The 227,040-nt window shown below is 66.9% G+C and carries 212 protein-coding genes and 2 pseudogenes (2 of these 214 only partly in view); 100 read left to right on the top strand and 114 right to left on the bottom strand.

Annotated elements, in window-relative coordinates:
• The 7 genes from NP825_RS17685 to NP825_RS17655 form a co-directional block, all read left to right on the top strand.
• On the top strand, window positions 1-756 hold the 3' portion of the coding sequence (locus NP825_RS17685) for a division plane positioning ATPase MipZ (RefSeq protein WP_257545986.1). 54 nt of this gene lie to the left of the window's left edge; the window shows 756 of its 810 coding nt (coding positions 55-810); the start codon falls outside the window, past its left edge; the stop codon is at window positions 754-756.
• A 27-nt stretch (window positions 757-783) separates the two neighbouring features.
• Window positions 784-2,166, top strand: coding sequence for a phosphoglucomutase/phosphomannomutase PgmG (gene pgmG, locus NP825_RS17680; RefSeq protein WP_257545984.1), 1,383 nt, complete (start codon window positions 784-786; stop codon window positions 2,164-2,166).
• Window positions 2,167-2,423: 257 nt separating this feature from the next.
• Window positions 2,424-3,233: an LPS export ABC transporter ATP-binding protein gene (gene lptB / locus NP825_RS17675; RefSeq protein WP_257545982.1), complete on the top strand. Its 810-nt coding sequence runs from the start codon at window positions 2,424-2,426 to the stop codon at window positions 3,231-3,233.
• A gap of 14 nt (window positions 3,234-3,247) precedes the next feature.
• Window positions 3,248-4,723, top strand: coding sequence for an RNA polymerase factor sigma-54 (gene rpoN, locus NP825_RS17670; protein WP_257545980.1), 1,476 nt, complete (start codon window positions 3,248-3,250; stop codon window positions 4,721-4,723).
• 195 nt (window positions 4,724-4,918) lie between these two features.
• Window positions 4,919-5,044, top strand: a complete 126-nt coding sequence (ykgO, locus tag NP825_RS17665) for a type B 50S ribosomal protein L36 (RefSeq protein WP_003046794.1) — start codon at window positions 4,919-4,921, stop codon at window positions 5,042-5,044.
• A 97-nt stretch (window positions 5,045-5,141) separates the two neighbouring features.
• Window positions 5,142-5,759 (top strand): HAD family phosphatase, encoded by a 618-nt coding sequence (locus tag NP825_RS17660; RefSeq protein WP_257545978.1) that lies wholly within the window; start codon window positions 5,142-5,144, stop codon window positions 5,757-5,759.
• Window positions 5,760-5,794: 35 nt separating this feature from the next.
• Window positions 5,795-6,283, top strand: a complete 489-nt coding sequence (locus tag NP825_RS17655) for a GNAT family N-acetyltransferase (RefSeq protein ID WP_257551525.1) — start codon at window positions 5,795-5,797, stop codon at window positions 6,281-6,283.
• Window positions 6,284-6,289: 6 nt separating this feature from the next.
• On the opposite strand, the gene NP825_RS17650 is transcribed toward NP825_RS17655, so the two are convergent.
• Window positions 6,290-8,368, bottom strand: a complete 2,079-nt coding sequence (locus tag NP825_RS17650; RefSeq protein ID WP_374046505.1) for a S9 family peptidase — start codon at window positions 8,366-8,368, stop codon at window positions 6,290-6,292.
• A gap of 170 nt (window positions 8,369-8,538) precedes the next feature.
• Here NP825_RS17650 and NP825_RS17645 point away from each other — a divergent pair, with 170 nt between their 5' ends.
• The 5 genes from NP825_RS17645 to NP825_RS17625 all read left to right on the top strand — a co-directional run bounded on the left by NP825_RS17645 (window position 8,539) and on the right by NP825_RS17625 (window position 13,422).
• A complete protein-coding gene (locus tag NP825_RS17645) occupies window positions 8,539-10,377 on the top strand; it encodes an aminopeptidase P family protein (protein ID WP_257545976.1) in 1,839 nt (612 codons plus the stop codon).
• A complete protein-coding gene (locus NP825_RS17640) occupies window positions 10,325-10,834 on the top strand; it encodes a thioesterase family protein (protein WP_257545974.1) in 510 nt (169 codons plus the stop codon). The genes NP825_RS17645 and NP825_RS17640 overlap by 53 nt, the downstream gene beginning before the upstream one ends.
• Window positions 10,835-11,311: 477 nt before the next feature.
• Window positions 11,312-11,791 (top strand): hypothetical protein, encoded by a 480-nt coding sequence (locus NP825_RS17635; RefSeq protein WP_257545972.1) that lies wholly within the window; start codon window positions 11,312-11,314, stop codon window positions 11,789-11,791.
• A gap of 32 nt (window positions 11,792-11,823) precedes the next feature.
• Window positions 11,824-12,786, top strand: a complete 963-nt coding sequence (gene ribD, locus NP825_RS17630; protein WP_257551521.1) for a bifunctional diaminohydroxyphosphoribosylaminopyrimidine deaminase/5-amino-6-(5-phosphoribosylamino)uracil reductase RibD — start codon at window positions 11,824-11,826, stop codon at window positions 12,784-12,786.
• A gap of 9 nt (window positions 12,787-12,795) precedes the next feature.
• On the top strand, window positions 12,796-13,422 hold the full coding sequence (locus NP825_RS17625) for a riboflavin synthase (protein WP_257545969.1): 627 nt from the start codon (window positions 12,796-12,798) through the stop codon (window positions 13,420-13,422).
• Window positions 13,423-13,676: 254 nt separating this feature from the next.
• Here NP825_RS17625 and NP825_RS17620 read toward each other — a convergent pair whose 3' ends face one another.
• From NP825_RS17620 to NP825_RS17595, 6 genes are read right to left on the bottom strand one after another with little or no spacing between them, the layout of a single operon-like run.
• Window positions 13,677-14,141, bottom strand: coding sequence for an MmcB family DNA repair protein (locus NP825_RS17620; RefSeq protein WP_257545967.1), 465 nt, complete (start codon window positions 14,139-14,141; stop codon window positions 13,677-13,679).
• An 11-nt stretch (window positions 14,142-14,152) separates the two neighbouring features.
• Window positions 14,153-14,710 (bottom strand): single-stranded DNA-binding protein, encoded by a 558-nt coding sequence (gene ssb, locus NP825_RS17615; RefSeq protein WP_257545965.1) that lies wholly within the window; start codon window positions 14,708-14,710, stop codon window positions 14,153-14,155.
• Window positions 14,711-14,742: 32 nt separating this feature from the next.
• A complete protein-coding gene (locus NP825_RS17610) occupies window positions 14,743-16,608 on the bottom strand; it encodes a ferrous iron transporter B (RefSeq protein WP_257545962.1) in 1,866 nt (621 codons plus the stop codon).
• A gap of 10 nt (window positions 16,609-16,618) precedes the next feature.
• Window positions 16,619-16,867, bottom strand: coding sequence for a FeoA family protein (locus NP825_RS17605; RefSeq protein WP_257545960.1), 249 nt, complete (start codon window positions 16,865-16,867; stop codon window positions 16,619-16,621).
• 55 nt (window positions 16,868-16,922) lie between these two features.
• Window positions 16,923-17,588 carry a COQ9 family protein gene (locus NP825_RS17600; protein WP_374046504.1) on the bottom strand — a complete coding sequence of 222 codons (666 nt, stop codon included), beginning with the start codon at window positions 17,586-17,588 and terminating at the stop codon, window positions 16,923-16,925.
• A 5-nt stretch (window positions 17,589-17,593) separates the two neighbouring features.
• Window positions 17,594-18,502, bottom strand: a complete 909-nt coding sequence (locus NP825_RS17595) for a DMT family transporter (RefSeq protein WP_257545956.1) — start codon at window positions 18,500-18,502, stop codon at window positions 17,594-17,596.
• A 113-nt stretch (window positions 18,503-18,615) separates the two neighbouring features.
• On the opposite strand from NP825_RS17595, the gene NP825_RS17590 reads away from it, so the two are divergent.
• A complete protein-coding gene (locus NP825_RS17590) occupies window positions 18,616-19,701 on the top strand; it encodes an alkene reductase (RefSeq protein WP_257545954.1) in 1,086 nt (361 codons plus the stop codon).
• 130 nt (window positions 19,702-19,831) lie between these two features.
• On the opposite strand, the gene NP825_RS17585 is transcribed toward NP825_RS17590, so the two are convergent.
• The 6 genes from NP825_RS17585 to NP825_RS17560 form a co-directional block, all read right to left on the bottom strand.
• A complete protein-coding gene (locus NP825_RS17585) occupies window positions 19,832-20,476 on the bottom strand; it encodes a hypothetical protein (RefSeq protein ID WP_257545952.1) in 645 nt (214 codons plus the stop codon).
• On the bottom strand, window positions 20,469-20,894 hold the full coding sequence (gene ribH, locus NP825_RS17580; RefSeq protein WP_257545950.1) for a 6,7-dimethyl-8-ribityllumazine synthase: 426 nt from the start codon (window positions 20,892-20,894) through the stop codon (window positions 20,469-20,471). The genes NP825_RS17585 and ribH overlap by 8 nt, the downstream gene beginning before the upstream one ends.
• 10 nt (window positions 20,895-20,904) lie before the next feature.
• A complete protein-coding gene (locus tag NP825_RS17575) occupies window positions 20,905-21,756 on the bottom strand; it encodes a DMT family transporter (protein ID WP_257545948.1) in 852 nt (283 codons plus the stop codon).
• Window positions 21,753-22,265, bottom strand: coding sequence for a hypothetical protein (locus NP825_RS17570; RefSeq protein ID WP_257545946.1), 513 nt, complete (start codon window positions 22,263-22,265; stop codon window positions 21,753-21,755). Before NP825_RS17570 ends, NP825_RS17575 begins: the two co-directional genes overlap by 4 nt.
• 10 nt (window positions 22,266-22,275) lie before the next feature.
• Window positions 22,276-23,553, bottom strand: a complete 1,278-nt coding sequence (gene ribB, locus NP825_RS17565; RefSeq protein ID WP_257545944.1) for a 3,4-dihydroxy-2-butanone-4-phosphate synthase — start codon at window positions 23,551-23,553, stop codon at window positions 22,276-22,278.
• A 262-nt stretch (window positions 23,554-23,815) separates the two neighbouring features.
• Window positions 23,816-24,439 carry an ankyrin repeat domain-containing protein gene (locus tag NP825_RS17560; protein ID WP_257545942.1) on the bottom strand — a complete coding sequence of 208 codons (624 nt, stop codon included), beginning with the start codon at window positions 24,437-24,439 and terminating at the stop codon, window positions 23,816-23,818.
• Between the two features lie 102 nt (window positions 24,440-24,541).
• Between NP825_RS17560 and NP825_RS17555 the strand changes: the two genes are divergently transcribed.
• The 3 genes from NP825_RS17555 to NP825_RS17545 are packed head-to-tail and all read left to right on the top strand — an operon-like array spanning window position 24,542 to window position 26,332.
• Window positions 24,542-25,186: an SCO family protein gene (locus NP825_RS17555; protein WP_257545940.1), complete on the top strand. Its 645-nt coding sequence runs from the start codon at window positions 24,542-24,544 to the stop codon at window positions 25,184-25,186.
• Window positions 25,183-25,623: a YcgN family cysteine cluster protein gene (locus NP825_RS17550; protein WP_257545938.1), complete on the top strand. Its 441-nt coding sequence runs from the start codon at window positions 25,183-25,185 to the stop codon at window positions 25,621-25,623. The genes NP825_RS17555 and NP825_RS17550 overlap by 4 nt, the downstream gene beginning before the upstream one ends.
• A complete protein-coding gene (locus NP825_RS17545) occupies window positions 25,577-26,332 on the top strand; it encodes a M48 family metallopeptidase (protein WP_374046503.1) in 756 nt (251 codons plus the stop codon). Before NP825_RS17550 ends, NP825_RS17545 begins: the two co-directional genes overlap by 47 nt.
• Before the next feature lie 140 nt (window positions 26,333-26,472).
• Here the strand turns inward: NP825_RS17545 and NP825_RS17540 are convergent, their stop codons facing one another.
• From NP825_RS17540 to NP825_RS17520, 5 genes are all read right to left on the bottom strand, one after another.
• Window positions 26,473-28,692, bottom strand: a complete 2,220-nt coding sequence (locus NP825_RS17540) for a transglycosylase domain-containing protein (protein ID WP_374046502.1) — start codon at window positions 28,690-28,692, stop codon at window positions 26,473-26,475.
• 57 nt (window positions 28,693-28,749) lie between these two features.
• Window positions 28,750-29,157 (bottom strand): peptide-methionine (R)-S-oxide reductase MsrB, encoded by a 408-nt coding sequence (gene msrB, locus NP825_RS17535; protein WP_257545936.1) that lies wholly within the window; start codon window positions 29,155-29,157, stop codon window positions 28,750-28,752.
• Window positions 29,158-29,418: 261 nt separating this feature from the next.
• Entirely contained in the window at window positions 29,419-30,507 is a 1,089-nt protein-coding gene (locus NP825_RS17530) for an NAD(P)/FAD-dependent oxidoreductase (protein ID WP_257545933.1), read from the bottom strand.
• Complete coding sequence (locus NP825_RS17525; RefSeq protein ID WP_257545931.1) at window positions 30,504-31,247, bottom strand: methyltransferase domain-containing protein; 744 nt, start codon at window positions 31,245-31,247, stop codon at window positions 30,504-30,506. Before NP825_RS17525 ends, NP825_RS17530 begins: the two co-directional genes overlap by 4 nt.
• Entirely contained in the window at window positions 31,244-32,311 is a 1,068-nt protein-coding gene (locus NP825_RS17520; RefSeq protein WP_257545929.1) for a type III polyketide synthase, read from the bottom strand. The genes NP825_RS17525 and NP825_RS17520 overlap by 4 nt, the downstream gene beginning before the upstream one ends.
• Before the next feature lie 131 nt (window positions 32,312-32,442).
• Here NP825_RS17520 and NP825_RS17515 point away from each other — a divergent pair, with 131 nt between their 5' ends.
• Window positions 32,443-32,922, top strand: a complete 480-nt coding sequence (locus tag NP825_RS17515; RefSeq protein ID WP_257545927.1) for a DUF4402 domain-containing protein — start codon at window positions 32,443-32,445, stop codon at window positions 32,920-32,922.
• Window positions 32,923-33,141: 219 nt separating this feature from the next.
• Here NP825_RS17515 and NP825_RS17510 read toward each other — a convergent pair whose 3' ends face one another.
• Entirely contained in the window at window positions 33,142-33,852 is a 711-nt protein-coding gene (locus NP825_RS17510; protein WP_257545925.1) for a YggS family pyridoxal phosphate-dependent enzyme, read from the bottom strand.
• A 59-nt stretch (window positions 33,853-33,911) separates the two neighbouring features.
• Between NP825_RS17510 and NP825_RS17505 the strand changes: the two genes are divergently transcribed.
• The gene (locus tag NP825_RS17505; RefSeq protein ID WP_257545923.1) at window positions 33,912-34,544 is read left to right on the top strand and encodes a thiamine phosphate synthase; all 633 of its coding nucleotides are present in this window, start codon (window positions 33,912-33,914) and stop codon (window positions 34,542-34,544) included.
• Here NP825_RS17505 and NP825_RS17500 read toward each other — a convergent pair.
• Window positions 34,517-35,239: a hypothetical protein gene (locus NP825_RS17500; RefSeq protein ID WP_257545921.1), complete on the bottom strand. Its 723-nt coding sequence runs from the start codon at window positions 35,237-35,239 to the stop codon at window positions 34,517-34,519. The genes NP825_RS17505 and NP825_RS17500 overlap by 28 nt on opposite strands.
• Window positions 35,240-35,503: 264 nt before the next feature.
• Here NP825_RS17500 and NP825_RS17495 point away from each other — a divergent pair, with 264 nt between their 5' ends.
• The 4 genes from NP825_RS17495 (at window position 35,504) to holA (ending at window position 40,335) form a co-directional block, all read left to right on the top strand.
• Window positions 35,504-35,956 (top strand): DUF3576 domain-containing protein, encoded by a 453-nt coding sequence (locus NP825_RS17495; RefSeq protein ID WP_257545919.1) that lies wholly within the window; start codon window positions 35,504-35,506, stop codon window positions 35,954-35,956.
• Between the two features lie 126 nt (window positions 35,957-36,082).
• Window positions 36,083-38,632 (top strand): leucine--tRNA ligase, encoded by a 2,550-nt coding sequence (gene leuS / locus NP825_RS17490; protein WP_257545917.1) that lies wholly within the window; start codon window positions 36,083-36,085, stop codon window positions 38,630-38,632.
• Between the two features lie 126 nt (window positions 38,633-38,758).
• Window positions 38,759-39,307, top strand: coding sequence for an LPS assembly lipoprotein LptE (gene lptE / locus NP825_RS17485; RefSeq protein ID WP_257545915.1), 549 nt, complete (start codon window positions 38,759-38,761; stop codon window positions 39,305-39,307).
• Window positions 39,304-40,335, top strand: coding sequence for a DNA polymerase III subunit delta (gene holA / locus NP825_RS17480; protein ID WP_257545913.1), 1,032 nt, complete (start codon window positions 39,304-39,306; stop codon window positions 40,333-40,335). Before lptE ends, holA begins: the two co-directional genes overlap by 4 nt.
• Here the strand turns inward: holA and NP825_RS17475 are convergent, their stop codons facing one another.
• From NP825_RS17475 to NP825_RS17440, 8 genes are all read right to left on the bottom strand, one after another.
• Window positions 40,336-42,135 (bottom strand): sodium:proton antiporter, encoded by a 1,800-nt coding sequence (locus NP825_RS17475; protein ID WP_257545910.1) that lies wholly within the window; start codon window positions 42,133-42,135, stop codon window positions 40,336-40,338.
• A gap of 96 nt (window positions 42,136-42,231) precedes the next feature.
• Window positions 42,232-45,081 (bottom strand): TonB-dependent receptor, encoded by a 2,850-nt coding sequence (locus NP825_RS17470; protein ID WP_257545908.1) that lies wholly within the window; start codon window positions 45,079-45,081, stop codon window positions 42,232-42,234.
• Between the two features lie 151 nt (window positions 45,082-45,232).
• Window positions 45,233-45,955: a ligase-associated DNA damage response endonuclease PdeM gene (gene pdeM, locus NP825_RS17465; RefSeq protein ID WP_257545906.1), complete on the bottom strand. Its 723-nt coding sequence runs from the start codon at window positions 45,953-45,955 to the stop codon at window positions 45,233-45,235.
• Window positions 45,956-45,991: 36 nt separating this feature from the next.
• The gene (locus NP825_RS17460; protein WP_257545903.1) at window positions 45,992-47,077 is read right to left on the bottom strand and encodes an aspartyl protease family protein; all 1,086 of its coding nucleotides are present in this window, start codon (window positions 47,075-47,077) and stop codon (window positions 45,992-45,994) included.
• A 137-nt stretch (window positions 47,078-47,214) separates the two neighbouring features.
• The gene (locus NP825_RS17455; protein WP_257545901.1) at window positions 47,215-49,623 is read right to left on the bottom strand and encodes a ligase-associated DNA damage response DEXH box helicase; all 2,409 of its coding nucleotides are present in this window, start codon (window positions 49,621-49,623) and stop codon (window positions 47,215-47,217) included.
• A 319-nt stretch (window positions 49,624-49,942) separates the two neighbouring features.
• Entirely contained in the window at window positions 49,943-50,413 is a 471-nt protein-coding gene (locus NP825_RS17450) for an SRPBCC domain-containing protein (RefSeq protein WP_257545899.1), read from the bottom strand.
• Window positions 50,410-50,739: a helix-turn-helix transcriptional regulator gene (locus NP825_RS17445; RefSeq protein WP_257545897.1), complete on the bottom strand. Its 330-nt coding sequence runs from the start codon at window positions 50,737-50,739 to the stop codon at window positions 50,410-50,412. The genes NP825_RS17450 and NP825_RS17445 overlap by 4 nt, the downstream gene beginning before the upstream one ends.
• A complete protein-coding gene (locus tag NP825_RS17440) occupies window positions 50,736-51,209 on the bottom strand; it encodes a VOC family protein (protein ID WP_257545895.1) in 474 nt (157 codons plus the stop codon). The genes NP825_RS17445 and NP825_RS17440 overlap by 4 nt, the downstream gene beginning before the upstream one ends.
• 96 nt (window positions 51,210-51,305) lie before the next feature.
• Here NP825_RS17440 and NP825_RS17435 point away from each other — a divergent pair, with 96 nt between their 5' ends.
• Complete coding sequence (locus NP825_RS17435) at window positions 51,306-52,235, top strand: glutaminase (RefSeq protein ID WP_257545893.1); 930 nt, start codon at window positions 51,306-51,308, stop codon at window positions 52,233-52,235.
• Window positions 52,236-52,268: 33 nt separating this feature from the next.
• On the opposite strand, the gene NP825_RS17430 is transcribed toward NP825_RS17435, so the two are convergent.
• Window positions 52,269-52,655: a septal ring lytic transglycosylase RlpA family protein gene (locus NP825_RS17430; protein WP_306997446.1), complete on the bottom strand. Its 387-nt coding sequence runs from the start codon at window positions 52,653-52,655 to the stop codon at window positions 52,269-52,271.
• Between the two features lie 219 nt (window positions 52,656-52,874).
• Window positions 52,875-55,418, bottom strand: a complete 2,544-nt coding sequence (gyrB, locus tag NP825_RS17425; protein WP_257545889.1) for a DNA topoisomerase (ATP-hydrolyzing) subunit B — start codon at window positions 55,416-55,418, stop codon at window positions 52,875-52,877.
• Window positions 55,419-55,524: 106 nt separating this feature from the next.
• Between gyrB and NP825_RS17420 the strand changes: the two genes are divergently transcribed.
• Window positions 55,525-55,959 carry a hypothetical protein gene (locus NP825_RS17420; RefSeq protein ID WP_257545887.1) on the top strand — a complete coding sequence of 145 codons (435 nt, stop codon included), beginning with the start codon at window positions 55,525-55,527 and terminating at the stop codon, window positions 55,957-55,959.
• Window positions 55,960-56,408: 449 nt separating this feature from the next.
• On the opposite strand, the gene NP825_RS17415 is transcribed toward NP825_RS17420, so the two are convergent.
• From NP825_RS17415 to NP825_RS17380, 8 genes are all read right to left on the bottom strand, one after another.
• Window positions 56,409-56,921, bottom strand: coding sequence for a hypothetical protein (locus tag NP825_RS17415; RefSeq protein WP_257545885.1), 513 nt, complete (start codon window positions 56,919-56,921; stop codon window positions 56,409-56,411).
• Between the two features lie 2 nt (window positions 56,922-56,923).
• Window positions 56,924-57,619 carry a nitroreductase gene (locus NP825_RS17410; protein ID WP_257545883.1) on the bottom strand — a complete coding sequence of 232 codons (696 nt, stop codon included), beginning with the start codon at window positions 57,617-57,619 and terminating at the stop codon, window positions 56,924-56,926.
• The gene (locus tag NP825_RS17405; RefSeq protein WP_257545881.1) at window positions 57,606-58,472 is read right to left on the bottom strand and encodes an RDD family protein; all 867 of its coding nucleotides are present in this window, start codon (window positions 58,470-58,472) and stop codon (window positions 57,606-57,608) included. The genes NP825_RS17410 and NP825_RS17405 overlap by 14 nt, the downstream gene beginning before the upstream one ends.
• Window positions 58,469-59,497 (bottom strand): stage II sporulation protein M, encoded by a 1,029-nt coding sequence (locus tag NP825_RS17400; RefSeq protein ID WP_257545878.1) that lies wholly within the window; start codon window positions 59,495-59,497, stop codon window positions 58,469-58,471. Before NP825_RS17400 ends, NP825_RS17405 begins: the two co-directional genes overlap by 4 nt.
• On the bottom strand, window positions 59,497-60,819 hold the full coding sequence (locus tag NP825_RS17395; RefSeq protein ID WP_257545876.1) for a DUF58 domain-containing protein: 1,323 nt from the start codon (window positions 60,817-60,819) through the stop codon (window positions 59,497-59,499). Before NP825_RS17395 ends, NP825_RS17400 begins: the two co-directional genes overlap by 1 nt.
• A gap of 122 nt (window positions 60,820-60,941) precedes the next feature.
• Window positions 60,942-61,904, bottom strand: coding sequence for a MoxR family ATPase (locus NP825_RS17390; RefSeq protein ID WP_257545874.1), 963 nt, complete (start codon window positions 61,902-61,904; stop codon window positions 60,942-60,944).
• Complete coding sequence (locus NP825_RS17385) at window positions 61,894-63,129, bottom strand: DUF4350 domain-containing protein (RefSeq protein WP_257545872.1); 1,236 nt, start codon at window positions 63,127-63,129, stop codon at window positions 61,894-61,896. Before NP825_RS17385 ends, NP825_RS17390 begins: the two co-directional genes overlap by 11 nt.
• Window positions 63,126-63,818 carry a DUF4129 domain-containing protein gene (locus NP825_RS17380; protein ID WP_306997434.1) on the bottom strand — a complete coding sequence of 231 codons (693 nt, stop codon included), beginning with the start codon at window positions 63,816-63,818 and terminating at the stop codon, window positions 63,126-63,128. Before NP825_RS17380 ends, NP825_RS17385 begins: the two co-directional genes overlap by 4 nt.
• Window positions 63,819-63,983: 165 nt before the next feature.
• On the opposite strand from NP825_RS17380, the gene NP825_RS17375 reads away from it, so the two are divergent.
• Both NP825_RS17375 and NP825_RS17370 read left to right on the top strand, forming a co-directional pair.
• On the top strand, window positions 63,984-66,194 hold the full coding sequence (locus NP825_RS17375; protein WP_257545868.1) for an alpha-ketoacid dehydrogenase subunit alpha/beta: 2,211 nt from the start codon (window positions 63,984-63,986) through the stop codon (window positions 66,192-66,194).
• 142 nt (window positions 66,195-66,336) lie between these two features.
• Window positions 66,337-67,383, top strand: a complete 1,047-nt coding sequence (locus NP825_RS17370; RefSeq protein ID WP_257545866.1) for an ACP S-malonyltransferase — start codon at window positions 66,337-66,339, stop codon at window positions 67,381-67,383.
• Window positions 67,384-67,532: 149 nt separating this feature from the next.
• Here the strand turns inward: NP825_RS17370 and NP825_RS17365 are convergent, their stop codons facing one another.
• From NP825_RS17365 to NP825_RS17335, 7 genes are read right to left on the bottom strand one after another with little or no spacing between them, the layout of a single operon-like run.
• Window positions 67,533-68,219: a response regulator transcription factor gene (locus tag NP825_RS17365; RefSeq protein ID WP_257545864.1), complete on the bottom strand. Its 687-nt coding sequence runs from the start codon at window positions 68,217-68,219 to the stop codon at window positions 67,533-67,535.
• A gap of 58 nt (window positions 68,220-68,277) precedes the next feature.
• Window positions 68,278-69,651: a HAMP domain-containing sensor histidine kinase gene (locus NP825_RS17360; RefSeq protein WP_257545862.1), complete on the bottom strand. Its 1,374-nt coding sequence runs from the start codon at window positions 69,649-69,651 to the stop codon at window positions 68,278-68,280.
• Window positions 69,652-69,655: 4 nt separating this feature from the next.
• Window positions 69,656-70,342 (bottom strand): response regulator transcription factor, encoded by a 687-nt coding sequence (locus NP825_RS17355; protein ID WP_257545860.1) that lies wholly within the window; start codon window positions 70,340-70,342, stop codon window positions 69,656-69,658.
• The gene (locus NP825_RS17350; RefSeq protein ID WP_257545858.1) at window positions 70,311-70,721 is read right to left on the bottom strand and encodes a PDZ domain-containing protein; all 411 of its coding nucleotides are present in this window, start codon (window positions 70,719-70,721) and stop codon (window positions 70,311-70,313) included. Before NP825_RS17350 ends, NP825_RS17355 begins: the two co-directional genes overlap by 32 nt.
• A gap of 42 nt (window positions 70,722-70,763) precedes the next feature.
• Window positions 70,764-73,382 carry a bifunctional lysylphosphatidylglycerol flippase/synthetase MprF gene (gene mprF, locus NP825_RS17345; RefSeq protein ID WP_257545856.1) on the bottom strand — a complete coding sequence of 873 codons (2,619 nt, stop codon included), beginning with the start codon at window positions 73,380-73,382 and terminating at the stop codon, window positions 70,764-70,766.
• Window positions 73,379-73,777, bottom strand: coding sequence for a DUF2147 domain-containing protein (locus NP825_RS17340; protein WP_257545854.1), 399 nt, complete (start codon window positions 73,775-73,777; stop codon window positions 73,379-73,381). The genes mprF and NP825_RS17340 overlap by 4 nt, the downstream gene beginning before the upstream one ends.
• 13 nt (window positions 73,778-73,790) lie before the next feature.
• Window positions 73,791-74,531, bottom strand: a complete 741-nt coding sequence (locus NP825_RS17335; protein WP_257545852.1) for a virulence factor — start codon at window positions 74,529-74,531, stop codon at window positions 73,791-73,793.
• Window positions 74,532-74,837: 306 nt separating this feature from the next.
• On the opposite strand from NP825_RS17335, the gene NP825_RS17330 reads away from it, so the two are divergent.
• Together NP825_RS17330 and NP825_RS17325 are read left to right on the top strand one after the other, a co-directional pair.
• Window positions 74,838-77,117, top strand: coding sequence for an FdhF/YdeP family oxidoreductase (locus NP825_RS17330; protein ID WP_257545850.1), 2,280 nt, complete (start codon window positions 74,838-74,840; stop codon window positions 77,115-77,117).
• A 5-nt stretch (window positions 77,118-77,122) separates the two neighbouring features.
• Complete coding sequence (locus NP825_RS17325; RefSeq protein WP_257545847.1) at window positions 77,123-77,770, top strand: DUF1345 domain-containing protein; 648 nt, start codon at window positions 77,123-77,125, stop codon at window positions 77,768-77,770.
• Here NP825_RS17325 and fdhD read toward each other — a convergent pair.
• Window positions 77,767-78,591: a formate dehydrogenase accessory sulfurtransferase FdhD gene (fdhD, locus tag NP825_RS17320; RefSeq protein WP_257545845.1), complete on the bottom strand. Its 825-nt coding sequence runs from the start codon at window positions 78,589-78,591 to the stop codon at window positions 77,767-77,769. The two genes, NP825_RS17325 and fdhD, sit on opposite strands and share 4 nt — an antisense overlap.
• 156 nt (window positions 78,592-78,747) lie before the next feature.
• Between fdhD and NP825_RS17315 the strand changes: the two genes are divergently transcribed.
• Genes NP825_RS17315 through NP825_RS17300 form a run of 4 tightly spaced genes read left to right on the top strand, consistent with a single transcriptional unit; the run spans window position 78,748 to window position 80,587 of the window.
• Window positions 78,748-79,227 (top strand): response regulator transcription factor, encoded by a 480-nt coding sequence (locus tag NP825_RS17315; protein WP_257545843.1) that lies wholly within the window; start codon window positions 78,748-78,750, stop codon window positions 79,225-79,227.
• Window positions 79,228-79,276: 49 nt separating this feature from the next.
• Complete coding sequence (locus NP825_RS17310; protein WP_257545840.1) at window positions 79,277-79,636, top strand: hypothetical protein; 360 nt, start codon at window positions 79,277-79,279, stop codon at window positions 79,634-79,636.
• A gap of 20 nt (window positions 79,637-79,656) precedes the next feature.
• Window positions 79,657-80,070, top strand: coding sequence for a hypothetical protein (locus tag NP825_RS17305; RefSeq protein ID WP_257551514.1), 414 nt, complete (start codon window positions 79,657-79,659; stop codon window positions 80,068-80,070).
• A gap of 25 nt (window positions 80,071-80,095) precedes the next feature.
• On the top strand, window positions 80,096-80,587 hold the full coding sequence (locus NP825_RS17300) for a MarR family winged helix-turn-helix transcriptional regulator (protein WP_257545838.1): 492 nt from the start codon (window positions 80,096-80,098) through the stop codon (window positions 80,585-80,587).
• A gap of 16 nt (window positions 80,588-80,603) precedes the next feature.
• Here NP825_RS17300 and NP825_RS17295 read toward each other — a convergent pair whose 3' ends face one another.
• From NP825_RS17295 to NP825_RS17270, 6 genes are all read right to left on the bottom strand, one after another.
• Entirely contained in the window at window positions 80,604-81,350 is a 747-nt protein-coding gene (locus NP825_RS17295; protein ID WP_257545836.1) for a sigma-70 family RNA polymerase sigma factor, read from the bottom strand.
• A complete protein-coding gene (flhA, locus tag NP825_RS17290) occupies window positions 81,340-83,460 on the bottom strand; it encodes a flagellar biosynthesis protein FlhA (protein ID WP_257545834.1) in 2,121 nt (706 codons plus the stop codon). Before flhA ends, NP825_RS17295 begins: the two co-directional genes overlap by 11 nt.
• Window positions 83,457-84,287: a transglycosylase SLT domain-containing protein gene (locus NP825_RS17285; RefSeq protein ID WP_257545832.1), complete on the bottom strand. Its 831-nt coding sequence runs from the start codon at window positions 84,285-84,287 to the stop codon at window positions 83,457-83,459. Before NP825_RS17285 ends, flhA begins: the two co-directional genes overlap by 4 nt.
• 78 nt (window positions 84,288-84,365) lie before the next feature.
• The gene (locus NP825_RS17280) at window positions 84,366-84,659 is read right to left on the bottom strand and encodes a hypothetical protein (RefSeq protein ID WP_257545830.1); all 294 of its coding nucleotides are present in this window, start codon (window positions 84,657-84,659) and stop codon (window positions 84,366-84,368) included.
• Between the two features lie 11 nt (window positions 84,660-84,670).
• The gene (locus tag NP825_RS17275; protein ID WP_257545828.1) at window positions 84,671-84,976 is read right to left on the bottom strand and encodes a flagellar biosynthesis anti-sigma factor FlgM; all 306 of its coding nucleotides are present in this window, start codon (window positions 84,974-84,976) and stop codon (window positions 84,671-84,673) included.
• A gap of 261 nt (window positions 84,977-85,237) precedes the next feature.
• A complete protein-coding gene (locus NP825_RS17270; protein WP_257545826.1) occupies window positions 85,238-85,753 on the bottom strand; it encodes a flagella basal body P-ring formation protein FlgA in 516 nt (171 codons plus the stop codon).
• A 304-nt stretch (window positions 85,754-86,057) separates the two neighbouring features.
• Here NP825_RS17270 and flgB point away from each other — a divergent pair, with 304 nt between their 5' ends.
• The 14 genes from flgB to NP825_RS17200 all read left to right on the top strand — a co-directional run bounded on the left by flgB (window position 86,058) and on the right by NP825_RS17200 (window position 96,829).
• A complete protein-coding gene (gene flgB / locus NP825_RS17265) occupies window positions 86,058-86,408 on the top strand; it encodes a flagellar basal body rod protein FlgB (RefSeq protein ID WP_257545824.1) in 351 nt (116 codons plus the stop codon).
• Window positions 86,405-86,815, top strand: a complete 411-nt coding sequence (gene flgC, locus NP825_RS17260; protein ID WP_257545822.1) for a flagellar basal body rod protein FlgC — start codon at window positions 86,405-86,407, stop codon at window positions 86,813-86,815. Before flgB ends, flgC begins: the two co-directional genes overlap by 4 nt.
• A gap of 2 nt (window positions 86,816-86,817) precedes the next feature.
• On the top strand, window positions 86,818-87,126 hold the full coding sequence (locus tag NP825_RS17255; RefSeq protein ID WP_257545819.1) for a flagellar hook assembly protein FlgD: 309 nt from the start codon (window positions 86,818-86,820) through the stop codon (window positions 87,124-87,126).
• Between the two features lie 4 nt (window positions 87,127-87,130).
• On the top strand, window positions 87,131-87,961 hold the full coding sequence (locus tag NP825_RS17250; RefSeq protein WP_257545817.1) for a flagellar hook-basal body complex protein: 831 nt from the start codon (window positions 87,131-87,133) through the stop codon (window positions 87,959-87,961).
• 34 nt (window positions 87,962-87,995) lie between these two features.
• Window positions 87,996-88,739 (top strand): flagellar basal body rod protein FlgF, encoded by a 744-nt coding sequence (locus NP825_RS17245; protein ID WP_257545815.1) that lies wholly within the window; start codon window positions 87,996-87,998, stop codon window positions 88,737-88,739.
• 12 nt (window positions 88,740-88,751) lie between these two features.
• On the top strand, window positions 88,752-89,537 hold the full coding sequence (gene flgG / locus NP825_RS17240) for a flagellar basal-body rod protein FlgG (protein WP_257545813.1): 786 nt from the start codon (window positions 88,752-88,754) through the stop codon (window positions 89,535-89,537).
• Window positions 89,518-90,177, top strand: a complete 660-nt coding sequence (locus NP825_RS17235) for a flagellar basal body L-ring protein FlgH (RefSeq protein WP_257545810.1) — start codon at window positions 89,518-89,520, stop codon at window positions 90,175-90,177. The genes flgG and NP825_RS17235 overlap by 20 nt, the downstream gene beginning before the upstream one ends.
• Before the next feature lie 13 nt (window positions 90,178-90,190).
• On the top strand, window positions 90,191-91,300 hold the full coding sequence (locus NP825_RS17230; protein WP_374046501.1) for a flagellar basal body P-ring protein FlgI: 1,110 nt from the start codon (window positions 90,191-90,193) through the stop codon (window positions 91,298-91,300).
• Window positions 91,297-91,608: a rod-binding protein gene (locus tag NP825_RS17225; protein WP_257545808.1), complete on the top strand. Its 312-nt coding sequence runs from the start codon at window positions 91,297-91,299 to the stop codon at window positions 91,606-91,608. The genes NP825_RS17230 and NP825_RS17225 overlap by 4 nt, the downstream gene beginning before the upstream one ends.
• Window positions 91,605-92,930: a flagellar hook-associated protein FlgK gene (gene flgK, locus NP825_RS17220; protein WP_257545806.1), complete on the top strand. Its 1,326-nt coding sequence runs from the start codon at window positions 91,605-91,607 to the stop codon at window positions 92,928-92,930. Before NP825_RS17225 ends, flgK begins: the two co-directional genes overlap by 4 nt.
• Window positions 92,931-92,942: 12 nt before the next feature.
• Window positions 92,943-93,773: a flagellin gene (locus tag NP825_RS17215; protein ID WP_257545804.1), complete on the top strand. Its 831-nt coding sequence runs from the start codon at window positions 92,943-92,945 to the stop codon at window positions 93,771-93,773.
• 90 nt (window positions 93,774-93,863) lie between these two features.
• Entirely contained in the window at window positions 93,864-94,727 is an 864-nt protein-coding gene (motA, locus tag NP825_RS17210; protein ID WP_257545802.1) for a flagellar motor stator protein MotA, read from the top strand.
• Entirely contained in the window at window positions 94,728-95,585 is an 858-nt protein-coding gene (locus NP825_RS17205) for a flagellar motor protein MotB (protein ID WP_257545800.1), read from the top strand.
• Window positions 95,586-95,764: 179 nt separating this feature from the next.
• Window positions 95,765-96,829: a sigma-54-dependent Fis family transcriptional regulator gene (locus tag NP825_RS17200; RefSeq protein ID WP_257545798.1), complete on the top strand. Its 1,065-nt coding sequence runs from the start codon at window positions 95,765-95,767 to the stop codon at window positions 96,827-96,829.
• Between the two features lie 286 nt (window positions 96,830-97,115).
• On the opposite strand, the gene fliS is transcribed toward NP825_RS17200, so the two are convergent.
• The 17 genes from fliS to fliE are packed head-to-tail and all read right to left on the bottom strand — an operon-like array spanning window position 97,116 to window position 111,029.
• Window positions 97,116-97,514: a flagellar export chaperone FliS gene (gene fliS, locus NP825_RS17195; RefSeq protein ID WP_257545796.1), complete on the bottom strand. Its 399-nt coding sequence runs from the start codon at window positions 97,512-97,514 to the stop codon at window positions 97,116-97,118.
• Complete coding sequence (fliD, locus tag NP825_RS17190; RefSeq protein WP_257545794.1) at window positions 97,514-98,890, bottom strand: flagellar filament capping protein FliD; 1,377 nt, start codon at window positions 98,888-98,890, stop codon at window positions 97,514-97,516. Before fliD ends, fliS begins: the two co-directional genes overlap by 1 nt.
• A 59-nt stretch (window positions 98,891-98,949) precedes the next feature.
• Window positions 98,950-100,089, bottom strand: a complete 1,140-nt coding sequence (gene flhB / locus NP825_RS17185; protein ID WP_257545792.1) for a flagellar type III secretion system protein FlhB — start codon at window positions 100,087-100,089, stop codon at window positions 98,950-98,952.
• A gap of 3 nt (window positions 100,090-100,092) precedes the next feature.
• The gene (fliR, locus tag NP825_RS17180) at window positions 100,093-100,875 is read right to left on the bottom strand and encodes a flagellar biosynthetic protein FliR (protein ID WP_257545790.1); all 783 of its coding nucleotides are present in this window, start codon (window positions 100,873-100,875) and stop codon (window positions 100,093-100,095) included.
• A 7-nt stretch (window positions 100,876-100,882) separates the two neighbouring features.
• The gene (locus NP825_RS17175; RefSeq protein WP_257545787.1) at window positions 100,883-101,152 is read right to left on the bottom strand and encodes a flagellar biosynthetic protein FliQ; all 270 of its coding nucleotides are present in this window, start codon (window positions 101,150-101,152) and stop codon (window positions 100,883-100,885) included.
• A gap of 3 nt (window positions 101,153-101,155) precedes the next feature.
• A complete protein-coding gene (gene fliP, locus NP825_RS17170; RefSeq protein ID WP_374046570.1) occupies window positions 101,156-101,890 on the bottom strand; it encodes a flagellar type III secretion system pore protein FliP in 735 nt (244 codons plus the stop codon).
• A gap of 37 nt (window positions 101,891-101,927) precedes the next feature.
• Window positions 101,928-102,206, bottom strand: coding sequence for a flagellar biosynthetic protein FliO (locus NP825_RS17165; RefSeq protein WP_257545783.1), 279 nt, complete (start codon window positions 102,204-102,206; stop codon window positions 101,928-101,930).
• Entirely contained in the window at window positions 102,206-102,535 is a 330-nt protein-coding gene (fliN, locus tag NP825_RS17160; RefSeq protein ID WP_257545781.1) for a flagellar motor switch protein FliN, read from the bottom strand. The genes NP825_RS17165 and fliN overlap by 1 nt, the downstream gene beginning before the upstream one ends.
• The gene (locus tag NP825_RS17155) at window positions 102,528-103,442 is read right to left on the bottom strand and encodes a FliM/FliN family flagellar motor switch protein (RefSeq protein WP_257545779.1); all 915 of its coding nucleotides are present in this window, start codon (window positions 103,440-103,442) and stop codon (window positions 102,528-102,530) included. Before NP825_RS17155 ends, fliN begins: the two co-directional genes overlap by 8 nt.
• The gene (fliL, locus tag NP825_RS17150; protein ID WP_257545777.1) at window positions 103,439-104,059 is read right to left on the bottom strand and encodes a flagellar basal body-associated protein FliL; all 621 of its coding nucleotides are present in this window, start codon (window positions 104,057-104,059) and stop codon (window positions 103,439-103,441) included. Before fliL ends, NP825_RS17155 begins: the two co-directional genes overlap by 4 nt.
• 17 nt (window positions 104,060-104,076) lie before the next feature.
• Window positions 104,077-105,612, bottom strand: coding sequence for a flagellar hook-length control protein FliK (locus NP825_RS17145; RefSeq protein WP_257545775.1), 1,536 nt, complete (start codon window positions 105,610-105,612; stop codon window positions 104,077-104,079).
• Complete coding sequence (locus tag NP825_RS17140; RefSeq protein ID WP_257545773.1) at window positions 105,612-106,055, bottom strand: hypothetical protein; 444 nt, start codon at window positions 106,053-106,055, stop codon at window positions 105,612-105,614. The genes NP825_RS17145 and NP825_RS17140 overlap by 1 nt, the downstream gene beginning before the upstream one ends.
• Window positions 106,052-107,383 (bottom strand): FliI/YscN family ATPase, encoded by a 1,332-nt coding sequence (locus NP825_RS17135; RefSeq protein WP_257545771.1) that lies wholly within the window; start codon window positions 107,381-107,383, stop codon window positions 106,052-106,054. The genes NP825_RS17140 and NP825_RS17135 overlap by 4 nt, the downstream gene beginning before the upstream one ends.
• The gene (locus NP825_RS17130) at window positions 107,380-107,982 is read right to left on the bottom strand and encodes a FliH/SctL family protein (protein ID WP_257545769.1); all 603 of its coding nucleotides are present in this window, start codon (window positions 107,980-107,982) and stop codon (window positions 107,380-107,382) included. Before NP825_RS17130 ends, NP825_RS17135 begins: the two co-directional genes overlap by 4 nt.
• Window positions 107,975-109,024 (bottom strand): flagellar motor switch protein FliG, encoded by a 1,050-nt coding sequence (fliG, locus tag NP825_RS17125; RefSeq protein ID WP_257545767.1) that lies wholly within the window; start codon window positions 109,022-109,024, stop codon window positions 107,975-107,977. The genes NP825_RS17130 and fliG overlap by 8 nt, the downstream gene beginning before the upstream one ends.
• Window positions 109,017-110,672 carry a flagellar basal-body MS-ring/collar protein FliF gene (gene fliF, locus NP825_RS17120; protein ID WP_257545765.1) on the bottom strand — a complete coding sequence of 552 codons (1,656 nt, stop codon included), beginning with the start codon at window positions 110,670-110,672 and terminating at the stop codon, window positions 109,017-109,019. Before fliF ends, fliG begins: the two co-directional genes overlap by 8 nt.
• 3 nt (window positions 110,673-110,675) lie before the next feature.
• Window positions 110,676-111,029, bottom strand: a complete 354-nt coding sequence (fliE, locus tag NP825_RS17115; RefSeq protein WP_257545763.1) for a flagellar hook-basal body complex protein FliE — start codon at window positions 111,027-111,029, stop codon at window positions 110,676-110,678.
• Window positions 111,030-111,275: 246 nt separating this feature from the next.
• On the opposite strand from fliE, the gene NP825_RS17110 reads away from it, so the two are divergent.
• Window positions 111,276-112,097, top strand: a complete 822-nt coding sequence (locus tag NP825_RS17110) for a flagellin (RefSeq protein ID WP_257545761.1) — start codon at window positions 111,276-111,278, stop codon at window positions 112,095-112,097.
• Between the two features lie 283 nt (window positions 112,098-112,380).
• Here NP825_RS17110 and NP825_RS17105 read toward each other — a convergent pair whose 3' ends face one another.
• The 9 genes from NP825_RS17105 to NP825_RS17065 form a co-directional block, all read right to left on the bottom strand.
• A complete protein-coding gene (locus tag NP825_RS17105; RefSeq protein WP_257545758.1) occupies window positions 112,381-115,605 on the bottom strand; it encodes an error-prone DNA polymerase in 3,225 nt (1,074 codons plus the stop codon).
• Window positions 115,602-117,146 carry a DNA polymerase Y family protein gene (locus NP825_RS17100; protein WP_257545756.1) on the bottom strand — a complete coding sequence of 515 codons (1,545 nt, stop codon included), beginning with the start codon at window positions 117,144-117,146 and terminating at the stop codon, window positions 115,602-115,604. The genes NP825_RS17105 and NP825_RS17100 overlap by 4 nt, the downstream gene beginning before the upstream one ends.
• Window positions 117,049-117,837 carry an ImuA family protein gene (locus tag NP825_RS17095; RefSeq protein WP_257545754.1) on the bottom strand — a complete coding sequence of 263 codons (789 nt, stop codon included), beginning with the start codon at window positions 117,835-117,837 and terminating at the stop codon, window positions 117,049-117,051. The genes NP825_RS17100 and NP825_RS17095 overlap by 98 nt, the downstream gene beginning before the upstream one ends.
• Window positions 117,838-118,172: 335 nt before the next feature.
• Window positions 118,173-119,573 carry an efflux transporter outer membrane subunit gene (locus NP825_RS17090; protein WP_257545752.1) on the bottom strand — a complete coding sequence of 467 codons (1,401 nt, stop codon included), beginning with the start codon at window positions 119,571-119,573 and terminating at the stop codon, window positions 118,173-118,175.
• Window positions 119,570-122,767 carry an efflux RND transporter permease subunit gene (locus NP825_RS17085; protein ID WP_257545750.1) on the bottom strand — a complete coding sequence of 1,066 codons (3,198 nt, stop codon included), beginning with the start codon at window positions 122,765-122,767 and terminating at the stop codon, window positions 119,570-119,572. The genes NP825_RS17090 and NP825_RS17085 overlap by 4 nt, the downstream gene beginning before the upstream one ends.
• Window positions 122,768-122,773: 6 nt before the next feature.
• On the bottom strand, window positions 122,774-123,952 hold the full coding sequence (locus NP825_RS17080; RefSeq protein WP_257545748.1) for an efflux RND transporter periplasmic adaptor subunit: 1,179 nt from the start codon (window positions 123,950-123,952) through the stop codon (window positions 122,774-122,776).
• A gap of 137 nt (window positions 123,953-124,089) precedes the next feature.
• The gene (locus NP825_RS17075; RefSeq protein ID WP_257545745.1) at window positions 124,090-124,500 is read right to left on the bottom strand and encodes a hypothetical protein; all 411 of its coding nucleotides are present in this window, start codon (window positions 124,498-124,500) and stop codon (window positions 124,090-124,092) included.
• A complete protein-coding gene (gene dxs / locus NP825_RS17070; RefSeq protein ID WP_257545743.1) occupies window positions 124,497-126,425 on the bottom strand; it encodes a 1-deoxy-D-xylulose-5-phosphate synthase in 1,929 nt (642 codons plus the stop codon). Before dxs ends, NP825_RS17075 begins: the two co-directional genes overlap by 4 nt.
• 188 nt (window positions 126,426-126,613) lie before the next feature.
• Window positions 126,614-126,841: a hypothetical protein gene (locus NP825_RS17065; protein WP_257545741.1), complete on the bottom strand. Its 228-nt coding sequence runs from the start codon at window positions 126,839-126,841 to the stop codon at window positions 126,614-126,616.
• 162 nt (window positions 126,842-127,003) lie between these two features.
• Between NP825_RS17065 and NP825_RS17060 the strand changes: the two genes are divergently transcribed.
• Window positions 127,004-128,014 carry a MipA/OmpV family protein gene (locus NP825_RS17060; protein ID WP_257545739.1) on the top strand — a complete coding sequence of 337 codons (1,011 nt, stop codon included), beginning with the start codon at window positions 127,004-127,006 and terminating at the stop codon, window positions 128,012-128,014.
• Here NP825_RS17060 and NP825_RS17055 read toward each other — a convergent pair.
• Window positions 128,005-128,913 carry a LysR family transcriptional regulator gene (locus tag NP825_RS17055; protein WP_257545737.1) on the bottom strand — a complete coding sequence of 303 codons (909 nt, stop codon included), beginning with the start codon at window positions 128,911-128,913 and terminating at the stop codon, window positions 128,005-128,007. The two genes, NP825_RS17060 and NP825_RS17055, sit on opposite strands and share 10 nt — an antisense overlap.
• 97 nt (window positions 128,914-129,010) lie before the next feature.
• Here NP825_RS17055 and NP825_RS17050 point away from each other — a divergent pair, with 97 nt between their 5' ends.
• From NP825_RS17050 to mmsB, 9 genes are all read left to right on the top strand, one after another.
• On the top strand, window positions 129,011-130,516 hold the full coding sequence (locus tag NP825_RS17050) for a CoA-acylating methylmalonate-semialdehyde dehydrogenase (RefSeq protein WP_257545734.1): 1,506 nt from the start codon (window positions 129,011-129,013) through the stop codon (window positions 130,514-130,516).
• 49 nt (window positions 130,517-130,565) lie between these two features.
• The gene (locus NP825_RS17045; RefSeq protein WP_257545732.1) at window positions 130,566-131,102 is read left to right on the top strand and encodes a hypothetical protein; all 537 of its coding nucleotides are present in this window, start codon (window positions 130,566-130,568) and stop codon (window positions 131,100-131,102) included.
• A gap of 22 nt (window positions 131,103-131,124) precedes the next feature.
• Window positions 131,125-131,430, top strand: a complete 306-nt coding sequence (locus NP825_RS17040; protein ID WP_374046500.1) for an I78 family peptidase inhibitor — start codon at window positions 131,125-131,127, stop codon at window positions 131,428-131,430.
• Window positions 131,423-131,827 carry a RidA family protein gene (locus tag NP825_RS17035; protein ID WP_257545728.1) on the top strand — a complete coding sequence of 135 codons (405 nt, stop codon included), beginning with the start codon at window positions 131,423-131,425 and terminating at the stop codon, window positions 131,825-131,827. The genes NP825_RS17040 and NP825_RS17035 overlap by 8 nt, the downstream gene beginning before the upstream one ends.
• A gap of 42 nt (window positions 131,828-131,869) precedes the next feature.
• Window positions 131,870-132,178, top strand: a complete 309-nt coding sequence (locus NP825_RS17030; protein WP_257545726.1) for a GIY-YIG nuclease family protein — start codon at window positions 131,870-131,872, stop codon at window positions 132,176-132,178.
• A gap of 47 nt (window positions 132,179-132,225) precedes the next feature.
• A complete protein-coding gene (locus NP825_RS17025) occupies window positions 132,226-133,371 on the top strand; it encodes an acyl-CoA dehydrogenase family protein (protein WP_257545724.1) in 1,146 nt (381 codons plus the stop codon).
• Window positions 133,368-134,414, top strand: coding sequence for an enoyl-CoA hydratase/isomerase family protein (locus tag NP825_RS17020; protein ID WP_257545721.1), 1,047 nt, complete (start codon window positions 133,368-133,370; stop codon window positions 134,412-134,414). The genes NP825_RS17025 and NP825_RS17020 overlap by 4 nt, the downstream gene beginning before the upstream one ends.
• A gap of 76 nt (window positions 134,415-134,490) precedes the next feature.
• Window positions 134,491-135,273 carry an enoyl-CoA hydratase-related protein gene (locus NP825_RS17015; RefSeq protein WP_257545719.1) on the top strand — a complete coding sequence of 261 codons (783 nt, stop codon included), beginning with the start codon at window positions 134,491-134,493 and terminating at the stop codon, window positions 135,271-135,273.
• 117 nt (window positions 135,274-135,390) lie between these two features.
• A complete protein-coding gene (mmsB, locus tag NP825_RS17010) occupies window positions 135,391-136,266 on the top strand; it encodes a 3-hydroxyisobutyrate dehydrogenase (RefSeq protein ID WP_257545716.1) in 876 nt (291 codons plus the stop codon).
• 33 nt (window positions 136,267-136,299) lie between these two features.
• On the opposite strand, the gene NP825_RS17005 is transcribed toward mmsB, so the two are convergent.
• From NP825_RS17005 to NP825_RS16950, 12 genes are all read right to left on the bottom strand, one after another.
• On the bottom strand, window positions 136,300-136,527 hold the full coding sequence (locus NP825_RS17005; protein ID WP_257545714.1) for a hypothetical protein: 228 nt from the start codon (window positions 136,525-136,527) through the stop codon (window positions 136,300-136,302).
• 153 nt (window positions 136,528-136,680) lie between these two features.
• Complete coding sequence (locus NP825_RS17000; protein ID WP_257545712.1) at window positions 136,681-138,714, bottom strand: 3-hydroxyacyl-CoA dehydrogenase NAD-binding domain-containing protein; 2,034 nt, start codon at window positions 138,712-138,714, stop codon at window positions 136,681-136,683.
• A gap of 61 nt (window positions 138,715-138,775) precedes the next feature.
• Entirely contained in the window at window positions 138,776-139,978 is a 1,203-nt protein-coding gene (locus NP825_RS16995; RefSeq protein WP_257545710.1) for a serine hydrolase, read from the bottom strand.
• The gene (locus NP825_RS16990; protein WP_257545708.1) at window positions 139,975-140,922 is read right to left on the bottom strand and encodes an aldo/keto reductase family protein; all 948 of its coding nucleotides are present in this window, start codon (window positions 140,920-140,922) and stop codon (window positions 139,975-139,977) included. The genes NP825_RS16995 and NP825_RS16990 overlap by 4 nt, the downstream gene beginning before the upstream one ends.
• A gap of 29 nt (window positions 140,923-140,951) precedes the next feature.
• Window positions 140,952-141,755, bottom strand: coding sequence for an SDR family NAD(P)-dependent oxidoreductase (locus NP825_RS16985; protein ID WP_257545705.1), 804 nt, complete (start codon window positions 141,753-141,755; stop codon window positions 140,952-140,954).
• A gap of 2 nt (window positions 141,756-141,757) precedes the next feature.
• Entirely contained in the window at window positions 141,758-142,531 is a 774-nt protein-coding gene (locus tag NP825_RS16980; RefSeq protein ID WP_257545703.1) for an SDR family NAD(P)-dependent oxidoreductase, read from the bottom strand.
• A complete protein-coding gene (locus tag NP825_RS16975; RefSeq protein ID WP_257545701.1) occupies window positions 142,528-143,601 on the bottom strand; it encodes a phosphotransferase family protein in 1,074 nt (357 codons plus the stop codon). Before NP825_RS16975 ends, NP825_RS16980 begins: the two co-directional genes overlap by 4 nt.
• Window positions 143,598-144,689 carry a Zn-dependent alcohol dehydrogenase gene (locus NP825_RS16970; RefSeq protein WP_257545698.1) on the bottom strand — a complete coding sequence of 364 codons (1,092 nt, stop codon included), beginning with the start codon at window positions 144,687-144,689 and terminating at the stop codon, window positions 143,598-143,600. The genes NP825_RS16975 and NP825_RS16970 overlap by 4 nt, the downstream gene beginning before the upstream one ends.
• 111 nt (window positions 144,690-144,800) lie before the next feature.
• Window positions 144,801-146,090: an acyl-CoA dehydrogenase family protein gene (locus tag NP825_RS16965; RefSeq protein ID WP_257545696.1), complete on the bottom strand. Its 1,290-nt coding sequence runs from the start codon at window positions 146,088-146,090 to the stop codon at window positions 144,801-144,803.
• A gap of 123 nt (window positions 146,091-146,213) precedes the next feature.
• Window positions 146,214-147,650 (bottom strand): MFS transporter, encoded by a 1,437-nt coding sequence (locus NP825_RS16960; protein ID WP_257545693.1) that lies wholly within the window; start codon window positions 147,648-147,650, stop codon window positions 146,214-146,216.
• Window positions 147,647-149,086 carry an MFS transporter gene (locus tag NP825_RS16955; protein WP_257545691.1) on the bottom strand — a complete coding sequence of 480 codons (1,440 nt, stop codon included), beginning with the start codon at window positions 149,084-149,086 and terminating at the stop codon, window positions 147,647-147,649. The genes NP825_RS16960 and NP825_RS16955 overlap by 4 nt, the downstream gene beginning before the upstream one ends.
• On the bottom strand, window positions 149,083-149,940 hold the full coding sequence (locus NP825_RS16950; RefSeq protein ID WP_257545689.1) for an SDR family NAD(P)-dependent oxidoreductase: 858 nt from the start codon (window positions 149,938-149,940) through the stop codon (window positions 149,083-149,085). The genes NP825_RS16955 and NP825_RS16950 overlap by 4 nt, the downstream gene beginning before the upstream one ends.
• Window positions 149,941-150,110: 170 nt before the next feature.
• Between NP825_RS16950 and NP825_RS16945 the strand changes: the two genes are divergently transcribed.
• The 4 genes from NP825_RS16945 (at window position 150,111) to NP825_RS16930 (ending at window position 154,047) form a co-directional block, all read left to right on the top strand.
• Entirely contained in the window at window positions 150,111-151,292 is a 1,182-nt protein-coding gene (locus tag NP825_RS16945; protein WP_257545687.1) for an acyl-CoA dehydrogenase family protein, read from the top strand.
• 3 nt (window positions 151,293-151,295) lie between these two features.
• A complete protein-coding gene (locus NP825_RS16940; protein ID WP_257545684.1) occupies window positions 151,296-152,414 on the top strand; it encodes an acyl-CoA dehydrogenase family protein in 1,119 nt (372 codons plus the stop codon).
• A gap of 144 nt (window positions 152,415-152,558) precedes the next feature.
• Window positions 152,559-153,362, top strand: coding sequence for an SDR family oxidoreductase (locus tag NP825_RS16935; protein WP_257545682.1), 804 nt, complete (start codon window positions 152,559-152,561; stop codon window positions 153,360-153,362).
• 172 nt (window positions 153,363-153,534) lie between these two features.
• Window positions 153,535-154,047 carry a hypothetical protein gene (locus tag NP825_RS16930; protein ID WP_257545680.1) on the top strand — a complete coding sequence of 171 codons (513 nt, stop codon included), beginning with the start codon at window positions 153,535-153,537 and terminating at the stop codon, window positions 154,045-154,047.
• 118 nt (window positions 154,048-154,165) lie between these two features.
• On the opposite strand, the gene ppc is transcribed toward NP825_RS16930, so the two are convergent.
• The 4 genes from ppc to NP825_RS16910 form a co-directional block, all read right to left on the bottom strand.
• Window positions 154,166-156,835 (bottom strand): phosphoenolpyruvate carboxylase, encoded by a 2,670-nt coding sequence (gene ppc, locus NP825_RS16925; RefSeq protein WP_257545678.1) that lies wholly within the window; start codon window positions 156,833-156,835, stop codon window positions 154,166-154,168.
• Between the two features lie 70 nt (window positions 156,836-156,905).
• Complete coding sequence (locus tag NP825_RS16920) at window positions 156,906-157,352, bottom strand: hypothetical protein (protein ID WP_257545675.1); 447 nt, start codon at window positions 157,350-157,352, stop codon at window positions 156,906-156,908.
• 134 nt (window positions 157,353-157,486) lie between these two features.
• The gene (locus NP825_RS16915) at window positions 157,487-157,897 is read right to left on the bottom strand and encodes a YbaY family lipoprotein (RefSeq protein ID WP_257545673.1); all 411 of its coding nucleotides are present in this window, start codon (window positions 157,895-157,897) and stop codon (window positions 157,487-157,489) included.
• A 325-nt stretch (window positions 157,898-158,222) separates the two neighbouring features.
• Window positions 158,223-158,789, bottom strand: a complete 567-nt coding sequence (locus tag NP825_RS16910) for an HNH endonuclease (RefSeq protein ID WP_257545671.1) — start codon at window positions 158,787-158,789, stop codon at window positions 158,223-158,225.
• 170 nt (window positions 158,790-158,959) lie between these two features.
• Between NP825_RS16910 and gluQRS the strand changes: the two genes are divergently transcribed.
• From gluQRS to NP825_RS16870, 8 genes are all read left to right on the top strand, one after another.
• Complete coding sequence (gluQRS, locus tag NP825_RS16905) at window positions 158,960-159,823, top strand: tRNA glutamyl-Q(34) synthetase GluQRS (protein ID WP_257545669.1); 864 nt, start codon at window positions 158,960-158,962, stop codon at window positions 159,821-159,823.
• A 9-nt stretch (window positions 159,824-159,832) separates the two neighbouring features.
• Window positions 159,833-160,057, top strand: a complete 225-nt coding sequence (locus NP825_RS16900) for an HIG1 domain-containing protein (protein WP_257545667.1) — start codon at window positions 159,833-159,835, stop codon at window positions 160,055-160,057.
• Window positions 160,058-160,192: 135 nt separating this feature from the next.
• Window positions 160,193-160,774, top strand: a complete 582-nt coding sequence (locus NP825_RS16895) for a cob(I)yrinic acid a,c-diamide adenosyltransferase (RefSeq protein WP_257551510.1) — start codon at window positions 160,193-160,195, stop codon at window positions 160,772-160,774.
• Window positions 160,775-161,365: 591 nt separating this feature from the next.
• Window positions 161,366-162,670: an ergothioneine biosynthesis protein EgtB gene (gene egtB, locus NP825_RS16890; RefSeq protein WP_257545665.1), complete on the top strand. Its 1,305-nt coding sequence runs from the start codon at window positions 161,366-161,368 to the stop codon at window positions 162,668-162,670.
• Window positions 162,671-162,672: 2 nt separating this feature from the next.
• Complete coding sequence (gene egtD, locus NP825_RS16885) at window positions 162,673-163,659, top strand: L-histidine N(alpha)-methyltransferase (protein ID WP_257545663.1); 987 nt, start codon at window positions 162,673-162,675, stop codon at window positions 163,657-163,659.
• Between the two features lie 69 nt (window positions 163,660-163,728).
• On the top strand, window positions 163,729-164,595 hold the full coding sequence (locus NP825_RS16880) for a 3-hydroxyacyl-CoA dehydrogenase NAD-binding domain-containing protein (protein WP_257545661.1): 867 nt from the start codon (window positions 163,729-163,731) through the stop codon (window positions 164,593-164,595).
• A gap of 57 nt (window positions 164,596-164,652) precedes the next feature.
• Window positions 164,653-165,141, top strand: coding sequence for a hypothetical protein (locus tag NP825_RS16875; protein WP_257545658.1), 489 nt, complete (start codon window positions 164,653-164,655; stop codon window positions 165,139-165,141).
• A 14-nt stretch (window positions 165,142-165,155) separates the two neighbouring features.
• Complete coding sequence (locus tag NP825_RS16870) at window positions 165,156-166,298, top strand: epoxide hydrolase family protein (protein WP_257545656.1); 1,143 nt, start codon at window positions 165,156-165,158, stop codon at window positions 166,296-166,298.
• On the opposite strand, the gene NP825_RS16865 is transcribed toward NP825_RS16870, so the two are convergent.
• Window positions 166,293-167,612 (bottom strand): NupC/NupG family nucleoside CNT transporter, encoded by a 1,320-nt coding sequence (locus NP825_RS16865; RefSeq protein WP_257545654.1) that lies wholly within the window; start codon window positions 167,610-167,612, stop codon window positions 166,293-166,295. The two genes, NP825_RS16870 and NP825_RS16865, sit on opposite strands and share 6 nt — an antisense overlap.
• Window positions 167,613-168,277: 665 nt before the next feature.
• Here NP825_RS16865 and NP825_RS16860 point away from each other — a divergent pair.
• From NP825_RS16860 to NP825_RS16835, 6 genes are read left to right on the top strand one after another with little or no spacing between them, the layout of a single operon-like run.
• On the top strand, window positions 168,278-168,925 hold the full coding sequence (locus NP825_RS16860; protein ID WP_257545652.1) for a queuosine precursor transporter: 648 nt from the start codon (window positions 168,278-168,280) through the stop codon (window positions 168,923-168,925).
• Complete coding sequence (argB, locus tag NP825_RS16855) at window positions 168,922-169,830, top strand: acetylglutamate kinase (protein ID WP_257545650.1); 909 nt, start codon at window positions 168,922-168,924, stop codon at window positions 169,828-169,830. Before NP825_RS16860 ends, argB begins: the two co-directional genes overlap by 4 nt.
• Window positions 169,831-169,869: 39 nt before the next feature.
• Window positions 169,870-170,178 carry a YggT family protein gene (locus NP825_RS16850; protein WP_257545648.1) on the top strand — a complete coding sequence of 103 codons (309 nt, stop codon included), beginning with the start codon at window positions 169,870-169,872 and terminating at the stop codon, window positions 170,176-170,178.
• Window position 170,179: 1 nt separating this feature from the next.
• On the top strand, window positions 170,180-171,073 hold the full coding sequence (gene folD, locus NP825_RS16845) for a bifunctional methylenetetrahydrofolate dehydrogenase/methenyltetrahydrofolate cyclohydrolase FolD (protein ID WP_257545646.1): 894 nt from the start codon (window positions 170,180-170,182) through the stop codon (window positions 171,071-171,073).
• Window positions 171,073-171,744 carry a hypothetical protein gene (locus NP825_RS16840; RefSeq protein WP_257545644.1) on the top strand — a complete coding sequence of 224 codons (672 nt, stop codon included), beginning with the start codon at window positions 171,073-171,075 and terminating at the stop codon, window positions 171,742-171,744. Before folD ends, NP825_RS16840 begins: the two co-directional genes overlap by 1 nt.
• Entirely contained in the window at window positions 171,741-172,370 is a 630-nt protein-coding gene (locus NP825_RS16835; protein WP_257545642.1) for a MarC family protein, read from the top strand. Before NP825_RS16840 ends, NP825_RS16835 begins: the two co-directional genes overlap by 4 nt.
• 135 nt (window positions 172,371-172,505) lie before the next feature.
• On the opposite strand, the gene NP825_RS16830 is transcribed toward NP825_RS16835, so the two are convergent.
• Window positions 172,506-173,195, bottom strand: a complete 690-nt coding sequence (locus tag NP825_RS16830) for an OmpA family protein (RefSeq protein ID WP_257545640.1) — start codon at window positions 173,193-173,195, stop codon at window positions 172,506-172,508.
• Between the two features lie 247 nt (window positions 173,196-173,442).
• Between NP825_RS16830 and NP825_RS16825 the strand changes: the two genes are divergently transcribed.
• Window positions 173,443-174,765, top strand: a complete 1,323-nt coding sequence (locus NP825_RS16825; RefSeq protein ID WP_257545638.1) for a hemolysin family protein — start codon at window positions 173,443-173,445, stop codon at window positions 174,763-174,765.
• A 50-nt stretch (window positions 174,766-174,815) separates the two neighbouring features.
• Here the strand turns inward: NP825_RS16825 and NP825_RS16820 are convergent, their stop codons facing one another.
• The 3 genes from NP825_RS16820 to purD form a co-directional block, all read right to left on the bottom strand.
• A complete protein-coding gene (locus NP825_RS16820; protein ID WP_257545636.1) occupies window positions 174,816-175,259 on the bottom strand; it encodes a hypothetical protein in 444 nt (147 codons plus the stop codon).
• A 260-nt stretch (window positions 175,260-175,519) separates the two neighbouring features.
• Entirely contained in the window at window positions 175,520-176,152 is a 633-nt protein-coding gene (locus tag NP825_RS16815; RefSeq protein ID WP_257545634.1) for a hypothetical protein, read from the bottom strand.
• 94 nt (window positions 176,153-176,246) lie between these two features.
• Entirely contained in the window at window positions 176,247-177,524 is a 1,278-nt protein-coding gene (purD, locus tag NP825_RS16810) for a phosphoribosylamine--glycine ligase (protein WP_257545632.1), read from the bottom strand.
• On the opposite strand from purD, the gene xseA reads away from it, so the two are divergent.
• The 7 genes and pseudogenes from xseA to NP825_RS23660 all read left to right on the top strand — a co-directional run.
• On the top strand, window positions 177,523-178,941 hold the full coding sequence (xseA, locus tag NP825_RS16805; protein WP_257545629.1) for an exodeoxyribonuclease VII large subunit: 1,419 nt from the start codon (window positions 177,523-177,525) through the stop codon (window positions 178,939-178,941). The two genes, purD and xseA, sit on opposite strands and share 2 nt — an antisense overlap.
• 87 nt (window positions 178,942-179,028) lie before the next feature.
• A complete protein-coding gene (locus tag NP825_RS16800; protein ID WP_105998869.1) occupies window positions 179,029-179,235 on the top strand; it encodes a DUF2093 domain-containing protein in 207 nt (68 codons plus the stop codon).
• A gap of 8 nt (window positions 179,236-179,243) precedes the next feature.
• Complete coding sequence (locus tag NP825_RS16795) at window positions 179,244-180,155, top strand: M23 family metallopeptidase (protein ID WP_257545625.1); 912 nt, start codon at window positions 179,244-179,246, stop codon at window positions 180,153-180,155.
• 274 nt (window positions 180,156-180,429) lie between these two features.
• A complete protein-coding gene (locus NP825_RS16790) occupies window positions 180,430-183,552 on the top strand; it encodes a TonB-dependent receptor domain-containing protein (RefSeq protein WP_257545623.1) in 3,123 nt (1,040 codons plus the stop codon).
• 168 nt (window positions 183,553-183,720) lie between these two features.
• Window positions 183,721-185,535: a tetratricopeptide repeat-containing sulfotransferase family protein gene (locus tag NP825_RS16785; protein WP_257545621.1), complete on the top strand. Its 1,815-nt coding sequence runs from the start codon at window positions 183,721-183,723 to the stop codon at window positions 185,533-185,535.
• A gap of 264 nt (window positions 185,536-185,799) precedes the next feature.
• The gene (locus tag NP825_RS16780; RefSeq protein ID WP_257545619.1) at window positions 185,800-188,955 is read left to right on the top strand and encodes a TonB-dependent receptor domain-containing protein; all 3,156 of its coding nucleotides are present in this window, start codon (window positions 185,800-185,802) and stop codon (window positions 188,953-188,955) included.
• Window positions 188,956-189,046: 91 nt separating this feature from the next.
• A pseudogene (locus NP825_RS23660) lies at window positions 189,047-189,766 on the top strand (tetratricopeptide repeat protein); the annotation flags it as partial.
• On the opposite strand, the pseudogene NP825_RS23655 reads toward NP825_RS23660, so the two are convergent.
• Window positions 189,745-189,825, bottom strand: a pseudogene (locus NP825_RS23655) (hypothetical protein); the annotation flags it as partial. The pseudogenes NP825_RS23660 and NP825_RS23655 overlap by 22 nt on opposite strands.
• Here NP825_RS23655 and NP825_RS23650 point away from each other — a divergent pair.
• The 4 genes from NP825_RS23650 to NP825_RS16760 all read left to right on the top strand — a co-directional run bounded on the left by NP825_RS23650 (window position 189,815) and on the right by NP825_RS16760 (window position 194,053).
• A complete protein-coding gene (locus tag NP825_RS23650; protein WP_374046569.1) occupies window positions 189,815-191,050 on the top strand; it encodes a sulfotransferase in 1,236 nt (411 codons plus the stop codon). The pseudogene NP825_RS23655 and the gene NP825_RS23650 sit on opposite strands and share 11 nt — an antisense overlap.
• A complete protein-coding gene (locus NP825_RS16770) occupies window positions 191,047-192,204 on the top strand; it encodes an aspartyl/asparaginyl beta-hydroxylase domain-containing protein (protein ID WP_257545615.1) in 1,158 nt (385 codons plus the stop codon). Before NP825_RS23650 ends, NP825_RS16770 begins: the two co-directional genes overlap by 4 nt.
• Window positions 192,201-193,709 (top strand): putative 2OG-Fe(II) oxygenase, encoded by a 1,509-nt coding sequence (locus NP825_RS16765; RefSeq protein ID WP_257545612.1) that lies wholly within the window; start codon window positions 192,201-192,203, stop codon window positions 193,707-193,709. Before NP825_RS16770 ends, NP825_RS16765 begins: the two co-directional genes overlap by 4 nt.
• A 92-nt stretch (window positions 193,710-193,801) precedes the next feature.
• Window positions 193,802-194,053, top strand: a complete 252-nt coding sequence (locus tag NP825_RS16760; protein ID WP_257545610.1) for a hypothetical protein — start codon at window positions 193,802-193,804, stop codon at window positions 194,051-194,053.
• Between the two features lie 59 nt (window positions 194,054-194,112).
• Here NP825_RS16760 and clpB read toward each other — a convergent pair whose 3' ends face one another.
• Window positions 194,113-196,692 (bottom strand): ATP-dependent chaperone ClpB, encoded by a 2,580-nt coding sequence (gene clpB / locus NP825_RS16755; RefSeq protein WP_257545608.1) that lies wholly within the window; start codon window positions 196,690-196,692, stop codon window positions 194,113-194,115.
• A 131-nt stretch (window positions 196,693-196,823) separates the two neighbouring features.
• On the opposite strand from clpB, the gene NP825_RS16750 reads away from it, so the two are divergent.
• The 4 genes from NP825_RS16750 (at window position 196,824) to NP825_RS16735 (ending at window position 204,016) form a co-directional block, all read left to right on the top strand.
• The gene (locus NP825_RS16750; RefSeq protein WP_257545606.1) at window positions 196,824-198,977 is read left to right on the top strand and encodes an acylase; all 2,154 of its coding nucleotides are present in this window, start codon (window positions 196,824-196,826) and stop codon (window positions 198,975-198,977) included.
• 100 nt (window positions 198,978-199,077) lie between these two features.
• On the top strand, window positions 199,078-201,972 hold the full coding sequence (locus tag NP825_RS16745; RefSeq protein WP_257545604.1) for a pitrilysin family protein: 2,895 nt from the start codon (window positions 199,078-199,080) through the stop codon (window positions 201,970-201,972).
• A gap of 24 nt (window positions 201,973-201,996) precedes the next feature.
• Complete coding sequence (locus NP825_RS16740; RefSeq protein ID WP_257545602.1) at window positions 201,997-202,299, top strand: hypothetical protein; 303 nt, start codon at window positions 201,997-201,999, stop codon at window positions 202,297-202,299.
• 505 nt (window positions 202,300-202,804) lie between these two features.
• Window positions 202,805-204,016, top strand: a complete 1,212-nt coding sequence (locus NP825_RS16735) for a multidrug effflux MFS transporter (RefSeq protein WP_257545600.1) — start codon at window positions 202,805-202,807, stop codon at window positions 204,014-204,016.
• A gap of 371 nt (window positions 204,017-204,387) precedes the next feature.
• Here the strand turns inward: NP825_RS16735 and NP825_RS16730 are convergent, their stop codons facing one another.
• The 5 genes from NP825_RS16730 to NP825_RS16710 form a co-directional block, all read right to left on the bottom strand.
• Complete coding sequence (locus NP825_RS16730; protein ID WP_257545598.1) at window positions 204,388-206,019, bottom strand: amino acid permease; 1,632 nt, start codon at window positions 206,017-206,019, stop codon at window positions 204,388-204,390.
• 102 nt (window positions 206,020-206,121) lie between these two features.
• On the bottom strand, window positions 206,122-208,251 hold the full coding sequence (gene pbpC / locus NP825_RS16725) for a penicillin-binding protein 1C (protein WP_257545596.1): 2,130 nt from the start codon (window positions 208,249-208,251) through the stop codon (window positions 206,122-206,124).
• Between the two features lie 127 nt (window positions 208,252-208,378).
• Window positions 208,379-214,216, bottom strand: a complete 5,838-nt coding sequence (locus NP825_RS16720; protein WP_257545593.1) for an alpha-2-macroglobulin — start codon at window positions 214,214-214,216, stop codon at window positions 208,379-208,381.
• Between the two features lie 261 nt (window positions 214,217-214,477).
• Window positions 214,478-214,855 carry a histidine triad nucleotide-binding protein gene (locus tag NP825_RS16715; RefSeq protein WP_257545591.1) on the bottom strand — a complete coding sequence of 126 codons (378 nt, stop codon included), beginning with the start codon at window positions 214,853-214,855 and terminating at the stop codon, window positions 214,478-214,480.
• Between the two features lie 9 nt (window positions 214,856-214,864).
• Window positions 214,865-215,191 (bottom strand): phosphoribosyl-ATP diphosphatase, encoded by a 327-nt coding sequence (locus tag NP825_RS16710; protein WP_257545589.1) that lies wholly within the window; start codon window positions 215,189-215,191, stop codon window positions 214,865-214,867.
• A gap of 111 nt (window positions 215,192-215,302) precedes the next feature.
• Between NP825_RS16710 and ung the strand changes: the two genes are divergently transcribed.
• The 4 genes from ung (at window position 215,303) to NP825_RS16690 (ending at window position 218,176) form a co-directional block, all read left to right on the top strand.
• Window positions 215,303-216,016: a uracil-DNA glycosylase gene (gene ung, locus NP825_RS16705; RefSeq protein WP_257545587.1), complete on the top strand. Its 714-nt coding sequence runs from the start codon at window positions 215,303-215,305 to the stop codon at window positions 216,014-216,016.
• The gene (locus tag NP825_RS16700) at window positions 216,013-216,771 is read left to right on the top strand and encodes a sulfite exporter TauE/SafE family protein (protein WP_257545585.1); all 759 of its coding nucleotides are present in this window, start codon (window positions 216,013-216,015) and stop codon (window positions 216,769-216,771) included. Before ung ends, NP825_RS16700 begins: the two co-directional genes overlap by 4 nt.
• The gene (locus NP825_RS16695; protein WP_257545583.1) at window positions 216,768-217,226 is read left to right on the top strand and encodes a YaiI/YqxD family protein; all 459 of its coding nucleotides are present in this window, start codon (window positions 216,768-216,770) and stop codon (window positions 217,224-217,226) included. The genes NP825_RS16700 and NP825_RS16695 overlap by 4 nt, the downstream gene beginning before the upstream one ends.
• A gap of 521 nt (window positions 217,227-217,747) precedes the next feature.
• Window positions 217,748-218,176: an OsmC family protein gene (locus NP825_RS16690; RefSeq protein WP_257545581.1), complete on the top strand. Its 429-nt coding sequence runs from the start codon at window positions 217,748-217,750 to the stop codon at window positions 218,174-218,176.
• On the opposite strand, the gene NP825_RS16685 is transcribed toward NP825_RS16690, so the two are convergent.
• The 3 genes from NP825_RS16685 to NP825_RS16675 form a co-directional block, all read right to left on the bottom strand.
• Entirely contained in the window at window positions 218,173-218,757 is a 585-nt protein-coding gene (locus tag NP825_RS16685) for a 2'-5' RNA ligase family protein (protein WP_257545579.1), read from the bottom strand. The genes NP825_RS16690 and NP825_RS16685 overlap by 4 nt on opposite strands.
• Before the next feature lie 161 nt (window positions 218,758-218,918).
• Complete coding sequence (locus NP825_RS16680) at window positions 218,919-219,491, bottom strand: hypothetical protein (RefSeq protein WP_257545577.1); 573 nt, start codon at window positions 219,489-219,491, stop codon at window positions 218,919-218,921.
• A gap of 31 nt (window positions 219,492-219,522) precedes the next feature.
• On the bottom strand, window positions 219,523-220,218 hold the full coding sequence (locus NP825_RS16675; protein ID WP_257545575.1) for a DUF6445 family protein: 696 nt from the start codon (window positions 220,216-220,218) through the stop codon (window positions 219,523-219,525).
• A 21-nt stretch (window positions 220,219-220,239) separates the two neighbouring features.
• Between NP825_RS16675 and NP825_RS16670 the strand changes: the two genes are divergently transcribed.
• The 5 genes from NP825_RS16670 (at window position 220,240) to NP825_RS16650 (ending at window position 223,316) form a co-directional block, all read left to right on the top strand.
• On the top strand, window positions 220,240-220,665 hold the full coding sequence (locus NP825_RS16670) for a DUF1801 domain-containing protein (protein WP_257545573.1): 426 nt from the start codon (window positions 220,240-220,242) through the stop codon (window positions 220,663-220,665).
• Between the two features lie 12 nt (window positions 220,666-220,677).
• Window positions 220,678-221,085 (top strand): DUF1801 domain-containing protein, encoded by a 408-nt coding sequence (locus NP825_RS16665; RefSeq protein WP_257545571.1) that lies wholly within the window; start codon window positions 220,678-220,680, stop codon window positions 221,083-221,085.
• Window positions 221,086-221,150: 65 nt separating this feature from the next.
• Window positions 221,151-221,420, top strand: coding sequence for a hypothetical protein (locus NP825_RS16660; protein ID WP_257545569.1), 270 nt, complete (start codon window positions 221,151-221,153; stop codon window positions 221,418-221,420).
• A gap of 61 nt (window positions 221,421-221,481) precedes the next feature.
• A complete protein-coding gene (locus NP825_RS16655) occupies window positions 221,482-222,339 on the top strand; it encodes a TauD/TfdA family dioxygenase (RefSeq protein ID WP_257545566.1) in 858 nt (285 codons plus the stop codon).
• A 98-nt stretch (window positions 222,340-222,437) separates the two neighbouring features.
• Window positions 222,438-223,316: an arylamine N-acetyltransferase gene (locus NP825_RS16650; protein ID WP_257545564.1), complete on the top strand. Its 879-nt coding sequence runs from the start codon at window positions 222,438-222,440 to the stop codon at window positions 223,314-223,316.
• Here NP825_RS16650 and NP825_RS16645 read toward each other — a convergent pair.
• From NP825_RS16645 to thiC, 4 genes are all read right to left on the bottom strand, one after another.
• A complete protein-coding gene (locus NP825_RS16645; protein ID WP_257545562.1) occupies window positions 223,313-223,762 on the bottom strand; it encodes a glycine zipper 2TM domain-containing protein in 450 nt (149 codons plus the stop codon). The two genes, NP825_RS16650 and NP825_RS16645, sit on opposite strands and share 4 nt — an antisense overlap.
• 193 nt (window positions 223,763-223,955) lie before the next feature.
• A complete protein-coding gene (locus NP825_RS16640) occupies window positions 223,956-224,912 on the bottom strand; it encodes a hypothetical protein (RefSeq protein ID WP_257545560.1) in 957 nt (318 codons plus the stop codon).
• 149 nt (window positions 224,913-225,061) lie between these two features.
• A complete protein-coding gene (locus NP825_RS16635) occupies window positions 225,062-226,804 on the bottom strand; it encodes an AIPR family protein (RefSeq protein ID WP_257545558.1) in 1,743 nt (580 codons plus the stop codon).
• Window positions 226,805-226,868: 64 nt separating this feature from the next.
• A protein-coding gene (gene thiC / locus NP825_RS16630; protein ID WP_257545556.1) for a phosphomethylpyrimidine synthase ThiC crosses the window boundary here: on the bottom strand, window positions 226,869-227,040 show its 3' end. 1,718 nt of this gene lie beyond the right edge of the window; 172 of the gene's 1,890 nt are visible here — the last part of the coding sequence; its start codon lies beyond the right edge, outside the window; it ends in the stop codon at window positions 226,869-226,871.

The raw sequence follows: 227,040 nt of genomic DNA, 5'->3' as shown, positions 1-227,040 counted from the left end.
GGCAAATCGACGTGCGCGGTGCATTTCGCGGTCGCGCTGACCAGCCTGGGCTGGCGCGTCGCGGGGATCGACCTCGACCCGCGTCAGCGCACCTTCCACCGCTATCTCGAGAATCGCGAGAATACCGCGAAGCGCCGCGATATCGAGCTGCCCACCCCGCGTTTCGAGGTGTTCGAGGGCTCGACGATCGAAGAACTCGACGCGCAGGTCGCGCGGCTGGCCGAGGGCGTCGACTATCTCATCGCCGACACGCCGGGGCGCGACGACGTCTTCGCGCGCCATCTCGCGACCACCGCCGACACGCTCGTCACCCCGATCAACGACAGCTTCATCGACTTCGACCTGATCGGTCAGGTCGATCCCGAGACATTTCAGGTCACGCGCCCCAGCTTCTACTCCGAACTCATCTGGGACACGCGCAAGGCGCGTGCGAAGAGCGACGGGCGGACGATCGACTGGATCATCCTCAGGAACCGCCTCCAGCATGTCGACGCGCATAATATGCGCCGCGTCGGCGAGGCGCTGAACCAGCTCTCGCGCCGCGTCGGCTTTCGCGTCATCCCGGGGCTCGGCGAGCGCGTCATCTATCGCGAGCTCTTCCCGGCCGGTCTCACCCTGCTCGACAAGGCGCATCTCGGCGGCATGGGGATCGGCCATGTCGTCGCGCGGCAGGAACTGCGCGAAGCGATGGGCGGACTGAACCTTCCGGCGCGCGAGCGGTTTCATCCCGACGGGGATCTGTTCGCCGCCGCCTGACCGCCTTCTCCCCCAAGAGGATCAGCCATGACCCATATTTTCCACCCGACGATGCTGCGTGAATACGACATCCGCGGCGTCGTCGGCGACACGCTGGCGGCCGCCGACGCCACCGCGATCGGGCGCAGCTTCGCGACGCTGATCCGGCGCGCGGGGGGCAGGCGGGTCGCGGTCGGCTATGACGGGCGGCTGTCGTCGCCGATGCTCGCCGAGGCGCTGATCGAAGGGATCAACGCCGCCGGAGTTGATGCGCTGAATGTCGGGCTCGGGCCGACGCCGATGCTCTATTATGCCGCGTCAACCGAGGATGTGGACGGCGGCATACAGATAACCGGCAGCCACAATCCCCCCGACTATAACGGCTTCAAGATGGTGTTTCAGGGCCGTCCCTTCTTCGGCGCCGACATCCAGCGGATCGGCGAAATCGCCGCCGCGGGCGACTGGGAAAGCGGCGAGGGATCGTCGCAGAGCATCGACATCGTCGACGCCTATGTCGACCGGCTGACCCAGGATTTCGCCGGCGGCGCCTTCCGCATCGGCTGGGACGCCGGCAACGGTGCCGCTGGCGCTGTCATCGAAAAGCTCACCGCGCGGCTGCCCGGCGAGCACCATCTTCTCTATACCGATATCGACGGCCATTTTCCGAACCACCATCCCGATCCCACGGTCGAGGCGAATCTGGCCGATCTGAGGAAGCTGGTCGCGGAGAAGAGTCTCGATTTCGGCGTCGCTTTCGATGGAGATGGCGACCGCATCGGCGCGATCGACGGCGAAGGGCGGGTGATCTGGGGCGATCAACTGCTGCAAATCTATGCCGCGGCGGTGCTGAAGGAGCATCCCGGCGCGACGATCATCGCCGACGTCAAGGCGAGCCAGGCGCTGTTCGACCGCGTCGCCGAACTCGGCGGGAAACCGCTGATGTGGAAGACCGGGCACAGCCTGATCAAGGCGAAGATGAAGGAAACCGGCTCGCCTTTGGCAGGCGAGATGAGCGGGCATATCTTCTTCGCCGACCATTATTACGGCTATGACGATGCGCCCTATGCGGCGGTGCGGCTGATCGAAGCGGCGACCAGGCTCGGCAAGAGCGTCACCGAACTGCGCGGCGAGATGCCGGCAATGGTCAACACTCCCGAACTTCGCTTTCAGGTCGACGAGATCCGCAAATTCGCCATTGTGGACGAGGTTCTGGTCCGGCTGACCGCCGACGGCGCGACGGTCGACCGCACCGACGGCGCGCGGGTGCTGACCGGCGACGGCTGGTGGCTGCTTCGCGCCTCGAACACCCAGGACGTGCTCGTTGCGCGCGCCGAGGCGAAGGACGAGGCGGCGCTGGCGCGGCTGATGGCGGCGATCGACGAACAGCTTGCGCTGTCGGGGGTGGAGCGGGGCGAAAGCGTCGGACATTGAAGCCTACGAGCGTGATCATCTTTGCGTGAACAAGCCGTGTTCCCCCGCGAAGGCGGGGACCCATCTCCGGTCGGTTCATGATGGCACCAGCCGGAGATGGCCCCCCGCCTTCGCGGGGACACGCGATCTTATTCAAGACCCCAACCTCTCCCCTGGAGGGGAGGGGCTTTTTGTCCCTGCAAAATCCCTGCCAGATTGACCTTTGCCGCATCGCTGCGGTAACGCGCGCTTGGGGCTAGAACGGAACCGACCTCTTTATGACCGACGAAACCACGACCGCGACGGCCGAAGGTGACCATGGCGTCTCCGAGCACCGCGCGCATGTCCAGGAGGATGCCGCGGCGGGCAATGGTCTTGCGATCATTTCGATCGCCAAAAGCTACGACAAGCGCGTGGTGCTCTCCGACGTGTCGCTGTCGGTCGGCAAGGGCGAGGTCGTCGGCCTGCTCGGCCCCAACGGCGCGGGCAAGACGACCTGCTTCTATTCGATCATGGGGCTGGTCCGGCCCGACGCCGGGCGCATCATGCTCGACGGCGCCGACATCACCTCGCTGCCCATGTATCGGCGGTCGATCCTCGGCCTCGGCTATTTGCCTCAGGAAACCTCGATCTTTCGCGGCATGACCGTAGCCCAGAATATCGAGGCGGTGCTCGAACTCGCCGAACCCGACAAGATCGCGCGCGAGCGGCGGCTCGAGGAATTGCTCGAGGAGTTCGGCCTCGCGCGGCTGCGCGATTCGGCGGCGATGGCGCTGTCGGGCGGCGAGCGCCGCCGCGCCGAAATCGCGCGCGCGCTGGCGGCGAACCCGTCGATCATCCTGCTCGACGAGCCATTCGCGGGGATCGATCCCCTGTCGATCAGCGACATCCGCGACCTCGTCGCCGACCTGAAGACCCGCGGCATCGGCGTGCTGATCACCGATCACAACGTCCGCGAGACGCTCGACCTCGTCGACCGCGCCTGCATCATCTACGACGGCAAGGTGCTGCTTGCCGGATCGCCCGCCGAACTGGTGGCCGACCCCGAGGTCCGCCGCCTGTATCTTGGCGAGGGCTTTTCGCTTTGATGCGGTAGCTGCCGATGGCGTTGGGTCCGCGCCTCGATTTACGCCAGTCGCAATCGCTGGTGATGACGCCGCAGTTGCAGCAGGCGATCAAGCTGCTTGCGCTGTCGAACCTCGAACTCGAGGCCTATCTGGCCGAAGCGCTCGAAGGCAATCCGTTGCTCGATACCGCGCCCGCCGACCGCGACGGCGATTCGGACGGGGGCGGAGCGGACGAGCCGGGCGACGAAGCGCCGGTCGCGGCGGCATCCGGCGAGACCGATACCGATCAGGCGCTATCCTCCGACGCCGGAACCGCCGACGATCTCGACGTCGATTTCGCCGAGGAGCGCTTCCACCACGACAGCGCGAGCGATTCGGTCGGCCTGTCGGGCGAGGCGAGCGAAGGCATCGATTTCGACAGCTTCGCCGAGCATGACGGCACGCTCCACGACCATCTGCTCGCGCAGGTCGGCGAGCGTTTCGACGGGGTCGAGGCAGTGGTCGCGGCGCAACTCGTCGCGCTGATCGACGAGGTGGGCTATCTGCGCGCCGACCTTTCGGAGCTTGCGGCTCAGCTCGGCGTGCCGCTGGCGCTGGTCGAGACGGTGCTCGCGGGCGTCCAATGCTTCGACCCGTCGGGTGTCGGCGCGCGCGACCTTGCCGAATGCATCGCGATTCAGGCGCGCGAGGCCGACCGCTACGACCCCGCGATGGCGACGATGATCGCGCACCTCGATCTGGTGGCGAAAGGCGCTTTCCCGCAATTGAAGCGCATCTGCGGCGTCGATGACGAGGATCTCGCCGACATGATCCGCGAGCTGCGCGGCTACGACCCCAGGCCGGGGCTGAAATTCGGCGGCGATGCGGTGCAGGCGGTCGTCCCCGACCTCTATGTCCGACAGACCGCGAAGGGATGGGCAGTCGAGGTCAACAGCGGCACCTTGCCCCGCCTCCTCGTCAACCGCCGCTATTATGCCGAACTTGCACAGGGCGCGGCGGCGAAGAGCAAGGCGTGGCTGTCCGAGCAGCTTGCGGGCGCCAACTGGCTCGTCCGCGCGCTCGACCAGCGCCAGCGGACGATCGTCAAGGTCGCGAGCGCGATCGTCAAGCAGCAGGAGGGCTTCTTCCTCCACGGCGTCGCGCACATGCGCCCGCTGACCCTGCGTCAGGTCGCCGAGGACATCGGTATGCACGAATCGACCGTCAGCCGCGTCACCAGCAACAAATATCTGTCGTGCGCGCGCGGGCTGTTCGAGCTCAAATATTTCTTCTCGTCGGGTATTTCGGCGACCGAGGGCGACGGTGCGGTTTCGGCCGAGGCGGTGAAGAGCCGGATCAAGGCGATGATCGAGGCCGAAGATGCCAAGGCGATCCTGTCCGATGAGACGATCGCGCAGAAACTGTCGGCCGAAGGCCACGACATCGCGCGGCGCACCGTGGTCAAATATCGCGAGGCGATGGGCTATGGCTCGTCGGTACAGCGGCGGCGGCAGAAGGCGCTGGCGGGATAAGGCCGCCCCGGATTCCGTTCGTGTCGAGTGAAGTCGAGACACCCATCGAGGTAGCGAGAGGCGGAGGGGCATCTCGACTTCGCTCGACACGAACGGAAAATGGGGAATTTAGCGCAAGGGCCGGTTGACTTTTTCGGCGCTTCCCCATAGGTGCGCCGCTTCGCGTAACAACGCCAAGATTTACGGAAAAGACCCATGAAGATTCGCAACAGCCTGAAGTCGCTGAAGGACCGCCACCGGGACAACCGCGTGATCCGCCGCCGTGGCCGGACCTATGTGATCAACAAGACCAACCGCCGCTTCAAGGCGCGCCAGGGCTGATGGTCCTGCCGGGGCGCGTGCCGCCCCGTGCGCATCTGCGAGCCAGCGTGACGCCGTCGGATGCTTCCGGCGGCGCTTTCGCGTGTCTGGAGGATCGATGACCGAGCGCTGCGTGATTTTCGATGTCGGCCGCGTCCTGTTCGACTGGGATTTGCGCTATCTGTTCGCGAAGCTGATCACCGACGAGCGCGAGCTCGACTGGTTCGTGACCAACGTCGTCACCCCCGACTGGCATTTCCAGCACGACGCGGGCCGTCCGCTGGCCGAGATGGTGCCCGAATTGAAGGCCGAATTTCCGGATCAGGCGGCGCTGATCGACGCTTATGCGACGCGCTTCAACGAAACGATTCCGGGGCCGGTGCCCGGAAGCCTCGAGCTGGTCGAGCGATTGGACGCGGCAGGCGTGCCGCTGTTCGCGATCACCAATTTCGGACATGAATTCTGGGAAATGTTTCGCCCGACCCAGCCGGTCTTCGATCGTTTTCGGAACATCATCGTCTCGGGCACCGAGAAGATGGTGAAACCCGATCCCGCGATCTACCGCCTCGCGATCGAACGATTCGGCATCGACCCGGCGGGAGCGCTGTTCGTCGACGACGTGGCCGCGAATGTCGCGGGCGCCGAATCGGTCGGCATCGCCGGGCATCGCTTCGTCGATGCGGCGGCGCTCGAACGCGACCTCGTCGCGCGCGCCTATCTGGCGCGCCGGGCGTGAAGATTCGGGTCGCGACCGCCGACGATCTGCCGGCGATGCGCGAGCTGATGCGTCGCGCGATCGACGAACTGCAACGGGGCTTCCTGTCGGCGGCCGAAGTGCGCGCGAGTCACGCGGTGATGGGGCTCGATACCCAGCTTGTTGCCGACGCTACCTATTTCGTCGCGATGATCGACGGCGCGCTGGCGGGATGCGGCGGCTGGAGCCGGCGCGCGACGCTCTATGGCGGCGATCACAGCAGCGATTTGCGCGAGCCGCGCCTGCTCGACCCCCGGTCCGAGGCGGCGCGCGTGCGCGCGATGTACACCGACCCCGCCTTCACGCGCCGCGGCGTCGGGCGCGCGATTCTGGAGGCGTCGGAAGCCGCCGCGCGCGCCGCGGGTTTCGCGGCCGCCGAATTGATGGCGACGTTGGCAGGCGAACCGCTCTATCGCGCGAGCGGCTATGTCGAGATCGAGCGCACCGCCGCGCCGGTCGACGGCGTCGACGTCCCGCTGATACGGATGCGCAAGCCGCTCGTCTGAGAGCGCCTACTTCTCGACCCCAAGCTGCGTCAGCACGAAGGCGAACTCCTCGGCATCCTCGTGGAGCGAGCCCCAGCGGCCCGATTTGCCGGCATGGCCCGCGCCCATGTTGGTGCGTAGCAGCAGCGTCGCGTCGTTGGTGCGCGTTGCGCGGAGCTTGGCGACCCATTTGGCGGGCTCCCAATAGGTCACGCGCGGGTCGTTGAGGCCCGCCGACACCAGCATCGGCGGATAGGATTTGGCGGTCACATTGTCGTAGGGGCTGTAGCTCAACATATAGTCGAACGCCGCCTTGTCGGTGATCGGATTGCCCCATTCGGGCCATTCGCCGGGGGTCAGCGGCAGCGTTTCGTCGACCATCGTGTTGATCACGTCGACGAAAGGCACCCCCGCCAGCACCGCACCCCACAATTCGGGCGCTTCGTTAGTGACGGCGCCCATCACCTGCCCGCCCGCCGAACGGCCTTCGATCGAGATCTTGCCGACGCTGGTGTAACCCTTTGCGATCAACCCCTTGGCGACGTCGATGAAGTCGTTGAACGTGTTTTTGCGGTGATCGGTCTTGCCGGCGAGATACCAGGCGCGCCCCATATCGTCGCCGCCGCGGACGTGCGCGATCGCATAGATCATCCCGCGATCGACGAGGCTGAGCCGCGTCGTCGAAAAGCCCGGCGGGATGCGATAGCCATAACTGCCATAGGCATAGAGATGCATCGGCGCGCTGCCGTCGCGCTTCGTGCCCTTCTTGTAGACGAGCGAGGCGGGAATCATCGTCGTGCCGTCGCGGCTCGGCAGGTTAACCCGTTCGGTTACATACTGTGCCGAGTTATAACCTGACGGGATTTCCTGCACTTTCAGTGTTTCGAGATTTCCGGTCGCGATATCATAATCATAGACGGTGTCGGGCGTGACCATCGATTCATAATCGAGCCGCAGCTTGTCCTGATGATATTCGGGATTGTCGCCGAGCCCCGCAACGTAAGTGGCCTCGGGGAATTCGATCCGGCCGGGGGTCAGCGGCGCGTCATATTTGCGGACGTCGACCTGATCGAGCCCGTCCTCGCGCGCTTCGATCACGAAATAGTCGCGAAAGACCGAGAAGCCGGTGATGTAGCTGTGATCCGATCCGGGGATCAACGTTTTCCATTCGTCGGGCTTGTCGATGCTCGCGGTCGCGACGCGGAAATTGGGATGCTCGTCGTTGGTGAGGATGTAGAGCGTGCCGTTGCGCTCATCGACGCTGTACTCGCGGCCCTTCTGGCGCGCCGAGACGAGCTGCATCTCCGCCTCGGGGTCGTCGGCGGGGAGCAGATAGACCTCGTTCGTCTCGTTATCGCCGGTCCCGATGACGATATAATTGTCGGCCGCCGTCTTGCCGATCCCGACCCCGAAACCGATGTCGGGCTCCTTGTAGAGCAATTTGTCTTCCGTAATCGGGGTGCCGAGCTTGTGCAGCCGGACATTGTCGGTGCGCCAATTCTCGTTCGCGAGGCCATAGAGGATCGCATCATTCCCCGCCGTCCAGACGAGCGACGACAGCGTGCCCGGAATGACATCGGGAAGCAGTTCGCCGGTCTCAAGATCGCGGATGCGGGCCTCGAACCGTTCGGAGCCGTTATCGTCGAACGAATAGGCCATCAGCCTGCCGTCGGGGCTGATCGACAGTTCGGCGAGGCGGAAATAATCCTTGCCCGCGGCCATCGCGACCTCGTCGAGGATCAGCTGAGTCTCACCCGCGCCCGATGCCGGTTTGCGGTACCATTTCTTATATTCGGCACCCTCCTCATATTCGACCCAATAGAGCCAGTCGCCGTCCTTCTGCGGCACCGAGGAATCGGCTTCCTTGATGCGACCCTTCATCTCCTGAAACAAGGTTTCGACGAGTTTCGCATGCGGCTTCATCGCCGCGTCGAAATAGGCATTCTCGGCTTTTACATAATCGAGGATGTCGGCGTCATCGACGACCGGATAGCTCGGATCGCGCAGCCAGAAATAGGGGTCGGACAGGGTTTTGCCGTGCAGCGTCGATTCGTGCGGCCGCTTGTCGGCAACCGGGGCGGCGGGCAGCGCGGGACTGTCGGTCAATGGGATCTCTTTCTCTTGGGCACGGGCTGTGGGGGCAAAAGCGCCGGACGCGGCAACGAGCGGGGTGGTAATTGCGGCCAGGAACATCCAAATAGCACGCATCACAAGACTCCCGCGGCATCGCCCCCGGTGGGCAGGATTGCCTGCGATGTAGGAACAAGGAACCAGCCATGTCCAGCCCCGTCCCCGGCACAATTTACGCAGAGCGCCTTGCTCGCGTCCGCGCCGAACTGGCGAAGCGCGGCCTCGACGGCTTCGTCGTGCCGATCAGCGACGAGCATATGAGCGAATATGTCGGCGCCTATGCGCAGCGCATGGCGTGGCTGACCGGCTTCGGCGGCTCGGCGGGGACCGCGGCGGTGCTGCCCGCGAAGGCCGCGGTATTTGTCGACGGGCGCTACACGGTACAGGTGCGCGACCAGGTCGACGGCGTGCTGTTCGACTATGTCGGGGTGCCGCAGTCGAGCGTCGCCGAATGGCTTGGCGCCAACGTCAGCGTGGGGCAAAAGGTCGGCTACGACCCGTGGCTCCACGGCATCGACTGGGCGCGCGGGCTGGAGAAGGCGCTGGCGGCGAAGGGCGCGAGCCTCGTCGCGGTGGACAGCAATCCGATCGATGCCGCGTGGGACGAGCAGCCGGCGCCGAGCGACGCGGTCGTCACGGTCTACGACACCAGCCTTGCCGGGCAGGCCGCGACCGACAAGCGCGCGATCATCGCCGACTGGCTGAAGGCGAAGGGGCTCGACACGACGGTGATGACCGCGCTCGATTCGATTGCCTGGACCTTCAACATTCGTGGGCAGGACGTCAGCCACACGCCGGTCGGGCTCGCCTTCGCGCTGCTCCACGCCGACGCGACCGCCGACCTGTTCATCGCGCCCCAGAAAGTCACTGACGCGGTGCGCGCGCACCTTGGCAACAGCGTCCGCATCCACGATCGCGACGCGTTTGAAGCGGCGCTGGCGGACCTTGCGGGCAAGAAGGTGGCGGTCGACCCCGACCGCGCGGTTGCGGCGATCTTCACTGCGCTCGAAGGCGGGGGCGCGAGGATCGAACGCCACCGCGACCCGGCGGTGCTGCCCAAGGCGATCAAGAACGACACCGAATTGGACGGCACCCGCGCGGCGCATGTCCGCGACGGGATCGCGGTCGCGCGCTTCCTTCGATGGATGGAGGAGGCCGCGCCGCAGGGCGGCCTCGACGAACTCGGTGCGGCGGCCAAGCTGCGCGCCTTCCGCGATGACAGCGGCGCGCTCCGGGATCTGTCGTTCGACACCATCTCGGCGGCCGGCCCGAACGGCGCGCTGCCGCATTACAAGGTAGATGAGACGACCAACCGCGCGATCGAGACCGGCACGCTCTATCTCGTCGATTCGGGCGGGCAATATGCCGACGGCACGACCGACATCACGCGCACGATCGCGATTGGCGCGCCCACGTCCGAGATGCGCCGTCGCTTCACGCAGGTACTGAAGGGCCATATTGCGCTCGCGACCGCGCGCTTTCCCAAGGGGACGCGCGGCAGCCAGCTCGATATTCTCGCGCGGCAATATCTATGGGCCGATGGGGTCGATTATGCGCACGGCACCGGCCATGGCGTCGGCGCCTATCTCGCGGTCCATGAAGGACCGCAGCGCATCGCCAAGCCCGCGGGCGGACAGGCGGGAACCGAGGAGCCGCTGCACGCGGGCATGATCCTCTCGAACGAGCCCGGCTATTACAAGGCGGGCCATTTCGGCATCCGGATCGAAAATCTGGTCGTCGTGGTGCCGCAGAGCATCGCGGGCGCCGAGGAGGATATGCTGGGGTTCGAGACGATCACCTTCGCGCCGATCGCGCGCGATCTCGTCGACGTCGCCCTGCTGTCGCCCGCCGAGGCCGACTGGCTCGACGCCTATCATGCCGAAGTGCTGGCAAAGCTGGCGCCCGACATGGCAGGCGAGGAGCGCGACTGGCTTGCCGCCGCCTGCGCGCCGCTCGACCGCACCCCCGCCGCGCTGGCCGCCTGACGCCGCGATGGAGCAGATTCCGCTCGAGGATTTCCGCGTCCGGGAGACGGTGCGCGTGCGTTTCAACGAGATCGACGGCCAGAACATCGTCTTCAATGCCAATTATCTGGTCTATGCCGATGTCGGCGTGACCGAATATTTCCGCGCGCTTGGCGAGGGGCAGCCCGGCCCCTATTTTCACCAATATGGTACAGACATCCGCGAGACACATTGCGAGATCGCTTATCATGCCCCGGCGCGACTCGACGAGTTGATCACGATCGCGGCGCGGATTAGCGGCTTCGGCCGAACGAGCTTCACGCTGCATTGCGGGATTTTCCGAGGCGTGGAGCGGCTGACCGACATCGAGATCCGCTACGCTCATATCGACAGCGATAGCGGCCAGCCGACGCCGCTTCCAGGCAGCTTCATCGCCGAGGTGCGGCGCTTCGAGACGCGGATGCCGGTGCAGGATTGAAGATAGTCCGCTGCCCTCGAAGGCGGCTTTTCACCTGCATCCCGTAGCCATCGGTTGTGGCGTGAGAGTTAGGCTTTCTCACCGTCGCCACCCCGGACTTGATCCGGGGTCCATTCAGGCCAGCGTTGAGACAATGGATTCCGGATCAAGTCCGGATGACGATGGTCTACATGGGTCAAATCAGCCCGCCACGGCCAAAAAATTCTGCGGCGATTCGCTGAAACGAACCGAATCGACCCTCTCAACCAAAAAAGTCGAAAAAAAGGGCCGCCCGAGGGCGACCCTTGAAAGTTTTTGGGAGAGGATGCCTAAAAGGCAAGTGTGATATTGCACTGCACAATGAATTTCGCAACTGCGAAATAAGCATCCGCAATTGCATTTTTTGCAATCATAAGCGCCTTCTCTCCCTATCGTGTGCAATCGCCGTCGCGATATGGGGCGCTCGCAATCTCGATCGACTTCCCCTAAATTGGGACCATGCGAATGTTCAACAAAGTGGATGTCACCGGCGGCCTCAGTGATTTCTGGGGCTATATCCGCGAACCGCGCCCGCATCGCTGGGCGATCTGGGGCGTCGCGCTCGCGCTGACGTGGGTTATTTTCCACGGCGTCTCGGAATATCTGATCCCTTATGAGAAGCCGAAGCCGCAGATCATCTATTTCGAAAATTGGAAGGCGACGCGAAGCGAAGGCGAGATTCGCGCCGACTGGGTCGCGCGGGCGAAGGAGACGACGCGCCTCAATGCCGAAAAGCGCGCCGAATATCAGCGGCTCGCGAAAAGCCTGGGGGTCGACTATGATTCGACCGAAGCCGACCGGGTGACACGCGAGACATTGGGCGACGCCGCGGCGGCAGCGGCGATGAAAAAGCCCGCGCCTGCGAGGACGCGCTCGACGCTGGCCGAACGCGCGGCGCGTGGGCCGCAATCCGCTCCGGCGGGACAAAACCAGCCCTGATGCAGCCCGCGCCGCCGACCGACGCCGACTGGATGGCCTCCGCGATCGCGCTGTCGCGGCGCGGGCGGCCGACTGCGGCGCCGAACCCCAATGTTGGCTGTCTTCTTGTCCAGCCTGCCTCCGCGAAAGCGGGGGGGCGGATCGTCGCACGGGGCTGGACCCAGGCCGGCGGCCGCCCGCATGCCGAAGCGGTCGCGCTTGCGGCTGCGGGGGACGCTGCGCGGGGGGCGACCGCCTATGTCAGCCTCGAACCTTGCGCCCACGCCAGCGACCGCGGTCCAGCGTGCAGCGACCTGCTGATCGCCGCCGGCGTCGCCCGCGTCGTGATCGCGGCGCGCGATCCCGACCCGCGCACCGACGGCGCCGGGATCGCGCGGCTGCGCGCGGCGGGGATCGAGGTCGTCGAGGGCGTGCTGCCCGCCGAGGCGCGCGCTGCGATGGCGCCATGGTGGACGCGGCGGCACGAAGGCCGACCCTTCGTCACCCTCAAGCTCGCAACCTCGCTCGACGGCTGCATCGCGATGCCGGACGGGGCGAGCCGCTGGATCACCGGCGACCGCGCGCGCGCGCATGGGCATCTCGAACGCGCGATGCATCAGGCGATTCTCGTCGGGCGCGGGACGTTCGCGGCCGACGCGCCGCGGCTCGACGTGCGGCTGCCGGGGCTCGAAGACCGCAGCCCGCGCAAATTGCTCCTGACGCACGGGTCAGCGCCCGAAGGGTGGACCGCGGTCGCTTCGCCCGACGCGATCGACGGCGTCGATTCGGTGCTGGTCGAGGGCGGCGCCGGCGCGGCGTCGGCCTTTCTGGCCGCCGACCGCGTCGACCGGTTGCTCCTCTATCGCGCGCCGATCCTGATCGGCGGCGGCAAAGCCGCGCTCGGCGACATCGGTTTGACCGACCTGGCTGCGGCGCACGGCCGCTGGCGCCTCGCCGACGGCCGGATGCTTGGCAGCGACCGGCTCGACGTCTACGAGCGGGTGCGAAGGGATTAAGAGGCTTTTATGTTCACCGGCATCATCACCGACATCGGCACCATCCTGACCCATGAAGACCGCGGCGACACGCGGCTCGTCATCGGCACAAGCTATGATGTGGACAGCATCGCTCTCGGCGCGTCGATCGCCTGTTCGGGCGCGTGCCTGACCGTCGTCGACAAGGGCGTCGATGCGGGCAGCAACGGGCCGGGCGGCTGGTTCGCGATCGACGCGAGCGCCGAAACGCTTGCGCGCACCGCGCCGGGGATGTGGGACGCGGGGCGCCGCCTCAACCTCGAACGCGCGCTGCGCGTTGGCGATGAACTCGGCGGCCATATCGTCACCGGCCATGTCGACGCGGTCGGGCGGATCGTCGCGATCGAGCCCGTGGGTGACAGCGTCAAGGTCACTGTTGAGGCGCCCGCGTCGCTCGCGCCGCATATCGCGCCCAAGGGCTCGATCACCCTCGACGGCGTGTCGCTGACGGTCAACGACGTGATCGATCAGCCGGACGGCACCGCGCATTTCACGCTCAACATCATCCCGCACACGCAGGCGATGACGACGCTGGACGAAGCCGTGGCGGGGCGCCCGGTCAATCTAGAGATCGATGTCCTCGCCCGCTATCTGGCGCGGATGCAGGCGCGGGGGTGAGCGCGGGTTTTTGATGGATCTCATGCAAAGGCGCCAAGGCGCAAAGAAGAACTGCGCCAACGGCGTGATTTTTGGATAGTCTCACACAAAGGCACAAAGAGGGTGCGCGCTGTTGAGCTGCCTGTCCTGGGGCAAGAGGCTGTTCATCTGAGATTGACCGGACAAAGTCCGGCCCGTTCAGGGACCAGATGCGCCGCCGCGGCTCGTCTTCTTTGCGCCTTGGCGCCTTTGCGTGAGATGATTCGGACAGGCGCTCACCCCTCAACCCAACCCGCTGCCAGTTCGGGGTCCGCGATGATCATCGACCGCCGCATCGCGAGCCGGCCAATGCGGAGCAGTTCGGCCTTGCGGCGCGCGGGGGCGAGGTTGCGGTGCGCGGCTTCGCGCACCACCGCGGCGCCATAGCGGTCGGCGACGATCAGGCCGGAGCTTTCGTAGCCTTCGGTTTCGAGGATCGCGGGGTCGAGCCCCGCGGCAAGCGCCCAATAGAAGCGGTCGCACCAGTCGCAATAATCGGGCCATTTGCCATCGCCGTGCAGGTCGGCGCGGCTGACCTTGATCTCGACGATCGTGATATTGCCCCGCGCGTCGATCGCGGTGAGGTCGGTGCGGCGGCCGTTGGGAAGCGTCACCTCGGGGATCGCGACGAGCCCCTGCTGCGCGAACAGCCGGCACACGCCGCGCGCGACGTCCGCGGCGGTCAGCAGGTCACTCGCCATGGGTCAGCGCCTCAGAAGGGGACGTCGTCGTCCAGATCGTCGTCGAAGGGCGGGCGGCTGCCGCCGCCCGAACCGCCGCCGCCCTGGTTCCAGCCGCCGCCCGAGCTTCCGCCGCCGGACGAGCCGCCCTGATCCCAGCCGCCGCCCGAACCTCCCGAGCTGCCGCCGCCCTGGCCCCAGCTATCGCCGCCGCCGCGCGAACCACCACCGCCGCCCGGTGCGCCGTCGAGCATGGTGAGGGTGCCGCCCATGCCCGCGATCACGACTTCGGTCGTATAGCGGTCGTTGCCGTCGCGGTCCTGCCACTTGCGGGTGCGAAGCGAGCCTTCGATATAAACCTTCGAGCCCTTCTTGAGGTAGCGCTCGACGACGCCGACCAGCCCTTCGCCGTTGATCACGACGTTATGCCATTCGGTGCGCTCCTTGCGCTCGCCGGTCATCCGGTCCTTCCACTGTTCGCTGGTCGCGATGCGGATGTTGGCGATCTTGCCGCCGTTCTGGAACGACTTGATTTCGGGATCGGCGCCCAGATTGCCGATGAGAATTACCTTGTTGACGCTGCCAGCCATCGCCGCTCCGCTCCGCTTGAAGTTTGGGAGGATCAGCCGAGTCCGAAGGCGACGGCCGTCCAGTAAGTGATACCAGCAGCGGCATAGGCGAGTGCGAACAAATAGCCAACCATGAACAGCGGCCATTTCCACCCGTTGGTCTCGCGCCGTGTGATTGCGATCGTCGAAATGCACTGCGGCGCGAAGACGAACCAGGCGAGGAAAGCGAGCGCGGTCGCGAGGCTCCAGCGGCCCTGAAGGCGCTCGCCGAGCGACATCGCCACCGCTTCCTCGTCGTCGCCGGCGTCGATCGCATTGGCGGTGGCGAGCGCGGAGACCGCGACCTCGCGCGCCGCCATCGCCGGGATCAGCGCGAGCGCGATGTCGTGGTTGAAGCCGATCGGCTTCACGACGGCCTCCAGCCCGCTCGCGATATGGCCCGCGACGCTATAGTCGACCTGGCGCACGTCGCTGTCCGCGGGCGCCTTGGGAAAGCTCAGCAGCAGCCACAGCACCACCGTCGTCATCGCGATGATCGTGCCCGCGCGGCGGAGGAAAATCCACGCGCGCTGCCATAGCGCGATGGCGATGTCGTTCAGCCGCGGCCATTGATAGCGCGGCATCTCCATCATGAAGCCCGCGGCATTGCCCTTGGTCACCGAACGGCGAAGGACCCAGGCGACTAGCAGCGCGCCGACGATGCCACTCAGGAACAGGCCGAAGAGGACGAGGCCCTGCAACCCGACCGGCGAGCCGCCGACGGTTCGTGCGGGAATGAAGGCACCGATGACCAGCGTGTAAACGGGCATTCGCGCCGAACAGGTCATCAGCGGCGCGATCAGGATCGTCGTCAGCCGGTCCTTCTCGTCGGGGATCGACCGCGTCGCCATGATGCCGGGCACAGCGCAGGCGAAGCTGGAGAGCAGGGGAATGAATCCGCGCCCCGACAAGCCGACCTTGCCCATCAGCCCGTCCATCAGGAAGGCGGCGCGGGTCATGTATCCCGACGCCTCGAGCAGCAGGATGAAGAGAAAGAGGATCAATATCTGCGGCAGAAAGACGATCACCGCGCCGACGCCCGCGAGCAGCCCCTCGACGATCAGCCCGCGCAGGAAGCCGTCGGGCAGGGTGTCGACGACCCAGCCCTGCAGCACGCCGATCCCGCCTTCGAGGAAGTCGGCGGGCGCTTCGGCGGCGGCATAGACCGCCTGAAACATCACGAACATCAGCGCGAGCAGGATGACGAGGCCGCCGACCGGGTGGAGCACGACCGAATCGACGCGCTGGGTCCAGCGGCGCACCGGCGTCTCGTCGATCGTCGCGGCGCGCGCGATCGCGCGGGCACGCTGGTGGAGCGAAGCGTCGTTCGGCGGCGGCGCCACCGCGGTGCGCGGCTGGTGCGCGGCGATCGCGCCGTCGACCGCCTCGAGCAGCTCGGCAAGCCCGCGCTTGCGCACGGCGACGGTCGGGACGACGGGGACGCCGAGTTCGCGCGACAGCCGTTCGGGATCGAGCGTCAGCCCGTCGCGTGTCGCAAGGTCGAGCATGTTGAGGGCGACCACGGTCGGCAGGCCGAGCGCGAGCAATTCGAGCGCGAAGCAGAGATGATTGTCGAGGTTCGCGGCATCGACGACGACGATCAGCGCGTCGGGGCGCGCCTCGCCCGCCTGCTTGCCGAGCACGACGTCGCGCGTCACCGCTTCGTCGAGGCTCGCGGGGGTCAGGCTGTAAGTGCCGGGAAGGTCGATCAGCGACAGCGGGCGGCCGTCGGCGAAGCTCGCATGACCCGCCTTTCGCTCGACGGTGACGCCGGGATAATTGGCAATCTTCTGCCGCGCGCCGGTCAGCGCGTTGAACAGGCTCGACTTGCCGGCATTGGGATTGCCGACGAGGGCGATGGAGGGGATGGCGCCGGTCATATCATTCGTTTCATGCGGCGGGTTCGACCTCGATCGCCGCGGCCTGCCGCGCGCGGATGATCACCTGCATCCGCCCGATCGTCAGCGCGAGCGGATCGCGCGAAAAGATGCTGCCGCGATGGCGCGGCGTGATTTCACATCCTTCGAGCAGCCCGAATTCCCGCAGGCGCCGCCCCTCGTCCTGCGACATGGCGTTCCAGTCGATGCGGGCGATGCGCACGGCAATGCCGAGCGGTGAGGAATCGAGCTTCGCGATCATTGCGAGCGATTATCAATAACAGCAGGCGAAGGCCAGCCCTGTTTGTAAATTGCGTTCAGCGTCCCGGATAGCGCAGACGGCCGACGAAGCGGGCGAGGCTGGGGCGCTCGATGCTGCGCGATGCGCGGCGGTGTTTCCACGCCTCGAAGCGCATCACGCTGTCGATGCGGCGGGCGAGGAAGGCGCGGGTGTCAGCGAAGCCTTCGCTCTCGTCGTTGAGAAACACCGCCATCGTCGAGCCGTAAACCGCGCCGAGGATCGCGCGCTTGCTGTAGTGGTTGTAGTCGGTCGCGGTGTCGCCCGCGAGCCGCCACATCAGGTCGGCGGCGCGCCAGCCGAGCTTCGCGGCGTGCGGGGCATTCGCCGGCAGCGCGAGCAGAGCGAGCGCGCGGCGCAGCGATTCGCGGGTTCCGGCGAGCAGGTCGATGCGCGTTTCGACGAGCGTCGTGATCCGCTCGCGAATCTTGAGCGGTGCGAGCTTTTCGGCGGGCCAGCGGTCGGCCATCGCGCCGTCGATGCTCGCGAACCAGGCGTCGACCATGTCGCGTCCGCCGCCGGGAAAGGCGAGGCGGGCGACGTCGGGATCGACCCCGGCGCGTTGCGCGGCGTCGGCCAGCGCCGCGTCGCTGAAACCGTCGAAGGCCGCCGTCTCGGCGATCAACGGTGCGAGTGCGGCGCGAATCTCGTCGAGCGTCGGATCGGCGGGAAGGGTGTCTGCCATGACCATCAGATAGGCCGCGCGGCGCGGCTCGGCAACCGAATCAGCACGAGCGCGGCGGCGACCATCGCGCCGCCCGCGATCTCCCACAGGCTCAGCGTCTCGCCGAAGACCAGCCAGCCTGCGATCGCTGCGACGACCGGCTGGACGAGCAGGGTCAGCCCGACGACGAGCGGCGAGAAACGCGGCAGCGCCCAGATCAGCAGGCCCTGGCCGACAAGCTGGCTCATCAGCGCGAGGACGAGCAGCGGCGTCCAGTCGTGCGGCAGGATCGTCTCGCCGAGCGCAAGCGCGGTGACGAGCAGCACGGGGATGCCCGCACCCGACGAAATGGCGAGCGCCGACCAGGCGCCGACCTCGCCGCGCACGCGCTGCATCATCAGCACATAGCCGGTGTAGAGCGCGCCCGCGAGCAGACTGAGCAGGTCGCCGACCAGATAGGCGGCCGACGCTTCGTAGCTCTGTCCCATCAGCAGCGCCGACCCCGCGAAGGCGAGGAAGATCGCGAGCGCCTGCCAGCTGCGTGGCCAGCTCCGCGACAGCATGATCCCCCAGATCACGAGCAGCAGGCTGGCGCTGTTGCCGAACAAGGTCGCGTTGGCGACCTTGGTCTGCAGGATGCCGAGGTGCCAGGCGGCGAGATCGAAGGCGAAGAAGAGTCCCGCGCCGGTCGCGATCCAGAGCGCGCGGGGCGAGGGCGGACGCCCCCCCGTTTCGCGCCACGCGAGCACGAGCAGCACCGGCAGCGCGAGCGACAGGCGCCACACGCCCGCCGCGACCGGGCCGGTGTCGGCGAAGCGTACGACCAGCGCGGTCAGCGACAGCGCGAGATTGCCGCCGAGAAGCGCCGCAAAGGCCCAGCGATTGACGGTCGCGGCCATGGGCGTGCTGTCCACACTGTCGCTCTTGTTGCTCATTTAGATTTTCTTTTGCTACCCACCATTGTGCCGGCGCCGCGGCGACCATAGCTTCGCGGGCCATAGCGGCGACCGGCCAAGGCGTCGCGGATAAAAGTGAAAGGTGGAAAAGCATGACCGCATCACTGTTCGACCCGATCAAGCTGGGGGCCATCGAGGCGCCGAATCGCATCATCATGGCGCCGCTGACGCGCGGCCGCGCCGGGCCGGGTTTCGTGCCGAACGAACTGGCGCGCGACTATTACCGCCAGCGCGCCTCCGCCGGGCTGATCATTTCCGAAGCCACCGGCATCTCGCAGGAAGGGCTCGGCTGGCCGAGCGCGCCGGGCCTGTGGACCGACGCGCAGGTCGAAGGCTGGAAGCCGGTGACCGACGCGGTCCACGCCGCGGGCGGGCGCATCGTCGCGCAGCTCTGGCACATGGGGCGGCTCGTCCATTCGGTATTCAACGACGGCAAGCAGCCGGTGTCGGCGTCGGCCACCAAGGGCGAAGGCCGCGCGCATACGCCGGTCGGGCGCCGCGATCTGGAGGAAGCCCGGCCGCTGCGGCTCGACGAGATTCCGCGCGTGATCGGCGACTATGTGAAGGCGGCGGAGAATGCGAAGAAGGCCGGCTTCGACGGGGTTCAGCTTCACGGGGCCAACGGCTATCTGATCGACCAGTTTCTGCGCGACAACAGCAATTTGCGCGACGACGATTATGGCGGGTCGGTCGAGAACCGCATTCGCCTGCTCCGCGAAGTGACCGAGGCGCTGATCGGCGTCTGGGGCAAGGATCGCGTCGCGGTTCGCCTGTCGCCTAACGGCGACACGCAGGGGGTCGACGACAGCGCCCCCGAAAAGCTCTTCCCCGCGGCCGCCGCTGCGCTCGATGCGCTCGGCATCGCCTTCCTCGAACTGCGCGAGCCCGGCCCCGACGGCACCTTCGGGCGCACCGATGTGCCGAAACAGTCGCCCGCGATTCGGCAGGCGTTCAAGGGGCCGCTGATCCTCAACAGCGATTACACCGCCGCGCTCGCCGAGGAGGCGCTGGCCAGCGGCGCCGCCGATGCGGTTGCCTTCGGCCGGCCGTTCATCGGCAACCCCGACCTCGTCGAGCGCATCCGCACCGGCGCCGAATGGGCCGCCGACAATCCGCAGACCTGGTATTCGCCGGGGCCGGAGGGTTATACCGATTATCCGGCGCTGGTGGCGGCCTAGGCCGGATCGAACAATACTCTGGTGTATCCCCGCGAAGGCGGGGACCCATCTCCGGACGGTTCTAAATGGCACCGACAGGAGATGGGCCCCCGCCTTCGCGGGGGCACGCGGTTTCTTTAGCGATGGGTTGTTATGCCCTCTCCGCGAGCGCCTTGTCGACGATCCCCGCACCGATCGGCGCCAATATCTTGCCCCCGAACCGGAAGGCGAGAAACGCGCCTATGAACAGCAGGACCGGCGCGATGAACAACCCGACGATGGTGGCGATCAGGACAACGAAGAAGAGGGTCGCGAAGCCGCCGTTCAGCACCTGCTGCCCCTTGGGGCCGAGCTCGATCGTTCGCGGCCCTTTGGCATCCCACCATTTGCCGGTGACGATCGTCTTGCGGGCGCCCGTGGCTGGTCGCGCGCCCGATTGGGGTCGCGGTTGGGGGCGCTGCGCGATGCGCGCGGGGCCGGCAGCGGCGGCCGGCCGCTGGTCCTGCCACGGTTGCTTGCGGTTCATCGCCGCCACGGTCGCCACCATCCGGTCGCTCACGGGCGGCACGGGCGGCTCGATCACCCGTTCGATGACCGGAGCTGATGGATCGGCGAAAGCATCGACCGGAAATCGCTGCGCCGCGGGAAGGGCCGGCTCGTTGCCCATCCGCCGGTCATAGTCGGCCATGCGCTCGGCGGCGCTTGGCGGGGTGCGGCCGGTCTCGCGATCGATCACCACCAGCCGCCCGCCGCGTTCGACGACGGAATAGCGGCCGGGGGGCGGTCGATCAGCCAATGCCGAATTGTTCCTTCAGAGCCAGCATCGCGAGCGCGGCCTTCGCCGCTTCGCCGCCCTTATCCTTGCGCGTCTTGTCGGCGCGCGCAAGCGCCTGCTCTTCATTCTCGACGGTCAGGATGCCGTTGCCGATCGCCAGGCCGTCGAGCGTCAGCGCCATGATGCCGCGCGCGCTTTCGTTCGAGACGACCTCGAAATGATAGGTCTCGCCGCGAATCACCACGCCGAGTGCGACATAGGCATCGTAGCGCGAACTATCGGCGGCAAGCGAGATGGCGGCGGGAACCTCGAGCGCGCCGGGGACCGTCACCGTCTCATGGCTGTGCCCCGCGGCGTCGAGCGCGCTGCGCACGCCACCCAGCAGCATGTCGTTGAGGTGCGAATAGAAGCGGGCTTCGACGATCAATATATGGGCCATGACGGACTCCTTAAGCGGGTGGGACAAGATGCGAAAGCAGCAAAAGCAGGGCGCCCGCCGCGATCAGAACGGCGGCGGTCAGGCTGTGGAGCGTGACACGCTCCTTCATCCACAGCCACGCGATCAGGATGCTGACGAGGATGCAGGTTTCGCGCAGCGCGCTGACCGTGGCAACGGGGGCGTAGCGCAGCGCGACGAGGGTCGATCCGAAGCTGACGATGGCGAGGCCGCCTGCGGCGATCCCGGGCCTGAGGTTGCGGGTAAGACGCGCGGCGGCGGCCGGGCCCGCGACGAGGCGGAACTGGAGCAGCAGCGCGCTTCCAGTTGCGAAGAAGAACCAGCAGAGAAAGGGTAGAACCCCATCGCTCGCGCGCATCCCGCCGGCGTCGACGACGGTGTAGGCGGCGGTCAATACCCCCGCCGTCAGCGCGGCGATCAGCCCGGCGCGTCTGATACGGCCGCCAGCCGACAGCGACAGGATGCCGGCGCTGATCGTGGTCACGCCCGCGGTCTCCGCGAGCCCGGGGATTTCGCCGAACAGCAAGGCGCTGGCGCCGATCGCGACCAGCGGCGCGGTGCCCCGCGCGATCGGAAAGGCGACCGAGAAATCGTTGAGCGTGTAGGAACGGGTGAGCACCAGCGAATAGACGCTGTGCAGGACCACCGCCCCGGCGAGCCACGGCAGCATCGCCGGGGTCGGCCAGCCGAGGAAGAGCAAAGGACCGGCGGCCGCGGCCGCCCATGTCGCGCCGCACAGCGCGCGCACCGCTTCCTGGTCCTCGCCCGACTTGAGCATGGCGTGCGATGAAGCGGTGGTCAGCGCGGCGACGACCGCGAAGCCGATGCCCAGCGACTGGCTCACCGTTCGAGAGAGGCGAGCGAACCGCCCTCGAAGGCGGGATCGTGGCTAATTTCGCGCACGGTCCAGGGTGGCGCGATGATCGCAGCGAGGCTGGCTGCGTCGGGTCCTTCGATTTCGAGCAGTTCGAGCGGTGCGAGTGCGCCTTTGAAGATATCGAGGCTGAAGCGCTTGCCCTCCCATTCGACCGGATAGCGACGCTTGACGATCCGCCGGCCCGGCAAGCGGGCGAAGACGGCATATTCGCCCTCGACCAGATAGGCGGTGACAATTTCGCGCGAGGTCGGGTCGGCGGCCTCGTATTTCTTGGTGAGCTTACGGGTCAAAAGGCCTGTACTGTCGGTCATCCGCCGCAACCGCAACCGGGTGCCCTCGATGTAGAGATCCTCGATCAGGACGGCAGGCAGGTCGCCGAGAGCGGGGCGACGATCTAGATCAACAAGCCAGCGCCGCTCGCGCTCGATAAGTGCATATTTGGGCGCCGCACCATCATCCTCCCCGGTCCGGATCATGGGTTCGGCGCTATTCGGCCTCGCCGGGGATCGACCGTTCGCCGACGACCGACAGGCCATAGCCTTCGAGGCCGACGATATTGCTGTGGGTGGGGGTGAGCAATTCCATCGCATGGACGCCGAGGTCGGCGAGGATTTGTGCCCCGATGCCATAGGTGCGCAGGTCCATGCCGCCCGCGGGGGCGGGAGTCGCTTCGGCATCGGCCGAGCCGGGGAGCGGGCGCATCAGCATCACGATCACCCCCGCGCCCGCTTCGCCGATCGCATCCATCGAGCGCTGGAGGCGGCGCTTGCGGGGGCCGGGACGCCCCATGATGTCGTCGAAGATCGACACGGCGTGCATGCGCACCAGAGTCACGCCGTCGGGGTCGACCGGTCCCTTTTGCAGCACCAGATTGACCGAGCCGTCGACCTTGTTGCGATAGGATTTGAGCCGCCAGTCGCCGCCGTAATCGGATTCGAACGGCTCGTCGGAGACGCATTCGACGAGGCGGTCGGTGCGGCTGCGATAGGCGATCAGGTCGGCGATCGTCCCGATCTTCAGCCCGTGGCGCCGCGCGAAGGGGATGAGGTCGGCCAGCCGCGCCATCGTCCCGTCGTCGTTCATGATCTCGCAGATCACCCCCGATGGGTTGAGCCCGGCGAGCCGCGCGATGTCGACCGATGCCTCGGTATGGCCGGCGCGCACGAGAACGCCGCCGTCGCGCGCGATCAGCGGGAAGATATGGCCGGGGGTGACGATGTCGTCGCGGGTCTTGCCGGCGTCGATCGCGACCGCGACGGTGCGCGCGCGGTCGCCCGCCGAAATGCCGGTGGTGACGCCCTCGCGTGCCTCGATCGAGGTGGTGAAGGCGGTCTCGTGGCGGGTCCCGTTGTTGCGGCTCATCAGTTCGAGCCCGAGCGTCTCGACGCGACCGCGCGTCAGCGTCAGGCAGACGAGCCCGCGGCCGTGGGTCGCCATGAAATTGATCGCGTCGGGGGTCGCCATCTGCGCCGGAATGACGAGGTCGCCTTCATTCTCGCGATCCTCGTCATCGACGAGAATGAACATGCGGCCGTTGCGCGCCTCGGCAATGATCTCTTCGGGGCTCGCCATCGGCGACAGGTCGCTGCCGTGCGCGAGCCAGTTCTCGAGCTTGCGCAGCGTTTCGGCGGTGGGGTTCCAGCTCTCCGAATCAAGGTCGCGAAGACTGTTGGCGTGCAGGCCCGCGGCGCGCGCGAGCCCCGAGCGGGACATGGTGCCGTCTTCGACGATGGCGCGGATGCGTTCGATGAGCTGTGTGGACATGCGGCGTTTGTTTCACATTGCAATGTTAGTGTCAATTCATGAATCACATTGTGGGGGCGTGAAGATACATTCGCGCAGAAGCGCAGAGAGCGCAGAGGAATTAAACTGGCCTGTTGAACCGCGAAGGCGGGGGTCCATCTCCGGTTGGCGCGCGATGGAACCGGCAGGAAATGAATCCCCGCCTTCGCGGGGACACAGAAAATCTCCGCGATCTCCGCGATTCTGCGCGAAATTTTCGCCGGCCCGCGCCCGGGTCGGCGAATCAGTTCGGGCCGAACACCGCGCCGGGATCGCGCGGCGCGATGTCGGCCTTGGCGTCGAGCAGCGCGAGATACTGGCCAGTGCGGTCGTCGCGCTTGGCATAGTCGCGCGCCGACATGCCCGCGATATGGTCGGCCTTGTCGGGGTCCGCGCCATGGCGGACGAGCAGGCGGACCACCGCGGCATTCTTCGCCTGCACCGCTAGGATCAGCGCCGTCTCGCCGCGGCGGTTGGTCTGGTCGACCGGCGCTTTCGCGTCGAGCAGCGTTTCGGCGCCCTCGGCGAAATTGAGCAGCGCGCAATGCATCAGCGCCGTCATCCCCTGCCGGTCGGCGATCGACGGATCGGCGTCCTTGCCGATCAGAAAGCGCAGCCAGGTCGGATCGCGCCGCTTGGCGACCAGGATCAGCGCGGTCTCGCCGGTGTCGGGGTTGCGCGTGTTGACGAAGGACGGGTCGTCTTTCAGCGCCTCGGTCGCCTTGTTGCCATCGCGGCTCTCGACCGCCTGAAGGAAGGCATAGGCGCCGCGGAACTGGGCGAACGCCGGAGCTGGCGCCAACGCGCCTGCCGCCGTGGCGGCGAGCAGGGCCAGGAAAGCAAGGCGGAATTCCGCGCGTCGGACCATGATAAGCGACCCCTCGCAATATGCCGTGAACCGAGGAACGGCAAATGCGCCCCCGTACGACAATGGTTGATTTTCGGGCCTTAGCCGATCAAGGCTGGCCGCATGATGAATATCGCAATTATGGGACGAAAGCTCGCCCGTTCAAGCCTGCTTCTGCTGACGGCGGCGATGCTGGCGGGCTGCAACGCCCCGGCGGGCGCTCCCGCCGGCGATCCGCCGCTTGCCGGCGCGAAGATCGGCGGGCCGTTCACGCTGACCGATCAGGACGGCAAGACCGTGCGCGACACCGACTTCGCGGGAAAATACCGCCTCGTCTATTTCGGCTACAGCTATTGCCCCGACATCTGTCCGGTCGACCTGCAAAAGCTGATGCGCGGCCTGTCGGCGTTCGAGAAGAGCGATCCGGCGCGCGGCGCCCGGGTCGCGCCGATGTTCATCACCGTCGATCCCGAACGCGATACGCCCGCGGCGCTGAAGGCCTTCGTCAGCCGCTATCACCCGCGGCTGCTCGGCCTGACCGGCACGCCCGAGCAGATTGCGGCGGTCGCGAAGGCCTATGTCGTCACCTACAACAAGGTGCCGGGCTCGGCCCCCGACCGCTATCTGATGGCGCACAGCCAGCTCGCTTTCCTGATGGACCCGGTGGGCAAGCCGCTCGCGCTGCTGCCGCTCGACGATCCGTCGACCGAGCCCGACGAGGGCGCGCCCGACAAGGTCGCGGCCGAGCTGGCGAAGTGGGTGAAGTGAGTCCGGCCGGGCGCCGCTTCTGGGAAGCGCCGCTCGCCAGCCTCGACGCCGGCGAGTGGGAGGCGCTATGCGACGGCTGCGGCAAATGCTGCCTCCACAAGCTGGAGGACGAGGACACGGGCCGCATCTATCCGACCAATGTCGCGTGCCGCCTGCTCGACCTTTCGACCGCGCGCTGCGGCGATTACAAGCATCGCCGCCGCCACGTTCCCGACTGCCTGACGCTGACCAGGGCCAAGGTCGCCGACATCGAATGGCTGCCGCAGACCTGCGCCTATCGCCTTCGCGCCGAGGGCGAGCCGCTGCCCGACTGGCATTATCTCGTCTGCGGCGACCGCGACGCGGTGCATCGCGCGGGCGAATCGATCGTCGGCTGGACGGTCGGCGAGGATGTCGCGGGGCCGCTGGAGAATCATCTTGTCGAACGCGTCGTCTGATCTGCGCGACGAGCGCCCGCAGATATGGGTGGGCGAAACCCCGTGGCCGGTGCGGCTCGTCCATCATGCGCAGTCGCGGCGCTACAAGCTGATCTTCGACGGCGCGCGCGGCGAACTGCGCCTGACGCTGCCGCGGCGCGCCAATGCGGCGCGCGCGCTCAAATGGGCGAGCGAGCAGCAGGACTGGCTGGCCGAACAGGTCGGCAAAGCGGCCGCGCCGCTGCTCGTCGGGCCGGGCGCCGCGGTACCGCTGTTCGGAGTGCCGCGCCGGATCGACTGGACCGCGACCGCGCCGCGCGCGGTGCGGCTCGCGGACGATGCGCTGACGGTCGGCGGACCCGCCGAAACCGTCGGCCGCCGCATCGAGCGCTGGCTGAAGGCCGAAGCGCTCGCGCTGATGACGCGCGAAAGCCGCGAGATCGCCGATCGCGCGGGGCTTCGCGTCGGCCGCGTCGGGGTCGGCGATCCGCGCAGCCGCTGGGGGAGCTGCACCCATGACGGCGACCTGCGCTATAGCTGGCGGCTGGTAATGGCGCCCGATCACGTCCGCCGCGCCACCGTCGCGCACGAGGTCGCGCATCTGCGGCACATGGACCATAGTGCGGCTTTTCACGCGCTGGTCGACGAACTGCACGACGGCGACGTCGGTGCCGCGCGCGCGTGGCTGCGGCGCGAGGGACGGGGACTGCACCGTTATCGCTTCGGGTAGGGGCTGATCGTTTTTGACTGAATCGTCATCCCGGCGAAGGCCGGGATCTCGCCGGTGCGTCAGGTCGAGACGGTGAGATCCCGGCCTTCGCCGGGATGACGAGATAAGGAAGGCGGTGTTTCAGCCAACCCGATCCTGATCTAGGGGTTATTTCCCTCATTCCCGCTTTGACGCTGCGGGGTTTGCCCCTTTTGTGCCGGCGGGGACGGCGCCTTGGGCGCCGGAATCGTGATGAGCTTGCCTTGCGGCGCCGCCTTGGGCGCCGCGTTCGCATCGGGCGGCGGCGGGCGGCGGCCGGTCTGTTCCTCGATCCATTGCTGGTTGAGCACCGGACCCTCGTCCTGCGGCGGCGGGGGCGGCGCGTCGCCCTGCGGCGGGCGGCTGTCATAGGGCAGCTCGATCGGCATGCCATTATCGTCGGTCAGTCCTTCGTCGCCCGGCTCGCCCAGATAGGCGTCGCCTTCGTCCTCAAGCTGCCATTCGGGCAGCTTGACCTCGGTATCGAACGGCTCGACCGGACGCCGTGCGACCGCGACGCGCATATAATCGGCAAAGGCCTTGGCCGGCGCGCGGCCGCCCTGCAGGCCGCCTACGGGCTTCGCATCGTCGCGGCCCATCCAGACGCCGGTGGTCAGCCCGCTCGAAAAGCCGAGGAACCAGCCGTCCTTGTTGCTCGACGTCGTGCCGGTCTTGCCCGCGACCGGGCGGCCGATCTGCGCGGCGCGGCCGGTGCCGGTCGCGACCGCGGTCTGGAGCAGGTCGGTGATCCCGGCAGCGACCCACGTGTCGACCAGCGTCTGCCCGCGCTCGGCCGGCCGCTGATAGAGCAGGCGCCCGTCGGCGGTCGTGACCTTGGTGATCGCATAGGGCTGCGCCGAAACGCCCTTGCGCGCGACGGCGGCGAAGGCGGCGGTCATGTCGATCACCCGCACCTCGGCGCTGCCAAGCACCATCGAGGGATGGGTGTTGATCGGCGTCGTGATGCCGAACCGACGCGCCATGTTGGCGACCGCCGAAAAGCCGATCTCATCGCCCAGCTTCGCGGCGACGGTGTTGACCGAGTAAGCGAAGGCGGTGCGCAGGCTCATCGGCCCCGCAAAGCGCCCCGACGAGTTGCGCGGGCTCCAACCGTTGATCGTCACCGGCTCGTCGACGACTTGGTCGTCGACCTTATGCCCGGCTTCGAGCGCGGCCATATAGACGAACAGCTTCCACGCCGATCCCGGCTGGCGCAGCGCCTGCGTCGCGCGATTATAGTTCGACGCGACATAGTCGGTGCCGCCGACCATCGCGCGCACCGCGCCGTCGCGGTCGATCGACACCAGCGCCGCCTGCACCCCTTTCGGCGTGTCGGCCTGCACCGCCGCAGTCGCCGCGCGCTGCATGCCGAGGTCGAGCGTGGTGAAGACGTCGAGTGCGTCGCTGCCCTCGTCGATCAGCATGTCGAGCTGCGGCAGCGCCCAGTCGGTGAAATAGCGCGCGCTGTTCTGCCCGGTCTCCTGCGCGAGCTGCACGTCGGCGGGTTTGGCGCCGTCGGCCTGGCTTTGGGTGATGAAGCCTGCGTCGACCATCGTTGCGAGGACGACCCCCGAACGGCCGAGCGCGGCGGCGGCGTCGGCGGTCGGCGAATAGCGCGACGGCGCCTTGACCAGCCCTGCGACCACCGCGGCCTCCGACAGCGACATTTCGGTCGCGCTATGCCCAAAGAAGCGCCGCGACGCGGCGTCGATGCCATAGCTGCCGCCGCCGAAATAGACCTTGTTCAGATAGAGTTCGAGCAGCTCGTCCTTGGAAAATTTCCACTCGAGCGCGAGCGCGAGCACCATCTCGCGCGCCTTGCGTGTCCAGGTGTAGCTGTTCGACAGGAAGATGTTGCGCGCTAGCTGCTGAGTGATCGTCGAGGCGCCCTGCATGCGGCGCCCGGTGCCATAATGTTCGACCGCGAACACCGCGGCGCGGCTCATGCCGACGGGGTCGATGCCGGGATGATAGCGAAACCGGCGGTCCTCGACCGCGACCATCGCGTCCTGCATCACCTGCGGCGTTTCGGTCAGCGTCAGCCAGCGGCCGTAATTGGGGCCGAGCGACAGGAATACGGTGCCGTCGGCGGCGTGGACGCGGATCGTCTGCCCGGCGGGCGATTTCTTGAGCTCCTCAAAGCTCGGGATGCGCTGCACGGCGATGCCGACCGCAACCGCGATCGCGACCGCGCCGACGAAGGCAAGGCCGAGACCCCAGCGGAACAGCCGCCGGAGCCAGACGCGACCGCGCGACGGGCCGCCGGGCGAGCCCTTGCCGGACCCGCCCTTGCCCGACGATGACGATTTACCTGCGGATGCCTGCTGTCGTTCGCGGCGCAAACCTAATCCTTCCTTGAGGTCAGAACGTGCCCCGGATGTGTCAGGCCGGCAGGTCGATCAACCCTCGCCGGCCTTTGCCTCATCCTGCCCGCGCCCCTCGAAGTCAAGCGCCGCGCTGTTGATGCAGTAGCGCAGCCCCGTCGGCCCGGGGCCGTCGGGAAAGACATGGCCGAGGTGGCCCTCGCATTTCGCGCAGCGCACTTCGGTGCGGACCATGCCGTGGCTGGTGTCGGTCAGCTCGGTCACCGCGCTTTCGGCGGCGGGCGCGGTATAGCTCGGCCAGCCCGACCCGCTGTTATATTTGGTGCGGCTGTCGAACAAAGGCTCGCCGCAGCCGGCGCAGCGATAGACGCCGTCGCCCTTGTGGTCGGTATATTTGCCGGTGAAGGCGCGCTCGGTCCCGCCCTCGCGCAGGACATGATGCGCCATCGGGTCGAGGGGCTTGTCGGTTTGCGGGTCGGTCATGGTCGGAACTCCTTGTGGCGGCGTCGTGCGGCGCCCGGCTGGATCCTATATCGGCCCGGCGCCTTGTCGCCACAAGGGGCTTCGATCCGGTTCACGCGGAGGCGCGGAGAGAGACGGCTCGGGCCGGCAGGCCCCTTGTCCAGCAACGATGCTCCCGGGCGCTCCGGCGGAATCGAAAGCTGCTTTGCGGCATATCTTCTCTCTCCGCGCCTCCGCGTCTCCGCGTGAACCAAAATCCTCTGCGCTCTCTGCGCGAATCCTCTAAATACGCGTCACCCGCGACACCAGCCGCACAAGGGGCGGGAAAGCAATGGCAATCGAGGTCAGCAGGCCCGCGCTGCGGGGGTTTTCCCCCGCGCGCCAGATCAGGTTCGCGAGCGCGAAGGGCCGCACCAGGCAGACCGCGAGAGCCCGCTGGAAAGCGGGTGCTTCCGCGGGGCCGCCGCGCCGCCATGCCGCCACCGCGGCCTCGGCGCTCGCGAGTGCCAGTCCCATGCCCTCACCCGCGAGGCTGGGGATGACCCCGGCCTGATCGCCGAGCTTGAACAGCCCCGGGACCGTATCGGTCGTTCGCCAGCCATAGGGGACGTGGCCGATCGCATCGACGGGGCGCGTCCAGTCGGCCCGCGCGAGCCGTTCGCCGAGCGGCGGCAACGCGTCGCCGAGCGCGCGGAGCAGCGCCGCCGGCTCGCCCCCCGCTTCGTCGAGGCGCGATTTATGGACCGCGAGGCAGAGGTTGCCGCCGCCGCTCTCCTGCCGCACCAGCCCGGCATAGCCGCGATCGAAAAGGTGAAGCTCGACCGCATCGCCGACCAGTCGTTCGAGCACCGGATGCGCGGGAAGGCGAAGCCGCAGGCCGATGACGGGATCGCTGCGCTGCCAGCGTGCGGGTTCGCGCGGAAATCCGCGAAAGCCATGCTTGCCTGCCGCGAGGAAAAGCGACGGCGCCGTCAGCGTCGCGCCGTCGCGCGTCTGCACGGTCCCCCCCGCGAGCGCCGTCGCATGGACCCCGCGTTCCAGCCCCGCGCCTGCGGCGACGGCCGCCGCCTGCAAGGCGCCGTCGAGACGGCGGCGCGACACACCCGTCGCTGCGCCGGGCAACCTGGTTTCGCTCGACCGGCGCCCCGCGAACAGCCGCATGCGGGTGACTGTCTGCCCGCCGAGCGCGGCACGGTCGATCCCGAGCGCTTCGAGCCGCGCAAGCGTTCGCCAGCTCAGGAACCCGCCGCACAGCGCGTCGCCGGTCTCGCGCGACCGTTCGAGCAGCAGCACCTTCGCGCCCGCCTGCGCCAGCCCGATCGCCGCCGCCGACCCGGCGGGTCCGGCGCCGACGATAAGCGCATCGCTCATCGGATGCGCTCGACGCAAAGGCGATAGGGGAAGCTGCGGAAGATGCGGCATTCAGCGGCCGTTTCGGGCAGCGCATCGGCGAGCATCGCCTGCCATTCGGCGCGGCGGAAACTGCGCCCCACCGAAAGCTGTCCATCGCGCCGAACGATCGGATCGACCAGCGCGAGGCCTGCCAGCAACGGATAGCCCGCGAACGGCAGCCGCTGGCGGTGGAGGTCGTTGACCAGCCAGCCACGCGCGCTTTCACTCTCCATGAAGCGCAGGAAGCCGGAGCGCTGCTCCGGCGTCATATGATGCGCGACGAGGCTCGACAGGATGATGTCCCACCCCTGCCCCGCCAGACCGCGGTAATCGCCGGTGATCAGCCGCGCCCGCCCGCCGAGCCGCGCTGCGGCGACCGGCGCGCTGTTCGGATTGAGATCGACCCCGACGAGATCGAGCGCCACCCCGCGCGCGTCGCCCCAGCGCGCGATCCGGGCGAGCATGTCGCCCGCGCCGAACCCGACGTCGAGGATGCGCCACGGCTTCACGTCGCTTCCCCCTGCCCCGCCGCCCCCTGCACTGCCGCTGCGCGCGCGAACGCGTTCGAGGAAGCCCACCGTCGGCCGCCGCGCGAGCGTCAGCGCATTGATCCGCGACAGATCGGCGAGCACTTTGGCATAGCGTGCGGGCGCAAGCTCGCTCGCGTCCATCTCCTCCTCGCGCTCGATCGGTCCGGCGAGGCTGGTGAAGGGGTTCATGCCTCGAACCGGATCGCTTCGGCGGCGAGGCCCGGGCCGAAGGCGATGGCGATTCCCTCCCCTTTTGCGCCGCGCGCCATCATCGCAGCGAGCACGAACAGGATCGTCGCCGAGGACATATTGCCGAAGCGTGCGAGCACCGACCGGCTGTCGGCGAGCGCCTGCGCCGGCACCGCGAGCGCATGTTCGACCGCGTCGAGCACCGAACGCCCGCCGGCGTGGACCGCGAGCAGCGGCGGCGCGCCGGCCGTGCCGAACAGGTCGCGTTGCACATCAAGGCCGGTCAACGCCTCGCGCAGCCGCCCCGGCACTTCGCCCGACAGATGCATCTCGAAACCCTTGTCGCCGATGTCCCAGCGGATCAGGTCGGCGCTGTCTTCGAGCGCCAGGCTGCGCCCCTCGCCCAGCGCGAACCCGCCGGGCGCGGCCGACACGATGCCTGCGGCGGCGCCGTCGCTGAACTGGAGCATCGCGAGCAAGGGTTCGGGCCGGTCGGCGAGGCTGAGGTGCAGTGTCGACAGCTCGACGCTGACGACCAGCACGACGGCATCGGCCTGCGACCGCACGATATGCCGCGCCGTGCGCAGCGCGGTGACCCCGGCATAGCAGCCCATGAAGCCGATCAGGACGCGCTCGACCGTCGGGGCCAGCTTCAACCGCCGCGCGAGAATCTGATCGATTCCGGGCGCGACGAAACCGGTGCAGCTCGCGACGACGATATGCGTGACGCGCGCCGGATCGAATGCCGCGCCGAGCGCCGCGATCGCCTGCATCGCGAGGTCGGGCGCATGGTCGGCATAGGCCGCCATCCGCGCCGAGGTCGGCGGCAGGCCGGGCACGTCGTAGAAACCGCCCGGCGCAACCGGCGATCCGCCTGCGGGCGTCGGCGGCAGGACCGACCAGCGATGCGCGATCCCCGACCGCGCCGCCATCCGCGCGAACAGCGCGCGGGTACGCGTATCGGCGATTCGCGGGGTCGCCCAGTCGATGAAGGCTTGGTGGATATCATGATCCGGCGTTGCCGTGGCAACGGCGTTGAGCCGGACGGACGCGGGATGGATCATCGCGCATGTCTCGCTGAAAAGCGACGGTCTGACCAGCGAATAGCGCGTCGCCGACTTTACCCCGGATTAACCATGACGATGTTATCGCGGCATCCGTGAAACTGCGCTTTTTTCCCGCTTTTTTCCTGTGCTTGGCCGCCCCTTCGGCGGCCGCGGCGCAGTGTATGCTGTGCGGCAAGCCGGACAGCGGCCCGGCGATGGCGAGTCGCAAGGCCGACACGCCGCTTCGCATCGATATCGAAACCCAGCTCGACATGGGCCGCGTCGCGGCGGGTAGCAGCGGCGGAGAGGTCGTGCTCGATCCCGTCACCGGCGTGCGCCGCCTCAGCGGCGATGTCCGCGACCTTGGCGGCTTCGCGGTGACCGGCACGGTCACGGTGCGCGGCGAACCTGGCGCCGAAGTGCGCGTCTTTCTGCCGACGTCGGTCGATCTCGAAAGCGGCAGCGGCGGTATCGCGCGCGTTACCGGCCTTGCCACCGACCTCGGCGGCGCCCCGCGCCTCGGCCCCGATGGCCGACTTCAGTTCCGTTTTGGTGGGCGTTTGCAGGTCTCGGGAAGCGGCGACGGCGACTATCGCGGGCGGATTCCGGTGACGGTGGAGTATCAATAGGCGGGGAAGGCGGTTTTGGGGTGGAGAGCGGCCTTTCCCAAATCTTCGTCATTCCCGCGAAAGCGGGAACCCAGAGTGGGATCAGCCGACGCACGCTCTGGGTTCCCGCTTTCGCGGGAATGACGAAGATAAGAGATGCTGAGTGTGACTTTCAGACCCTCGTCATCCCGGACTTGGTCCGGGATCCATTCAACCGGCGCTGAGCGAATGGATCCCGGATCAAGTCCGGGATAACGAGGGAGGATAGATCGGCTTCTGATCAATTCCAGACCCTCGCGACCCGAACAGCGCCGTCCCCACCCGCACATGCGTCGCGCCTAGCATCACGGCGGTCTCGTAATCGCCGCTCATCCCCATCGAGCGCAGCGGCAGGCCGTGGCGTTCGGCCAGTTCGTCGAGCAGCGCAAAATAAGGCGCGGGCTCGACCTCGGCGGGCGGAATCGCCATCAGGCCTTCGATCGTCAGGCCCGCTTCGGCCGCTTCGGCGAGCAGCGCGGGAAGGTCGCGCACCGCGCAGCCGCCCTTCTGCTCCTCGTCGCCGATGTTGACCTGGATGAAAAGCTGCGGCCGCCTGCCGGTCTTTTCGCAGGCTTTCGCCAGCGCCTGTACCAGCGACGAGCGATCGACCGAATGGATCGCGTCGAACAGCATCACCGCTTCCTCGGCCTTGTTCGACTGGAGCTGGCCGATCAGGTGAAGGGTGATGTCCGCCGCTTCGGCACGCAGCGCGGGCCATTTCGCGGCCGCTTCCTGCACGCGATTCTCGCCGAAATGGCGCTGTCCCGCGGCGATCAGCGGGCGGATCGCGTCGGCGTCGTGGGTCTTCGACACCGCGATCAGGCAGATATCCGCGGGTTTTCGCTGCGCGCGCTTCGCCGCATCCGCGATTGCCGCCTTCACGTCGGCCAGCCGTTCCGCCGCATCGTCCATATGCTCGTCCTCGAAGGGGGCGCGTTGCGCGCGCTCGCCACGCGCCTATAGGAAGGGCGATGGTTCCGCGCCACCCTCTTGCCCGCAAACCTGCCCCCGGATTGCCGGATGTCTGGCTGTTCAGCGACGAGCGAGCGGCTGCGGGGATCGTCGAACTCGCCGCGATCCTGCCTCCCGGCAGCGGCATCGTCTTTCGCCACGACCGGCTTGCGCCGGGTGCGCGCTGGCGGATGTTCCGCCGGCTGGCGCGAATCGCGCGGACGCGAAAGCTGCTGTTGCTGCTCGCCGGCCATCCCGCGCACGCGAAGCGCTGGAACGCCGACGGCGTCCATCTCCGCCCGCCGCTCGCGTCCCGCGCCGGGGCGGCGCATCGGCTCGGCCTGATCGTCGCGATGCCGGTGCACGACGAGCGCGAAGCGCGCGCCGCGCGCCGCGCGGGCGTCGATGCGACTTTCGTCTCGCCGCTCCACCCGACGCGCTCGCATCCCGGCGCGCCGGCGCTCGGACGCGGTGCGTGGTTGCGGCTCGCGCGGCTGGCGGGAGCGAAGGCCATCGCGCTCGGCGGCATGACTCCGCCGCGCGTGCGGGCATTACGCCGTGCGGGCGCGCGTAATGCCGGCTGGGCGGCGATCGATAGCTGGGATGAAAAGGCCGTGCGGCGCCGTCAGAAGCGGAAGGCGGTTCCGACGTAGACGGCCTGGCTGTCGCGGCGCGAATCGGTCAGCGGCTGGACGCGGTCGTCGGCGCGATAGCGAACGCCCGCCGTGACATCGAGATTCCTGGTCAGGCGATAGCTGCTGACGACATCGACATTCTGATCGTCGCCGGGCGCGATGACACGGTCGGTCGCGCCGGCCGGATCGTTCGAATGGCTGGTGACGCGCGTCGCGAAGCGCGATTTCCGTTCGGCCTGCTCAGGCGCCTTGGCGACCGGCAGGTTGCGAAGATCGACCCCGCGCGGCAGTGCCGGCGTGACGAATTTCTGGAAGCCGACCGATGCGCCGAGATTATAGGCGACCGGCGTGATCGCGATCGGCATGCTGGTGCGGCCCGTCGCCGCCAGCGCGGCGGTGCGCGCGGCGCTCGATGCGTCGTCGCGGGCGCGGATGACGACGGTGATGGCCCGGTTCTCGCGGGTCCGGTCGGTGATCGCGGGGGTGAAGCTGAAGCTCCGTCGGGCTTCCGCCGACATCTTGTTATAGCGCGCGATCAGGCGCTGATCACCCGAAGCGGGGGTGAACTGGCCGAGTAGGCTTTCGGACAAATGGGTATCGCGGGCGCGGTCGGCGCGGGTCATCGCGGCGAGGGCAGGGGGTAGCGCGACCGAAATCGCCGCGGCGGCGAACAGCCCTGCTTTCCAGAAATGTCGCGGCTTGCGCGCCATCATTCTGCGACTCCATCCCCAATCGACTCGTCAGATAGGCTTCTGGTCCGGATAATTCCAGTGCTTAGCGAACGAATCATCACACCGCTCGGGCTTTTCGCCGAAGTTGTTGCGCGAACACCACAGTGCGGCCCGAAGCTGAGCAGGAGGTGAACGGCCGGAAAGACGCGATTGCCGCGCTTGCCGGACGGCGGCAAGGGCGATAGAGACGCCTCAAGATTTCCGCACGCGCCATTTTTCTGGCGCCCAAAGATAAGGTGTTCCGGCATGTCCAAGCTTTCCGCTCTTGCCTCGCGCTCGGCAGCGCTCGCTCTGCTCGGGGTCGCGGCGCTCGGCCTTTCGGCTTGCGGCGGCAAGGAGCGGCCAAAGGCCGATCTCGCGGCGTCGCAGGTGACGACGATCGGCGTGAATAGCTATCTCTGGCGCGCCTCGCTCGACGCGCTGTCGTTCATGCCGCTGCTTCAGGCCGACAGCTCGGGCGGGGTGATCATCACCGACTGGTATGCGAATCCCGCGAATCCGGGCGAGCGGATGAAGGTCACCGTGTCGATCCTCGACCGCGATTTGCGCGCCGATGCGCTCCGCGTCGCCGCCTCGCGCCAGGTGTCGCAGGGCGGCGCCTGGGTCGATGCGCCGGTGCAGGCGGCGACGGTGCAGAAGCTCGAGGAAATCATCCTCACCCGCGCCCGCGACCTGCGCCGTGGTGCGATCGAGGGTTAAGCCATCAACCTCGTCGCCCCGGCGAAGGCCGGGGGTCTCGCTCTCGCGCCTCGATGCGCCGTCGAGATCCCGGCCTTCGCCGGGATGACGATCATGTAAGACAGACCAAACGGGGTAACCGACCACATGACCCGCGAAACGCGCTTTGGCGCCCTCGCCGCCGATGCCCGCTGGCAGGCGGGATGGGATGCCGCGAACAGCTTTGCGACCAATGAATCGGGCGACAAGCCCAAGGCCTATATCCTCGAGATGTTCCCCTATCCGTCGGGGCGCATCCATATGGGGCATGTCCGCAACTATGCGATGGGCGATGTGCTCGCGCGCTTCAAGCGGATGACCGGGCACGACGTCCTCCATCCGATGGGCTGGGACGCCTTCGGGATGCCGGCGGAAAACGCCGCGATGGAAAAGGGCGTCCACCCCGGCGGCTGGACCCGCGACAATATCGCCGCGATGCGCGCGCAGCTCAAACGTCTCGGCCTTGCGATCGACTGGAGCCGCGAGCTCGCGACGTGCGAGCCCGACTATTATGGGCAGGAACAGGCTCTGTTCCTCGACATGTTCGCCGCGGGGCTCGTCACGCGCAAGGAAAGCTACGTCAACTGGGATCCGGTCGACATGACCGTGCTCGCCAACGAGCAGGTGATCGACGGCCGCGGCTGGCGATCGGGCGCGCTGGTCGAGAAGAAGAAATTGTCGCAGTGGTTCCTCAAGATCACCGACTTCGCCGACGATCTGCTCGAAGGGCTCGGCAGCCTCGACCATTGGCCCGACAAGGTGCGGCTGATGCAGGAAAACTGGATCGGCAAGTCGCAGGGGCTGGAATTTTCGTTCAGGCTCGCGGGCGGCGCGCCGGGGTTCGACGTCTTCACGACGCGCCCCGACACTTTGTTCGGCGCCAGCTTCGCGGCCATCTCGCCCGACCATCCGCTGGCAGAACGCCTCGCGAAGGATTCGCCCGAACTGGCCGCCTTCATCGCCGAATGCCGCCGCCAGGGCACGTCCGCGGAGCAGCTTGAGACCGGCGAGAAGCTGGGCTTCGACACCGGCCTCGCGGTCGAGCATCCGCTCGATCCCGACTGGCATCTGCCGGTGTGGGTCGTGAACTATGTGCTGATGGATTATGGCACCGGCGCGATCTTCGGCTGTCCGGCGCACGACCAGCGCGACCTTGATTTCGCGCGCAAATATGAACTGCCGGTCCACCGCGTCATTGCCGATGGAGACGAGACCGTGCAGGTCTTCCACGGCGACGAGGCCTATGTCGGCCCCGGCCGCCTCGTGAACAGCCATTTCCTCGACGGCATGACCATCGACGAAGCGAAGGCCGCGATCATCGCGCGCGCGGAACATGAGGGCTGGGGCAAGGGCACCACCGTTTGGCGCCTGCGCGACTGGGGCGTCTCGCGCCAGCGCTATTGGGGGACGCCGATCCCTTTCATCCACTGCCCGGCGTGCGGGCTGGTGCCGGTGCCGAAGAGCCAGCTTCCGGTCGTGCTGCCCGAGGATGCCGATTTCTCGGTCCCCGGCAATCCGCTCGATCGCCATCCGACATGGAAGCATGTCGCCTGCCCGAGCTGCGGCGGCGAGGCGGTGCGCGAGACCGACACGCTCGACACCTTCGTCGATTCGAGCTGGTATTTCCTGCGCTTCGCCAGTGCGCCGGCGGACAAGCCGTTCGATCCCGAGGTGATCCGCCGCTGGCTGCCTGTCGATCAATATATCGGCGGCATCGAACATGCGATTCTCCACCTTCTCTACGCGCGCTTCTGGACGCGCGCGCTGAACAAGCTCGGCATGATCGACATCAAGGAGCCGTTCGCCAGCCTGTTCACGCAGGGGATGGTGACGCACGAAACATATAGCCGGGCGCAGGGCGAAGGCCTGCCGCCGCTCTTCTTCACCCCCGACGAGATCAGCCGCTCGGCCGATGGCGCGACGCTCGACGCCGATGGCGCGCCGGTCACCGTCGGCCGCGTGATCAAGATGTCGAAGTCGAAGAAGAATGTCGTCGATCCCGACGCCATTCTCGACCAGTACGGTGCCGACGCGGTGCGCTGGTTCATGCTGTCCGACAGCCCGCCCGAACGCGACCTGCCGTGGAGCGAGGCGGGGATCGAGGGCGCGTGGCGCTTCGTCCAGCGCTTGTGGCGCCTGTTCGGCGACACCGAAAATGTCGGCGACGGCGGCGAGGACAAGCCGCTCGCGCGCAAGCTGCATCAGACGGTCGCCGGGGTCGCGGCCGATGTCGAGGCGCTGGGGTTCAACAAGGCGGTCGCCAAGATCCACGCGCTCGCAAACGAGATCGAGAAGGCGAAGCCCTCGGCGACCCGCGCCGAGGCGTGCCGCACCTTGATCCTGCTCGTCGCGCCGATGATGCCGCACCTTGCCGAGGAGGCGTGGGCGGCGCTGCCCGATGCGCAGCGCCCGACCGCGATGGTCGCCGATGCCGCATGGCCCGCCGCTGATCCGGCACTGCTCGTCGAAGATGAGGTGACGATCGCGATCCAGGTTGCTGGCAAACTGCGCGATACGATGACGCTTGCAAAGGGAATCGACAAGGGCGCGGCCGAGGCCGCGGCGCTCGCGCGCCCGCGCATCGCCGAGCTGCTCGCCGGCGCGGCGCCGAAGAAGGTGATTGTGGTCCCCGACCGTTTGGTGAATATCGTTCCCTGATGGCTCTGAATGGCTTCCCCCTTCCCGTTCGCATCGAGCGAAGTCGAGATGCCCGTCGGTCGTGCATGACTTCTGGGTGTCTCGACTTCGCTCGACACGAACGGGGATAGGGGTCATCACTCTCTGATGCGCAGACTGCTCGCCTCCTCGCTCATCGCCGCCTCGCTGGTCCTTGGCGGCTGCGGTCTTCGGCCGCTCTATGCAAGCGGCAGCAAGGGAGCGGTGGCGCAGGTGCTCGCCGACGTCGACGTCGCGCCGATCGAGGGGCATTCGGGCTTCCTTGTCCGCAATGCGCTGCGCGACCGGCTGCAGGCGACGCAGGGCGGGCACGGCGCGGGCAAAAGGCTGCGGCTCGACGTCCGGCTCGAAGATTCGATCACCGGCTTCGGCGTCCGCGCCGACGATGCGGTGACGCGCGAGCGGCGGACACTGCGCGCGCGCTACCAGCTCGTCGATGCGGCGTCGGGCGAGGTATTGCTCGACGCGACCGCGGCGCAGGACGCCGGAATCGACGTCGTCGGCAGCGAATATGCGACGATCGCCGCCGAATCGACCTCGCTCGAACGCCTCGCCTCGGGGGTTGCCGACCAGATCGTCGCGCGCCTCGCGGTCTTCGCCGATCGCGGCGGCGGCCAGTCGGCCGATGCCCCTGCGCCTCCGCCCGCCGGGCAATGAAGAGCGTCAAGCCCGCCGACCTCGAACGCCAGACGCGCCTCGACCCCGCGGTTCGCCTCATCCTTCTGACCGGTCCCGACGAAGCGACGATGGCGGCGGTCGCGGGCCATCTGATCGGCCTCGCGGGCAAGGAGGCCGAACGCCTCGACCTCAGCGGATCGCAACTCTCGCAGGACCCGTCGCTGCTCGCGGCCGAGGCGGCGTCGATGTCGCTCTTTTCGCCGAGCCGGATCATCCGCCTCGAAATTTCGGGCAGCGGCGACGACAGCCTCGCCGCGGTCGAGGCGCTGCTCGCCGCCGACACTGCGATCAACCCGGTGATCGCGACCGGCGCATCGGTGACCGCGAAATCGAAGCTCGTCAAGCTGATCGAGGGATCGAGCCACGCCGTCGCCGCGATCTGCTACCAGCCCGACCGGCGCGCGCTCGTCGGCATCGCGATGGCGGCGGCGCAGGAGGAGGGGCTTCGGCTCGCCAACGGCGAGGCGCAACTGCTCGTCGATCTCGTGTCGGGCGACCAGGCGCTGATGCGCCGCGAGATCGAGAAGATCGCGCTCTACCTCGACGCCGCGCCCGACCGCCAGCGGCAGGTGACCCCCGCCGACATCGCCGCGCTCGGCGCCGCGACGCACGAGGAGGATGTCAGCGAATGCATCAACGTCGCGCTCGGCGGCAAGGTGCGCGAGCTGCCCGACATGCTGAGCAAGGCTGCGGCGGTCGGGGTTGCCGAGATCCGCATCATCCGCGCGCTCGGCATCCGCGCGATGCAGCTCGCGCGGCTGCGCGACGCGGTCGACGCCGGCGCGCACCCCGCGACCGTCGTGTCGGCGCGGAGCAGCGGCGTCTTCTGGAAGGAACAGAGCGCGGTGACCGCGCAGCTCCACATCTGGGATTCGCTGCGCATCGCGCGGCTGATGACGCGGCTGCTCGATTGCGAGCGCGCGCTCAAAACATCGGGCACCGCGGGTGCGGTGCTGTTTCGCAAGCTGATGACCGACATCGCGCACCAGGCCGCGCGGGCGCGCTGATCAGGCGGCCGGCACCACCACCGGATCGGGCGGGACGAAGGTCCATAGCGTATCGCCGGGCTCGACCGGCGGGCGGTGCTGCATCGAAAAGACCGCGAGTTCGCCGCTGGCGCGCTGGACCGCCAGCGTGTCGCCGCCCGACGCGCGCATCCGCGCGACGAAATCGGCATAGGGGAACTTCTCGGTGATCCGGGTGCGTCCGAAACTCCACCCTGCCTGCAGCCGGTCGAGCTGCTCCTCGATCGGGGTGCCGCCGAGCGTCAGCACGCGCCCGCGCCGCCGCGCGCCGGTCTGCGCGGTCACCAGCATCCGGCTCACCCGGTCGTGGCCGACCTCGGGCGCGAGTTCGCTGCACACCAGCGCGTTGTAGCTGTCGTTGTCGGTCGCCGCGATCAGTTGCTGATAGCGGCCCATGTCGAGTTCGTCGTCGTGCGCGGCGTCCAATATGTCGCCCTGATGGACGGGCAGGTCGGCGCGGCGCGCGCGGCGGAGCGCGAACTTGCTCTCGTCGGCGATCAGCACGTCGCTGCCCTGCGCCTTGATGAATTCGGCGAAGGCGATCGTCCAGCTGTTCGCGCCGACGAGCAGCACGCCATTGCCCTTGCCGCGGTCGAGCCCGAGCCAGCGGGCAAAGGGCTGGGCGGTGAAGCCGTGCGCGAAGATCGTCGCGATGACGACCGAAAAGGACAATGGCACCAGCGCCTCGGCCCCCGGCACGCCATAGTCGGACAGGCGCAGCGCGAACAGGCCGGTCACCGCGGCGGCGACGATGCCGCGCGGCGCGATCCACGCCACGAACAGCCGCTCCTTGAAGGGAATGCGGGTGAAGAGCAGCGCGATCATGATCGTCAGCGGCCGGACCGCGAACAGCAGCAGGATCAGGAACAGCACGAACCGCGCCTGGAAATTGGTCACCACCGTCCAGTCGAGCGTCGCCGACAGGATGATGAACACGCCCGAGACGAGGAGGACGGTCAGATCCTCCTTGAAGCGCATCAGCATATGGCTCGAATCGGTTTCGCGATTCGCCATCACCACCCCCATCGCGGTGACGGTGATCAGCCCGGTTTCGTGCATCACCAGGTCGGACAGGACGAAGACCGCGATCACCGTCGTCAGCAGCACCGGCGCTTTCAGATATTCGGGCACCCAGCCGCGGACGAAGGCGGCGGTCAGCGCGAAGGCGGCGGCGCCGCCGATCAGCATCGCCAGCACGCTCGCCGCGACGACGTCGGTGACGATCGCGGTGCTGTTCGCCTCGGCGCCGCCGTGGGTGATATAGGCATAGATGCCCACGCCAAGCAGGGCGCCGATCGGATCGTTCACGATCGCTTCCCACTTCAGCATATGCTTGACGCGCGGGGTGATGTTGAGCGTGCGCAGCATCGGCACGATCACCGTCGGGCCGGTCACCACCATGATGCCGCCGAACAGCGCCGACAGCTCCAGCGACAGCCCGGCGCCGTAATAAGCGGCGGCGGTGCCCAGCGCCCAGCCGACCGGAACGCCGATGAAGACGAGCATGAACACCGCCGCGCCGGCATGGCGGAGCTCGCGGAACTTCAGCGTCAGCCCGCCCTCGAACAGGATCACCGCGACCGCGAGCTTGATGATCGGTTCGTGCAGCGCGCCGAAATCGCGCTCGGGATCGATCAGGCCCAATATCGGCCCGGCGACGATTCCCGCGACCAGCATCAGCGCGATCGCGGGTCTGCCCGTGCGCCAGGCGATCCATTGGGCGCCGATGCCGATGACCCCGATCAGGGCGATTTTGACGAGCAGGGAGTCGATCGCGAACATCGCGCAACTCTATGCGAAGACAGCGAAAAGCGTCCAGAAAAAGAAACCGCCCGCTCACCGGGGTGAGCGGGCGGCTTTTGTCGACTGTTCAGGCGATCAGAATTTGCCGCGCAGCGTCACGCCATAGGTCCGGGGTTCCGCGAGGAACATCGAGAAGATCTGGCGCCCGCCCGGATATTGCGGGTCGGTGAAGGGCGCCGCCGTCGTTCCGGCCTGGAACGGCGAGTTGAAGGCGACCTGGGCATATTGCTTGTTGAAGATATTCTGCGCCCAAAGCTCGACCGCCCATTTCTCGTCGGGCCCGCGCACACCGACGCGGGCATTGAAGATCGCGTAGCCGTCCTGTCCCTTCTGTGGGAAGAGGTCGGAGCCGGTGTTGTAATCGCTCGTCAGGCGGCCATCGAGATAGACGAGGCCGGTCAGCCCGCTGCTGCCGATCTCGGGCGTCCAGGTCACGCTGCCGGTCGCGACCAGTTCGGGCGCATTCGACAGATTGTCGCCGGGCAACTTGCGCAGCGCGGCGTCGAGCGGGGCGCCCGACGAATTGCCGACCAGATTGGCGCGATATTTGGTCCGCGCATAGGTCAGGCCTGCGCTCATGCGGAAATTATGCGCGGGAACCAGCGAGGCCTCGAGTTCGAAGCCCTGGGTGCGCACGCCCCAGCTCACATCGTCCGTCGCGCATGCGCCGGTCGCCGAGTTCGTGTCGCGATCCGCGCCGGAAAGATCGCTCGTGCAGCCGTTGACGTTCTGCACCAGGAAGACCGAGCCGTTGAAGGTGTTGAGCTGGAAGTTCTTGAAGTCCGACCGGAAGAAGGTCAGCCCCGCGGTGAACGGACCCGTCGCATATTTGGCGCCCAGTTCGTAGCTGGTGACGAGTTCGGGATCGAACTGAAGGTTGCCGACCAGCGCCTGCGCGCCGCCGGCCTGGGCGAAGGTCACCGTCGGGATTCCGTTCACGATCTGAATGGGATTCTTCAGCGCCGACCGATCGAGGTTGAACCCGCCCGCCTTGTAGCCGCGCGCGAAGCTGGCATAGACCATCAGGTCGTCGACCGGCTTGTACGACAGGATCGCGGTGCCGGTGAACTTATGTTCCTTGCGCTGATCCTTGATCGATACGCCGTCGAGTTCGGCGGTGGCATTGCCCTGACAGCCAAGGCCGATCAGTCCGCCCGCAAGGGTGCGGGCGGTGGCGCGCTGGCGCAGGACCGCCTCGCTGTCGCCGACCTGATTCTGCTGGACCAGATCGTCGTAGACCAGGTTCTGGATCGTCGTGCAGACGGTGTTGTCGTTATTGAAGTTGGCCGAGAATTTCTTCTTGTCGTGCGTGTAACGGAGGCCGAGCGTCAGATCGAGCTTGTCGGTGATGTGGATGATATTGTGGGTGAAGAGCGCCCAGTTCGTTCCGTTCTGCCGATATTGGTCGTCGACGCTGCCGAGGTTGTTGAGGCCGTCGAGCGCGGTGATGGCGGCGACGATATCGGCACCCGACGCGCCTGCGGCGCCGCCGATCGCGGCCAGCCCCGGCACCCCCGGCGCCACGAAGGGCACGACGCATCCGACATTGTCCGGCGAATAGAGGCCTGCAAGAGCGCCGCCCGAGACGATACGGCAGTTGGCGAAGCGGCCATATTGGCTGCCGAAGCGCAGATTGTCGCGCACGGTCAGTTTCTCATTGGCGAAGAAGCCGCCGACGAGCCAGTCGAGCTTGCCGTCGAACGCCTCGCCCTGCAGGCGCAGTTCCTGGGTGAAAGTGTGGAACTGGCGGTAGGCGTCGTCGCTCGGCGCGCGATAAAGGATGTCGACCGCGCCATAGTCGAGGTCGCCCGCCTGGCCGGAGCGATATTCGCGATAGGCGGTGATCGAGGTCAGCTTCGCGCCGCCGAGATCATAGTCGATCTGGCCCGAAAAGCCGTAGTCCTTGGTCTTGCCGGCATAGCTCCGGCCTGCGCTGACCGACAGGTTGCGGTCGTAGCCCTGATTGAACGCGGCGAGCGGCTGGCCCATGTCGCGCAGCACGTTGATGATGTTGTTGCCGTCGGCCTGCGGCAGATTCGTCGGGGCGCCGGTCGACAGCGGCGTCGAGGGATTGTTGAGATTGCCGACATAGGGATTGACGCTGTTGTCGACATAGATCGCGCCGCAGCATTTCTCGTTGCGATAGGTATAATCGGCGATCAGCCGGATCGACAGCGCGTCGGTCGGCTCGAACAGCAACTGGCCGCGCAGGAAATAGCGGTCGCGGTCATTGACGTCGGTGTTGTTCGTCGTGTCGCGCAGGAAGCCGTCGCGCTTCACCCATATGCCGTCGAGGCGCGCGGCGAGCGTGTCGGTGATCGGGCCGGTGACGCTGCCGCCGAGGCGCCAGTAATCGTAATTGCCATAGGTGATCTCACCCGTGGCGCCGAAGGTGAAATCGGGCTTCTTCGAATAGATGCTGATCAGGCCCGCCGACGAGTTGCGGCCGCCGAGCGTGCCCTGCGGGCCGCGCTGCACCTCGACGCGGTCGATCTCGCCGAGCTCGTTGAGGCCGATGCCCGAGCGCGAGCGATAGACGCCGTCGATGAACACCGGGACCGAGCTTTCGAGGCCGGGGTTGTCGCCGACGGTGCCGATACCGCGGATGCGTGCCGAGCCATTGGCTTCGGAGCCGGTCGACGAGACGAGCAGCGACGGCGCGACCTGGTTCAATTGGCGGATGTCGTTGGCGCCGCTGTTCTGCAGCACCTCGGCGCTGACCGCCGAAATGGCGACCGGCACGTCGGCGAGCCGCTGCGCGCGGCCCTGCGCGGTAACGACGATCTCGCTGTTGGCGCTGTCGTCGGCGGTCGCGGGGTCGGCCGCGTCCTGCGCGAAGGCCGGGGCCGAGACCGCGACGACGGCGAGCGAGACGCCGAGCGCGCTGCTGCGCAAAAGGCGGGCGGCAGGAAGGGAAGATTTCATGGTGGGCACTCCTCTCATTTTGATTTTTTCGTTGCGCCCCGAACATAACCAAAAAGCGCGCCACGCTTCCAGCCAAGGTCCGGTTTCGGCGTCGTTTTCGATCGGGTGATGCTTTTCGGTCACAGGCCGGACGGGACGCCGCCGGGGCGGGTCAGCGCCGGTTCGCGGCGGCCGAGACGCCTGCCGTAGCGTTATTCTCCGCCGCTCCGCCACAAGGCAGCGACAGAAGGCGGCCGCGCGCGACCAGCATGGCGCGATAGGGGCCTGAAAAATTCGCGGCGATGGCGGCATCCTCGACGTCGAGCCCGCCGGTGAAGCTGCCGAAAGCAGGCAGGATCAGCCGCGTCGCATCGCTCGCGAAGCAGGGTCGCGATACGCCCCGCCCGCGCAGGCTGAGGCGCAGCTTGGGGTGGAAATGTCCCGATATTTCGGGGCGCGCCTCGTCCGCGCGGCTCTGGTGGCGAAAAACGATGCCGTTCTGGATCCATTCGTCGGCGACCTCGCCGCCCCACGCGCCCGCGGTCAGGCCGTCGTGGTTGCCCGCGATCCAGACCAGCTTTGCCGCGGCGGCCTGTCGTTCCAGGCGGTCGGCGATCGCGGGGACGATGCGCGCCGCGGCGTCGCGGTCGTGGAAACTGTCGCCGAGGCACCAGATCGCGCCCGCGCCGGTCGCGGCGGCGAGCCCTGCCAGCCGATCGAGCGTGTCGTGGCTGTCATAGGGTGGCAGCGGCTGACCATAGGCAGCGTACCAGCTCGCCTTTTCGAGGTGGAGGTCGGCGACGATCAACGCGCCGCGCGCCGGCCAGAACAGCGCGCGGTCGGCGAGCATCACGAAGCGCTCGCCGGCAAAATCAAAGGTCGCCGCGCCGGACATGGCGTCGCTATGGCAACGCCGTCCGCGCATCGCAAGCTATCCGATGCGCGGCTCTCCGCTTGCGGCGAAGCGCTGCCCTGTCTCGCGGCTCGCGCCGCTCGGCATGTCGAAGACGACGCGGCGGTTCGGAAAATCGATTTCGACCCGGTCGAACAGCGCGAGGCCGTCCATGCCGAGCAGCAGCGCGGGCCGGTTCTCGAGGCCCAGCGCACGAAAGGCCTGGCTGTCGGCGAAGCTGATCGGCAGATTATTCACGTCGAGGCCGTTGATCGTGATCCGCTTGATTGCGGTGCGGACCGCCGGCACCGTTTCGCCGGTGACCGAATCGAGCGTCGACACCATGAAAGGCAGGCGGTTGGCCCGGCGATGGGCGACCAGTTCCTGTAGCGCGGGGTTGCCGACACTTGTTTGAGCGCCGGTGTCGACGATGACGTCGATGCGCTTGCCGTCGATCCGCGCGTCGGAGAGAATCAGCCGACCCGCCGAATTGCGCGCGGTGACGACGATCGCGTCGTCGTCGTCGATGATCGGCCGCGCGCGCTTGCGCGTTTCGAGTATCTCCATGCTTTCCTTGCGGAAATCGATCAGCACGCGCCTTTGCTCGAGCATGTCGACCCCGATCAGTCCCGCGGCGCCCAGGTGGCGGCCGAGGAGCGCCGGCGCATCGATCGCGGCGAGGCGCAGATTCGCCATCTCCACCGCCGCGACGCGATAGCTCGGCACCACCGCCGACCCGCCGATCGTCGCCATCCTGAGCTTCTCACCCTCCGCGAGCCCCAGCCGTTCAGCGAGTTCGCGCGCGATCACCGTGCGTTCCGCGCCGGTATCGACGAGAAAGGAAAAAGGCCCCTCGCCGCCGACCATGACCTTCACCGCCATGCGCCGCGTCGCGTCGAGATCGAACGGCTGGATGAAGGGCGTGACGAGGACCGGCGGAGCCAGCGTGTCGGGAATGGGCGCCGATGTTGCGTTGGGGGCGGCTGTTGGCGTTGCGGGTGCTTGCGGCGTCGAAGGCGGCAAACCGGCAGGCGACGCATTGGCAGGCGGCTGGGCCGCCCCGATCAGTATGGGCGCGGCGAGCAGCAGCGCCCAGGCAGCGGATGGCTTGATGGCGTCGATCATGACCGGCATCCTCATTATATTTTGCGCCAGTCTACGCCTGCTTCGGCACCCCAGCAAGCGAAACGCTGGCGTGGAAGGTCGGCCCCGATCCTCCTGGCCTTTTCCCGTCATTCCCGCTTTCGTGGGGGACATAGTCCCTAATCGGCGCGCATCGCCTCTTCCGCCAGCGCATCGGCAAGGTCACCGAGCAGCGCATCGTCGAGGTCGGCCGCGGCGACATTCTCGCGCCCGATCAGGACGAGCACCGGAATCGCGAGCGGGCTGATCCGCTCGAGCGTCCGGTGCACCATCGTCCCCGCGGCGCGGTCGAGCAGATCGCCGAGCCGCGCGACGTCGGTCAGCCGCTCGCGCGCATCGGCCCAGGCGGCTTCGAGCAGCAGATGGTCGGGCTCATATTTCCGGAGCACGTCGAAGATCAGGTCGGTCGAGAAGGTCACCTGCTTGCCGGTCTTGCGCTTGCCCGGATGCTGGCGCTCGATCAGCCCGCCGATCACCGCGACCTCGCGAAAGGCGCGCTTCAGCAGATGCGATTGTTCGACCCACTCGACGAACTCGTCGGACAGGATTTCGGCGTCGAACAGCGTTTCGGGGTTCGCCACCGGGCGCAGCGACCAGATCGCGATCGCATAATCGGACGCGACGAAGCCGAGCGGCTGCAGCCCGATCCGCTCCATTCTTTTGGTGATCAGCATGCCGAGCGACTGGTGCGCGTTCCACCCCTCGAAGGGATAGCAGACCATATAATGATGCCCCTCGTGCGGAAAGGTCTCGACGAGCAGTTCGCCGGGGCGCGGCAGCACCGATCGCAGCGCCTGCATCTCCAGCCAGAAACGGACATCCTCGGGAAAACGCTGCCAGCTTGCGGGATCGGCGAGGAAACCCCGCACCCGGTCGGCCAGCCGGGTCGAGATTGCCATGCGCGCACCCATATAGGAGGGGATGCGCGCCGGGCGCGTCGTCGCGCGGACGATCAGGTCGGTGTCGCGGATCGATTCGACTTCGAGGCTGAGCCCCGCAAAGGCGAAGGTGTCGCCGGGGGTCAGTGTGCTCGCGAAATATTCCTCGACCTGCCCGAGGCGACGGCCGTTTTTGAAGCGCACCGCGGCCATCGGCGCCTCGACGATGATCCCGGCGTTGAGCCGGTGCTGCGCCGCCAATCGGGGGTGCGAAATGCGCCAGCGCCCCTTCCCGTCGGGCGCCAGGCGGCGGAATCGGTCATAGCTTTTGAGCGCATAGCCGCCGTCGCGCACGAAGCCGAGCAGTCGGCCGAAAATGTCGGCATCGATCCAGCGATAGGGCGCCGCGGTGCGGATTTCGGCGAGCAACTCGGCTTCGTCGAACGGCGCGGCGCAGGCGAGCGCCATGACATGCTGCGCGAGCACGTCGAGCGCGCCGGGGCGGAAGCGGTCGGCGTCGCGCTCGCCCGCGCCCACGGCGTCCAATGCAGCGCGTGCCTCCAGATATTCGAAGCGGTTGCCCGGCACGATCAGCGCGCGGCTCGGCTCGTCGAGCCGGTGATTGGCGCGGCCGATGCGCTGGAGCAGTCGCGACGAGCCTTTGGGCGCGCCCATCTGGATCACGCAGTCGACATCGCCCCAGTCGAGCCCCAGATCGAGGCTCGCGGTCGCGACGAGCGCGCGCAGCCGCCCCTCGGCCATCGCCGCTTCGGCGCGCTGGCGCGCCTCGCGGTCGAGGCTGCCGTGGTGGATCGCGATCGGCAGCGAGAGGTCGTTGACCTTCCACAGCTCCTGAAAGATCAGTTCCGCCAGCCCGCGCGTGTTGCAGAATATGATCGTCGTGCGGTTCTTCGCGATCTGTGCCATCACCTGATGCACCGCATAGCGCCCCGAATGCCCCGCCCACGGCACCGCGCCCTCGGGCAGCAGGATACGGATGTCGGGGTCGGCGCCGGGTTCGCCCTCGACCAGCGTGACCGTGCCCGCGTCGGCATCGGGGGCGAGCCATGCGCGATAGGCGTCCGGATCGGCGATCGTCGCCGACAGGCCGACTCGGCGCAGGCTTGGCGCGATCGCCTGAAGCCGGGCCATTGCCAGGCTCAGCAGGTCGCCGCGCTTGCCCGGCGCGAAGGCGTGGATTTCGTCGATCACGATGGTCTGGAGGTCGGCGAACATCGCAAAACTGTCGGGGTAGGAGAGGAGGAGCGACAGCGATTCGGGAGTGGTCAGCAGGATGTTCGGCGGCCTGGCGCGCTGACGCGCTTTCTTGTCGGAACTGGTATCGCCGCTGCGGCTTTCGACGCTGATATCGAGCCCCATCTCGGCGATCGGGCCGAGGAGGTTGCGCTCGACATCGGCGGCGAGCGCCTTCAGCGGCGACACATAAAGCGTGTGCAGCCGGTCCGACGGATTCGCCGCCAGATCGACAAGCGTCGGCAGGAACCCCGCCAGCGTCTTCCCCGCGCCCGTCGCGGCGACGAGCAGCGCATGCTCGCCGCGCTGCCCCGCCGCGAGCATATCGGCCTGATGCCGCCGCAGCCGCCACCCGCGCGCGGCGAACCAGTCGGCAAAGGGGGCGGGGAGGCGCATGGGGTTGATGTGGCGTTGCGGGGAGCAGGGGGCAAGTGCCCGAGCGGATGATTGCGCGTGTATCCGTTATCGGCCGGAAGCCGACCTATCCTACCTCGTCATCCCGGACTTGATCCGGGATCTATTCTCTCAGCGCCGGATGAATGGATCCCGGATCAAGTCCGGGATGACGAAAGTTTATTGGCGGCAGGTGAGCGGCAGTTTTCATCCCCAACTTCGTCATTCCCGCGAAAGCGGGAACCCAGAGCGTGCGTCGGCTGACCTCACTCTGGGTTCCCGCTTTCGCGGGAATGACGAGGATGGGTGGATGTTCGCTTCCCTATCCCAGAGCCGCCATCTCCCTCAACAACCCCCGCCAATGTTCGCTCAGCCGCCGCTGGAACAGCATCAGCTCGAACCCGTGCCGCGCGGCATGGCTTTGCGGGATCGCATCCCAGCCGCGATGTTCGACCGTCACGCGCGTCTCGGCACCGACTGCCTCGAAGCGCACCTCGACTTCGGTCGCCTGATCCGCGGCGAAGCTCGGCAGGCGCCAGCCGAAGGTCAGGCGCTCGCCGGGCCGCCAGCAATGCACCGCGCCGATGACCCACAGCTCGCCGTCGGCGAAGCGTGTCACCAGCCGCCCGCCCGGCCCCGCGGGGTCGAAGCGCAGCGCACCGTCTCCTTGGGGTGATAGCGGGAAGAGCGGATGGCTCTGCCACCAGCGGCCGATGCCTTCGGTGAAGGCCGCGAAGGCCGCTTGCGGGGTCGCGGCGACGCGCAGTGCGACGATCAACGCCGCGCCGCTCATCCTTCGCCGCTTTCGACATGGCATTTGAACGCGGCAAGTTGGTGCGTCCACCGCGCCTCGGTCTCGGCGAGCCAGCGCTTCAACTCGTCGGTCGCGCCCTGCTTGAGGCTGTAGATGCGCACGCGCGCGTCGAAGGCGGGGTGGCCGTCCTCGACCAGCCCGCCTTCCTTCAAGGCCCGCAGATGCCGGCTCATCGCGGGCGGCGCGAGGCCGAGCGCGTCCGCGAGTTCGCCGGCGCTGCGCGGCCTTTGCCCGAGCAGTTCGACCGCGCGCCGCCGCTTCGGATCGGCGAGCGCGCCCAGCATCCGGTCGAGCGCGGCGCTCAATCGTCGAGCCGCGTCTTGGTCGTGAAGCCGCCCTCGGCATCCCATTCGTCGGACGTCTTTTCCTCGACGGTGACGCCGAAGGTCCAGATATGCCCCTCGGGATCCTTGGCGCGATAGGTGCGGTCGCCGTAGAATTGCGTCTCGGGCGCGGCGATGATGTCGGCGCCCGCGGCGCGCGCCGTCGCGCAATGCGCGTCGATGTCCTCGCCCCGACTGAGCTGGACGTGCACCGTCTGCGTGTTCTTGCCGCCGAGGTTCGCGGGGCTGCGGTGATCGTCCGACCATTCGTTGCCGATCATGATCGTCGAATTTCCATATTCCATCTCGCTGTGCGCAAGATTGCCCTGTTCGTCGAGGAGGACAAAGACGGGCTCGAACCCGAACGCCTCCTCGAGCCAGCGGAACGCCGCCTTGCTGTCCCGATAGCAGACGGCGCTCGAAAGCCCCTTGGGGCGCGGATGCTCGGCCATATCTCTTCTCCCGAATCAATCGATTTCATATTTATAGAATATTTTCACTAAAAAGAAAATACATGCAATCGCGAGTGGAGTTGCTAGGAAAAGCGCATGACCGCCGACCTCGCCCGCTGCGTCGCCGAAGCCTATGCCGTCGCGCTGCCGCACCGCGGCAAGGGCAAGGTCGCCGACTATATTCCCGCGCTGGCGACGGTCGATCCGAACCGCTTCGGCTTCGCGCTCGCGCTTCCCGACGGCACGGTCCACGCCGCGGGCGACGTCGACATCCCCTTTTCGATCCAGTCGGTGTCGAAGGTCTTCACTCTCGCCCTCGCGCTCCGCCGCCTCGGCAGTTCGCTGTGGGAGAGCGTCGGGCGCGAGCCGTCGGGCAGCGCCTTCAACTCGATCGTCCAGCTCGAAAGCGAGAACGGCATTCCGCGCAATCCGCTGATCAACGCGGGCGCGATCGCGACCACCGACCGGTTGATCGACGGGCGGAGCGGCGATGCGACGGTGGCCGAGATTCTCGATTTCCTGCGCGCCCGCGCCGGTGATGCCGACGTGGCGATCGACGCCGGGGTCGCGGCCTCCGAATCAGAAACCGGCGCGCGCAACCGCAGCCTCGGCTATTTCATGAAGGGCTTCGGCAATTTGCGGCATCCGGTCGAGGAGGCGCTGGGCGTCTATTTCCGCCAGTGCGCGATCGCGATGAGCTGCCGCCAACTCGCCCGCGCCGGGCTGTTCCTGGCGATGGACGGCCGCGATCCGCTGACCGGCGAACAGGTCGTCAAGCCGCACCGCGCCCGCCGCATCAATGCGATCATGATGCTCTGCGGCCATTACGACAACAGCGGCGAATTCGCCTTTCGCGTCGGCCTGCCGGGCAAGAGCGGGGTCGGCGGCGGCATCCTCTGCATCGCGCCGGGGCAGGGATCGATCGCGGTCTGGTCGCCGGGGCTGACCGAGGCGGGAACGTCGCTCGTGGGCGCGATCGCGCTCGAACATTTCGCCTATGCGGCGGGGTGGTCGGTGTTCGATTAGCGTCCGGCGCAGGTCTGGGTGCTGGTTCCGCGATCAATCGTTGTTGAGCAGCGCCAGCTTCACCCGCGCGGTGCCGCTGCGGTGCATGCCGATCTGGCGGGCGGCGGCGTGGCTGATGTCGATCACCCGGCCGCGCGAAAAGGGGCCGCGATCGTTGATGCGGACGACGACGCTGTCGCCGTTCGCGACATTGGTGACGCGAACCATGCTGCCAAAGGGAAGCGAGCGATGGGCGCCGGTCAGTTGATCGGGGTCGAAGCGTTCGCCGCTCGCGGTGCGATTGCCGGCGAGTTCGTCGCCGTAATAGCTCGCCATTCCGCCATCGATCTCGGTCGCCTGCTCGGCCTCGGCGGCCGGCTCGTCGGTGATCTGAGCTTCCTGCGCCGCGGCCGAAACCGTCAGCAGAAGCGGTATCAGCATGGCTGAAAAGGCCCGCATGACATCCTCCCCTTTTCGGTGGAGGGCCAAAAGCAGCGGCGGCCTGTCATGACAAGCCGCCGCGCGTTGGATCGAAGCGAAATTACGTCCACTTGCGTGGAATCGGCACCAGCCCGCTCCCCCGCCCGGCCTCCCAACAGCGTATCCTGAAATGGGAGGCCGGGTGGGGGAGCGGGCTGGTGCCGCGCTATTCAACGACTATCAAACGTCCAGATTCGCCACCGATAGTGCATTGGTCTGGATGAAGTCCCGCCGGGGTTCGACCTCGTCGCCCATCAACTGCTCGAAGATCAGCTTGACGTCGTCGGCCTGCGCGCCGTCGACGCGCAGCAGCGAGCGGTTCGCGGGGTCGAGCGTGGTTTCCCAAAGCTGTTCGGCGTTCATTTCGCCCAGCCCCTTGTAGCGGCTGATCGACAACCCCTTGCGGCTGTGCGCGAAGATCGCGTCGAGCAGTTCGGACGGGCGCGTGACCGGGTTCGCCTTGGCGTTCGATGCCGCGGAAACCTCTTCTTCCTCGCCTTCGGCGGCGTCGATCTCGATGGCGGCGGCGCCGGTCGCCTTCACCAGCCGGCCGGGCCGGGCATAGGTTTCAGCCTGCTCGCTCGCCAGCAGGTGGAGACGGCGCGCCTCCTGGCTCGCGAGGAAAGCGGCATCGACGACATGATGGTCGCTGACCCCGCGCCAGCGGCGTTCGAGCGTATAGCCGCCGCCCTCGACCGCCTGCACGGTCCAGACGGCTTCGCTGCCGCCGGTCAGCGCGCGCTCGGCGGCGCCGAGCCACGCGGCGGCGGTCTCGGCGGCGCTGTGGCGGCCCGCGGTGTCGAGCGCCGGATCGAGCGCACCGGTGAAGGCCAGCGCCTCGACCAGCCCATGATCGAGGCTGCGCGGGACGTAGCGCATCAGCGCGCGCAGCCGCCGGCCATGCTCGATCAGTTCGCGCAGGTCGTTCCCCGACCGCGCCCCGCCCGGCGTTTCGAGCAGCAGCGCGTCGATCCCGGCATCGACGAGATAATTTTCGAGCGCGCTATCGTCCTTGAGATAGACCTCGCTCCGCCCCTTCGCGACCTTGTAGAGCGGCGGCTGGGCGATGTAGAGATGGCCGTTCTCGATGATCTCGGGCATCTGGCGATAGAAGAAGGTCAAAAGCAGCGTGCGGATATGCGCGCCGTCGACGTCGGCGTCGGTCATGATCACGATCTTGTGATAGCGCAATTTTTCGAGGGTGAACTCATCGCGGATGCCGGTGCCGAGCGCCTGGATCAGCGTCCCCACTTCCTTCGACGAGATGATGCGGTCGAAGCGCGCGCGCTCGACGTTCAATATCTTGCCCTTGAGCGGCAGGATCGCCTGCACGTGCCGGTCGCGGCCCTGCTTCGCCGAGCCGCCCGCCGAGTCACCCTCGACGAGGAACAGTTCGCATTTGCTGGGGTCGCGTTCCTGACAGTCGGCGAGTTTGCCGGGGAGCGAGGCGATGTCCATCGCGCCCTTGCGGCGAGTGAGTTCGCGTGCCTTGCGCGCCGCCTCGCGCGCCGCGGCGGCGTCGACGATCTTCTGGATCACCGCCTTGGCATGGGCGGGATTCTCCTCCAGCCATTGGGTCATCCGGTCGGCCATCAGGCTTTCGAGCGGCTGGCGGACCTCGGACGAAACGAGCTTGTCCTTGGTCTGCGACGAGAATTTGGGGTCGGGCAGCTTGACCGAGACGATCGCGGTCAGCCCCTCGCGCATATCCTCGCCGGTCAGCGAGACCTTTTCCTTCTTCAGCAGCCCCGACTTGTCGCCATAGCCGTTCAGGGTGCGCGTCAGCGCGGCGCGGAAGGCCGCGAGATGCGTGCCGCCGTCGCGCTGCGGGATGTTGTTGGTGAAGCAGAGGACGTTCTCATAATAGCTGTCGTTCCACTCCAATGCGACGTCGATACCGATGCCGTCACGCTCGGCGCTGATCGCGATCGGGTCGGGGAGCAGCGGATTCTTGTTGCGGTCGAGCCATTTGACGAAGGCCGCGATGCCGCCTTCGTAGAAGAGATCGTGGGTCGCATGTTCGGCATGGCGTGCATCGACCAGCTTGATGCGAACGCCCGAATTCAGGAAGGCGAGCTCGCGGTAGCGATGCTCGAGCTTCTCGAAATCGAACTCGGTGACGTTCTTGAACGTCTCGGTCGAGGCCTGGAAGGTGACGCGCGTGCCCTTCTTGCCTGCGGGGGCTGGGCCGCGGACGACGAGCGGGGCGACCGAATCGCCATGCTCGAAGCGCATCCAATGCTCCTCGCCATCGCGCCAGATCGTCAGTTCGAGCCATTCCGACAGCGCGTTGACGACGCTGACGCCGACGCCGTGGAGGCCGCCCGACACCTTGTAGGCATTGTCGTCGCTCGTATTCTCGAACTTCCCGCCGGCGTGAAGCTGGGTCATGATGACCTCGGCCGCCGAAATGCCTTCCTCGGCATGGATGCCGGTCGGGATGCCGCGGCCATTGTCCTCGACGCTGACCGATCCGTCGCTGTTCAAGGTGATGAGCACGAGGTCGCAATGCCCGGCGAGCGCTTCGTCGATCGCATTGTCACTGACCTCGAACACCATATGGTGCAGGCCCGACCCGTCGTCGGTGTCGCCGATATACATGCCGGGGCGCTTGCGGACCGCGTCGAGGCCCTTCAGGACCTTGATCGAATCGGCGCCATAGGCGTTTGCGTTGGGCTGTTTGGAAGCGCTTTCGCTAGCGCCGTTCTCACTCGGTTCTGTCATATCGATTATATAGGGTCGAGGGGCGCAAAACCCAAGCGAAAATGCGCCTCTCGGCGTTTTCGGATGGGCCGTTGCGCGCGCGCGCCGCGGCGGCTAGTTTCGCGGCATGAAACATCGTCTCCCGGCCTCTGTCACCATCGTCCTCGCGGCCTCGCTCGCGGCGTGCAGCCAGCCCGCACCCCCCGCCGACAATGCCCCTACCGTCGCGGGCGAACCGCTTGCGACCCGCGCGGTGATGATCGGCACCGAGGGTCCGAGCCTGCCCGCCTGCGCGAGCACCAGCCGCGTCAAGGCGGGCGGCACCGACGTCTATTGGGCGCCGGGCGAAACGCGCGCGGTGAAAGCGAAGCTCGCGGGCACCATGAAAGTGTCGGTGTGCGAAGCGACCGACGATGACGCCTGGTTCGGCATCGTCTTCGCGGGACCGGGGATCGACGAGGATATGTGCGGCGTCGGCCGTTCGGTCGCGAACGCGCGCGAATATCAGGGGCCGTGCCGCTGGGGCTGGATCCGGGGCGGGACGGTGCAACTGGGGGCCTGAAGCCACAGAAGGTCCGCATGCGGGGTCCGAATTGTGTCTTTTGGGGCCTTAAGGAGACAAAGGATACGGACGCACGCGCCGGAAATGTCTCCTTTGTCGCGTTAAGCAAGCGACGATGATGGCTGAGTGCGGTGGGTGATCGACGATCCAAAGAGCCGAAGGCGAGGATTACACGGACGGATAATGTAGGAAAGCCGCTTTTCGACCGGCCTGCCTCTTTGGGATGCACCTGCATTCGCCTGCAAGCTGACCTGCCTTACATCGTCATCCCGGGCTCGATCCGGGATGACGGGAGTTTGCAAGCGATCGGAAAGCGACGCTTGATATCTCATAACTTCGTCATTCCCGCGAAAGCGGAAACCCGGTGTAGGGTCAGCCGACGCACACTGGGTTTCCGCTTTCGCGGGGATGACGGGGGATGTCGGCTCCCCGCCCTGAAATCGCCGCCGCTACCCCCGGCAATCCTCGATGACCCGCCCGATTTCCGACTGCACCGGCAGGGTCAACGCGCCGCTGCCCGATTCGAGCGCGAAGCGGCCGCGGCTGAAGGCGATGCGATCGAGCCGAATGTCGCGGCCGGGCACCGTCGCGGCGCCGCCGTCGAAGCGGATCTGGTCGGTGCCCGCGCTGGTGCGGAGCGCGACGGCGCCGTCGAGCGGCGCGGTCAGGTGGAGGTTGCCGCCGGCGCAGCGCATCGTCAGCAGCGGGCTCGCGCTGCCGGTCGGGGCGAAGGTCGCGGTGCGGCTGCCCGCGTCATAGCGCCAGCCGCCAGGGTTGAGCGCCCTTTCCTCCCACGACTGGCTCGGTGACGGCAGGGGCGCGGGCGTCGGCGCGGGGCGCGGCGCCGGGGCAGGCGGCGGCGCCTGCGGCGTCGGCACCGCGGCGCAGCCCGCCATCGCGAGCGCCATGACGATCGCGAGAGCGCTTCCCGCCTGCTTGCCGCTCATCTTCCGAAACCCCATGCTCAAAAACCCTGCCAATCGATTACCTCATTCAGGTCCACGCGCGGGACCGGCCATTGGTTCACCGCCTGCCCGTCATCGGCGTGGCCGATCGCGAGGCCGGTAAACAAGATCTGATCCTCCCCGAGGCCCAGCGTCTCGCGCACCGTCTGTCCGTACATCGCCCAGCATTCCTGCGGACAGCTCGCGAGGCCATGCTCGACGAGCAGCAGCATCACCGATTGCAGCCACATCCCCATGTCGGACCATTGCGGCGGTCCCATGATGCGCGAGCAGTGGAGGAAAAGCATCACCGGTGCGCCGAAACCGCGATAATTTTCCATGAACCGAGCGAGCCGCGCCGCCTTGTCCTCGCGCGGGATGCCGAGCGAGGCGTAAAGCGCTTCGCCGACGCCGAAACGGCGGCTTTCCCACGGATCGGTGAGGCCTCTGGGATAGATGTCATATTCTGCCTGTTGACCCTCGCGCCCCATTGCGATGCGCGCCGCGACCGCACTCTTGACGCGGTCCCAAGGCTCGCCGGTGACGAGCGTGACCTGCCACGGCTGAAGGTTGCCGCCCGACGGCGCGCGCTGCGCGGCAGCGAATACCGCCTTCAGCACATCGGGATCGACGGGCGCGTCGGTGAAGGCACGGACCGAGCGGCGGCGGTGCAGCGCCTCGGTGACCGAAGGGGAGAGCGTGTCAGTCGCTGGCATATTTATCCTCACGTCGCTTGCCGAACAGCAGCCCGCGTTCGAGCCGGGCCTTGAGCTGCCGGTAATAGGAAAGCAGGAAGGCGTCATCCTCTTCGGCGACCGGGCGGCCGATCTTGGCGCGGATCGTGTCGGCGACCTCGCGCATCGCGCGCGCATCGCGGGCGCGCAGGACGCGTTCGAGTTCCTGCAGCTCGTAGATGCCATAGACCGCGAGTTCGGCGTCGGTGAAGCGGATCGCCCCGGCCTCCGCCTCCGCCGCGATGTCGCTGTCGAGCTTGGCGCGCTCGGCCATCACGACCCAGGTGCCCGCGATCAGATCGCCCATCCGCATCCGGTCGCGGTTGAAAAGCAGGAACAGGCTGAGTGTCAGCGACCAGATCACGCCGGCAAGGAGCGTCCAGCCCGACACCATGTCCTCGGCGGCGCCGACCCCGAGCATCATCAGCGGTAGGAACAGCTCGAGCTCGCGGATCAGGTTGCGCGCGACGACCGCGTCGGCGGTCAGCCGTCCGCCGTCGCGCGCGACGACGCGGATGCCCATCATTCTTTTGCCCGGGGTCGCCGCGCGTGACCCGAGCTCGAAGCCGATGAACCAGAAGGTGCGCAGGACGAAGGCGCCGAGCATCCAGACGACCTCGGCGACGCCGCCCTTCACCGCGAAGCCGACCCAGACCATGAGCAGGGTGAAAAGCAGCAGCGCCAGGTTGATGATGACGAAATCGACGACCAAGGCTCCGAAGCGAAGCCCGGCGCTGGCGATGCGCAATTGCAGATCGACGCCTTCGGGCGTCACGAATTCGCGGACCTTCCTGGCCTGCGCCGACCGCAGCTTCGCGTGAGCGGTGGCGGTCATGCGACATCCTCGCGGCGCGGGATATAATAATAGGCGAGCCAGAAGAGCAGCATCACCGTGCCGATGGCATAACGCAGCATCGTGTCGGTGATGAGCTGACGCCCGAAGCCCTCGAGCACGCCGGCGACGAGCAGCATCAGGATGACGCCGATCATCACCTTGCCCGCGGTCCGCCCCGCGTCGGCCGCCGCCTCCAGTCGGCCGCGCGCGCCCGGGAAGACCACCGCGGCGCCGATCCGCAGGCCCGCGGCGCCCGACAGAGCGGCGGCGAACAGTTCCGTCGTGCCGTGGATGAACAGCCAGCCGCCGAAATCGACCCCCAGCCCCTTGCCCGAAAACAGCGCGAGCATCGCGCCGAGCCCGATGCCCTGATAATATTCGAGCATCATCGTCGGCACGCCGAAGGCGAAACCCAGCGCGAAGGACAGGATCGACACTTGGCTGTTGTGCGTGAAGAGATAGGTCGCGAAGACGTGGAGCCCGCTGCTCTGCTCGTCGGCCGCCGCCTTGCCGTGGCCGAGCGTCGATCGCAGATAATCGACCGTCGCGTGCGGATCGCGGCCGCCCGACATCTCCTCGGGAACGAAATTATAATACCATTCGGGGTTGCTCGCGACGAGCGCATAGCTGGTCAGCGCACCGAGGATGATGACGAGCGCGATGATCAGCGTTTCCTTCCACACCGCGCGCACCGCGGCGGGCCAGTCATAGCGGAAGAAGCGGCGGATGCGGCTCGCCCGCGTCTCGCGCACGCCATAGACGAGGAAATAGCCGCGGATCGACAACGCCTCGAGATGGCCGAGCAGCGCCTTGTCGAGGCTGGTCGCACGCGCGATCGACAGCGAGGAGAGCGTCGCGCGATAGAGGATCGGGAGCTGGAGCAATTCGTCGCTGGTCAGAGCCGCCGCGCCCTTTCGCTCTAGCTTGGTCAGTAGCAGGTCGAAGGCGATCCAGTCGGCCTCGCGCTCGGCGCGGAAGCGGCTGGTCGAAAAGGCGGGAAGCTCGGCCGCGCTCACAGGCTGCATCACAGGCTCCCCTGGCGCTTGATGCCGAGATAGGCCTCGACCACGCTCGCGCCCATCGCGTCGGCGGGAACCTCGATCACGTCGGCGCCGAGCCGCTGGAGCCGCGCGATCACCAGCTGCCGGTCGCGCAGCATCGCGGCGGCGACGTTCGCGCGCGTGACGTCGGCGGCGCTTTCGGGCCGCCGTCGCTCGACCTCCTCGACCTCGTCGTCGCGGATGACGACGAACAGCAGCCGGTGCTTCTTCACCAGCCGGCCGGCGGCCCGGATCATCAGGTCGGCGCTCGTCGCGTCGGTGAATTCGGTGAACAGGATGATCAGCGAGCGGCGGTTGAGCTGGGCGCCGAGGGTGCTCAGCGCGAGGGTGAAATTGCTCTCGACAGGCGCATAGTCGATCAGGCTCGCGGCGCGTTGCAGCGCCGGGAAATCCTGGACGTGCATATAGGCGGGGGTCAGCGCCTGCGGCTTGGCGGCGAAGGAGAAGAGGCTGATGCGGTCACCGAGCTTCAGCCCGGCGAAGGCGAGCAGCAGCGCCGCCGACACCGCGCGGTCGACGCGCGGCATGCCGCCGACCGGCTCGGCCATCGTCCGCCCGCCGTCGATCGCGAGGATGACGCGGTTGTCGCGCTCGACGCGATATTCCTTGGCGAGCAGCTTGACGTGGCGCGCCGAGGCGTTCCAGTCGATCGCGCGCCGGTCCATTCCGGGCTGATATTCGGCAAGCGCTTCATATTCGCTGCCCTCGCCGCGACGCTGCTGCTGGCGAAGGCCGAACCAGCTATCGCGCTGGAACAGGCGGCGCCCCTCCTCGGTCACCGCGCGCAGGCTGGGGACCACGGCGATCACGCGATCGAGCGCGAAGCGGCGCTGCTTCCAGACGAGGCCAAACGGCCCCGCCCAGCGAATCCACAGCGTCTCGAGTCGCGCCTGCCCGCGCCGCGATGCGGCGAGCGGCAGGGTGCGGACGAGCGCGCCATCCGAATCGCTCGCGCGGAGCATCTCGTCCGCAAGCCGCCCGCCGGGGGCGAACCGCTCGTCGAGCGCGAGCGCCATTTCGGCGCGGCGCGGCACCGCGGGACCGGTCGCGACGAGCCGGAGGTCGAATGGGTCACCGACCCCGGCCTGATGCGGCGCCTCGGCCGCGAGGGCGAGGCGGCGCGGATTCGCGCCGAGCATCGCGTCGAGCAGCAGGCCGATCAGGATCAGGGCGATCCACGCGGGCGCGACGATCCACAGCGTGGGCCGGATCAGCCCGAGCGCCAGCGCCACCGGGGCACCGAGCAGCAGCAGATAAATCGCGCGCCGGGTGGGGTAGACGGCCATCTTTCAGGCCGCCCCCTCGTCGTGCGTCCCCGCGAAGGCGGGGACCCAGGGCGACCGTGCGCCAGCCTTCCCTGGGTCCCCGCCTTCGCGGGGACGCATGACATTGTCGATGACGTTTCCCATCACCGTGGCACATCCTCGCGTTCGACGATGTCGGCGACGACCTGTTCGACGCTGCGGCCCTCGATCTCGGCGGCGGCCGACAGGATGAGGCGGTGGCGCAGCACCCCGGCGGCCAGTCGCTGGACGTCGTCGGGGATCACATAGTCGCGTCCTTCGAGCGCCGCAGCCGCGCAGGCGGCGCGCGCGAGCAATGTCGCGGCGCGCGGGGAGGCGCCGCATTCGAGATCGGCGCTGGCACGCGTCGCGCGGACCAGGCGGACGATATAGTCGACGATCTCCTCGGCGAGGCGGACGGTCGCAATCACGTCGATCGCCGCGCCGATGGCCTTGGCATCGGCAATCTGTGCGACCCCGAAATCGGCGACCGCGGGGCTCTTGAAGCGGCCGCCATGGTCGGCGACGATCCGCCGCTCTTCGGCGGCGTCGGGATAGTCGACGACGAGTTTGAACAGGAAACGGTCGAGCTGCGCCTCGGGCAGCGGATAGACGCCCTGCTGCTCGATCGGATTCTGCGTCGCGAGCACGGTGAAGCGCGGGCTCATCGCGTGCGGCTCGCCGTTAATGGTGACGCGGCGTTCCTGCATCGCCTCGAGCAGCGCGGCCTGCGTCTTGGGCGGGGTGCGGTTGATCTCGTCGGCGAGCAGCAGTTCGGTGAAGATCGGCCCCTTGGTCAGGGTGAAACTCGACGTCTGGAAATTGAACAGGTTCGATCCCAAAATGTCGCCGGGCATCAGGTCGGGGGTGAACTGGATTCGCCCGAAATCGAGCCCGACCGCGCGCGCAAAGGCCTGCGCGAGCAGGGTTTTCGCGGTACCCGGCGGGCCTTCGAGCAGCACATGGCCGCCTGCGAGCAGCGCGATCGTCACCATGCGCGTCAGCGGCGCCTGGCCGAACACCGCCTTGGCGACCTCGCCCTCGATCGCGGCGCCCAGCGCCTGGACGCTCTCGATATTAGCCGTCACGGAGTAATTCCTTCCTGATGTCGCTGAGCGCCTGCGCGCCCTCCAGAAACTCATGTCTGTTGCGCGCGAGCGGCAGCCGCCGTGCCAACGCGGAGAAAAGGTCGCTGCCCGCTTTCAGCCGCCGGTCGATCCAGGCGTCGGTCGCCTGCGCGTCGATCCCGCTCGGGGCGTGCAGCCGCCGCGCGATCGCGCTCCGCTGGCCCGCCACATAGGCGTCGGCGCCGTCGAGCTCGCGGCGCGCCTGGCGGACGAGGTCGGCGCTGTTCGCGATCAGCGCCGCTTTCGACACCGGAATCGCGCGGCCGGGCTTCAGCGCCGGGCCGAAGCGCACCCACGCCTGCCACAGCGCGAGCAGCCCCGCCGCGATCAGGCAGAGCGTGATGCCGATGAAGGGCGGTACGAAGGCAAAGCGGAGCAACGAGCGCTGGCCGCCGAAGCCGTTCAGCGTCAGGTCGAAGGCGAAGCCGTCGGCGGCGGCGTCTTCGGCGACGGCATCGATCAGCATCGCCGCCGCGCGCCCCCGGTCGCGCGACGCGAAGGCGAGATTGTCGATCAGGTCGGGGTCGGCGAGGATATAGATATCGCGGTCCTTTGCGCGTGAGAGCACCGCGCCGCCGTTCGCGCCTTCGATCAGCGGCTCGATGCCGTCGCCGTCGACGACCTGCGCATCCTCGGGAAGATAGGCCGCGAAGCGACGTCCCGCGACCTCGGCCGCGACTGCCTGCGCCTTTGCTTCCGGGGCGCGGATGCGAGCCTTGCCGAACAATGGTTCGGGGAGCAGCGCGTCGCTTGGGGCGGCGGGAAAGCCGGCGCTGACCCATCCCGGCTTCGGCGTCCGGCCGGGGATGCGAAGCGTTTGCCATTTGGGAAGCACGAGCAGGACGCGATCGCGCTGGCGGGTCAACAGGTCCGTGATTTCTTCGGTTTTGCTGTTGTGCTTGGGGGTGAGGATCAGGAGCGGCCCGCTGTCGTCGGACGAGTCGTCATCGACGACGCGGCGGCGCAGCTCGACATCGGCACCCGCGCGCTCGGCGAGGTCGACGATCGCGGCAAAGCCCGGCGCCGCTTTCGACAGCGCATGGCCGCCGCCGTCGTTGCCGTTGGATAGCTGCGGGCCGAGCGCGACCAGCGCCCAGAGCGCGACGAAGGCGATGACGCCGACGAGAACCAGCCCCGCGATCAGCAGCGGATTGAAGCCATGATCGCCGCCGCGCGCGCCGCTCATGCCCGCGCCCAATTTTTCGGCACGGTGAGCTCGGCATAGGCGGTGCGGCATTCCTGCCATGCCGCATCGTCGATCGAGCGGCCGCCGAACAGGCTAATCTCGACCGCGCGCGCGATCCGGCTGAACGCGCGCTGCGCGACCGTGGGCAGATCGGCCGCGGCCGCCAACTCGCGCGAGGTCATCGCGGGGCGGACGAGACCGGGACGGCGGCCGGCGATGTCGTCGACGCTGCGATAGAGGAGCAGATGCACCGCCTCGGCGAAGCGCCCGGCGGCGGCGAGCGCGTCGGCGTCGGCAAGCCGCGCCCGCGCCGCGCCCGCCCCGGCCTCGCCGATGCTTTCTTCGACTTCCCCGGCGCGGCGCTTGCGGCCGAAGCGGAGATTGTCGACCCAATCGGCGAAGGCGGGGACGAAATGATAGAGGATGAGGAGCAGCAGCGCCGCGGCGCCGATCCACATCAACGGCTTCAGCGCCGGAGCCGTCCATTCGAAGAAATCGCGCAGCCAGCCGAGATCCCATTGCGGATTGTCGCGCGCCGGCGGTGGCGGCGGAAAGCCCGTCTGGATCGTATCGCCTGCCATCGTCTGGCTGTAGCCCGGGCCCAGAAGCTCGGGATCGAGGAGCCAGCCCTGCCCATCGCCGGTTTCCGGCGAGCCGCTTGCCGACGCCTGCGCGATCCACAGCGACATCATAGGAAAAAAAGTGCCCCGCCCTGCTCGGTCATCGCGAAGGTGGTAGCGCGCCGCGCCGCGAGAAGGCAAGAGATGCTTGCGCGCCGACCGCCCTGGTTCTAGCGCGCGCTAGACCAGAGCCGATGGTTTCATTCGCAACCGGATCGGCAAAGCGGACGGAGGATGTCGGTGGACGCGGCTGAGGCAGTACATGAAAAATTCCTCGCCGCGCTGGCGAGCGGTTCGCTGGCCCGGAGCGCCGATGCGCCCGATCCCGCGGGGGTCGGCCTGTCGCGCACCGAGGCGACCGATATTTTCCTGTCGCAGTTGACCAGCCGCCAGATGGACCGGCTGTCGCGTGCGTTACAGGCGCGCGGCGAAGGCTTTTACACGATCGGATCGTCGGGACACGAGGGCAATGCCGCGGTCGCCGCGGCGCTGCGCGTCACCGACATGGCGTTTCTCCATTACCGCTCGAACGCCTTTCAGCTCCACCGCTCGCGTCAGCTTCCGGGCGGGACGCCGACGTGGGACATGCTGCTGAGCTTTGCGGCGTCGAGCGAGGACCCGATTTCGGGCGGGCGGCACAAGGTGATCGGGTCGAAACCGCTGGCGATCCCGCCGCAAACCTCGACGATCGCCTCGCACCTGCCCAAGGCGGTCGGCGCCGCCTTCTCGATCGGTATCGCGCGAAGGCTGGGGATGGAGGGCTGTCCGCTGCCCGATGACGCGGTGGTGCTGGCGAGCTTCGGCGATGCGTCGGCGAACCATTCGACCGCGCAGGGCGCGTTCAACACCGCGGGCTGGTCGGCCTATCAGGGCTCGCCGATGCCGCTGATCTTCCTCTGCGAGGATAATGGCATCGGCATTTCGACGCGGACGCCGACGGGGTGGATCGAAGCGCAGTTCCGCCATCGCGCCGGGCTGCACTATATCCAGTGCGACGGCTCCGATCTCGTGTCCGCCTATGCCGGGGCGAAGGAAGCCGCCGACTACGCCCGCCGCACCCGCAAGCCGGTGTTCCTCCACATGGGCACGGTGCGCCTTTATGGCCATGCCGGATCCGACGTGCAGGCGGTCTATCTGCCCAAGGCGCTGATCGAGGCCGACGAGGCACGCGACCCGCTGCTCGCGGGCGCGGCGCTGATGGCCGAGCAGGGCTGGATGACCCCCGCCGAAGTTGCCGGCGCCTATGAAGAGATCGGCGCGACGCTCGCGCGGCAGGCCGAGGCGGCGATAAAGCGGCCGAAGATTACCACCCCCGCGGGCGTGATGGAAAGCCTCGTCCCGCCCAAGCGCGACCTGGTCCGCGCGAACACGCCGTCGGCCGAGGACCGCAAGGCGCTGTTCGGCAGCGATGCCGCGCAGATGGACAAGCCGATGCACATGGCGCGGCTGTTGTCGTGGGCACTCGCCGACCTGATGCTCGCGCACAAGGAAATCGTCGTCGCGGGCGAGGATGTCGGGCCGAAGGGCGGCGTCTACAACGTCACCGCCAAGCTCCACCAGCGTTTCGGCTCGGCGCGCGTCGTCAACACTTTGCTCGACGAACAGGCGATCCTGGGGCTCGCGATCGGCATGGCGCACAACGGCTTCGTGCCGATGCCCGAGATCCAGTTCCTCGCTTATGTCCACAATGCCGAGGACCAGATTCGCGGCGAGGCGGCGACCCTCAGCTTCTTCTCGAACGGGCAATATACAAACCCGATGGTGATCCGCATTGCGGGGCTCGGCTATCAGAAGGGCTTCGGCGGCCATTTCCACAACGACAACAGCCTTGCGGTATTCCGCGACATTCCGGGGGTGATCCTAGCGGTGCCGTCGAACGGCCGCGATGCCGTCCACATGCTTCGTGAATGCGTGCGGCTGGCGCGCGAGGAGCAGCGCGTCGTCGTCTTCGTCGAGCCGATCGCGCTCTACATGACCCGCGACCTGCACGCAGATGGCGATGGCCTCTGGACCAGCGTCTATGAGGCGCCGGGCGAAGGCGCGCCGATCCGGCTCGGCGAGGTCGGGGTGCATGGCGACGGCACCGACCTTGCGATCGTTACCTATGGCAATGGATATTATTTGTCGCGTCAGGCCGAGAAACTGCTCGCCGCCGATGGTGTGAAAGCGCGCGTGATCGACCTCCGCTGGCTGAATCCGGTGAACGAGGAGGCGCTGGTTGCCGCGGTCGGCGATGCGAAGCGCATCCTGATCGTCGACGAATGCCGCATCACCGGGTCGCAGAGCGAAGCGCTGATGGCGCTGTTCGTCGAACAGACGCCGGAGAAGACGCTCGCGCGCCTCGCCGCCGACGACAGCTTCATCCCGCTGGGCAAGGCGGCGACGCTGACGCTGCCGAGCCGCGATTCGATCGTGGCGGCAGCGAGGGAGTTGCTGGCGCGATGATCATATCCCGGCCCGTGCCCCTGCGAAAGCAGGGGCCCATCTCCGATGCTTTCGTTTTACGGAGCCGGTCGCTCGATGCCGTCAGGCTCGATGATGGGCCCCTGCTTTCGCAGGGGCACGGGGCCGGGAAGAGGGGCTGGTGATGGGCGAACAGAAGACCGCGATCGTCGTCGCGCCGGGGCGCGGCACCTATGGCAAGGGCGAGCTTGGTAGCATCGCGCGGTTCCACGGCACGCGCTTTCCCGATCTGATCGCGAATTTCGACGCGCAGCGCCGGACACGCGGCCAGCCGACCGTCAGCGAACTCGACGGGGCCGAGCGTTTCAGCGTCGCGGCGCATATGCGCGGCGATGTCGCGGCGCCGCTGATCTATGCCGCGACCGCGCTCGACTGGCTGAGTATCGACCGGGAAAAATACGACGTCGTCGCGGCGCTCGGCAATTCGATGGGTTGGTACAGTGCCCTCGCGATCGGCGGCGCGGTGGCGATCGAAGACGGCTTCCGGATCAGCAATGCGATGGGGCTCAACAGCCAGACGCACGGGCCCGGCGGGCAGATATTGCTGCAGATCGTCGACGAGGATTGGCGGCCGGTGCCGGGCCTGCGCGAGACATTGCTCGCGCTCGTCGCCGACATCGGGGCGCGGCCGGGCCATGCATTGGCACTGTCGATCGACCTCGCGGGGATGCTCGTGCTCGCGGGCGATGAGGCGGGCCTTGCCGCGCTGCTCGCCGAAGCGCCGCCGGTGCCGGGGCGCGATCCGCTGCGGCTTGCGGGGCATGGGCCGTTCCACACGCCGTTGATGATCGGCAGTTCGGAGAAGGCGAAGGCCGAATTGCCCGCGTCGCTGTTCGGCGCGCCGGCGATTCCGCTGGTCGACGGGCGCGGCCATATCTGGCGGCGCTTTGCGTCCGATCCGGCGGAGATATGGGATTACACCTTCGGCCACCAGATTCTCGCGCCCTATGATTTCGCGCTGTCGGTCGAGGTCGCGGTCAGGGAGTTCGCGCCCGACGTCGTCATCCTGCCCGGCCCCGGCGACACGCTGGGCGGCGCGATCGCGCAGGCGCTGATCGGCATCGCGTGGCAGGGAATCGCAAGCAAGAGTGATTTCATGGCGCGGCAGGCGGCCGATCCGATCCTGCTGTCGATGGGCCGCGCCGAGCAGCGCGCGCTGGTTTCCCGATAGGATCAACCCCGGCCGGTTTGGAACCGGCGGAGGTGGAACATCCTCCGCCGGTCCCGCCTGGGATCCCGCGATCAGGTGGGGTTGATCGCGGGCACGAACGGCGATGCCGATGGGGACCAACTCAAAGGCAACCGTCCGTTCGCTTTTCCTTATAGGCGCCGCGCCGCCTTGATGGCCGCGCCAAAATGGCTAGCCGCTCCGTTATGGAGATGATTGTTCGTCGCCAGCTCGGCGATGAAGGCGAGTCGGAGCAGTTCGGCGACGCTGCCCGCATCGGTGCGCCGCATGATGTTCGCGCGGTGGACCTCGACCGTGCGCGGGCTGAGGTCGAGCCGCCGCGCGATCGCCTTGTTGCCGAGCCCGGCGGCGATCGCGTCCAATATGTCGCGCTCGCGCGGGGTCAGCGCGGCGAGCCGGGTTTCGGCCTCGCGCCGCCGCGCGAGCGCCGCGCCTCGCGCTGCCCAATCGGCGACCGCGCCGTCGATCGTGCGGCGGACGATGCGCGGGTCGAGCGGCGCGGCGAGCAGGTCATGCGCGCCGCCGCGCAGGATCGCGCGGCTTTCGGCGATCGTCAGCCGGCTCGCGGCAACGAAGGCGGTGATGTCGCTTCGCCAGCCGATCCGGCCGAGCAGCGCTTCGCCGCCGACGCCGCCGGGCTGGCGCCAGTGGAAAAGCAGGATCGCGCAGTCGGCGTCGGCGCCCGCCTCGATCCAGGCGTCGCCGCTCGCGAAGCTGCGGACGATCCGTCCGGGCCGGTCGGCGAGGGTGCGGAAACAGGCCGCGCGCTCGACGGCGTCGGGAAGGATCAGATGGATATGGGCGCCCTGTTCGCTCACGCCCTTAGATTGGCTGCGGCCGCGCGCCCCGCCTAGCGCGGTCCGGTCGGCTTCGGCGTCAATCCGAAGCGATCGGCAGGCAGAGCGTGACGATCGTGCCGCGCGGAGCGGCGCGTGCGATCGTCATGCGCCCGTCGTGCATGTGCGCGATCGTCTCGACGAGCGACAGGCCGAGTCCCGCGCCCGAACCGCCGCGTGCGGGGTCGAGCCGGACGAAGCGTTTCGCCGCCTCGCCGATGCGGTCTTCGGGAATGCCGGGACCGTCGTCGGCGACCGACAGCGCGATCTCGCTCCCTTCCCCGCGGGCTGCCGCGAGCCGGATGACCGAGCCGCCGCCGCCATATTTGAGCGCATTGTCGATCAGGTTCGACAGCGCGCGGAGCAGCATTTCGCGGTGCGCGATGACATCGAGTTCGCCGGGGGAATCGACATGGATCGCGAAGCCTTCGTCTTCGGCGAGCGGTCCATAGACTTCGGCGAGGTCTTCGAGCAGCGGCGTGAGCGCGAAGCGTGCGAACTGGTCGCGGCCGATCCCCGCCTCGGCGCGGCTGATCTCGAGCGCGGTATCGAGCAGGCGGTGCAGGCTGTCGGCCTCGTCGATCGCGCCCGCGAGCGCGGTGGCGGCGGTTTCGTCCCGCGTGCGGCCGAGCGCCTGTTCGAGCACGGCCTTCAATCGCGACACCGGCGAACGCAGATCGTGCGCCATCGAATCGGTGACCATGCGCAGTTCGCCGACCAGCGTTTCGATCCGGTCGAGCATCGCGTTGATCGACACGCCGAGCCGGTCGAAGGCGTCGCCGGTCTCATCGCGCTCCACGCGCGCGTCGAGCTTCCCGCCCGCGATCGCCGCGGCGGCGCGGGCGAATGCGTCGACGCGGCGCGCCAATATCCAGGCGGCCAGCGCCGCGACGATCGCTGCGAGCAGGATTCCCGCCGCGAGTGCGTAAAGGAACGCCGCCTGGCTCGCCCGCGCGAGCTGCGCCTGCGCTTCGAGCACTTCGCCGGTCAGCAGCACGCGGCCGTCGGGGAGGCGGGTCGTGACGATCCCCATCTCCTCGGCGGCGAGCCCGCCCGCGCGGAACAGGCTGATTCGCCGCCAAGGCTCGGCCGGGCCGACGGTCGCGGGCCATTGCGTGAGGTTGCCGGCGACCGGCGCGCCACCGGGACCCTTCAGCAGCACGACGAAATTCTGGTCGTCGCGTGCTGCGAGCCGATCGCGGATCGTGCGGACGAGCCCGGCCTCGCCCTCGCGCCGATATTCCTCGGCGAAGTCGTCGCGCGCGACCTCGGCGGCGGTGCGCGCGTCGGCGAGGATCGTCGCTTCGGTGAAGCGGTGGATGATCGTCAGTCCCAGCGCGAGCGCCGCGACCTGGACGAGCAACAGCGCCAGCGCCAGCCGGACCGTCGTCGATTGCAGGAAGCCGCGCCTCACGGACTCAGTCCGCGGCGCCGAGCATATAGCCCGCGCCGCGGATCGTGTGAACGAGCGGCCGCGCGAAGCCGTCGTCGACCTTGCGGCGCAGGCGGCTGACATGGACGTCGACGACATTGGTGCCGGGGTCGAAATGATATTCCCACACCCCCTCCAGCATCATCGTGCGCGTGACGACCTGTTCCTTGTGGCGCAGCAGATATTCCAGCAGCCGAAACTCGCGCGGTTGCAGCTCGATGCGGCGCCCCGCGCGCGTGACGCGGCGGCTCAGCAAGTTCATCTCCAGATCCTCGCAGGACAGGATCGTCTCGACCTGCGTGCCGCCCGAGGGCCGCGCGATCAGCAGCTTCAGCCGCGCGAGCAGTTCGGAGAAAGCGAAGGGCTTGACCAGATAATCGTTGGCGCCCGAGGTCAGCCCCTCGACCCGCGCGTCGACCGCGCCGAGGTTGGAAAGGATGAGCACCGGGGTCGCGACCTTCGCCGCGCGCAAGGCCGCAAGCACCGCCATCCCGTCCATTCCCGGCAGCATCCGGTCGAGAACGATCGCGTCGTAACTGCCATCGGTTGCGTGGAACAGTCCGTCGCGCCCGTCGGCGGCGTGATCGACGACAAAGCCTTCGCCGGTCAGGCTCTTGACGATGAAATCCGCGGTGGTCGGGTCATCTTCGACGACGAGAATCTTTTGCGACATGCGGTTCCTTGGGGCGAACGGATGGGGCGCGGCCGGGCAGATGCTTATAGCGGCTCTCGCCCTTATGGCGAATATGAAGCAACGGGCCGTTGCGCGCATCGCTTCGTACGGCGCGTCCGACCGACGAAAGCGAGGCGATCGGCCGGCCGTCGATGCCGTCGATCACATCGCCCGCCGCGATATCGGCTTTCGCCGCCGGACCATTGTCCTGGACGCTGGTGACGACCAGCGCGAGCGGCGCGCGCGGGGCCCTGCGCTTGGCCTCATAAGTCAGGCCGGGAAGCTGGTCGCTTCGCTGCCGGTGCGGCGGGGCGACCAGATGAATGGCGAGGGCGATCACCGCCGCGAGCGTCAGCAGCAGGGCGCCGGCGGGCGGCATCGGTCGTGGCGTCGGGGGGTGCGGGGACACAGCCTGCACCGCCTAGGCCAGCACCAGCGACGACGGGGCGGCTTTCTTTCCCGCTGGCGGGCGGCTGACGATGCGGTGGACCGCTGCCATGCTCCGCGCGAAGGCCATGCCGCGCGGGCCGGCTACATAGCGCGGTTCCCAGCGGGTCGCGAATTTCGCCTTGTAGCTTCTGAGGCCCCCGAAGCCGTAGAGCATCTCGCCGTGCCGGAACAGAAAGGCCGCGCCGCGCGCCCACGCCGGGGCGAGTTTGCGTCCATCGATCCCCGCGAGCGGCGCGATGCCGAGCGTGAAGCGGCGATAGCCCTCTGCGCGCGCATATTCCATCAGCCGGATGAACAGATAATCCATCACGCCATAAGGCAGGTTCGCGACGTGGCGCATCAGGTCGACCGACATCTCCTCGCGATTGGCTGTGGCGAGAATGTTGGCAAAGGCGACAACCCGCCCCCCGATCCGCACCACCGCGCAGGGGAAATGCGCCATATAGGCGGGGTCGAAGCTGCCAAGGCTGAACGCCTTTTCGCGCTGTCCTTTCGCACGCAGCCAGTCGTCGGACACGGCTTTGAGTTCGGCGACATGATCCGGCACCTCGGCAGGGGAAAGGACTGCGAAGCTGGCGCCGTCCTGGACCGCGCGGCGCTCGGCGTGGCGCAGCGTCTTGGCGTGCGGGCCGGCGAGGGTGAAATCGGCGAGTTCGACGCGCGCTTCCTCGCCATATTTGACGATAGCGAGGCCAAGGTCGATCGCGTGTGGCAGCGTGCGCGCGCCGATCTGGTAGAGAAGCAGACGCCCCTGCGCGGCGTCGGCGCGTTCGCGCAATTTCCACAGCAGGTCGGACCAGCGCGCCTCGTTGCCGACCGGATCGCCCATCACGATCCAGTTCGCGCCTTCCACCCGGTACATCAGGAAGGCGTCGCTTTCGTCGGCGAGCAGGAAGCGCTTGTCGCCGGTGAAGGCAAGGAAGGCGTCGGTGTGGTCGGCGAGCGCGAGCGCGGGCGCAAGCTGGTCGAAGCCGACCGCGGCTGTTCGCGCCGCGCGCGGCGACGGCGCGAACAGCCGCCAGAGCGCCAGCCCCGCCAGCAGCACCGCGATGCCGAACAGCGCGCGCAGGAAGCGCGGCGCGTCGCCCCGCAGGCTGAACTGCCACCACAGGCTGCTGTCGTAGGCGACATGCTTATAGGCGAAAAAGCCCGCGAAGACCGATGCGAGGATCGCGGTCAGTGCTGCCGCGATCCAGCCGGTAGAGAGCGGCGCGTCGATCAGCGACGTCTGGCGATAGAAGGCCGGACGGCTCCATTGCAGCGCCGTCGCGATGCCGGAGAGGATCAGCGCCTCCTCGTAATCGAACCCTTTGGCGAGCGAAAAAAGAATCGCTGCGACCAGCAGCACGCGTGTCGCCACAAAAGCGCCGTCGAGCCGGCGGAGCAGCCCCGGCGCGAGAAAGAGGAGCAGGGTGCCCGACAGGCTGGCGGCGAAATGCGAAGCCTCGACGAAGGGCAGGGGCACGAGATGCTTGAGGGCGTGCATCCGCGCCGCATCGCCGGGGGTCGACCCCGACAGGAGCAGGATCAGCCCGCCGGCGAAGACGAGCGCGGCGAGCAGCGGCGGCGCCAGTTCGCGCAGCAGCGACTGACCGGCGGCGGCGAGTTCCCTTGCCGGCGCGTGCCACGCGCGGCTTTCGTGCCACGCGAGGAGCAGCGCGGCGAGCAGCAGCGGGAGAAGATAATAGAGAACGCGATAGGCGAGCAGCGCCGCGAGCAATTCAGCCTTGTCGCCGGGGACGGTGGCGATCACCACCGCCTCGAACACCCCGAGCCCGCCGGGGACGTGGCTGACGAGCGCCGCGACGATCGCGAGCGCATAGCCGAGGAAGAAGAGCGGCCACGCCGAGGGATCGGGGGCGGGGAGGAGGATGTAGAGCGCGGCGCTCGCCGCGGCGAGATCGAGCGCGGCGACGAGCGTCATCGCCGCGCTCATCGCCGGGCCGGGAATCGGCGTGCGCCAGCCGCCGACCTCGATCGCTTCGACGCCGAACGCGCGCAGCAGCGGCGGGATGCAGCAGAGCGCGACAATGACCATCCCCGCGACGTGAAGCGAAGACAGTGACAGGCCCCAATGCAGGATCGGCGATATGTGCGTGCTCGCCGCGGCGGCAAGCCCTGCGAGCAGGATTACCCCGCTCCAGAAGGCGAGGCTTGCGAGCGCGATGACGCTGCCGATCTCGCCGCCGCCGAGTCCTGCGGCGCGATAGACGCGGTAGCGCGCCGAGCCGCCGGTGAGCAGCGCGAGCCCCAGATTGTGGCTGAGCGCATAGCTGGTGAAGGAAGCGAGCGCGGCGGTGCGCCACGGCAGCCGCTTGCCGAGCACGCTGAGGGCGAAACAGTCGTAGAGAGTGAGGAGCAGATAGCTGGTGGCGGTGAGCGCCAGCGCGCCGAATATCTGCGCCGCCGACAGTGCGTCGAAGGCGTGACGGATCGCGCGCGGGCGCACCGAATGGAGCAGGCCGAACAGTGCCGAAAGGCCGAGCATCGCGATGGCGAGCGCGGCGAGGATCGACAGCAGCCGCTTGTTCGCGCGGCTCCATGCCATGGCGCGCGCGCCGATTCGCGCCCAATCCTCCTTCGGCGTCATTGCCGGGTCCAGTCCTGCCGCTTGCAGAGCAGCCCGCCGAGGATGCAGCCCGAGATGCGGAGGCCGTTCGGCCCCTTCTGCTCGATCGTCGAATAGAAGCGACGCCCCTGGTCGGGAACATAGACCTGCCCGGTCCAGCGCGCGCTGCCGGTGCGGCGATAGCCGACGAGCAATTCGGTGCCGATCAGCGAATTCACTCCGGCATCGCGCGCGTCGGCCATTGCCTGCGGGCTCGCCCAGACGATATTGCCGCAGAGCAGTTCGCCGCACGGCCGGGTGCGGACGCGGACCGTACCCTTCGGATTCTGCCAGACGCCGATCGGCGAAAGGACCGGCTGCGGTTGCGCCAGCCCGGCCGATACCGCCATCAGCAGCGCCATTGCCATCGTCTTCATCGCGAACTCCTCATCATCGGGCGTCTCCGATCGCGCGCAGGATCGCTCCGGCGAGCGCGGCATCGTCGCCGTGAAGCCGATGGCCGCCGGGCAGTACGACCCGGTGGACATTCGGCATCGCCAGTTCGGGACACAGGCTGCCGCGCTCCTCGGCGCCGCGGATGCAGGTAACCGGCGCCCAGGTCAGCCGCGATGCCGTGGGCCAGGCGAGTGCGTCGGGGATTTCCCATCCCGCCAGCTCGACCGGCGAGGCGCGGAAGACGATGTCGTGACCGGGGACGACGAGGATGGCCGCGCGGATCGGGCGCCGCGCGGCGGGCGAAAATTCGGCGAGCCCGGCGTGGAGCATGTCGGCACCGAACGACTGGCTGATCAGCACGACCCGGTCGGTCTTGCCGAGCGCCATCGCGCGGCGCATCGCTTCTGCGATCAGCGCCGCCGCTTCGGCCGCGGTGCGGCGCGGCGAGAAATAGGCAAGGCTGTTGACGGTGACGACCGCATAGCCGCGCGCGTGCAGCCGCGCCGCGACCTTCGGCGTCATGCCGACGCGGTCGCCCATGTCGCCCGACAGCATGACGATCGCGGGGCGACCGGCATCGGCCGCGGCGGACGGCAGGTCGTGGAAGACGCCGCGTCGATACCAGCCGGCGTGGGCATAATAGGCGCCCGCGCCGAGCAGGACGAGCAGCAGCGCGAGGGCGGCCGCCCATGCCCTGATCCGCGGTCGCTGCGCGTTGGTCGTGTCGTTCGCCATGCGTCGCTTTTAAGCGCCCGGCCCGCTCCGCAAGCTGACCCGTGGATTACGATATTGTCATCTGGCGGTCATGCCGCGGACGGGCGGCGGCGTCTAGCAAGGGGGTGTCCGGGTTTGATTGCGTTCCCGGACGACCCTGACCGCAGGAGGGCGCGGGTTTCACCCGGCACCCGCTAGCCCGCGCCCGCCTGCATCCGGCCAGCCCTCGCCCCTGGGGGCTGGCCGCTTTTCGTCGGCCGATGGCCGATGGATAAATCGGCGTGGCTATGCTTTACTTGCACGTCGAAACGATTGCCGGAATGCGCGATGGCCGAGGATAGACCCCGCTACAAGACCTATAACAGCCCCGCTGGCGGCTGGGGCGCGGCGGCGGCGACGGCGAAGGTGCTGCTCGAACAGAGCGTCGTCACCAAGGGGTCGCGCGCGCTGCTGTCGATGAACCAGCCCGGCGGCTTCAAATGTCCGAGCTGCGCCTTTCCCGACGCGGTCTGCACCAAGAAGCTCGAATTTTGCGAGAATGGCGCGAAGGCGCTCGCGCACGAGGCAACGAAATTCCGCGTCACGCGCGATTTCTTCGCGGCGCACAGCGTGTCCGAGCTGATGGAGCAGTCGGACTACTGGCTCGAAATGCAGGGGCGGCTCACCGAACCGATGCGCTACGACACAGCGAGCGACCATTATGTGCCGGTGAGCTGGGATGAGGCGTTCGCGACGATCGGCCGCCATCTTCGCGGCCTCGATAGCCCGCACCACGCCGAATTCTACACCTCGGGCCGCACGCCGAATGAGGCCGCCTTCCTCTATTCGATCTTCGTGCGCGAGTATGGGACCAACAATTTCCCCGACTGCTCGAACATGTGCCACGAACCGACGAGCCGCGGCCTGCCGCCTGCGATCGGGGTGGGCAAAGGCACGGTGGTGCTGGACGATTTCGACCATGCCGAGGCCATCTTCGTCATCGGCCAGAACCCGGGCACCAACGCGCCGCGGATGATGACCAGCCTCGTCGAGGCGCGAAAGCGCGGTGTGCCGATCGTCGCGGTCAACCCGATGCCCGAACGCGCGCTGATCCGCTTCACCGAGCCGCAGGACGTCGTGCAGATGGCGACCTTCGGTTCGACCCCGATCGCCAGCGAGTTCGTGCATATCCGCATCGGCGGCGACCTCGCTTTCCTCAAAGGCATGATGCGCGCGATGTTCGAACGCGAGGCGGCGGGCGAGACGATCTTCGATCGCGGCTTCATCGCCGAGCATACCGAGGGGTTCGCGGCGCTCGGGGCGGATATATGGGCGCAGGACTGGCCCGCGATGGTCGAGGCGTCGGGTATTTCGAAGGAGCAGATCCGTCGCTGCGCCGACATTTATATCCGCTCGAAGGCGACGATCATCTGCTACGGCATGGGGATCACCCAGCATCAGCTCGGGTCGAGCCTCGTCCAGCAGATCGCGAACATCCTGCTGCTCAAGGGAAATTTCGGCCGGCCGGGCGCCGGAATCTCGCCGATCCGCGGCCATTCGAACGTGCAGGGCGACCGCACCGTCGGCATCGACGAAAAGCCGACGCAGGCCTATCTCGACCGCGTCCGCGACGTTTTCGGCTTCGATCCGCCGCGCGAGCACGGGCATCACACCGTCGAATCGGTCGAAGCGATGGAGCAGGGAACGGCGCGTGTCTTCATCGGGCTGGGCGGCAATTTCGTACGCGCGATCCCCGATACGGATCGGTCTTATGATGCGATGCGAAAGCTCGACCTGACCGTCGGCATCGCGACCAAGCTCAACCGCGGGCATCTGGTGCACGGGCGTGAGGCGCTGATCCTGCCGGTGATCGCGCGCTCGGAGCGGATCGAGACCGCGGCGGGCGAACAGTTCGTGACGATCGAGGATTCGATGTCGAACGTTACCGCCTCGCGCGGAGTCCTCGATCCCGCAAGCGCCGACTGCAGGCCCGAGATCGAGATCGTCTGCCGCATGGCGATGGCGGCGCTGCCCGAAAGCAAGGTCGACTGGGTGCGCTACATCGACGATTATGGCGCGATCCGCGACAAGATCGCCGAGGTCTATCCCGCGCTCTACGAGGGCTTTGCCGAGCGCATCAATGCGCCGATGGGGTTCCACCTCGATGTCGCGCCGCGGCGGCGGGTGTGGCTGACCCCGAACGGCAAGGCGAATTTCCTGATCCTGCCGGGGCTCGCGGCCAATGCACCGGTCGACGACCCCGCCATGCTGCGGCTCGCGACGGTGCGCTCGCACGATCAATTCAACACCACCATCTACAGCTACAACGACCGCTATCGCGGCGTCTACAACGACCGGATGATCCTGTTCGTCAATGCCGAGGACCGCGCGGCGCGCGGGCTCGATCCGGGCGCGAAGATCGCGCTCGAAACGATCGCCGCCGACGGGTTCGCGCGGCGCGTCGAGGATTTGACGCTGATCGACTATCCGATGCCGCGCGGCGCGGTCGCGGGCTATTATCCCGAACTCAACCCGTTGCTGCCGCTCGAACTGTTCGACCGGGTCAGCGGCTGCCCCGCCGCCAAGTCGATCCCGGTGCGGATCGTCGCCGTGCCGCCGGCCGTCTGATATCGATGGGGTCGCGGCGCTTCGCTCCCGGCCGGCATCTGGCGCCGACGCGCTTCCTGCTGTTTGCGACGGTGCTGCTCCTCGCGAGCGGCGCGGCGGCAGCATTCGGGCAGAATCCGCGCGCCGCGCTGCTGGTCGGCTTCGACCTCGCCGCGCTGGTCTTTCTCGCGGCAGAGGCGCCGCTGCTGCGATCGAACGCCGCCGAGATGCGCCGCCGGTCGGAGGATAATGACGCGAACCGCGCCGGGCTGCTCGCGATCTCGGTGCTGCTGTCGCTGGTGATTCTGTTCGCGGTGGGCACGTTGATCGCTAGCCCCGGCCCGCTCGACCACGCGCAGATCGCGCTGATCGTCGCGACGCTGATCCTTGCCTGGCTCTTTGCGAACACCGTCTTCACCCTCCACTACGCCCATCTCTATTACCGGCAGACGGGCGGCCGCGATCGCGGCGGGATCGAGGTGCCGGGAGTGAAGGAACCCGGATATTGGGATTTCCTCTATTTCAGCTTCACGCTCGGCATGACCTTCCAGACGTCCGATATCACCATATCGGGCGCGCATATGCGGCGCGTCGTGCTTGGTCATTGCATGGCGGCGTTCGTCTTCAACATGGGGATTTTGGCGTTCACGGTGAACGCGATCGGTGGATCCTAATCGAGGGCGCCGCTGACGAGCAGCGCCGAATCCGTGCGCGCCAGCGATACCAGCGTCAGCCCGGCGGCGGCGGCGCGGTCGGCGGCGAGGCTGGTCGGCGCCGATATGGTGACGAGCAGCGAACAGCCCGCGCGCACCGTCTTTTCGACCAGTTCGTAACTGCAGCGCGCCGACAGCAGGATGAAACCGGTGGCGGGATCGGTTCCGGCCCACGCCAGCGCCCCGATCAGCTTGTCGAGCGCATTGTGGCGCCCGACATCTTCACGCACGCATAATATGTCGCCGGTCGGGGCGCAAAAGGCGGCGGCGTGAACGGCGCCGGTCGCACGGCCGAGCGGTTGGTGCGCGGTCAGCGCGGCGAGAGCGGCGGCAATAGCCGCGCGGCCGACCTCCAGCCGCGCGGTGACGGGGGGCAGCGGGCGCAGCACCTCCTCGATATTCTCGATCCCGCAAAGTCCGCAGCTGCTTTCGCCGACCCGTCGCCGCGCACGCTCGAGCGCCAGCGCGGCGCGCTCGGGCGCCAGCCACAGCCGCAGCGCCCACCCTCCTTCGATCGAGTGCGCGTCGACGCGGTTCAACTGTGCGGGGGTGTCGACCAGCCCCTCGGCCAGCGCAAAGCCGAGGGCATAATCCTCAAGATCGGCTGGGGTCGCCATCATCACGGCATAGCCGATGCCGCACACCTCGACCGACACCGGCGCTTCTACCGGCAGAACGCGGATCAGTTCGGCGTCGCCGGGGGTGGCGAGGCCAAGGCGCCGGACCGGCCGGTCTGTGGTTGCGGCGTCCTTCGGCGCCGGGTGGTCGCTGTCGATCGTCATCGCCGCCAGCCTATCGCGTGCCGGACAATGTTGTCCACCGGGGCGCCTTCGTGGCGGTGACGGAGAGCCATGTCGCGAAAAGAATCGGGTAACATGAGCGCGAATCGCTTAGGTACGTAACTTGATTTCGACTCGTGATGCTCTATGCCCTCACGCGTGCAGGGTGACCCAGACAATTACATCAGTCTCCTTTCGGCCGCGCAAATCGAAACGTTGCGGCATGTTTTCGAGCACAAAAATTCCAAGGAAATTGCTCGCATTATGGATGTGTCGCCGCATACGGTCGACGAACGCGTCCGGCGCGTGTTAAAAAAACTTAATGTTTCTAACAGAATAGAAGCCGCAACGGTCCTCGCGCGTCACGGTGTATTCGACCAAGTTACTCCCTATCAGCCTTTGACATATCAATTGATCGACCTAGGCGAGGCCGCTTCCGCCGATGAAGCCGAGCCGGGGCAAGGTTCGATCCGGCGGTTTTTCGACATCGGTTCGCCATTTCCTACCGCGTCCCAGCCGGCCAACCGGCACGGATTGATGGAAAGGATCATCTGGCCGATCCTGATCGCCTTTGCGACCATATTGGCTTTTTCCGCTCTCTATTCGATCCTTGTCGGTCTGGGTCGTGTTTTGACCTGAATGCTGCGGGGGGGAAACCGTCGGCATTCGCTTTCAAGGACCAGGAAACATGCTGAACGAACGACTTTCCGCGGCGAAAAAGATCGCCAGCGAACTGCATCAGGCCGAAGACGCCATCGACGAAACCATGATCCGCATCGCCCAGCTCGCCGCCGCGCTTCCCGCCGCGCGCCGCGACACCAATATGTCGGCGATCGTCGGCCAGGAAGCGGTAGCGAAAGTCGCACACGCGCTGGCCGCCGCCGGGGAAGTCCGCCAGCTGCTCACCGACGCCCATATCGCGCTGACCGCGACGCAGAAACAGGTCGGCCTCGGCACCCGCATGTTCGGTGCCGGCGTCAAGCCGCCGTCGGGCGCATTGGCCGAAGACGGCGACGTCGTGCCGCTTCCGCTCGCTCGCGCGTCGTAACGCAGGGGTAAATGATCCGGATGTGGACCGTGGCGAGCTATTATGCGGTTTTGTTGCTCACGGTGGCCGTCGCGATGTGGCGCGGCGGCCCCTTGGAACGCTGGGCAGCCTGTACCGCGCTGCTCGCCTCGGTCTGCACCACGGTCCTGGCACCCCAACCGAATTGGTCGCATATTGAATATAATATCTTCGCGATCGACATCGTCGCCTTGGCGAGTTTTTGGTTTATCGCCCTGAAAACAAATCGTTTCTGGCCATACTGGATTACCGGATGGCAATTGATCGCGATTTTCGGGCATGTTCAGAAGCTGATGTTTTCGGAGATATTGGCGCGCCCCTATGCGCTGCTTTCAATGTATATTTCCTACCCGATCCTTTTCTTGATCCTCTACGCATCGGGTTCGACCAATCGGCGAAGGGAAGCCGCGGCCTGAAGATGAAAGGCAGCCGGGGGGCTCCATGCAACAATTCGCAGATCATGACATCGCCGAAATCCGGTCGCGGATCGACCAGATTCACGACATGCTGGCGAAAAGCGCCGGCGAAGATCAGCCGAGGCCTGATGCGGCCTTCGGGCTTGAAGAAGCGCAGCCGCGGCTCATCGACCAGCTATCGCTCAGCATCCAGATCCGGCGGATGCGCAAGAGCCATTTCGGCACCGCGCAGATGTCGGGCGCCATCTGGGACATGATGCTCGACCTGATGCTGGCGAACGCCAATGGCCGCACGCTGAGCGCCAGCGATCTGGCGACCGGCGCCGGGGTGCCGCTGTCGTCGGGCCTGCGCATGATCGCGGCGATCGAAGGTGCGGGGCTCGCCAGGCGAACGATCGACGAGCGCGACCGGCGCCGCACGATCGTCCGGCTCACCGAAGCGGGCGCCGAGAAGATGGCAAGCTATTTCGACAAGATGAACGCGGCGGTGCGCGGCGGATACAGCCGCGCCGCCTGAGCCCGGTCGGGCGCGCTCATTCGGTCATCTCGCGCATCATCCGGTCGATCTTCGCCATCGCGTCGCGCTTGATCTGGCAGACGCGCGCGGCGCTGACGTCGAGCGTCAGGCCGATCTCCTGCAGGTTAAGCTCCTCGAAGAAATAGAGTTGCAGCACCATCTGCTCGCGCTCGGCCAGCCGGCCGACGCATTGGCGCAGCGCGTCCAGCATATCCTCCTGCTCGCACGCCTCGCCCGCGCCGATCCGGTCGTCGGCGAACAGGAAACTGCCGTCCTCCATCAGATCCTCGATCGAGATCGAGCGGCCATGGGTCGCATTCTTCTCCAGCGCGAAATACTCCTCGGCCGACATGTCGAGCGCCGCGGCCATTTCTGCCGCGCTCGGTGCACGCATGAGCTGTTGTTCGAGCGCGCGGCGGGTCGCCTGCAGCTGCCGCGCCGCGACCATCGCCGATCGCCCGACGTCGGCTTCGCGCCGCTGCTGGTCGATCATCGCGCCGCGGATGCGTGTCGTCGCATAGGTTGCGAAGGCGAAACCGCGCTCCTCATAGCTGCGGCTCGCCTCGATCAGCGCGATCAGCCCGGCCTGGATCAGATCCTCGAGGTCGCTCGTCCGCGACACGCGCGAATGGACCTGCCAGGCGATCTTGCGGACCAGCGGCGCATATTCCTCGACCAGCGCCTCGGCGCTCTCGCCATAGCCGCGCGGGATCGGCGCGCGGGCGGATGCCGCCGCGAACTGCTCGGCGGGCTCAATTCTCATGGGGCTCGTCCTTCATCTGGGCGTCTTCGCCGCTGGTGAGGCGGGGGATTTCGGCGCCGATCGTCGCGACGATCTCGGTCGCCTTGTTCGCCGGTATCTCGAGGTAGGAAATGACCGCGACGTCGGGGAAGGTCGCGCGCACGAGCCGCGACAGCGCCGACCGGCAGAGCGGCGAGGCGACGAGCGCGAAGCTGCGCGTCGACAGCAGCAGGGGTTCGACCGCTTCGCCGATCTGCTCGACGATCTTCATCGCCATGCCATGCTCGAACGGCCATTCGGCGCCGGGGTTGGCGCGCACCGCCTGGTTGAGCAGCACCTCGATCTCGGGGCTGAAGGTGACGACGGGCAGCGGCATCCGGCTCGGCACGATCGTCTGGACGATCAGCGCGCCGATGCGCTGGCGCACCGCCTCGACCAGGTCGGCGTCGCCGAGTTGCAGGCTGCCGAGCGATACCATCGCCTCGGCGATCTTGCGGAAATCGCGCAGCGGCACGCGCTCGATCAGCATCGCCTTGCAGAGCGCGGCAACGCGCGGCAGCGGATAGCCCTGCGTCAGCGACTGGGCGAGCTGCGGATAAAGGGTCTTCAGCGTATCGATCAGCGCCTGCGCGTCGTCGATGCCGAACAGGTCGGTGGCGGAGGCGACGATGCTGTTGTTGAGGTGGGTCGCGACGACGGTCGCCGGATCGACGACGGTATAGCCCGCCGCGATCGCGTCGTTCTGCGCGCTCTTGGGAATCCAGAGCGCGTCGAGCCCGAAGGTCGGGTCCTTGCACGGCCGACCGGTGACCTTGGTGACGAGATCGCCCGAATCGAGCGCGAGCATCTCGTTGGGGAAGACCTCGTCCTCGCCGACGATCACCCCGGCGATTGCGATGCGATAGACGTTGCCGGGCAGCGACAGATCGTCGGTGACTTTAACCGCCGGTACGACGAAGCCCAGCTCCTTCGACAATTGGCGCCGTATGCCGGTGATCCGCGTCATCAGCGGCGCGCCCTTGCGCTCGTCGACCAACGCGACGAGCGCATAGCCGATTTCGAGCTGGCACGGGCTCGTCTCGCTGACGTCGGCCCATTCGATATGGTGCGGGTCGGGCGCGGACGCCGCGGGCGGCGGCGCGGCCTCGGCGAGGGCAGCGTTCTTGCGAAGCTGCCAGCCGATGCCGCCGGCGATCGCGGCGGCGGGCAGGATCAGCATCTGCGGCATCGCCGGGACGAGGCCGAGCACGAACAGCACCCCGCCGACCGCCATCCAGACATGCGGCGAGGCGAACTGGCTGCCGATCTGCCCCGAAAGGTCGTGTGGCGACGTCACGCGGGTGACGATCGCGGCGGCGGCGATCGAGAGCAACAGCGCCGGAATCTGTGCGACGAGCGCGTCGCCGATCGCGAGCGTGACATAGGTGCTGCCGGCGTCGGAGAAGGACAGGCCGTGGCTGAACATGCCGAGGATCAGCCCGCCGACGATGTTGACGAACAGGATCAGCAGGCCCGCGACCGCGTCGCCCTTCACGAATTTCGAGGCACCGTCCATCGAGCCGTAGAAATCGGCCTCGGTCGCCACTTCCTGGCGGCGTGCCTTGGCTTCGTCGGGGGTGAGCAGGCCGGCGTTCAGATCGGCGTCGATCGCCATCTGCTTGCCCGGCAAGGCGTCGAGGGTGAAGCGCGCCGACACCTCGGACACGCGCCCGGCGCCCTTGGTGATGACGACCAGGTTGATGATCATCAGCACGAAGAAGACGAACAGGCCGACGACATAGTCGCCGCCGATCAGTACCTGGCCGAACGCCTCGATGACATGGCCCGCCGACGCGGTGCCCTCGTGGCCGTGAACGAGCACGACGCGCGTCGAGGCGACGTTGAGCGAGAGGCGGAACAGCGTCGCGAGCAGCAGCACCGTCGGAAAGGCCGAGAAATCGAGCGGCTTCGACGCCTGCAACGCGACCATCAGCACGAGCAGGCTGATCATGATGTTGGCGACGAAGCTGATGTCGAGGATGATCGGCGAAACCGGGATCACCATCAGCGCGACGAGGATCAACATCGCCGCGGGCAGCGCCGCGCTGCCGACGATCCGCGCCACGCTGCGCGCGTTCAGGCCCGCGATCATGCGCTGCCTCCCGACAAGGAGGCGAGGCGGCGATAGGCGCTCGCGGCGAAATCCATCGACAGGGTCTTGGGCATGGGCTGGATATCCATCATCGGCAGCGGCGGCCGTCCGCCGCCGTTCGCGCCGCTTGCGCTCGCCATCTGGATGCGCCAGCCGGGGACGGGCGGCGCGACGCCGGGCATCGCGCCCGGCGCGCCGCCGCCTTCGTCGAGCTTGGCGCGGAAGCGCTCGCGAATCTCGCCGAGGCTGCGCATGCTGCCGTCGGCGGCGTAAAAGACCGACCGGTTGGCCGCGGCCGCGTCGGGCATCATCGTCGCGCCCGCCTGATCGGGATTGGCGGCCCAGGCGGTCAGAAAGCGCGCGGCGCCCGCCGAACCGAGAAAATGGGCGAGATAGAGGTCGACCGGCTCGGCGGCGCGGCCGATGCGGCTTTCGATATAATCCTGATTGTCGGAGGTCAGCGCCGCGGCCATGTTCGACGACGCGACCGGATCGTCGCGCAGGCCGAGAATCTGGTTGCGAAGCGCGGGATCGGCGACGCTGAAACGCCCCGACGCATCCTGACCGATCGCATTGGCCGCCCAGCCGAGCCCGTGGCTCGCGCCATGGCGCCGCAAGGTTGCGAGCCAGGTCTGCTTGGTGAATTGGTAAAGCCCGCGTGCCGACGAGGTCGGCGCTTTCGCGGTCGGATCGAAGCGGCTTTCGACCCGTGCGACATCGACCAGATAGTCGAAGTCGACGCCGGTGCGCGACGACGCATTCTGGACCGCATCCAGGACGGGGACGGCGCCGGGCGCCGGTGTCGCATAGGGGTTGATCGAATTCATGCTTTGGTTCCGCTTGTTCGGCAAACCAAACGCAATCATCGTGCCATTTTCCGGAAGATCACCAGAACATATGGTTTATCAATAGTTTAAGGCGAGTCCTCGGTGCTGCGTCCCGCGGATCGCATGGTTCATGTCAATCCTCTGACGCGTCCAGTCCTTGAGGATGTTGACGCGGATCGCGGCGGCTTCGAGCTGCGCGAGCCTCGCGGTGATCAGCGTCTGCGCCCGGGCTTCGCTGCCCGCCGGAATGGGGGCGCCGCGAAACAGGATCACCGCAGTGGCAAGCTCCTCGGTCGCGGCGATGATCGCGCCGGCATCCTGCCCGTCGAGTGCGCCGATGAGCAGGTTCAGCTTGGCCTGGATATCGTCCATCCGCGCCTGCATCAGTCGGCGCTTCCGCCGAGACGATCGATCATCGCCCCGGCGATCTTCGCCGGATCGGCGACATAAAGGCCTTCGGCGATCGCGCCGCGCAGCGCGGCGACCCGCGCGGTGTCGACGGGGGCCGGCTGGGCCGCGAGTTCGCCGGCGAGGCGGATCAGGCCGGCGGCGGGCATCGCGCCGGATGGCGCGGCGCGCGGCGCAGCGGCGCCTGACGCGGCGGTGGAGGCCAGACTCGCCGCGAGCTTGCGCACGGGCACGATGCGGCCGACGCCGCCGACGATCCCGATCTTGCTGTCACCCGACATGATGGCCTCCTTGGCTGTCCGCGCATTGGCGAAAGCGGTTCAAGGGGTTTAACGGACGGCGCGTCGAGACATTAAGGGCTGGTTACCGGAAAAATGAAAAAAGAAACCCGGCGGCGTCGGAAAATCGACGCTCGCCGGGCCAGTGGGGCTTGTCGTATGTTTCCTGTCATCCCGGCGAAGGCCGGGATCCCGCTCTCTCGCCACAACGCACCGGCGAGATCCCGGCCTTCGCCGGGATGACGGGGGCACGAGCTATTATCCTCAATCCATCATCCGCGCGCGGCCGGGGCCGGTGACGACGGCGCTGATCATCGCCTTGGGACCGTTGCCGCGCAGCGCGATCGTTTCGCCGACGCGCCCATCCTCGGCGGCGGTCGCCGAATAGCTGACCGAAAAATTCTCGGTATCGATCGAAACGCGAACCGCGTCGCCGCGGCGGATCACCGGCGCCGATGGGGGCGCGGCATAGCTCGCGGCGACCGGGGCGGCGCCCGCGGGGCTGCTCATCGCGACGCGCAGGCGCCAACCGAGCGAAGCGCATCGGACCGCGAGCGTTTGGGCATCGACCGCCGCCACCGACGCCTGTTCGGGGCAGCGTGCGAGCTTGATGCGGCGGTCGATCGGGGTCGCGGTGCGCCCCATCGCATTCGCCACCGCCTGTGTCAGCATGTCGATCGTCTGCCAATCCTCGGTCGCCTGCTCTGCGCCCGCGGACGGGGCGACGGCCAGAGTGGCGGCGAAGGCTGCGGTCAGAAAAGAAGCAATCTTGCGGGTCATGACGGACTCCATGGTTGGTCCAGCGATTTGCCCGATTGAATTGCACGATGCGTGCCAGTCGCGCTTTGACGCGGATTATCGCGGGGCGGTGGCGGCCGCCGTCAATCTTTTGACGAGACCGCGGCGCCCATCCGCCGTTCGGGCGAACGGATGATTCCATCGAATTGAAAAGTATCGATAAAATGATTTTGGCACGCCCATTGCATTATGCCTTGGTGTTTTTCCGCGCGTCCGGGCCGCAAGCCGGTTCGGACCCCGGCGAAAGCCCCGTCGCCGGCCAGGCGACAGATGAAGGAACGTGTAGATGGCATCCGAGAAGCTCTTTGGCGTGCATGCGGCGGCGCTTCAGCTGCGCAGCCAGCGCATGATGATGCTCGCCTCGAACATCGCCAACGCCGCGACGCCGGGTTACAAGGCGCGCGACCTCGATTTTTCCAAGGCGCTCGACCTTGCGCAGCAGGGGGCCTCGACCGGCACCGCGATCGAGGGGGCGATGGCGTACCGCGTTCCGGTGCAGCCTTCGCTCGACGGCAACACCGTCGAAATGGCGACCGAGCAGACCGCCTTCGCCGAAAATGCGCTCGCCTATCGTTCGAGCCTTTCCTTCCTCCAGGGCCGCATCGGTACGCTGACGCGCGCGATCAAGGGAGAATGACGATGGCGAGCAATTTCTCGGTCTTCGATATCAGCGGCCGCGCCATGTCGGCGCAGCTCGTGCGGCTCAACACCACCGCGTCGAACCTCGCTAACGCGGGAACCGTCGCGGGCAGCGAGAAGGAAGCGTTCCGCTCGCTGAAGCCCGTCTTCCGCACCGTGATGGACGACCATGGCCGCGCGACGGTCCAGGTCGACCAGGTCACGTCGAGCAAGATGGCGCCGACCAAACGTCACGACCCGTCGAACCCGCTCGCCGACAAGGACGGCAATGTGTGGGAGGCCGCGGTCGATAGCGCCGCCGAACTGGTCGAGATGGTCGAGACCGCTCGCCAGTATCAGAATAATGTTCAGGTTCTCGAGACCGCAAAGGGCCTGATCAACGAAACGCTGCGGTTGGGACAATAATCATGGCCGTCGATTCCATCGCTTCGCAATACTCCTCCTATTCGCCGACAACGCTCAAGGGTCAGCAACTCGATCAGACCGATTTTCTGCGTCTGATGACCGCGCAGCTGTCGCAGCAGGATCCGTTCAACCCGGTCGATAACCAGCAGATGGTTGCGCAGATGGCGCAATTTTCGAGCCTTGCCGGGGTCAGCGAGACCAACAGCACGCTTCAGAAGATTTCGGAGCAGCTCACCGCGCAGACCGCGCTGCTCCAGGACATCAAGGCCGCCACTCCGGCGGCTACCCCCATCACCACCCAGGAAGGATAATCTCATGTCGTTTTATACGTCTCTTTCGGGCCTCAAGGGCGCCCAGACCGACATGTCGGTCATCTCGAACAATATCGCCAACGCCAATTCGATCGGTTTCAAGCGCAGCAAGGCGAGCTTCGGCGACATCTTCGCTTCGTCGCCGACGCAGTCGACGAAGACCGTCGCGGGCCAGGGCCAGCGCCTGATCGGCATCAGTCAGCAGTTCACGCAAGGGTCGTATGAGACGAGCGAAAAGACGCTCGACCTCGCGATCGTCGGCGAGGGGCTGTTCGTCGTCAAGGGCGAGCCGCCGCGCAACCAGGTCACCTATACCCGCAACGGCGCCTTTTCGCCGCTGCCCGACGGCACCGTCGTCGACTCGACGGGGCAGAAGCTCCAGCTCCTGCCCGTCGACGCCAACGGCAACGTCACCGATCGCACGCTCGGCGGCATGTCGGACTTCGTGCTTCCCGACGGCGCGCCGGGCGATCCGACGGCGTCGCTGATCAACGTGTCGGTCGATCTCGACGGCCTCGTCACCGCGACCTACGCGAATGGCGAAGATCAGGTGCTCGGCAAGGTCGCGATGGCAACCTTCCCCGCGATGGAGGGGCTGCGCCCGATCGGCGACGCGCACTGGCAGTCGACCGGCGAAAGCGGCGACCCGACGATCGACGCCGCGACCAACGGCCCGATGGGCACGATCCGCTCGGGCACGCTCGAACGCTCGAACGTCGATATCACCGAGGAATTGGTGATGCTGATCGGCGCCCAGCGCAATTTCCAGGCCAATGCCAAGGCGATCGAGGGCGCGTCGACGCTGACCCAGACGATCATCAACATGCGCACCTAAGACGCGCGATTAGCCGCCTGCCGGGAGTTTCCAGATGGACCGCCTCATCTACACCAGCCTCACCGCGATGCGGGGCAGCATGGCCCGGCAGACGGCGATCGCGAACAATCTCGCCAATGCGCAGACGCCCGGCTTTCGCGCCGATATGGCCGAAGCCCAGACGCTCTGGCTGCAGGGCAGCGGTTTCGACACGCGCGCGGTTGCATCGGAGGAGGTGCTCGGCGCCGACATGAAGGCGGGTACCGTCGTCGAAACCGGCCGCGACCTCGACGTCGCGGTGCAGGGCGACGCGCTGCTCGTCGTTCAAGCGAAGGACGGCGGCGAGGCCTATACGCGGCGCGGCGACCTGCAATTGTCGTCGAGCGGCCTCCTGACCACCGGCGACGGCAGCCCGGTCCAGGGCAGCCAGGGCCCGGTAACGATCCCGCCTGCCGATTCGATCAGCATCGACGCCGAAGGGCGCGTCTGGGTCGTTCCGGCCGGCGGCGATCCGCAGAGCCCGCAGGAGGTCGACCGGCTGCGGCTCGCGACCCCGGCGGGGTCGGAGATCGCCAAGGGGATCGACGGACTGTTCCGCGTCAAGGGCGGCGGAATCCTGCCCGACGACCCTGAGGCGCGCCTCGTCACCCGCTCGATCGAGGGATCGAACGTCGCTGCCACCACGGCGCTCGTCGAGATGATCGAGGCGAGCCGCAGCTGGGACACGCAATTGAAAATGATCACCGACGCGCGCGACATGGACAGCGCGACGGCCAATCTGATGCAGCTGCCCCGATAAGGAGAATTTGAAATGAGCTTCGGAGCCCTTCACGTCGCGCGGACCGGTCTGGATGCCCAGAGCTTCCGGATGCAGGTGATCGCGAACAACCTCGCCAACGTCAACACCACGGGCTTCAAGCGCGACCGCGCGAGCTTCGAGACGCTGAGCTATCAGATGATGACTCCACCGGGCGCGCAGTCGACGGCTGAGAATCGCTATGCGACCGGGCTCAACCTCGGCACCGGCGTCGCGCTCAGCGGCACCGCGCGGATCGATACGCAGGGCACTTTCGCGACGACCGGCAACGGCCTCGACGTCGCGATCGACGGTGCCGGCTATTTTCAGGTCCAGATGCCCGACGGGCGCATCGGCTATACCCGCGCCGGCAATTTCGGCCGCTCGCCCGAAGGCGTCCTCGTGACGTCGGACGGCAAGCCGGTGCAGCCGCAGATCCAGATCGCCGAGGATGCGACCAACATCTCGATCGGCGCTGACGGCACCGTGTCGGCCAGCAGCCCCGACGGCACGCTCACCGAACTCGGCCGCATCGAGCTCGCGCGCTTCGCCAACCCGGCGGGCCTGCAGGCGATCGGCAACAATCTGCTCGTCGAGACCCCCGCTTCGGGCGCGCCGCAGGTCGGCGGCGCCGGCGAGGAAGGGCGCGGTTCTTTGCGTGGTGGGATGCTCGAGGGGTCGAACGTCAATGTCGTCGAGGAACTCGTCGACATGATCGAGACGCAGCGCGCCTATGAGGTCAATTCCAAGATGATCTCGGCCACCGACGAGATGATGAAAAATGCGTCGCAGACCCTTTAAGCTGGCGCTGATCGCGCTTGCCCTCGCGCCGGCTCCGGCCGTCGCGAAGGACAAGGTCGCGCCCGATGCTTTCGCAGTGACGATGCCGCCGCCGCCGCCGGCGCCGCCGACCAACGGCGCGATCTTCCAGGGCGGCTATGTGCCGCTGACCTCTGGCGGGCGCGCGGGGGCGGTCGGCGACATCATCACGATCCAGCTCGTCGAGCGCACCGCCGCGACCAAGAGCAATGCCGCGGCGACGCAGCGCGACGGCGATATCGGTCTGACCCCGCCGACGACCGGCCCGCTGTCGCTGTTCAATCCCAGCGACGTCGCGATGGGCGGCGGCCAGCAGTTCAAGGGCAAGGGCGACGCGTCGCAGTCGAACGCGCTGTCGGGCGAAGTCAGCGTGACGATCGCCGAAGTCTATCCGAACGGCACGATGCTGGTGAAGGGCGAGAAATTGCTGACGCTCAATCGCGGCGACGAGCGCGTCCAGATCTCGGGCATCGTTCGCGCGATCGACATCGGCCCCGACAATCGCATCCTGTCGACCCGCGTCGCCAACGCCCACATCCGCTACGTCGGCAAGGGCGAGATCGCGCGCGCCAGCAAGCAGGGCTGGCTGCAACGCTTCTTCTCGATCATCAGCCCGTTCTAAAGAGGACAGAAAAGTGACCCAGCGTCCAACCCTCATCACCCTGATCGCCCTGTTCCTGACCAGCCTCGTCTTCGCCGCGCCGGCGCAGGCGGAGCGGATCAAGGACATGGGCCAGTTCCAGGGACTGCGCGCGAACCAGCTCACCGGCTACGGCATCGTCGTCGGCCTGGCGGGGACGGGCGACGACAGCCTCGACTATTCGACGCTGGGGATGAAGGGCGCGGTGTCGCGGTTCGGCCTGACGCTGCCGCCGGGGGTCAATCCGGCGCTCAAAAATGCCGCGGCGGTGATGATCACCGCGGAACTGCCGCCCTTCGCCAAGCCCGGCCAGCGCCTCGACGTCACCGTCTCGGCGATCGGCAAGTCGAAAAGCCTGCGCGGCGGCACGCTGGTGCTCGCGCCGCTCTATGGCGCCGATGGACAGATTTACGCGATGGTGCAGGGCAATCTGGTCATCGGCGGCCTCGGCGTCGATGCGGCCGACGGATCGAAGCTGACGGTCAATGTCCCGTCGAGCGGCCGGATTGCCGGCGGCGCGACGGTCGAGCGCGCGGTCGACACGGGTTTTGCCGCCAGCGACCGGCTGACCTTCAACCTCCACCAGTTCGACGCGACCAACGCCAAGCGCGTTACCGACGCGATCAACCAGGCGCTGCCGGGTTCGGCGGTGATGCTCGACGGCGCCAGCATCGCGATCCGCGCGGACGGCGGCAACGACGAACGGATGCGGCTGATGTCGCGGATCGAGAATCTCGACGTCGTCCGCTCCGAGCCGCCGGCGCGGGTCATCGTCAACGCGCGCACCGGCACGGTCGTCATCAACGGCGCGGTCCGCGTCGGCACCGCGGCGGTGTCGCAGGGCAAGCTGACCGTCTCGATCAAGGAATCGCCGACGGTCGTGCAGCCCGCGCCGTTCAGCCGCGGCGAAACCGCGGTCGAGCAGTCGAGCGATATCAGCGTCGACCAGGATTATCGTCCGATGATGATGGTGAAATCCACCGCATCGCTTTCCGAGCTCGTCGATGCGATCAATCGCATGGGCGTTCCTCCCGGCGACCTCGTCGCCATCCTCGAAGCGCTGAGCCAGGCCGGCGCGCTGACAGCGGAACTGGTGATCATATGACGACGCCCATTTCCTCTTCCTACGCTTCGACCCCTGCGCCCGCCGCGGGCGGCGGGGGCGACGGCGGCCTTCGCAAGGCGGCCGAGGCCTTCGAGGCGGTGATCCTCCGCCAACTGATGAGCTCGATGCGCCAGGCGAAGCTCGGCGACGATATCTTCGGGTCGAGCGCGACCGACAATTTCCGCGAGATGGCCGACGCCAAGACCGCGGACTCGATGGCCGCGCTCCGTCAGTTCGGCATCGCCGACATGGTCGAGGCGCAGCTCAAGGGCCGCGCCATGGCCGCGGGCGGAGGGGGGCTCCAGTGAGCGATCTTCTCAGCATCGGCTATACCGGCCTGCGCGCCTATTCGAAGGCGCTGTCGACCGTCGGCGACAATATCGCCAACGCGCAGACTCCGGGCTATGCGCGGCGGCGGCTCGACCTTGCCGAAGTGCCGGCGGGCACCAACATGGTGCTCTATCGCGGCAGCACGACGCCGGGCGGCGTCGATATCAAGGGCGTCGTGCGCTCGGTCGATCAGTGGCTGATCAACGATGCGCGCATCTCGTCGGGCGATTCCGAACGGGCGGCGGCCAAGCTCGACTGGATGAACCGCGTCGAAAGCGCGCTCAGCGACGATAGCAACGGCATCAAGACCGCGCTGACCACGCTCTACACGACCGCCGACCAGCTCACCGCCGACCCGTCGAACCCGACGCTGCGCGCGCAGTTCCTGCAGGCCGCGAGCGATGTCGCCGCGGGTTTCCAGACCGCCGCGAACCGCCTGTCGAGCCTGTCCGACGGCGTGTCGGCCGCGGGCACGGCCGAGGTGTCGCAGTTCAACACCAATTTGGACGCGCTCGAACAGATCAACGTCGGCCTGCGCAAGGCACGCGACGGGTCGACCAACCAGGCGGCGCTGATGGACGAGCGCGACCGGCTGCTTGACCAATTGTCGTCGCAGGCGGGGGTCAGCGCGAGCTTCGACGCGCATGGCGCGGTGACGCTGCGCGCGACCGGCAGCGGCGACCTGCTCGTCGGCGGCGGCGTGGTGACGCCGATCGCGATGACCACCGCGGCCGACGGACGCATCGCCTATACGATCGGCGGATCGGCCTTTCCCAACGCCACGGGTTCGCTTGCCGGCTTCGCGGAGGCGGCGAACCACATCGCCGATCAGCGCGCCGGGCTCGACACGATGGCGACGCAGTTCGCGGGCGAGCTCAATGCCGTGCATCAGGGGGGTATCGACGCCGACGGTAATGCCGGCCAGCCGCTCTTCACCGGCACCAGCGCCGCGACGCTGACCGCGACGCCGCTGACCGCGAGCCAGGTCGCTGCCGCCGACGCGACGAGCGGCAACGGCAATATGCTGGCGCTCGGCGCGATGCGCGGCGCGAACGATCCCGAGGCGGCCTGGTCGGGCCATATCGCGACGCAGGCGCAGGCGACGGCTTCGGCGCGCGCGCAGGATGCCGCCGCGACGACGCGCGCCGATGCCGCCGCCGCCGCGCGCGATTCGGTGAGCGAGGTCAATCTCGACAATGAAGCCGCCGAGCTGCTGCGTTTCCAGCAGGCCTATTCGGCGGCGGCGCGCACGATCCAGGTCGCGCGCGAAACAATGCAGACGCTGCTGAACTCGCTCTAAGGGAGGCGAAGGATGATTAACGCCGTAGGCAATCGCATGACGCGCGAGATCGCGCGCCAGTCGAAGCTCGCCGATGCGCTCGAGCGCACGCAGATCCAGATTTCGACCGGCCTGAGGATGCAGCGTATGTCGGACGATCCCGTCGCCGCGCGCCGCGTCCTGACGATCGGCACGACGCAGGCGAGCATGACGAGCTGGCAGGCGAACATCAAGTCAGCGACGGCGCAGACCGCGCAGGCCGATGGCGTGCTCAAGTCGGTGAGCGACCTGCTCGCGCGCGCGAACGAGCTGACGCTGTCGGCGGCGAGCGACACGGCGAGTCCGAGCGACCGCGCGACGATCGCCGCCGAACTGGGTGCGCTGGCCGACGAGATCGACGCTTTCGCGGCGACGCGCGACGCGAATGGCGAGCCGCTCTTCGCCGCCGGCGACGCCCGCGTCGTCCGCTTCGATTCGGACGTCGCCTTCGCGCCGGTGCCGTCCGCGGCGACCGCTTTCGTCGTCGGGGGCAATTCGCTGTCGACCAGCCTGCGCGACGCGGCGACCGCGATCACGGCGGGCGACAAGCCCGGTATGAACGCCGCGCTGACCACCATCACCGCCGCGATCGGGCATGTCGCCGACCAGAATGCCGCGCTCGGCCTGTCGGCCGGCCGGCTCGAACGCATCGGTGAATCGCTGTCGGCGCGCGGGATCGAGATCGCCGACGAGCGCCAGTCGATCGAGGAGACCGACCTCGAGACCGCGATCGCTGAGCTGAACGCCCAGGATCTGACGCTCGGCGCCGCGCAGGCGGCCTTTGCCAAGATCAACCGGCAGACTTTGTTCGATCTTTTGACCTGACGCGCTCAACTTCGGCGGCGCGCTGCCGTTAAGCATGAAGACGTCCTTTGAATTTTTCCGGGGGTTCGCCCCCAATGGAGTTGCCCGCGCATGTTTCCCGTAATCGGCATCGTCGTTCTGATCCTGCTGGTGTTCGGGGGGTTTGCGTTCACCGGCGGCAATCTCACGCCGGTGCTCCACGCGCTTCCGCACGAAATGCTGATCATCGGCGGCGCCGCGGTCGGCTCGCTGATCATCGGCAATTCGGGCGCCGACCTGAAGGCGCTCGCGGGCGGCCTCGGCAAGGTGTTCAAGGGCCCGGCCTACAAGAAGCAGGATTATCTCGACTGCATCCTGCTCGTCTCGACGCTGATGAAGATGATGCGCACCGAGGGGCCGGTCGCGGTCGAACCGCATATCGAGGAGCCGAAAAGCTCACCGATCTTTCAGCAATATCCCAAGCTTTTGAAGGACGACACGCTTGTCCACCTGATCTGCGACACGTTGCGCCTCGTCGTGGTCTCGTCGGGGACGCTCGATCCGCACGCGGTCGAGGACGTCATGGACAATGCGCTGAAGAACCATCGCCACCACGCGCTGAAGCCCGCCGAAGGGCTGCAGAGCCTCGCCGATGCGCTCCCGGCTCTGGGCATCGTCGCCGCGGTGCTCGGCGTCGTGAAGACGATGGGCTCGATCGACAAGCCGCCCGAGATCCTGGGTGCCATGATCGGCTCGGCGCTCGTCGGCACCTTCCTCGGCGTGCTCCTCGCCTATGGTCTCGTCGGGCCGTTCGCGGCGCGTGCGAAGACGGTGATCGAAAGCGACGCCGCCATCTATCACACCGTGAAGCAGCTCATCATCGCCTCGCTCCACGGCCATCCGCAGCCGCTCGTCATCGAGGCCGCGCGCTCGGGGGTCGACCATCTGAACCAGCCGAGCTTCGCCGAGGTCTTCGACGGAATGCGAGGCCGCTAAATGGCTGCGCGTCCGAACATGGTGCGGCCGATCATCGTCAAGAAGGTGATCGAGGAAGCGCACGGCGGCCATCACGGCGGCGCCTGGAAGGTTGCCTATGCCGACTTCGTGACCGCGATGATGGCCTTCTTCCTGCTGATGTGGCTGCTCGGCGCGACGACCGAGAAGCAGCGCAAGGCGCTCGCCGACTATTTCGCGCCGACGATCGTGCGGACGAAGCAGGAGAGCGCCGGCGGCGCCAGCCTGTTCGGCGGCGATTCGATCGTTTCCGCCGACAATTATCCGCATCGCGCGGGGCAGACCGGCACCCGCTCGCTTACCATCCCGAAGGATGCCGTCGGCGGGCCCAAGGAAGCGGCGGGCCGCGAGCGCGAGAAGGAAAAATTCGCGCAGGTCGCCAAGTCGATGATGGAGCGCGTGCAAAAGAAGGGCGAGCTCAAACGGCTCGCGCGCAACCTGCGCTTTACCGTCACGACCGAGGGGATGCGGATCGATGTCGTCGACGATGCCGACTTCTCGATGTTCGTGATGGGCACCAGCCAGCTCACTCCGGCGGGCGCGAAACTGTTCAGCGAGATCGCGGGGCCGATCGCCGGGACGCCGAACCGGCTGATGATCCGCGGCCACACCGATGCCGCGCCCTGGTCGGCGAAGGCGGGGATGAACAATTGGCGCCTGTCGGTCGACCGCGCCGAGGTCGTGCGGAACTTTCTCGAGTATCGCGGCGTTGCCGGAGAACGCTATGCGCGCATCGAAGGGGTCGCCGATCGCGAGCCCTATAACCCCGTCGATCGATTCGATCCGCGCAACCGCCGCATCTCGATCACGCTCGGCTGGCGGATCGAGGGTGGGAATTAGTGCCAATTTGGCTGCATCCCCAATCGTTAAGAACGTGATTGCGCGCCTGTTGTTGCCATATTGGCAATAACTCTTTATTTTCAAAGGGTTGAGTCCCTTTGGATAATCTTTCGTTTACCATTTTCCTCAATCTCCATCTCCATCGAAAGCGCCGATTGGGGGGCGCGGTGGAGACGAAAATGACCGTGGGGCAGAACAAGGGGGCGGCGCCGTCGGCGCTTGAGACGCTGATCATCGGGCACAGCCCGGCGGTGGAGCGGCTGCGCGAAATGATCCGGCGGGTGGCCCGCTCGAACGCCTCGGTGCTGCTCTGCGGCCCGTCGGGATCGGGCAAGGAACTCGTCGCCCGCGCCATCCACGACGAAGGCGTGCGGTCGGACAAGGCCTTCACCGCGATCAACTGCGGCGCCATCCCCAGCGACCTCATCGAATCCGAACTCTTCGGCCATGAAAAGGGCAGCTTCACCGGCGCTCACGCCCGTCGCATCGGCCACTTCGAGGCGAGCGACGGCGGCACCCTGTTTCTCGACGAAATCGGCGACATGCGCTTCGACATGCAGGTCAAGCTGCTCCGCGTGCTCGAGGACCGGACGATCGTCCGCGTCGGCAGCAGCGAGGTCCGCCCGGTCGACATCCGCCTGATCTCCGCGACGCACCAGGATCTGGGCGACGCGATCGCCGACGGCAAATTCCGCGAAGATCTGTTCTTTCGCCTCGGCGTCGTCGTCATCCAGGTGCCGGCGCTTGCCGCCCGCGTCGAGGATATTCCGGCGCTGATCCGCCATTTCCAGCGCAAGATGCCCGCCGACGCCAAGTGCCGTTACGACGAGGGCGCGCTCGCCGTGCTGATGCAGCACAAATGGCCGGGCAACGTCCGCGAGCTTCGCAATTTCGTCGAGCGCGCGAGCGTGCTCCACGGCGGCGAGACGCTCGGGGCCGAAGATGTCGCGATCCTCCTCAATCCCACTGCGGTGCCGCTGCTGCGCCCGGTCGTCTCGCACGGCCCCGCTGCGGTGCCTGCCGACGACGAGGATCATCTCGCCGCGCATCCCGCCAAGATGCCGGCGCCGGGCCGCCCGATCGACCTCAAGCGCGAGATCGAGACGATCGAGCTCGAACAGATTCACAACGCCCTCGATCTCGCCGACGGGATCATCTCCGAAGCCGCGCGCCTGCTGACGCTGAAGCGGACGACGCTGATCGAGAAGATGCGCAAATATGGAGTTCAGCAGCAGGCCGCCTGACGACTACCCCACCAGTTTTCGGCGCCGCTGAATTCGGCACCGGCTCGCTGTTTCCCGGCCGTCCGTCCCCACATCGGCGGCCCGGAACAGGGGGCCGGTGCCGAACCCTTTTGTGGAGGAAATGCAGCGAGTCTGAAAGCTCTGGGACATGATCATTATAGAAGGAATCGTCATCCCGGCGAAGGCCGGGATCTCACCGTCCCGACCTGACGCACCGACGAGATCCCGGCCTTCGCCGGGATGACGAGATAAGTAAGAAGGTGTTTCAGCCCGATCTGACCACGCTCTACCGAAGCTGCCGCCAGGCCGAGCTGATCGTCACGATGCCGTTCAGCAATTCGTCGAGCGATTCGGCGCTGTTGGCCGAGACCGCGTCGTCGAGCTTGCGGCGCATGCTGCGATAGACGCGCGACAGTGCGGTGGCGACGTCGCCGCCGGCATCGCGGTCGAGGTTCGCGTCGAGGCCGATCAGGATGGTGCGCGCGCGCCGCGCGGGTTCGGTCGCCGAGATGCGCTGCCCCTGCCGCACCATCGAGGCGAGCACCCCGACCGCCGTCTCCAGCTCGTCATAGAGCATGGTGACGAGTTCGACCGGATCGGCGGCCAGCGCGCGGCTTTCGTGTTGCAGACGGCGATAGAGTCCCGTCGCGCGGACGGTCGAGGGTGTAGCGGCCATGGACGTCATCAGTCGTTGTTCTGGTTCGTCCACATCTTGATCTGTTGCTCAAGATAGGCCTGGGTTGCCTTGAAGGCGTTCAGTTTGACGTCGAGGGCGCTATACTGCTTTTCGAGCCGCGCCTTGTAAGCGGCTTCGCGCTCCTCGACCTTTTCGAGCTGCTCGGCGAGCGAACTGCTCTTGTCGGCGAGCGATTTCGACACGCGGCCGATCGCGCCGTCGCTTGCGACCGCCTTGTCGCGGATCGCATCGAGGATGCCGGCGATGCCGGGATCCGTGGTCGCGGTGTGTGTCGCATCGCGGCGTGGGCTGAACAGCGCCTCGACCGCGCCGGCGTCGGCAGTCAGCGCCTTTTCCAGTTTCGCCGAATCGAGCGTAAGCGTCCCGTCCTTGGCAGACGAGATGCCGATGTCGGACAGTCTCGAGATACCGCTGCCGCTGGTCAGCACCTTGTTGACCATGTCGCTGAGCTCGCGCTCGAGCGAGCGGAGCGAGCTGGTGGTGCCCGACATGCCGGTGGCGGCGGTCAGGCTCTTCTTGAGCTGATTATAGACCGACACGAAATCGCCGACGGTCTGGCGGATCATATCGAGCGGGCGGCTCGCACCGATGTCGACCGGCTGGCCGGGGGCGGCCTTCTTGAGCGTCAGCGCCATGCCGGGAATGACGTCGTCGATACTGTTCGTGGCGCGGCTGTAGGCGATGCCGTCGATCGTGAAGGTCGCGTTCGCGGCCGACTGGCCGAGCGTCATGCCGCCGCCCGCGCCATAGCCGAGAGCGGCGAGCGCGGGGTCGGCCCCCGCGTCGGCGGTCAGGGTGAAGGCGTTCGCTTCGCCCGTCGCACCCTTCAGCACGATACGGCTGCCGCCGGTGTCGGCGACGATCGAGGCGGTGACCCCGGCGCCGCTGGCATTGATCGCGGTCGCAAGGCCTTCGAGGCTGTTGTTGGTCGCATCGATCGTGATCGTCTTGTTCACGCCCCCGACGCTCAGCGTCATCGTGCCGATGCCGATCGCGGCGCTCTTGTCGGCGACGATGCCCGAATAGGCGGTCTGTGCGCGGGCGAGGCTGTTCACGACGATGGTCGCCGAAAAGCTGTCGGCGCTGAGGCCTGCGCGCGCGGTCGCCGACAGCACGCTGTCGTCGGAAACGGTCGGCGTGCTGCGGAGCGACCCGTCATCGATCATTTGCTGGAGCGAATCGGCGAAGCCCTCGAGGTCCGACCGCGCCTGTGCGACGGCGCTTATCTGCGCCTGGTTCTGTGTCGTCAGCGTCGAAATCCGCGCGACCTTCGGGTCGCGGGAGGCGGACGACAGGTCCGTAACCAGCTGCTTGATGTCGAGCCCCGATCCGAAGCCGAGCGAATTGGCGATAGAGGTGACCATGGCGAATATCCTTCGCACCTCTTAACGGCGGCGCGGGCGAGGGATTAAGCGGTCCGGGGTCAGTTTTGTCGCCGCCCCTCGGGGTCGAAGCGGTGCGTGACCGGTACGTCGACCACGGGCTGCCCCAGGCCTTCGGCCATCGCGCGTTCGAGCTGGAAGACGAAGGCGAGCACCGTCGCGACCGCGACGAACAATTCCTCGGGAATCGTCCGTCCGGCGCGCGCGGTGAAATAGATGGCGCGGGCGAGCTGCGGATATTCGAGGATCGGCACGTTCGCGGTGCGCGCGAGTTCGCGGATCGACAGCGCGACGTCGCCGCGCCCGCGCGCGACGACGACGGGCGCCGCGTCCTGACCGGGGCGATAGCGAAGCGCGACCGAGAAATGGGTCGGGTTGGTGAGGATGACGGTCGCGTCCGACACCGCCTTGCGCGCGGAACCGCTCAATATCTCGTGAGCGCGCTGGCGCTGCGCCTGTTTGAGTTCGGGCGCGCCGTCCGCTTCGCGCATTTCCTCTTTGATTTCCTGCTTGCTCATCATCAGGCGGCGGGTGCGTTGATACCATTGCGCGGGCACGTCGATCAGCGCGATGACGACGAGGCCGCCCGCCATCGCGAGCATCGAATGGCCGACGGCGCGGCCGGCGAGGCCGATCGCGGCGTTGAGGTCGGCCTGCGCCATCGACATGATCGCGGGCAGGCTGTGCGCGACGAGCTGATAGCCGATCGTGCCGAGCAGCAGCACCTTGGCGAGCGACTTGACCAGCTCGATGACGCCCTGCGGCCCGAAGATGCGTTTGATCCCCGACAGGGGGTTCATCCGATTGCCCTTGAACCCCAGTGCCTTGCCGCGCCAGCCGAGCGAGCCCAGCATCGCGGGCGCGGCGATGCTCGCGCCGATCGCGAGCGCGAACAGGCTGGCGAGCGGCAGCAATATCTCGACGCCGTTGCGCATCACCGCCTCGCCGGGGGCGAAATGGGCGATATCGCCGGCGTCGAGGGTCAGGCCGCGCTTGATGAGCTCGCCCGCCGAATCGACGAGCCAGCCGCCCGCGGCGAACAGCCAGCCCGCGCCGGCGAGCATCATCAGCGCCGTCGCGAGTTCCTTCGACATCAGCACGTCGCCCTCGCGCGCCGAATCCTTGAGCTTCTTCTGGGTTGGAAGCTCGGTCTTCTGGTCCTTTTCGCTCGTCCCCGCCATCGCTCAGCGCCCCGCGGCGAGCGTGCGCGCCATGTCGAGCGCGTCGGAAAGGAAGCGGGCGATCGTTTCGGCCATCGCCGGGGTCGCCATGCCGAGCAGGATGACGCCCGCGAGCAAAGTCGCGGGCAGGCCGACCGCGAACAGGTTCATCGCCGGGGCCGAGCGGCCGATCACGCCCATGATCATCTGGACGAGGATCAGCACGAAGCCGACCGGCAGCGCGATCGTCAGCCCGGCGGCGAACATCAGGCTCGCGAAATGGAGCAGGCCGCCGATCGCGGCGAAGGAGGGAAAGGCGTTGCCGGGCGGCAGCGCCTGATAGCTGTCGACGATGATCCGGATCAGCATCAGATGGCCGTCGGCGGCGAGGAAGAGCGCGGTCGCGAGCATCGACAGGAACTGGCCGACGACGGTGCTCGATGCGCCGCTCAAGGGATCGACCATCGACGCGAAGCCGAGGCCCATCGCATTGCTGATCGCCTCGCCCGCGAGCAGCGCGGCGGCGAGCCCCATCTGGAGCACGAAGCCGATCGCGAGGCCGATCACCGCCTCGCCGATGATGAAGAAGAGGCCGGGGACCGAGACGATGCCGTCCGCGGGCAGCGCCATTCCCGACGCCGCGACCGCGGGCACGCCGACCGCGAGCGCGATGACGAGGCGAAGCTGCACCGGCACGTTCGCGGCGCCGAACACCGGCGCGGCGAGAAAGGCGGCGCCGGGCCGGATCATCCCCAGCATCCAGAGCTGGAGCATCGCCTCGATATTCGGGACGTCGGCGGGGTTCATCGCGCCGCTAGCGGACCAGATTCGGGATCTGCGCGAAGATGTCCTGCGTGAAATCGGTGAGCAGCACCAATATGCTGCTGCCGAAGATCGCAAGGCAGACGGCGGTGACGATCAGCTTCGGCACGAAGCTCAGCGTCTGTTCGTTGATCGAGGTCGCCGCCTGCACCATGCCGAGCAGCACGCCGACGACGAGGATCGGGATCAGGATCGGCGCCGAGGCGAGCGCGAGCACCCACAAGGACTGCTGCGCGACCCCGACGAAATAATCGGCTTCCATCGTCTAGGTTCCGAAAGAGGAGGCGAGCGAGCCCATCGTCAGCGCCCAGCCGTCGACGAGGACGAAGAGCAGCAGCTTGAAGGGCATCGAGATCACCGTCGGCGACAGCATCATCATGCCGAGCGACATCAGCGCCGACGCGACGATCAGGTCGATGACGAGAAAGGGCAGGAAGATCAGGAAGCCGATCTGGAAAGCGGTCTTGAGCTCGCTGGTGACGAAGGCGGGGAGCACGATCGAGAAGGGCACGTCCTTGGGGCTCGCATAGGTGGGCGCCTTGGCGATCTTCGCGAACATCATCAGGTCGGTCTTGCGCGTCTGCGCCATCATGAAGCCGTGCAGCGCGTCGCCCGAGCGGCTGATCGCGGTGCCGATGTCGATCTGTTCCTGGCCGTAAGGTTCGATCGCGACGCGGTTCACCTCGCTCAGCACCGGCTGCATCACGAACAGCGACAGGAAGAGGCTGAGCCCGACGAGCACCTGGTTCGGCGGCGTCTGCTGGAGCCCGAGCGCGTGGCGCAGGATCGACAGCACGATGATGATGCGCGTGAAGCTGGTCATCATCAGGAGCAGCGACGGCAGCACCGTCAGCAGGCTCATCAACAGGAGGATCTGCAGCGACAGCGTCAGCGGCCGCCCGTCGCCGCCGATCTCGCTCACCGCGCGCGTGATGCCGCTCGCGCCGACGTCCTGTGCGAAGGCCGGCGTTGCCGCGGCGAGCAGCGCAAAACCGCCCATCAGGGCGGCGCGGCGCAGCCAGCGCTTGCGAGGACCGTCAGCCGACATGAAAGTCGCCCTGGCTGTTGTCGGCGAGGCGGGTGACCTGGCCGCGCGAGACCGAGAGCAATATCTGCTGGCCCGCGAATTCGACGACCGCGAGCTTGGTGCCGGGGCCAAGCGGCAGCACGCCGACCATTTCGACCGCGCGGGCTTGCTTGGCGCCGCCGGTCAGGGGCACGCCCATCTGGACGCGCTTCCATAGCCATATGCTGCCCCACGCCATACCGCCGACGAGCGGCAGCAGGATCAGCAGACGGAGAATATATTCGAGCATCAGCCCCTCCGCTCGAAGCCCGCGAACCCTTGCGCGGGTGCGACGACTTCGGCGATCTGGATGCCGTAGCGGCCTTCGACGCTGACGATCTCGCCCTTCGCGATCAATGTGCCGTTGGCATAGATGTCGAGCAGCTCGTTCGCGGCGCGGTCGAGTTCGACGACGCTGCCTTCGGACAGCGACAGCAATTCGGCGAGCGTCATCGACGTCGATCCGACCTCGACCGAGACGCGCAGCGAGACGCCGGCGAGCAGATCGAAATTGGGCGCGCCCGCAATGCTCCGGTCGCGCCGGTCGGGCCGGGCGGGGGCTTCGCTCATGTCATTCATCGTCGGATCCCTTTTCGACAGTCTCAATCAGGATGGCGGCGTTGCCATTCGATTCCCCGATGCTGCCGGACGCGAAACTGCGGCCGGCGACGGTTACCGGAACATTGCGCGGAATGGTTAACGGAATGATATCGCCGACCTCCAAAGAGAGGAGTTTCACCAAAGAAATTTCCGGGCGGGCAAGAACAGAGCGCACCGGCACGCGCACGGTCTTGAGCGCGCGGTTCAGCGTTGCGGTCCAGGCGGGGTCGATCGCGGGTCCGTCGCGCATCTCGGGAACGGGTTCGGCGCCCGCGATTCCGCGCAGCGCTGCCTGCGGATAGGCGCAGAGAATCGTCCGCCCCTCGAACACGCCGCCGCGCAACGTGAAGCGCTGGACGAGCAGTTCGTCGTCGCCTCGCACCGCGGCGAGCTTGGCCGGATCGCCGGTCACGCAGTCGAGTTCGGGTTCGATCCCCATCTTCCACGCCGCGGCGAGCTGCTGGCCCATGTCGCGGCCGAGACGCGCGGCGAAGCGTTCCTCGGCGTCGGTCAGCTCCTCGCGCTCGCCGGCGAGCTGGCCCTTGCCGCCATAGAAGATGTCGACGAGCTGAAGGAGCAGCGGGCGCGCCGCGGCGAGCAGCACCGGCCCCTTGAGCGGCGGCGCGTGGTAGCGCCAGAACAGACCGGGGCTGACTGCCTGGCACCAGTCGGTAAAGCGCATCTGCACCGCGGCCTCGCGCTCGACCTGCACCGTCGGCGCGCCGAGCGCGCGGATCAGGTCGCGCAAGCTGCGCGCGAACTGGTTGCCGACGCTGTCGAGCACCGGAAAGGCATAGCTGCCCTCGGTCTTGCGCAGCAGCAGCGACGCCTTCGCGTCGGCGGCCTGCTTGGCCGAGGCATCGACGGGTTTCGGCTCGAGGCTCACTGGATCACCAGGCTGGTGAAATAGACATTGTCGATGCCGCCGAAGCCTTCCTTGTCGCGCAGCACGTCGTTGATCGCGGCGGTGAGCTGACGCTGAAGCTGCTGCTTGCCCTGCGAGGTCGACAACAGCGCCGGATCCTGTTCGGCGAGCACCATCAGCACCGCCGAGCGGATCGGCACCTGCTGGCGCTTGATGTTGGTGATCACCTTGCCGTCGTAAAAGGTCGACAGGCTGATCCCGACCTGAAGGAAGCCCGATCCGTCGGCGAGGTTGGTCGTGAAGGCATCGGTCATCGGATAATAGGTGATTTCATATTTGCGCGGATCGACCTTGAAGCGGTCGTTCGGAACCGAGACGGTGCCGACCTTCAGCGCCGGCTCCTTGCCTTCCCCGCCGCCTTCGCCCTCGGCCGCCGCTTCCTCGCCGACGCTGCGGACGACAAGCTTGGGATAATGATCCTCGGGTTTCGCTTCAGGACCGGCGAGGCCGCCGCCCAGATAGATGCCCGCACCGGCGCCGGCGCTGATCAGCGCGGTCGCGCCGATACCCAGCATCAGCATCTTCTTCATCTTGCCACCCTTCTTGGGCTCGGCGTCGGGGGTTTTGTCCTTGCTCATGGTCAGGCCTTTCGGGGTCAGGCAAAGCGGCCGCGGCGATCCGCGGCGCGTTCATTGCGGTCGGCGCCGGGGCGCTCGGGGGCGGTTTCGATCAGATGGCTGGCGTTCGGAGCAGCATTCCGGCCGCTCTGGCCCTGCTGCTGTTGCTGGCGCCCGGTCTCGGCGGGCGTATGCGTGACCTGCGCCTCGGCGACGCGCACGCCCTGCTGGCGCAGATCCTCGACGAGACGCGGCTGCGCGGCGGTGACGATCGTCGCGGTCGCTTCATGCTGGGTGTCGAGCTTCAGCGACACACCGCCGCTGTCGTCCAGCTTCATCGCGACGTCGAGCCGGCCGAGATGGCGCGGCATCAGGCGGAAGCTGAGGTCGCCGCTTTCCGATTTGGTCGCGGCGATGTCGGTCGCGAGCTGGGCGATCCACTGGTCGTCGCTGCCCATATCGAGCAGGCGTTCGGTGACCGGCGCGGCGGCCTGGGCGAAAGCGGGGGCCACGATGCCCGGTGCGGCGGGCTGGCCGAAGAGCACCGCCATCGACGCGCCGCTGTCGGCCACGGGCCGGACCGGGGCGGGATCGGCGGCCGGTTTCGCGGCCGACGTCGGCAAGGCGGCGCTTTCCGCCCTGACCGGACGCGCCGGGGTGGGGGCAAGAGCCTCTTCGCGAGCGGGCTTGGAAGCGGCGCTCGCGACGGCCTTGTCGGCCGGACGCGCCGGAGCAACGGCGGGAGCGTCGGGCGTCGGTGCGGTCTTGCCCGTCGTGGTAGGCAGGGTCGTCGCCGTCGCCGTCGATCGCGGCGCCGCCTCTTTCGTTTCGGACGTCTTCGCGGGTCGGCCGGTGGGTGTCGGAGCCGCATTTGCTGCCATTGCCACGGCGGTAGCGGTAGCGGCAGAGACAGGGGCCGACTGTGCCGGATCGGCGGTCACGGTCGTCGCGACGGGCAGCTCGGCGGCGCGGGCTTCGGGAGCGTCGGTCCCGACGGGAGCGTCACCGTCCGCGTCGTCGGCCTTGGCATCGAGCTTTTCGAGGGGCTTTCCGGGTGCATCGACCGCGGGCTTCGCGGTAGCGCGCGGGGTCGCCACGGCGATCAGCAGGCTCGCGGCAACGGCGGCGTCGGGCGTCGGCGTCGCCTCTGCCGGTTTCGCGGCGGGCGTGGAGGGCTGCTCGGCGGACGCCTCGGGCAGGATCGCTCCGGTCGCCGCGGCGGCCGCCGATATCTGGACCGGTGCGGCGCCGGGCTGCGAGCGAAGCGGGCTGATGGCCGAAGCCAGCGGCGCCGTCGCCGTCGCGGTCGGAAGGGTCGTTGCCATAGGAAGCACCATGTCCGCTTCCCCGTCGACGACGGCGCTCGGGGCGGCCGGGACGGGGGTGTTGGAGGGAGGCGTGAGCGCGATCGGACCGGCCGGCAGCGCGTCGGCGCCGCTCGCCACGCTGCCGGGCAGCCTGGCGAGCAATTGCTCGAAGCCGCCGGCATCGCTGTCGGCGGGCGCCGCCGGACCCAGCGCGGCGAGGATCGTCGCGAGGCCGGTCTGCGCCTGGGGAAGGGCGGGGGCAGCCATCATGCCGCGCCGCCCTCGATCAGGCGCAGGCTCATCGCCCGGCGGCGATGCGGACGGTTGGCGTCGCTGCGGCGCTCCATCTCGGCCTCGGCCGACTTGCGGCTGCGCTCGTAGAGGCGGACCGCCGATTCTTCCTTCATCATCGCGCTCTGGGCGAGGATGCCCGCTTCGTCGCGGCGGATGCCGGCATTGACGAGCGGCGCGGCGAGATTTTCCTTCGCCATGTCGAGCCGCATACCGAGCTCGCCGATCGTGTTGAGCGCGCGGCCCGCGACCGCGCCCTTCGCCATCGCCAGGTCGGTGCGCAGCCCCTCGAGGCGCTTCGACAGTTCGACCAGGCTCGCGAGCTCGCCGGTGGCGCGCGCGAGATGGGCCTCGGCCATCTGATGTTCGACGGAGCGCACGCGGATGATGCGTTTGCGGCGTGCGGTGCGGGCGTTCATGCAGTAAATCCTTCAATCAGGGCGTTGCGGGAGGTGGTGAAATCGACTTGCGTGCCGGCGGCCTGCGACACGAAGGCGAGCTGATCGGCGTGGCGCGCGATCGCGGTGTCGAGCACGGGATCGCCGCCGGCGACATAGGCGCCCATCAGCATCAGATCGCGATTCTCTTCATAGGCGGACCAGAGCTGACGAAAGCGCGCGGCGGCGGCGGCATGATCGGGGTCGACCGAATCGGCCATGGTGCGCGAGAGCGAGCGGGCGACGTCGATCGCGGGATAGACGCCCTGTTCGGCGAGCGTGCGCGACAGGATGATATGCCCGTCGACGATCGCGCGCGCCGAATCGACGACCGGATCGTCGATGTCGCCGCCATCGGCGAGGACGGTGTAGAGCGCGGTGATCGATCCGCCGGTCAGGCTGTCGTTGCCCGCGCGCTCGACGAGCGAGGGGATCAGCGCGAAGGTCGAGGGCGGATAGCCCTTCATCGTCGGCGGCTCGCCCAGCGTCAGCCCGATCTCGCGCTGCGCGTGCGCGACGCGGGTCAGGCTGTCGATCAGCAGCAGCACCTTCTTGCCCTCGGCGCGAAAGGATTCCGCAATCGCGGTTGCGCGCATCGCGGCGCGCAGGCGCAGCAAGGGCGGATGATCGGCGGGAACCGCGACGACGACCGATTTCTTGCGGACGGCGGGGGGCAATTTGGTCTCGACGAAATCGCTGACCTCGCGGCTGCGCTCGCCGATCAGCCCGACGACGATCACATCGCATTCGGTGCCCGCGATCATCTGGCCCATCAGCACCGACTTGCCGACGCCCGAACCCGCGATGATCGCGACGCGCTGGCCCTCGCCGATGGTGAGCAGGCCGTTGATCGCGCGGACCCCCATGTTGAGCGGCTTCGTCACCCGGCCGCGGCGCAGCGGATTGACCTTGCGGCCGGCGAGCGGCCACTGAAACTGCGACTTGACCGGCGGGCGGCCGTCGAGCGGGTTGCCCTGTGCGTCGATGATGCGGCCGAGCAGCGCCTTGCCGCAGGCGACCATGCTGCTCGCGCCGTGCGGCTCGACCGGCGCGCCGGTGACGAGCGGCATGTTGGTGTCGAAGGGGAGGACGAGGCTGCGGTGACCGCGAAAGCCGACGACTTCGCCATAGACATAGTCGTTGTTCGCCGACTTGATGCGGACGTTGCTGCCGAGCGGCTGCGGAAAGCCCGACACTTCGAGCATGATGCCCTCGTGCGCGACGAGCGTGCCGATGCGGCGCGGGCTCGCGTCGCGGAGTTCGACGGGCGCGAGCAATTGCTGCGCGGTCAGGGCGAGGCGGCGCGTCATGCGGCGATATCCTCGCCGCCGAGCGCGGCGCGCAGTTCACCCAGATAGACGGCGCGGCCGTGCTCGATCCAGCCGGCCGAGGTTTCGATGCGGACGGTGCCGCGCATCATCGTCGGGTCGGCCTCGACCGGCAGCGCGATCGGTGCGTCCATCAGCAGCGCGGCGTCGGCGGGGTTGACCCACAGGGTGCGCGCCTTGTCGGCCTCGGCGACCATCGCCGCGGCGATGTCGGCCTGCGTCTGCAGCCATTCGGCGTCGATCGGCGCGCGGCCGACGATCTGGCGGACCAGCCGCTCGACCGTTTCGGCGATCAGCTGCGCCAGTTCCTCGCTCGGTTCGTCCTGCAGCGCCTCGGCGCCCGCGACGAGCGCCAGCAACTGTTCGCGCTCGACCGCGAAAGCGGCCTCGGCGAGGCGCTGGCCTTCGGCAAGGCCCTGCGCGAACGGATCGTCGGCGGGCTCCGCGGCGGCGGGCGCCGGTTCGACCGGAACCGTCTCGGCGACCAGCGGCGCGCCGAAATGCAGCGGGCGAAAGCCGCGTCCTTCCGCCATCAGCGCGGCGAGCGAGACGACGGTCGCTTCGGCGGCGCGATCAGACATAATCGTCGCCCGCGCCCGCGATCATGATCTCGCCGCTCGATGCCATCTGGCGGACGATCTGCATGATCGCCTTCTGCGCCTCGTCGACGTCGGTGCGCTTGACCATCGTCATTTCGGCCATCTCGTCGCGAATCGTTTCCGACGCACGCTTCGACATGGTGGCAAGGCAGCGGTCGACCATGTCGGCGTCGGTGCCCTTGAGCGCGACGGCGAGCTGCGCGGCGTCGACCGAGCGCAGCACGGTGCCGAGGCTCTTGGCGTCGAGATCGCGCAGATTCTCGAAGATGAACATCTCTTCCTCGATGATCTGCGCGAGCAGCTTGTCCTGCTTCTTGAGCGCGCGGATCGTGCGTTCCGAAAGCTGCTTCGGCATCTTCTTCATGATCTTGGCGACGTCGCCGGGGCCGCCGATCGGCCGCTTGGCGACGCGCTGGCCGCCGACGTTCGCGGCGGCGAGCACCGATTCGAGATCCTCGATCGCGGCGGCCGGCACGGCGGTGAGCTGCGCGGCGCGCAGCACCAGTTCGGCCTGCAATCCCTCGTCGAGCGTCTCGACCGCACGCGCGGCGACATCGGGGACGAGCACCGACAGGATCAGCGCGCCGACCTGCGGATGTTCGTTCGCGAGCAGCGCGCTGATCGCGTCTACGTCCATCCAGCGCAGCATCTCGAGCGACGCGGCGCTCGACTGCGGCGCGACCGCGGCCAGGATATTGTCGGCGCGGACATTGCCGACCGCATCGTGGATCACGGTGCGGATGCGCGCGTCGGCGCCGACCGCGAGCGCGCTGACGTTGCGGCTTTCGGAAACGAACTGGTCGAGCGCCTGCTCGATCTGGCCTTCGCTCGCATTGGCGGTGTCGAACATCGATTTGGCGAGCTGGCGCACTTCCTCGGGGCCAAGATGCTTGAGGATCGTCGCGGCTTCGCTTTCGTCGAGTAGCATCAGCAGGATCGCGGCCGCCGACGATCCCTCGATCGCGGGCTTGCCGCGCGGGGTTTCGATGTCGGCGTCGATATCGGTATCGATTACGTCAGGCACGGGCGCCCTCCTGCATCAGCTGGCGGACGACCAGCGCGGCGCGGGCCGAATCCTGGCGGACGAATTCGCGGACCAGATTGGCGCGCGCCTCATAGCTGGGGGCGGCCTCGATCATCTCGAGCGTGATTTCGCTGCTGGCGTGTGGGCTGGCGAGCGCGGCGGGATTTTCGGTCACCGCGAGCAACGTCTCCTCGATCTGCGCCTCGCGCTCGGCGCGCTGGGTCGCGCGCTGCTTGGCGGCGCGGATCAGCGGGCGGCCGATGAAGAAGAAGGCGAGCAGCGCGGCAAATATGGCGCCGACCTGCTTGATCAGCGGCAGGAACCAGGGCTGGTCGTAAAAGGCCGGGGCCGCATCCTCGACCTGGACGAAGGGGCGCTGGTTGATCGCGACCATGTCGCCGCGCGCCGCGTCGAAACCGATCGCGCCCTTCACCAGGCTGTCGATCTTCGCGATGTCGGTCTGGGTCAGCGCCTTCTTGCCCTGGTTGAGCGCGACTGCGACCGAGACGCGGCGAAGCTGGCCCTGCGGCTGGTGCGTCACCGAAATCTCGCGGCCGACCTCATAGGCGCGGGTGGCGTTCTCGTTGCTGTTGGTCTGCGCCGCGGGTGCGCCGGGCGCCGTCGGGACGGGGGCGGCGTTGGTGACGGTCGAGGCCTGCGGCGGCTGGTTCGACAGCGCGCCGGGGATACCGACGGCGGGGGGAACGCCCTCGCCGCTGACGGTGCGCGTGACCTGCTCGCTGGTCAGCGCGCGATCGTCCTTGGGGAAGCTCTCTCGCGTCGCCTGGCTTTCGGACATGTCGACGTCGGCATGGACCTCGACGGTATAATTGCCTGCACCGAGCATCGGGCCGAGCAGGGTGTCGAGCGCGCGGCGGAAGCGATCCTCGACCTGCGTCTGAAGCTGGAAGGCCTTCATGTCGCCGTTCGACGCACCGTCGCTGAGCAGCGCGCCGCGCTGGTCGATGACCTGCACCTGATCGGCGTTCATGCCGGGGACCGAGGAAGCGACGAGGAAGCGGATCGCCTGCACCTGACCGTCGGAGAGCGAGCGGCCGTTCTGCAGCGTCAGCATCACCGAAGCGGTGGCGGGCTTGTCCTCGCGGACGAACAGGCTGGGCTCGGCGGCGGCGATATGGACGCGCGCGCTCTTCACCGCGTCGATCGTCTCGATCGTCCGCGACAGGTCGGCCTCGCGCGCCGAGCGCAGCGTCTCGCCCTCGATCGCGCGGCTCGACCCCATCGGCAGCGACGCGATCAGGCTGTCGCCGCTCGGCGCCGCCTTGGGCAGGCCCTGACCCGCGAGCGCAATGCGCGCCTGATAGACTTTGTCGGCGTCGACGGTCAGCGCGCCGGTCGCCGGATCGATCGTGTGGCCGATCCCCTGCGACTGGAGCGCGTCGGCGACCGCGGCCTTGTCGTTGTCGTCGAGCCCGGCGAAGAGCTGGGCCTGCGGGGCCGACTGGGTCATGAAATAAGCGAGCGCGGCGATGCCGATCGCGGTGGTGGTGGCGATCATCGGTAGCGCGCGCTGAACGGCGGGCTGGCGGACGAACTGCTGAACGGGCGCGAAACGGCCGCCCATCGCGGGGACGGGCAGACGGTTCGGGCTTTCGTCGACGGGGGTCAGGATCTGGGTTTCGGCCATGGGTTACACCGGCATGTTCATGATGTCGCGATAGGCAGAGAGCAGCTTGTTGCGGACCTGCAGCGTGGTCTCGAAGCCGAGCGAGGCCTTCTGCCGCTCGATCATCACGCTGACGATGTCGTGGGTGTCGCCGCGCTCATAGGCTTCGCTGAGATCGCTGGCGCGATTCTGCTGGGCGTTGACCTGTTGCAGCGCGTTGCTGATCGCGGCGCCGAAATCGGGCGCGCCAGCCGCGCCGCCCCCAAGGCCGTCGACCCCGCCCGCGGTGCCGCGACCGGCGGCGCGTTGCAGCGCCTGGTTCTGATTGAGGATCGAACTGCGCATCTGCAGCAGCCGGCTCGAGTCAATCGTGCTCATAAAGCTTTCATCCGTCCTGGTGCGCGGCCTCGCGCCGCACGCCAAAGAAGAATGCAAGGCCCGTGCCATAAATTTTATTGGCTGTTTTTCAGGGGTTTGATTGGCTACCGAACAGGCTTAATGCCATCTTCGACATTTTTTTGACGCAGCCGCTTAATCCACCGCGCGGGTCGCCGTTACTGCCTCCGTGACCGCTCGCCGAGCCCTCACGAAACGGGAATGGCCAACGGGCCGGAAAGGAACAACATGACTGTCATCAACACCAATGTGAGCGCGCTCCGCGCCCAGAACAGCTCGCGTGTTGCCAACAATATGCAGGCGACGGCGATGGAACGTCTGTCGAGCGGCAAGCGCATCAACAGCGCCAAGGACGACGCCGCCGGCCTCGCCGTGGCGACCCGCATGAACGCTGCGTCGCGCGGTTTCACGCAGGCGATCCGTAACGCCAACGACGGCATTTCGCTGGCGCAGACCGCCGACAGCGGCGCCGGCGGCATCTCGGACATCCTGATCCGTATGCGTGATCTCGCGATGCAGGCTTCGACGGGCACGCTCAGCGACGCCGACCGCACGCTGGTGCAGAAGGAAGTCACCGCGCTGATCTCGCAGATCGGCGACATCGTGACGCAGACGACCTTCAACGGCAACGTCCTGCTCGACGGCAGCGCGACGACCGGCTTCGACATCCAGACCGGCCTCAAGAGCGGTGAAAAGGTGAACATCACCATTGCCAAGCTCGATGCGACGACGCTTGGTGTCAACGCGCTCTCGGTCGCGACTGCTACCGGCGCCACCGGCGCTCTGGCGACGCTCGACACCGCGATCGACAAGGTCGCCAGCGAACGCGCCAACCTCGGTGCGCAGCAGAACCGTCTGAGCGCGGCTGTCGACAATTTGACGGCGCGCGTCACCAACCTCGACGAATCGAAGTCGCGCATCGAAGACGCCGATTTCTCGGCCGAATCGACCAAGCTTGCCGCCGCCGGCATCCTGGCGCAGGCCTCGACCGCGATGCTCGCTCAGGCGAACCAGAGCGCGCAGGGCGTGATGAACCTGCTCCGCGGCTAAAGCGGAAGCTTCGCAAACAGAAATTCAGGCCAACTTTGGTTGGTCCCTTTATTGGCCTGATCCGACGCCCCGGCTCCCCACAGCCGGGGCGTCTTTTATTGGGCGGCAGGCCATTCGGTTCACGCGGAGACGCGGAGGAGATCGTTCAGGCCGACAGGCCCTTTTGCCATTCAAGGGTGAGCCAAAAGCCGACAACTGGAAGAGAAAGGCCGCTTCGCGGCAAACACTCCCCCTCCGCGTCTCCGCGTCTCCGCGTGAACCGAATGGCCTGCCGCCCCGCCCCTCAATGAAAATCGCGCGACTTCGGAAGGATGCGAACATCGCGCGGATGGCCGTGACGCGGCATCGGCCCGCCCGGCATGGCCTCGTCGCCCAATCCGTCGAGCCGGTCGGTGCAGTCGGTGATGCGCGTCGCCATCAGGTGGATCACCCCTTCCTTGCTGCGCTGCACCTCGCCCTCGGCGAGCATCAGCCGCGACGCCATGACGGCGCGGCGCAGGCGCTCGAAAAGGCGCGCCCAGAGCAGGATGTTGACGATCCCGCTCTCGTCCTCGAGCGTGATGAACACCGCATTGCCCTTGCCCGGCCGCTGGCGGATCAGGACGACGCCCGCGGTGCGGACGATCGACCCGTTCTTCGCCGCCGCGACCTCGCCCGCGCTGAGCACGCCTTCGGCGGCGAAGCGCGGGCGCAGGAACGCCATCGGATGGCCTTTCAGCGACAGCCGCGTCGTCTGATAGTCGGTGAGCACATGCTCGGCCATCGGCGTGGACGGAAGCTGTGCATCCTCTTCCTGTCCGAGCTCGTCGGTTTCTGCCGCGTCGAACAGCGGCAGCACCCCCTGCCGCACCCGCCGCGCATCCCACAGCGCGGGCCGCCGTTCGAGTCCCATCGACCGGCACGCATCGGCATCGGCGAGCAGCCGCAAGGCGCGGCTCGGCAGGTCCGCGCGGCGCGCGAGTTCCTCGACCGAGGTAAAGGGCGCGGTGACGCGAGCTTCGTCGATCGCGTCCGCCCATATCTCGCGGAACCCGTCGACCTGCCGAAAGCCGAGCCGCAGCGCGAGACTGCCGTCGTCAGTGCGTTCGAGGCTGTTGTCCCAATGGCTGGCATTGACGTCGACCGCGCGCACCTCGACGCCATGCCCCTGCGCGTCGCGGACGAGCTGCGCGGGGGCATAGAAGCCCATCGGCTGCGAATTGAGGATGCCGCAGGCGAAGACGGCGGGGTGGTAATGCTTGATCCATGACGAGACATAGACGAGCCGCGCGAAGGACTGGGCGTGGCTTTCGGGAAAGCCGTAACTGCCGAAACCCTCGATCTGCTTGAAGCAGCGTTCGGCGAAGTCCTTCTCGTAACCGCGCCGCATCATGCCGCCGATCATCTTCTCGCGGAAATTGTCGATCGTCCCGACGTTGCGAAAGGTCGCCATCGCGCGGCGCAGGCCGTTCGCTTCCTCGGGCGTGAAGTCGGCGGCGACCATCGCCAGCTTCATCGCCTGCTCCTGGAACAGCGGGACGCCGTGGGTTTTCCTGAGCACGTCGTAAAGCTCGTTGGGGTCGTGCGGCGGAGCGGGGGAAGGGAATGTGACCTTCTCTTCCCCGGCCCGCCGTTTCAGATAGGGATGCACCATATCGCCCTCGATCGGGCCGGGGCGAACGATCGCGACCTGCACGACGAGGTCGTAGAACACTTCCGGCTTGAGGCGCGGCAGCATGTTGATCTGCGCGCGGCTTTCGACCTGGAACACGCCGATGCTGTCGCCCTTTTGCAGCATCGCGTAAACGGCTTGGTCGCTGCAATCGATGTCGAGTTCCAGCGTGTGGTCGCCCAGCCCATGTTCGCGCATCAGGTCGTAGCATTTGCGGATGCAGGTCAGCATACCGAGCGCGAGCACGTCGACCTTCATCAGGCCCAATGCATCGATGTCGTCCTTGTCCCATTCGATGAAGGTGCGATCCTCCATCGCGGCATTGTGGATCGGCACCAGTTCGTCGAGCCGCCCCTCGGTCAGCACGAAGCCGCCGACATGCTGCGACAGGTGGCGCGGCGCCTGCAGCAGTTCGCCGACGAAGCGGTGCAGCCGCTCGATCTCGCCATTGTGCGGGTCGAGCCCGGCCTCGACGAGGCGCTGGGTCGGCACTTCGTCGCCCCAGCTTCCCCAGCTCGTGTCGGCAAGCCGCGCGGTGACGTCCTCGCTGAAGCCGAGCGCCTTGCCGACCTCGCGGATCGTGCTGCGCGGACGGTAATGGATGACCGTCGCGGCGATCCCCGCGCGGTCGCGGCCATAGCGCGCATAGATATGCTGGATCACCTCCTCGCGCCGTTCATGCTCGAAATCGACGTCGATGTCGGGGGGCTCGTCGCGCTCGGCCGACATGAAGCGCGAGAAGAGCAGTTCGTGCTGCATCGGATCGACCGAGGTGACGCCGAGCAGGAAGCAGACGATCGAATTGGCCGCCGACCCGCGCCCCTGGCAGAGGATCGGCGGCTCCTGCGCGCGCGCGAAGCGGACGAGATCGTAGACGGTCAGGAAATAATAGACGTAGTTCCGTTTGCGGATCAGCCGCAATTCATTGCCGATCAACTGGCGCACCTTGGGAGGGAGGGGCGTGTTGTAACGCGCTTCCGCCGCCGTCTTCACCAGATGGTGGAGATAGGGAAACGGCTTCCAGCCCGGCGGCACCGGCTCGTGCGGATATTCGTAACGCAGGTCGTCGAGCCGGAAGGTGATGCGGCCCAGCAGCTTCGCGCTCTGCGCGATCGCCCCCGGATAGCCCGCGAACAATCGCTGCATTTCGGCAGGCGATTTCAGATAGCGCTCGCCATTGGCGTGGAGCAGCCGGCCCGCCTTCTGAACCGTCGTGCCTTCGCGGATGCAGGTGACGATGTCGTGCAGCGGCCGCTGCGCCGCGCTTGCATAGAGCGCGTCGCCCGTTGCGAGCAGCGGGACGCCGGTCGCCGCCGACAGGCGCTGGCGTTCCGCCAGCCGCCGCGCATCGGCGCCCGATCGCGGCATCGTCGCGGCCAGCCACACCGCCTTCGGCCGCGCGCGCTTGAGCGTGCGGAGCAGGGTTTCGTCGCCGTCCATCGCGATCAGCAGCAGATCGTCCGAATGGTCGAGCAGATCCTGAAGAGTGAGGATGCAGTCTCCCTTCTGCGCGCGCAGATTGCCGGTCGACAGCAGGCGGGTCAGCCGGCCCCAGCCGGGACGGCTGACCGGATAGGCGACGATGTCGGGCGTGCCGTCGGCGAAAGCGAGCCGCGCTCCGACCACCAGCCGGAAACCCGCCACCGTCTCGGGCTCTTTGACCTGCAGCTCTTTCAGAAAGGCCCACGCCCGCACCACCCCCGCGACGCTGTTGCGGTCGGCGATGCCGATGCCGCTCAGACCGAGGCGTAGCGCCTCCGCGACCATCTCGGCGGGGTGCGAGGCGCCGCGCAGGAAGCTGTAGTTGGTCGCGGCGACCAGTTCGGCGAAGCCGGGCTCGGGCGGCGCCTCGCTCATGCGAACAGGCCGTGGATATACCAGCGCGGATCGGCCTTCTCGTCGTAAAGCCCGTGGCGGAACAGCCAGAAGCGGCGGCCCTGAACATCCTCGACGCGGTAATAGTCGCGCGTCAGTCCGCCATTGTCGCGGCGCCGCCACCATTCGGCGGCGATGCGCTCGGGCCCTTCGTAGCGGCGCACCGCATGGACCGCGCGGCGCCAGCGGAACTGGTGCGGCGGACCGTCGGGCACCTCGGCGATCACCTCGATCGGCTGCGGCGGGTCGAAGAGGTGGAAGGGACGCGTCGGTGGTTCGCCGGCTTCGGGCGCGGGCCAGGCTATGGGCGGCGGCGCGTCGATCGCGGGGAGCGCGAGTTGCGCCTGCTCGGGAATATGCGTGTCGGTGCCGCGCAGCCGCTGGACGCGGCCGCGGCCGAGCCGTGTCGTCATCCGGTCGACGAGTTCGTCCAGCGCCGCCCCCGAAGCCCGCACTGCGCCGCCTTCGAGCTTGAGCTGGCTCGCACCGAGCGGGTCGAACCGCGGCACCGTCAGACGGATCATGTCGAAACCGAAGCCCGGATCGAGCGGATCGGCGAGGGTGTCCATCCGTTCGGCGAACAGGCGCATGACGAGCCCGGCGTCGCGCGTCGAGTGCCCAGTCTCGACCTCGATACCGCGCGCGAGGCCGTCGCTGCGAAAGAAGGTGGCGCGGAAATGACGTCCGCCCTTGCCGCGAACGGCGAGCGCGTCGATCGCTTCTCTGGCAAGATCGGTCAGCACCCTGGTCGCATGGGCGGTGCTGCCCAATGGTTCGGCGAAGCGGCGTTCGACCATCACCGGCGGCGGCGTGATGCGTGGGTCGAGCGGGCTGGGCGCGTCGCCGAGGATACGGCGCAGCGCGGTTGCGGCGCCGGCGCCGAAGCGCGCGGCGATATTCGCCATCGGTCGGCTCGCGAGGTCGCCGATCGTCTTCAGCCCCGCGCGGACGAGCGCGACCGTTGCCTCGCCGTCGAGGCCGAGCGCCGCGACGGGTAGCCGCCGGATCGCCGCCGCCTCGTCGGGGGCGGGCGGCGCGGGGTAGCGTGCGAGCGCGCGGGCGGCGTCGGCCGTATCCGCGAAAGCGTGGCGCAGCGTCATCCCCAGCCGGTCGAACCGCGTTTCGAGATCGGCGGCGATTCCGGCCTCGCCGCCGAACAGATGCTCGGCGCCCGCGATGTCGAGGATCAGCCCGTCGGGCGCATCGAGCGCGACGAGCGGCGTGTAGCGCGCGCAACCCTGCGCGATCCGGTCGAGCCAGGCATGATCGGCGACCGGATCGTGCGGTACGATGGCAAGATCGGGAACGCGCGCCCGCGCGTCGGCGAGCGGCATGCCGGGGGCGAGCCCGAGGGCGTGGGCACGCGGGTCGACGGCGGCAAGGCGGAGCGCGCCGCGCTGTTTCTCGGTAAAGGCGAGCGGGGCGTCAGGCGGCCGCGGCGCCGTGCGGCAGAACCGCTCGGCGGGCAGCCACGGGAAGAAGAGCGCCAGATAGCGCCGCTTCCCCGAAGCGATTTTGGTCATGGTTCCAGTCCAGTCGCCAGCGCCCGCCCGCGGGACCGGCGCGCCAGCGAAGCAGTTCGAGGTCGAAGGCGGGGGCGCCGGGAGCGTCGGCTTCAAGCGCCTGCGACGGGGCGGCGACGACGCTCCAGCGCGTTTCGGCGACGCTCGGCGCGGGTGCGGCATTGAGGCGGAGCATCAGCAGCGTCGCTCCGGCATCGCGCGCGCCGAGGGCGAGGCGGCGGCCCGCGGTGAGGTCGAGAAGCGGGAATTTCCCCCAGCTTTCGACGATCACTGCCGCCGACCCCGCGCAGCGGATCGCATCGTTCGCGCAGGCGAGCAGCAGCCTGGGGTCGGGGGTCTCGATGAGCAGCAGGCGATCGGGGTCGCCGCCGAGTTCGGCGATGCCGGGGGCATAGATCGAACCGGCGCGCCGCGTGGCGTCGGTGGTGCGCAGCCAGATCAGCGGCGCCATGCCCGGCGTGCGGAGCGCGAGCAGCGCGGCGAAGGCGGCGGCGCTCGTCGCGTCGAGTGCGTCGGCGGCGAAAAATTCATGCACGCGCCCCGCCGCGAACCCGCCGCCGAGCGCTTCGTCGAACGCGGCGCAGCCGCTCGCGAGTCCGCCGCCCGCCGGACGGCTTGCCGCACCGCCATCGGCGGCGAGCCGCGCGACGCGTCGGCGCAGCGCGGCGAGTTGAGAAGACGACTCGCGCATATTTGTTCCTGATATGTTCTTATAGCGCTTTGTCGCTGGCGCTTGTCAAGGCGGCGGGTGCCGCGTCGATTGATCTCACGCAAAGGCGCAAAGGTGCGAAGACTTTTGGCCGCGAGGGCGGTTTTCAGAGAGTCTCACACAAAGACACAAAGAGGGCAGTTGCCGCCGCCGCGTCGCTTTAATCGTCATTTGAGGAAAATGGGCCGGACTTCGTCCGGCCAATCCCGAATTAACCACGGTACGTCCGGATGCAAATTATGCGGGTGCAACTGCCCTCTTTGTGTCTTTGTGTGAGATTTTCTTCTTCGCGCCTTCACGCCTTTGCGCGAGATCAATCAGCGCGCCGCCGCGTCGCTCCCGGCGCCGCTGTCCCCGCCCAGGGCGCGGAACAGGGCGATTCGGGTTTGCACGAGCAGCAGGCCCGTGCCGATCTCGCTGCGCCGTGCCGCATAGAGGCTGCGCTGCGCGTCGAGGCTGGAAAGGAAGCTGTCGACGCCGCCCTTGTAGCGCGCGTCGGTGAGCATCGCGGTGTCGGCGGCCGCCTCCGTATTCGCGGCGGCGGCGCGGACGCGTTCTGAAATCGTGCCCTGCACCGCGAGCGCGTCGGCGACGTCGCGGAAGGCAGTCTGGATCGCGCCCTCATAACTCGACAGCGCGGCGTCGCGCTGCGCCTTGGTGACGTCGACCCCGGCGCGGCGGCCGCCGAAGTCGAAGATCGTCGCGCTCGCGTCGCCCCCCGCCGACCAATTGAACGATCCCTTGTCGAACAGGCTCGACAGCGCATCGCTCGCGAAGCCGAGCAGGCCGGTCAGCGAGATGGTCGGGAACAGCCGCGCGCGCGCGACGCCGATATCGGCGTTGGCGGCGCGCAGGCGATATTCGGCCTCGATCACGTCGGGGCGGCGCAGCAATATCTGCGAACTGACCCCGGCGGGAAGCTGGACGACGCCCGGCGTCACGTCGGCAAGCCCCGCGGGAAGCAGCGCGGAGTCGAACTCGGCACCGACGAGCAGCCGGATCAGATTTTCGTCCTGCGCGAGCGCGGTCTGCTGCTGCGCGATCGAATCCTCGGCGGTCGCGAGAATCTGTTCGGCCTGGCGCAGGTCGGTGCGCGGCGCGACCCCGCCGTCGAGCCGCGCCCTGGTCAGCCGTACGCTTTCGCGCGCGTTGGCGGCGGTGTCCCCGGCGATCTTGAGCAGGTCGCGGTCGGCGCCATAGGTGGCCCAGATGTCGGCAAGGTCGGCGATCAGACCGAGCCGGACGGTCCGCGACGCGGCTTCGGTTGCGAGCGCGCTGTTGCGGTCGGATTCGGCGGCATTGGCGAGGCGGCCGAACAGATCGAGCTCGAACGAGGTAATGCCGCCGCGCAGCGAGAAGTCGCCATTGCCGTTTCCGCTGCCGCCCGAATCGGAATAGCCTGCGCCGGCGCTGACGCCGAGCGCGGGGAACTGCCCCGCCCGGCTGACCCGCGCCTGCGCGCGGGCGGCGGCGACATTGGCGTAGGCGGTGCGCAGATCGCGATTGTTCGTGAGGGCCTGATCGACGAGAGTTTGCAGGCGCGGATCGGTGAAGATCGTCTTGTACGACAGGATCGGCAGCATCTCTTCGCTCTGAAGAAGATAGGCGTCACCCACCGGCCAGCTTTGCGGCACCGGCGGCGGGGGAAGCACCGTCTTCGGCGCGAGCGAGCAGCCCGCCAGCAGGATCGGAACCGCGATCAGGAGCCCGCGTTTCATGCCGTCGCCTCCGCGCTGCCGTCTTTCTTGGCGAAGCGCTGGCGCACCGCCGCGAGCCCGTCGCGCACGCCGCGACGGACGAGCACGAAGAAGAGCGGGATGAAGAAGATCGCGAGCAGCGCCGCGGTCAGCATCCCGCCGATCACCGCGGTGCCGATCGCGACGCGGCTGTTCGCGCCGGCGCCGGTCGCGATCGCGAGCGGCAGCACGCCGAAGATGAACGCGAAACTCGTCATCAGGATCGGGCGCAAGCGGATGCGTGCCGCCTCGATCGCCGCCTCGATCACGCGCTTGCCCTTGCGTTCCTCCTGCTCGGCGAATTCGATCATCAGGATCGCATTCTTCGCCGCGAGCCCCATCGTCGTCAGCAGGCCGATCTGGAGGTAGACGTCGTTTTCGAGCCCGCGCAGCGTCACCGCGAACACCGACCCGACGAGGCCGAGCGGGATGATCAGGATGACCGCGAGCGGGATCGACCAGCTTTCGTAGAGCGCGGCGAGGCAGAGGAAGACGACGAGCAGCGACAGGCCATAGAGCAAGGGCGCCTGCCCCGACGCCTGCCGCTCCTGATAGGAGGCGCCCGCCCAGGCGACGCTGGTGCCCGGGATTTGCGCGGCCATTCGCTCCATCTCGTCCATCGCTTCGCCCGAACTGGTGCCCGCGGCAGGCTGTCCCGAGATTTCGAACGCAGGAACGCCCTGAAAGCGCGAGGTGCTGGACGGCGTCGTCGACCAGCCGATGTTGGAAAAGGCCGAAAAAGGCGACATCTGCCCGTCCGAAGAACGGACATACCATTGGCCGAGATCTTCCGGCTTGGCGCGATAGGGGGCATCGCCCTGGACATAGACGCGCTTGACGCGACCCTTGTCGATGAAGTCGTTGACGTATCGCCCGCCCCAGGCGGTCGCGAGGGTGCTGTTCACGTCGCTGTTGTCGAGGCCGTAAGCGGTGAGCCGCTGCGTATCGATGTCGATCTTCAGCGTCGCGACGTCGGGAAGGTCGGACAGGCGGACCGAGGTCAGTTTCGGATTGGCGTTCGCCATGTCGAGCAGCCGGTCGCGCGCCGCGGCAAACTCCTCGCGGCTCATCCCGCTGCGATTCTGGAACTCCATCGTGAAGCCCGAGGTGTCGCCGAGCCCGCGCACCGCGCCGGGGACGAGCGCGAAGACCTGCGCGTCGCGAAGCCCCGACAAGGCCTTGCGCGTGCGGTCGGCGATCGCATCGGCCGTATTCTCCTTGCCCGGCCGCAAATCCCAGTCGACGAGATTGACGAAGCCCTGCCCGGTGTTCTGGCCCGCTGCCGCCCCGCCGCCGCCGCCGGCGATCAGGAAGATCGCGCCGACATTGGCCTTTTCCTGGGTCAGCAGATATTTCTCGATCTGGTCGCGCACCGCGAGCGTGCGTTCCTGCGTCGCGCCTGCGGGCAGACGGAACTGGACCGAGACGCGGCCCTGGTCCTCGTTCGGCAGGAAGCCGCTGGGGAGCCGCACGAACATCACCGCGAGCAGCGCGACGATGAGGACGTAGATGCCGAGAAAGCGCCACTTGCGGTCGACGACTTTGGTCACGCTGCCGACATAGCGTTTCACCGAGCGGTCGAAGCGGGTGTTGAAACCGTCCTGCGCGCGCTTCAGCGCGGCGTGGAAGCGCGGGAAGCGATGCGGACGACCGCTTTCCGCGTCCTGGATCGCGCGCGGTTTCAGCAATGTCGAGGTCAGCGCAGGGCTGAGGATCAGCGCGACGAGCACCGACAGCCCCATCGCCGAGACGATGGTGACCGAGAATTGGCGATAGATGACCCCGGTCGACCCGCCGAAAAAGGCCATCGGCAGGAATACCGCCGACAGCACGAGCGCGATCGCGATCAGCGCGACCTGCAATTCCTTCATCGACTCGATCGTCGCCTCGCGCGCCGACATGCCCGGATTTTCTTCCATCAATCGCTCGACATTCTCGACGACGACGATCGCGTCGTCGACGAGCAGGCCGATCGCGAGCGTCAGCCCGAACAGGGTCAGCGTGTTGATCGTGAAGCCCGCGATATAGAAGATGCCGAAGGTTCCGAGCAGGACGACCGGCACCGCGATCGCGGGGACCAGCACCGCGCGCCAGCTTTGCAGGAAGACGAACATCACGAGGACGACGAGCAGGATCGCCTCGAGCAGCGATTTGCGCACTTCGCTGACCGACAGCTTGATGAAAGCGGTCGCGTCGTTGGCATAGCTGTAGGCAAGCCCGTCGGGGAAGTCGGCGGAAAGCTCCTCCATCCGCGCCTTGACGCGATCGGCGGTTTCGAGCGCGTCGGCCCCCGGCGACAGCGAGATCGACATGCCCGCGCCGGGATGGCCGTTGACGCGGCTGATGGTCGTATAGCTCTCGGCGCCGATTTCGACCCGCGCGACGTCCTTGATCCGCACCGCGGACCCGTCGGGAAGCGTCTTGAGGACGATATTCTCGAACTGTTCGGGGGTCTGAAGGCGCGACTGGGCGGTGACGGTCGCGTTGAGCATCTGACCCTGCGGCGCGGGCAGGCCGCCGACGTCGCCCGCCGCGACCTCGCTGTTCTGCGCGCTGATCGCCGAAACGACGTCGCCGGGCATCAGCGAGACGGCGGCGAGCCGCTGCGGATTGAGCCAGATGCGCATCGCGTGCGGCGCGCCATAGACGTTGACGTCGCCGACCCCCTCGACGCGCGACAGCGGATCCTGGATGTTCGACGCCATATAGTCGGACACGTCCTGGTTCGACCGCGTGTCGGTTTCATCATAGACGCCGACGAGCAACAGCGAATCGGCGTTCGATTTGGTGACGCGCACCCCCTGCTGCTGCACCTGCTGCGGCAGGCGCGAGATCGCCGAGGCGATCTTGTTCTGCACCTGCACCTGCGCGATGTCGGGATCGGTGCCCTTGGCAAAGATCGCCGAGATGCTGGCCTGCCCGCGCGAACTCGATTGCGAGCTGAAATAGAGGAGGCCATCGATTCCGGTGAGCTGCTGTTCGAGCACCTGCGTCACGCTGTTCTCGATCGTCTCGGCCGACGCGCCCGGATAGCTCGCGCGGATATTGACCTGCGCGGGAGCGATATCGGGATATTGTTCGAGCGGCAGCGAGAAGAGCGCGCCCAGCCCGCCGAGCATGACGACGATCGCCAGCACCCAGGCGAAGATCGGCCGATTGATGAAGATGCGCGACATGGGGGGCTATTGTCCTTTCGTCGCCGCACTCTTGTCCGCGGGCGCCCCTATCCGCTGCGGACTGCTGGCCGGAACCGGCTTGATCGGCGCACCCTGCCGCAGGTTGCCGACCCCCTGGCTGATGACCTTGTCGCCGGGCTTCAGCCCGTCGGTGACGACCCAGTTCGTCCCCACCGTGCGCTCGGCGACGATCTTGCGCCGCGCTGCCTTGTTGTCCTTGCCGACCAGATAGACGAAGGCCGACCCGTCGAAATCGCGCTGCACCGCGGTTTGCGGCACGAGCATCGCGGCCGGATTGATCGCCTGATCGAACAGCGCCGTCACGAACATGCCGGGAAGCAGCAGCCCCCCAGGGTTCGGAAAGCGCGCGCGCAGCGTCACCGTGCCGGTTTCCTCGCTGACCGTCACTTCCGAAAACTGCACCGTGCCGGGAAGAGGGTAGTCGCTGCCGTCCTCCAGCTTCAGCCGCACCGAGGTGCCGCCCGGCGTCACCCCGCCGCTGGCGAGCGCCTGGCGCAGCCGGGTGAGGTCGGCGCTCGACTGCTGCATGTCGACATAGATGGGGTCGGTCTGCTGGATCACCGCGAGCGGGGTCGCCTGGCTCGCGCTGACCAATCCGCCCGGCGTGACCAGGCTGCGGCCGATGCGCCCGCTGATCGGCGCCGACAGGCTGGTGTAGCGCAGGTTGATCCGCGCGGTTTCGAGCGCGGCGGCATTTTGCGCCACCGCGGCGCGCGCGCTGCGGGCCTGCGCCAGCGCGTCGGTATAATCCTGCTCGGCGACCGCCTGAATTTTCGCGAGCGGGGCAAAGCGCTTCGCTTTTTCCTCGGCCGCCTGCGCGCTGGCGCGGGCGCTCGCAAGATTCGCTTCGGCCTGATCGACCGCCGCCTGATAAAGGCTCGCATCGATCTGATAAAGCGGCTGACCGGCGCGGACGAAGCCGCCCTCGGTGAACAGGCGGCGGCGGATGACGCCGTTCACCTGCGGCCGTACCTCGCTCGTCTCGAAAGCGACGGTACGCCCGCCGAGCGAGGTGGTCACCGGCACCGCCTCCTGTTTGACGACGACATAGCCGACCTCGGCGGTGCGATTGCCGCCCTTCGCATCCTTGTCCGAACAGGCGCCGAGCGAAAGCGTCGCGATGCACAGGGCTCCGATCAGGAGCAGCGGCCTTGTCTTCGTCATCAGAATTCCGGTCTTGATTTGTGCCGGGCGGCTGGGGAGTCGGCGCTATTCAGCCGAATGGCAGGGGCCATGCAAGCGGTTTCGGGGCTTTGCGACAAAGTGCGACAATTTGGTTGCGCGCGATACCATCGCCCGCTTCATCGCCTGCCGCATCTCTGAAGCCAGCGGGCGAAATTCCGCACCGTCGTCTCCCAGCCATCCGGCCAATGCGGCATGTCCTTCGGGGACAGGTCATTCGCCGCACAGAAGTCGCTTAGCCAATCGCCCTGATTATCGGGGTCGATGGGCATGTCTTCCAGATAATTGTCGTCAGGATGGGGAGACAACTCGACACCCCAATGGGAATATTCTTCGGTAAATATTGTCCAGAGAAACTCGGCGATGTCAGGATCGCAATCGTCCATCAGAAGCGCGACGAATTCCTCACGTCCCGGATTCACGCGGCTTTTCGCCAAGGCCGCAACCTGTCGTTTGTTCGCCCGAGCGGCGAAGATGGCGAACAGCAGATAGAGTCCGACGCAGCCGGCGGCGAACCACCAGCCGTTCACGCCCGCGCGCCCGCCTCCTCGACGCCCGCGCTGTTGTGGCGGAGCGCCTTCAGTACCGTGTCGACGATCTGCGGCGCGTTGAGCCCCGCTTCGTCATATTGCGCCTCGGGCTTGTCCTGATCCTGAAAGACGTCGGGCAGCCGCATCGTGCGCAGTTTCAGCCCGGCGTCGATCAGCCCCTCGTCGCTCGCGAGCGTCAGCACATGCGCGCCGAGCCCGCCGATGCTGCCTTCCTCGATCGTCACGCAGACCTCGTGGGCGGCCAGCGTCCTGCGGATCAGTTCCTCGTCGAGCGGCTTGGCGAAGCGCAGGTCGATTACGCTCGTCGACAGGCCGCGCGCTTCCAGCGTGTCGGCCGCTTTCAGCGCCTCGGCGAGCCGGGTGCCGAGCGACAGGATCGCGACCGTCTTGCCCTGGCGGACGACGCGGCCCTTGCCGATCGCGAGCTTTTGCGGAACCTCGGGCAGCGCCACGCCGGTGCCGCTTCCGCGCGGATAGCGGAAAGCGATCGGGCCCGCGTCATATTCGGCGGCAGTATAGGTCATGTGGACGAGCTCGGCCTCGTCGGCCGCGGCCATCACCACCATATTGGGCAAGGTCGCGAGATAGGTGATGTCGAAGCTGCCGGCGTGGGTCGATCCGTCGGCGCCGACCAGCCCCGCGCGATCGATCGCGAAGCGCACCGGCAGATTCTGGATCGCGACGTCGTGGACGACCTGGTCGTAGGCGCGCTGGAGGAAGGTCGAATAGATCGCCGCGAACGGCCGCATTCCCTGCGCCGCGAGCCCCGCCGCGAAGGTCACCGCATGCTGCTCGGCGATGCCGACGTCGAAGCTGCGATCGGGATGCGCCTTGGCGAATTTGTCGACCCCGGTCCCCGACGGCATCGCCGCGGTGATCGCGACGATCCGCTTGTCGGTCTCGGCAAGCCTCGCCAGCGTCTCGCCAAAGACGTTCTGATAGGCGGGCGGCCCCGGCGGTGCCTTCGCCTGCACGCCGGTGATGACGTCGAATTTCTGTACGCCGTGATATTTGTCGGCCGCGGCTTCGGCGGGGGCATAGCCCTTGCCCTTCTGCGTCACCGCATGGATCAGCACCGGGCCATGGTCGCTGTCGCGGACATTTTCGAGCACCGGGATCAGATGGTCGAGATTATGTCCGTCGATCGGCCCGACATAATAAAAGCCCAGCTCCTCGAACAAGGTGCCGCCCATCGCCATGCCGCGCGCGAACTCGTCGGTCTTCTTCGCCGCCTTGTGGAGCGGCTGCGGCAGCTTGCGCGCAAAGCGCCGCGCGATCTCGCGCAGCTCGACGAACGGCCGCGACGACACGAGCTTGGCGAGATAGGCCGAAAGGCCGCCGACCGGCGGCGCGATCGACATGTCATTGTCGTTGAGGATGACGATCAGCCGATTGCCCGCGGCGGCGGCATTGTTCATCGCCTCATAGGCCATGCCCGCCGACATCGATCCGTCGCCGATCACCGCGATCGCCCGGCCGGGCTCGTCCTTCAGCTTGTTGGCGATCGCGAAGCCGAGCGCGGCGCTGATCGAGGTCGACGAATGCGCCGCCCCGAACGGGTCGTATTCGCTCTCGCTGCGCTTGGTGAAGCCCGAAAGCCCGCCGCCGGTCCGCAGCGTCCGGATGCGGTCGCGGCGGCCGGTGACGATCTTGTGCGGATAGCATTGATGCCCGACGTCCCAGACGATCTTGTCGCGCGGCGTGTCGAACACATAGTGGAGCGCGACCGTCAGCTCGACGACGCCGAGGCCCGAGCCCAGGTGCCCGCCGGTGGTGCCGACGGCCGAAATCATCTCTGCGCGCAGTTCGTCGGCGAACTGGCGGAGGTCTTCGGGCTTCAGCTTGCGGAGGTCGGCGGGGACATCCACCGTGTCGAGCAGCGGCGTATGCGGACGATCGGTCATCGCGGCGTCATACTGGTAACCGCAGATAGTGTCGAATAAAAAGCCTCCCCTCCCTGCAAGGGAGGGGTGCGAAGACTTGGCAGCTCGCTGCCTAGTCGCAGCGGGGTGGGTAAGCGACCCGAAGGAACTCCGAAGGAAAGAACGCCTGCGGCGACCCACCCCCCGCCCCTCCCTTGCAGGGAGGGGAGCTATTCTTCCTCTTCCTCGCGCCCTTTCGCCGTAGCGATCTGCGCATACAGCCCGCGCACCATCAGGTCGGTGAACACCAGCATCGCCCCCACCATCGCGAGCAGCAGCACGACCGCGATCACCGGAAACGGCCCGATCGTCGCGATCGCCTCGCGCCGCGTCACCGCCGCGATCAGCGCCGCGCTCGCGAGCAGCGCATAGCCCGCGAACCGTCCGGCGCGGCTCATCGGGAACCGATGCGCGCTCGCGCGGATAGAAAGGAAGGCAGGACGGAGCGATGCATGAAAGCCACGATGAAGCGAAAAGCCTCCCCCGGCAAGACGAAGTCTTTGCATTGTCGGGGCAATCCCATACACCCGCTGCCAGAGGGGCAAGAACATAGGATGGATATGCCCGATTTGACGTCGCTCTTCCGCTTCCTCCGCCTGGCGCCGATCCTTGCTGCCCTCGCGGGCTTCGCGGCGCCCGCCGCGGCCGAGGAGGTCGCGCTTCCCTACGATCTGCCGCTCACCGCCGATCCGTCACCGGTCGCTGTGCCCGCCGATGCGCCGGTGCACTTCGTGCAGGACAGCGGCGACATCGATGACAATATCCTGCTGCCCGCCGCGCGGCCGCAGGACGATCGTGAGGACCGCCGCTATGCGCGCGACTATTTCGCGCTCGCCGCGGGGGTGATCACCGTGCCGAGCTATAATGGCTCGGACGAGCGCAACGTCCTCCCCGCCTTCTATTTCCGCGGGCGCTACAAGGGGTACAGCTTCTCGACCCGCGGCACCAATTTTCAGGTCGACCTGATCCGTCAGAAGCGCGGGCAGCGGACCGACTTCAAGTTCGGTCCGATCATCAACCTGCGCAGCGACCGCACCGGCCGCATCAAGGACGCGCAGGTCGAGGCGCTCGGCGACCGCAAGATGGCGGTCGAGCTCGGCATTTCGGCGGGGATCACGCAATCGGGTATCATCACCAGCCGCTACGACCAGATCGGTTTCCGCGTCGTCGGGGTCAAGGACATCAGCGGCCGGCACGGAAGCTGGGTCGTCTCGCCGACGATCGATTATGGCACGCCGCTGTCGAAGCGCGCCTATATCGGCCTTTCGGCGTCATTCAACCTCTATGGCAAAGGCTTCGGCCGCTATTATTTCGACGTCGATCCGGTCGGCAGCGCCGCGAGCGGGTTGCCCGTCTATACCGGCGCGGGGCGCAAGGCGACGCTCGGCAAATATACGATCGGCATGGCCGGCGCCTATTCGCTGTCGGGCGATCTGCGCAAGGGCTTCGTGCTGATCGGCGGCGCGCAATATGGCCGGATGACGAGCCGTTTCGGGGCTTCGCCGATCGTCGACGTCGCCGGCAGCCGCGACCAGTGGCTCATGGGCGGCGGGCTCGCCTATCAGTTCTGAGCGGCGCGCGCGGCATCGGCCGGCACCAGCAGGCTCCGATTCTCGCGCACCTCGGCATCGAGCCATTCGATGAAGGCGCGGATCCGCGGTTGCGGCGCGACGTCGCGGTGGAGCGCGAGCCAGAAGGCGCGCGCGATCACCTGATCGGCGCGGACGCGCACCAGCGCGGGGTCGTCCGCGGCCAGGAAACAGGGCAGGACGCCGACCCCGGCGCCGCCCGCGATCATCCGCCGCTGCGCGAGGATCGACGATGAGCGCACGGTGGCGCGCAGCCCGGGCTCGATCTCGCCCAAATAGTCGAGCTCGGGCGCATAGAGGATGTCGGGCATGTAACCGATCACCGGAATCCCCGCGCGTGCCAGCGGCGTCCGCTCGGCCGCGTCGCACCATTCGGGCCGGTCGGCGGGGGCATAGAGGCCCAGGCTGTAATCCGACAGTTTGCGCGTGATCAGCGGGCCTTTTCGGGGCCGCGCGAGCAGGATCGCCATATCGGCCTCGCGCCGCGACGGGTCGAGGAAGCCCGACGAGGCGACGAGGTCGATCTCGAGCTCGGGATGCGCAGCGACGAAGCCGCCGAGCCGCGGCGCGATGAAGCTGTTGCCGAAGCCTTCGGAAACGCTGACCCGCAACTGCCCTGACAGGCCCGTTTCCTCGTCGCGTGTATGAATGCGCGCCGCCGCCGCCGCCATCGCTTCGGCGTGCGGCACGAGCGCGCGGCCCGCCGCGGTCAGGACGAAGCCGGTGGGCGCGCGCTCGAACAAGGTCTGGCCGAGCGCGGTTTCGAGCGCGCTCACCCGGCGGCTGACCGTGGTTGCATCGACGTGCAGCGCCGCCCCCGCCCGCGCGAGCGTGCCGTGACGCGCGACGAACAGGAAATATTGCAGCTTGTCCCAGTCCATATCCTGCAAATATGCAGTATGACCCTGCAAGTCTATCCCTTGCAATCGCCCCGTAACTGGTCTGTGGCAGCGACAAGATTTTACGGGAGACTCGAACATGCGACAGATCGACCATCACATCGCCGGCGGGGCAGGCGGTAGCGCCAGTGGTTCGGGGCGCTTCGGCGATATCCTCGACCCCAATAATGGCGGCGTGCAGGCGCGGGTCGCGCTCGGTGATCGCGCCGTGCTCGACCGCGCCGTCGCCGCCGCGAAGGCCGCGCAGCCCGGCTGGGCGACGACCAATCCGCAGCGCCGCGCCCGCGTCATGTTCGAATTCAAGCGGCTGGTCGAGGCCAATCTGGAAGAACTCGCGCAGATGCTGTCGGCTGAACATGGCAAGGTGATCGCCGACGCGCGCGGCGACGTCCAGCGCGGGCTCGACGTCGTCGAATTCGCCTGCGCCGCGCCGCATGTGCTGAAGGGCGACTATACGATCGGCGCCGGTCCCGGCATCGACGTCTATTCGATGCGCCAGCCGATCGGCATCGGCGCGGGCATCACCCCGTTCAACTTTCCCGCGATGATCCCGTTGTGGATGGGCGCGATCGCGACCGTCGTCGGCAACGCCTTCATTCTGAAGCCCAGCGAACGCGACCCGTCGGTTCCCGTGCGCCTGTCGGAATTGTTCCTCGAGGCGGGGATGCCCGAAGGGATCTTCCAGACCGTCCACGGCGACAAGGAGATGGTCGACGCGATCCTCGACCACCCCGATATCGGCGCGGTCAGCTTCGTCGGCTCGTCGGACATCGCGCATTATGTCTACAACCGCGGCGTCGCGAACGGAAAGCGCGTCCAGGCAATGGGCGGCGCGAAGAACCACGGCATCGTCATGCCCGACGCCGACCTCGATCAGGTGGTGAACGACCTGACCGGCGCGGCCTTTGGCTCGGCCGGCGAACGCTGCATGGCGCTGCCGGTCGTCGTGCCGGTCGGCGAGGACACCGCGAACCGCCTCCGCGACAAGCTCGTCCCCGCGATCGAGGCGTTGCGCGTCGGCGTGTCGACCGATGCCGAGGCGCATTACGGCCCGGTGGTCACCGAAGCGCACAAGCAGAAAGTCGAGGGCTGGATCCAGAAATGCGCCGACGAGGGCGCCGAGCTCGTCATCGACGGCCGCGGTTTCACGCTGCAGGGGCATGAGAAGGGCTTCTTCGTCGGCCCGACGCTGTTCGATCATGTCACTCCCGACATGGAAAGCTATAAGGAAGAAATCTTCGGCCCCGTCCTCCAGATCGTCCGCGCGCCTGATTTCGAGAGTGCGCTCGAACTGCCGTCGAAGCATCAATATGGCAACGGCGTCGCGATCTTCACCCGCAACGGCCACGCCGCGCGTGAATTCGCCGCGCGCGTCAATGTCGGCATGGTCGGGATCAACGTGCCGATCCCGGTGCCCGTCGCCTACCATAGCTTCGGCGGCTGGAAGCGTTCGGCGTTCGGCGACACCAACCAGCACGGCATGGAAGGCGTGAAATTCTGGACCAAGGTCAAGACCGTCACCGCGCGCTGGCCCGACGGTTCGCCCGATGGCGGCAACGCCTTCGTCATCCCGACGATGGGCTAGGCAACCCTTGCGCCGGGTCGACCATTTCTCCTGTCGAAGGAGAAGGACGATGATGCGATGGACGATGCCGGCGGCGCTGCTGCTGCTCGCCGCCTGTAGTGGCGGCGACAAGGACGAGCAGGCCGAAGCCGACAAGGTGCCCGCGGTGCCGACGGTTCCCGAGGCCGCCCCCGCGGCGCCCGCCGCGGCGCAGGAAAGCGCGCCCGACTATGCCGCCGACCCCGCGGTGAAGCCGCCCGCGAAGCCCGACCCCGGTATCGGTCAGGGCGACGCGGCGATTCCCGTCGCGCTTCAGGGGCGCTGGGGATTGGTCGCGGCCGACTGCACTTCGACCAAGGGCGACGCAAAGGGGCTGCTGACGATCGGCGCGGGTGACCTTCGCTTCTACGAATCGCAGGGAATCCTGGCGCATATCCGCGAGCGCAGCGCGACGCGGCTCGTCGCCGACTACAAGTTCAGCGGCGAAGGCGAGGATTGGGACCGGCTGATGCAACTCACGGTGCAGGACGGCGGCAAGACGCTCGTCCGCCGCGATTATGGCGAGGGTGCCGCGCCCGAGCCGATGCGCTATAGCCGCTGTGCCTGATGGCCAGAAAGGGAGATTCATGATGGACATTCGCCTGCTTGGCTTGGTCGCCGCCGCCCTGCCGCTCGCCGCTTGTGCGGCCAGCGACGCGCCCGCCGAATCGACCCCGCCGCCGCCCGCCCAGATGACCTGCAACGCCGATGCGGGGGCGAGCTTTGTCGGTCAGACCGCGACGCCCGATCTGGGCGGCGCGATCGTCAAGGCGACCGGCGCGCGCACGCTGCGCTGGGGCCCGCCGCGCTCGGCGATGACGATGGATTACCGGCAGGACCGGGTGAATGTGATGTACGACGATGCGTACAAGATCACGCAGGTCACCTGTGGCTGAATCCAGCCGCCGTAAATACAGCTCGGCATCTCCGTTCGAACCCATCTATGGCTACAGCCGCGCGGTTCGGGTGGGGAATCGCATCGACGTCGCCGGCTGCGCGCCGATCGAGTCTGACGGCTCGTCGACCCCCGGCGACGCCGGGGCGCAGGCTGCGCGCTGCCTGGCGATCATCGGCGAAGCGCTCGCGGCGCTCGGCGGCAGCTTCGCCGACGTCGTCCGCACCCGCATGTACATCACCGACGCCGCCGATGCCGACCGCGTCGGCCATGCCCATGGCGCGGTGTTCAAGGACATCCGCCCGGCCGCGACGATGCTCGTCATCCCCGCGCTGATCCGCCCCGAGTGGAAAGTCGAAATCGAGGCCGAGGCCATCCTCTCGGGTCCGTCATGCTGACGAAAGTCAGCATCCATTTGGCGCTACGCCAGAAGGACCGAAATGCGGGAGCGATATCCTTGCGTCTATATCATGGCGAGCGGCCGGCACGGCACGATTTACATTGGCGTGACATCGGATCTGATGGCGCGCATTCACCAGCATCGCGAAGGCCTGATCGAGGGCTTTACCAAGCGCCACGGCGTGAGGCGGCTCGTCTATTACGAGATGCATGGAACGATGGACGCGGCGATCACGCGCGAAAAGCAGCTCAAGGCATGGAAGCGCGACTGGAAGATCGCCTTGATCGAACAGGAAAATCCGTTTTGGGAAGATTGGGCGGTTCGGCTCGGCTTCCCGCCGCTAACGTAGTTTCGAATGGATGCTGACTTTCGTCAGCATGACGGCAGAGAAGAAATATGACCGACCAGTTCCAGCTTACCGACGACCAGCTCGCCATTCAGGACATGGCGCGCAAATTCACCGCCGATCGCATCACGCCTTTCGCGGCCGAATGGGACGAGACGCATCATTATCCCGTCGATGTCTGGAAGGCGGCGGGCGAGCTCGGCTTCGGCGCGATTTACGTGGCCGAGGAATCGGGCGGCATCGGGCTCGGCCGGCTCGAGGCGGCGCTGATCATGGAGGCGATGGCCTATGGCTGCCCCGCGACCAGCGCTTATGTCTCGATCCACAATATGGCGACGTGGATGATCGACCGTTTCGGCGGCGCGGAGATCAAGGCGCGCTTCCTGCCCGAGCTCGTCAGCATGGAGAAGATCGCCTCCTATTGCCTGACCGAGCCGGGGTCGGGGTCGGACGCCGCGGCGCTCAAGACCACGGCGAAAAGGGACGGCGACCATTATGTGCTGAACGGCACCAAGCAGTTCATTTCGGGGGCGGGCACCAACGACATCTATGTCTGCATGGTCCGCACCGGTGAAGAGAAGTCGAAGGGCATTTCCTGCCTCGTCATCGAAAAGGACATGCCGGGTCTCAGCTTCGGCGCGCCCGAAAAGAAGCTCGGCTGGAACGCCTCGCCGACCGCGCAAGTGATCTTCGAGGATTGCCGTGTGCCGGTCGAAAACCGGGTCGGCGCCGAAGGCGACGGCTTCCGCTTCGCGATGGCGGGGCTCGACGGCGGGCGGCTCAACATCGGCGCCTGTTCGCTCGGCGGCGCGCAGCGCTGCCTCGACGAAGCGATCGCCTACACCAGGGACCGCCAGCAGTTCGGGCAGCCGATCGCCGATTTCCAGAACACCCAGTTCATGCTCGCCGACATGGCGACCGACCTCGAAGCGTCGCGCGCCCTGCTCTATCTCGCGGCGGCGAAGGTCACCGCGAACGCCCCCGACAAGTCGCGCTTTTCGGCGATGGCGAAGCGGCTCGCGACCGACAACGGCAGCAAGATCGTCAACGACGCGCTGCAGCTGTTCGGCGGCTACGGCTATCTGAAGGATTATCCGATCGAGCGCTTCTGGCGCGACCTGCGCGTCCATTCGATCCTCGAAGGGACCAACCAGGTGATGCGGATGATCGTGGGAAGGGACCTGCTGCGCCAATGACCGAAGATGTTCTGATCAGCACCGATGGCCGCGTGGGCCGCCTGTCGCTCAATCGCCCCAAGGCGATTCACGCGCTCAATCTGCCGATGTGCGAGGCGATGATCGACGCGCTCGTCGGGTGGCGCGGGGATGGCGCCGTCGAGGCGGTGATCATCGACCATAGCGAGGGGCGCGGTTTCTGCGCCGGCGGCGATATCCGTATGCTCGCGGAAAGCGGCGCGAAGGATGGGAAGGAGGCGCGCGCTTTCTTCCACACCGAATATCGCCTCAACCATCTGCTCTTCACCTATCCGAAGCCCGTCGTCGCCTTCATGGACGGCATCACGATGGGCGGCGGGGTCGGCATTTCGCAGCCCGCACCCTATCGCGTCGCGACCGAGCACACGCGCTTCGCGATGCCCGAAACGGGGATCGGCCTGTTCCCCGACGTTGGCGGCGGCTGGTATCTGCCGCGCCTCGAAGGCCGCGTCGGGGTCTTTCTCGCGCTCACCGGCGCGCGGCTCGACGGCGCCGAATGCCTCGCGCTCGGCCTTGCGACCCATTATCTGCCGTCCGAAAAGCTCGCCGAAGCGAAGGCGCGTATCGCGCAGCATCCGGACCGTATCGGCGGCATATTGGGCGAACTGTCGGTCACTGCGCCGCCCGCCGCAATCACCGGGCAGATCGACCGGATCAACCGCCTGTTCGCCAGCGACCGCTACGAGGATATCCTTGCCGCGCTCGAGGCCGATGGCGGCGAATGGGCGGCGAAGGAGCTTGATGCGCTCCGCACCAAGAGCCCGCAGACCTGCAAGGTCGCGCTGCGCCAGCTCAAGGAAGGCGGCGCGATGCCCGACTTCGCGAGCCAGATGGCGCAGGAATATGCGATCGGCAGCCGTGTCGTTCAGATGCACGATTTCATCGAGGGCGTCCGGGCGCTGATCATCGACAAGGACAACAGTCCGAAATGGGACCCGCCGACCCCCGAGGCGGTCACCGACGACTGGATCGACGCAATCTTCGCGCCGTTGCCAGAAAACGAGAAATGGACCCCTCTAACCTAAACCGTCACCCCGGCGAAGGCCGGGGTCTCGCCGTCGAGATTCCGGCCTTCGCCGGAATGACGAAGGAGATTGCCGAATGACATACGAAACCCTCCTCGTCGAGCAGCGCGGCGCCGTCACGCTGGTGACATTGAACCGCCCGCAGGCGCTGAACGCGCTCAACTCGTCGGTGCTCGACGATCTGATCGCGGCCTTCGCGGCTTTCGAGGCCGACCCCGGCCAGCGCTGCGCCGTGCTCACCGGATCGGGCGACAAGGCGTTTGCCGCGGGTGCCGATATCAAGGAAATGGCCGACAAGCCGGCGGCCGATTTCTACCTCGAAGACTTCTTCTCGAAATGGACGAGCGACTTCGTGAAGAAGGTCCGCAAGCCGTGGATCGCCGCGGTGAACGGCTTCGCCTTGGGCGGCGGCTGCGAACTGGCGATGATGGCCGATTTCATCATCGCGTCGGAAAAAGCGAAATTCGGCCAGCCCGAAATCAAGCTCGGCGTCGCGCCGGGCATGGGCGGGTCGCAGCGGCTGACCCGCGCGGTCGGCAAGGCGAAGGCGATGGAGATGTGCCTCACCGGCCGGATGATGGATGCTGTCGAGGCCGAACGCTCGGGGCTGGTCGCGCGCGTCGTCGCGCACGAGACGCTGGTCGACGAAGCGGTGAAGACCGCCGCGACGATCGCTTCGATGCCGCCGATGGCCGCGATGGTGAACAAGGACATGGTCAACGCCGCATTCGAAACGACGCTCGACCAGGGGCTGCTCTACGAACGCCGCCTGTTCCAGATCCTCGCCGCGACCGAGGACAAGGCCGAAGGCATGGCCGCCTTCATCGAAAAGCGCGAAGGCGTGTGGAAGGGGCGGTGAGCCCGGTCCCCCTCCCGCGTGCGGGAGGGGTTAGGGAGGGCCTGTTTCCTCCCCGCCAGTGCAATATTCGGGACAGGCCCTCCCCCGGCCCCTCCCGCAAGCGGGAGGGGAGAGAATATGAAAATCGCTTTCATCGGACTCGGCAATATGGGCGGCGGCATGGCCGCGAACCTTGCGAACGCTGGGCATGAGGTCCGCGCCTTCGACCTTAGCGAAGAAGCACTCGTCCGCGCGGTCGAGGCTGGCTGCGCCCGCGCCGCTTCAGCAGCCGAAGCCGTCACCGGCGCCGAGGCGGTGGTGACGATGCTCCCCGCGGGCAAGCATGTCGCGGGCGTTTATGAAAGCGACGTCTTCCCGAACGCCGCGCCGGGCACTTTGCTGCTCGACTGCTCGACGATCGACGTCGCGACCGCACGCTCGAATATCGAAGCGGCGACCGCGAAAGGCCTCGTCGCGGTCGACGCGCCGGTCTCGGGCGGTATCGCCGCCGCCAATGCGGGAACGCTGACCTTCATGGTCGGCGGCACCGATGAAGGCTTTGCGCGCGCCGAGCCGATCCTTGGCGTAATGGGCAAGGCGGTGATCCACGCCGGCGGCGCTGGCGCGGGGCAGGGGGCGAAAATCTGCAACAACATGCTGCTCGGCGCGTCGATGATCGCAACATGCGAAAGCCTCGCGCTCGCGCAGAAGCTCGGGCTCGACCCGCAGACTTTCTTCGACATCGCCAGTGTGTCGTCGGGGCAATGCTGGTCGCTGACCAGCTATGCGCCGCTCCCCGGCGTCGGCCCGGCGACCCCCGCCGACAATGATTACAAGGGTGGTTTCGCCGCGGCGTTGATGCTCAAGGATCTGCGCCTCGCGATGGAGGCGGCGGCGAGCGTCGACGCCGATGTCCCGATGGGCAGCCGCGCGCGCGAGCTTTATGAAGCCTTCGTGGCGGCCGATCCCGACCATCGCGATTTTTCGGCGATCATCCAGACGTTGCAGAAATAGCGCGTCGCCCGCCTTTGTGGTGGCGGCGGAGCTTCAATAAAAATCCGCCGTCTCGCCGCCGTCGCGGCGTGCGGTGCGATGAAGCTGCGTCGGCGTGCGGCGATCGCCGGTCTTGATCTCCAGCCGATCGCCCACACGCCGAACCTCCGCGGGCGCCAAGATGCGCGCCCGCGCCACGCCGACCGCAGTCGCCTGCGGCGGTGTCGCAGCGGGCGGCGACACAGCGCTTCCGGCAAGCAGCAGGGCGGCAATCAGGGACATCGCATTCATGCTCTGCCCTAACGACGGCCATTGCCACCATCTTAACCCTGAATCGCAAGTTTTCGCTCATGCCTGCGGCGGTGCGCAGGCAAAAGAAAGGCCGTCTGCCCCGGTGTGGGACAGGCGGCCCTGCTTTGCTTGGCGGCTAAAGACTCAGAACCCGCTCTTCGCTGCCGCCTTTTCCTTGAGCAGCGGCGCCACCGCAAAGCCATGGCTTTCCAGCGCCGCGGCGATCTTGTCGGTGCCTTCGATGCCCGCCCAGAACATCGGGCCGCCGCGATAGACCGGCCAGCCATAGCCGTAGATCCACACGACATCGATGTCGCTCGCGCGCTGCGCCTTGCCTTCGGCGAGGATCAGCGCACCCTCGTTGACCATCGGATAGAGCGTGCGTTCGATGATCTCCTGATCGGTGATCTCGCGCTTTTCGACCCCCGCCCGCTTGCGGAACTCCGCGATGATCTCCTCGACCCGCGCGCTCGGCGTGGGGGTGCGCTTCTCGTCATAGTCGTAGAAGCCCGCCTGTTTCTTCTGCCCCCAGCGACCCTCGGCGCAGAGCGCGTCGCGGATGCTTTCGATGCGGTTCGGGTCGCGGTGCCAGCCGATGTCGACGCCGGCAAGGTCGCTCATCTGGAACGGGCCCATCGGCATGCCGAATTCGACATGCACCTTGTCGACCTGCTGCGGGGTCGCGCCTTCGAGCAGCAGCTTCTGCGCCTCGATCTGGCGCGGCGCGAGCATGCGGTTGCCGATGAAGCCGTGGCAGACGCCCGCGACGACCGCGACCTTGCCGATCTTTTTGCCGATCGCCATCGCGGTCGCCAGCACATCGTCGGCGGTCTTGTCGCCGCGCACCACCTCGAGCAGCTTCATCACGTTGGCGGGCGAGAAGAAGTGCATGCCGAGCACGTCGCCGGGGCGGCTGGTCGACGCCGCGATCTCGTTGACGTCGAGATAGCTGGTGTTCGAGGCGAGGATCGCGCCGGGCTTGGCGATCTTGTCGAGCTTGCCGAAAATCTCCTTCTTGACGCCCATATCCTCATAGACCGCCTCGATGATCAGGTCGCAGTCGGCGAGCGCATCGAGTTCGAGCGCGGGGGTGATCAGCCCCATCATCTGGTCGACCTGTTCGGGTTTGAAGCGACCCTTGGCGGCCGATGCGTCGTAATTCTTGCGCACGACGCCGAGCCCGCGGTCGAGCGCTTCCTGCTGCATCTCGACGATCGTGCAGCGAAAGCCCTTCTGCAGGAAGTTCATCATGATGCCGCCGCCCATCGTGCCGGCGCCGATGATCCCGACATGCTTGATGTCGCGCAGCTTGATGTCCTTGGGCAGGCCGTCGATCTTCGCGGCCTGGCGCTCGGCGAAGAAGATGTGGCGCTGCGCCGCCGACTGGCTGCCCATCATCAGCTTCATGAATTCCTGACGCTCGAACGCCAGACCTTCGTCGAAGGGCAGGCGCGTCGCCGCCTCGACGCAGGCGAGGTTGGCGTAAGGCGCCTCGAAGCCGCGCCAGCGCTTGGCGTTGGCGGTCTTGAGCTGCTCGATCACCGCGACGTCGCCGAACACCTTGCGCTCGCGCGTCGGGCGCGGGCCGTCGGCGATCTTGGCGCGGGCAAAGGCGATCGCGTCGGCGGCGAGGCTGTCCTCGCCCGCCAGTTCGTCGACGAGGCCGAGCTCTTTCGCCTTGGCGGCGGGAAGCGGTTCGCCGAGCGAGGTCATCGTCGCCGCGGCCTCGACCCCGACGACGCGCGGCAGGCGCTGCGTGCCGCCGGCGCCGGGCAGCAGGCCGAGCTTCACTTCGGGGACGCCGAGCTTCGCCGACGGAACGGCGACGCGATAATGGCAGACGAGCGCGGTCTCCAGCCCGCCGCCGAGCGCGGTGCCGTGAATCGCGGCGACGACCGGCTTCGACGCCGCCTCGATCATGTTGAGCACCGCGTTGAAATCGGGCCCGCGCGGGGCTTTTCCGAATTCGCTGATGTCGGCGCCGGCGATGAAGGTGCCGCCGTCGCAGCGCAGCACGATCGCCTTGACGCCGTCGTCGGCGAGCGCGGCCTCGAAATGATCCTTCAGGCCCTGGCGGACGTGCCACGAGAGCGCGTTTACCGGGGGATTGTTGACGATGACGACGGCGATTTCGCCGTCCTTCTGCATCGTCACGCTGACGGGGGTTTCATCGGACATGGGAGAACTCCTTCAATCAATAGACCGTCCGCGCGCGGCGAACGGAAAGGGGTGTTGCATTTCAGTCGTCGATCGCGGCGTGAACGAGAGTCTTGACCTCGCGCCGCACGGGATAGGTGGAGGAGGGCATGAGCTGGGTCATGAAGACCATGCAGATTTCCTCGACCGGATCGACGAAGAAGCCGGTCGAGAACATGCCGCCCCAGTAAAAATCGCCCGCCGAGCCCGGAATCCCCGCGGCCGCGGGATCGAGCGTCACTGCGAAGCCGAGGCCGAAGCCGACTCCGGCATTCTCGTCTTCCGAAAAGATGCCGACGCTGTGCTGCGTCAGGTCGCCGCCGCCGACGAGATGGTTCGACGTCATCAGGTCCAGCGTCTTGCGGCTGATGATCCGTACATCGCCCAATTTCCCGCCGCCGAGCAGCATCAGGCAGAAGCGGTGATAGTCGTGGAGCGTCGAGGCGAGCCCGCCGCCGCCCGAATGGAAGCTCCTGTCCTTTGCCCAGCGGCTGCGGTCGCCACCGTCGAACTGCTGCATCTTGTCCTTCGGGTGAAAGGCATAGGCGTCGGTCAGCCGGTGCTGCTGGTCGGCGGGCACCTTGAACCCGGTATCGACCATGGCGAGCGGGCCGAAAATGCGCTCTTGCAGGACCTGGTCAAAGGGCTTGCCCTCGATCCGCTCGATCACCGCGCCGAGGACATCGGTCGCCATCGAATAATTCCAGTGCGCGCCGGGGTCGAATTGCAGCGGAATCTTCGCCAGCCCCTCGATGAAGCTGTCCATCGTGAAGGCGGCATCGAAATCGTCGATCTTCGTCTTGCGATAGGCGGCGTCGACCGGCGTGCGCTCCTGAAAGCCATAGGTCAGCCCGGAGGTGTGGCGGAGCAGGTCGACCATCAGGATCGGGCGCACCGGCGGGCGGGTCAGGAAGGGAACATTGCCGCCACCCGCGACGAAGACGCCGGTGTCCCTGAACTCGGGGCAGAACTTCACCAGCGGATCGGACAGCGCGACCTTGCCTTCCTCGACCAGCATCATGAAGGCGATGCTGGTGATCGGCTTGGTCATGCTGGCGATGCGAAAGATCGCATCCTCCTTCAGCGCTTCGCCCGGTCGCGCTTCGCCGATGCACGACAGATGCGCGATCTCGCCGCGCCGCGACACCAAAGTCGCCGCGTGCGGCAGGCGGCCGCTATCGACATATTTCGCCGCGAGGAAAGCCGGGATGCGGTCCAGCCGCCTGGTATCGAAACCGTGACTCACGAAATGCGGACTCCTTCGAGGATGGCGGCGGCTTCGGCGAGCAACGCCGGGTTGATCGCGAGGTCGGCCGCCCTGGCGGTTTCGCGAAGTTGGTCGGGTCTGCTCGCGCCGACGATCGCGCTCGTGATGCCCGGCTGCGCGAGCACCCACGCAATCGCGAGCTGCGCCAGCGAGCATCCGGCCTTGTCGGCGACCGATTTCAATCCCTGCACCGCTTCGAGCACCGGGTCGGTCAGGAACTGCTGCATGAAATGCGCGTCGTCGCTCGTCGCGCGGCTTCCCTCGGGCAGCGCGGCGCCGGGCAGATATTTGCCGCTGAGCACGCCCTGCGCGAGCGGCGACCAGACGATCTGGCCGATGCCGTTCGCGATGCTGATCGGGATGACCTTCTTTTCGGCGCGGCGATAGAGCAGGCTGTATTGCGGCTGGCTCGACACGAATTTGACCGATGGCGGCGCCAGCGCGAGCGCCGCCTCAATCTGTTCGGGCGACCATTCGGAAAATCCGATCGCGCGCGCCTTGCCGCTGCGCACGACGTCGGACAGCGCCTCCATCGTCTCTTCGAGCGGGGTGTCGGGATCGTAGCGATGGCATTGATAGAGGTCGACATAGTCGGTGCGAAGCCGCGTCAGGCTCGCATCGATCTGCTTCGCCACCTGCGCCGCCGACAGCCCCTTGTCGCTCTCGGTCATCGGAAAGAAGAGTTTCGTCGCGAGCACATAGGAGTCGCGCGGCCGTCCTCTCAGCGCATCGCCGAGGAAGCTCTCCGCGGCGCCGCGACCATAGATGTTTGCGGTGTCGATGAAGTTGATCCCGGCATCGAACGATGCATCGACGCAGGCGCGGCCCGCGCTGTCGTCGACTCCGACGCCATAGGTCAGCCAGCTGCCGAGGCAGATCGCCGAAACCTCGATCCCGCTGTCGCCGAGCTGTCGATACTGCATCGCCAAATCCTTTCCTTGGGCGCTCCTCTCTAGTGCGAGGTCTGGCCCAGAAGCTGGCGCGTCACCGGGTGCGAGCTGGTGAGGCCGCCATCGACCGCGATCGCCTGTCCGTTGACATAGCTCGCCTGATCGCTCGCGAGGAAGAGCGCGACATTCGCGAGTTCCTCGGGCTGCGCGGCGCGGCGCAGGGGATTGAGCTGGCCGAGCTTGTGGGTGACCTCCTTGGCGCGCGCATAATCGAAGGTCGGCTTGGTCATCCCGGTTTCGGTGAGGCCGGGGCAGACCGCGTTGACGCGCACGCCGCTTGTCGAAAGCTGCTGCGCCGCAACCTTGGCGAGGTTGATGACCCCGGCCTTCGATGCCGAATAGGCGCCCGGACCCGCGCCCGAATTGAGTCCCGCGACACTGGCCGTGAGGACGATCGCGCCGCCGCGGCCCTGATCGACCATTGCTTTCCCGGCGTGCTTCACCATCAGCGCGGGGCCGATCAGATTGACGCGCAGCGTTTCGGCCCATGCGGCGGGATCGAAATCGAAGATGCCGCCCATGTCGCCGATGATCCCGGCGTTGGCGAAGGCGACGTCGAGCCCGCCGAAGCTGTCCTTCGCGGTGGCGACCAGCTTCGCGACGTCGGCCTCGACCCCCGCGTCGATCTCCAGCGCGACGACCTCGCCGCCCGCGTCCTTCACCGCCTTGGCGGTGTCGTGCACCGCCGCGGTCTTGTCGCCGATGACGAGCTTCGCGCCCTCGGCGGCGAAACGCAGCGCACTTGCGCGGCCGATGCCGCTGCCCGCGCCGGTGATGATCGCGATCTTGCCGTCCAATGCGCCCATGTTCATCCTCCGCTCGAAGTATTGCCGCCGTCGATGACGATCGTCTGACCTGTGGTGAAGCCGCCTGCGCGGCTCGCGAGAAAGACCGCGGCTCCCGCGATTTCCTCGGGCTCGCCGATGCGGCGAAGCGACGAGCGGCGCGTCGATATTTCCAGCGTGTCGGGATTTTCCCACAGCGCCCGCGCGAAGTCGGTCTTGATGAGGCCGGGCGCGATGCAGTTCACGCGCACGCCCTGCGGCCCGAATTCATCGGCGAGGTTGCGCGCCATCTGCATGTCGGCGGCCTTGGAGATCGCATAGGCGCCGAGGATCGACGACCCCTTGAGGCCCCCGATCGAGCTGATGATCGTGATCGACCCCTTGCCCGCCGTGAGCATCGCCGGCGCGCACATGTGGATCAGCCAGTGATTGGCGACGATATTATTGTCGAGGATCTTGCGGAACTGCTCGTCGCTGATCCCCGCCGACGGGCCGTAATAGGGGTTCGACGCGGCGTTGCAGACGAGCGCGGTGACCGGGCCGAAGGCCGCGGTCGTAGCATCGACCAGATGTTGCAGATCGTCTTTCGACGAGATGTTCGCGGCGACCGCGATCGCGGTTCCGTCGCCATATTTCGCGTTCAGTGCGGCCGCGACCGCGTCGCACGCGTCCTGCTTGCGGCTCGATATCACGACCTTTGCGCCCTGTTCGGCCATCGCTTCGGCGATCGCCTTGCCGATGCCGCGCGATGACCCGGTGATCAGCGCGACCTGGCCCGTCATGTCGAACAGGCTCATGCGCCGGCCTTTCGCGCAAAGTCCCAGGCCTTTTCGGCGAGCGGCAGGACGCGTTCGGACATCGCCTTGGCGTGCGCCGATGACGCGGTGCCGTCGATGACGCGCTTCTTGATCCCCTGCATGATTCCGGCGAGGCGGAAGAAATTATAGGCGAAATACCAGTTCATGTCGGGCACGCCGTCGCGGCCGGTGGCGGCGCAATAACGCTCGACGACCTCGTCGAGCTCGGGAATGCCCAGGCTCACGCGGTCGAGGTCCATGACGCCCGATCGCCCGCCATTCTCGGTCACCCACGCCATCGCGACATAGGTGAAGTCGGCGAGCGGATCGCCGAGCGTCGACAGCTCCCAGTCGAGCACCGCGAGCACCTCGGGTCGGTCCTTGGCGAAGATCATATTGTCGATGCGATAGTCGCCGTGGACGACGCTGGTGCGCGTCTGCTCGGGCAGCGTCGCGGGCAGCCAGGCGATCAGCCGCTCCATCTCGTCCATCGTCTCGGTTTCGGACAGCTTGTACTGCTTGGTCCAGCGATCGACCTGGCGGCCGAAATAATTGCCGGGCTTGCCGAAGTCCGCCAGCCCCGCTGCCTCGACATCGACGTTGTGCAGCGCGGCGAGCGTGTCGATCATCGCATCATAGGTCGCGCGGCGGTTCTCGGGCGTCGAACCGGGCATCGATCCGTCCCAGATCGTCTGGCCGTCGACCATCCCCATGACATAGAACCAGCTGCCGACGACGCTGTCGTCGGTGCACAGCCCATATTGGCGCGCGACCGGGAAGCCGATTTTATGAAGGCCGGCCTGCACCTTATACTCGCGGTCGACCGCGTGCGCCGAGGGAAGCAGCGGGCCGAAGGGTTTGCGCCGGAGCACATAATTGCCCGACGGCGCGCTGATCTTGTAGGTCGGGTTCGACTGGCCGCCGGCGAACTTGCCCTGCGTCAGCGGCCCCTGAAAGCCCGCGACATTCGCTTCCATCCACGCCGTCAGCTTCGCCTCGTCGAGGCGGTCGGAACCTTCGGGTGCGACGGTGCCGCTGAAGGCCTTTTGCGCGTCGAGACCCGTCGTCATTGGTCGAACACGATCACCGACCGCGCGGCATCGCCTTTCTTCATCTTGTCGAATCCTTCGTTGATCTTTGCGAGCGGAATCGTTTCGGCGACGATGCTGTCGAGGTCGAGCAGCCCGCGCAGGTAGAAATCGACGAGGCGCGGAATATCGACGGGGAAGCGGTTGCCTCCCATGATCGCGCCCTGGAGCTTCTTGCCCGAAAGCAGGTCCATCGCGCCGAGCCCGACCTTTTCCGAAAGCGGCATCATGCCGAGGATCGTCGCGGTGCCGCCGCGGCGAAGCGAGGCAACCGCAAGACTCGCCGAGGCCGGACGCCCGACCGCTTCGATCGCATGATCGACGCCGCCCTTCGTCAGCTCGACGATCTGCTTCGCGGCATCGTCGGCGAGCGCGTCGACGACGTCGGTCGCGCCCAGCTTCTGCGCCAGCGCGCGCTTTTCGGGAACCGGATCGGCGGCGATGATGCGCCCCGCGCCCGCGATCTTCGCGGCGTTGATCGTCGCGAGCCCGACGCCGCCGCAGCCGACGACCGCGACCGTCTCGCCCGGGGTCACCTTGCAGGCGTTGAAGATCGTTCCCGCGCCCGTCGTCACCGCGCAGCCGATCACCGCGGCGCGGTCGAGCGGCATGTCGGGGTCGATCGCGACGCACGCATGTTCGTGGACCAGCATCACCTCGGAGAAGGCCGAGAGATTGAGCATCTGATTGACCGGCGATCCGTCGGGACGCGTGATGCGCGGGGCCGATCCGACAGGGCGGCGCGTGTCGCCGCCCATGCACAGCGACATGCGGCCGCTGACGCAGAACTCGCAATGGCCGCAGAAGGCGCTGAGGCAGGTGACGACCGCGTCTCCCGGCTTCACCGTGCGGACCTCGCTGCCGACCGCCTCGACGATCCCCGCCGCCTCATGGCCCGGAATCGCGGGCAGCGGATGCGGATAGGCGCCGTCGATGAAATGCAGGTCCGAATGGCAGAGGCCACACGCTGCGGTGCGGATGCGCACTTCATGCGGGCCGGGCTTGTCGACGACGATCTCTTCGATCTGCAGCGGTTTGCCCGGTTCGATCAGGACGGCGGCTTTGGTCATCAAAATCTCCATTTGGTCCCCCTGCCGCGTGTGGAAGGGGTCAGGGGAGGGAGTGTCGAACTCGAAGCGGAACAGGCCCTCCCCGGCCCCTCCTGCAAGCGGGAGGGAAGCTTAGCGCGAAACCCCGATGTCCCCCGACGAGAAGCCCGGATCACTGGCGGGCGCATGCTTCGCCAGCTCGATGCGCGAAATCGCGCGTGCGTGGACCTCGTCGGGCCCGTCGGCGAGGCGCAGCGTGCGCTGGTGCGCATAGGCCTTGGCGAGGCCGAAATCTTCGGACACGCCGCCGCCGCCGTGCGCCTGGATCGCGTCGTCGATGATCTGCAGCGCCATGTTCGGCGCCTGCACCTTGATCATCGCGATCTCGGCCGCCGCCGACTTGTTGCCGACCTTGTCCATCATATCGGCGGCCTTCAGGCAAAGCAGGCGCGTCATCTCGATGTCGATGCGCGCGCGGGCGATGCGCTGTTCCCAGATGCTGTGCTCGGCGATCGTCTTGCCGAAGGCGGTGCGCGATTGCAGCCGCTTGCACATCTTCTCCAGCGCTTCCTCGGCGACGCCGATCGTGCGCATGCAATGGTGGATGCGCCCCGGCCCGAGGCGGCCCTGCGCGATCTCGAAGCCGCGCCCCGCGCCGAGCAGCATCGCATCCTCGGCATTGACGCGCACGTCCTTGAGTTCGATTTCCATATGGCCGTGCGGCGCGTCGTCATAGCCGAAGACGGGCAGGTGGCGCTTGATGTGGATGCCGGGCGTGTCCATCGGCACCGCGAGCATCGACTGCTGCGCGTGGCGCTTCGCCTCGAAGTCGGTCTTGCCCATCACGATCGCGACCTTGCAGCGCGGATCGCCCGCGCCCGACGACCACCATTTGGTGCCGTTGATGACATAATCGTCGCCGTCGCGCGCGATCCGCGTCTCGATATTCGTCGCATCGGACGAGGCGACCTGCGGCTCGGTCATCAGGAAGGCCGAGCGGATCTCGCCGTTCATCAGTGGCCCAAGCCATTTGTCCTTCTGCGCGCGCGTGCCGTAACGGTGGAAGACCTCCATATTGCCGGTGTCGGGCGCCGAACAGTTGAACACCTCGCTCGCGAAGCCGACGCGGCCCATCTCCTCGGCGCACAGCGCATATTCGAGATTGGTGAGGCCAGGGCCTTCGAACTCGAACGTCTCGTCGACATGATGGTGCGCGCCGCTGCGCGGGGGCATGAACAGGTTCCAGATGCCCGCGGCCTTCGCCTCGGCCTTCAGATCCTCGACGACCTGGATCACCTTCCAGCGGTCGCCCGCCTCGTCCTGTTCCTTGTAGGTGGGAACCGCCGGGCGCACCTTGCGCTCGATGAACTCGCGCACCCGGCCCTGCCAATGCTGCTGCCGGTCGGTGAGATCGAAATCCATCTGCGTTCCTTTCCCTTTACGTTTACGTAAACCCTTGGACCGATTCGCCCGCCTTGCCAAGTCCCGCCGCGCAGAAAGTTGCTCCCGCGCGGCGAGTCGCGCAATCCTCCGCCCCCTGTTCCGCTAGGACCGCGGCGCTTCGTCGATCCTGTCGGCAAGCGCCGCGAGTCGCGCCTCGTGGCCGGCCCGGTCGATTGCGTAGCGGCGCAGCCCGGCGGCCGCCATGATCGCGATCAAAATCATCAGCCCGGCGAAGATCCAGCCCATCGTCGCCGCGGCGCTCGCGGGCCAGTCGTCGGGTCGCACGCGCTCGCCGAGCCCGACATAGGCGACGAGCTGGCCGACGGTGAAGATGCCGAGCGCCTGGCCGAATTTCTGCGTCATCAGATAGCCCGCGAAGAAGACCCCCTCGATCCGCGTGCCATGCTCGATCTCGTGCGCCTCGACGATCTCGGCGACCATCGACGAGCAGGAGATATGGCCGACGACCAGCCCGAACAGCGAAATGGTCTGGAGCGTGAGGAGCAGCACCATCGACGGCCAGCCGCCGAGCTCGGGCCACCAGCCGAGGTTGCGCGCCGCATAGGGCAGGAAGGCGACCACACCGCTGAACAGCACCGCGGCGATCGCCGTATCGCGCTTGCCGAAGCGGCGGTGCGCAAGGCCCACCGCGGCGAAGGCGCCGAACACCGCGACCGCGAGGCCGATCGGATAGAGCGCGAGCTGGTCGTCGCTCAGCCGCCAGATATAGAGCATCGTGTAATTGGTCGCGGCGATAGTCGTCGCATAGCCGGTGACGACGAACAGCGCGCCGCTCGCCAGCGCGATGAAGGCCGGATTGCGAAAGGCGAGCGCGATGTCGGTCAGCATCGAGGAGCCATGCGCCTGCACGGGCGGCGGCGGCAGCGCCAGGATGCGCCGCTGCTGGCCGGCCGCCGAGCCGAGCGTTGAGACGAGGATCAACGTCGCGCCGAACAGGCCGAAGGCGGCATAGCCCGACGGATCGAGCAGGCCGCTGCGCGCCGGGTCGTCGGACTTCAGAAAATAGCCATAGGCGAGCGCGGTCGCCGCCAGCCCGCCGAGCCAGCCGAACAGGAAGCGAAAGCGCATCAGCGTGGTGCGCTCGTCATAATCGCGCGTCAGCTCGGCAACGAGCGACACCGACGGAATCTCGCACGCCGAAACGAGCACGCGCACCGCGACGACGTTGAGGATCAGGCCGAGGGTCGAATGCCGGGCGACGTCGGGCGACACCCAGAGCAGTGCCCAGGCGATCGCCATCGGCAGCGCCGCGCCATAGAGCCACGGCAGCCGCCGCCCGAGCCGCGTCCGCGTCGCGTCGGACAGGCGGCCGATCAGCGGATCGACGAGCGCATCGATCAGCATCGCGCCGATCAGCACCAGCGACACGACCCGCGGGTCGAAGCCGAGCACCTGGTTGTAATAGATCATGAAGAAGGTGGTGAGCCCCGCCTCCTTCACCCCCATGGTGACGCTGCCGAGCCCATGCGCGAGCTTGATCCGCGTCGGCAGCGGGGCGGTTGATGCGGTAGCGGTCATTGAAGCCCGGCGGCTTCCGACGCGGCGAGCGCCGCGACCCGCGCTTCATGGTCGGCGCGGTTGATCGGAAAGCGGGCGAAGGTCCAGGTCGAGGCGATTGTCGCGACGACGACGATCAGGCTGTAGCTGACCACGAGCCAGTCGATCACGTCGGGTGCGACCTGACCCGGAACCGCTTTCGAGGGCAGTCCCGACAGGCTGATCAGCAGGCCGGTCAGCCCGATGCCGACCGCGGTCGCGCATTTCTGGACGAACATCCAGCCGGCGGCGAAAATTCCCTCGGTGCGGCGTCCGGTCTCGACCTGCGACGCCTCGACGACGTCGGCCAGCATCGACTGGCCCGAGATCATCACCATCACCGCATTGACGTTCGATATAAGGATGAAGGCCATCAGCAGATTGCTCGAAAAGGCCGACCCGATCGCCGGCCAATGCCCCGACAGGAACAGCGCGAAGGGCACGGTCCAGAAGATCGTGCTGATCACCCCGCACACCACCGCGACCTTCTTCTTGCCGAAGCGGTGATGGAGCGGCTGCACGATCACGAAGGCGATCATCACGCTCACCATCAGCAGCCATGGCAGCGCCGCGAAGGCGCCTTCGGAAAAGCGCCAGACATAAAGATAGAGGAAGTTCGAGATGGTGAAGGTCATCTGCGTGCTCGAAATCGCGATCAGCGAGGCGCCGAGCAGGATCAGCGCGGCGGGATGGCGCAGCGCCTCGAAAATCTCGGCAAAGGCCTGTTTCGGCGATGCGGGCTCGGGTTTCGTCGCCGGCCAATGCGCGACGCGGCGATGCTGGCCGAGCGCCGAGACGATCACCGTCACCCCCATGATCAGCGCGCCGCAGAGGCCATAGAGCCAATAGCCGGACGGGTTGAGCTGGCCGAACTCGTGCGTCGCGTCGGCGCGCAGGAAGACGGTGTTGGCGAGGAAGAAGACGAGCAGCCCGCCACCCCAGGCGAAGAGAAAGCGAAAGCGGACGAGCGCGGTGCGCTCGTCATAGTCGCTCGTCAGTTCGGCGACGAGCGATTGCGACGGCACTTCGCAGCACGAGACGAGCGTGCGCACCAGCATCGCGACCACGACCAGATAGGCGAAGATATGCGTATGGTCGGCCGGCGGCGACCACAGCAGCATCCACGCGAGCCCGAGCGGCAGCGGCGCCAGATAGAGCCACGGATGGCGGCGTCCCCAGCGCGTATAGGTGCGGTCGGAGAAATAGCCGATCAGCGGATCGACGAACGCGTCGGCGAGCAGCGCGAACATCAGCGCGAGCGAAACAAGGCTCGCGTCGAGCCCGACCACCTGGCTGTAGAAGATCAGCAGGAAGGTCGAAAAGCCGTTGTCCTTGACGCCATAGGCGACGCTGCCGAGCCCGTGATAGAGCTTGAGGCCCAGCGGCAGCCGCGTCTGCGGCGGCGTGTCGGCGCTCACGCGGCGGTTCCGGCCTGAGCGGCTTCCTCCATCGCGGTCAGCGCGTCGAACATCCCCGGCGCCTCGGGATCCCAGGCGTGACGCTGGCCGATCGTCAGCCCGCCGTCGACGAGCATGTGGGTGCCGGTCATGAACGAGCTGTCCTCGCTCGCCAGATAGGCGACGGCGTTGGCGATATCCTCGGGCTGGCCGCCGCGCGCGACCGGCTGCGCGTGCGCGCTCATGTCGGCGATGATCGCCTTCGCCGCGTCCTTGCTCGCGTCGGGCACCTCGAGCGACGAGGTGAAGATATTGGTGTTGATGAAGCCGGGGCAGATCGCGTTCACGCGGATGCCATATTGCGCAAGGTCGGTCGCCGCGACCTTGGTCAAGTGGAGCACTCCCGCCTTGGCGACCGCATAGGCGGTCGGCGAATAGCCGGCGCCGAGCGCCGCAACGCTCGCGGTGTTGACGATGCTGGCGCCCTTGCGCCCCTTCATGTGCGGGCTCGCATAGCGGATGCCCATTGCGACCGATTTCAGAATCAGGTCCATCGAGCGGTCCCACCCCTCTGGCGTGATCTCGTCGATCGGGGCGCGATCGCCGCCCGCAGCGGCGTTGTTGAAGACGATGTCGATCCCGCCCGTCTTTTCGGCGGCGGTGTTCATCAGCGCCTCGATGTCGCTCGGCACGGTGACGTCGCAGCGGACGAAATCGATCTTGCCGTTTGATTGCTCGGCGAGCGCCTTGCCGCCCGCTTCGTCGATATCGGCGGCGAAGACGTGCGCGCCTTCGCCCGCGAGTTTCAGCACCGCCGCCTTGCCGATGCCCGATGCCGCGCCGGTAATCACGGCGACCTTGCCTGCGAATCGCATATCTCTGCTCCCGTTTTCTTTTGCCACCTAGCTTAGGCGCGAAGCGGCCATCGTCAACGGCTCTCGACCTTCCGTTACGGCGCCGTAGCGTCGGTTCCCGCACTCAAGTTGACGCTTGCGTAAAGGAGCGATCAGGCCTTAGTTTCGTGCCCAGAAGAGGAGCCTTTGAGATGAGCGATCTGGACGCCTTCCGCATCGAAGTGCGCGCGTGGCTGGAAGCCAATTGTCCCCCCGAAATGCGCGAACCGATCCGCGACGAAGACGACGTCTGCTGGGGCGGACGCAAATTTAAGTTCAAGAATGCCGCGCAGAAGCAGTGGCTCGATGCCTGCGTAGCCAAGGGCTATACCGTCCCCGACTGGCCGAAGCCCTATGGCGGCGCCGGGCTGACCCCCGAAGAGACCAAGGTCCTCAAACAGGAAATGAAGCGCATCCACGCGCGCTCGCCGCTCGACAGCTTCGGTATCTGGATGCTCGGCCCCGCGCTGCTGCAATTCGGCACCGAGGAACAGAAGGTCCATTATCTGAACCCGATCGCGCGCGGCGAAATCCGCTGGTGCCAGGGCTATTCGGAACCCGGCTCGGGCAGCGACCTCGTCTCGCTCCAGACGTTTGGCGAGGACAAGGGCGATCATTGGGTCGTCAACGGGTCGAAGATCTGGACCAGCTATGCCGACAAGGCCGACTGGATTTTCTGCCTCGTCCGCACCGACAAGGCGAACAAATATCAGGGCATTACCTTCATGCTCTTCGATATGGAGAGCAAGGGCGTCACGACCAAGCCGATCCTGCTGATTTCGGGCAACTCGCCCTTCTGCGAAACCTTCTTCGACGATGTCGAGGTGCCGAAGACGCAGTTCGTCGGCGAGATCAACCGCGGCTGGGACGTCGCCAAATATCTGCTCGGTCACGAACGCGAGATGATCTCGGGCGGCGGCGCGGGGGGCGACATGGTCAGCATCGGCGGCGCCTTCGCCAAGGCGTTCGGCAAGAATGCGGCCGGCGAACTCGACGATCCGATCCTGCGCGCCGAGATGGCGGCGTTCGACGTCGACGTCTTTGCCTACCGTGCGATGGGCGAGCGCTTCATGGACATGTGGAAGACCGGCCGCGCGCACCCCGCGTCGTCGAACATGATGAAATATGTCGGCACTGAGCTCAACAAGCGCCGCCATGAACTGGTGATGGCGGGCGGCGGCAGCGACGCGCTCGAATGGGACAGCGAGGAGAGCAAGGGCGGCGCCCGCGCGCGCACCTGGCTGCGCACCAAGGCCAATTCGATCGAAGGCGGAACGAGCGAAGTCATGCTCAACGTCATCGCCAAGCGTATCCTCGACCTGCCCGGAGCCTGACCCATGCCGCTTTATCACAACGACGACCAGGCGATGCTCAAGGACAGCGTCGCGCCCTTCGTGGCCGAGCAGGCGCCGGTCGCGCACCTCCGCCAGCTTCGCGACAGCGCCGACGCCACCGGCTTCTCGCGCGACCTCTGGGCCCAGTTCACCGAAATGGGCTTGCCCGGCATGCTCGTTCCCGAAGCGCACGGCGGGCTCGGCATGGGGCATATGGAGGCGGGCATCGTGCTCGAGGAGATCGGCCGCAACCTGACCCCGTCGCCGTTCCTCGCGACCAGCGTCGGCGCGGTCGCCGCACTCGCGAAGGCGGGCGGCACGCAGGCGGGCCGCTGGCTCCCCGCGATCGCCAGCGGCGAAGCGATCGTCGCGCTCGCGATCGACGAAGGCGCCAAGCACCGCCCCGACCGCATCGCCACCACCGCGACCCGCGCCGGCAACGGCTTCCGCCTCGACGGCAAGAAGAGCTTCGTGCTTCACGGTCATGTCGCCGACATGAGCATCGTCGCGGCGAAGACCGACGGCGGGATCACTTTGTTCGCGGTGCCGAAGGATGCGAAAGGCCTGACCGCCGATCCGCGCCGCCTCGTCGACTCGAGCCTCGCGAGCCACGTCACCCTCGACGGGGTCGAAGTCGATGCCGATGCGGTGATCGGCGAGGTCGATGCCGGCGGCGACATCCTCGACGCTTTGCTCGCCGCCACCCGCACCGGCGCTGCGGCCGAAATGGTCGGCGTCGGTCAGGGCGCGATGGATCGGACCGTCACCTACCTCAAGGAACGCAAGCAGTTCGGCAAGCTGATCGGCGAGTTCCAGGGCCTCCAGCACCGCGCCGCGCATCTCTATGGCGAAATGGAGGTCGCGCGCGCCACGGTGATGAAGGCGCAGCAACTGCTCGACGAAGGTAGCGAGGGCGCGAAGCTGATGGTCTCGGTCGCCAAGGCGAAGGCCGGCCGCGCCGCCAACCTCGCGGTGCGTGAGGGCGTGCAGATGCACGGCGGCATCGGCATGACCGACGAATATGACATCGGCCTCTATATGAAACGCGACCGCGCGCTCGCCGAATATATGGGCGATGTGCATTATCACATCGACCAGGTTGCGCGGATGAACGGCTACTGAGTTGAACCCATCCCCTCCCGCTGGCGGGAGGGGCAGCGAGAGTTGCGAGCTTGCTCGCTACTCGCAGCGGGGTGGGCAACCGCACCGTTGCTGGCCCACCCCTAACCCCTCCCGCAAGCGGGAGGGGAATATCGGAGAACGACAATGAATCTTCAGGACATGTTCGGCCTCGATGGCCGCATCGCACTCGTCACCGGCGGCTCGCGCGGCATCGGCAAGATGATCGTCGAGGGCTATCTCGCCGCGGGCTGCGCGCGCGTCTATATCTCGGCGCGCAAGACCGCGCAGATCGAGGAAGCCGTTGCCGATTTCGAAACGCGCTATCCGGGCAAGGTCATCGGGCTTCCCGTCGACCTCTCGACCGTCGAGGGTTGCCGCGCGCTCGCCAAGGAACTCGAAGCGCGCGAGGAACGCCTCGACATCCTCGTCAACAACGCGGGCGCCGCGTGGGGCGAGCCGTTCGAGGGCTTCCCCGAGGCGGGCTGGGACAAGGTGATGGACATCAACGTCAAGTCGCCCTTCTTCCTGACGCAGGCGCTCCACGGCCTGCTCAAGGCTGCGGGCACCGCCGACCGTCCGGCGAAGGTCATCAACATCGGCTCGATCGACGGTCTGCGCCTCAATCCGTGGGAGACCTACAGCTACCACGCGTCGAAGGCGGCGATCCTTTATCTCACCAAGCGCCTCGCGGCGCGGTTGGTCACCGATCATATCCTCGTCACCGCGATCGCGCCGGGCGCCTTCCAGTCGGACATGAACAAGGCCGCGCGCGACCATGGCGATGCCGTGGCGAAAAGCATTCCGGTCAAGCGCATCGGCAATCCCGAGGACATGGCGGGCGCCGCGATCTTCCTCGCGTCGAAGGCGGGCGACTATGTCGTCGGCGACACGATCGCGGTCGACGGCGGGCTGGTGCACGGCGACCTCAAGACCAGCATCGACGCCTGACCCGTCCCTTATTGTCTTCGTCACCCCGGACTTGATCCGGGGTCCATTCGGCGCTCGCCCCACAGGTGAGGGCGAATGGATGCTGAATCGAGTTCAGCATGACGATGGATGAGACGTTGACCCGCCAATCTCCAAGGTGTATTATTCAAACAATGCACTAAGGAGATGCCCGATGCGTTTCGCCTATCTGCTCCCCCCGATGATGCTTCTCGCCGCCTGCGGGCAGAGCGAGAAGAAAGACCAGCCCGAAGTTTCGATCAACGCCGGCGACGAAAAGGGCGGGGTCCACATCAGCGCCGACAAGGACGGCGGCCGGATCAAGATCGGCGGCGAGGGTGCCGGGATCGACATGAAGCTCCCCGATTTCGCCAACCTCGACATCGAGAGCGATTTCGACATCGACGGCGTAAAGCTCTATCCCGGCAGCAAGGTCACGACGGTCAACGTCGACGCGAACGTCAGGGACGATAGCGACAAGGCCAAGGTCGAACTCGGCTTCACCTCGCCCGCGGCGCCGGCGAAGGCCGCCGACTGGATGGCGGGCGAATTCGCCAAAAAGGGCATCAAGGTCACCCGCACCGGCGACAGGCTTGCGGGCCGATCGAAGGACGGCGACGATTTCACGATCGACTTCACCCCCGATGGTGCGAACGCCAAGGGCAAGGTGCTGATCACCAAGGGGTGACGCGACGACCATTGTCATTGCGAGGAGCATAGCGACGAAGCAATCTCCAGCTATCGGCCTTGCGCAGGGCCGATAGCTGGAGATTGCTTCGCTCCGCTCGCAATGACGGTGTTTGGGTCTACCCGCTGTTCCTGAGTGCCGTCGCGATCGCGTTGATCGTGAGCTGGATGCCCTCGGCAATGCGCGGGTCGGTTTCGCCCGCGCGGTGGCGCTTCATCAGTTCGATCTGCAGCAGGTTGAGCGGCTCGATATAGGGCAGTCGCAGCCGGATCGACGCTTCGAGGGCGGGATTCTTCTCGAGCAGCCGCGACTGGCCGGTGACCCGGAGCAGCCCGTCATGCGCGCGGTTCCAGCCGTCGCGGACACGCGCGAAGATCGCGTCGTGCCCGTCGACATGGGCGGCCAGTTCGGCATAGCGCGCCGCGATTCCCATGTCCGATTTCGCGAGCACCATCTCCATATTGTCGAGCAGCGCGGCGAAGAAGGGCCAGCTTTGCGCCATGTCGGCGAGCAGCGCCTGATCGCCGAACGCCGCGAAGGCCTCGCCCGTCCCGTACCAGCCGGGCAGCATCGTGCGCGCCTGCGCCCAGCTGAACACCCAAGGGATCGCGCGCAGATCCTCGATTGCGGTCGATTTGGTGCGGCTCGACGGGCGCGATCCGATCTTGAGCCCCGCGATCTCGGCGATCGGGGTCATCGCGCGGAAGAAATCCTTGAACGCCGGTGTGTCGTAGACAAGGCCGCGATACGCCCCGAACGCCGTGCCCGACAGCGCGTCCATCGCTGCGGTGAAGCGCCCGCAGTTCGCGGCGTTCAGCCCCTCGGGCTCGAGGCTGGCGAGCAGGCTCGCCGACACCATCGCCTCCAGATTGGTCGCCGCGCTGTCGGCGGTGCCATATTTGGCCGCGATCACCTCGCCCTGCTCGGTGATGCGGATGCGGCCCTGCACCGTTCCCGCGGGCTGCGCGCGGATCGCCGCGAAGGCGCTGCCGCCGCCGCGCCCGACCGCGCCGCCGCGGCCGTGGAACAGCTGCATCGCGCTGCCCGCGGCGTCGAACACCGGGGTCAGCGCATCCGACGCCTGGTGCAGCCCCCAGGTCGAGGTCAGATAGCCCCCGTCCTTGTTCGAATCCGAATAGCCGATCATCACTTCCTGATGCCCGCGCGCGGCGACCTGCGGCGCGATTTCGGGCAGCGCGAAATAGCGCGCCATGATCGCGGGCGCGTCATCGAGGTCGGCGATCGTCTCGAACAGGGGCACGACCATCAGCGTGTCGGCGCCCTCGGCCGACCACAGCCCCGCCTCGCGCGCGAGGACATGAACCTCGAGCAGGTCGGACAGGCTTTCGGCCTTGCTGATGATCCATTGCACGATCGCGTCGGGGCCCAGCCTGGCGCGGATCGCGGCGGCGGCGTGGACGATCGCGAGTTCGCCCGCAGTCTCTTCGCTCCACTGGTGCCACGGCGCCGCGAGCGGGCGGTTGACGCCGAGCTCGCGGCGCAGCAGCGCGACGCGCGCTTCCTCGTCCAGCGCGAGATAGTCGGCTTCGACCCCCGAAACCCTGAGAAGTTCGGCGAGCACGCGCTCGTGCACCGCGCTGTTCTGCCGCATGTCGAGCGTCGCGAGGTGGAAGCCGAAGACCTCGACCGCGCGGATCAATCGCCCGAGCGCGCCGATCCCCGCAAGCTGCCCCTCGCCGCTCGCCGACAGGCCGTCGGCGATGGTGACGAGGTCGCGGCGAAAATCGGCGGGGGTGCGATAGGCGTCGCCCGCCAGTGGCGACGGGCGCGGCGGCGCTTCGCCGACGATGGCGGCGTAAGTCGCGCAGATGCGCGCGTAGATGCCCGACAGCGCGCGGCGATAGGGCTCGTCGCTGCGGCTCGGCGCGGTGTCGCCGCTCGCTTCGGCCAGCGCCTCGACCGCGGCGGGGACCGGCGCCAGCGCGGATGACACCGACAGCTCGGCGCCGAGCGCATGGACCGCGTCGGCATAATGGCCGAGCACCGCCGCCGCATTGCGGCTCGTCGCCATGTGCAGCGTCTCGGCGGTGACGAAGGGATTGCCGTCGCGGTCGCCGCCGATCCAGCTCCCGACGCGCAGGAAACTCGCCGGGCGCGTTCCCAGCTCCTTTTCCCAGCGGGCGTAGAGCCGCGGCACCACCGGCAGGAAGACATCGCGCAAATAAGTGAGCGCATTGTCGATCTCGTCGGCGACGAACAATTTCTCGGTGCGCAGCGGCCGCGTCTGCCACAGTAGCACGACCTGACGGCGGATCGCATCCTCGATCGCGTCGCCTTCGGGGGTTTCGTCCAGCCCCGCGTCGCGCAGCCGCATCAGGTCCGCGATGCGATTCTTGTGGTCGAGCACCGACTTGCGCCGCACCTCGGTCGGGTGCGCGGTCAACACCGGCGCGACGAGCGCGGCGTCCAGCAGCGCTGCGACCGCGTCGCGGCCGATCCCGTCGCCCTTCAGCTTGTCCAGCGCCGCGGCGACCGTCGCCTCGGGCTCGGCGGCGACGCCTTGTCTGTCCTCGGCGAGGTTGGCGAGCATCGAAAAGAGCATGAAGCCGCGCACAAAGGCGATCGTGTCGTCGAGGCTCAGCGCGTCGAGCCCCGGATCGATCGCTTCCGCTCCAGCGATGCCGCGATGGCGGTCGACGCTCGACGATCGGATATATTCGGTCTGCCGGAACAGTTTCTCGCCGCCATAGGCGCGGATGACGTCGCCAAGGATCCGCCCGAGATAGCGGATGTCGGGGTTCTGGCTGATCTGGATCGGTGGGCCCATGAGCGCACTTGCTGCACTGCAGCGAACGCTACGTCAAGCGGCGCATAGCTATGCCGCGCTTGGCAGTCCGTCAGGCGAAGGTGTCGTAGACGTCGTCGGAAAAGCCTTTTCCGCGCCGCAAGGCAAGTGCGCCGCGGACCCCGCCGACCATCGCTCCCAGCAGCACGGCGCCGACGACCCAGGATGTGGGGGTTCCGTTGAGGATCGTGCCGAGGAAATATAACAGCGTCGCAAGGATTCCGACAACGATGCCCCGTCCCCGACGAAGGAGTGCGGCGGCGACAAACATCAATATGATCTGGGCAACGGCAATCAGGATGACGGGATTGGCTTGGCCGATGAGCCGCATCAGATTGTCGGTGCCGACCGAAAACCATAATCCCAGGCTGCTCAGGACAGCGACGATGGTGAGTGCCGTCGATGCCGTTTGCGCTGCGCTGAGCGCGCCCGCGCGAGTCGTCAGGTCGGGCGACCACAAATTCTTGAACGTCCCCCCGACTCCACCTTCATATGCCATAGGATCATTCCCCCTGATGTTTGGTCAAGGCGCGCCCCACGCGATGACCTCCCCAAGGCAGGATGGTCGGCCGGTTCAGCTTAATCAATGCCCATTGCGTTAATGCCGCCAATCCGGACGCGATCGCTATATTCTCAGCGCGTCCGGACCATCACCAGCGTGCCCAGTTCGATCCGCGAGCGCCCGTCGAAGGTCACGCCATTATGTGTGTCGGTGATGAACATCAGCTTCCCCGAAGCATCGGTAATCCGCGCCGCAACCGCATAGCGCCCCCTGGCGTCGAGCTTGCGCTGATCGACGGTCAGCGAAAAGGCGAAGGGCACTTGCCGCCCGTCGGCGGTGAACGACTGCTGTGCGATCGTCTTCGACGGCGCGTCCATCAGGCTGACGTCGTCGAGCCGGATTTCGACCTGCGCGGTCGGCGGCAGCGCCATGCGTTCGCGATAGGTGATGGCGCCAGTCACCGTCACCGGCTGCTCGGACGGCATGATCGTCGCGCAGGCGGCGAGCGGCAGGGTGGCGAGGGCGGCGGCGAAACGGAGCATGATCTTTTCCTTTCCTGCCTGCTTATGCTCTGCGTAACCCTTCTGCGGCGTGAACGGCAGGGAACAGGAGTGAAGAGGACGATATTCGCGCAGAGACGCAGAGATCGCAGAGAGGTTGGATTTGGTTCACGCGGAGACGCGGAGAGGTTAGGGCCTGCCGCGAAGCGGCCTTATCTTGCGACCTATTGGAAGACCGGGATGGAGAGACAGGAAAGAGGCCTGTCAGCCTGAGCCAAAATCTCCGCGTCTCCGTGTCTCCGCGTGAATCAAAATTCTCTGTGGCCTCTGCGCGAATATCCTTCTGTCCGCCCCGTTCGGGTTCCCGTCAGCCTTCCAGTTCGACATCCCAGTAAAGCCAGTCGATCCAGCTTTCGTGCAGATAGTTCGGCGGAAAGGCGCGGCCATTGTCCTGAAGCTGCCAGCTCGTCGGCCGCCACGGCTGGCGATAAAGCGGCATGTGCGCCTGCTGCGGCGTGCGCCCGCCCTTTTTGAGGTTGCACGGCGCGCAGGCGGTCGCGACATTCTCCCACGTCGTCCGCCCGCCGAGCCGGCGCGGCACGACATGGTCAAAGGTCAGATCCTTGCCCGACCCGCAATATTGGCACGCGAAGCGGTCGCGCAGGAACAGGTTGAAGCGGGTGAAGGCCGGGTGCTGCGACGGCTTCACATATTGGCGGAGCGCGATCACGCTGGGGATCGGCATCGTCCGCGTCGGCGAATGAATCTCGCGCTCGTAATTCTCGACGATGGTGACCCGGTCGAGGAAAACCGCCTTGACCGCGGTCTGCCATGGCCACAGGCTCAAGGGGTAGTAGCTGAGCGGCGTATAATCGGCGTTGAGCACTAGCGCGGGACAGGAATCGGGATGCCGGGCGAGATCGGGATGGAACATGGCTTTACGACGCTGCCCCCTTTGCTGCGCGGGATGGCGCGCCACTGCCGTTCCCAAGTGACAGCGTCATTACATCACGCATATGATTCTGCCGTCAAGGGGGCATCTGCCGCAAGATATGGAAGGATCGGCGCGGGTGCGGCACAGCATATGGATATGCGCGCCCGCTCATGCTGACCCGTTTCGCGCCCAGCCCAACGGGAGAACTGCACCTCGGCCATGCCTATAGCGCGGCGCTCGCCCACGGTGCGGCGCGCGATGCCGGCGGGCGTTTCCGCATCCGCATCGACGATATCGACGGCAGCCGCTCGCGCGAGGATTATGTGGCGGCCTCGCTCGCCAACCTCGCATGGCTGGGGCTCGACTGGGACGGCGATCCGGTGCGCCAGTCAAGCCATCTCGGTGATTATGCCGCGGCGCTTGACCATCTGCGCGCACGCGGCCTCGTCTATCCCTGTTTCTGCACCCGCGCCGACATCGCCCAAAGCCTCGCCGCGCCGCATGGGCCGCCCAATGCTTCGGGCGGCGCCGTCTATCCCGGCACTTGCCGCCACTTGCCGGCGGCCGAGCGCGCGCGCCGCCTCGCCGATGAGCTGCATTGCTGGCGGCTCGACATGGCGCGCGCCGCCGCGCTCGCGGGCGCTCTCGACTGGGAGGAAGCGGGGCAGGGGATGCGCGCCGCCGATCCGGCCGCGCACGGCGACGTGGTCCTCGCGCGCAAGGATGCCCCCGCCAGCTATCATCTCGCGAGTACGATCGACGATGCGGCGATGGGGGTGACGCATGTGATCCGCGGCGCCGACCTGATCGCCTCGACCGACGTCCACCGCCTGCTCCAGGAGTTGCTGGGCCTCGCGACCCCCGTCTATCGCCACCACGCCCTCGTCTGCGGTCCCGACGGACGGCGGCTCGCGAAGCGCGACGCCGTCGCCTCGCTGGCCGCGCTGCGTGAAGCCGGGGTCGACGGGCGCGTGCTCGCGGCCGATCTGGTTCGCGAGCGGCTTCCCGCTGGCTATTCGCTGCAAACAGCCTAAATAGGAACGATGCAGATCATCCTCGTCCTTGCGGTCGTCGTGGCGGCCGGCCTCGTCCTCTTCTCGCTTGCGCGCGGGCTCATCTATTTCGCCAAGGGGCATCAGGCCGCGCTCGACGGCACGATCCACGAAAATCAGGTGATGCAGAACCGGATGATGATGGCCCGCGTCAAATGGCAGGCGATCACCATCATCCTGCTCATCATCATCGGCGTGACCGCTGCCGGCAGCTGATCGGGGCGCTTCCTTTTCCCGTTCGTGTCGAGCGAAGTCGAGACACCCATCGACCTTGCGCCGGCCCGAGGGGCATCTCGACTTCGCTCGATGCGAACGGAGTGGGATGATCGTCTAAACTCCGGACTGTCCGACATGGTCAAACTCAACAAGATCTACACCCGCACCGGCGACGGCGGCACCACCGGGCTCGTCGACGGCTCGCGCATCGCCAAGTCGGCGCCGCTGATGGCGGCGGTCGGCGATGTCGACGAAGCGAACAGCTGGGTCGGCCTCGCCGCCGCCGCGCTCGATCCGGCGAGCGACGAGGCGGCGATGCTGTCGCGCATCCAGAACGAATTGTTCGACCTCGGCGCCGACCTTGCGACGCCGCCCGACAGCGAACGCGGCTTCGGTCCGCACGACATGGCGCTGCGCATCGTCCCCGGCCAGATCGCGCGGCTGGAGGAAGAGATCGACCGCATGAACGAAGCGCTCGAATCGCTTCGCAGCTTCATCCTGCCCGGCGGCACCGAAGCCGCCGCGCGGCTCCACCTCGCCCGCGCGGTGACCCGCCGCGCCGAACGCGCCGCGGTCGCCGCCGGCGCGGAGCGCGACCTCAACCCGCTGGCGCTCTCCTATCTCAACCGCCTGTCGGACCATCTTTTCGTGCTGACCCGGCATATCAATGCCGGCGCGGGCGGCGACATCCTCTGGAAACCCGGCGCGACGCGCTGACCGAAGCGTAAGGGCTGTCCTTCATTTTCTTCGTCACCCCGGACTTGATCCGGGATTATCCCTTTCCGAGATATATGTTTTCTAACGCGAGCCTGGGGGAGCCAATTGGGAAGAAGGCCATGTCGGCCGTTTCATGAGATTCGCGCAGAAGCGCAGAGATTTTGGTTCGCGCGGAGCCGCGGAGCCGCGGAGAGGCAGGTTCGGGCCGACAGGCCCGCCCTTTTTGTCGGGGATGCGGCAGGCCGCGGCGTTGCATGAAGAAAGCCGCTTTGCGGCAAGCCCCATCTCTCCGCGGCTCCGCGTGAACTTCATCTCTTCCTCTCTGCGATCTCTGCGCGAATCCCATCTACGTCAGCTTTTGCCGCGAAGCGGCCGCTTTACAGGTCTAGAGGGAATATAGGCCGATCAAATCCGGGGTCCCGCTCGATGACGGTGGCAAGCGTCACCCCGGATCAAGTCCGGGGTGACGGGAAGGCATGGCGCGTTTGAGCGCCCCACCTTGTTCCCTGAATGTTCTAGACATTCCTCCGTGCCGTAACCATATTCGCCCCCGCAGCGAAACCGAATCACCTTCCGGGGGATTGTCTCACTATGGCCAGCCGCACCGACGCATCGCCCGCTATTGACCCGCAGGGCGACCTGGCCCGGCGCTTCGCCGCGACCCGGCGGCTGTCGCTCGACCTCGTGGCGCCGCTCTCCGACGCCGATGCGAGCGCGCAGTCGATGCCCGACGCCTCGCCCGCGAAATGGCATCTCGCGCACACGAGCTGGTTCTTCGAGACGTTCGTGCTGCGCAATCATCTGCCTGGCTATCGCGCGTTCGACGATCGCTACGCCTATCTCTTCAACAGCTATTACGAGGCCGAGGGGCCGCGCCATGCGCGCCCGCGCCGCGGCCTGTTGACGCGACCGTCGCTGGACGAGGTCTGCATCTGGCGCGCGCATGTCGACGCCGCGGTGCAGAGCGCGCTTCCCGATCTGCCCCCGGCCGCGCTCGCGCTGGTCGAGCTCGGCATCCACCACGAGCAGCAGCATCAGGAATTGCTGCTCACCGATATCAAGCATCTCTTCGCCCAGAACCCGCTCGGTCCGGCGGCATGGCCGCGCGACGCTGCAATCGCGAATGAAGTTGCGCACTTTTCTGCGCCTCTCACGCCCGCAGCCAAAAGCGCGGGCGCGCTCCAGTGGGTCCGCGGCGCGGAAGGCGTGGTGTCGGTCGGCCACGACGGCGATGGCTTCGCCTTCGACTGCGAACGCCCGCGCTTTTCGGCGCTGCTGACCTCGCACGCGCTCGCCAGCCGCCCGGTGACGAACGGCGAATGGCAGGAATTCGTCGCCGACGGCGGCTATCATACCCCGTCGCTGTGGCTCAGCGACGGCTGGGCGTGGGTGCAGGCGGAGGATGTCGAAGCGCCCGCCTATTGGCGCGAGGGGCATTCTTTCACCCTGTCGGGCTGGCAGGCGATCGACCCCGCGGCGCCGGTGACCCATATCAGCTTCTATGAGGCCGATGCTTTCGCTACCTGGGCCGGCGCACGTCTGCCGACCGAACAGGAGTGGGAGGCGGCCGCCGCCGCCTGCGACCCGCAGGGCGGCCAGCAACTCGACGCGGCCGGGCCGGCGCAGCCCGCGGCTGCGTCCGCCGACACAGGCTTGCAACAGATGTTCGGCAGCGTGTGGGAATGGACCGGCAGCGCCTATCGCCCCTATCCCGGCTTCCGCGCCGCGCCGGGCGCGGTCGGCGAATATAATGGCAAGTTCATGAGCGGGCAGTTCGTGCTGCGCGGCGGAAGCTGCGCAACCCCGCGCGGCCATATGCGCGCCAGCTACCGCAATTTCTTTTACCCCCACCAGCGCTGGCAATTCACCGGCGTTCGGCTCGCGAAAGACCTCTGATCATGGGTATCGTGCGTCAACTTCGGCAGATTTCCGCCGACGATAGCGGCGTCGACCCGGCTTTCCGCGCCGACGTCCATGCCGGGCTGTCGCAGCGGCAGAAGGCGATTCCCGCGCGCTGGTTCTACGACGCGACCGGATCGGCGCTGTTCGAGGATATTACCGCGCTGCCCGAATATTATCCGACGCGCAGCGAAACCGACCTGCTGACGCGCCACGCCGCCGACATGGCGGCGGCGATCGGGCCGGGCCGCGCGGTCGTCGAACTCGGCTCGGGCAGCTCGACCAAGACGCCCTTGCTGCTTCAGGCGATCGGGCCCGCGGCCTATGTTCCCGTCGATATTTCGGGCGACTTCCTGCGTGACAGCGCGACCGCGCTCGCGGCGCGCTTTCCGGGGCTTCCCGTCTATCCGGTCGAGGCCGATTTCACCCACAAGGTCGATTTGCCGCGCGAGATCGCCGCGCTGCCCAAGCTCGGCTTCTTTCCGGGCTCGACGATCGGCAACATGGTCGCACGCACCGCGATCGACCTCTTGCGCGGCTGGCGCGCCACGCTCGGCGACGGGGCGCTGCTTTTGATCGGAGTCGACCGGATCAAGGATGTCACGACGCTCGAACTGGCCTATGACGATCCTGCGGGAGTCACCGCGGCGTTCAACATCAACCTGCTCGAACGCATCAATCGCGAGCTGGACGGAACGATCCCGGTCGATAATTTCATGCATCGGGCGAGCTGGAACGATGTGCACGCGCGGATCGAAATGCATCTCGTCGCCGCGTGCGACATGGAGTTCATCGTCGACGGACGCGCCTATGCGATGACGAAGGGCGAAACGATCCACAGCGAGAACAGCCATAAATACGGTCCCCGCGACGCGAACCTGCTGCTCCGCGCCGGCGGCTGGACCCCGGTGCGGACCTGGGACGATGTCGACCCCGCCTTCGCGCTGATCCTGGCCGAAGCGACCGAGTTCCGCTCCGCCCCTTGACGCGCCCCTCTTGACCGGGCGGGGCGAGGCCGTAGGGGAACGCCACGGTTTCCAGCGAAAGGGCAGAACATGATCGTCGGCGTCATCGGGGCAGGGCAAATGGGCGCGGGGATCGCGCAGGTGTCGGCGGGGGCCGGTCACGACGTGCTGCTGGCCGACATCGACATCGCCCGCGCCGAAGCGGGCAAGGCCGGCATCGCTAAGGCGCTCGGCCGGCTGGTGGTGAAGGAAAAGATGACGCAGGCCGACGCCGACGCGCTGCTCGGCCGCATCACGCCGGTCGCGGACCATGCCGCTTTCGCCCCCGCCGACCTCGTCGTCGAGGCCGCGACCGAGCGCGAGGAGATCAAGCGCGCGATCTTCGCGAGCGTCGGCCAGCATCTTTCGGACACCGCGATCCTCGCCAGCAACACCAGCTCGATTCCGATCACCCGCCTCGCACAGGCGGCGCCCCATCCGGCGCGCTTCATCGGCGTTCATTTCTTCAACCCGGTGCCGGTGATGGGCCTGATCGAGCTGATCCGCGGCCTCGCCACCAGCGACGCAACGCTCGCGGCGGTGGAGGCCTATGGCCGCGGCCTCGGCAAGGAGATCGTCCATGCGAACGACGCGCCGGGCTTTATCGTCAACCGCGTGCTGATGCCGCTGATCAACGAGGCGATCTTCGCACTCGGCGAAGGCGTTGCGACGATGCAGGACATCGATACCGGCTGTCGCCTCGGCCTCAACCATCCGATGGGGCCGATCACCCTCGCCGACTTCATCGGCCTCGACACCTGCCTCGAGATCATCCGCGTGCTGCAGTCGGGCACCGGCGACCCGAAATTCCGCCCCGCCCCGCTGCTCGTCCAATATGTCGAGGCAGGCTGGGTCGGCAAGAAAGCGGGGCGCGGCTTCTACGACTGGACCGGGCCAGAGCCGGTGCCGACGCGCTAAAAAGGGCGCGCGGTCTTCGCGGCCGGGGATATGATGACGGGCAAAGGGAGATTCGCCATGATTCGCATCTTCGCCGCCAGCCTGCCCCTTCTCGCTTTCGCTGCCGCCGCGCCGGTCCACGCCCAAGAGGGCGCGCCCGAGGATTCGACGGTGAAGGACACCGCGAACAGCGTCACCGAACCCTTCGATGGCAAGGAGGTGCCGCCCAAGCTGCAGGCGGTCGTCGGGGCGCCCTATTCGCTCGCAGGGCTCGGCAAATGCGCGGCGATCATCCGCGAGATCACCGAACTCGACGCCGTGCTCGGCCCCGACGTCAACGAGACGGTCGACAAGAGCCGGGCGCAGAAGCGCGAGGAGACCGCCGGCCGCGTCGCGGGCAGCGTCGCGGGGTCGGTCATCCCCTTGCGCGGGCTGATCGGCGAAGTCACCGGCGCCAATGCCGAACGCCGACGCTATGCCGAGGCGGTCTATGCCGGAACGGTGCGACGCGGCTTTTTGAAGGGCGTCGGGCTCGAACGCGGCTGCAAGGCCCCGGCGCGGCCCTGAGCGGGGGGAGATTCATGCAGGTCGCCGACATTCGTCCCTTCACCATCGACGTGCCGCAGGCGGCGCTCGACGACCTTGCGGCGCGGCTCGCGAACACGCGCTGGCCGGAGAAGGAGACAGTCGGCGACTGGGATCAGGGCGTCCCGCTCGCCTATGCGCAGCAGCTCGCGGCTTACTGGCGACAGGATTATGATTGGCGCAAGGTCGAGGCGCGCCTCAATGCGCTGCCCAATTATCTCGCGATGGTTGACGGGCTCGACATCCATTTCCTGCACATCCGCTCGGCCAATCCCGCGGCGCGGCCGCTCGTGCTGACCCATGGCTGGCCGGGGTCGGTGCTCGAATTCCTCGACGTGATCGAGCCGCTGTCGGCCGACTATCATCTCGTGATCCCGTCGCTGCCGGGCTACGGCTTTTCGGGCAAGCCGACCGAGGCCAAATGGAACGTCGAGCATATCGCGGCGGCGTGGGACGCGCTGATGCGCGCGCTCGGCTATCCGCGCTATTTCGCGCAGGGCGGCGACTGGGGCAGCGCGGTGACGTGTGCGATCGGCATGAATCACGCCGACCATTGCGCGGGCATCCACGTCAACATGGTCGTCGGCGCGCCGCCACCCGATCTGATGGCAGACCTGATCGACGCCGAAAAAACCTATCTCGCGCGCTTCCAATGGTATCAGGCGAAGGACAGCGGCTATTCGACGCAGCAGGCGACGCGGCCGCAGACCCTCGGTTACGGCCTTGCCGATTCGCCGGTCGGGCAGATGTGCTGGATCGTCGAGAAATTCCACGGCTGGACCGATTGCGGACACGAGCCCGGCGGGCAGTCGATCGGCGGCCACCCCGAAAAATCATTGTCACGCGATGCGATGCTCGACGATGTCAGCCTGTATTGGCTGACCAACAGCGCGGCGTCGTCGGCACGGCTCTATTGGCATAGTTTCCGCAGCTTCGCGGCGGGCGAAATCCACGTCCCGACCGGATGCAGCCTGTTCCCGAACGAAATCATGCGCCTGTCGCGTCGCTGGGCCGACCGGCGCTACAAAAATATCGTCCATTGGAACGAACTGCCCCGCGGCGGTCATTTCGCCGCCTGGGAGCAGCCTGATCTGTTCGTGGAAGAGGTGCGGACAGCGCTGGCGAAAATGGCGCTATAGTGGCTTTGCAGGGGCGGCCGGGGCCGGAGCCGCGATAGCCGCCGCCGCGGCGGCTGGCGGCGGCGCGGCAGGCGGCGCGATGCCCAGCATCAGTCCCGCGAGGGCCGCCGACATCAGGTTCGACAGGCTGCCCGCGAGCAGCGCCTTCAGGCCCAGCTTCGCGATCATCGGCCGCTGGCCCGGCGCGAGGCCGCCCGTCACCGCCATCTGGATCGCGATCGAGCTGAAATTGGCGAAGCCGCAGAGGGCAAAGGTCGCGATCGCGATCGATGCGGGCGACAGGCCGCTCTGCACCTTGCCAAGGTCGATGAAGGCGACGAATTCGTTGAGCACGATCTTGGTGCCGAACAGCCCGCCGACCGCGCCGCTTTCGTCCCACGGCACCCCCATCAGCCACATCACGGGGCGAAAGATCGTGCCGATGATCGCCTGAAACGACAGGTCGGGGTATCCGAACCAGCCGCCGATCCCGGCGAGCAGCCCGTTGGCGAGCGCGACGAGCGCGACGAAGGCGAGCACCATCGCGCCGACCGCGACCGCCAGCCGGACGCCGGTCTGTGCGCCCTGCGCCGCCGCCATGATGATGTTCGCGGGCTTTTCCTCGTCGTGGCTCGCTTCGGGCATGATAACGGGTTCGATGCCCAGATCCTTGGGATCGTCGGGCATCATGATCTTCGCCATCAATATGCCGCCCGGCGCCGACATGAAGCTGGCGGCGAGCAGATAGGGCAGCAATTGCTCGCCGATCATGCTGGCATAGGCGCCGAGGATCGTCCCCGCGACCCCCGCCATGCCGACCGTCATCACGGTGAAGAGCTGCGACGGCGTCAGGCTGGCGAGATAGGGGCGGATGACGAGCGGGCTTTCGCTCTGCCCTACGAAGATGTTCGCCGCGGCGCCCAGGCTTTCGACCTTGGTGATGCCGGTGATCTTCTGGATCGCGCCGCCGACCCATTTGATCACGAGTTGCATGATGCCGAGATAATAAAGGATCGAGATCATCGAGGCGAAGAAGATGATCACGGGCAGCGCCGCGATCGCGAAGCTGTGCCCGCCCATCTCGGGCCCGGCGAGCGGGCCGAAGATGAAGTCGGTCCCCGCCTTGGCATAGCCGAGCAGGTTGGAGACACCGCCCGACATCGCCTGGATGATGCTGCGCCCCCAGGGGGTGCCGAGCACGAGCAGCGCGAAACCGGCCTGCAGCAGAAAGGCGGGAATGACGACGCGGGGGCGAATCCAGCGCCGGTTGGAGGAGAAGAGCAGGGCGATCGCAAGCAATGCGACGATGCCGAGCAGACCGATCAGGCGTTCCATGAAAAAATGCGTCCCCCGCAAGATTGTTGCGTCCTGTCTAGCGGGCTTTGGCGGCGGGGCAAGAGTGTGCGGCATGGCGCGGTGCCGGTTCGGGATGGCGCCGGGAAAAGGCGCAGATTGGGATGGCCAGTTCCGACCGGAAGCGGCCGCTCCTCTCCCCTCCCGCAGGCGGGAGGGGTCGGGGGTGGGCAGCGACGGTGCAATGGCCCACCCCGCTGCGACTAACGAACAAAGTTCGTAAGTCTCGCTGCCCCTCCCGCTTGCGGGAGGGGAAAGGAGCGCCATCCTTCAACGTCCGCTTCCTACCCCCACAGCGGACATTGGCTTCAAATAAACCTTTCCTACATTATCCGGCTATGCCAGCTTTCATCCGGCTCTTTCACTTGGTGGATGAAGACGGTCGCGGCGAAGCGGGAACCGGATGCGTTCAGCACAGCGCGAAGCCCCAATCGAAGGCTGCAATAGGCTGAACTTTTCTGAACTTTGGAATTGCGACGTCGCCTTCGTACAGACCGGCTCCGCGCCACGACGACGCACGAAGGCAGGGCATCTCCCGGATATTCGCTGGGGCTTGGCAATCCAGCCAACCTCCATTGTCTCGCCGCGTGTCCGCGCCATTGTTTCCCGGTCTTTCCAGCGTCCGCAAAACCGACTATCGGGCGCCGATGGAAACTGGCTCTTCGCGCGTCATCGCGCCATCGCTGCTGCTGTTCGCGATCCTCTATGGCGGCATGGTTCCGCTCGGCGGCTTTCTGGGCGCGAAGCAGGTCGCGCTGGGGCCGCTCGCGGTCGAGGCTGGGATTTTCCCCTTTCTGACGCTGATCGCGATATCGAGCGGCATCGCCGAGCTGCACGGGCGCGTCGTGGCGGACCGGATGGTGCGGCTGGGCTTCATCCCGCTGGTGCTCGCGATCATCCTTGCCTTGTTCGTCCTCCAGCTTCCGACCGATGCCGGGATGTACGAGCCTGCGAAAGAGGCCTTTCCGATCATCGTCGGGCAAAGCTGGCGGATGATGGCGGCCGGAATCATCGCCTATGGCGTTTCGGTCAGCCTCAACGTCTGGATCTTTGCGCGGATGACCGCGAACAACGGCCGGTTGCTGCCGCTCCGCGGTTTCATCGCCGCGGCCTTGAGCCAGATCGTCGACACGCTGATCTTCATCACGATCAGCTTTTACGGCGTCCGTCCGATCGCCGATCTGATGCTCGGCCAGATGATCGCCAAGGTCGTGCTGTCGGCGGTGATGGTGCCGCTGCTCGTGATGGCGGTCGTCGCCATCGGCCGCAAACTCGACGCGAACAACGCTGGATGACGCCCGTGACAGACCCTTCGAAAATGCCCGACCTGCTCGCCAAGGCCGAAACGCTCGTCGAGGCGCTGCCCTATCTGCAACGCTATGCGGGCGAGACATTCGTCATAAAATATGGCGGCCACGCAATGGGCGACCCCGAGGCGCAGCGCGACTTCGCCGAGGATGTGGTGTTGCTGAAAGCCGTCGGGATCAACCCGGTGGTCGTCCATGGCGGCGGCCCGCAGATCGGCCGGATGCTGAAGCAACTAGGCATCGAATCGCAGTTCGTCGGCGGCTTGCGCGTCACCGATGCCGCGACCGCCGAGGTCGCTGAGATGGTGCTCGCGGGCAAGATCAACAAGGAGATCGTCGGCTGGATCGCCGGGCTCGGCGGCCGCGCGGTCGGCCTGTCGGGCAAGGACGCCAATCTGGTGCTCGCCGAAAAGGTGACGCGCAGCGAGCCCGACCCCAATTCGGGAATCGAGCGCCACGTCGACCTGGGCTTCGTCGGCGAGCCGGTCGCGGTCGACCCGACGATCCTGACCAATCTGGCGAACGACAATTTCATTCCGGTGGTGGCGCCGGTCGCGCTCGGCGCCGACGGGGCGACCTACAATATCAACGCCGACACGATGGCGGGGGCGATCGCCGGCGCGCTCGGCGCAAAGCGTTTCTTTCTGCTAACCGACGTCGCGGGGGTGCTCGACAAGGCAGGGGCGCTGCTCACCGACCTCGACCGCACGGCGATCGACGCGCTCAAGGCCGACGAGACGATCACCGGCGGCATGATTCCCAAGGTCGAAACCTGTGTCGCGGCGGTCGACGCCGGGGTCGAGGCGGCAGTCATCCTCGACGGGCGCATCCCGCACGCGATGCTGCTCGAAATTTTCACCGCACGGGGTGCGGGCACGCTGATTCATCGCTAGGGTGCGGGCCGTGACCGACGCTTCTCGCCGGAGAATTTGATGTATCTGATGTTTCTGCAAATCCTGTCGATCCTACTCAATATCCTGTGGTGGATCATCATCGTGCAGGCGGTGATGTCGTGGCTGATCGCCTTCAACGTCATCAACACCCACAATGATTTCGTCGGTCAGCTCTGGTATGTGCTCGAGCGGATCACCGAGCCGCTCTATCGCCCGTTCCGGCGCATCATGCCCGATTTCGGCGGGCTCGACCTGACGCCGATGGTCGTGCTGATCCTGATCATCATCCTGCGCGGGCCGGTGATTTCCTATCTTTACACGCTCGGCGTCAATTCAGGAGCGATCTGAAATGGCGGCGGACGTCATCGACGGCAAGGCGTTCGCGGCGGGGCTGCGCGCGCGGATTGCCAAGGCGGTCCCGGCATTCGAGGCCGCGACGGGCCGGGTTCCCGGTCTCGCCGTCGTCCTCGTCGGCGACGATGCGGCGAGCCAGGTCTATGTCGGTGCCAAGGGCAAGGCGACCGTTGCGGCGGGGATGAAGAGCTTCGAATATCGCCTGCCCGCCGACGCGGCACAGGACGAACTGCTGGCGTTGGTCGCCCGGCTCAACGCCGACCCTACGGTCGACGGCATTCTCGTCCAGCTACCGCTCCCCAAGGGTTTCGACGAAAAGCGCGTGATCGCGGCGATCGATCCCGACAAGGATGTCGACGGCATCACCCCGACCAATGCCGGGCGGCTTGTGCTCGGCGCCGACGCACTCGTATCGTGCACGCCGCTCGGCTGCCTGATGATGCTGCGCGATTTGCTCGGCGACCTGAGCGGCCTCGATGCCGTGATCGTCGGCCGCTCGATCCTGTTCGGCAAGCCGATGGCGCAGCTTCTCCTCCAGGCCAATTGCACGGTGACGATGGCGCACAGCCGGACGCGCGACCTGCCCGCGGTGTTGCGGCGCGCCGACATCGTCATCGCGGCGATCGGCCAGCCCGAATATATTCGCGGCGACTGGCTGAAGGCCGGCGCGGTCGTCCTCGACGGCGGAATCAACCGGCTGCCGCCCGCGCCGGGCAAAGCCAAGGGGCGGATCGTCGGCGATGTCGCTTTCGACGAAGCCTTGCCGCACGTCCGCGCGATCACGCCCGTTCCCGGCGGCGTCGGCGCGACGACGATCGCCTGCCTGCTGCGCAACACGCTGGTCGCCGCGCATCGCCGCGCGGGGCTCGCCGATCCGGAGGGATTCTGATGCGCAGGCTGACCGTGGCGGCGACGGCGCTTGCCATGATCGCAAGCGGGGCTGTCGCAGCCCGCGAACGCAACCGCCCGCTCTCCGCGAATCCCAGCGGTTTCATTGCCGCGGAATTAGCCTTTGCACGGCTGGCGCAGGAAAAGGGACAATGGACCGCCTTTCGCGAGACGGCGGCGCCCGATGCGGTGATGTTCGTGCCGCAGCGGGTAAAGGCGCACGACTGGCTGAAGTCGCAGAGGGACCCAGCCGAGGCGGTAAAGTGGCAACCGCATGCGGTCTATGTCAGCTGCGACGGCAATGTCGGGGTGACCACCGGTGCCTGGCAAAACGGGCCGGCGAACGGTTATTTCACCACCGTGTGGCTCCGCGATCCCAAGAAGGGCAAGATGACGTGGGTGCTCGACCATGGCGATAGCCTGACGACCCCGCTCGCCGCGCCCGACTTCATCGAATCGAAGCAGGCGAAATGCGGCTCGCGGCCGGCGGTGCCGATCGAAGCGGGCGAGGAGGGCGATGATAGGGCGGTCGGCCTGTCGCCCGACCAGACGCTGAGCTGGACCTCGACCGTTCATCCCGACCAGTCGCGGCGCGTCACCGTCCGTCTGTGGGACGGCAAGGATATGAAGACCGTCATCGACAATCAGGTCGCGGCCCCGAAACAGCCATGATCGACCTCTTCATCTCGGCCTTCGTGACGCTGTTCGTCGTCATCGACCCGCCGGGCTGCGCGCCGATCTATGCCAGCCTGACGACCGGCGCCAGCGTGCAGCAGCGGCGGTCGATGGCGATCCGCGCGACGCTGATCGCCGGAGGCATATTGATCTTCTTCGCGATGTTCGGCGAAGCCTTGTTGTCCTTCCTGCACATCGACCTCGACAGTTTCCGCATCGCCGGCGGCATCATGCTGTTCATCATCGCGATCGACATGGTGTTCGAGAAGCGCACCGAGCGACGCGAGCAGCGCGCCGAGAAGATCAAGGCAACCCCCGAGGTCGAGGATGTCTCGGTCTTTCCGATGGCGATGCCGATGCTCGCCGGGCCGGGATCGATCGCCTCGGTCATGCTGCTCGTCGCCAAGAACAACGGGCTCGATCGGGCGCTGGTGATCTTTGGCGCGCTGTTGCTCGTGCTCGCGCTGACGCTTGCGGCGCTGCTCGCGGCGGGGCCGTTGATGCGGCTGATCGGCAACAAGGCCGAAGCGGTGATCACCCGCCTGCTCGGCGTTCTGCTCGCGGCACTGGCGGCGCAGTTCGTGATCGACGGGCTGAAGGCGAGCTTTCCGAGTTTGGGCTGATTTTGCTTTCCGCGAAGCGGAAAGCTGCGGCACCGGCCCGCTCCCCCACCCGGCCTCCCAACAGCGTATCCTGAAATGGGAGGCCGGGTGGGGGAGCGGGCCGGTGCCGTTCCCGGCGTTAGCCGGGAAAATGACTTACCGCGCGTTGTTGACGTCGTTCTGGGTCACCGGGGCGATGCGGATTTCGACGCGGCGGTTGCACTGATAATCGGCCTCGCTGCGCTCGGGGGCGCATTTGAGCTGCGATTCGCCATAGCCCATCGTTGCCATGCGCGCGCGGTTGACGCCGCGGCTGGAGAGATAGTCGGCGACCGACGAGGCGCGGCGCTCCGACAGACCCTGGTTATAGCTGTCGCTGCCCTGCGAATCGGTGTGGCCGTAGACGTCGATATAGGTGCTCGGATATTCGGACAGGGTCGAGGCGACGCTGTCGAGCGCGCTGCGGAACTGCGATTTCACGACCGCGCTGTTAAGGTCGAAGGTGACGTCGCCGGGCATGTTGAGCACGAGCTGGTCGCCCTGGCGCTCGACATCGATGCCGGTGCCCGCGGTGCGTTCGCGCAGCTTCTTTTCCTGCTGGTCCATATAATAGCCGACGCCCGCACCGGCGACCGCGCCGATCCCGGCGCCGACGATCTTTTCGGTGCGGTCGCGCCGTCCGCCGACGAGATCGCCGAGCAGATAGCCACCGAGCGCGCCGCCGATGCCGCCGATCGCGGCCTTCGAGATCGTCTGCTTGCCCGTTTCGGGATCGGTCACGCAACCGGTGAGCGCGAGTGCGCCGATGCTGGCGAGGGCGGCGAGCTTGATCGTCTTGCTGTTCATGTCTTTGGCTCCCTTTATAGTGGCGGCCGCTTGCTGGCCCTGCGCACCGCCGTCCGTGTCGATAACATATGCCGCGCCAACTGGTTCCAGAATCCGGCTGAACCCCCGCTGAGCGAAGTCGCAAAGCGGAGTCATTGTGCTTTGCCGCCGCTATCGCCTATAGGGCGGAAATGACCCAAGCCGACAGGGGCCGGGCGCCCGCGCGCCGCATGGCCGCCGCCCCCCATGACCGCCTGATGACCGCCCGATGAGCCCTTTCCCCTGGTCCGACGTCGCGATCATCGCGGTGCTGATCCTCCTCAACGGCCTGTTCGCCCTGTCCGAGCTCGCGATCGTCTCGGCGCGCGGGCCGCGTTTGCAGGCGGCCGAGAAACGCGGCAGCCGCGGCGCGAAGATCGCGCGCCAGCTTGCCGCCGACCCCGGTCGCTTCCTGTCGACGGTGCAGGTCGGCATCACGCTGATCGGCATATTGGCGGGCGCCTATTCGGGCGCGAGCCTTGGGCAGCCGGTCGCCGACCGGCTCGCGGCCTGGTTCGGGATCGATGCCGAACATGCCCAGGCGGCGGGCTTTGCGGTCGTCATCGGCGTCACTACCTATTTTTCGCTGATCGTGGGCGAATTGGTGCCCAAGCAGTTCGCGCTGCGCGCGCCCGAACCGATCGCGATCGCGATGGCGACGCCGATGTTCTGGCTGTCGCGCGTCGCGGCGCCACTCGTATGGCTGCTCGACAACAGCTCGGCGATCGTGTTCCGCCTGCTGGGTCTCAACCGCGAGTCCGAGGATCGGGTGACCGCCGAGGAATTGCACCTGATCGTCGCCGAGGCGTCGAAATCGGGCGTGATCGAGGAAAGCGAGCGCGCGATCATCTCGGGCGTCGTCCGCCTTGCCGACCGGCCGGTGCGCGAAGTGATGACGCCGCGCATCGACGTCGACTGGATCGACATCGCGTCGGACGACGACGCGGTGCGCGCCAAGCTGCTCGAAAGCCCGCACACGCGGCTGCCGGTCGCGCGCGGCTCGGTCGACGACATCGCCGGCATCGTCCAGGCGCGCGACATCGCCGGGGCGCTGTTCCGCGGCGAAACGCTCGATCTCGAGAAGCTGATCCGCCCGGCGAAGGTGATCCACGACCAGATCGACGCGATGGACGCGCTCGAGGGCCTGCGCGCCGCCGACGTGCCGATGCTGCTCGTCCACGACGAATATGGGCATTTCGAGGGACTGGTGACGCCCGCCGACCTGCTGTCGGCGATCGCGGGCGAATTCGCGTCGGATCAGGATATCGGCAGCGAGCCCTTCGTCACCGAGCGCGACGACGGCAGCCTGCTGATCGCGGGATCGATGCCCGCCGACCAGATGGCCGAACGGCTGGGAATCGAGCTGGCGGGCGACCGCGACTATGCGACCGCGGCGGGGCACGCGCTGGCGATCCTCAAGCATCTGCCCGCCGAAGGCGAGAGCTTCACCGATCGCGGCTGGAAGTTCGAGATCGTCGACATGGATGGGCGCAAGATCGACAAGCTGCTGGTCAGCGAAATCCGCAAGCCGAAGGAGGACGAAGACGAGTGACGCGCCGCTTTTGTCGCGCCTAAAGCGACAAAAGATACGGACGTGCGCCGTCATTCTGTCTCCTTTGTCGCTTTAGCGGGATAGGGCGGCGTCGCTTCGTCGCGCAATGCGGCGTGGATAATGGCCATGTCGGGACCGCCGCTGACGTCGATCGCGCCGCCCTTGAGGACGCGAACGGTCGTAACGCCGTTGAGCGCGCGATCCATCGCGATGCTGTACTGATGCGTGCGCCCCATCGAAATCGCGCGGTCCCACGCGGAAGCAAAGCTGGCCGCTTCGGGGCGATCGCGGAGGCGATAGGCCGAGGCGCGGCCCATCCCGACGGCTTTCGCGGCCTTTCCCACCGAACCCATGGCTTCGAGCGCACGGACGAAGCGCGCCTGCGTTTCGGCCGTCCAGCCGTCGGCGCGGTTGCGCTGCTGCGGCACCGGAGCGAAGGCGAGGCAACTATCGGCGAGCAGCCGTGCGGGCGAAGGTGAAGCGGTGCGTTCCATCCGCCAGCTTGGAGCATGGCGGAACAATGTAGGAAAGGATTATCTGGCGGGTGGTGGGTCGACCGTTTGGGGTGGAGAGCGGCCATAAATCCTCCCCGGCACGGGGAGGGGGACCACCGAAGGTGGTGGAGGGGCAGGTGCGTCATGGCGCGCCTTTTCTGGATCGAAGCGCAAACCGAGGGTGCCCCTCCACCATGCTTCGCATGGTCCCCCTCCCCGTGCCGGGGAGGATTTATGGCCGCTCCCGGTCGAAACCGGCCCTACAGTTCTCCGCCCAGCGCTCCATATTTGGCCTCGAACCCGGCCTTGTCGCCGCGCGCGAGATAGCTTGCCTGGTCGACGATATTGTCGCGCGCGATGCGGCCCTGGAAGGCGCCGAGCTGCGGATCGATCGCCGCGATGTCGGCGTCGGTCCAGTCGGCGATTTGCTGGAAGCTGGTGACGCCGAGGCCGTTCAGGAGGCCGGCGAGCTTGGGGCCGATGCCTTTCAGGAGCTGGAGATTGTCGGCCTTCGCCGCGGGAGCCGGTGCGGGCGCGGGGCTCGGCGCTTTCGCGGCCAGTTCCGGCGCGGGTTCGGCGGGGATCGTGGGCTCTTCGGGAATCTCCGCTGCCGGTGGGGCGGGCGGGGGAGGCGGCGGGGTTTCGGCAACGGGCGCCGGTGCAGGCGGCGGTGCTACGGGCGCTGGCGCCGGTTCCTTCGGCTTGAAGCGCGCGGGTTCGGCGGCGACGATCTCGGGCTTTACGGCCTCGAGCGGCTTCTTCGGCTCGGCGGGCGGCGTGACGGGGGGAGCGATCTCCTCGGGACGGTTGCGGCCGAACAGCCACCACAGAAGCACGACCGCGACGACGAGGCCGACGACCGCGATGATCATATTTTCCTGAAGCCAAGCCATAGCGTTCTCCCTGATTTCGTATCAGCTTATTCGCGGGTTTTGCCGGCGTCTACCCGTTCGTCATCCCGGCCTTCGCCGGGATGACGGGCTGGCTCTACTCCGTCTCGCGCGCGACCTCGCGCCAGCCGATGTCGCGGCGGCAGAAGCCGCTGGGGAAGTCGAGCTTGTCGACCGCGGCATAGGCGCGCGCCTGCGCCTCGGCGACGCTCTTGCCCGTCGCGGTGACGTTCAGGACGCGGCCGCCCGCCGCGACCAGCGTGCGGTCGTCGCGCGCGGTGCCGGCGTGGAAGACGCGCACGCCGCCCGCCTCGGCATCGGCGATGCGGCGGATCGCGCCGCCCTTTTCGGGGGTGCCGGGATAGCCCTTCGCTGCGATGACGACGGTCAGCGCATAGTCGTGCGAAAAGACCGGCGGCTCGGCATCGGCGAGCGCGCCGGTCGCGGCGGCGTGGAGCAGCGCGGCGAAATCGCCCTTGAGGCGCATCATCAGCACCTGGCATTCGGGGTCGCCGAAGCGGCAATTATATTCGATCAGCTTCGGTCCCGCATCGGTGAGCATCAGCCCGGCGAAGAGGACGCCGACATAAGGCGTGCCCTCGGCGGCGAGCGCCGCCACGGTCGGGCGGACGATGCGGTCCATCACCTGCGCTTCGAGTTCGGCGGTCAGCACTGGCGCGGGGCTGTAGGCGCCCATGCCGCCGGTGTTGGGGCCGGTGTCGCCGTCGCCGACACGCTTGTGGTCCTGCGCGCTGCCGAAGGCGAGGACGTTCGTGCCGTCGGAGAGCGCGAAGAAGCTCGCCTCCTCGCCGGTCATATACTCCTCGATCACCACTTCGGCGCCCGCGCCGCCGAAGGCGCCCGCGAACATCTCCTCGACCGCCGCTTCGGCGTCTTCGCGCGTTTCGGCGATGATCACGCCCTTGCCCGCGGCGAGGCCGTCGGCCTTGATGACGACGGGAATCGAAAAGCCGTCGAGCAGCGCGAGCGCTTCCTCGGCCGAGGAAGCGCGGGCATAGGCGGCGGTCGGGATGCCGGCGCGCGCGCAGAGGTCCTTGGTGAAGCCCTTCGATCCTTCGAGCCGCGCGGCGGCCGCACCCGGCCCGAAGACCGGCACGCCGATCTCACGCAGCCGGTCGGCGAGCCCGGCGACGAGCGGCGCCTCGGGCCCGACGACGACGAAGTCGATCGCATGGGCGCGGACAAAGGCGATCAGCCCGTCGAGGTCATCGGCGGCGATCGGCACGCACTCGGCGTGGAGCTCGATCCCCGGGTTGCCCGGAGCGGCATAGAGCTTGGCGCAGCTTGGCGATTGTGCCAGTTGCCAGCTCAGCGCATGTTCGCGGCCCCCCGACCCGATGAGCAGGATATTCATGGCAGTCCCTTTTCCCGATATGGCGTCCGGCGACGAGAGTGAAGCGCGGCTGTTAGCCGAGGCCGCACCGGGGGACAATGCTCCCGCGCTGTCGGTGAGCCAATTGTCGGCGGCGATCAAGCGCACGGTCGAGGACGGCTTTTCGCGGGTTCGCGTGCGCGGCGAGCTGTCAGGCGCGAAGCGTGCGGCGTCGGGGCATTTCTATGCGGCGCTCAAGGACGACAATGCCCTGATCGACATGGTGATGTGGAAGGGGCAGGCGGGGCGTCTCGCTTTCCGGCCCGAGGACGGGATCGAGGTGATCGCGACCGGGAAGCTCACCACTTACCCCGGGCGCTCCAAATATCAGCTCGTCGTCGACAGCCTCGAAGTCGCGGGCGAGGGCGCGCTGATGCTGCTCTTCGAGAAATTGAAGGCGCGGCTCGGCGGCGAGGGGCTGTTCGACCGCGAGCGCAAGCAGCCGCTGCCGCGCCTGCCGCGGATCATCGGCGTCGTCACCTCGCCGACCGGGGCGGTGATCCGCGACATTCTCCACCGCCTCGCCGATCGCTTTCCGACGCATGTGATCGTCTGGCCAGTGCTGGTGCAGGGCGAAGGCGCGGCGGCGCAGGTCGCGAAGGCGGTGCGCGGCTTCGATGCGCTCGCGCCCGGCGGGCCGGTGCCGCGTCCTGATCTGGTCATCGTCGCGCGCGGCGGCGGGTCGATCGAGGATCTGTGGGCGTTCAACGAAGAGGTCGTCGTGCGCGCGATCGCCGACTGCCGCATCCCGACGATCAGCGCGGTGGGGCACGAGACCGACGTGACGCTCGCCGACTATGTCGCCGACGTGCGCGCGCCGACGCCGACCGCCGCCGCCGAGCTGGCGGTGCCGGTGCGCGCGGAGCTTGCCGCCGAGCTGGCGGCGCGTGGCGGGCGGATGATCGGCGCGGCGAGCCGCCATGCCGCGCTCGCGCGTGAGCGGCTGGTCGCGCTGGCGCGGCACCTGCCGAAGCGCGAAGCGCTCTATGCGCCGCAGCGCCAGCGGCTCGACGACGCGCAGGGGCGAATCGACCGCGCGCAGCGGCACCGGCTCGCGGTGGTCGCCGAGCGGCTGGCGTCGCGGTCGGGGGCGCTGCGGCCGTCGCTGCTCGCACGAAGGCTCGACCGCGATCGCGCGCGGCTGGAGGGGCTCGAACGGTTGTTCGCCTCGCTCGACCCGCGTGCGCTCTTGTCGCGCGGCTATGCGATGGTGCGCGATGCCGGCGGGGCGATCGTGACGAGCGCGGCCAAGGCGCGCGCCGCGGGGCATCTGCGGCTGCAGTTCGCCGACGGCGACGTGCCCGCCGAGGTCGTCGATGGCGACGCGCCGCCGCCCGCGCAGCGCCCCACGCGCAAGGCGCCACCGGCGCCGGGCCGGGGGCAGGGCGAGCTGTTCTGACCGGCGTGTTGTGACGGCAGGGGTGGTCCGCGGCCGCCCGGCTGCTATAGTCGGGACGATAGTCTCTCTCGCAACGGATTTTGAATCATGCTGATCGCCAGCCGCAACCGCCTCGCCCGCCTGCACTATGGCCCCAACGGCTTTCGCGTGCTGTCGCCGGGCGACCATGTGCTGTGCGCGGTGACCGGGGTGCCGATCGGGCTCGACGAGCTTCGCTATTGGTCGGTCGCACGGCAGGAGCCCTATGCGACCGCCGCGCTTTCGGTGCAGGCCGCGCTCGACAGCAAGGCGTGACGCGGTCGATGCGGGCGCCGCACCTGCTGGCGGCATTGGCGCTGCTGACGGTCGCCGCGGGATGCGTGCCGGCTTCGGACGCGCCGGCGAAGCCCGCGCCTTCGCCCTTCACCGACCCCGGACCGCCGTTGCCGCCACCAGCCGCGCCGCCGGTGCGCGCCGATTTCCTGCTGCGCGGGACGCCCGAACAGGGCGCGGTGATGCTGGGGCAGGCGCCGGGCGGGACGCGGACGCTGACGCTCGACGGCCAGGGCGTGCCGCTGGCGTCCGACGAGAGCTTCCTGATCGCCTTCGATCGCGACGCCGGCCCCTCGGCGCTGCTCGTCGCGACGCTCGCGTCGGGGCAGCGGGTCGAGCGGGTGCTGACGGTCGCCGCGGGAAGCTGGCGGATCGAGCATATCAACGCGCCGTATCGCGGCAGCGCGTCGAGCGACGCCGAGTTCGCGCGGCGGCGCCCGGCTGAGCTCGCCCAGATCGCCGCGGCGCGTGCGACGCCGGTCGAATCGAACGGCTGGCGGCAAAAATTCCGTTGGCCGGTGACCGGGCGCTTTTCGGGCTTCTTCGGATCGCAGCGCGTCTATCAGGGCAAGCCCGGCAGCTATCACAGCGGCACCGATGTCGCGGTGCCCGCGGGAACGCCTTTCTTCGCGCCCGCCGACGGGGTGGTGACGCTCGCGGCGGCGGCGCCCTTCACGCTCGAGGGCAATCTGCTGATCGTCGACCACGGCATGGGGCTGTCGAGCGCTTTCCTCCATTGCCAGCGGCTCGACGTGAAGGTCGGCGACCGGGTGACGCAGGGCCAGCCGCTCGGACTTGTCGGGCGGACGGGGCGGGCGACGGGACCGCACCTCCATTGGGGACTCAAATGGCGCGACGCGCGTCTCGACCCCGGCAAGCTTGCGGGGTCGATGGGCAATTAAGCGCTGCCGTCACCGGCGCAAACTCGTTTCGCGTGAAACAAAATGTCGTAATCGGAGTGCGCAAGGTTATTGCGTTTCGCCTTTTCTCAAAGCTGTTGCAAATTCGTCACAATGACCCCGGAAACCGCAGAGATGGCGGCAATTTTCCTTTACCCGCAGGAAGCGAGGCTCCATCCCCGGCTTAACCGGGGAATAAAGTGTAGGGGCGATGATTCTGCTCGTGCGCGCTAGTTCCCGGATCGATTTCAGCCAACAGATTCAGGGGAACTGGCTCGTGAAAATAAACTCTACCCAAGCCGTTTTGAGGGCCGCTGCCGCACCGATCGCCTTGTGCATCGCACTGACGTCGTCGGTGGCTTTCGCGCAGAGCGACGCCGATAGCACGATCACGAGCGACACCGCGTCGTCGTCGGACGGCGACACGATCATCGTCACCGGTTCGCGCGTTCGCCGCGACAATTTCGAAACGGCGAATCAGGTCAATGTGATCACGCGTGGCGATTCGGTCCTGGCGGGCTCGCGCTCGACCGCGGACGTCCTGCAGAGCTCGAGCATCACCTCGGGCACGTCGCAGATCAACGGCTCGTTCCTCGGCTTCGTTTCGGAAGGCGGCCCGGCGGCCAGCACGGTCGGCCTGCGCGGCCTGTCCTCGTCGCGTACGCTCGTCCTTCTCAACGGCCGCCGCCTCGCGCCGGCCGGCGTTGGCCCGCAGCTCGTCGCGGCGGACCTCAACGTCCTGCCGACCGGCGTGATCCAGCGCATCGAAGTGCTGCGCGAAGGCGCCTCGTCGGTCTATGGTTCGGACGCGATCGCGGGCGTCGTCAACGTCATCACCGACCCGAAGGTTGAAGGCCTGACCTTCGACGTCTTCACCGACCAGCCGATCGAGCATGGCGGCGGCGGCCGCAACTATCGCGCCTCGGTCGTGGCCGGCAAGGTCTTCGATCGCGGCCATATCACCGCGTCGTTCGAATATCGCGAACAGACGGGCATGCGCGTCGGCGATCGCGGCATCTACAGCTGCCCGCGCGACCTTTATTTCGACCCCGCCACGGGCGCGGAAGTCGGCGCCGTCGATCCGTCGACCGGCCAGCTGATGTGCTTCCCCTACACGACCAACGGCGGTTCGGGCATCGCCAGCGGCTATGGCATCTACTTCAAGTTCGCCAATGGCGAGCAGGGCCGCATCCGCTATGACGAGAACGGCAATAGCGAGATCGTCAACGGCATCTTCCGCGGCGCTCCCAGCTCGGCGCAGCTCAAGGATCACATCATTTCGCCGGTCCGCACCTATACGGGCTATCTCAACGGCGCTTATGAGCTCGACGCGCTGGGCGATGCGGAAATCTATACCGAGGCGCTGTTCACCCGCCGCGAATCGCACCAGGATTTCACGGGGCAGATCAGCATCGATCCGAGTCAGCTCAGCCCCAATATCGAAATCTATGGCGGCAGCTATGCCGGGACGCCGCTCTCGGATTACGGCTATCCGACGAGCCCCTTCTTCCCGACTGCGCTGTCGAGCCAGGGCATCAACTATTACACGCCCTTCATCGTCCCGCAGACCCAGCGCAGCAGCAGCCAGCGCGTCGATTTCCTTCGCTGGAACGGCGGCCTGCGCGGCAATCTGGGGATCGGCGACTGGCGCTATGACGGCAATTTCCAATATTCGCACACCAAGTCGCGCTATTCGACGACGCAGACCACTCCGGAACGCCTGAGCAACGCGCTGCAGACCGTGCTCGCTCCTGCCGGCACGCCGGAAGAGCTGATCACGCGCGCCACCGCCTATCAGGCGGGCGCGGGCAACGCCTATACCTGCGCATCGAACGTCGATGGCAGCGGCAATCTGATCGCGGGCGCGAGCTGCGTTCCGTTCAACATGTACGACCTCAGCATCCTGCGCGACGGCAATATTCCGGCGAACGTCTATAATTATCTCTATCAGCCGGACGTCGGCCACACCAAGTTCGACCAGACGACCTTCACGCTGAACCTCGACGGCTCGCTGTTCGAGATCCCCGGCGGCATGGTCCGCGCGGCGATCGGTTTCGAGCATCGCCGCGACAAGCTGGTCGACACGCCGTCGCTCGATGCGCAGGCAGCGAACCTCTACAACTACAGCTCGGCGCAGATCACCAAGGGCTCCGACACGGTCGACGAGGTCTATGGCGAGCTCAACATTCCGTTGCTGAGCAACATACCGTTCGCGCGCCTGCTCGAACTCGATGTGTCGGGCCGCTATACCCACTATAAATCCTATGGTTCGGACTTCACCTACCATTTCAACGGACAGTGGGCGCCCAACGACATCATCCGGTTCCGCGGCAACTACGGCACGTCGTTCCGCGCGCCGAACCTCTATGAGCAGTTCGTCGCCGACCAGACCGGTTTCTATGGTCCCAATGCGGATCCCTGCTCGGGCTTCGGTGCCGGCTATTCGCCGGGCGATACGGTCTATGACAATTGTTTTGCAGTGCTGAACCCGATCCTCGGCCCGGATGGAGCTGTCAACTATATCGCGACGGCCGGCCCGATGGTCACGACGCGCGGTGGCGCGGGCTTGCTGAAGGCCGAAAAGTCGCGCTCTTACGGCTTCGGGGTCGTGCTGACCAGCCCGCGCGGACCGGTCAACGCCTCGCTGGCGATCGACTATTGGAACGTGAAGGTGAAGGGCGAGGTCACGACCCTCGGTTCGCTGATCCTCCAGCGCTGCTACGAAGCGGAGGATTTCCCGAACAATGAATATTGCGCGCTGATCGATCCGCGTCGCCCCGCCGGCGACCCGCAGCAGGGAACCCTCGATTCGTTCCTCAACCCGTATCTGAACGTCTCGCAGCAGGCGGCCGAGGGCATCGACTTCGATCTGCGCTTCGAGGCTCCGGTCGCGGGCGGCCGGTTCGTGGCGACCGCCACGGCGACGCGCAACATCCATCAATATTATCAGCTGTTCGCGACCGATGCGAAGCAGGATTATAACGGCACGCTGGGCGTCCAGGGCTTCGGCGCCGGGCCGAAGTGGGTCGGAAATCTCGACCTGCGCTATACCTTCCCCGGCGACAAGGTCACCATGCGCTATGGCGTGAAATATGTCGGCAAGCAGGATTCGTCGGCTTTCGCCGATGGTACGCCGCCCGCGCCGTTCCTCGGCACGGTGGATTACGATCTGGTCGCCGAAACCTATTGGGAACATGGTCTTTCGGTCCAGTGGAAGCTCGAGGACATCGGTCAGGTGACCTTCGGTGTGAACAATCTGTTCAATGCCAAGCCGCCGATCATTTCCTCCTGCCCGGTTTCGGCGTGCCAGTTCACGCGCGTCGGCAACCGCTTCAACTCGAGCAACTATGACCTGATCGGTCGCTCGCTGTTCCTGAACGTGACGCGCACGTTCAAGTGATGCGGCGGGTGCGGCTTCGCACCCGTCCCGTCCGCTGAAGCGGCATATCTTTCGAATCGGGGTGGGGCTTGATTGTCCCACCCCTTTTTGTTGGATTGCCCGGCGCTTCTTGCTCAAGGCTAGGCTGCCTGCCGGTCATCCGGCGGGATCCGTGAAGGGAAATGAACGATGGCTTCCGCCGGAAGGGATGACGACAGCGGCCTGAACGGGCGCCTCGATCGCGCGATGGCGTTCCTCGACCGCGATCCCGCCCAGGCGCTGCGCGGCGTCGAATCGATCCTCGCCAGCGATCCCGATTTCCTGCCTGCGCGGCGCGCGCTGGCCCATGTCATGCGCCGTCAGGGGAACCACCCCGGCGCCGACCAGGTCGAGCGCGAAGCCATTGCCGTCGGCATAGCGCGTCCCGGTTTTGCCGCGGCGCAGGAGGCGTTTCTGGCCGGCGAGCTGGAGAAAGCCGAAGTCCTGATCCGTCAGCATCTCCGCCAGGATCCGAAGGATCCGGCAGCGGCGCTGATGCTTGGCGAAATCGCCGCGCGCTGCGATGCGAAACAGGAAGCGGAGAATCTCTTCCGCCGGGCGACGCTGCTCGCGCCGGGCTATCTGGAGCCCTGGCTCGCGCTGGCAAAGCATTGTCGCGATTCGGGCCGTTATCCGGACGCTCTCTTCCTGCTGGACGAGTTGCTCGCGCGGAAAGCCGACCATTTGCAGGCGCTGTCGCTACGTGCGGCCATCCTCGTCCAGTTGCGGCGCTTCGATGAAGCCGACGCCGCCTTTCTGGAACTGCACGCGCAATGCCCCGAGGACGCGCGCGGCTGGGCCAACCACGCCTTCATGCTCAAGACGGTCGGCCGGCAGGACGACGCGGTGCAGGCCTATCGCACCGCGCTCGGCATCGATCCGGCGAATGCGCAGGCCTGGTGGGGGCTCGCCAATCTCAAGACGGTGCGCTTCGGCGAGGCCGATGTGGAGGGACTGCGCCGCGCGTTCGAGCGCACCGATCTGGCGGCCGACGATCGCATCCACCTCGCCTTCGCGTTGGGCAAGGCGCTGGACGACAATCGCGATTTCGCCGGGGCTTTCGCGGCCTATAGCGAGGGGGCGCGGCAGCGCCTCGAGCAGGTTCCCTATGATCCTGCGAGCGTGACCGGCCATATCGCCAAAAGCCGCCGGACCTGCACCGCGGATTATTTTGCCGAGCGCCGCGACTGGGGAAGCGCGGCGCGCGATCCGATCTTCATCGTCAGCCTGCCGCGGTCGGGCTCCACCCTCGTCGAACAGATTCTCGCCAGCCACCCGCTGATCGAGGGGACCGAGGAACTCCACGACATCGAGCGGATCGCGCTCGCTTGCGCGCCGAACGGCGGAACGGGCGGGTGGCTCGATACGCTGCCTTCGCTCTCACGCGACAAGGTCCGCGAACTCGGCGATCATTATGTCGAGGCGACGCGCCGCTTTCGCCATAGCGACCGTCCCTTCTTCACCGACAAGATGCCGAGCAACTGGGTCTTTCTGGGGCTGATCCGGACCATCCTGCCGAACGCCAAAATCATCGACGTCCGGCGGCATCCGATGGGATGCGGGTTCGCCAATTTCTCGCAGCATTTCAACTGGGGCATCAATTTCTCATACGATCTTGCGCATATAGGGCATTTCTATACGACCTATCTGCGGCAGATGGCGCATTTCGACGCGGTGCTGCCGGGCTATATCCATCATCTGACCTATGAAAATCTGGTCCAGAACACCGAGGCCGAAGTCACGCGGCTGCTCGATTATCTCGGCCTGCCCTTCGACGAAGCCTGCCTCCGCTTTTTCGAGAACGACCGCGCCGTCTACACGCCGAGTTCGGAGCAGGTGCGCTCGCCGATCAATCGCGAAGGCATCGAGCGCTGGCACAGCTACCGTCCTTTTCTGGACCCGCTCGCTGCGGCGCTGGGCCCCGTCCTCGATCATTATCCCGACTATCCGCCTGGCGAATTCTGACCCCCGCCGCGGACAGGGGATAATATCATTTGATATTATATGTCGTGGCTGGGCGTTCCCGGTTGCCTTCTATTTCGCCGCGATTCCGGTCTGTTGCAAATACGTCACAATCCTCGACGAAACCGCCGCCGACGCCGCAAATCACCTTTACTCGACATGAATGAAGGACCATCCCGCACGCTATCGGGGCGTCTTGAGCGTCGGCGTGTGCCGTTCCGCGACAGGGGCCCAGGTATATCATCAACAGTAGCAAGGGACTGCACTGTGAAAACCACCCATTATTCGAAGCTGAAGCTCGGCGCCGCGCCGTTCGTGCTCGGCATTGGCCTGCTGGCCGCCGCCTCGCCTGCGATGGCGCAGGACGCCCAGACCGGTGACACCGCCACCACCGGCGATGAGATCATCGTCACCGGCACGCGCATTCCGCAGGCCAATCTGGAATCGGCCGCTCCGATCACCGTCGTGAGCGCCGAAGACATCAAGCTGCAGGGCACGACCCGCGTCGAGGACATGCTGAACTCGCTGCCGTCGGTCTTCGCCAGCCAGTCGTCGACCGCCGCCAACGGCGCGGACGGCACCGCATCGGTCGACCTTCGCGGCCTCGGCACGACCCGCACGCTCAGCCTCGTCAACGGCCGCCGCCTGCTGCCGGGCGACCCGAGCCCCGGAAGCGGTTCGGCTGCCGACATCAACATGATCCCGGCCGCGCTGCTCAAGAACGTCCAGGTTCTGACCGGCGGCGCGTCGGCGACCTACGGCGCCGACGCGGTCGCGGGTGTCGTCAACTTCGTGATGGACACCGACTTCACGGGCTTCCGCCTCGACGGTCAATATAGCGTGTTCCAGCACAACAACCGCAACAAGCTCGCGCCCGGCATCAACGATGCGCGCGGCTTCGGCTATCCGCGCGGCAGCGTCGTCGACGGCGGCACGGTCGACGTCACCGCGACCTTCGGTGCGGCGTTCGACGACGGACGCGGCCATATCGTTGCCTATGCCGGCTATCGCAAGGCAAACGCCATTCTCCAGTCGCGCCGCGACTACAGCGCCTGCACGATCCAGAACACCGGCGGCGGTGTTCCGAACTGCGGCGGCTCGCTGACCAACGCGACCGGCACGGCGATCATCTTCGATCCTAACGTAACGACTGCCGGTTCGACTGTTTACAGCTTCCTGCCGGGTGGTGGGTTCGAGAACACCACGTCGCGTTACAATTTCGCGCCGACCAACCATTATCAGCGCCCCGACGAGCGCTATACGGCCGGCCTGTTCGCGAACTACGAGATCAACGAGTCGATCAAGCCTTATCTCGAGTTCATGTTCATGGACGACCGCACGGTCGCCCAGATCGCGCCGTCGGGCGACTTCGGCAACACGCTGACGGTCAACTGCGACAACCCGCTGATGTCAACGGCGCAGCATGATATCATCTGCGCCGCGCCCAACCTGATCAACGGCTATATCGGCAACTTCCCGACTGCTGTCGCGGCGCCTTATAACACGATCGCGAACGGCGGCCCCGGACCGCTGGCGCCGCCGCTGGTCTTCACCGGCCCTTTCGGCCAGACCTATAATCAGGCGTTCATGCAGGTGCTGCGCCGCAACGTCGAAGGCGGTCCGCGCCAGAGCGACCTGCAGCACACCAACTTCCGCACCGTGATCGGTTCGAAGGGCGACCTCGGCAAGGCCTGGTCGTACGACGCTTATTATCAGTACGGCCGGTCGAACTATAGCCAGGTCTATTCGAACGAATTCTCGGTCGCGCGTCTCAACCGCGCGCTGAACGTCGTCGATGAAGGCATGGAGCGCAACGGCGTTGCCAACGGCAACTACGTCTGCCGTTCGGTCATCGATGGCAGCGACCCGACTTGCCAGCCCTACAACATCTTCAATGGCGCCGGCGGGGCGAGCCCCGAGTCGATCGCCTATCTGTCGGCGACGGGCTTCCAGAAGGGCTATACGTCCGAACAGGTCGCCAACGCCTCGTTCACCGGCCTGCTCGGCGAATATGGCATCAAGTCGCCGTGGGCGGACGATGGCATCAGCGTCAACCTCGGCTTCGAATGGCGCAAGGAATCGCTGGAGCTCAAGACCGACAACGCCTTCACGACCGGTGACCTCACCGGTCAGGGTGGCGCGACGCTCCCGCTCGCGGGCAGCTTCCGGGTTTATGAGTTCTTTGCCGAAACCCAGGTTCCGATCGTCCACGACAGCTTCATCTATGACCTGAGCTTCAGCGGCGGCTATCGCAAGTCCTGGTATCGGACGAGCGCCGACCGCAAATACGACACCGACACCTACAAGCTGCAGCTCGAATTCGCGCCGATCCGCGACGTTCGCTTCCGCGGCCAGTACAACCGTGCGGTTCGCGCCCCGAACATTCAGGAACTGTTCGCGACTCCGACCGTGGGCCTGGCTGGCGCGACCGATCCGTGCGCGGGCGCGCCCATCGCCGCAACCAACTATGGTTGTCTCGCACAAGAAAATCTTTCCGTTGGGCAGAGCATCACGGAAAACCCGGCGGGCCAGTATAACGGTCTTCTCGGCGGCAACCCCGACCTGAAGCCCGAAACCGCGACCACGAAGACCTTCGGCGTCGTTTTGCAGCCGAGCTTCCTGCCGCGCTTCTCGCTGACGGTCGACTGGTTCGACATCAAGCTCAAGGATGCGATCCAGCCGCCGGCGCAGGATGCAATCCTGAAGGATTGCACGCTCAACGCAACCGCGGATTTCACACCCTACTCGTGCAGCCTCATCCACCGCGACGTCACCGGCTCGCTGTGGTTGACGCCGCTTGGCTATGTCGACAATACGCCGTCGAACCTCGGCCGCGTCCGTACCCGCGGCCTTGAAATCAACAGCGCCTACAGTCACGAAATCGGCAACGCCGGGACGCTGTCGATGAGCTTCGTCGGCACCTATCTCGACAAATATAAGGTCGATAACGGCATCACCCAGGCTTATGACTGCGCCGGTCTCTATGGTCCGGTCTGCTCGTCGGGCGGCACCACGGCGGGCGGCTCGATGCTGCCGAAGTGGCGCCACAAGCTGCGCACGACCTTCAACATGCCGAACGGCATCGGGCTTTCGCTGCAGTGGCGCTACATCGGCAAGGTGAAGGCCGAAACGCTCGATGCGAGCCAGTCGCTCCACGGCGACAATAACTTCGATCCGGGCCTGCACCTGAAGGCGTACAGCTATTTCGACCTGGCGACGACCTTCGCCGTGTCGGACAACTATACGTTCCGTCTGGGTGTCAACAACATCCTCGACAAGCAGCCGCCGCTGGTTACGTCGGGGAACGCCGGCAAGGACGGGTCTAACCTGTGTCCGACCGGGCCTTGCAACGGCAACACCTATCCGGCGACCTATGACGCGCTGGGCCGTTACATCTACGCGGGCGTGACGCTGGACTTCTAAGTTCCGCATTTCGTCCTAAGATAGGGGGCGGCGGGTCGTCAGACCGGCCGCCCCTTTTCTTTGTTCCCCGTCTTCAGCCGATGGATGTCCGATGCTCGATTCCAAAACGACCGACGTGCTGCGCCAGGCCGTCGGTGCGGCGCAGTCCGGCGACGTCGCGCGCGCGCGCCAGCTTGCCGAAGGCGCACTTGTCGCCGGGGGCGACGCGGTGGCGCTCAACGCCTTCCTCGGCATGTTGCAGGCGCGCGCGAACGATCTGGAAGCGGCCGCCCGGCATCTGGGCGCGGCGCATGAAGCGCGTCCATCGGACGCCACCATCGCCTGCAACCTGATCGCGGTGCTGATCGACAAGGGCGATCTGGCCGCGGCGCTGGAGGTGGCGACGCCCGAGCTTGCGCGTGCCGACGCGACACTGCGGATCGCTCGTTATCGCGGCTATGTCGCGCAGTCGCTCGAGCGCTTCGACGAGGCGGTCGCGGCCTATGAGCATGTCGTCGCGCGCGATCCGGCCGATTTCGAGAGCTGGAACAATTTGGGCAATGCGCGTTCAGCAATCGGAGATCTGGAAGGCAGCGTCGCCGCGCTCGAGAAAGCGATGGTGCTTGAACCACTCGCGCCGCCCACCCGACTCAACCTCGCAGTCGCATTGCGCGCCGTGGGGCGCGGCGAAGAGGCCGAGGCGCTGCTGAAGCGAACGGTCGACGACTTTCCCGATGATGCGCGTGCGCTGCACGAGCTTTATGTGCAGTATCGTAAGGAGGGACGGCAAGAAGAGGCGATGGCAGCGATCGAGGCGGCCGTTGCACTCGATCCCGATAACGCAAATCTACAATTGAAGTTCGGGGTCGAATGCAGTTCCGTGCATCGCATCGCGGACGCAGAACGCGCCTTTCGGCAAACGATTGCGCTCGATCCCTCCGTGACCGACGCCTATTTGGGCTTGGCGGTGCAGTATGAGCATAGCAATCGCGAAGAGGAGTTTGCGCCTCTGATCGCGCTGGCGGAAGCCAATCATCTGAGCGAGGGCGCGCTGTCGTTTATCCGGTCCTATGAGCATCGCCGCGCCAAGCGGTTCGAGGACGCGCTCGCCAGCCTGGCGCTGGTGCCATCCGAGGTCGAGCCCGAACGGACCATGCATTTGCGGGGGCAGATTCTCGATCGGCTCGGCCGTCCCGATGAGGCGTTCGAGGCCTTCAGCGCGACGAACCGCATGCACGAGGAATCGCCGACCCGGCCTTTGGAGCGATCGGCGGCGCTGCGCGAAAATCTGCACGCGGAAATCGACCTACTGACTCCCGAATGGGCGGCGAGCTGGCTGAAAGCCGAAAGCGGCGACGCGCATCCCGACCCCGTATTTCTGGTGGGTTTTCCGCGATCGGGGACGACCTTGCTCGACACGATCCTGATGGGGCATCCCGATACGGTGGTTCTGGAGGAGCAGCCGCCGCTCAACAATTGCGACAAGCGTATCGGCGGCATGGCGGCGATTGCGGGGCTCGACGCGGCGGCGGTTGCCGAGACGCGGCATTTCTATTTCGACGAGGTTGCGAAAGTCGCGCCAGCACCGCTCGCACGCGGGCGGATGCTGATCGACAAATCGCCGCTGTTCCTGTCGAAAGCGGTGCTGATCCAGCGCCTGTTCCCCAATGCGCGCTTCATCCTTGCGCTGCGCCATCCGTGCGACGTGCTGCTGAGCTGCTACATGAGCAATTTCCGCCTCAACGATGCGATGTCGAATTTCCTGCGGCTGGAGGATGCCGCCGAATTCTATGACCTGACCTTCCGGCATTGGGAGCGGGCGCGCGAATTGTTCGGGCTCAACGTCCACACGATCGTCTATGAGCGGCTGGTCGAGGATGTGGAGGCGGAGGTGCGGCCGCTGTTCGACTATCTGGGACTCGCATGGCGCGACGAAGCGCTCGACCACCGCGCGACCGCGAAGGCGCGCGGCCTGATCACCACCGCGAGTTATGCGCAGGTCGTCGAGCCGATCTACAAGCGCGCCGCGGGGCGGTGGGAGGGCTATCGCGCCCATCTCGAACCGATTCTGCCGGTGCTCCGTCCGTGGGTGGAAAAATTCGGATATAGCCTGTGACCGCCGATCGCGCGGCGCGGCTCGCCGAAGCGGACCGCGCGCTCGCCGCGCAGGACTTTGCCCGCGCCGCCGCGCTGTTCGAAGAGGCGGCGAAGGGGGGCGACGATCCATCGGTGCTGCTGCGGCTCGCCGGCGCCTATCGTGCCTGCGGCCGCCCGCGCGTCGCGCTCGACGCGGTGCACCGCGCGCTGGCGCTCGCGCCGCTCGACTTCACCGCGCTGATGCTGCGGGCGAGCCTGCTCGACCGGATAGGCGATCCGGGCGCCGGCGAGGCCTGGGGCCATGCGATCGCGCAAAGACCTGCCGACGCGCTGCCGCCGCAGCTCGCGGCGGTGCTGGCTGAGGGGGAGCGGCGCCACGCGGCCTGGCTCGACGCCAGGGAAGCACAATGGACGGAGCGCATGGCCGCTGCCGAAGCGCGCGCCGACCCCGAAGCGCGCGCGCGCATCGCGCGGTTTCGCAACAATGCGCTGCGCCGCACACGGCCCTATCATAGCGAGCCGACCCATTTTCATTTTCCGGGCCTTAGCGAGCGCGAGTTCCATCCGCGCAGCCTGTTTCCCTGGCTCGAGACGCTGGAGGCGGCGACCGACGTGCTTGCCGCCGAGCTTGACGCGGCGATGTCCGCCGAACGCGCCGAACTCGTCCCCTATGTCCAATATGCCGCGCACCAGCCGCTCGACCAGTGGAGGGATCTCAACCACAATCCCGACTGGACCGCGATCCACCTGCTGCGCGGCGGCCGCCGGATCGAGGCCAATGCGCGCCATTGCCCGCAGACGCTGGCTTTGCTCGAAGGGCTGGATCAGCCCGCGATTCCGGGCGCGTCGCCGAACGCGATGTTCTCGCTGCTCGCGCCGGGCACCGCGATCCCGCCGCACGTCGGCTATAATAATGCGCGGCTCGTCTGCCATCTGCCGTTGATCGTTCCCGACGGCTGCTGGTTCCGCGTCGGCGCCGAGACGCGCGACTGGCGGCGCGGCGAAGCCTTCGTGTTCGACGACACGATCGAGCATGAAGCGATGAATCCGAGCGACCGGTTGCGCGTCGTCTTCATCTTCGACGTCTGGCACCCCGATCTTGGTCCCGCGGAGCGCGAGGCGGTCGCGGCGCTGATCGGCAGCGACGCGGGCAATGTGCCCGAAAGTCTGTGAGGTTCGCGGGCCAGCTTGCCGCCGTTCATGGCGGGCGAACGGGGATCGACGATGTCGGCGAACTGGCGAACCTGGCGCTCGACGAGGGCGAAGAGGAGGCGGCCTTGCCGCTGGTCGCGGCCGCGGCGGGGCGATCGGGTGCCGCGCGGCTCTGGCAATGGGCGGGGCTGCTCCACCGCGCGCTCGACGATCATGCGGCGGCGCTCGCGGCGTTCGATCAGGCGGCACGGCTTGCGCCCGGTGATGCCGGCATCGCGCACGGCCGCGCGCGCGTCGCCTATGAGGCGGGGCTCGATGCGGTGGCGCTGTTCGAGGCGGCCGCGCGGATCGGGCCGCCCAACGGCGATATACTGATCGGGCTCGCGGCGGCGCGCTGGAGTGCGGGACGCGGCGAGGAAGCGGAGGCGGCGCTCGACGCAATTCTTGCCGAAGTGCCGCTGTGGTTGCCGGGCCATGTCCAACTTGCGCAGCTTCGCGCGCTAATGGGGCGGCCGGAGGCGGCGGCCGCCTCGTTCGAGCGGGCGCTGGCGCGCGATCCGGTGTCGCTGCCGCTGTGGCGCGCCTTGCTCGACCTGCATCTTCGGGGCGAGGATCATGTTGCCCTCGCCGAAGGGGTCGGCCGCGCAGAGGCGGCAGGCATCCCGTCGGCCGAAGTCGCGGACTTTGCCGCCATCGCCGCTGCCGAGCTCGGTCAAGTCGACCGTGCCGACCGGCTGTTCGGGGCGCTGCCCGGCGAAGTCGCGCCGGTTTGGCGAGTGCGCCACCTGCTCAGGACGCGGCGCTTTGCAGAGGCCGCAGCGTCGATCGACGCCGCGATCGCGGCGGGCGGCGATCGGCGGGCCGCGGTATGGCCCTATGCCGAGCTGCTGTGGCGGCTGACCGGTGACCCGCGTTCGGGCTGGCTTTCGGGCGATGCGGGGCTGGTGCGGTCGTTCGACCTTCGGGGCCGCCTGCCGCCGCTTGACGATCTCGCGGCGCATCTGCGCTCGCTTCACGTTGCGCGCGGCGAATATCTTGACCAGTCGGTGCGCGGCGGCACCCAGACCGATGGTCCGCTGTTCAGCCGCATCGACCCGGTGATCCGGGCGCTGCGCGCCGCGATCGTCGGGGCGGTGGAGACCTATGTCGCCGGTTTGCCGCCCGCCGACCGCGGTCATCCGCTGCTCGCGCCGCGCCGCGATCGCCGGACGCGCTTCGCGGGGAGCTGGTCGGTGCGGCTGCGCGGCGGCGGCTATCACGCGCATCATTTTCATCCGCAGGGCTGGATCAGTTCGGCTTTATATGTCGCGCTGCCGGGGCGCGAGGCGGGGGATGCGCCCGAGGCGGGGTGGCTCTCGCTGGGCGAGCCGCAGGCGGCGCTGGGGCTCGACCTGCCGCCGACCGCGCTGGTTGAACCGGCGCCGGGGCGATTGGTGCTCTTCCCCTCCTGGATGTGGCACGGCACGCGGCCGTTCGGCGCCGGCGAGCGGCTGACCGTCGCCTTCGACGTCGCGCCGCCGCGCTGAACGGCGACGGAGCAAAAAGCTTGGCCGTGCGGCGAAGTCGGCGTAGATTGCCGGTCAGATCGTTACAGAAGGTTTTGAAAAGCATGCCGCATATGAAATCGCTTACCATGGCCGCTCTGGTCGGCTGCGTCGCTTTGCTGCCGGCTGCCGCGAGCGCCGCCGAGAGCAAGGACAAGAAGGCGAAAGACCCCAATGAGGTCGTCTGCCGCAAGGAAGAGGTGCTGGGCAGCCGGCTCCAGAGCCGCAAGGTCTGCATGACGCGCGCCGAATGGGCCGATACGCGCCGCGAGAACCGCAGCAATATCGAGCGCGCGCAGGTACAGCGCCCTCTTAACGGACAATAGGCACACAGATATGGGGCGCTCCGCATTCGAGGAGCGCCCCTTGTCCCGGTTCCGGCGGGTTACGCCGGGGTCAGCGTCAGCGCGCCGTCGCCTTCGTCGACCCGGATCGTCGATCCGTCCCTGACCTCGCCCTTCAGGATCAGGTCGGCAAGCGGGTCCTGCAGATATTTCTGCACCGCGCGCTTGAGCGGCCTTGCGCCATAGACCGGGTCGTAGCCGACGCGGCCGAGCCACGCGCGCGCGGCATCGGTGAGGTCGAGCGTCACCTTGCGGTCGGCGAGCAGCTTTTGGACGCGCGCCACCTGAATATCGACGATGCCGCCCATATGCTGCTGCGCGAGGCGGTGGAAGAGCACGATCTCGTCGAGCCGGTTCAGGAATTCGGGCCGGAAATGCGCGCGCACCACCTCCATGACGGCGGGCTCGGCCTGCTCGACCGGCGCGTCGTCGGGAAGCGCGGCGATCGCCTGGCTGCCGAGGTTCGAGGTCAGGATGATCAGCGTGTTGGTGAAGTCGACCGTGCGGCCCTGCCCGTCGGTCAGCCGCCCGTCGTCGAGCACCTGGAGCAGGATGTTGAACACGTCGCCATGCGCCTTTTCGACCTCGTCGAAGAGGACGACCTGATAGGGCCGGCGGCGCACCGCTTCGGTGAGCACGCCGCCTTCCTCATAGCCGACATAGCCCGGAGGCGCGCCGATCAGCCGCGACACGGCGTGCTTCTCCATGAACTCGGACATGTCGATGCGGACCATCGCATTGTCATCGTCGAACAGGAAGCGCGCGAGCGCCTTGGTGAGTTCGGTCTTGCCGACGCCCGTCGGGCCGAGGAAGAGGAACGAGCCCAAAGGCCGGTTCGGATCCTGTAGCCCGGCGCGGGCGCGACGGACCGCGGTCGAGACGGCGCGCACCGCTTCGTCCTGGCCGATGACGCGCTGGCCGAGCGTCTCTTCCATGCCGAGCAGTTTCTCGCGCTCGCCCTCCATCATCCGGTCGACCGGGATGCCGGTCCAGCGGCTGACGACGGCGGCGATGTCGTCGGCGGTGACCTCCTCGCGCAGCATCGCATTGCCCGAGGCGGCCTGCGCCTCCTCGAGCTGCTTTTCGAGGCCCGGGATGGTGCCGTAGCTGAGCTCGCCCGCCTTGCCGAGATCGCCGGCGCGCTGCGCCTGTTCGAGCTGGCTGCGCGCGGCGTCGAGCTGTTCCTTGATCTTCGCCTCGGCGTGGATCTTGTCCTTTTCGGCTTGCCACTTCTGCGTCAGCTCGCTCGACTGCTGTTCGAGGTTCGCGAGTTCGGCGCGCAGCTTGTCGAGCCGGTCCTTCGACGCGGTGTCGGTCTCTTTGGTCAGCGCCGCTTCCTCGATCTTCATCTGGATGATGCGGCGGTCGAGAGTCTCGATCTCTTCGGGCTTCGATTCCACCTCCATGCGGATGCGGCTCGCGGCCTCGTCCATCAGGTCGATCGCCTTGTCGGGCAGGAAGCGGTCGGAGATATAGCGGTTCGACAGCGTCGCGGCGGCGACGATCGCCCCGTCGGTGATCCTGACGCCATGGTGCAGCTCATATTTTTCCTTGAGCCCGCGCAGGATCGAGATCGAATCCTCGACCGTCGGCTCGCCGACGAAGACCGGCTGGAAGCGCCGCTGGAGCGCGGGGTCTTTCTCGACATATTTGCGATATTCGTCGAGCGTCGTCGCGCCGATGCAGTGAAGCTCGCCGCGCGCGAGGGCGGGCTTGAGCAGGTTCGAGGCGTCCATCGCGCCGTCGCCCTTGCCCGCGCCTACCAGCGTGTGCATCTCGTCGATGAAGAGGATGATTTCGCCCTCGGCCGATTTCACTTCGTCGAGCACGCCCTTGAGGCGCTCCTCGAACTCGCCGCGATATTTGGCGCCCGCGATCAGCGCGCCCATGTCGAGCGCGAGCAGGCGGCGGTCCTTCAGACTGTCGGGGACGTCGCCGTTGGCGATGCGCAGCGCGAGCCCCTCGGCGATCGCGGTCTTGCCGACGCCGGGTTCGCCGATGAGGACCGGGTTGTTCTTGGTGCGGCGCGCGAGGATCTGCACGGTGCGGCGGATTTCCTCGTCGCGGCCGATGACCGGGTCGAGCTTGCCTTCGCGCGCGACTTCGGTGAGGTCGCGGGCATATTTGTTGAGCGCTTCGAAACTGTCCTCCGCCCCTGCCGTATCGGCGGTGCGGCCACGGCGCAGTTCGTTGATGACATTATTCAGCGCGTCGGCCTTCAGCCCCGCATCGGCGAACGCCTTGCCGACCGGGGTCGAAGGGGCGAGCACCATCGCGAGCAGCAGCCGTTCGACGGTGACGAAGCCATCGCCGGCCTTCTCGGCGAGCTGTTCGGCCTGGTCGAGCAGGCGCACCGCGTCATTGTCGAGGCCGGGCGTCGCTTGCGCGCCCGAGCCTGAGACGGCGGGCACTTTCGCGAGCAGCGCGTCGATGGCCGAGGTGGCGCGCGCGGCGTCGCCGCCGGCGCGCTGGATCAGCCCGGCGGCCATGCCTTCCTTGTCCTCGAGCAGCGCTTTCGCGATATGCTCGGGGCTGATCCGCTGATGATTCATGCGGATCGCAATCGTCTGCGCCGACTGGAGGAATCCCTTGGCGCGGTCGGTAAATTTTTCGAGGTTCATGTAAGTAAGCCCCTTTCTCGCCGTCAGAGATAGTGTTGCTAAATTGCAACACAAGAGCATGGCTTCCCGCGCTGCGAATTTTCCGCCATGAGGCGCTGTCGCGACTGATAATGCATGGAATGGGAAAGCGGATGCGCAAATTTTTCATCGGCCTCCTGCTGATCGTGGTCGCGGCGCTCGTCGGGCTCGCCGTCTGGGAGCCGCTGAGCGCGAAGGCACCGGCTGCGCCCGCTTTCAAGCCGAGCGATGTGCAGATCGCGCGCGACAAATTCGGGGTGCCGCATATCTTTGGGCGCACCGACGCCGACGTCGCCTATGGCGTCGCTTACGCCCATGCCGAGGATGATTTTTCGACCTTGCAGGAGGTGCTTGCGATGACGCGCGGGCGTGCGGGGGCGATGCTTGGCGCGGATGGTGCGAAGGTCGACTATGCCGAGGCGCTGCTCGGCGTTCGCGCGACGACCGCGCGCGACTGGCCGCAGCTTCCCGAAGATGTCCGGAAACTCTTCACCGCCTATGCCGCGGGGCTCAACCATTATGCCGACAAGCATCCGGACGAGGTACGATTGTCGGGGCTGTTTCCGGTCACCGGCGAAGATGTCGTCGCGGGCTTCGTGCTGCGCTCGCCTTTCTTCTTCGGGCTCGATTCGGTGCTCGGCGGACTGACCGAGGACAAGGTGCTGGGGCGCGAGGGCGGGCCATCGCTCGACGCCAAGGGCAAGCTGGTGCCGCGCGAGCTGACCCCGGTCGGGCGCGATCCCGAGGCCAATGGATCGAACGGTTTCGCGGTCGCGCCGTCGCGCGCGCCCGACGGCGCGACGCGGCTCGTCTCCAACTCGCACCAGCCGTGGACCGGCGGTGTCGCCTGGTACGAACTGGTGGTGCATTCGGGCGAGGGATGGGATTTCGCGGGCGCGAATTTCCCCGGCTCGCCGTACCCCTTCCTCGGCCACAATAAATATCTCGGCTGGACCAACACGGTGAACCGGCCCGACCTGATCGACATCTACAAGCTGGTGCTCGACGAGAGCGGCAAGAACTACCGCTTTGACGGCAAATGGCGGCCGCTCGAGGAAAAGCGCATCTGGCTGCGCGTCAAATATGGGCCGTTCGTGATCCCGGTGCCGCGCACCATCTATCGCTCGGTGCAGGGGCCGGTGATCGTCAACGCCAAGGGCGCGTTCGCGATCCGCTATGCCGGAATGGATCAGGCGAAGATGGTCACCCAATATTATCGGCTCAACAAGGCGCGCAATTTCGCCGAATGGCGCGCGGCGATGGCCGGGCAGGGGGTGCCCGCGACGAATTTCATCTATGCCGATGCCAAGGGCAATATCGGGATGTTCTACAACGCGATGTTCCCCGACCGGCCGGCGGGCTTCAACTGGCGCGGCGTCCTGCCGGGCGACACTTCGGCCGATGTGTGGACGAAGACGCTGCCGTTCGACCGCGTGCCCGCGCTGGTCAATCCGCGCTCGGGTTATGTGATGAACGCGAACAACACGCCGTGGGTCGCGGCGGGGCCGGGCGACGAGCTCGACCCGGCGGCCTTTTCGCCGCTGCTCGGCATCGAGGACGACATGACCAACCGCGCGACGCGGCTGATCGAGCTGTTCGAGGCGTCGGGACAGATTGACGAGGCGCGGCTGAAGGCGATCAAATACGACACCGCCTATGCGAAGACGGGCTATGCCAAGGCGTGGATCGATCGGCTGCTCGCGCTCGATACCAAGGGCGACCCGGCGCTGGCCGAGGCGCAGGATCTGCTGCGCAAATGGGACTGGACTCTCGACGGCAAGGGCAAGGGCGATGCGCTCGCGCTGATGGTGCTGCGCCCCGCGAACGGCAGCCATTATCAGCGCAAGGCCGACCCCGACCCGCGCCAGGTGCTGAGCGAGACGGTCGCGCATCTACAGGAGCATTTTGCGGGCCTCGACCCCAGGCTCGGCACCGTGCTGCGGCTGCGTCACGGCGAGGGGGCGCATCGCGTCGACCTGCCGCTCGACGGCGGCAACGACACGGTGCGCGCCTCGACCCTGTGGGATGTCGAGCCCGACGGGCGGCTCAAGGTCCGCCACGGCGACAGCTTCGTCATGTTCGTGACCTGGGACAGAGCGGGGCAGGTGCATTCGGAATCGATCCAGCCCTTCGGCGCCGCGACGACACGGCCCGACAGTCCGCATTACAACGACCAGGCGCCGCTGTTCGTCGCGCACCGGTTGAAGCCGGTGCTGTTCGATCCGGCGGCGCTCAGGGCCAGCGGAGCGCGCTTCTATCGGCCTTGAATGCGGCAGACGGCTGTCCTAAACCGCTGATACAGTGCCGTCCGGCACCCGGTCGCTCGCAGGCCGTCCGCGCCCGCGCTCGCTATCCAAGAGGAAGTCCATGCCCCGTTTTCATCGATTCGCCATCGCCCTTGCCCTGTCGACCTCGCTCGTCGCCGCCGGTCCGGCGCTCGCCAAGGCGAAGGAGGCAAAGCCCGCCCCGATCGCCGAACTCGTGAAGGCGGTCGACATCCCCTATCAGAGCTTCACGCTCGACAACGGCCTGCGCGTCATCGTGCACGAGGATCACAAGGCGCCGGTCGTCGCGGTGTCGGTCTGGTATCGCGTCGGGTCGAAGAACGAGCCCGCGGGCAAGACGGGCTTCGCGCACCTGTTCGAGCATCTGATGTTCAACGGGTCCGAAAATGCGCCCGGCGATTTCTTCGAGCCGCTGCAACAAGTCGGTGCGACCGATTTCAACGGCACGACCAACGTCGACCGCACCAATTATTTCGAGACGGTGCCGACCGGCGCGCTCGACCGCGCCTTGTTCCTCGAAAGCGACCGCATGGGGCACCTGCTCGGCGGCATTACGCAGGAAAAGCTCGATAACCAGCGCGGCGTCGTCCAGAATGAAAAGCGCCAGGGCGACAACAATCCCTATGGCCTGCTGCGCTACGAGATTTTCGAGAATCTCTTTCCCAAGGGGCATCCCTATCACCACAGCACGATCGGCTCGATGACCGACCTCAATACGGCGAGCCTTGCCGACGTGAAGAAGTGGTTCACCGACAATTACGGCCCGAACAACGCCGTTCTCGTGCTTGCGGGCGACGTCGACCTTGCGACTGCCAAGGCAAAGGTGACCGAATGGTTCGGCGACATTCCGCGCGGCCCGCAGGTGAAGGCGCCCGAAACCTCGGTCCCGACGCTGCCCGCTCCGCTCGCGAAAGAGGTCAAGGATCTGATCCCGACGACGCGCATCTATCGCATGTGGGCGGTTCCGGGGCTCAATGACGCCGACGCGGTGGCGCTGCAGATGGCGACCACGGTACTCGGCGGGCTGTCCTCGTCGCGGCTCGACAATGCGATGGTGCGCAAGGATCCGGTCGCGGTCAGCGTCGCCGCTGGCACGCAGACGCTGGAGGATGCGGGTTTCCTGATCGTCCAGGCCGATGTGAAGCCGGGGGTCGATCCGAAGGTCGTCGGCGACAAGCTCGACGCCCAGATCGCAGACTTCCTCGCGACCGGCCCGACCGCCGACGAGTTGCAGCGCGCGGCGGCGAGCTATCTCGGCGGTACGATCGCGGGGCTCGAATCGGTCGGGGGCTTCGGCGGCAAGGCGGTGACGCTGGCCGAGGGCGCGCTCTATTCGAACGATCCCGCCTATTACAAGACCGAGCTCGACCGGCTCGCCAAGGCGACGCCCGAGCAGGTGAAGGCGGTCGCGAACAAATGGATGTCGCGTCCGGTCTTTTCGCTGACCTACACGCCGGGCGAGCGCACCGAGGGCGGTGAGAATCGCGGCGGCGCGGTGATCGCGGGCAAGGCCATCGGCGTCGCGCCCGACCGGTACTGGAACCCGGCGCTCGGCGATGTCGGCCCCGGCGCCGGATCGAATGGGGGCGCCGTGGGAGCGACCTCGATCGCCGACCGGTCGCAGATGCCGGCGGTCGCCGATCTGAAGGCACTCGATTTCCCGGCGATCGAACGGGCGAAGCTCAGGAACGGCATCGAAGTCGTCTTTGCGCGCCGCACGACGGTGCCGACGGTGCAGGTCGCGGTCAGCTTCGACGCGGGCTATGCCGCCGATCCGCACAATGCGCTCGGCACCCAGTCGCTAATGCTCAGCCTGATGGACGAAGGCACGACGAGCAAGGATTCGATCGCCTTTGCCGAAGCGAAGGAGCGCCTCGGCGCGCAGATCGACGGATCGGCGAGCGCCGATGAGACGGTGTTCAGCCTGTTCGCGCTGAAACCGAACCTCGCTCCGTCGCTCGGCTTGCTCGCCGATTATATCCGGAACCCCGCTTTCGATGCGAAGGAACTGGAGCGCGTGCGGGTGCAGCAGCTCAATCGCCTCCAGGCCGAGCTCAACAACCCCAATGCGATCGCCAGCCGGGTGCTGATGCCGGCGCTCTATGGTGCCGATCATCCCTATGGCATCCCGCCGTCGGGCTTGGGCGACGCGGCGGCGGTGACCGCGGCGACGCGCGATCAACTTGCGGCGTTCCACGACGCGTGGGTCCGCCCCGACAATGCGCGTATCTTCGTCGTCGGCGACACCACGCTGAAGGAGATCACCAGGGCGCTCGATACCGCCTTCGGCGATTGGAAGGCGCCTGCGGGAGCCAAGCCCGAAAAGCATTTCGAGATCGCGATTCCGAAGCCGCAGCCGCGCATTCTGCTCGTCGACCGGCCGAAATCGCCGCAGTCGGTGATCCTCGCCGGCAAGGTGCTCGATGCGAAGGGCGGCGATACACTCGAAGTGCTGCGGTCGGCGAACGACATCTTCGGCGGCGATTTCCTGTCGCGCTTCAACATGGACCTGCGCGAGACCAAGGGCTGGTCCTATGGCGTGCGCTCGCGCATCACCTCCGACCAGGACCGGGTGAGCTGGATCGTGGCGGCGCCGGTCCAGGCCGACCGTACCGGCGATTCGATCAAGGCGTTCCAGACCGACCTTACCGAATTCCTCGGCGACAAGGGCGTCACCAAGGAAGAGCTGGAGCGGACGGTGAACGGCAGCGTCCGCGAACTGCCGGGCAGCTTCGAAACGTCGGGCGACGTCCTCGGCGGGATGCGCCAGATCGTGAAGTTCGGCCGCCCCGACAATTATTACGAGACGCTGCCCGCGACCTATGAGGCGATGACGACGGCCGAGGTCGATGCCGCGGCGCGGAAGGCGCTCAGCACCGGCGATCTCGTCTATGTCGTGGTCGGCGACGCCGCGGTGGTGAAACCGCAGCTTGACGGACTGGGCCTGCCGGTGGAAATAGCGAAACCCGCTAACTAACATTGGTTTCAGTAGGAGAGGTTTATGTCTGGAGTCGACGGCAATTATGATTGCGTCACCAAGTCGCCGATGGGCGACCAGAAATCGGTCTTCACGGTGAAGAGCGACGGCGACAGCTTCACCGGCCAGAATGCCGGCGCGATGGGGTCGCTCGATGTCGAGAATGGCAAGGTCGACGGCAACAAGCTGACCTGGACCATGAACATGAAAGTGCCGATGCCGATGACGCTGGAGGCCGAAGCGACGATCGACGGCGACACGCTGACCGGCACGATCAAGGCCGGCCCGTTCGGCTCGATGGCGATGACCGGCACGCGCCAGGCCTGATTTTTTCGGGTTCGAAATGGGAAAGGGCCGCTCCCCGTCGGAGGCGGCCTTTTTCGTGGGCATGTGTTGCGCGGGCTTTGTCGATGGCGATTTTGGGGTGGAGAGCTGCCCCCTCCCCACCTTCGTCATTCCCGCGAAAGCGGGAACCCAGAGTGGGGTCAGCCGACGCACGCTTTGGGTTCCCGCTTTCGCGGGAATGACGACGATAAGAAACGCTACGCGCGACTTCCAAACTCTCGTCATCCCGGACCCTTCGGCAGGCTCAGGACAGGCTTGATCCGGGATCCATTCTCTCAGCGCCGGATGAATGGATCCCGGATCACGTCCGGGATGACGATGTAAGATGGGGCAGCTTCCGGTCGAACCCCTCCATTCCAATCGCGCAGACACCCCATCCCCCTCGCTTGCATAGCTTTTCGCCCCTCGGGGGCTATCCAAAGCGGGCGGGGTGGCGCATAGGGCCGCCGCAATGCACAAAATGACCGAATCCCCCCAGCGGTCCCGCATGCCCGGCGGCCGCGAAATGGTGTTCATGATGGCGATGGTCATGGCGCTGAATGCGCTCGCCATCGATTCGATGCTGCCCGCGCTGCCCGCGATCGGCGACGGGCTGGGGGTCACGGTCGCCAACGACCGGCAATATGTCATCTCGACCTATCTCTTCGGCATCGGCGCCGGGTCGCTCTTCTACGGCCCGCTCTCCGACCGTTTCGGGCGCAAGGGCGTGCTAGTGCCGGCGCTGTTCGCCTATGTCGCTTTCTCGATCGGCTGCGGACTCGCGACCAGCTTTCCGATGCTGCTCGCGCTGCGCTTCGGGCACGGGCTGATCAGCGCCGCGCTCGGCGTGATCGTCGTCGCGGTGATCCGCGACCTCTTCTCGGGCGACGCGATGGCGAAGCGGCTGTCGATGATCTTCCTCGTCTTCATGATCGTCCCCGCGATCGCGCCCACCATGGGCGCGGGGATCACCGCCTTCGCGAACTGGCGCGCGATCTTCATCGTCCTTGCGGTGATGGGCTGCGTCATGCTGCTGTGGCTGCGCCGTTTGCCCGAGACGCTGGCGCGCGAGGACATCCGCCCGCTCGACGCGCGGACGATGATCGCGGGCTGGGCGACGGTGACGCGGCATCGCCGCGCCGCGGGCTATATGATCGCCTCGGCGATGATGCAGGGCGCGCTCTATGGCTATCTCAACAGCAGCGAGCAGATCATCGCCGAGGTGTTCGGGGCGCAGAGCTGGTTCCCGCTGGTCTTCGCCTGCGTCGCGGCGGGGATTGCGATCGCCAATTTCTCGAACGCCGCGATCGTCGAGCGCTTCGGCGCGCGGCGTGTGTCGCAGAGCGCGACCTTTGCCTTCATGGCGACGTCGATCGCGCAGATCGCCGTCGCGATGAGCGGCGCCGAGACCTTGTGGATGTTCACGTTGCTGATGATGGTCAACGTCGGGCTGATCGGCTTCATCGGCAGCAATTTCGGGTCGATCGCGATGGAGGATTTCGGTCATATGGCCGGGGTCGCCTCCTCCTATCAGAGCTTTTGCAAGACCTTGCTCGCCGCCGCGATGGGCGCTGCGATCGGCCAGCTCTATGACGGATCGACGCTGCCGCTCGCCTATGCCTTTCTGATTTCGGGGGTGGTGGGGCTGGCGCTGGTCTTCTGGGCCGAGCGCGGCAAGCTCTTCACCCGCCCCGGCACCGCGCCGCGCACGCCCTATTGAGGACACGGACTCCGGTTCGGCTCTTGTTCGCCTGGACCTTCGACAGGCTTGTTTCGGGGGTCATGGTCTGCCTTGTCCTTCGACGCCGCGCTCTTTTTGTTTCGCACAAAGGCACAAAGCCACGAAGATGTCGCGCCAGCCGCGAAGCGGATTTCCTTTGCGACCGCGCGACTAGCCGCACCGTTGATGGAGGAAAGGGCCTGTCGGCCCAAGCCTTCTTCTTCGTGGCTTTGTGGCTTTGTGCGAAAAATAACGGGCGCCGCGTCGGCTGGAAAGCACCGGGCCGTGGATGCTGAAATAAGCCAGTCCTGAACTCGCAAAAAGAAAGGGGGCCGAAGCCCCCTTTCCCCCCTTTTTGATGGTCCCGGCCGTCAGTCGAACGACGGCGTCGGGGGCACCGGCGGCGGCGGCGCGTCGGAGTCGAGTTCGTGCACTTCCACGAGCCCGCGGCCGACGTGGCTGCGCGAGCGGCTGTAGCCGAAATAGATGAGCAGGCCGATGGCGCCCCAGATCGGCAGCACCAGCTTCGCGGTCAGCGGCAGCGACAGATAGAGCACGACGCAGCCGAGGATCGCCAGCGGCGCGACGACGAAGACCAGCGGCGTGCGGAACGGCCGATGGCGATTCGGGTCGGTGCGGCGCAGCACCATCACCGAAATCGCGACCATGAAGAAGGCGAACAAGGTGCCCGCGTTCGAATAGTCGGCGAGCTTGCCGACCGGCAGCACTGCGGCCGCGAAGGCGGCGCAGACGCCGGTGACGACGGTGACGACGTGCGGGGTGCGATATTTGCTGTGCACCGAGGCCAGCTTTTCGGGCAGCAGGCCGTCGCGCGCCATGGTGAAGAAGATGCGGGTCTGGCCGAACATCATCATCAGCACGACCGACGGCAGCGCGAGCACGGCGGCAAGGCCGACGAGCCGGCCGACGAACGGCCAGTCGATCGCTTCGAGGACATGGACCAGCGCTTCCTTCGAGCAGACGAGCGGCTCGACGAACCCGCCGGCGACCAGCGTCGCGCAGCGGCCCGCGAGCTCCGGCGAACCCGGCGACAATATCTGACCGGCGGCGTTGGCGACCGGCTGCGCGCCGATCGCGCCGATCGCGCCCGACGCGACGAGCAGATAGAAGATGGTGCAGATCACCAGCGAGCCGATCAGGCCGATCGGGACGTTGCGCTGCGGATTCTTGGTTTCCTCGGCGGCGGTCGAAACGGCGTCGAAGCCGACATAGGCGAAGAAGATCGAGGCCGCGGCGCCGAGCACGCCGAGCCCCGAGGAGCTGAGCGGATTGCCGATTCCGGTCGGCATGAACGGGTTGAAATTGTCCGAATTGAGGACCGGCAGCGTCAGCGCGATGAAGGCGGTCAGCGCGGCAATCTTGATCAGCACGAGCACGGCGTTGACGCGTGCGCTTTCGGTCGTGCCGATCACGAGAAGCCAGGTCACGAAGCCGATCACGATGATCGCAGGAACGTTGATCCAGCCGCCGACCGCGAGCGCCTTGTCGAGATCCTCGCTGGGCGCCGCGCCGATCGCGAGTTGCATATGCGCCATCAGCGCATCGGCGTTGCTGATCGCCGCGGGTATATGCCACCCCAGCGAGTTCAATAGCCCGACCGCGTGGTTCGACCAGCCGACCGCGACCGCGCTGGCGCCCACTGCATATTCGAGGATCAGCGCCCAGCCGACCATCCAGGCGAGGATTTCGCCGACCACGGCATAGCTGTAGGTATAGGCCGAGCCCGAGACGGGGACCATCGACGCTAGTTCGGAATAGCAGAGTGCCGCGACCGCGCAAACGAAGCCCGCGACGACGAAGCTCAGCAGCATCGCCGGGCCCGCCTTTTGCGCGGCTTCGGACGTCAGCACGAAGATGCCGGTGCCGATGACGGCGCCGATGCCGAGCATGGTGAGCTGGAAGGCGCCGAGCGTGCGATGCAGCCCTTTTTTCTCGGCTGTAGCCAGGATGGCGTCGAGCGGTTTGACGCGGCCAAATATCATCAAATATCCCCTTTGGGGCGCCCGAACGGCCCCCTCTCCTGGCGGCGCAGACTAACCGCTCCGCGCGTCAGCGCAACTTAATTTCACGCGCGTTACGGCGGTTCACCGCACCGTGAATCGCACCCGGTCGATCATCCGCCCGCCGGGATCGACGAGCGCGAGCATATGGATGCCGGGGCGCGGCAGGATCTGCGGACCCGCATCGGCGTCGCCGAGCGGTTTCTTGTCGAGGATCAGGCGAAATCCCGTCACGTCGCCGCTGACGAGCACCGCGAGGCTCTGGCGGTCGATCGGGATATCGGGGTCGAGCGCATAGACGCTGCCGCTGACCGGGCTGGTGATGCGCGGGCGGCGCGCGGCCTGCGGTGCGGCGGCGATTTCGCTCTGCGCGGTGCCGCGGAGGAAATATTCGCGGCGCGGCGGCTCGCGCGTGCCGGGAAGCGCGACCTGCCGCGCCTCGATGCCCTCGGGCATCTTCGGCGGCTTGCCGGGGCTGCCGGCGTGGAGCGTCATCATCACGTCGCGCCACACCGGCGCGGCGCCCGAGGTGCCCGAGACGGCGCGCATCGAATCGCCCTCGAGATTCCCCACCCAGACCGCGACGGTGTAGCGATCGGACCAGCCGACGCACCAATTGTCGCGCATCCCCTTCGAGGTTCCGGTCTTGGCCGCGGCCCAGAAGGGGAGGCGGAGCGCGCTGTCGGCGCCGAAGGCGTCGGCGCGGGCCGAGGCGTCGGCGAGGATGTCGCCGACGATGAAGGCGGCGCCGGGGTTGACGATCTGGCGTGGGGTTTCGGCTTTCTCGCCCAGGCGATAATGCACCGGCGACCAGCGGCCCTGGTTGGCGAGGGTGCGGAAGGCATTGGCCTGTTCGACCAGGCTGACCTCGGCCGAGCCGAGCGCGAGGCTGAACCCATAATATTCGCCGTCCTCGACGAGGCCGTGATAGCCGAGCGTCCACAGGCGGTCGCGGAAGAGCTGGACGTCGTCGATGACGAGCGTGCGCACCGCGGGGACGTTGAGCGAGCTGGCGAGCGCGTGGCGGACGCTGACGGGCCCCTGGAAATTATGGTCGTAATTCTTGGGCACATAGAGGCCCGAGGCGGTGTCGAGCTGAACCGGGCTGTCGTCGAGGATCGAGGCGGCGGTGAGCCAGCCATGCTCGATCACTTGCGCATAAAGATGCGGTTTCAGCGTCGAGCCTGCCTGCCGCCGCGCATTGGCGCCGTCGACCTGCGCGGCGGTCGATTTGAGGCCGACGCCGCCGACATAAGCGAGCACGTCGCCGCTGGCGTTGTCGAGCACGACGACGGCGCCGTCGCGCACGCGGTCCGAGCCGAGGCCCGCAAGCTGGCGGCGCAGCGCTATGATCGCGGCGGTCTGGATGCGGCGATCGATGGTGGTCGTGACGCGCTTGCCGGGCTTGTCGAGCAACCGCGTTGCGAGGTGCGGTGCGAGCGCGGGGTCGAAGCGCGCCGCCCGTTCGCCCGAGACGAGCGTCGCGGCGGCGGCATCGATGGCGGAGCAATCGGCAGCTTTCGCAATCCGGCAGGCGCGGCGGCCTAGCACATCGGCCTTCGCGCCGGGATTGGGGAGGAGGCCCGCGAACAGCGCGGCGTCGGTGCGGTTCATCTCGGCGGGTTTCTTGCCGAACAGGCTCTGCGCGCCCGCGCCGATTCCCTGCGCCTCGCCGCGTAGCGGGAGGAGGTTGAAATAGGCCTCGAGCATCTGCTCGTGCGTCCAATTCGATGCCAATTCCTGTGCCGCGCGCATCTGGCGGATCTTGGCGAACCAGCCGCGCTGGCCCGGCTGTGCGAGGTCGGGCGCGAGGAAGGCGGCGAGCTGCATCGGCAGCGTCGAGGCGCCGCGCGAGCGGCCGCCGGTCCAGCGGGTGCGGATCGCGCTGGCAATCGCCAGCCAGTCGACCCCGCCGTGCGACCAGAAGCGATGATCCTCGGCCGCGACGACGGTGTCGCGGACCGTGGGGCTGATATCCTTCAGCGGCACCCACGCGAGGCGGCGGCGCTCGAAATTGACGCGTTCACTGTCGAGCAGGCGGCCGTCGCGGTCGTAGAGCCAGGCCTCGCTGGGTTTCCAGTCGGCGCGGACGGCGGCGTAGGCGGGCATCGCGGGCGGGCGCGTGAGGAGATGCGCGATGGTGGTGAGGACGAGCGCGGCGAGGGCGGTCCACGCCAGCGCGTCGAACCAGCGGCGTTTACGGGTCTGCTCCATTATTTGATTCAGCGCGTGCTCCCGCGCAGGCGGGAGCCCATCTTCCGCCGGTGCCAGTTCGAACCGACCGGAGATGGGTCCCCGCCTTCGCGGGGACACGCGGATGGAAAGGCGCGGTGAATAGCCATCACCGCGCCGCCGCCGCCACCGTCATCGGCGCGTTGGGCCATTGGCCGCGGATCGCGGGCGAGTACATCGCCTCGACCCGCGTCGGGGGCAGGGTGAAGCGGCCCGAGCCGTTCAGGCGCACGACATATTCGACCGCGTGGGTGCCCGCGGGCATCCAGCCGTAATAGCCGCGCCAGCTATCCTTGCCGCGCTCGACATAGCTCGGCTGCCAGTCCGATCCGCTCGCTTGCTCGGCCAGCATTTCCGACTGGCCGCCGAGATTGCCGACGATCGTCGCGCCCGGCGGGATCGGGTCGTTGACGATGACCCAGGTGCGGCCGGCGGCGGCGGTGACCTCGATCCGCACCTTGATCACGTCGCCGCGCGTCAGGTGGGCGGGGTCGGCCGCCTTGACGACGCTGACCGAGCGCTTGATGCGGTAGCCGGCGTTGAGCGGCTCCTTGAGCGGCACCGCTGCCTTGACGCTGACGGTTGCCCATGGGGCGCCGGTGCCTTCGTGGCTGAGGCTCATCGTCGCGGCGGCGAGCGCGACGCGCAGTGGCGAGGGGGCTTCGGCGGGCAGCGGCCAGCTTTGCGAGGCGGTAGCGCCCGCGAGGCTGATGTTGGTGACGCCGGTGATCGCGCTTGCCGGATAGAGTTCGGCGAAGCGGCGGACGGTGACCGCGCCCCACGCATTGGCGGGGGTGGTGTCCCAATGGCCCTTGCGCTGGCGCTGCGCGACGCCGACCATCAGCTTGCCGGCGTCATCCTCCCAGCCCTTGCGGCCGAGCACGGCTTCGAGCGCCTTGATCGCCATCTCGTCGCCGCTGGTCATCATCCACCACGGCGCCTTGGCATCGTCGACGAGGTCGAGGCGCGTGCCTTCATAGACGAGGCGCTTGCGCAGCTCGGCCTCGGCTGCGGTGCGCAGCGCGACCGCATTGCGCACGCCCGGCGTGCGCTCGATCGCGACGAGCCAGTCGGCGAGGGTGCCGGTCGCCATGTCGACCGGCGCCATGTCGATCGCCGCGACAAGCTGCGGGCTCGCCGCATTGTTGCGCGCGAGCGCCGCGAGCGCCGCGATGCGGACCGGGCGGATGTCGTAGGGACCGTATCCCTTGCGGGTCAGCCGTCCCTCGATCACCGCCTGCAGCGCCTTGACCATCTTCGCCTTCGGCGCCTCCGGGATCGCGAAGCCGTTCGCCGCGGTGATCGCGAGGACATAGGCGGTGAGCTCGGGCGAGCCCTCCATCCGGTCGTTCGGCCAGTAGCGGAGCAGCCCGTCGTCATCGAGATAGGTCGGCATCGCCCCGACGAGCGCCTGCCACCGCCCGACGTCGCCGAGCGCGACGGCGCGCGAGGTCGACTGCTCGAAGCAGTTGTAGGGATAGATCGCCATATAGTCGCGCACCCCGGCAAGCGGCGGCGCGAGCGTGCCCGCGAGCGCGACGTCGACGTAACCGCCGGGCAGCGCGCCCGCCGGGATCGCGATCGGCAGCGTCGTGTTCGGACCGACGCGGAACAGGCTCGCGGCCCAGGTCTCAACCGGCACCGCGGGCTCGACGCTCTGCTCGAAGGTCAGGCGGTCGCGCGCCTTGCCGTCCTTCGACGCTGCGTCGACGGTCCACTGGATCGGGCCGGTGGCGTCGGGCGCGATCATCTGCCAGCTGATCGGCACCGCACCGCCTGCCGGGATCGTCACGGTGAGCGGCGGCGCGGTCGCGACCGCGGGCGACAGCGTTGCCGTCGCGGTCACCGTCATCTCCTTGTCGGTGCCGTTGCGGAGCGTGAAGCGCGCGTCATAGGCATCGCCGGTGCGGACGAGATCGGGGAGGCTCGCGAAGACGCCGAGATCCTGCACGGTGCGCACGCTCGTCTCGCCGGTCCCGAAATATTGCGATCCGTCGGTCGCGATCGCGACGAGGCGGAAGGCGGAGAGATTGTCGCTGAGCGGGACGTCGACCGTCGCATGCCCCTTGGCGTCGAGCGGGACGCGGCCTTGCCACAAGAGCACGGGGCGAAAATCCTCGCGCGTCAGACCCGAGAGATCGCCGCCGCCCCCGCCGCCGGGTTCGAGCGCCTTGCGGCCGTAATGGCGCTTGCCGACGACCTGCATCTGCGCGGTCGAGGTGAGGACGTCGAGCGTGCGCTCGCCCATCATCGCGTCGATCAGCTTCCAGCTTTCATTGGGCGCGAGTTGAAGCAGCGCCTCGTCGACCGCGACGAAGGCGACGTCGGCGTTTGCCGGGGCCTTGCCGCTGGGGGTCTTGACCTCGATGCCGACTTTGGCGGTCTCGCGGATCGCATATTTCTCCTTGTCGGCCTTGACCTTGACGCCGAGCTGATGCCCCTCCCAGCCGACCTTGATCCGCGCGATGCCGAGGCGGTAGCTCGGCTTGGCGAGATCGACGAGCGCGGTCGGGGGCGCGCCTTCGCTATTCTCGATCTGAAAGCCGACCGCGCGCTTCATCTTGCGGAACCAGCTTTCCTCGCCGGTGACGCGGCCGCGCACCGCCATCACCGAGACATAGACGTCGGGCGCGTAAGTGGCGGGCAGCTTGACCTTCACGACCGGGTCGGTGCCCTTCAGCGGCACGACGAAGCTGGAGAGCACGCCCTCGCGCTCGACGGTGACGAGCGCGGTCGCTTCGCGGAAGGGCATGCGGACCTGGAAGTTCGCGGTGTCGCCTGCATTATAGCGCGGCTGTTCGGGGATGACGTCCATCCGGTCGCCGTTGTCGCCGCCGAACCACCAGTCGTTATCGCCCGCGAGCCAGACCGACCGCACCGCGCGCGCCTCGTTGCCGTCGGCGTCCTGCGTGGTCGCGACGACGGTCACCTCGCCCGAGACGCCGGGCGCCATCGCGCAGCTTGCGCGGCCGAGCTTATCGGTCGTCGCGCTGCAGGTCGTCGCGAGCTTCGTCGTGCGCATCTGGTTGTCATAGGCGTAGAAGCCGCCGATCAGGCGCCGCCGCGCGGTGATGATCTCGCGGTTGTAGAGCGCGACCTGGACGCGCTGGCCGCTGATCGGCTTGCCGTTCAGATCGAGCGCGACGAATTTGAGGCGCAGGTCGTTGTCGCGCATCAGCCAGCCGTCGGTCTTGAGCCCGAGGCGGACGGCGGAGGGATAGAGGGTGATGCGGCGGCTGGAGGTCAAAGTCTCACCGTTCGCATCCTCATAATCCATTTCGACCGCCATCTGCGTGGGCTCGACGATCGGCTGGTCGACGACGATATTGGTCGTCGCGGTGCCGTCGGCGCCGAGCGTCAGCGGCACCGAGCGCGCGAGCGGCATGTCGGCCTCGGGCTCCTCGCCGCTGTCGTCGAGCTGGATCACGCCTTCCTTGACCGGCTGGCCGTCGAAATCCCAGTCGCGATAATCTTCGGGTGCCGTCCACGCGGCGCGGAAGGTCGAGCGGAGCTCGACCGGCAGGTTCGGCGCCGGGCCGCCCGACAGATAGCCGACGAACAATGACAGCGGCACCTGCGCGGGGCGGACGAGCGATTCCTTCGGGCCGGTGACGGTCGCCTTCATCGTCGGCAGGCGATATTCGTCGACGCGCACCGACTGGTTCGACCAGATGTTCTTGTCCTTGCCGTCCTTGTCTTTCGTGACGAACACCAACTCATAGTCGCCCATCGGCGCCGAAGCGGGAACGTTCCACGTCGTTTCGCCGCTGCCGCCCGCGTCGATGCTGAACGGCATCTCAAACTCGGTGTCCGAGCCGCGGTGAACGAGGCGGAGCTTGCCCGCCATCGGCTGGGGCGTCGTGAAGCCGGTGCCGACGGGGCGGCGCAGGATGTGCTTCATATGGACCGTCTCGCCCGCCTTGACGAGCGCGCGGTCGAAGAGGGTGTGGAGGATGTCGGTGCGTTCGGACCAGCCGTAAGGAAGGTCGAAGTCATAGGGGCGGATGCCGTCGCCCCAGTCGGTCAGCGTGAAGCTGAAGTCGTCGCCCGACCGCGCGCTGACCATCAGCGCATGGCCCTCGCTGTTCGCGGGGTCGGGATCGTCCTCGCAGCTTGCATAGGTTTCTGGCTGCGGCAGGCCGCCGGGGAAGGCGAGGCGGCCGGCCTTGTCGGCGGTGCCGCGCGCGAGCAGGCGGCCGGTGCAGCTATCGGTGACGCGGACCTCGGCGCCCGCGACGGGAAGCCCGGTGTCGAGCGACGTCACCCAGGCAAGCGAGCTTTCGCGGCCCCATTTGAAATGCACCGCCATGTTGGTGACGAGCGCGGCGGTCGCGACATAGCGCGTTGCCTTGCGGCCGAGCAATTTGGCGCCGAGCTCGGGGCTGGCGATCTCGACGACGTGGAAGCCCTTTTCGGCGAGTGGAATGCCGACGACCTCGAACTCCTTGCCGCCGGCGGGCGGGGCGAGCGTCAGATTGCGGCGGTCGCCGCCCGTGGGCGCGTCCTCGAACACCGATTTCGTGCCGGTGTAGTTGACGGTGACGTCCCTGCCGCTGCGATCCTTTTCCTCGCGATAGTCGCTGTCGTCGGCGTCGGCGACGCGCTTCAGCCAGCGCGCGATCGCGGCATCGTCGTCGCCGACGCGGAGCGCGGTCGCGGGCATCTTGAGGTTCGCCTGCACCAGCGAGGCCTCGACCCCGCGCACGGTGACGGGCAGCACGCCGCCCTCGGACGCTTCGAGAATGCCGAATTCGGCGGCGAATTTGACGATCGGCGGGGCGCTGTCGATATGGAATTTCAGTGGGAAGTTCGACTGGTTCTGCAAGCGGCGGCCGCTTTGGTCGGCGATGTCGGCGGGAAGGACGAGCGTCACGTCGACATTCTGCGGCAGCGGGCCGTCGAAATGGACGCGTTCGAGGAAGGCGTCGTTCTTGTCGTCGTCGTCGACCTTCGCGGCGATGGTCTTGCCATCGGCGGTGCGGAGCGTTGCGGCGAGCGCGACATCGCGCGCGACCGGCGCGGCGAAGCTGAGGTTGACGGGTTTCAGCGGGTTGCAGCCCGCCTGCGGGTTGACGCGGCTGCACGACATTTTCGCGGTGAAGGCGGGGCGGACGTCATAGTCGAAGCGCTGGTCGCGGCCGGCGGTGCGGCCCGGCACGCCGGCCTGCGAAATGCGCGCATCCCAGACGAGCGCCATCTCGCGTCCGGGCGGCAGCGGGCGGCGGCACTTGACCGGGACCACGCGCGCCAGCGCCGCCTCGCGGTCGGCGCCCGCGGCGGGAAGGTGGAGCGGCAGGCCGGCGTCCTGGGTGAAGCTTTGCGCCGACCATTGGTCGCCGATCCCGTCGAGGATCGTCGCGGCGGTTTCGGGTTTCAGCACGTCGACCGGAATCTTCTCGCCGATGCCGTCGACCGCGCAATAGGCGAAGCGGCCGACCGAGGCGCGGTCGGCGGCGACGTTGGTGGCGACGAGGAAGATTTGCTCCTCCTCGATGTCGCCATAACCACCCCCCGCGAGCACCGCGCGCGCCGAGGGGCCGCCGGTGTCGATCTCGAACCGGCTGTTGCCGACGACGTTCACGCCGCGCGCGGTGGTGAGGCCGTCGCGCAGATCGACGTGGCAGCTCATGCCGCCGGGGAGCGATTTTTCGAATTCGAGCACCCAGGTGCGCGTGTCGACCCAGCGGCCGTCGGCGGGCACCTTGCAGTCGTGGGTCGCCGGGGCCTTGGCGCGGGGATCGCCGAGCGGGACCATGTCTTCGGAAAAACGCAGCGTGAAGCGGCTGATCGTGCCGTCGCCGGTGCCCGCCGAGCCGGGGGTGGCGAGCGTGACCTGCGGGACGGTGTCGCCGCCCGCCGCGACGAGCGCGGCGGCGAGCGGGATCATCAGCGCGAGTCGCGCCTTGCCGGCCACAGCCTTCGCCAGCGCCTGCCATCCCGTTGCCATTGCGTCGTCTCCCCGGTGAGCCCAGACCTATCCTGCTGGAAACAGGGGCCTCTGTCCACCCGTCGCCGCACGGTGCACACGGTTAACCGCAACCGGCGAAAAGGCTGTGACGGCGGTCATAGACAAGCACAGGAATCGAGAGATTCGCCAACTGCCCCTAACATTCGTCATCCCGGACTTGATCCGGGATCCATTCATCTGACGCTGAGGGAATGGATCCCGGATCAAGTCCGGGATGACGAGGAGAGTATTGGCGCCGGCTTAGCGGACGAGCATCGGCCCCAGCGGCTGCCCCCCGAAGATATGGACATGGAGGTGCGGGACTTCCTGATGGCTGTCGGGACCGACGTTGGCGAGCAGGCGATAGCCCGGCGCGACGAGGCCCTGGTCGCGCGCGACCTTGCCCACCGCGCGGACGAAGCCCGCGATCTCGGCGTCGCTGCCGCGCTCCGAAAAATCGTCCCAGCTCACATAGGGGCCCTTGGGGATCACGAGGATATGCAGCGGCGCCTGCGGGTTGATATCGTGGAAGGCGAGGGCATAGTCGTCCTCATAGACGGTCTTCGACGGCAGTTCGCCGCGCAGGATGCGCGCGAAGATATTGGTCTCGTCATAGGGAAGCGTCGCGTCGATCGGCATGGATGGCTCCTATTGGGTGCGGCTGGCTTTTTCGGCGTGGCCCGAGGTGCCGTGGCGGCGGGCGAGTTCGGCGGCGACGGCGTCCCAGCCGAGGCCGCGCTCGGCGAGCAGCACGGTGAGGTGAAAGACGAGGTCGGCGGCCTCGCCGGTCAGCGCCGCATCGTCTTCGGTCAGCGCGGCGATGATCGTCTCGGTCGCTTCCTCACCGAGCTTCTGCGCGATCTTGCCGCGGCCTTTCGCGGCGAGGCTAGCGACATAGGAGGTCGCGCCGTCACCTGCGGCGAGGCGGTCGCGCACCACCGCTTCGAGCTCAATCAATGCCTCGCCGATCGCCATAAGCCACGCCCTTTCGTCGCGGCCGTGCCTAGCGGCGGGAAAGGCGCCAGACAAGACGGCTGGGGACAAGATGGCTGGACAAGCGCGGGCGGCTCCGGTCAAAGGATGCGCATGGCCGAGGTCAAATTGCATCCCGATTGGCTCGCGCGCATCGGCGGCGAGTTCGAGCAGCCCTATATGGCGGCGCTCAAGACCTTCCTTGCCAGCGAGCGCGCGAAAGGAAAGGCAATCTATCCGCGCCCGCGCGACTGGTTCGCAGCACTCGACGCGACGCCGCCGCAGGATGTGCGCGTCGTCATATTGGGGCAGGACCCCTATCACGGGCCGGGGCAGGCGCACGGGCTCTGCTTCTCGGTCCAGCCGGGGGTGCGGACGCCGCCGAGCCTCGTCAACATCTACAAGGAGATGCAGAGCGACCTCGGCATCCCGCCCGCGCGGCACGGCTATCTGAAGCATTGGGCCGAACAGGGCGTGCTGTTGCTCAACAATTGCCTGACGGTCGAGGCGGGGATGGCGGCGTCGCATCAGGGCAAGGGGTGGGAGCGTTTCACCGACGCCGCGGTCGCGGCGGTCGCGGCCGATCCCGCGCCCAAGGTCTTCATCCTCTGGGGCAGCCATGCGCAGCGCAAGGCAGCGAACGTGCCGGGACTGGGGCCGGGCAGCCCGCATCTGATCCTGCGCGCGCCGCACCCCTCGCCACTGTCGGCGCATAACGGTTTTTTCGGATCGAAGCCGTTCAGCCAGGCGAATGCCTTTCTGGAGGCGCATGGCCGCGGGACGATCGACTGGCGATTGCCTGAGACGCCCGACATCGCCGCGGCATGAGCCTGCTGTCCGACCCGCTGACGCTGGCGGTGCTAATCGTCGCGGTGATCCTGCTCGGCATGGCGAAGGGCGGGCTCGCCGGGGTCGGTTCGCTCGCGACGCCGCTCGCCGCGCTGGTGCTGCCACCCGCGACCGCCGCGGCGCTGCTGCTGCCGGTCCTGATCGTGCAGGACGTGATCAGCGTCTGGTCGTTCCGCCAGACATGGGACGGCTGGATCATCGGCTGGATGCTCCCCGGCGCCGCGCTCGGGGTCGCGGCGGGATGGTTTTATGCCGAGCGGGTGGACGAGGCGCAGTTGATGGCGGCGCTCGGCGCGATCACGCTGGCGTTCGGCCTCTATCGCCTGTGGGTCGAGCGCGGCGGGCGCGTCGTCGCGGCGTCGACCTCGCCGGGCTGGGTCGGCACGATCTTCGGCGGGTTCATGGGCTTCACCAGCCAGATCGCGCACGCGGGCGGGCCGCCGTTCCAGATGTGGGTAACGCCGCGCAAGCTGCCGCATTTGAGCTTCATCGGGACGAGTGCGATCCTGTTCGCGATCGTCAACTGGATGAAGGTGCCCGCCTATCTCGCGCTCGGCGCCTTTCCGCACGAGGTGGTGGTCGCGGCGCTGCTGCTGATGCCGCTCGCGATCGTTGCGACGCTGGTCACGGTGCGCTGGCTGAAGCGGATGGACCCCGCGCGCTTCTATGTCATCGTCTATGTCCTGATGGTGCTGCTCGGCGCCAAGCTATTGTGGGACGGAGTGCGCGGATGAGCGTCACGATTCTGGTCGATGCCGATGCCTGCCCGGTGAAGGATGAGGTCTATCGCGTCGCGTGGCGCCACGCGGTGCCGGTGAAGATCGTCAGCAACAGTCGGCTGCGCGTCTCCGACCACCCCCTGATTGAGCGTATTGTGGTGTCGGACGGCTTCGACGCCGCCGACGACTGGATCGCCGCGGCGGCGAATGCGCACAGCGTCGTGATCACCGCCGACATATTGCTCGCCGACCGGGCGTTGAAAGCGGGCGCGGCGGTGCTCGCGCCGACGGGCAAGCCCTTCACCGCGGCGTCGATCGGCCCGGCGATCGCGACGCGCGCGATCATGGCCGACCTTCGCGCCGGGATGAGCGACGGGATCGGCGGGCCGCCGCCTTTTTCCAAGGCCGACCGGTCCCAGTTCCTGCAGGCGCTCGATGCGGCGCTGGTGCGCTTGAAGCGCGGGGCCTGAAAATATCGCGCCAGTGACGCGGATCACGGCGCCACGGGCAGCGGCGGCATAGGGACGGTATCGAAGACGAACCGTTCCGCGCCGGCCCACCACGCCAGCGTGGAGCCAGCCCTCCCGCCTGACGCGACCCCCGGCGGGAGGGCACTAATCGGCGCTGTTGGCGGAGGTCCGGCGCGTCGGCTTTGGGGTGGGGAGCGGCCCTTTCCCCACTTTCGTCATTCCCGCGAAAGCGGGAACCCAGAGCGTGCGTCGGCTGACCCCACTCTGGGTTCCCGCTTTCGCGGGAATGACGAAAATAAGAGATGCTGCGCGCGACTTTCAGACTTTCGTCATCCCGGGCTTGATCCGGGATGATGATGTAAGGTCGGTCCGCTCCCGGCTGTTTTCAGACATGGCGGCCCGACCGGCCACTCACCTTCTTCGAAAAGACGTGGAAGCGCGAGGGTGCGAAGCGTAGGCTGCTATCGGCGCGAACGACCCATTTCCCGAGTCCCGCCCCTGTTCAACCGAAGGAGACTATCATGACCGTCAATCGCGCATCCGCCCGCTACGAAGGATTTGGCAAGGACGGCAAGGGGGCGATCACCACCAAGTCGGGGGTGCTCAGCGCGCAGCCCTATGGCTTCGGTACCCGTTTCGAGGGGCAGCCGGGGACCAATCCCGAGGAGTTGATTGCGGCAGCGCACGCGGCCTGTTTCACCATGGCGCTCTCCTTTGGCCTCGCGCGCGCGGGCTATTCGGGGGATACGCTCGAAACCAGCGCGGCGGTGACGCTCGAGCAGCAGGACGGCGGTTTCACGATCACCAAGTCGGCGCTGACGTTGACCGGCAAGGTGCCGGGAATTTCGGCCGACGAGTTCGCGGTGATCGCCGGTGAGGCCGAAAAAAATTGCCCGGTGTCGAAGCTGCTCAATTGCGAAATCACGCTCGAGCATAGCCTCGAAAGCTAGGCAGCGTAGCGCAGCGGCGGGGGCAGTTCATCGGCCATGAAGTCGAACATCGCCTGCATTGGCGGTGCGAGCGTCCAGCTTTGCAGCACGCGGTGGCGACGATGGCCGACATGGCTTTCGATCAGCGCCAGCTCGCGCGGAATCCAGGTCCATGCAATCGGCACGGTGGGAAAATCGCAGGCGCCATAGCCGAGCGTGACATGCGGGCGGAGCCCCGCCTTGCGATGCAGGGGCGCGATATCGTGCGGCGCCAGCAGCGCGACGATCGCTTCGTAAAGCCGACGGATCTCGCCGACGCTGCCCATGGTGACGAGCGCGGCGCCCCTGTTCCGCGCGACGATCCGGCCAAAGGGAACGGGCGCCGCCGAAGGCAGGCCCGCCTCGAACGCCCTCGCCACGCGCTGACGCAGGAAGGGATGCGGTGCGGGCGTCTCGGCGATCGTGCAGAGCGTCAGATGGTAAAGCTGCGGTTTCAGACCCGCGAACAGGTCGCCCGAAACCTGCGGCAATTGGCGCGCCAGCCATCCCGCACGCTCGGCGGCGACCTGGAAGCCCAGGAAATAGCGGAACATCGGTGCCATCACTCTTCTCCGAATCGGATAATGTTCCCATTATGTTCTTATCTGGAGCGAGAGTCGAATCCGGATGTCGGGTTGAAAAGCTGCCTTGGTGGGATAGTCGAGATTCGCGATTAATGCTCCCCCGCCTTCGCGGGGGACGGGGAGGAGAAGGCCGCGGCCTCTTACTGGCAATTGCCGTCGCGCTTTTCTTCCTTGCCGCTGGCGAGGAACCAGCGCGCCTTGGCGGGGTCGGCGGCTTCGTCGAAATAGCAGACGTCGGTCGCGCCGGTGCGCGGATCGATCTGGACCGACCATTGGTGGGCGCCGCAATTATGCTGCTCGCATGCCCAGGATACGACCTTGTCGCCGCGCATCTCGATCGGCGACGCGGGGCCGTCGGTCGTGGTGATCGCCTTCAGCACCGCGGGGTCCTTGACCGTCGCGGCGATCCCCGCTTTCACGAGAACATGGTCGTTCCATGCGACCCCGTCGACCTTGTCGAACGGATATTTGCCCACGTAAGAAGCGAGCTTGCTGCCCGCGGTCGGCGGGAGCGGCGAGGTGGCGGCCGGACCGGCGTCGCCGACCTTGTCGGCGCTCGCATCGGGCGGATTGCCGGTCGGGGCCGTTGCCGTCGGTGCGTCGCTCTTGGGCGCCTCGGCCGCCGCCTGGTCGGATTTCGCTCCGCATGCGGCGAGGGGGAGGGCCACGACGACAAGCGGAACGGCGAGAAGAGGGATGCGGCGAAGGGGCATTGGCTTTCTCCTGCTGTCGCGCTCGCTCCTATCATGGCATGGCGGCGAAGAACATCAGATAGACGAGGCGCCCATCGTCGGTGCCGGTGCCGAAACCCGGCGCCGAATTGTGGAACATCCACGGACTGAACAGGATCAGCCGATTGAAGCGCATCGGCGCGGTGAAACTCTTTTCCCACGCCGAGGGCTTCATCGTGTCGCGATTGACGACCTCTTCGATCAGCCGGTTGATGTCGGCGTAGCCCGCGGCGCGGATCCCCTCGGCGGTCGTCGGCACGCGATCGAGCCCGGTGCGACGATGGCGATAGAAATCGGTGCCGCCGCGGCAATGATCGGGCGGCGTGAGATAGAGGATGCCCGACCAGGCGGTGGGATCGATATGCACGCCGCTCCGCCCGCGATCACCCTTCAGCGTCAGTCGGCAACGACCATGGAGCGTTCCCGGCGCGCCGGCGAGCTTCAATCCGGTAAGGCGCGAGACATAATCGTCGATCCCTTTGATCGGCAGCGCCCGATCCGACGTGACGCCGGGATAATTGCCCGATGCCGTGCCGCGGTCATAGCCGAGGCCGAGCGCCTGACGCCGGAGTTCGTGCGGATTGGCAACGAAATCGTCGACCATGATGAAGTTCGGGGTCATCGTGCCGCCCGCGCTAACAGGAAGCGCGATGCGGCGCCAGCGGGCGGCGCGTTGGCACTGGAAGGACCGGCCGGGGCGTGGCATCATCCGCCCGGCAAGGAGCGAGTCATGGCGAAGCCCGAAAAGCCCGTCCTGCTGTCGGGCGGTAATCCGCAGATCGCGAAGGGCGAAGGCGATGCGCCGGTGCAGGCCTATATCGCCGCGATGCCGGGGTGGAAATCGGCCGCCTGGGCGCGGCTCGACGCGCTGATCGCGCGCGAGGTGCCCGGCGTGCGCAAGGCGGTGAAGTGGAATTCGCCGCTTTATGGCGCGCCCGATGCGCTGCCGAACCACTGGTTCCTCAGCATCCATTGCTATGACCGCTATATCAAGGTCGCCTTTTTCGACGGCCGGCGGCTCGACCCGGTGCCGCCCGTCGCGTCGAAGAGCGGCGACACGCGCTATTTTCATGTCCATGAGGCCGATGCGGTCGACGAGAGCGCCTTTGCCGACTGGGTGCGGCAAGCGAGCGTGCTGCCCGGTGAGAAGATGTAAGGGAGAAAGGTGATGGCGGACGAAGAGGCTTCGGCGCTGATCGATGCGAAGATCGCTTCGCTCGGTGACTGGCGCGGCGCGGCGCTGGCGACGCTGCGCGCGCTGATCCGCGAAGCCGATCCGGCGATCGAGGAAGCGGTCAAATGGCGCAAGCCGACCAATCCCGCGGGCGTGCCGACCTGGGAGCGCGCGGGGGTGATCTGCACCGGCGAAATATACAAGGACAAGGTCAAGCTGACCTTTGCCAGGGGCGCGGCGGTCGCCGATCCGGCGGGGCTGTTCAACGCCGGCCTTGACGGCAATGTCCGGCGCGCGATCGACCTGTTCGAGGGCGACCGCGTCGATGTCGAAGCCTTCACGGCGCTGGTGCGCGGCGCGGTCGCGGTGAACCTCGCGAAACCCGCGCGATCAAGGACATAGGCGCGCGCCGGGGGAACTTTCGAACGCGTCGCTGGGTTGATCCGTCGCCCAAAAGGGAGACGATGATGATCAGGACAGGCTTGCCCATGATCGCGGCGGTGCTGGCGTTCGGCGCAGCGGTGCCGGTCGCGGCGCAATATACGGTCGATACCGCGCTGTCCGATTCGGTGCTCGGCGAGACGCGCAAGATCGGCGAGAAGCCGGCCAAATCCGACCATATGACTGACGAGCAGCTCGCTTTCTGGCGCGACTATTGCGCCAAATGGCCCAAGGGCGGCGCGTGCGACCGCTATCGTGCGGAGGTGGCGCGGCAGGCAAAGGAAAAGCGCCGCTGAACTTGACTCGGCGTTCCCGCGCTCGCCTAATGCCCTCCATCGGGAGCAAGGAGAGAATGGCATGAACGTCGCCGCATCGCCGCAGAGCTTCGCGCGCTTGAAGGTCGCGCCGCTGACCCCGTCGATCGGGGCCGAGATTTCGGGCATCGACCTGTCGCAGGAACAGGATGACGCGGTCATCGCCGAAATCCGCGCCGCGCTGCTCGTGCACAAGGTCGTCTTTTTTCGCGACCAGCCGATCACTCCGGCGCAGCATATCGCCTTTGCCTGCCGCTTCGGCACGCTCGAAATCCATCCCGCGACGCCCAAGGATCAGCCCGATCCCGAGGTGCTGCACATCGCGCACGGCCCCGAGTCGAAGGGCAAGGAAAATGCCTGGCATTCGGACGTCACCTGGCGCGCCGAGCCGTCGCTGGGGTCGATCCTCCGCGCGGTCGAGGTGCCGCCGGTCGGCGGCGACACGCTGTTCGCCGATATGGCCGCGGCGTTTCGCGGCCTGTCGCCGGCGATGCAGGACTTCTGCCGCGGCCTGACCGCGGTCCACGACATCGCACGCGTTTTCGCCGGGCGGCTCGGCAAGCCGGTCGAGGAATTGCACAAGCAATATCCGCCGCAGGTCCATCCGCTGGTGCGCACCCATCCCGAAACCGGCGAACAGGCGCTCTATGTCAACATCGCCTTCACCAGCCATGTCGAAGGGCTGTCGGCGAAGGAGAGCGACCGGCTGCTCGCGCATCTTTATGCGCAGGCGGCGATTCCCGAATATCAGTGCCGCTTCCGCTGGGAGCCGGGTTCGATCGCCTTCTGGGACAATCGCGCCGCGCAGCATTATGCCGCGTCGGACTATTTCCCGGCGGTACGGCGGATGGAGCGGGTGACGATCGCGGGCGACCGGCCCTTTTACAGGGACGAGCGCTGAGGCCGCTGCCGCCGACCGCTCCGATTTCGTGCTTGATCTCAACCGGGCTTGAGCTTTCATAAGGATGGGCCTGCGATTCGCGAAAGGATGATCGGCCCATGTTGCACCGCTTCGATGCCTCCGCTTCGGATGGTGATTTCCCCGACCGGGCGCCGGCGGGCGACGACCTCCTCGCCCGCTATCTGGCGCGGATCGGATATGCCGGCCCGGTCGCGCCGACGCTCGGCACGCTCGCCGCGTTGCAGGCGGCGCATCAGGCGGCGATCCCGTTCGAGGCGATGGATGCGCTGACCGGCGAGGGCGTCGACATCGACCCACGGGCGATCGAGGCGAAGCTGATCGATCGGCGCCGCGGCGGCTATTGCTTCGAGCAGAACGGGCTGTTCCTGCGCGTGCTGCAGGCGATCGGCTTTGCGGCCGAGGGGCTGCTCGGCCGGGTGCGCTGGATGCTGCCCGACGACGCGCCGCCGACCGGGCGCACGCATATGGTGGTGCGCGTGACGGTGGGCGGCCGGGCGTGGCTGGTCGACGTCGGCTTCGGCGCGACGGTGCCGCCGCAGCCGCTGGCGCTGGATGAGGCGATGCCGCAGCCGACGCGGCACGAAAGCTATCGCGTCCGACCGATCGATACCGGATACCGGGTCGAGGCCGAAATCGCGGGGGCGTGGAAGACGCTCTATGATATCGAGTCCGCGCCGGCCCCCGCGATCGATTATGAGATCGGCAACTGGTATACGTCGCAGCATCCGTCCTCGCATTTCCGGCACCAGCTCGTCGCCGCGCGGACGACCGCCGAGGCGCGGCATGGCCTGCGCGACAACCGGCTGACGATCCGCCGCACGGGCGGTGCCATCGAGCAGCGTTATCTGTCCGCCGACGAGATCGAGGCTGCGCTCGCCGACGTCTTCCTGTTGAACCCCGAACCCGGCTGGCGCCGCGCGATCGAGCGCGCGGCAACCGCCGAAATTCAGGCCTAACGGCAGCGGACGTCCTTGTTGCCGCTGCGGTCGATCGCGCGGCCGGCGACGGCGCCGCCGATCGCGCCGAGCACGGTACCCAGCGTCTCGCTGTCGCCTGGCGCGATGACGTTGCCGATCACGCCGCCGGCGATGCCGCCGACGATCAGCCCGGTCGTGCCGTCGCTGCGGCGGCAATAATATTGGCCGTTGCGGCCGCGATAGACGCGGTCGCTGTTCGACAGGCGACGTTCCTTGTAGCGGCGGTCGCTCCGGTAATAATTTTCGGCATAATAGCCGCCGTAGCGCGGGTCGGGGCGGTTATAGTCGTAATTGCCATAGCGGTCGTGATAGCCGCGGTCGTAATAGCCGTAGCCGCCGTCGTCATAGCCATAGCTGCCGGTCGAGGCGCAGGCCCCGGTCAGGGCGGTCGCGGCGGCGAGGGGCAGGATTATCCATCTGTTCATCGACATCACTCCGTTGGGGATGCCGGACCGGAGCGGCATGGCGTCCCTTGGCCCCTCCATGAAGGATAGACCCGCGAGAGCGGGCGGAGTTCCGTCGAGGGGGGGGCAGGCGTGCCTCGGCGGGAGTGTCGCATGGTGTCGGGGTGGCGGCGACTGCTGCACGCGGCGCCCGGCCGCCGGAAGGTCACAAAGGTCACGCCACACCCCCCTCCTGTGTCCCGCCTTCGGGGCCCTCTCGCGGCCCGGCCCCGTCATCTCCCTTCGCGTCATCGTCGACGCCGGCGTCCGGCGCGGTGCCGGCGGCGGCGCGGCGGGTTTCTTCCAGGCCGATCTGGCGATGGAATTCGGCGTCGGTCAGCCCATCGGTCGCGATGCCGAGTGTCTTGAGCCGCTGCATCACCGCGATGGCGGCGATCAGCCGCGCGTCGGTTTCCTCCTGCGTCGCATAGCGGGGCGCGGACGCCGCGGCGTCGGCCAGCGCCGCCTCTTCGTCGGTCAGCCATTGGACGCCGTCATCCTCGCGCTCGCGATCGACGGTGACGCCGCTATCGCGATCCCACGCATCCTCGGCGACATGGTCGGTCCAGCGGCCGAGCGCGATCGCGCGGGCATCGGGGCGGCGGCGCGGTTCGCGGCGGTCGCGCCACGCGCCATAGGTATCGGGGTCGCGATAGCGCAGCAGGAACATCGTCAGCCGCTCGTCATAATAACGCCGCTCGCCGACCTGCTCGCCCTGGAACCACACCGGGCGCGTGACGCCGTGCAGCGCGCGCGAGAAAGCGGCGTCGGACAGGCGGCGGATCGCATAGTCGAGCGCGGCATCCCACGCGGCGCGAAAGCTGTAGGCGTCGACGCGGCGGCGCAGGCGATAGGCGGTCGACGGCGACAGGCCGACGCGCTCGCACGCCTCGGTCACGCAGCCGCATTCGCCGAGCGCATCGATGAAGTCGACCTGCTTTTCGGGCGTCCAGCCGTCGTGGCGTTCGCGCGGGGACGCGGGGACGAATTCATGCGCGGCGGCGAGCGTGCGTGTGTCGTCGGGCGGCGCCCGGCGCGCCTTGGTGATGCGAACGGGACTGCGCGTTTTGTTCGCGTTTTGCGCGCGGGCGCGAAGGGCAGCGAGGTCGGGGGTGATCTTGTCGTGTTTCATCCAGCAGGATGAACCAGACGGGGGTTTTTTAGGAAAGGGGTTTTTGGGGTGGGGTGTGCGAAATAGGATTGAGGGCGCCCGGGCGCGCCCGGGCAATTAGGGGCTGTGGCACCTGCCGCCGTAACTCTCACCGTAATTCCAAAGTGCGATTATTTCAGTGTGCCTGTCGTTGGTATATAACGATCTCGGACAGCTAAGAAAAAAGTCTCAGACCGGATAGTATCACGAAGTTTTTCTCGGGCAGCTGCTGCACCTAAACTCTTAAGATGCGTTTCTAGGGTTTTCTCGGTGCTCGAAACTACTTTACTAAGGCGAACTTCATCGGCACTTAACTTAATCAAATCTTCAGAAAATTTAATTTTCTCTTTATTCGATAGGCCAATGAAAGCACGCCGGCCCAGGACTTGCCTGACCGCCGCATCTATAATGTAAAAACGATAAATTTTAGTTGCAGCATTAATTTTTTGATTTCTCCACATAAACTCCAAGCGATAATGCAAGAATGCAATCGCATAGCTAGGCCGAACATCTTGCCGTTCTTCAAATATGTCGTCTACGTTGTCCCCAATTTCGGCTTTGTAGTTACGCGCTGCGCGATGCGGAGCGCCTAATAAACCTGCCGTTATGGCCTTAAGGAATGGCTGCATCTGAACAATTCGCGCGCGCTCTACGGCCTCAGAGCGATACTGATTCTCTCGTCTTTCAAGAAAAATCTTTTTAGATGCAGGCGCACCTCTTGAAAACTCTTCAAGATTTTTCATAAATGGCAGCAATGACCAAAACTGCTCATCTCGAACTGGATTCTGTTTATTAGTACCAGAAATAATCGAAAATATGAAATCTTCGTCTTTTGTCCCAATTAACCTAAATGGTACAAATACGTCTTCCACATTGTCTCGGTTATGGTAAATAACATTGCTGGTTTGGCAGCCATTAACTATTTGGAAATCCTCTATAGTAAAATTGTTCCCGATTCTGTTTATAGATCGAGCAACTACCGTTATGCCGTTATTCCTATAAACAAAGTTATCGTGTTCACCTTTTTCAAGGCTAGAGGTTATTTCCTTGTTTATTTTGGAATTTGGATTGTAGTCTCTAATATTGTCAAAAAATACTGATTTATTGATATCCGTTATATTGCCATTTTCATTATATATTGAAACAACCTTAAGCAGTTCGGATGCGGGGATATAGCCAATGTAGCCTTCCCCCACACTCTCGTGCCGAGGGAGGACAACGCTTTCTTTGAAGTCCAGCGTGACTTCAGTAGAAGTAGATGCAGCGCGATACAGGCGCTGCAATTGGCTTGCTCCATAAATATTTAATTCAAGGCTATCTTCATCAAAAATGCTTAGCTCCGTTAATTCATTCTTTGTGTTTTCGACAAGGCGTTCAATTCTTTGCTGCTTTTCATAACTTCCGGTTGATGCGAAATAGCAGTAAATTCCAGGATTTCGTCTCTTGACACCATTAGTGTAAAGGTAATTTTTAGCTTCGATTAAGTCATCTAGCTGCGGGGATTCTCCAATCAAATGTCCCGAGAAAAATCCTTTAACACTATCAAAGAATTTAGACATCTCACCGTAATCAAAGCTTGCAGAGGTCTTTGACTGAAAAAAGTAGAAGTCTATCTGGGGATTCTTTGTGTCTGCTATTGCCGTAGAAGCCTCATCAGCATCCGTGACAAGATTTCCTTGCACAATTATAGCAACGCCATCCAAGCCAAATTCGGTACCTGTTAAATGAGCATCGAAAGGGTCAATATTTTCACCAGACCCTCCATTTATAATTGAATAGATCGTATAGAGTTCAAACTGATCGCTTTCGGACTTTTCCTCTAAATCATAGGCCTCAGCGAACTCCTTCATCTGTGCTTGATTGACAGGATTCATCTAAATATTTCCTTGGAATGGTCAGCTTGGTTGCCAGGCAACTTCGCGGAATTTTCGCGTAGGGTCAATCATGCTCGCGCCCACCAGCCCCCATATACAGCTCGCGCCCGGTTTCCTCATAAACCTCGCTCATCTGCGCCATGCCCTTTTCGGCTTCTTCGGCGGCGATGAAGGCGGCGCTGTCCTGATTTTGCAGCTTCGCGAAGTCGCGGACTTCCTGGCTGATCTTCATCGAG

The organism is Sphingopyxis sp. DBS4, from assembly GCF_024628865.1.
Taxonomy (GTDB): Bacteria; Pseudomonadota; Alphaproteobacteria; order Sphingomonadales; family Sphingomonadaceae; genus Sphingopyxis.
The sequence above is the reverse complement of the archived record's forward strand: the minus strand, read 5'-3'. Positions and strand labels throughout refer to the sequence as shown.

Excerpts from the sequence above, each read along its gene's own strand:
- pgmG (WP_257545984.1), top strand. The coding sequence starts at position 784 with ATGACCCATATTTTCCACCCGACGATGCTGCGTGAATACGACATCCGC.
- lptB (WP_257545982.1), top strand. The coding sequence starts at position 2,424 with ATGACCGACGAAACCACGACCGCGACGGCCGAAGGTGACCATGGCGTC.
- rpoN (WP_257545980.1), top strand. The coding sequence starts at position 3,248 with ATGGCGTTGGGTCCGCGCCTCGATTTACGCCAGTCGCAATCGCTGGTG.
- ykgO (WP_003046794.1), top strand. The coding sequence starts at position 4,919 with ATGAAGATTCGCAACAGCCTGAAGTCGCTGAAGGACCGCCACCGGGAC.
- NP825_RS17660 (WP_257545978.1), top strand. The coding sequence starts at position 5,142 with ATGACCGAGCGCTGCGTGATTTTCGATGTCGGCCGCGTCCTGTTCGAC.
- NP825_RS17655 (WP_257551525.1), top strand. The coding sequence starts at position 5,795 with ATGCGCGAGCTGATGCGTCGCGCGATCGACGAACTGCAACGGGGCTTC.
- NP825_RS17645 (WP_257545976.1), top strand. The coding sequence starts at position 8,539 with ATGTCCAGCCCCGTCCCCGGCACAATTTACGCAGAGCGCCTTGCTCGC.
- NP825_RS17635 (WP_257545972.1), top strand. The coding sequence starts at position 11,312 with ATGCGAATGTTCAACAAAGTGGATGTCACCGGCGGCCTCAGTGATTTC.
- ribD (WP_257551521.1), top strand. The coding sequence starts at position 11,824 with ATGGCCTCCGCGATCGCGCTGTCGCGGCGCGGGCGGCCGACTGCGGCG.
- NP825_RS17625 (WP_257545969.1), top strand. The coding sequence starts at position 12,796 with ATGTTCACCGGCATCATCACCGACATCGGCACCATCCTGACCCATGAA.
- NP825_RS17620 (WP_257545967.1), bottom strand. The coding sequence starts at position 14,141 with ATGGCGAGTGACCTGCTGACCGCCGCGGACGTCGCGCGCGGCGTGTGC.
- ssb (WP_257545965.1), bottom strand. The coding sequence starts at position 14,710 with ATGGCTGGCAGCGTCAACAAGGTAATTCTCATCGGCAATCTGGGCGCC.
- NP825_RS17610 (WP_257545962.1), bottom strand. The coding sequence starts at position 16,608 with ATGACCGGCGCCATCCCCTCCATCGCCCTCGTCGGCAATCCCAATGCC.
- NP825_RS17605 (WP_257545960.1), bottom strand. The coding sequence starts at position 16,867 with ATGATCGCGAAGCTCGATTCCTCACCGCTCGGCATTGCCGTGCGCATC.
- NP825_RS17600 (WP_374046504.1), bottom strand. The coding sequence starts at position 17,588 with ATGGCAGACACCCTTCCCGCCGATCCGACGCTCGACGAGATTCGCGCC.
- NP825_RS17595 (WP_257545956.1), bottom strand. The coding sequence starts at position 18,502 with ATGAGCAACAAGAGCGACAGTGTGGACAGCACGCCCATGGCCGCGACC.
- NP825_RS17590 (WP_257545954.1), top strand. The coding sequence starts at position 18,616 with ATGACCGCATCACTGTTCGACCCGATCAAGCTGGGGGCCATCGAGGCG.
- ribH (WP_257545950.1), bottom strand. The coding sequence starts at position 20,894 with ATGGCCCATATATTGATCGTCGAAGCCCGCTTCTATTCGCACCTCAAC.
- NP825_RS17570 (WP_257545946.1), bottom strand. The coding sequence starts at position 22,265 with ATGATCCGGACCGGGGAGGATGATGGTGCGGCGCCCAAATATGCACTT.
- ribB (WP_257545944.1), bottom strand. The coding sequence starts at position 23,553 with ATGTCCACACAGCTCATCGAACGCATCCGCGCCATCGTCGAAGACGGC.
- NP825_RS17560 (WP_257545942.1), bottom strand. The coding sequence starts at position 24,439 with ATGGTCCGACGCGCGGAATTCCGCCTTGCTTTCCTGGCCCTGCTCGCC.
- NP825_RS17555 (WP_257545940.1), top strand. The coding sequence starts at position 24,542 with ATGATGAATATCGCAATTATGGGACGAAAGCTCGCCCGTTCAAGCCTG.
- NP825_RS17545 (WP_374046503.1), top strand. The coding sequence starts at position 25,577 with ATGTCGCGGGGCCGCTGGAGAATCATCTTGTCGAACGCGTCGTCTGAT.
- msrB (WP_257545936.1), bottom strand. The coding sequence starts at position 29,157 with ATGACCGACCCGCAAACCGACAAGCCCCTCGACCCGATGGCGCATCAT.
- NP825_RS17530 (WP_257545933.1), bottom strand. The coding sequence starts at position 30,507 with ATGAGCGATGCGCTTATCGTCGGCGCCGGACCCGCCGGGTCGGCGGCG.
- NP825_RS17525 (WP_257545931.1), bottom strand. The coding sequence starts at position 31,247 with ATGAACCCCTTCACCAGCCTCGCCGGACCGATCGAGCGCGAGGAGGAG.
- NP825_RS17520 (WP_257545929.1), bottom strand. The coding sequence starts at position 32,311 with ATGATCCATCCCGCGTCCGTCCGGCTCAACGCCGTTGCCACGGCAACG.
- NP825_RS17510 (WP_257545925.1), bottom strand. The coding sequence starts at position 33,852 with ATGGACGATGCGGCGGAACGGCTGGCCGACGTGAAGGCGGCAATCGCG.
- NP825_RS17505 (WP_257545923.1), top strand. The coding sequence starts at position 33,912 with ATGGTTCCGCGCCACCCTCTTGCCCGCAAACCTGCCCCCGGATTGCCG.
- NP825_RS17500 (WP_257545921.1), bottom strand. The coding sequence starts at position 35,239 with ATGATGGCGCGCAAGCCGCGACATTTCTGGAAAGCAGGGCTGTTCGCC.
- NP825_RS17495 (WP_257545919.1), top strand. The coding sequence starts at position 35,504 with ATGTCCAAGCTTTCCGCTCTTGCCTCGCGCTCGGCAGCGCTCGCTCTG.
- leuS (WP_257545917.1), top strand. The coding sequence starts at position 36,083 with ATGACCCGCGAAACGCGCTTTGGCGCCCTCGCCGCCGATGCCCGCTGG.
- lptE (WP_257545915.1), top strand. The coding sequence starts at position 38,759 with ATGCGCAGACTGCTCGCCTCCTCGCTCATCGCCGCCTCGCTGGTCCTT.
- holA (WP_257545913.1), top strand. The coding sequence starts at position 39,304 with ATGAAGAGCGTCAAGCCCGCCGACCTCGAACGCCAGACGCGCCTCGAC.
- NP825_RS17475 (WP_257545910.1), bottom strand. The coding sequence starts at position 42,135 with ATGTTCGCGATCGACTCCCTGCTCGTCAAAATCGCCCTGATCGGGGTC.
- NP825_RS17470 (WP_257545908.1), bottom strand. The coding sequence starts at position 45,081 with ATGAAATCTTCCCTTCCTGCCGCCCGCCTTTTGCGCAGCAGCGCGCTC.
- pdeM (WP_257545906.1), bottom strand. The coding sequence starts at position 45,955 with ATGTCCGGCGCGGCGACCTTTGATTTTGCCGGCGAGCGCTTCGTGATG.
- NP825_RS17460 (WP_257545903.1), bottom strand. The coding sequence starts at position 47,077 with ATGATCGACGCCATCAAGCCATCCGCTGCCTGGGCGCTGCTGCTCGCC.
- NP825_RS17455 (WP_257545901.1), bottom strand. The coding sequence starts at position 49,623 with ATGCGCCTCCCCGCCCCCTTTGCCGACTGGTTCGCCGCGCGCGGGTGG.
- NP825_RS17450 (WP_257545899.1), bottom strand. The coding sequence starts at position 50,413 with ATGAGCGGCGCGGCGTTGATCGTCGCACTGCGCGTCGCCGCGACCCCG.
- NP825_RS17440 (WP_257545895.1), bottom strand. The coding sequence starts at position 51,209 with ATGGCCGAGCATCCGCGCCCCAAGGGGCTTTCGAGCGCCGTCTGCTAT.
- NP825_RS17435 (WP_257545893.1), top strand. The coding sequence starts at position 51,306 with ATGACCGCCGACCTCGCCCGCTGCGTCGCCGAAGCCTATGCCGTCGCG.
- NP825_RS17430 (WP_306997446.1), bottom strand. The coding sequence starts at position 52,655 with ATGCTGATACCGCTTCTGCTGACGGTTTCGGCCGCGGCGCAGGAAGCT.
- gyrB (WP_257545889.1), bottom strand. The coding sequence starts at position 55,418 with ATGACAGAACCGAGTGAGAACGGCGCTAGCGAAAGCGCTTCCAAACAG.
- NP825_RS17420 (WP_257545887.1), top strand. The coding sequence starts at position 55,525 with ATGAAACATCGTCTCCCGGCCTCTGTCACCATCGTCCTCGCGGCCTCG.
- NP825_RS17415 (WP_257545885.1), bottom strand. The coding sequence starts at position 56,921 with ATGGGGTTTCGGAAGATGAGCGGCAAGCAGGCGGGAAGCGCTCTCGCG.
- NP825_RS17410 (WP_257545883.1), bottom strand. The coding sequence starts at position 57,619 with ATGCCAGCGACTGACACGCTCTCCCCTTCGGTCACCGAGGCGCTGCAC.
- NP825_RS17405 (WP_257545881.1), bottom strand. The coding sequence starts at position 58,472 with ATGACCGCCACCGCTCACGCGAAGCTGCGGTCGGCGCAGGCCAGGAAG.
- NP825_RS17400 (WP_257545878.1), bottom strand. The coding sequence starts at position 59,497 with ATGCAGCCTGTGAGCGCGGCCGAGCTTCCCGCCTTTTCGACCAGCCGC.
- NP825_RS17395 (WP_257545876.1), bottom strand. The coding sequence starts at position 60,819 with ATGGCCGTCTACCCCACCCGGCGCGCGATTTATCTGCTGCTGCTCGGT.
- NP825_RS17385 (WP_257545872.1), bottom strand. The coding sequence starts at position 63,129 with ATGAGCGGCGCGCGCGGCGGCGATCATGGCTTCAATCCGCTGCTGATC.
- NP825_RS17380 (WP_306997434.1), bottom strand. The coding sequence starts at position 63,818 with ATGTCGCTGTGGATCGCGCAGGCGTCGGCAAGCGGCTCGCCGGAAACC.
- NP825_RS17375 (WP_257545868.1), top strand. The coding sequence starts at position 63,984 with ATGTCGGTGGACGCGGCTGAGGCAGTACATGAAAAATTCCTCGCCGCG.
- NP825_RS17370 (WP_257545866.1), top strand. The coding sequence starts at position 66,337 with ATGGGCGAACAGAAGACCGCGATCGTCGTCGCGCCGGGGCGCGGCACC.
- NP825_RS17355 (WP_257545860.1), bottom strand. The coding sequence starts at position 70,342 with ATGTCGCAAAAGATTCTCGTCGTCGAAGATGACCCGACCACCGCGGAT.
- NP825_RS17350 (WP_257545858.1), bottom strand. The coding sequence starts at position 70,721 with ATGCCGCCCGCCGGCGCCCTGCTGCTGACGCTCGCGGCGGTGATCGCC.
- mprF (WP_257545856.1), bottom strand. The coding sequence starts at position 73,382 with ATGACGCCGAAGGAGGATTGGGCGCGAATCGGCGCGCGCGCCATGGCA.
- NP825_RS17340 (WP_257545854.1), bottom strand. The coding sequence starts at position 73,777 with ATGAAGACGATGGCAATGGCGCTGCTGATGGCGGTATCGGCCGGGCTG.
- NP825_RS17335 (WP_257545852.1), bottom strand. The coding sequence starts at position 74,531 with ATGGCGAACGACACGACCAACGCGCAGCGACCGCGGATCAGGGCATGG.
- NP825_RS17330 (WP_257545850.1), top strand. The coding sequence starts at position 74,838 with ATGGCCGAGGATAGACCCCGCTACAAGACCTATAACAGCCCCGCTGGC.
- NP825_RS17325 (WP_257545847.1), top strand. The coding sequence starts at position 77,123 with ATGGGGTCGCGGCGCTTCGCTCCCGGCCGGCATCTGGCGCCGACGCGC.
- fdhD (WP_257545845.1), bottom strand. The coding sequence starts at position 78,591 with ATGACGATCGACAGCGACCACCCGGCGCCGAAGGACGCCGCAACCACA.
- NP825_RS17310 (WP_257545840.1), top strand. The coding sequence starts at position 79,277 with ATGCTGAACGAACGACTTTCCGCGGCGAAAAAGATCGCCAGCGAACTG.
- NP825_RS17305 (WP_257551514.1), top strand. The coding sequence starts at position 79,657 with ATGTGGACCGTGGCGAGCTATTATGCGGTTTTGTTGCTCACGGTGGCC.
- NP825_RS17300 (WP_257545838.1), top strand. The coding sequence starts at position 80,096 with ATGCAACAATTCGCAGATCATGACATCGCCGAAATCCGGTCGCGGATC.
- NP825_RS17295 (WP_257545836.1), bottom strand. The coding sequence starts at position 81,350 with ATGAGAATTGAGCCCGCCGAGCAGTTCGCGGCGGCATCCGCCCGCGCG.
- flhA (WP_257545834.1), bottom strand. The coding sequence starts at position 83,460 with ATGATCGCGGGCCTGAACGCGCGCAGCGTGGCGCGGATCGTCGGCAGC.
- NP825_RS17285 (WP_257545832.1), bottom strand. The coding sequence starts at position 84,287 with ATGAATTCGATCAACCCCTATGCGACACCGGCGCCCGGCGCCGTCCCC.
- NP825_RS17280 (WP_257545830.1), bottom strand. The coding sequence starts at position 84,659 with ATGGACGATATCCAGGCCAAGCTGAACCTGCTCATCGGCGCACTCGAC.
- NP825_RS17275 (WP_257545828.1), bottom strand. The coding sequence starts at position 84,976 with ATGTCGGGTGACAGCAAGATCGGGATCGTCGGCGGCGTCGGCCGCATC.
- NP825_RS17270 (WP_257545826.1), bottom strand. The coding sequence starts at position 85,753 with ATGACCCGCAAGATTGCTTCTTTTCTGACCGCAGCCTTCGCCGCCACT.
- flgB (WP_257545824.1), top strand. The coding sequence starts at position 86,058 with ATGGCATCCGAGAAGCTCTTTGGCGTGCATGCGGCGGCGCTTCAGCTG.
- flgC (WP_257545822.1), top strand. The coding sequence starts at position 86,405 with ATGACGATGGCGAGCAATTTCTCGGTCTTCGATATCAGCGGCCGCGCC.
- NP825_RS17255 (WP_257545819.1), top strand. The coding sequence starts at position 86,818 with ATGGCCGTCGATTCCATCGCTTCGCAATACTCCTCCTATTCGCCGACA.
- NP825_RS17250 (WP_257545817.1), top strand. The coding sequence starts at position 87,131 with ATGTCGTTTTATACGTCTCTTTCGGGCCTCAAGGGCGCCCAGACCGAC.
- NP825_RS17245 (WP_257545815.1), top strand. The coding sequence starts at position 87,996 with ATGGACCGCCTCATCTACACCAGCCTCACCGCGATGCGGGGCAGCATG.
- flgG (WP_257545813.1), top strand. The coding sequence starts at position 88,752 with ATGAGCTTCGGAGCCCTTCACGTCGCGCGGACCGGTCTGGATGCCCAG.
- NP825_RS17235 (WP_257545810.1), top strand. The coding sequence starts at position 89,518 with ATGCGTCGCAGACCCTTTAAGCTGGCGCTGATCGCGCTTGCCCTCGCG.
- NP825_RS17225 (WP_257545808.1), top strand. The coding sequence starts at position 91,297 with ATGACGACGCCCATTTCCTCTTCCTACGCTTCGACCCCTGCGCCCGCC.
- NP825_RS17215 (WP_257545804.1), top strand. The coding sequence starts at position 92,943 with ATGATTAACGCCGTAGGCAATCGCATGACGCGCGAGATCGCGCGCCAG.
- motA (WP_257545802.1), top strand. The coding sequence starts at position 93,864 with ATGTTTCCCGTAATCGGCATCGTCGTTCTGATCCTGCTGGTGTTCGGG.
- NP825_RS17205 (WP_257545800.1), top strand. The coding sequence starts at position 94,728 with ATGGCTGCGCGTCCGAACATGGTGCGGCCGATCATCGTCAAGAAGGTG.
- NP825_RS17200 (WP_257545798.1), top strand. The coding sequence starts at position 95,765 with ATGACCGTGGGGCAGAACAAGGGGGCGGCGCCGTCGGCGCTTGAGACG.
- fliS (WP_257545796.1), bottom strand. The coding sequence starts at position 97,514 with ATGACGTCCATGGCCGCTACACCCTCGACCGTCCGCGCGACGGGACTC.
- fliD (WP_257545794.1), bottom strand. The coding sequence starts at position 98,890 with ATGGTCACCTCTATCGCCAATTCGCTCGGCTTCGGATCGGGGCTCGAC.
- flhB (WP_257545792.1), bottom strand. The coding sequence starts at position 100,089 with ATGGCGGGGACGAGCGAAAAGGACCAGAAGACCGAGCTTCCAACCCAG.
- fliR (WP_257545790.1), bottom strand. The coding sequence starts at position 100,875 with ATGAACCCCGCCGACGTCCCGAATATCGAGGCGATGCTCCAGCTCTGG.
- NP825_RS17175 (WP_257545787.1), bottom strand. The coding sequence starts at position 101,152 with ATGGAAGCCGATTATTTCGTCGGGGTCGCGCAGCAGTCCTTGTGGGTG.
- fliP (WP_374046570.1), bottom strand. The coding sequence starts at position 101,890 with ATGGGCGGTTTTGCGCTGCTCGCCGCGGCAACGCCGGCCTTCGCACAG.
- NP825_RS17165 (WP_257545783.1), bottom strand. The coding sequence starts at position 102,206 with ATGCTCGAATATATTCTCCGTCTGCTGATCCTGCTGCCGCTCGTCGGC.
- fliN (WP_257545781.1), bottom strand. The coding sequence starts at position 102,535 with ATGAATGACATGAGCGAAGCCCCCGCCCGGCCCGACCGGCGCGACCGG.
- fliL (WP_257545777.1), bottom strand. The coding sequence starts at position 104,059 with ATGAGCAAGGACAAAACCCCCGACGCCGAGCCCAAGAAGGGTGGCAAG.
- NP825_RS17145 (WP_257545775.1), bottom strand. The coding sequence starts at position 105,612 with ATGGCTGCCCCCGCCCTTCCCCAGGCGCAGACCGGCCTCGCGACGATC.
- NP825_RS17140 (WP_257545773.1), bottom strand. The coding sequence starts at position 106,055 with ATGAACGCCCGCACCGCACGCCGCAAACGCATCATCCGCGTGCGCTCC.
- NP825_RS17135 (WP_257545771.1), bottom strand. The coding sequence starts at position 107,383 with ATGACGCGCCGCCTCGCCCTGACCGCGCAGCAATTGCTCGCGCCCGTC.
- NP825_RS17130 (WP_257545769.1), bottom strand. The coding sequence starts at position 107,982 with ATGTCTGATCGCGCCGCCGAAGCGACCGTCGTCTCGCTCGCCGCGCTG.
- fliF (WP_257545765.1), bottom strand. The coding sequence starts at position 110,672 with ATGGCCGAAACCCAGATCCTGACCCCCGTCGACGAAAGCCCGAACCGT.
- fliE (WP_257545763.1), bottom strand. The coding sequence starts at position 111,029 with ATGAGCACGATTGACTCGAGCCGGCTGCTGCAGATGCGCAGTTCGATC.
- NP825_RS17110 (WP_257545761.1), top strand. The coding sequence starts at position 111,276 with ATGACTGTCATCAACACCAATGTGAGCGCGCTCCGCGCCCAGAACAGC.
- NP825_RS17105 (WP_257545758.1), bottom strand. The coding sequence starts at position 115,605 with ATGAGCGAGGCGCCGCCCGAGCCCGGCTTCGCCGAACTGGTCGCCGCG.
- NP825_RS17100 (WP_257545756.1), bottom strand. The coding sequence starts at position 117,146 with ATGACCAAAATCGCTTCGGGGAAGCGGCGCTATCTGGCGCTCTTCTTC.
- NP825_RS17095 (WP_257545754.1), bottom strand. The coding sequence starts at position 117,837 with ATGCGCGAGTCGTCTTCTCAACTCGCCGCGCTGCGCCGACGCGTCGCG.
- NP825_RS17090 (WP_257545752.1), bottom strand. The coding sequence starts at position 119,573 with ATGAAACGCGGGCTCCTGATCGCGGTTCCGATCCTGCTGGCGGGCTGC.
- NP825_RS17085 (WP_257545750.1), bottom strand. The coding sequence starts at position 122,767 with ATGTCGCGCATCTTCATCAATCGGCCGATCTTCGCCTGGGTGCTGGCG.
- NP825_RS17080 (WP_257545748.1), bottom strand. The coding sequence starts at position 123,952 with ATGACGAAGACAAGGCCGCTGCTCCTGATCGGAGCCCTGTGCATCGCG.
- dxs (WP_257545743.1), bottom strand. The coding sequence starts at position 126,425 with ATGACCGATCGTCCGCATACGCCGCTGCTCGACACGGTGGATGTCCCC.
- NP825_RS17065 (WP_257545741.1), bottom strand. The coding sequence starts at position 126,841 with ATGAGCCGCGCCGGACGGTTCGCGGGCTATGCGCTGCTCGCGAGCGCG.
- NP825_RS17060 (WP_257545739.1), top strand. The coding sequence starts at position 127,004 with ATGCCCGATTTGACGTCGCTCTTCCGCTTCCTCCGCCTGGCGCCGATC.
- NP825_RS17055 (WP_257545737.1), bottom strand. The coding sequence starts at position 128,913 with ATGGACTGGGACAAGCTGCAATATTTCCTGTTCGTCGCGCGTCACGGC.
- NP825_RS17050 (WP_257545734.1), top strand. The coding sequence starts at position 129,011 with ATGCGACAGATCGACCATCACATCGCCGGCGGGGCAGGCGGTAGCGCC.
- NP825_RS17045 (WP_257545732.1), top strand. The coding sequence starts at position 130,566 with ATGATGCGATGGACGATGCCGGCGGCGCTGCTGCTGCTCGCCGCCTGT.
- NP825_RS17040 (WP_374046500.1), top strand. The coding sequence starts at position 131,125 with ATGGACATTCGCCTGCTTGGCTTGGTCGCCGCCGCCCTGCCGCTCGCC.
- NP825_RS17030 (WP_257545726.1), top strand. The coding sequence starts at position 131,870 with ATGCGGGAGCGATATCCTTGCGTCTATATCATGGCGAGCGGCCGGCAC.
- NP825_RS17025 (WP_257545724.1), top strand. The coding sequence starts at position 132,226 with ATGACCGACCAGTTCCAGCTTACCGACGACCAGCTCGCCATTCAGGAC.
- NP825_RS17020 (WP_257545721.1), top strand. The coding sequence starts at position 133,368 with ATGACCGAAGATGTTCTGATCAGCACCGATGGCCGCGTGGGCCGCCTG.
- NP825_RS17015 (WP_257545719.1), top strand. The coding sequence starts at position 134,491 with ATGACATACGAAACCCTCCTCGTCGAGCAGCGCGGCGCCGTCACGCTG.
- mmsB (WP_257545716.1), top strand. The coding sequence starts at position 135,391 with ATGAAAATCGCTTTCATCGGACTCGGCAATATGGGCGGCGGCATGGCC.
- NP825_RS17005 (WP_257545714.1), bottom strand. The coding sequence starts at position 136,527 with ATGTCCCTGATTGCCGCCCTGCTGCTTGCCGGAAGCGCTGTGTCGCCG.
- NP825_RS17000 (WP_257545712.1), bottom strand. The coding sequence starts at position 138,714 with ATGTCCGATGAAACCCCCGTCAGCGTGACGATGCAGAAGGACGGCGAA.
- NP825_RS16990 (WP_257545708.1), bottom strand. The coding sequence starts at position 140,922 with ATGCAGTATCGACAGCTCGGCGACAGCGGGATCGAGGTTTCGGCGATC.
- NP825_RS16985 (WP_257545705.1), bottom strand. The coding sequence starts at position 141,755 with ATGGGCGCATTGGACGGCAAGATCGCGATCATCACCGGCGCGGGCAGC.
- NP825_RS16980 (WP_257545703.1), bottom strand. The coding sequence starts at position 142,531 with ATGAGCCTGTTCGACATGACGGGCCAGGTCGCGCTGATCACCGGGTCA.
- NP825_RS16975 (WP_257545701.1), bottom strand. The coding sequence starts at position 143,601 with ATGACGACGGGTCTCGACGCGCAAAAGGCCTTCAGCGGCACCGTCGCA.
- NP825_RS16970 (WP_257545698.1), bottom strand. The coding sequence starts at position 144,689 with ATGACCAAAGCCGCCGTCCTGATCGAACCGGGCAAACCGCTGCAGATC.
- NP825_RS16965 (WP_257545696.1), bottom strand. The coding sequence starts at position 146,090 with ATGGATTTCGATCTCACCGACCGGCAGCAGCATTGGCAGGGCCGGGTG.
- NP825_RS16960 (WP_257545693.1), bottom strand. The coding sequence starts at position 147,650 with ATGACCGCTACCGCATCAACCGCCCCGCTGCCGACGCGGATCAAGCTC.
- NP825_RS16950 (WP_257545689.1), bottom strand. The coding sequence starts at position 149,940 with ATGCGATTCGCAGGCAAGGTCGCCGTGATTACCGGCGCGGCATCGGGC.
- NP825_RS16945 (WP_257545687.1), top strand. The coding sequence starts at position 150,111 with ATGAGCGATCTGGACGCCTTCCGCATCGAAGTGCGCGCGTGGCTGGAA.
- NP825_RS16940 (WP_257545684.1), top strand. The coding sequence starts at position 151,296 with ATGCCGCTTTATCACAACGACGACCAGGCGATGCTCAAGGACAGCGTC.
- NP825_RS16935 (WP_257545682.1), top strand. The coding sequence starts at position 152,559 with ATGAATCTTCAGGACATGTTCGGCCTCGATGGCCGCATCGCACTCGTC.
- NP825_RS16930 (WP_257545680.1), top strand. The coding sequence starts at position 153,535 with ATGCGTTTCGCCTATCTGCTCCCCCCGATGATGCTTCTCGCCGCCTGC.
- ppc (WP_257545678.1), bottom strand. The coding sequence starts at position 156,835 with ATGGGCCCACCGATCCAGATCAGCCAGAACCCCGACATCCGCTATCTC.
- NP825_RS16920 (WP_257545675.1), bottom strand. The coding sequence starts at position 157,352 with ATGGCATATGAAGGTGGAGTCGGGGGGACGTTCAAGAATTTGTGGTCG.
- NP825_RS16915 (WP_257545673.1), bottom strand. The coding sequence starts at position 157,897 with ATGCTCCGTTTCGCCGCCGCCCTCGCCACCCTGCCGCTCGCCGCCTGC.
- NP825_RS16910 (WP_257545671.1), bottom strand. The coding sequence starts at position 158,789 with ATGTTCCATCCCGATCTCGCCCGGCATCCCGATTCCTGTCCCGCGCTA.
- gluQRS (WP_257545669.1), top strand. The coding sequence starts at position 158,960 with ATGCTGACCCGTTTCGCGCCCAGCCCAACGGGAGAACTGCACCTCGGC.
- NP825_RS16900 (WP_257545667.1), top strand. The coding sequence starts at position 159,833 with ATGCAGATCATCCTCGTCCTTGCGGTCGTCGTGGCGGCCGGCCTCGTC.
- NP825_RS16895 (WP_257551510.1), top strand. The coding sequence starts at position 160,193 with ATGGTCAAACTCAACAAGATCTACACCCGCACCGGCGACGGCGGCACC.
- egtB (WP_257545665.1), top strand. The coding sequence starts at position 161,366 with ATGGCCAGCCGCACCGACGCATCGCCCGCTATTGACCCGCAGGGCGAC.
- egtD (WP_257545663.1), top strand. The coding sequence starts at position 162,673 with ATGGGTATCGTGCGTCAACTTCGGCAGATTTCCGCCGACGATAGCGGC.
- NP825_RS16880 (WP_257545661.1), top strand. The coding sequence starts at position 163,729 with ATGATCGTCGGCGTCATCGGGGCAGGGCAAATGGGCGCGGGGATCGCG.
- NP825_RS16875 (WP_257545658.1), top strand. The coding sequence starts at position 164,653 with ATGATTCGCATCTTCGCCGCCAGCCTGCCCCTTCTCGCTTTCGCTGCC.
- NP825_RS16870 (WP_257545656.1), top strand. The coding sequence starts at position 165,156 with ATGCAGGTCGCCGACATTCGTCCCTTCACCATCGACGTGCCGCAGGCG.
- NP825_RS16865 (WP_257545654.1), bottom strand. The coding sequence starts at position 167,612 with ATGGAACGCCTGATCGGTCTGCTCGGCATCGTCGCATTGCTTGCGATC.
- NP825_RS16860 (WP_257545652.1), top strand. The coding sequence starts at position 168,278 with ATGGAAACTGGCTCTTCGCGCGTCATCGCGCCATCGCTGCTGCTGTTC.
- argB (WP_257545650.1), top strand. The coding sequence starts at position 168,922 with ATGACGCCCGTGACAGACCCTTCGAAAATGCCCGACCTGCTCGCCAAG.
- NP825_RS16850 (WP_257545648.1), top strand. The coding sequence starts at position 169,870 with ATGTATCTGATGTTTCTGCAAATCCTGTCGATCCTACTCAATATCCTG.
- folD (WP_257545646.1), top strand. The coding sequence starts at position 170,180 with ATGGCGGCGGACGTCATCGACGGCAAGGCGTTCGCGGCGGGGCTGCGC.
- NP825_RS16840 (WP_257545644.1), top strand. The coding sequence starts at position 171,073 with ATGCGCAGGCTGACCGTGGCGGCGACGGCGCTTGCCATGATCGCAAGC.
- NP825_RS16835 (WP_257545642.1), top strand. The coding sequence starts at position 171,741 with ATGATCGACCTCTTCATCTCGGCCTTCGTGACGCTGTTCGTCGTCATC.
- NP825_RS16830 (WP_257545640.1), bottom strand. The coding sequence starts at position 173,195 with ATGAACAGCAAGACGATCAAGCTCGCCGCCCTCGCCAGCATCGGCGCA.
- NP825_RS16825 (WP_257545638.1), top strand. The coding sequence starts at position 173,443 with ATGAGCCCTTTCCCCTGGTCCGACGTCGCGATCATCGCGGTGCTGATC.
- NP825_RS16820 (WP_257545636.1), bottom strand. The coding sequence starts at position 175,259 with ATGGAACGCACCGCTTCACCTTCGCCCGCACGGCTGCTCGCCGATAGT.
- NP825_RS16815 (WP_257545634.1), bottom strand. The coding sequence starts at position 176,152 with ATGGCTTGGCTTCAGGAAAATATGATCATCGCGGTCGTCGGCCTCGTC.
- xseA (WP_257545629.1), top strand. The coding sequence starts at position 177,523 with ATGGCAGTCCCTTTTCCCGATATGGCGTCCGGCGACGAGAGTGAAGCG.
- purD (WP_257545632.1), bottom strand. The coding sequence starts at position 177,524 with ATGAATATCCTGCTCATCGGGTCGGGGGGCCGCGAACATGCGCTGAGC.
- NP825_RS16800 (WP_105998869.1), top strand. The coding sequence starts at position 179,029 with ATGCTGATCGCCAGCCGCAACCGCCTCGCCCGCCTGCACTATGGCCCC.
- NP825_RS16795 (WP_257545625.1), top strand. The coding sequence starts at position 179,244 with ATGCGGGCGCCGCACCTGCTGGCGGCATTGGCGCTGCTGACGGTCGCC.
- NP825_RS16785 (WP_257545621.1), top strand. The coding sequence starts at position 183,721 with ATGGCTTCCGCCGGAAGGGATGACGACAGCGGCCTGAACGGGCGCCTC.
- NP825_RS16760 (WP_257545610.1), top strand. The coding sequence starts at position 193,802 with ATGAAATCGCTTACCATGGCCGCTCTGGTCGGCTGCGTCGCTTTGCTG.
- clpB (WP_257545608.1), bottom strand. The coding sequence starts at position 196,692 with ATGAACCTCGAAAAATTTACCGACCGCGCCAAGGGATTCCTCCAGTCG.
- NP825_RS16750 (WP_257545606.1), top strand. The coding sequence starts at position 196,824 with ATGCGCAAATTTTTCATCGGCCTCCTGCTGATCGTGGTCGCGGCGCTC.
- NP825_RS16745 (WP_257545604.1), top strand. The coding sequence starts at position 199,078 with ATGCCCCGTTTTCATCGATTCGCCATCGCCCTTGCCCTGTCGACCTCG.
- NP825_RS16740 (WP_257545602.1), top strand. The coding sequence starts at position 201,997 with ATGTCTGGAGTCGACGGCAATTATGATTGCGTCACCAAGTCGCCGATG.
- NP825_RS16735 (WP_257545600.1), top strand. The coding sequence starts at position 202,805 with ATGCCCGGCGGCCGCGAAATGGTGTTCATGATGGCGATGGTCATGGCG.
- NP825_RS16730 (WP_257545598.1), bottom strand. The coding sequence starts at position 206,019 with ATGATATTTGGCCGCGTCAAACCGCTCGACGCCATCCTGGCTACAGCC.
- pbpC (WP_257545596.1), bottom strand. The coding sequence starts at position 208,251 with ATGGAGCAGACCCGTAAACGCCGCTGGTTCGACGCGCTGGCGTGGACC.
- NP825_RS16720 (WP_257545593.1), bottom strand. The coding sequence starts at position 214,216 with ATGGCAACGGGATGGCAGGCGCTGGCGAAGGCTGTGGCCGGCAAGGCG.
- NP825_RS16715 (WP_257545591.1), bottom strand. The coding sequence starts at position 214,855 with ATGCCGATCGACGCGACGCTTCCCTATGACGAGACCAATATCTTCGCG.
- NP825_RS16710 (WP_257545589.1), bottom strand. The coding sequence starts at position 215,191 with ATGGCGATCGGCGAGGCATTGATTGAGCTCGAAGCGGTGGTGCGCGAC.
- ung (WP_257545587.1), top strand. The coding sequence starts at position 215,303 with ATGGCCGAGGTCAAATTGCATCCCGATTGGCTCGCGCGCATCGGCGGC.
- NP825_RS16700 (WP_257545585.1), top strand. The coding sequence starts at position 216,013 with ATGAGCCTGCTGTCCGACCCGCTGACGCTGGCGGTGCTAATCGTCGCG.
- NP825_RS16695 (WP_257545583.1), top strand. The coding sequence starts at position 216,768 with ATGAGCGTCACGATTCTGGTCGATGCCGATGCCTGCCCGGTGAAGGAT.
- NP825_RS16690 (WP_257545581.1), top strand. The coding sequence starts at position 217,748 with ATGACCGTCAATCGCGCATCCGCCCGCTACGAAGGATTTGGCAAGGAC.
- NP825_RS16685 (WP_257545579.1), bottom strand. The coding sequence starts at position 218,757 with ATGGCACCGATGTTCCGCTATTTCCTGGGCTTCCAGGTCGCCGCCGAG.
- NP825_RS16680 (WP_257545577.1), bottom strand. The coding sequence starts at position 219,491 with ATGCCCCTTCGCCGCATCCCTCTTCTCGCCGTTCCGCTTGTCGTCGTG.
- NP825_RS16675 (WP_257545575.1), bottom strand. The coding sequence starts at position 220,218 with ATGATGCCACGCCCCGGCCGGTCCTTCCAGTGCCAACGCGCCGCCCGC.
- NP825_RS16670 (WP_257545573.1), top strand. The coding sequence starts at position 220,240 with ATGGCGAAGCCCGAAAAGCCCGTCCTGCTGTCGGGCGGTAATCCGCAG.
- NP825_RS16665 (WP_257545571.1), top strand. The coding sequence starts at position 220,678 with ATGGCGGACGAAGAGGCTTCGGCGCTGATCGATGCGAAGATCGCTTCG.
- NP825_RS16660 (WP_257545569.1), top strand. The coding sequence starts at position 221,151 with ATGATCAGGACAGGCTTGCCCATGATCGCGGCGGTGCTGGCGTTCGGC.
- NP825_RS16655 (WP_257545566.1), top strand. The coding sequence starts at position 221,482 with ATGAACGTCGCCGCATCGCCGCAGAGCTTCGCGCGCTTGAAGGTCGCG.
- NP825_RS16650 (WP_257545564.1), top strand. The coding sequence starts at position 222,438 with ATGTTGCACCGCTTCGATGCCTCCGCTTCGGATGGTGATTTCCCCGAC.
- NP825_RS16645 (WP_257545562.1), bottom strand. The coding sequence starts at position 223,762 with ATGAACAGATGGATAATCCTGCCCCTCGCCGCCGCGACCGCCCTGACC.
- NP825_RS16640 (WP_257545560.1), bottom strand. The coding sequence starts at position 224,912 with ATGAAACACGACAAGATCACCCCCGACCTCGCTGCCCTTCGCGCCCGC.
- NP825_RS16635 (WP_257545558.1), bottom strand. The coding sequence starts at position 226,804 with ATGAATCCTGTCAATCAAGCACAGATGAAGGAGTTCGCTGAGGCCTAT.